We start from the raw sequence: 230,686 nt of genomic DNA on the forward strand, positions 1-230,686 counted from the left end.
TTTGAAGAATGATTTAAACTACAGCTCTAATGCCAACAGTTCTTCTATTGTTTGGCGGCGGCGAATTAATTGTGGTTTACCATTCACAAACATCACTTCCGGCAATAATGGACGGCTATTGTAGTTTGATGACATGGATGCACCATAAGCGCCAGTGTCATGGAAAACCAGAAAATCGCCAACTTTCACCTCGGGTAAAGCGCGGGTTACCACTAAACCGCCCTCTAACTGGGTAAATACATCTCCTGATTCACACAAAGGGCCAGCGACAATCGTGTCTTTTAGTTGAGCACCATCAACATTACGTCCATCCGTGGGTAATACCGAAATATGGTGATAACTGCCATACATCGCTGGACGCATTAGGTCATTAAAACCACTGTCTACAAGCACATAGTGACGGCTACCCATATATTTAACGGCTCGCACTTCTGCTAATAGTACCCCAGACTCAGCAACTAAATAACGGCCGGGTTCTATTTCAAGTTCAATTTTGTGCCCTAAGTGTTGTTCGATACGTTGGCGAGCGTTATCCCATAGGCTGTAATAATGCTGCACATCGATTAATTCATCACCTTCACGATAAGGGGTTGATAACCCACCGCCTGCTGAAATGGCATGAAGGTCAACCCCTGCGGTTGTGACTAACGCCACCATAGAATCACACACATCGGCAAGATGTTGATAGTCAACCCCTGAGCCAATATGCATATGGATACCAACTAGCGATAAATTGTAATGGCGAATTGTCTCTAACGCTGTAGGTAAATCTTCATGCCAAATACCGTGCTTACTATTTTCACCACCAGTATTGGTTTTTTGGCTATGGCCGTGACCAAAACCTGGATTGATGCGTAACCAAACAGGATGGCCAGCTTTTTGTTCGCCAATTTGCTCAAGCATGTCAATCGAGCCTGCATTCACAGGGATATCTAGATCAGTCACTTTCGCTAATGTGGCTCTATCGAGCACATCTGCTGTAAATACGATTTCAGAGTTCTCACGTCCAGGCTGGAACCCTGCCACCAAAGCACGTTCTATTTCTCCTAAAGAAACGGAATCGACTTTGACGCCCTGTTGTTTCATTAAGCGTAGGATATGAATATTCGAGCATGCTTTTTGCGCAAAACGCACGGTATCAAAAACTTGTAATTGCTTGATGCGCTCAATAATCACCGCGCTATCATAAACCCAAACAGGGCTACCGTACTGCTCGGGTAATACACGTAGATATTCAGGTGTTAAATATTGGCTTGTTGTCGTTGCGAATGAAGTCATTGTCTTTCTCGTTTGCAAGTTTTTATTATATTAAAAGCTATTATTCAAAGAATAATACGGGAAAAAAAATATCTATTTTGCTAAAGTCTATTCATATTTGATATAGACTTTATTTAAGGACTTCCTATGCAAGCTATTTCATGGCGGCACATTGAAATATTCCGTGCTGTAATGACTGCCCCCAACCTGACGGAAGCCGCTGCGCTGCTAAACACCTCACAACCGACTATCAGCCGTGAACTTGCTCGCTTAGAATACCTTTTACAGTTTAAATTATTCGATAGGGTCAAAGGACGTCTACAGCCAACAGCACAAGGGTTACGGTTTCTTGAAGAAGTCGAACGCTCTTATTATGGTTTGGAACGCATTAAAAACTCAGCGGAAACTATTCGACGCTTCGAACATGCCCAAATTTCGATAACCTGTTTACCTGCTTTCGCACAATCTTTATTGCCCCATGTTTGCCAATCGTTTATGGAAAATTACCCTGATGTCAGCATCACAGTGATCCCGCAAGAGTCTCCTGTTCTTGAAGAATGGTTGTCCGCTCAGCGTTACGATTTCGGTTTAACAGAACATTTGCAAATGCCACCGGGAACTGAACAACAAACACTGGGAAGTTTAAATGAAGTATGTGTCTTACCCGCAAGCCACCCTTTAGCCCAAAAAAAAGCCCTAACCCCCAACGATTTTCAAGACCAACGTTTTATTAGCCTATCATTAACTGACAGCTATCGTCAGTTGATTGACTCAACCTTTGCGGAGCACCATGTCGAGCGCAAAATGGTCATGGAAACGCATTCAGCATCATCTATTTGCGCTATGGCACTAAAAGGGATTGGGATTTCTATTGTTAACCCTTTAACTGCATTAGATTTTCATCAACAATCTGCTGGGAAGTTAGCTCTGCGCCCACTCAGCTTTTCGATTCCTTTTACCGTTAGCTTGATAAAACCTATTCACCGCCCTTCATCACAATTGACCAATATTTTTACTCAACATTTAGAGGATAACTTTAATCAAATAAAAACCCAGCTAATTTCCGCGCTGTTGCATCAATAACTGCCAGTGAGGTGAAGTTGCAAACCAATTAGCGAGATAATCAATCACCACTCTCAATGCAGTTGGCATTTTTTGCCGACTCGTATACACAGCGTAAATACCTAGAGGCATTGGCGTATATTCAGGTAATAGTTGAACTAACGCCCCTGAGGCCAAATGATCAGCAACAGAATAATATGGTTGCATAGAGATACCCGCGCCCTGCAATGTTGCCTCAGCGAGAAATACGGATTCATTCGCACTTAATCGCCCATCAACCAATACACTATGCTGCATACCTGCCTTTTCAAAGACCCATAAGCTACGACCAAAAAAATTGTAGGTTAAGCAATCGAGTAAAACTAAATCTTCTGGTTTTTCGGGATATTTTTTCCCTTTTAAAAAATCAGGTGAAGCACAAATGACAGAATGGCAAGTTGACAATGGTTTTGCGATTAAACTCGGCTCCAGTTGATTAGTAATACGGATAGCCAAGTCAATTCGTTCCTCTATTAAATTAACTGATTTATTCGATATTTGCATATCTATCGCCATATTCGGATAGAGTTTCATAAACTCAGCAATAGCCACAGAAAGCGCACTTTGGGCAATAGATTGTGAGCAACTAATGCGCACTAAACCGGATAATGCTTTTGCATCAAGCTCTTGCTGCACAGGGACCATTTGGGAAATAGCATTAAGTTGCAAAGATTGTTGATATACCCCTTCCCCCGCTGAAGTTAAACTTAATTTCCGCGTGGTACGATTTAATAAACGCACTCCCGCCCATTGTTCCATTTCTGACAAATAGCGAGTCACCATCGCTCTCGACATCTCTAATTTTTCTGCTGCCCCACTCAGACTGCCTTGTTCAACGATAGTAATAAATACTTCTGCTGCCTTTAATCTATCCATACCACTCTCATTTGACCGAATTACGCAACAAACAACACCTGATTATGGGGTTTTTCATCTTATCATTGCAATTTAATATACACGCCATGCAAAAAACAAGCTTTCCTGTATAACTTTATTTTAGGATACAACATGAAATTTACCTTATTAGCTGCAACCGCATTATTGGCTACAACGATGAATTTGGCTCAAGCTGAAACACTAACATTAGATGTTTATAATCCTGGAAATAACAGTGTATTTCCGGTTTCCTCTGAAATTATTAGCGGCTCAAGTGAAGTGGTGTTAATTGACGCACAATTTCAAAAAAATGATGCACAACAATTGGTTGATAAAATTAAAAAGCTCAACAAGAAATTAACCACGATTTATATTAGCCACTCAGATCCTGATTACTATTTTGGGCTCGATACCCTAACAAACGCCTTCCCTGAAGCTAAAGTGGTCGCGACAGCAAACACAGTTGAAGCCATTAAAGCAACTAAAGATGGCAAACTGGCTTACTGGGGCGGTGTATTAAAAGATGAAGCGCCTACCCATATTATTGTCCCTGAGGTTATTAAAGGAAATAGCTTCACAGTTGATGGTGAACGGCTTGAAATTAAAGGCCTTGATGGCGCTTCGCCAGATAGAACTTATGTCTGGGTTCCATCATTAAAAGCCGTTGTGGGGGGCGTTATTGTTTCTGACAATATTCATGTTTGGGTAGCAGATACACAAACAGAAGAGTCACGTAAAAATTGGCAGCAAACATTAAAAGACATCAAAGCACTGAACCCAACAATGGTTGTTCCCGGTCACTTTACGGGAGCATCTAAATTAGATAAAAGTACGGTTTCTTTTACTCAAAAATACTTACAAGATTTTGAAAATGCGGCAAAAACAAGTAAAAACTCAGATGAACTCATCCAAAAAATTGCGGTAAAATATCCACAATTAGATGACAAATCAAGTTTAGAGCTTAGTGCAAAAGTTGTTAAAGGCGAAATGCAGTGGCCTCAATAACCAAGTAATACTCACTATTACAGCCATTTTGCGCGGTATGTTCCGTAGCAACTCACTGAATGACTAAAAGCAATTTGGCTGATTTCACCGAATGATAGTGGTATTAATTTTTTGATGATAATGATACAACTTAACTCAAATTACTTAAAAAGATCAAATAGAGAGAACGATTATGAGCAACATCACCCTACACTATATTTATGACCCTTATTGCGGCTGGTGCTACGCCGCTGCGCCTTTAATCGAAATTGCCAACCAACACCCAAGTATCAACATTGAAATGCATGGTGGTGGTATGTTAGCTGGCAATGCTCGCCTACATTTAGATGATAATTTTCGCCAATATATTCTGCAATCTGATAAGCGTATTGCATCCATGACAGGGCAAGTATTTGGTGATGACTATATAAAGATGCTACACGAACCTAATTTGGTTATGGACTCAACACCACCACAAACCGCTATATTGGCTGCAACCAAGCAAAGCAAAGGCTTTGAGATGCTTAAAGCCATCCAAAAAGCGCACTATATTTCAGGACGCCACATTAAAGATACTGCAGTGCTTCTTGACCTCGCTAAAGATATCGACCTTGATGTAACACAGTATGTGTCTGACTACAGCGAGTGCGAACAACATGAAACCGCCAATCATATCACAAGCAGTAAGGCACTATTAGCGCAGTCAGGGGCATCTGGTTTTCCAACTCTGTTAATACAACAACAGGGTAAATGGTTACGTGTTCCATTACAGAATTACCTCGGTGAGCCAAGTAAATGGCAGCAGTTTTTAGATTCTTTGGTAACCGCAGCGTCTTAATAATCACCCTTTTTAATAAGCCGCTTTTCAAATATACGCATAAGGTTGTCATTTAATTTAATATTCAATTATTGATAAATACAACCATGTGCTAGCACTAATAATTAATGCGGGGCCAAATGGAATCGTCTTCGCTGTTTTAGCTATTTGCACCCCAGATAATGCCTCTGTGTGGGCTAGATTTGCCAGTTGCTTCTTTGGGGATATTTTAGGCAATAGCCCATACGTTACCCAATATTGTAATAGCCCCAGCCCTGCGGCAGTGCCCAAAAAGTAAGGTAACTCCCAAACTCCAAGCCAGGCCGAACAAGCTGCAACGAGTTTAAAATCCCCTCTCCCCATTTGTGGTTGATAAGTTTGTTTCTCAACCAATGTAACCACCATTAACATCACTAAGTAACTGATCAGTACTGCATAAATAGCTGAGACTACATTCCCACTTGGTAAGTGAATTTGATATAGCAACCCTAACCATAATAATGGGTACGTAAGAATATCAGGGAGATAACCTATTTTATTATCAATGATAAATAATGGTGTTATTAGATTAATATATAATGTTAAAAACAAAATAATACGTAAATTATTAGATGAATAATAAATTATAAAAATCAGCGCACTATATATTAGAAGTAGAACGGTATTTTTAATAATAATTTTGGATTTATCAAAATGGACAACCGGTAAATAAATAAGTAGTTTTTTAGTCGTAAAAAAGGATATTAACAGCATAAATAAAGAAAATAAAATACAAATAAAATCAATAATATTGATAGATTTATCATTTTGACATGATAATGTAAATTGCTCAGACGGCGAAATAATAGGTATGACCGTTGATATTAAAGTACAGAGTAACTCCCTCATATTAACTCCTTATTCCTTTATGGAGATAAAAATAAATATACTGTGAATTTCTGCTATCCCCAACACTTTAATTCCGTTGAGTAGAGTCGGTTTATTCGAATATCATGATCTTCTAGTTTACTTTCATCACTGTTTAAGATGTCACTTATGGCACAGACATACTATAAAAGGTCACTATTTCGTTATAAACTAGGTAGTAGCGCTTGAGTTTAACAATTCAACCCCCATATTCATCAAAGTTATATTATTTATTAACCCAGTCGGTACTAAGGAAAAGCTATGCGCGTTCCACGCATTTATCACCCAGAGCCTCTTCAAATAAACACAACAATTTCTCTTGGTGATGATGCTGCAAACCATGTAGGTCGGGTACTACGCATGACTGCGGGCCAAAAACTCGAACTTTTTGATGGCAGCAATCAAACCTTTAGTGCTGAAATTACTGAAGCTACTAAAAAAAATGTATTCGTACACATTGAAAATAGCCAGATTGACGATAGAGAATCCCCTCTCGATTTACACCTCGGGCAGGTCATGTCTCGTGGGGAAAAAATGGAATTTACCATCCAAAAATCTGTCGAACTCGGAGTTAATACAATAACACCTTTGTTATCAGAACGTTGCGGTGTTCGCCTAGATGGCGAACGGCTCGAGAAAAAATTACTGCAATGGCAAAAAATTGCGATTGCCGCCTGTGAACAATGTGGCCGCAACCGAATTCCAGAAATTCGCCCAGTCCAAACCCTTGAAGCCTGGTGTGCTGAAACTGACGGTGCATTTAAAGTCAATTTGCACCCACGAGCAACAGAAAGTATTAATACGTTACCCACTGAATTGAAGAAAGTACGATTGTTGATTGGCCCAGAAGGTGGCTTGTCAGCAGACGAAATTGCCATGACAGCAAATTATCAATTTACCGATATACTGTTAGGGCCTCGAGTATTACGAACAGAAACGACTGCGCTAACCGCTATCACAGCACTACAAGTGCGCTTAGGTGATCTGGGGTAAGGAGAAAAAATGATCAAGCTCGGTATAGTGATGGATCCTATTTCATCCATCAAAATCAAGAAAGACACCAGTTTTGCAATGATGCTGGAAGCTCAGCGTCGAGGTTATGAAATCCATTATATGGAAATGAATGACCTGTATTTATACCAAGGTGAAGCTCGCGCACAAACAAAAATCGTGACAGTCGAAGAAAACCCAGAAAAATGGTATGAATTTCATGGGGAACAAGATATCCCCCTAAGTTCACTTGATGCCATTTTAATGCGGAAAGACCCGCCTTTTGATACTGAATTTATCTATGCGACTTATATTTTAGAAAGAGCAGAACAAGCTGGCACCTTAGTTGTGAATAAACCGCAAAGCCTACGTGACTGCAATGAAAAACTCTTTACAGCTTGGTTTGCTGAGTTAACACCGGACACATTGGTCACACGCAGCCCACAAAAGTTGAGAGAATTTCACCAAAAACATGGGGATGTTATATTCAAACCACTAGATGGTATGGGTGGCGCTTCGATTTTCCGTCTTAAACAAGATGACCCAAATGTGGGCGTAATCATCGAAACGTTAACGGAGCATAGTTCCCGTTACTGCATGGCACAAAACTTCCTACCAGCAATTAAAGATGGTGATAAACGTGTCTTGGTAGTGGATGGTGAACCTGTTCCTTATTGCTTAGCACGAATTCCAGCTCAAGGTGAAACCCGAGGTAACCTTGCAGCGGGGGGCCGTGGGGAAGCTCGTCCATTAAGTGAAAGTGACTGGGCCATTGCACGTGCCGTAGCGCCAACATTAAAAGAAAAAGGCTTAATTTTTGTTGGCCTTGATATCATTGGTGACCGTTTAACCGAAATTAACGTGACCAGCCCAACATGTGCGCGGGAAATTGAAGCCGCATTTGATATCTCCATTACAGGTATGTTAATGGATGCCATTGAACGCCGTCTCAATAAATAATTTATAGTGGTGGTTTATCTTCACTGATGGCTTTTATTATTTTCACACAATAAAAGCCATCCGTTTTATTTACCACCTATAAGTTTGCCTTTTATTGTGTTCTCTCAATTGTTTTAAATTTGCTGGAGTCTAAGTTTGAATCTGCAAAACCATTTTCTTATCGCCATGCCATCCTTAACAGACCCTTATTTTGAGCAGTCGGTCGTTTATGTGTGTGAGCACAATGAAAAAGGGGCGATGGGGATTGTGATTAACAAGCCTATTGATGATTTTTCTGTCGATACGATGCTTAAAAAACTCGAAATTACGATTTCAAATAAAATTGATAATCGTAATTTAAAAAAACCTGTCATTGCGGGTGGTCCCGTGGCTGAAGAGCATGGGTTTATCTTACATACACCGATAAAAGGCTTTTTATCGAGTCTGCACTTAAATGATGAAGTGATGGTAACGACGTCAAAAGATATCTTAGAGACTTTAGGAGGTGAGCTATCCCCCGCAAACTCCTTAGTTGCGCTAGGTTATGCAAGCTGGGAACCTGGTCAACTTGAACGTGAAATCATGGAAAATAGCTGGTTAACCGTTGAAGCGTCTCCTGAGCTTATTTTTGACACACCAATTCATGAGCGCTGGACTGCTGCAGCGAAATTAATTGGTATTGATATTCATACTATTTCAATGCAAGCGGGGCATGCTTAATGTCTGGAAGAACTTTGTTAGCCTTTGATTTTGGGACCAAAAGTATCGGTGTGGCCGTTGGACAAGAAATTACAGGTACCGCACGACCATTAACCTCACTAAAAGCCAGTGACGGCCGCCCTGATTGGCAACAAATCGAAAAGTTACTTAAAGAATGGCAACCTCAGTTGGTTATTGTTGGCCTTCCCCTTAATATGGATGGTACGGAGCAATTGGTCACAAGCCAAGCCCGTAATTTTGCAAATCGAATTCATGGCCGTTTTGGTGTTAAAGTCGAATTACATGATGAACGTCTTTCCACTGTTGAAGCAAAAGCAGGCCTTTTTGAACAAGGTGGTTATCGAGCTTTGAGTAAAGGAAAAGTAGATTCTGCATCTGCTGTTGTGATCCTTGAAAGCTGGTTTGAGCAACATATTTAAATTTGCACGAATTTGAGGTTATTTTTCGTCTTAACCTCATGCAAAGGTGCCGTTCTAACGTAATTTGCTTTACACTATGGTCTACAGTCGCTATTCATGTATAACATGAATAAAATAGTATTGAATAAACCATATTGAATAAAATAATGACCATTCAAAATAATATCTCTGATGTTACAGCGCGTATTCATCATGCCGCAGTAGAATGTCAGCGCTCACCACAAGACATTACCCTATTGGCTGTCAGTAAAACCAAACCTTGTGAGGCTATTTTAGAAGCTATAGAGGCAGGTCAACGCCAGTTTGGTGAGAACTATGTGCAAGAGGGCGTTGAGAAAATTCAATATTTCTCTGATAGAAATGACTTAGTTTGGCATTTTATCGGCCCATTACAATCAAATAAAAGTCGCCTTGTCGCTGAGCACTTTGATTGGTTCCATACCTTAGACAGAGCAAAAATCGCTCAGCGCTTAAATGACCAACGTCCAAATGGAAAAGCGCCCCTCAATGTGCTAATTCAAATCAATATCAGCGATGAAAACAGTAAATCAGGTATAACGCTAGCAGAAGTTGCAGACCTTGCGGCACAAATCGCTACGATGCCAAACCTTGTGTTACGCGGCCTGATGACGATCCCTGCACCTGAAACGGATTATGAACGCCAATGTGCTGTGTTTCATCAAATGAATGAGGCATTTAAGCAATTGAAAACCACTTATCCCACTATTGACACGCTTTCAATGGGGATGACTGACGATATGCGTGCAGCAATCCATTGCGGCTCAACACTTGTTCGCATAGGAACCGCTATTTTTGGCGCTCGCCAATATCACCAATAAGATAGGAGAACAGAATGCAACATCGTAAAATTGCCTTCATCGGCGCCGGAAATATGGCTCACGCCATCATTGCTGGGCTGGTTAACCATGGTTACCCTGCATCGATGATCACGGTGTGCTCTCCTACACCTGTACGTCGAGACAAACTGGCCGAACAATATGGCATTATCAGCAGTAATGATAACTTGGCTGCAGTCAAAGCCGCTGAAGTCATTATCCTAGCGGTTAAACCACAAATGATGAAAGAAGTGTGTGAACCGCTGCAAAATGCCACAAACTTTAACCAAAAATTAGTACTGACTATCGCCGCGGGGATCCCCGCTGAGCGGTATAATGATTACTTTGCACACCAACTGAATTTAGTACGCATCATGCCAAATACACCATCGTTGGTGGGTAAAGGCGTTAGCGGGTTATTCGCTCAAGGGAAGGTTTCTGCCCCAGACAAACAGTTTGCTCAAGAACTGATGCAAAGTGTTGGCTCCACGATTTGGTGCCAACAAGAGCAAGACATCAATAAGATTATTGCTATTACCGGTAGCTCCCCTGCCTATTTCTTTCTATTTATGGAATCAATGCAGCAAAAAACAGAACAACTCGGTTATGATAAGCAACAAGCTCGAGAGCTCGTTCTTAATGCAATTGAAGGGGCTGTAGAACTGGCTAAGTCACAAAGTGACACGGACTTTTCAGCTTTACGTGAACAAGTCACCTCTAAAGGCGGTACCACCGCGATGGCTTTAGAGCAATTTTATAATGGAAATCTTCCGCAAATTGTTGCCGATGCAATGCAAAGCGCAATAAACAGAGCAGAAGAAATGGAAAAACTTTTTTAAATTAATCGCGGAATTCGCCATGCAGACCTTAGTATTCGTCGTTACTACCCTGATCCAACTGTATATTTTTGTATTACTGCTGCGCGTATGGATGCAGTGGGTGCGTGCAGATTTTTATAATCCCTTTTCAAAATTTGTTGTTAAAGCAACACAACCTATCGTTGCACCATTGCGCCGAGTCATTCCTTCTTTTGGCGCGATAGATACCGCTTCAGTGGTTGTTGCGTTTGTTTTAGCCATTGCAGCCATTATCTTTGGTATGTGGGCAACTAACTTACTCCCTATTTTAGGGATAAGCATTTTACCTATGGGACTGATTTTATTATTAACCTATACCGGTAAATTAATTTTTTGGATGATTTTAATCCGTGCAATTCTAAGTTGGGTTAGCCAAGGCCGTAACCCTGTCGATTATTTATTATACCAATTAACCGAACCTTTAATGGCGCCAATCCGTCGTATCATTCCTGCTATGGGCGGGTTAGATTTCTCTGCAATGATTGTGATGTTTATTTTAATCGCATTGAATTACCTGCGTGTAGATATCTCACTGATGATTGACCCATCATTGACTGCAATGATGTATTCCATTGGTATTATGTAAAAACGAGTTTTAAATAATGCAAAAAGTTGTTTTAGCCACCGGTAACCCCGGAAAAGTGAATGAGTTAGCTGGCCTACTACGTGATTTTGGGATGGATATCGTCGCACAAACCTCATTAGGTGTTGAGTCCGCAGAAGAAACGGGCTTAACTTTTATTGAAAATGCGATCCTAAAAGCGCGTCATGCAGCGGCACAAACCGGGTTACCCGCAATTGCTGATGATTCAGGAATTTCCGTTGATGCCCTTGGTGGCGCACCGGGGATTTACTCTGCCCGCTACGCAGGTGAAGAAGCAACAGACGAGCAAAACCTAGTTAAGCTATTAGAAGCAATGAAAAATGTGCCTGACGACCAACGTCAGGCTCAGTTTAACTGTGTGTTAGTTTATTTGCGACATGCCGAAGACCCTACGCCATTAGTATTCCATGGCCGTTGGCACGGTATCATCACCCGTGAACGCAAAGGCCAAGGCGGCTTTGGTTATGACCCCATATTCTATGTTCCTGAATTAGGTTGTACCTCAGCAGAGTTAACTAAAGCGGAAAAGCAAGCCGTTTCACATCGTGGAAAAGCACTCACAATGATGTTGGATGCGCTAAAGAATGCTTAAATTACCCCCGCTGAGCCTGTATATCCATATCCCTTGGTGTGTACAAAAGTGCCCTTATTGTGACTTCAATTCACATACGCTTAAAGGTGAGATCCCTCAGCAAGAATATGTGGCGCACTTATTAGCCGATTTAGACACCGATGCAAAATTAGTTGCAGGACGTTCGGTGAAAACTATTTTTATTGGGGGCGGAACCCCCAGTTTATTAAGTGCTGAGTCAATGCAAGCTTTAATGGATGGCGTACGTCAGCGAATTGATTTAGACCCACATGCAGAAGTTACCATGGAAGCAAACCCTGGTACTGTTGAAGCTGGCCGTTTTGCAGGTTACCAAGCCGCAGGAATTAATCGTATTTCTATTGGCGTACAAAGCTTCGGTAACGATAAATTAATCACTTTAGGGCGTATTCATGGTGCTGATGAAGCGAAGCGCGCTGCTCAGTTGGCTAGTAATCTTAATTTAAGAAGCTTTAACCTCGATTTAATGCATGGGTTACCCGCGCAAACTCAAGTTGAAGGTTTATCTGATCTGCGCCAAGCTATTGAACTTGCCCCTCCGCACCTGTCTTGGTACCAACTCACTATTGAACCTAACACTCAATTTGGCTCACGCCCTCCGGTATTACCCGATGACGATACGCTGTGGGATATTTATACTGAAGGCCATAAATTATTGAGTGCGGCAGGTTACCAGCAATATGAAACATCCGCCTATGCTAAACCCGGTTACCAATGCCAACACAACCTCAATTACTGGCGCTTTGGTGACTATTTAGGCATCGGTTGCGGCGCTCATGGAAAAATTTCTTTTGAAGATGGTCAAATTTTACGAACCGTAAAAACAAAACATCCTCGAGGTTATATGGAGGGCCGTTATATACACCAATCCCATGACGTTGACGCATCCGATAGACCATTTGAATATTTCATGAACCGCTTTCGCCTACTTGAAGCTATGCCACGCGCTGAATTTACCCAATATACAGGGTTGCCAGAATCAATCGTTAGAGCGGCCATTGATGAAGCTTTAGCTAAAGGCTATATCACAGAAACCGTGAATGAATGGCAGATTACAGAGCATGGAAAACTGTTTCTCAATTCTCTATTAGAGCTATTTTTAGGTGAAGAGTAACCGCTGTTCGGTTCATTTAGAAATTACTTCACTGATAAATTAGATGAAAGCCCACTTCAAACGAAGTGGGCTTTTGTTTAGAGATAAAAATGAAATAGACAAGAATAACAATTGAGGTAATACATATTGCCACCATCAATAAGACAGTGGCAGATATCTGTTATAGAGCATTCACCACCGCATTAACTTGCTCTGTTAAGCTAACTAAACCACCACCTGACAAATACCATAAGTCAGATTGCAGGTAAGTAATTTTGCCATCTTTATAAGCTTTGGTTTCTTGAATGTTGCTATCTTCAAATACGGTTTTATCCAATTTACCTGCACCAATCGCTTCGCTACGGTCAACAATCAGGATCACATCTGGGTTAGCTTGAGCAATCGTTTTGGTATCTACAACACGGCGTTTGGCTTTATCTGCACTTTCATCAACCGGTAAGTCAGCGCGTTGTGCTTTCACAACGTTGTAAACAACAGCCTGGCTATTTGGAATTAATTTGCCGTCATTATGCATTAATACTAAAACTTTTTTATTGGAATCAGCCGCTTTCTTCTGGGCATCTGCGATGACTTTATCTAATTGGACTAACTGCTCATCAACCGCTTTTTGGTTACCATAGAGCTCACCAATTACACCAATGTTGGCTTTTACAGAATCAATATAGTGTTTGCTATCAGAGCCTAAATTGATGGTGGGTGCAATTTTTGATAACTCATCATAAGACTTACCTTGACGACCTGTGATCACAATCAGATCAGGTTTTAATTGCGCGATTTTGGCTAAATCAGGTTGTTTCATTCCACCTGCATTTTCCATTGATGCAGGAATACTGCCTTTTATATAAGCAGGAGCATTGCCAGTTGGTAGTGCAACAACCTTGTCACCTAAGCCGAGTTTTTGCATTGAGTCATAAACACCGAAATCAAACAGAACCACTTTTTGTGGTTTTTTCATGACTTCAGTTTCACCTGATAGGTGTTTGATCGTCACTTTTTCAACGCCTTGTGCTGTAACCGCATTTGGAGTGAAAGTGGTAGATTCAGCGCTAAGAGCAAAAGGCGCAGAGAATGACAACACAGAAACAAGCAGAGCAGGAATGAATTTTTTCATTTAAATGATCCCAATTTAGTCATTAAGCCAAACCCGCATTGTAAAGTGAGTAGCTTAGATGTCAATCAAATAAGAATCAATTTCATTTTCATTCCCATTAATGGAGTTAATATCACACAAATTGATGATAACGATAATATAGATAAATAAAAAAACAGTAATGTACAAAAATACATTACTGTTCATAAGGTTATTATTGATTTTAAATCTATTAGTGACTTTTGATTGAATTAAGTAATGAGACGCGTTGTTGCTCTATTGAAGTCACTTTAGAACAAACTTGTTGGCCGAATTGCTGGAAGCTTTTCTCTTGTTTTTTCCATTCAGATTCGAGTTCTTGTTGTAACCCGCCTAAGTTACCTAGCATACCTTGTAACGCTTTATTGGCATCGCCACCCGATAATAATTGCTTACGTCCCATCTCGTTAATGCTGTCTTGTAAAATACCACCTAAGCTTTCATTGACTAACTCGCGCCCTTTCGTTTCAACTGTTTTCATGGCTTCATGGTGAAACACATAACCATTGGGACGAGTCTCAATAATTTGGTTGATTTGCCCATTAAGATCTTTTTCTAATTTTGTTAACCGGTTACGAATATTGCTATCGCTGCCAACCACTTTAACGACAACTTTGTCTATCGTTTCCCTTGAAGTTGATAATTTTTTTTCTGATTCTTGTTTTATCCAAGGTAAATCCTGACGAATATCGGCTTGGTAACGAATAGCTTGCTGTTTTTGCGCCTCTGTTGCAGCCACATTTTTACCGTTAAGTGTAATCTCACCGTTTGGCGTAATTTTTAAATCACCACTCGCACCAATAACTTGCACACTTTCGGGCGTCATAAAGATGTCATCCTTTGGCGTTACAGAACAGTTATAATCTGCAGCTTGGCTCGTCGCACAAGCAAGGAGTGAAAAAGCAATTAATGTACGGCGTAACATAAAATCTCCTAGTAGAGCATTAATTAAAAAACAGAACGCCCAATTCGTTTCGATAATAGCTCTAAAGCCGCACAGCCGACTAAAGAGTTCCCTGCCGAGTCTAGCTCAGGTGACCAAACCGCGACGGTAAATTGGTTTGGTACTACGCAGACAATACCCCCGCCAACGCCAGACTTGCCAGGCATTCCTATCCGAAATGCAAACTCACCAGAGCCGTCATACATACCACAAGTCATCATTAATGCATTGATTTGCCTTGATTGTAGTGGCGTGATGATGGGGTCAATAGAGCAAGATGACATTCCTTGCGATGTTAAATAGGAAAAACATCTCGCTAATTCAACACAGTTCATACTTAGAGAGCAATAATGAAAATAAGTTTCGAGAACCGTTAAAACATCATTTTCAAAATTCCCAAAGGATTTCATAAGATAAGCAATGGCCGCATTACGGCTGGCATGTTCGAGTTCTGAGCGAGCGACAACTGTGTCATAGCTAATGTCCGGTTCACAGGATAACTTCCGGACAAACTCCAACATACGCTGTTTTGGTGCGCTTAAGCGTGATTGCAGCATATCAGCGATAACAATGGCCCCCGCATTGATAAACGGGTTTCGAGGTATCCCCTTTTCCATTTCGATTTGAATTAGCGAATTAAAGGGTAGCCCGGAGGGTTCTTTACCTACGCGGCTCCAGATTTCCTCTTCTTCATAACGCGTCATTGCAAGCGTAAGGCTCAATACTTTTGAAATAGATTGAATTGAAAAGCGTTGGTAGGCATCACCCGCTGTAAAAATCTCACCATCGAGGGTGGATACCGCAATACCTAAATGATGGGAAGACACACAACCTAAAGCAGGAATATAATTTGCAACACAACCTTGCCCAATCAGTGGGCGAACTTGGTCTAGGATATCGTTGAGTAGCTGGTTAGAAAACATGGCGCTCAAAACGTTGACTCCAGATAGTATTTGCAACAGAAAATAAAGGCACCCAATTTTTGGATGCCTCTTCAAGCGACTGAAAGTTCAGTTTATTTATTGAGGTTAACTCAATAAAATTATTCTTCCCACCAAACATCAAAAAGCTCAGAAACGACGACGTCATTCATCCCTTTTGATTTTAGCCAGTTTTCAACAATTTGACGGTGCTCTTCGGTACATTTGCCAATTTTTTGTAGGCAAACGATCCCTTCCCAGCTCATATAGCCACTTGCTTCAAACGCTAAACCATTCGGTTCAATCGCTTCTGCAATCAGTTGGTCAACGGTGCTGTCAACTTCCTCAATCGGCGTACCTTCTTTAAAGCTCCACTTAACAGTAAAGCCTAACTCTTGGAACTCATCCAAGCGTAATTTTTTACGTAAACGACGACTACGTGGTTGTTTAGCCATTATTTGATCCTCTCAAACATTAAATCCCATACACCGTGCCCTAACCGCTGGCCCCGCTTTTCAAATTTTGTTTCTGGTCTTGTTTCTGGACGAGGAACGTAATCACCTGATGGCGATAAGTTTTTATACCCTTCGACACTCGTCATCACTTCAAGCATGTGCTCTGCATAAGGCTGCCAATCTGTTGCCATATGGAAAACACCACCGATAACTAGTTTACTACGAATTTTTTCTGCAAACGGAACTTGCACAATACGGCGCTTATTGTGTTTCGCTTTATGCCATGGGTCAGGGAAAAATAACTGAACCATTTCAAGGCTTCCATTTGGGATCATGCAGTCTAAAACTTCTATTGCATCATGGCACATCACCCGTAAATTGGTGACATTTTCTTCTTTTGCTGATGCTAAACATGCGCCAACTCCGGGAGCATGAACTTCGATACCTAAAAAGTTTTTATCTGCATTTTGAGATGCCATGGTCACCAATGAGGCGCCCATCCCAAACCCAATTTCCAAGGTAACTGGATTTGAGTTATTAAATACTTTGGCAAAATCAAAAGGCTCATTGATAAAATCGATGCCTTTTTCTGCCCATTCTTTTTCTAATGCGTCTTCCTGACGTTTTGTCAGACGCCCTTGACGGCGGACAAAACTACGGACTCGGCGCATAACCCGCCCATCTTCATTATATTCGGGGGAGATAACATTATTGATCATAATAAAGGTTCTAAAATGAATGCCCAATTAAGTTAATGTGCCAACAATCAAGTTTATAAGGTGATTGGTTACCAAACCTATCAGTTTACAGCCCTAATGCCCCAAGTTGCAGTGAATAACCTTACCCTTGAAGCATGATGGATATCGGAGTTTAGCAAAACTTCCACAAGGATGCAGTTGATAATTAGCTAACTTTACACTAAACAACACAATAGCGGTTTACAGCCCTCTTCGTCTATGTTGCAATTCCTGCCATCACTGGAAATATCAATAAAAAATAAAATTATCAATGGAAGCTCAACAATTTTCATCTGCAGTGCTTAACTGGTATCACAAATACGGTCGTAAAACGTTGCCATGGCAACAGGAAAAATCGTCCTACCATGTTTGGTTATCAGAAGTCATGCTGCAACAAACCCAAGTGAGTACTGTAATCCCCTATTTTGAGAAGTTTATCTCTCGTTTTGAGGATGTTACCGCCCTTGCCAACGCACCTCTTGATGAAGTTTTACACCTATGGACAGGGCTCGGTTATTACGCTCGGGCTCGGAACCTCCATAAAGCCGCACAAGTGATTGCGACTCAATATGGTGGCTCATTTCCCACTACATTTGATGAAGTATTAGCGCTACCAGGTGTTGGCCGGTCCACAGCCGGGGCAATTTTGTCATTATCACAAAAACAGCATTATCCTATCTTAGATGGTAATGTTAAACGTGTATTAGCTCGAGCTTATGCGGTTGATGGTTGGCCGGGTAAAAAAGAAGTCGAAAATCGCTTGTGGGAAATCAGTACTGATGTCACGCCAAAAGAGGGAGTTGAATTTTTTAACCAAGCGATGATGGACTTAGGTGCGATGGTCTGTACTCGCAGTAAACCAAAATGTGAGCTGTGCCCACTTAATTTTGGCTGCATGGCCTATGCCAATCATTCATGGCAAAACTACCCAGGCAAAAAGCCTAAACAGAAAATTCCTGAAAAAAGTGCTTGGTTTCTAATTATGCAGCACGGTGATAGTGTGTGGTTAGAACAACGCCCACCATCCGGTATTTGGGGCGGGTTATTTGCCTTCCCACAATTTAATTCTTTAGAGCAACTCAATGACTGGCTGAATGAATCAGGCCTTGAACATACTCAATTAGAGCAATTAATTTCCTTCCGTCACACATTTAGCCATTTTCATTTAGATATTATCCCTGTAAAAGTTAACATTCAGGCATTTAATTCTGCCATGGATGAAGGCAAAGGACTCTGGTATAACTTACACTTAGGCGCAACTATCGGCCTTGCTGCCCCAGTTGAAAGTTTACTAAAACAGCTCGCCTTACTACCTGATATTTGAGGAAAAATTAATGAGTAGAACCATTTTTTGTACATTTTTACAACGTGATGCTGATGGGCAAGATTTTCAGCTTTACCCAGGTGAGTTAGGAAAACGTATTTTTAACGAGATTTCAAAAGAAGCGTGGAGTCAATGGATGACAAAGCAAACCATGCTTATTAATGAAAAGAAACTCAATACCATGAACCCTGACGACCGTAAAATGTTAGAACAAGAAATGATTAATTTCTTGTTTGAAGGCCACGATATCCATATTGATGGCTATACACCTGAAAAATAATCTGTTTGTCTACCTACTGAGTAGGTAGACTTTTGCCCCAAGACTGTGAATCGTATGAAAAAACTATTTGCGCTGAGTTTGTTAATTCCCTTAATTGTTTCTTGTTCTAGCAAGCAAAAATCTGACTTTAACCCTAATTATGTCAAAGATACCAATGGGTTCGATATATTAATGGGCCAATTTGCCCACAATATTGAGAATATCTGGGGCATTAAAGAAGTGTTAATTGCAGGCCCAAAAGACTACGTTAAATATACCGATGAATACCGAACTCGTAGCCATATTAATTTTGATGCGGGAACCATCACGGTTGAGACAATTTCAGCAATAGAACCTTCACAGCACCTAAAGAAAGCCATTGTCACCACCTTATTAATGGGCGATGATCCTAATTCCATTGACCTCTATTCTGACATTAATGATATTCCTCATAGCAAAGAACCCTTTTTATTTGGCCAAGTGCTAGATAACACAGGAGAAGCTATTCGTTGGGAATGGCGAGCCACAAAGTTTGCTGATTATCTGATAGAAAATAAAATGCAACGCCGGCAGTCTGGTATGAATATTGTTTGGTCAGTAACTATGCAACTAGTACCAAACCATTTGGATAAACGGGCTCATAAATATTTACCTTATATTAAAAAATCTTCAGCCAAATATGGTGTTGATGAATCATTAATCCTCGCTATCATGCAAATTGAATCAAGTTTCAACCCTTATGCGGTTAGCCGTTCTGATGCACTTGGTTTAATGCAGATAATGCCAAATACAGCAGGGAAAGATGTTTTCCGCTCACAAGGGAAATCCGGTGTACCTAGCCGTAGCTATTTATTTGACCCAGAGAAAAATATTGATACAGGTACTGCTTACTTAGCTATATTGCAAAACAGCTACTTAGGCGATATTCGTAACCAGACCTCACGCCGCTACGCGGTCATCACTGCCTATAATGGCGGAGCTGGTAGCGTATTACGTGTCTTCCACAGTGATAAAAAACAAGCCGCACAACGTATTAATAATTTAGAGCCTGGAGAAGTGTATGAAACTTTATCCACTAAACACCCAGCGGCTGAGTCACGTAATTATCTGATTAAAGTGAACAAAGCACAGAAAAATTATCTCCGCTAAAATTTTTCCAATATTGCATGCCAGCCAAAATCGATTTTAAGGCTGGCATTTGTTATTAACCTTAATAATTTTATGTATATTCGATTAAAAACTGGCTAACATGTTGAAAAAAAGCGCATACAGTCAAAAGTTTATTGAAAGCGCCTTGACTCAACCAATGAAATCAGGTTTAATACGCTCCGTTGCCCGGATAGCTCAGTCGGTAGAGCAGGGGATTGAAAATCCCCGTGTCCTTGGTTCGATTCCGAGTCCGGGCACCACTAATTTTCAACAGACGTCAATCGACGTCTGTTTTTGTTTGTAACGCCCACTAAAATTAACACTCCGCCAAAGTTTCAATTCAACTGAATTCTATTCGACTCTACCCACATCCCCCCTACTGTGCGGATACAATTGCAGGTATCGCAGCTCTATATTATTTAACACACAACATTAAAGATTCACCTTTAGCTATTACATACCTTCAATTGCATTTTGAAATACGAGCAGTATATGGAGTTTCAAGCCCCTTTCATTGGCGACAATAAGGTCAAATATAGCTCTGCAATTACCATCGAAGTCAAAACAATGAATTGACCTTGATGGAAGAGAAGATTCCTCGATTAAATTCATTTTGCACAGGCTCACATTCAGGGTAAGACATTCCCCTACCATATATAAGCGCATGGTATGCTTTTTATACCAGAGTAGGAACAAATTAGGTTCCTACAAATTATAAAAAATAATATTTTTTACATAATAAGAAGAAATTAATGAAACTATTTATTTTTTTTACGCGCCTACCACTAAGGGTACAAATTATCGTTTTAGTCGTGACTGTGCTAGCACTACCACTTATCGTAGCTAACATCCAGATTTCAAAAGATATCGATGACCGTTTGCATTATGAAGCGGCTGATAAAGCCGAAGTCGTAGCAGATGTTATCGCCTTATCCCCCATAGTCGCCAAAGGATTGGTAAACCCAACTCAAGAGGCATTACAAGAAATACAAGATTACTCACAATCCGTTCAAAGTGTTTCTGGTGTTGAATTTATTGTGGTGATTGATATGAATGCTATCCGAATATCCCACCCTGATGTCGCTAAAATCGGCAAACCGATGGAAGGCGGCGATGAAAAGCGTGTACTTAGAGGTGAAAGTTATAATTCTTCCGCAAAAGGTTCACTGGGATTTTCCTTGCGGGCATTCAAACCTATTTTTGATGCACAAAGTCAGCAAGTCGGTGCTGTCGTCGTTGGTATTATGTCCAATAGCATCGACCAAACCATCGAGCAGGTTAATCAACCAATCCGCTCTGCCCTTACACTAGCTCTGTTGATTGGTATTGTACTGGCTATCGGGTTATCTAACAGTATCAAAAAAATTCTGTTTGGCCTTGAACCATTGGAAATTGCTCGTCAATTGGGAGAACGTAATGCTGTGCTCGCCTCTGTCCGAGAAGGGATTATCGCTGTTGATCGTGATGCCAGATTGACAATGGTCAATAGCGAAGCCAAGCGTATTTTAAGCCTTGCGGGGATCTCTCCTGATTTAATCGGTAAAAAAGTAGAAAAATGTATTCCACATACTCGTCTGCTCGACGTACTCCTCTCAGGAGAATCAGAGTTCGATCGTGAACAAAATCTTCATGGAATATCGATATTAACCAATCGAGTTCCTTTGTATGCCAACGGTCAAATCATCGGTGCAATCGCAACATTTCGTGATATGTCGGAAGTGAGCAAGCTAGCTGAAGAGCTTACTGGTGTGAACCGTTATGTAGAGGCATTACGCGCATCTGCACATGAACACCTCAATAAACTCCACGTTATTAATGGATTAGCACTAGGTGGAAATCGACAAGTGTTACTTGAGTATTTGTCTGACATTATTAATGAAAATAAAAGTGAGCAAGCTTTCATCAATGATGCCATTCGGGATCCTATTTTATCAGCATTCTTATCGGGCAAATTCAGCCGCGCTAAAGAAATGGGTGTCGATCTGGTTATTGATATCAATGATGTCGTTCCTGAAATTCAACAACCCAGTGTGAGCCATGCGCTAGTGACGCTATTAGGAAATTTGTTAGACAATGCCTTTGATGCTGTACAACTTTCTGAAACGAAAGAGGTCATTCTTCATTTAGCGCTAAAAAATAATAAATGGTACATCGAAGTCAGTGATAGTGGCTCAGGAATGCCAGCAGAAAATATTCCACAAATATTTCAACGCGGGTTTTCCACAAAAGGTGAGCATCGGGGAATTGGCTTATTTTTGGTTAGTGCAACGTTGGATAAGCTAAATGGCACAATGGACGTATTTAGCCATGTTGGCAGTGGCATGACATTCGCCATCTATATTCCTGCAGAAGTAATTAATGGAGGTAGTGATGATTAATGTCTTAGTTGTCGAAGATGACCCAATGGTAGCTGAATTAAATAAAGGCTATCTAAATATGATTGATGGGTTTTCATTAGTTGGAGTAATTAATAGTGGTACTGAAGTCCTTGAGTTCATGAAGAACCATGATGTTTCGCTGTTGTTGCTCGATATTTTTATGCCAGGATTAGATGGTCTTAGCCTGCTTAAAGAGATCAGAAAAAACTATTCAAATGTTGATGTTATTATGGTCACTGCCGCCCGAGGTGGTGCTGATATCCAGAGAGCATTACGCCTAGGAGCCATTGACTATATTGTTAAACCTTTTGTTTTTGAACGATTTCAATCTGCGCTCGTTAGCTATCATGAACGAGTCAAATTGTTAACAGATGAAAGTAACCTAAGCCAAGCGGCTATCGATAGCCGCATCTTTGCTAAAGAAACACAAAGCCATAAAACGCCAAAAGGCATAGAGCATGAGACATTGACAAGAATTCAGTCTATCGTTCGAGAGCAAACTAAACCGTTTGATGTTCAAGAACTTGTGCCTATCGTAAAACTATCGCGCATATCATTAAAAAAATATCTCGACTATCTGGTCGAGATAGGTGAGCTATATAGTGAACTTGCCTATCGTGGTCAAGGTAGGCCAGTGACACTTTATCGATTAATCCGTTAGTATTTTCACCTAAAATCAATCGTGATCTGCATAACATTGTTATGCAGAACTTATGCTAATTACGTGATAATGGTCGCGATATTCCTAACTAACCAACAGCTAAACCGTGATTCAACTCCCAAATTAAACTTTTAAAATTAACTGCTTACATAAGTTTCATAATGCTTAACTAAGTTTCAGATGCGAGACGATGACGTCATGTTTACACCAAAATGGCTCCGACTATAAAAGGAGTCCCATAATGGAAAAAGACGTTCAAATTACCACAGAAGCAGTTAAGCCGAAATTTTGGCAAACAAAAATTGGGCCGCTACCACTTCCACTTTATCTTATCCTTGCAACTATTATTATCTTGGCGTCAGTATTCGGGAAATTGCCTTCAGATATGTTAGGCGGTATTGCCGTAATGATGATAATCGGTATGTTACTTGGTGATATCGGGATGCGCGTACCGATCCTCAAAGACATTGGTGGACCTGCTATTTTGTCCATTTTCGTTCCATCCGTCTTAGTTTTCTACAACCTGATCAACCCAACGGCAGTTGCCGCGATTTCATCATTCACTAAAACTTCAAATTTCCTTTATTTCTACATTGCTTGTTTAGTATCTGGAAGTATTCTCGGCATGGTACGTGCTGTACTAATCCAAGGCTTCTTAAGGATGTTTGTTCCACTAGCAATCGGTACCATTGCTAGCTGTATCGCGGGGGTTGCCGTTGGTTCATTGACAGGACTCGGTGCATACCACTCCTTCTTCTTCGTTGTTATTCCTATTTTATCAGGTGGAATTGGTGAAGGTATCTTACCGCTATCCGTTGCTTACTCAGAGATTTTGAATCAATCACCAGACAAATTTATTGGAATGTTAGTACCTGCAGCCATGTTAGGTAACTTATTTGCCATCATGTCCGCTGGCTACCTGCGTCATTTAGGTGTGAAAAAACCACATCTAACAGGTAACGGAACCTTAGTGCGATCAGGTGATATTGATTTAAGTGCTAAGAATGAAAACCAACCGATTGACTTTGGTTTAATGGGAGCGGGCCTGATAATCGCATGCTGTTTCTATCTGTTTGGTATGTTAGCCAATTACTTTATTCCAATCCCTGCACCTATCATTATGATCCTGTCCGCTGCACTGGTAAAAACGCTTGGTATTATGCCACGTGAGATGGAACTGGGTGCTTATCAACTGTATCGCTTTGTTGCACAGAACCTGACTTGGGCGCTTTTAGTCGGTGTCGGTGTTCTATATACCCCTTGGAATGAAGTCGTTGCTGCTATTACCCCTGCTTATATTGCTACCGTTGCCGCAACAGTACTCGCGATGATTTCAAGTGGTTTCTTCATTGGCCGTTATCTCAATATGTATCCAATTGAATCTGCCATGGTCACTGGCTGCCATAGTGGCTTAGGTGGAACTGGTGATGTCGCTATTTTATCTGCGGGTAACCGTATGGAATTAATGCCATTTGCTCAAATCGCCACGCGTTTAGGTGGAGCTTGTGTTGTGGTGTTGGCTGCAATTTTAATGCGTGTAATTAGCTGAGTACTTAGGAGGCGACATAATGACTATCAAAAAAGGCCATGCCGGAACCTTAGAATCTAACGACATCATGATTTTTGTCGAAGAGAAACCCGCCAATTCCGGTATTCAAATTGAATTAACCAGTATCGTAGAGGCGCAATTTGGCCAGGCCATCCGCTATACATTACAAGAAGAAGCCAACAAAGCAGGTTTTCCTGACATTTATATCAAAGCCATAGACAAAGGCGCCCTAGACTGCACTATCCGCGCGCGAATGCAAACGGCTATTCAACGAGCGAATAGCATGACAGCGGAGGAAAACGAATAATGGACCTACTTAGAACACTACTATTTTTACCGGGTAATAATGCAGGAATGCTACAAAATGGGGGCGTTTTCGGAGCTGATGCGGTGATCCTCGATTTAGAAGATGCGGTATCGCCACCAGAAAAAGATGCGGCTCGCACTCTCGTCAGCCATGCATTGCGTAAAGTAAGTTATGGCAATAGCCATAAAACCGTACGTATTAATCCGCTTGACGCAGGAGGAGAACAAGATATTGCAACCATCGTTCCTTGTGAACCTGATGCACTAATGCTGCCTAAAATCGACAATCCTAAAATGATACACGATATTGTCACCCTGATTAAACGCGCAGAAAAACCGGGACAAAAAACCGTTAGAATTATTCCTTTGTTAGAGACACCGCAGAGTATTATTCATGCCTATGATATAGCAGTTGCGGATTCTCGTGTTTGGGCTATTAGCTTTGGTGCAGAGGACTACACCGCTTCACTGGGGGCGATACGCTCCTCCTCCGGTGAAGAAATTTTATCGGCAAGAACCACTATCATCAATGCAGCCGCTGCCGCGGGGATTGACTCCATCGATACCCCATTTACTGATGCCCAAAATGAGGTAGGCCTTGAGCGAGATTCACTTTTCGCTCGTCAGCTAGGTTTCAAAGGAAAGCTAGCTATCAACCCGCGCCAAATAGATATTATTCATCAGGCTTTTAGCCCGACAAATGCAGATATTCAATGGGCTCATCGAGTCGTTGATGCGCTTGAACAAGCGAAAAAACAAGGTACTGGCGTTATTGCTCTTGATGGAAAAATGATCGACGCCCCTATCGTACTACGAGCTGAACGTACTCTCGCGTTAGCCGCCTATCTCAATCTATCACAAGGGGAAACGGTATGAAGAATCATGTCAATCGCGAGCTACCCGAAAAGATATTTGCTTCTGATGCATTGATGCCTTACGCCGGTGCATTCGCACGAGCTCCTAACATGCAACGTAGTGCACCCAAAGTGAAATGCCAACGCCCAGGAAACCAAAAGCTAAGAAATTGTTTAGAAGCAATATTTGATGAGCTGTCGATCAGTAATGGCATGACACTCTCATTCCATCACCATTTTCGCAATGGTGACAGCTTAGTTAATCAAGTATTAGCTATCGCTGCTCAACGTGGGCTTAAAGGCCTTAAAATCGCACTCAGTTCTGTATTTCCGGTGCATGCACCTATGATCGAACACTTTAAAAGTGGTACCGTCGCTTACCTTGATACCGATTATATGTCAGGGCCTGTGGCTACCGCTATCTCACAAGGAGTACTTGCCCACCCTGTAATGTTAAGAAGCCATGGTGGCCGAGCACGAGCCATCGAGTGCGGCGACTTACATATTGACGTCGCTTTTATTGCCGCACCTGCCGCTGATGAATATGGAAACCTCAATGGTACCGAAGGACCAACTGCGTGTGGGTCACTGGGCTATGCTTTTCCCGATGCTGAATATGCTGACTGCGTGGTTGCTGTAACCGATACATTACTCCCTTACCCACTAAAAACCATTTCAATTTCTCAGACTCGGGTCGATTATGTGGTTACACTACCATCAGTGGGTGATCCTAAGGGAATTGTTTCTGGAACAACGCAAGTCACTAAAGACCCAGTTCAACTGAAAATTGCCTCACTAGCAGCAAAAACAATTAAAGCATCAGGCCTACTAAAAGACGGTTTTTCATTCCAAACCGGTGCAGGGGGTGCATCACTAGCCGTGGCACACTATTTACGTCATATCATGCGAGAAAAATCGATAGTCGGTAGTTTTGCTTTAGGTGGAATTACTGGTTATCTCGTTTCCATGCTTGAAGAAGGATTATTTGAACGACTCGTCGATGTACAAGGCTTTGACCTTGATGCCGTCCGTTCTTTGAAAGAGAACCCAAATCATCTTGAGGTTAGTGCAGGCATGTACGCAAGCCCATTTAATTCAGGCTGTATGGTCAATCAATTAGATTGCGTTGTTCTGGGAGCGACGGAAATGGATACCCAGTTTAATGTCAATGTCGTTACTGGCTCAAACGGTTATATCATGGGTGGTTCAGGTGGTCACAGTGATGCCGCTGCAGGTGCTAAATTGACGATTGTTACCGCAAATTTAATTCGTGGACGCTTGCCTATATTACGTGATGAAATCGTCACGATTACCACCCCCGGAGAAACCGTGGATGTGCTGGTTACCGAATATGGAATTGCGGTAAACCCGCGCAGGCAAGACTTACTCGACCGCCTTTCTCAAGCTGGACTGCCACTAATTACCATTGAAGAAATGAAACAGTTAGCAGAAGACATTGCAGGCGTACCCGATCCGATTAAGCTCACTGATAATATTGTCGCATTAGTTGAATATCGAGATGGCACGGTGATTGACGTCGTTTACCAAACCGTTAGCTAATCCATGATTTCACTTAGGGTAACAACCAACGCCCTAAGTGAACCTTATTAAAAAAATCGGTTAGCTGTTGATAAAGCAGCGAATAAACGAATTTTCTCTTGGAGGCCTCATGAGCGACCGATACCAATTTAATTCCCTCTTTCAGCCTTCAACCTTGATTCATCGTGAACTCGAATCACTACTGAATGCGAATGAACTTCAACTTGAAATAGGGCTGACACAATTCATTGAAGCTCGATATCAAGGGCAACTCGTTGGCTGTGCGGGGTTAGATGGCAATATTATCAAATGTGTGGCTATTGATAACAATCATCGAGGCGAAGCTCTGAGTTTACAGCTTCTAAGCGAGGTCACAAATCTAGCTTATCGGCAAGGCATTGAACGGCTATTTCTCTATACCAAACCATGTAATGTTCCACTGTTTACAAGTGCTGGTTTTACGCCACTCGTCAGTGTTCCAACACAAGTCACTTTGATGGAAAACTCGCCGTATGGCTTGAAAAACTATTGCGATGAATTGGCGAAATTACACGTTTCAGGAAAAACCATTGGTAGTATCGTGATGAACGCCAACCCTTTTACATTAGGCCATCGTTACCTTATCACTCAAGCCTTGGAACATTGTAATTGGCTACATCTGTTTGTTGTAAAACAAGATGCCTCACGTTTTGCTTATCGCGACAGGTTAGCACTAATCCGTGACGGCATTAAAGGGCTTGAACGAGTCACGCTCCATCCCGGCTCGGACTACATGATATCCAAAGCCACCTTCCCGTCCTATTTTATCAAAGACAAAGGGCTAATCGATGAATGCAGCACTGCGTTAGATTTATTGTTATTTAGGCAGAAAATTGCACCAACACTGGGAATTAATGTGAGATTTGTGGGGACTGAACCTTTTGACGCTGTCACCGCAAAATATAATCAAGATATGGCATTTTGGCTCTCGGAATCAACTTGCTGCTTCCCCGCTATCAAGGTAGAAGAACTTCTACGCCTCGAAATTGATGGCAGTCCGGTCTCTGCATCAAGGGTCAGAAAACTACTAGATGAAGGTGATGCCTCGGCTATTGCACGCCTCGTGCCAAAAACTACCTTTGATTTTTTATTCAATTCACAAAAGTAATCAACAATATCATTCCGTAAGGTCAGCATGATAATAGAACAAAAAGTCACACTAGAAAATATGTTGAACTGCCGTGAAAAACGCGCTGAAAAACAGCAATATCTTCTTGCAAAATACCATCAACCTGTCGTTTTTATTTCATTGGTATGGCCGGGTGAGGTTAAAGATTCTAGTGCATCACGCTATGTGATGGAACTGGCAGTTAAAACAATGAATAACGCAGTAGAACATCTACACTTGCATACGTCTCATCACCAATGTGAACACCTTATTACTGGGCCTGAAGCTTTTTATTGTTTACCTATAGACAATATCGGGCTAAGTATCTTAGATCTAAAAAAACTTTGTGTTCGCCTTGAAAGGGCACATCCACTTGGTCGTTTATGGGACATCGACGTCATTAATACCCATAAACGTCCAATATCTCGTTCTGAGGTGGGGTTACCACCACGTCGTTGCCTACTATGTGAAAAACCTGCTCATCTTTGTGCACGTTCACACGCTCATGATGTACACACATTGATTAATACCATTCACCGGAGGATAGATGAGTTTAAACAACGTGCAGGGAATTGATGTTATTGACCATAGCGTCTCCCATCCAAGCGATGAAACACACGTATTTTGGGCTAAAAATTTGAGTCAACTTGCGTATCAAGCCATGATGGAAGAGGTACTACTAACACCAAAACCAGGGTTAGTTGATATGCGCAACAATGGCTCACATCAAGATATGGATAGCTATATGTTTGCCCGCAGCGCTCGCACCGTTGCTAACCACTTGCCTGAATTTGTTTACCTTGGCTACTTTCAAGGAAAGCAACCTGCGGTACAAACACTTTATGCTTTAAGAGAGCACGGTTTAGCATGTGAAAAAGCCATGTATCAGGTAACTAACAACGTCAATACACATAAGGGCGCAATATTTTCCTTCGGCCTGGTGTTCGCGGCAATGGGTCGATTATTAGCACGTAACACCAATATCACCGCCAATTCAATTTGCCAAGAAGTCGCAAATATTTGCCAAAACATGGTCGTACGTGAACTCGAGTCCATTAAAAAAGCCACAACAGCTGGGGAACAATTTTACCAGCTCTATGGACTAACAGGAGCTCGTGGAGAAGCTGAATCCGGCTTTGCTACCGTCTTAAAATATGGGCTTCCTACCTATCAAAAATTTCATGCAATGGGATGGGATAATGAACGAGCATTGCATCAAACGTTACTAACACTCATGGCCTATAATGATGACACTAACCTTGTTTCACGTGGTGGTTTAGATGGTTTACACTTTGCCCAAAATGCCGCCATGGCACTTTTGAACTCTGATAACATGGACTATGCGCAACTCAAAATGCAATTAATCTTGTTAGATAATACTTTTATAACTAAAAACCTAAGCCCTGGTGGTAGTGCAGACTTACTTGCTATCACTTGGTTTTTAGCTCATCTACCAAAACCTGTTAAGAATAACTTACCAAATAGTTCTTCAAATAGTTGTCAGTATTATTAATACGTTGAATCCCACTAAATTGGGATTCGGTTATTATTTTAATGCGTCACCTATTATTGAAAAATAATTTCAATATAAATAATCTTCATTATCAGGTAATATTTATTTAGCTACCTTACGACCCACATTGATTGAAATGAAGTGTAGCCTACAAATTCGCGAATACTTCATAAAACGAGGTTAAATGGAATGTGTACGAGTTTATCAATAACAGATAGCCAAAATAATATTTACCAAGGGCGAACATTAGAATTAACGGAAGACCTACCCTCTTGGATAACATATTATCCTGCGAATACTTTTTTTCAGAAAAAAGCCCCTAACGGGGAAAATGGTATTAAATATACATCTAAATTCGATATTCTTGCGATAACGACCGAAGTTTATTTTGATGGAGACAACCATAATATATTCCAGGGGTTAAATAGTGCAGGATTAACGTTTAGTGCAAATATGATTTCTGAAGCAGAGCTTACGCCAATTAATCCGGAAAATTATTGTCTATCATTACCTGTTACTGCATTAGGTGAATGGGCTTTATCCCTTTTTAGTCATGTTGATGAAGTTAAAAAAGCGGTTGAAAATGGTTATTTTTGGTCCCCTATTCTTGTTAATTTTAGGAATTTAACATCACCATTCCACTATGCTTTTTATGATAAACACGGTGGTAGCATTATTGTTGAAGCCGTAAATGGCAAATTGCAGGTTTTTGATAACCCTACTCGTGTCATGACTAATGGACCTGATTTTCAATGGCATTTAAAAAACCTGAATAATTATACTCAGTTATCAAACCTAGATATATCAACAAATTTACTGGGTAATATTCGAGTTACTCAACCTGATAGTGGTATTGCAACATCAAATCTACCTTCGTCGGATACGTCTGTTGGACGTTTCATTCGAGCAGTTTTTTATAGCACTTATGCGCCAAAAGTTGGCAATGCAAAAGACGCTATGATTACACTCGCCCACATTATAAATAATTTTGACCGTACTAAAAATATTACAGTTGATAATATGGGGGAAGGAGAAAGCACTCAAAATAGTTTACTTTCTGAATATACTGTTTGGAGCTGCTTGTCTGATTTATCTAATGGTGTAATGTATATTAGAGGCTATGGTGAAATGAATTATAATCAATATTCAATTAGCCAATTTAGTAGTGCAGGAAAACCTGTATTTCAACAACTGAATATTTATTAATTTACAATTGCAGAAGATAAATACTAGGTTATCTTCTGCTATCTCATAAACCTATTTTATCGTAGCATCTTCATACCTTGGTAAAGCCTTTTCAATTTCACCTAATGCAAAGGCTAAATCCACAGCTGCAATAACTGAACCCGTATAAGAATCAATATGAGCAAGCTCGGCTGTTAATAATGCAATTTCTGCGGCATTAATTTCAGTCACTGTTCCTAAACCATTTTTATAAAAATCAACACTGGCGGTATAACTTAATTGAGTTGTTTCGACTAAGTTTTTCGCCGCTTTATTGGCCTCAACAGCTGATTTTAGTGCATTCTCAGTTAAACTCATCTCTCGAATCGCCATTTCTTGGCTTTTCCGTAAATTCTCTTGGGCAATAAGAATATCCGACTGAGCATTCTTCATACGTGCTTGCCTTATTCCCCCTTCATAAAGCGGGATACTGATACCTATCAAAATATTTGAAGATGAAGAACTTTGGTTGATACCCGGTAGTCCTTGCACATCTAAACGACTGTTTCCCCCGGCGACTGCCCCTGCTAAATAGACTTTAGGAAAATAGTCAGATTCCACAGATTGGGTCGTTTTCATCGCTGCCAGTGTAAGTTCATAGTTAGCAAGCACATCAGGGCGCTGGGCTAACGCATTTCTGATCCGTTCGTGAGTCAATGGTGCGATATTATCAGGCAAAACATCGTTATCATTATATTGAATATTAATTGTTTTCAGTGGGGATATACCGATGGTAGAGAGTAATAATTGGTATTGATCTCTTTCTTTCCCTTTAGCTAATACGTTCTGAAACTCTAATTGTGAAACTTGCTGCTTCGCTAATGCAACATCCAGTACGGTTGCTAGCCCACGCGCTTTTTTTTGCTCTACGGCATACAATAAGCGCTGGCTTCGCTCTAAAGCTTCATAAGTTATTTTTGTTTTTTTTTGTGCTGCACCATAAGCATAATAAGCAATGGTCACATCATGAATAATTTTTTGGTGAAGTAAATTAAAGTTAAGGTCAGAAGCTAAAGATGCATGTTTGGCTGCATCAGTTAATGCTCCTCGCTGACCAAAATCAAACAATAGCCATTGAAAAGTTATCGCAGGGATAAAAACATGATTAGAAACATCAATTTTATCGACCAAATCATTATGTGGTAACTTCAACGTTCCACGTTGATAGCCACTTAATGCTGTTGCAGTTATAACGGGTAAATAGGTACTTTCAACCATTCCCACATTGGTTGCAGCTTTTTTAGCAAGCTCCCAAGTAATACGTGTTTCAGGATTATTTTTTTGTGCGACATCGATAAGGCTTGCTAGGTCATATTGCTCTTTAAATACTTCGTTATGTTCAGCATATAAATTCTCTTCAGGGGAAGAGATATATGTGTCAGTTTCATATTGTAAAGGCTGCGGCGTTTTATCCATAAATGAACGACTCGTATCGACACAACCGACAAGAAAAATGCTGAATATCGAGATGAGTAAATATCGTTTTTTTTCGTATCTCATTGATTGGGTCATTGTCATTACTTCTCGCTCACTAGTTCTTTAATGACTTGCTCTTTTTCTTGAGCCGATAAAGTTGAAGGTATCGTATTTAATACATCATATTTCAAATCACTGGCGGATTTTAAATTTGTATTCGAATCAAAATGATCTTTATGGTTAAAAGAAATAAATTCAGACGAATAATTTTGGTAACTATCTACTGAAACCTTGGTTAAAAATTGGTTTAAAAAATGGGTTAAAGCCCCCCCTTTATCTTTAAAGTGGGTTTCGAACATTAATAAATTAATATCATCTTTTGTTTTAATAACGCCCTCATTGATTGCAGCAACCAAACTGAGAGCCTCGACATTGTTATCATAAGATTTTAATTTAAGTGCCGCATAACTATCTAGAATATTTCTAATTTGAGAGTTAACTGTAGTCATAATAGAGACCGGCCACACTTTAGTGAACATAATGTACATGACAACATTACCTAATAGGATACCGAGGATCCTATCGGAGGCAACATCCAGATCATAGCTCGGTTTAAAACCATGAAGAACGGTTAATAAAAATGCCAGCCCAACTTGGACTCCGGCATAGGATATACGTTCATTACCCGCAGCCACCCATGCAGCAGGCAAAATACAGAAAAAGATGAGCATCATTAAGCTAAAAATATCGGATAAATGAGGGATAATATACACAAGCGAAATAATCCCGATTAATGCGCCAATTAAACACCCTATAATACGCAGCGTTAGCTTATGTACTGTTTCACCAACAGAAGTCAATGCAACAACGTAGCAAGTGATCATCGCTGTGTGGATCCCCTGCCATTCAAAATAGTCATAAAAAACATAGCATATTAGTGCAGCGCAGGTTGTTTTGATGGCGAAATATTTATGGTTTGGATTTGTAAAAGCGTCTTTAACAAAAAAGGGATTTTTAGCTTTAGGGTCACTACTCACTTTCTTTTTAAATAGGATATCCTGAAAATCAGCCAGTATTTGCTGGTTTTCAAGGTGATTACTTTTCTCGCTTTTTAGCGTTTCCAATTGTTCAATTTGGTTTTTTTCCAAACACTGCGCAATAAATTGACATTTTTCCGCAAGTAATAGACGAATTTCAGCAGAAGTATCATCGGGTAAATTTAAGGACATGATCAGTATTTCATACGAATTATCAATCATGCTATCTAGCCACTGGATTTCCTTTTTTCCTTTTAGAAAAAAGAGTTTGATGAGCATTAGGTTCCGCTTACATTCAGCCTGCGTACTTAGCGCGTCACTGATTTGAATTGAATACGGAATTTTCCCTAAAAAAAATTGGTTTGCAGCCAAAAAACGCTCAGCTAGCTTATTCATTAATAATTTTTTAGGGCTAATCCCAAAAAAGTAATTAAAGATAACCACCAATAACATGGGAGATACTGCCATTAATAGTGCGTATAAAAGCCCTCTTGTTGCGGCATCGCCAAAAGGAACATCATCAATCAATGTCATCAGAAATGCGATTACAAGGGCAATTAAGTTACCAATATCACCAAGGCTACTCGCTGAAGACAAATACATAAATAACCCTGAGAAAAGGGCCATAAAGAAAAAACGCAACATCACATTTTGAATCGTAAAGTTAAACAATATAAAGATCACACAGACCGCTATACTGCATAGCACTATGACACCAATACATAACAGAATATTTTCAATCGCATTGGCTTTAACAAGGTAGATAATTAAATAACAGCTAATCGCCGATTCTGGAATTTCATATAACATCGCAATGCCAGCCATTAATGCGCACAGTAAAGCAATCCGCCATGTGGTTGCGAAACGAAAATTAAATGGCAACAAATCTTGTTTTATTTGTTGAAGAACCAGTAAAGCTTTAGCAGTCATCATCTTGGGATACAATATTAACAGTGGCAGTCGCACCAACACGCATCAGATTTTTCGGTGGATTTTCTAAAATTACTCTCACAGGAAAACGTTGTTCAACACGCACCCAATTTAAAGACTTGGGGACATAAGGTAAGTCTCGAGGTATATTCAGCAGGTCAGTAGACATTACCCCCCAACCAGCACCTTGTACTCGGCCTTTAATAGGTTGCTTATTATTAATCATTGAATAAACAACCGCGCAGCTACCCATTTGGATGTTGTCTAACTCTGTTTCTTTAAAGTATGCGGACACAAACCATGTCTCTGTATCAATTAAGGTAAAAACAGATTGCCCTGAAAGCACAAACTCACCTGCTGATATGGTTAGTCCAACAATATACCCATCACTTGGTGCCTTAATTTCCGTGTTACCCAATTCCCACTCAGCCATGGCGAGGGATATTTTTAATGACTCAACAAGTGCTTCTTCAGATTTAGTGTTATTAATTAATGCTTCTGATGCCACATTTTGTTTTTGAGCTTGTTTTAAGCTGACTTCTGCATCACGTTTTAAAGTTCGGGCGTCATCCACTTGTTGAGCGGTGACAAAACCTTTCGCCAACAATGGCTCTAAACGTTTTAAAGACTGAGCTGCCAGTGCAAGGTTAACTTGTGCACGTTTTATTTGCTCTTCAGCCACTTCAGAATTTGATGTTTCAGCGACAATGATCCTCTTCTTGTTGCTTAACGCCGCCTCTGCAACAAGTAACTCGGATTTAGCTTGGTTCACTCGTAGAGCATACATAGTCGGGTCAATGGTAAATAATCGATCGCCTTTTTTGACTTCCTGATTTTCTTTAACATAAAACTGGCTTATCCGTCCCGGAACAACAGAAGAAATGTTAATTTTATTGGCCTCAATCACGGCCTCTTCACTTAGTGGGTTCAGAATCGATGATTGCAGGCTTTTCCATAGTAATAGTAATAAAGCCACAAACATGCCGATTGAGAGAATGATGGCTATCTTTTTTTTATTTTTTATATTCATAATTTAATGAGAAAAATAAAGTAAGGATACGGTAATAGAGATTGTCAACAAGACACCAAAGTAAAACATCAGAGGAAAAGGCAACTTATCATCAATTTCTAAATAAACGAGAACAACACGCAATAATATAGCGCCAACCAATCCAATTAAGACACATAGCATCCAATAAGGGAAATAAGCGCCTAACATTGGGAATAATGGGGAATGTCCTTGGTTGCATCCCATTAACAATAAGGATAGCAGGCTAACACTGATAATATGGCGATATTTTCTAATTAAGCTCAAGATAACTCACCTATCATATTATGATTAATTAACTTATTAATTAATCACTACTATAACTCTTTTTAAATAATAATCGAATGATAAATCGAAAGTTTATTAAACCTATACAATGAAATGAAATAAAAAAATGAATTAAAGATACATAAACCAGCCACCAAATGCCGATACTCATCCCGAGAGAGCAATAGAGGGTTACTTCAAAAGCTGTTTTTACTTTATACCTACCGGTAAAAATGACTAAACAAAACGCCTTGTATCGCAACTGGCTTATGCGGATAACCCTGAAATGTAGTGACAGCTTAGCATTTGTTTATCCGCTGATTTAAAATACCAATTAACCCGCTATTTACCTCTCACCTTGCGTATCAACCAATAAGCGCTGGTTAATATACTCAATCGTCTCATCTATCGTCATGATTTTATTCACAACGTTAGTAATTCCTTGCCCAATAATGACTTCAGCTTGGCGCAAATTAAACAACTTACCGTTTGGAATTGAAGATTCACGGATACCTCGATTTATTTCTTGATAAGCCAGTGGCATCCATGGGTAGCGATAGCAAACCTCTTGATTATGGCTGAAATCTTGATGATTACTGTTGCCCCCCAATAAAATGAGGTGATCCATGACTATTGGTGAATAAAGCCAACGATAAAATTGTTCTGCATAATGCGTTTTTTGGCTATAGCGAGATACCCCTAATGCCCCACCTCCCAATTGAGGAACTCCCCCTGGTACAGAGGCGAAACCAATTTTAGGAAAAATATTACTGTGAGCAACATCGTTAAATAGGTTCATATAAGCAATCAGCATAGCAAGTTTCCCTTGCTCAAATTGATTGACTGATTCGCTCCACCATTTATTATGAATATTTTCTGTAATAGAAACCTGATGGAGGTATTCATCTAATACCTGACCCGCTAATGGCATTTCTAATCTAGGAATATTACCATTACTTATTAACTTTCCACCTGCCGCGTAATACCTTAATAAATACTCAGTGGCAATTAACCCTGCGCTGCCTAACGTCGTTGATGCACCGATAGGCCTTAAAAACTCACCTTCTTCATGTAACTCTGTAAAAAATTGGGTTACCTGATCGTATTCAGCAAAAGAAGTCGGTACTATTAGTTCTTGTCCTGTTTTCTCGTAATACATTCTTTTTAAAATAGGATCTTCAAAGAGATCTTTACGATAAAATAACATTTGTGCGCTGGCATCAAATGGCATTGCATAAGCAGTATCATTCACCAAACTAAATTTTTGCTGTGTCGGTAAGGAAAAGTTACTTAATAAATCAGTCACCCCATTCCCTACTTTATCTAACGGTTGCAAGATGCGTTCCGCAAACCAAGGAAAGCAGGCCATATCGATACGTAGTAAATCATAATAAGGGTGTAAGTGGAGCTGCCCTAAGATTTGGTAAACTTCATCATAAGGATAAACTGCTAAATTAACCTTAATTCCTGTTTGTCGATAAAAATGTGGCAGTAGTTTTTTAAGTGCGTTTGTTGAAGGGCTGGGTAAGATGAGTAAATTTAAGGTTGGATCGGATTTATTGCCAGTAATTATTGCCGATGTTGCCGTATAAAGGTTACCACTTTGATTACGAACGTAGACAGTATTCTTCCCCACCGTTTTCTTTTCGTGATCTTCTCTCATCAGTTCATCGACCACTTCCAACCCTAATTGTGCATAGTTCATTGGGAAACAATGTAACCCTTTTAGTATCGGAGGAATGTTACCACTTAAAGCAAAAATTGCAGGGCAATCACCTTCACTACCAAAAAAACTTGCTTGGGTTAAAAAACTAGCTTTTTCAATGTCTTCAGCAACAAATAAATCGGGTATTTGCTCCTCAGAGAAAAAATCAAAAGCCGCCTTGTAAGATTCATCATTAGAAGCACGAATAATAATAAATTTTTTATTCGGGGCCTGCTGTTTAAGGTTATTTTGTAACTCACTGACAAAGGTGGCGTGTTCTAAATCACCATGATCATCACTAAAAATACCCACTAGCTGGCTTCGACTTGTCGCGATGTGTTGGCAAATGGCATCAGCTGCCTGAGAGTAATCCAATGTGAAAAAATGGTAAGCGTTTGCAGGCTGACGATAAATAAAAATAATTTGAGAAGCGGCTAATTTTAAGGTGTCAAAATAGATAGCGGCATCTTGCAAACAACTGACTGCTACGACTTGCTTATAGCCGCCAGCCGCAATTTTTTGTAATGCATCTAGTTCTGTCGTTTCCAGATCATCCGTTAAGAATAGATCATAAGTTATCTCTGGATACTGAGCCATAGATTGCCTAAATGAATTAAAAAATATTGCATACTTATCAGACACCAATTGCGGTAATAGTATTGCGACCTTCTGGCTCTTATTGGTTCTCAATAATTGAGCTTGTGTATTTAACTGATACCCCATTTGCTTGGCGGCTTTATAGACTGCTTCAATTTTCTCAACGCTCACATTCCCCCGTTTATTCAAAACATTAGAAACGGTTCCATGAGAAACACCTGCTAATTTTGCGATATCCTTGATTGTTGCCATTTGTCTTTTTCACCTTGATTGTTGCTGCCAATAGCATACCTGAATTATTCATCACGACTACTGATAATTGATTTGAACGTTCCATCTTTAATTGGCTTATAAAACAAACGAATAAAATAAAGATTACTCTTCTTACCTTTCTTTTGCAGGGTGATATTAAATAACAACAAAATCAATATTATAAAAAATAATCTTTGAATGAGATCACTGATCTAAATAACATTTATTGGCAATGATAACTCTCAGCATTATTATTGGAACGTTCAAATAAACTTGTTTTTTATTTGAACACCAACACCAGGGATCAAAAATTCCAAAATAAAACTATAAAATACAGGTAATTATTATGAAACTTCACTTTTTAGGCACCGCGGCTTCTGAAGGCATACCAAATCCTTTCTGCCGTTGTGAGCACTGCCAAAAAGCAAGAGAGCTTGGAGGAAAAGATATTAGAACCCATTCTTCCGCGATTGTGGATGATCTTATGTTGATCGATGTTTCCCCGACATTTAGCTATCAGTTAATGCGTGACGGAATGGATGCAACTAAGTTTGAAAGCTTACTATTTACCCATACTCACCCTGACCATTTTAATGTCGGCGATTTATTCAGCCGCATGGAAGGTTATGGCTTTGAAATTCACCATCCATTACATATTTTTGGTAATGACCGAGCAATTAATGGCTGCCTTGACGTTCTACCCGGATACAGTAAAGAGCGTTTCGATTTCCACTGTTTAATCCCTTTTGTCACCGTCGAAAGAAACGGTTATAAAATTACGCCATTACTTGCAAACCATGCCAAATGGGAACTCTGCTATGTCTATCATATTGAAAAAAATGGAAAAGCTATTTTTTATGGACATGATTCAGGTTGGTTCCCTGAATTAACATGGAAATGGTTGGAAAATAAACAACTTGATATCGTCGTATTTGAATGCACTTACGGGCTCAATGGGAAAAATCGTACAGATAATCATATGAGCCTAGAAACCGTCTTTGCAGCTAAAGAAAAACTGCAGCAACAAGGCTGCCTGCATTCAGAAACTCAAATTGCTGTTTCACATATTTCCCATAGTGGCAAATTACTTCATGATGAATTAGAAGCGGTTTGTGCACCTTATAATATCCGCGTTGCTTATGACGGATTAACGCTAGAAGCATATTAAGAGGAAAACTAATCATGGATATGAAAATAACCTCTCGCTTACTGATCATGATGTTTGTGCAATATTTCATGCAAGGCGCATGGAATATGACAATGGGACTTGTGTTAAGTACTTATGGGATGGCAAACATCATTGGTAATGCTTACGCTTTATTAGGTGTAGCAACCATTATTTCCCCTTTATTCATTGGTATGGTTGCTGACCGTTTCTTTGCTTCACAAAAAGTAATGGGAACACTGCATTTAATTAATGCGGCCGTTATTCTATGTGTTCCTCAATTTATTGAGGCACACAATAGCGGCATGACCCTGTTTATGATTTTTATTATTGGGCTACTGTTTTATCCAACAACTGCGCTTTCTAATAGCATCAGCTTCTCTCATATTAATGGTGTGAAATATTTCCCTATTATTCGTGTATTTGGCACATTCGGTTTTATGGCTATCGGATTTATATTAGGGGAAATGGGCTTCTCGGGTAGTACCATGACTTGGTATATCGCATCCGCTGTTGCTGTATTACTAGGTTTCTACTGCTTTACTTTGCCAAATACACCACCAAAAGCGAAAGGTAAACCTTTCTCCGCTAGAGATATTCTATGTTTAGATGCACTTTCATTATTTAAAGACCGCTATTTCGCTATCTTAATGTTTAGTATCTTTGTATTAATGATACCGAAAACAGCTTACTCCGCTTATATCCCTGTATTTATTAAAACACTTGGATTCGATAATGCGGCATCTATCATGCAAATTGGTATTGCATGTGAAGTCCTATTTATGTTTGTGCTGTCATTCTTCTTAATGAAGTTCGGTTTCAAAATCACCTTACTTCTTGGCGCGGTAAGTTGGATTATTCGCTCAATGTTATTCTCCTATGCCGCAGTAGATTCCGGTTTCTACTTCATTATTTTCGGATTGATGCTTCAAGGATTATGTTGGGACTTCTTCTTTACGGCAGGTGATATCTACGTTGACCGTAAAGCCAAACCTGAGATCAGAGCGCAAGCTCAAGGTTTACGCTTTATTGTTTCAAATGGCTTTGGCTTATTATTTGCTTCAACAATTTGTGGTGAAATCTTTAATTCAACTGTCACAGAAACAGGTAGCGCAGCATTACCACAATGGGGAACATTCTGGCATTACCCAGCTATCGTCGCCGCGATTGTCACTGTTTTCTTTATTTTCTTCTTTAAAGACGATGTGTCTAAAAAGAAAAATGGGGAAAGCGAAAAACCAGCAAATCGCGTTGCAGCACAATAAAAATTAAGGAAAGGGTAAGGTCACGTCAGGAGCAAGCCATGGATTTATTTATACAGTTTGTTGACACCATTGGCCCTTTATCACTATCAAGTATTGCTAAACTAGTTGCCGCCTTCATTTTAGGCGGCTTAATTGGCTTAGAACGTGAATCAAAGGGAAAACCTGTTGGGTTTAAAACTTGTGTTATTATCGCCGTTGCCAGCTGTTTATTAACCATCGTTTCTATTCAATCAGCGGAGTATTACGCCAATATCTCTGACAATATACGTAGCGACCCAATGAGATTAGCTGCACAAATAATTAGCGGAGTGGGATTTCTAGGCGCTGGTGTTATATTGCATCGTCGTGATGATGCCATTTCAGGTCTAACAACTGCAGCCATTGTTTGGGCTTCAGCCGGTGTTGGAATTGCCTGTGGTTCAGGGTTCTACTGGCATGCTATCATCGTTACAATTCTTTTTTTCTTAGCAATACAACTCAGTCCTCAAGTTGCTTTATTTCAGATGAGAAACCAAAAACTAGGAAAAATTAAAGTTCGAATGCTATTTACGCATGAAAAAGGTGTCCCTTTGCTTATTGAGTACCTAAAAGGTCACAAAGACTTAATTGAAAATCTCACCATCAGAGATATCAAGAAAGAGCGCGTCGAGGTAAATTTAAAGCTATTAGTACGCCAAAAAATCACTTTGCCTGAATTTTACTGTTCCTTAAAACAGTTGGAGTATGTCCATTCTGTTTCTTTAGATCACTAATTCTTTCTTTTTCAAAGTGATATATTTTCGCTAAATAAAATGTAAATTATTTAAATAACCTGTTTATTTTAGCAGGTTATTTATCTATAAATTACCCATCGACACTATAAGTGCCGTAAATCCTCCGGAATATTCTTTTTTAAAATACGCCAAAAGTCCTCTGCAGTTTTATTTAGCCGTGTATCCATACGGTAGATATAAGCTTGGATAGGTATCGTTAATTCCGGCGTATCCAGACAAACGAGTTTTTTTTCTTTCAATTCATTCACTACAGAATAAATGGGCAACCATGCTATGCCATGGCCATCCAACGCCATATTTTTTAATAACTCACTCATTGATGACATAAAAAGTGTTTTCGAATTGATCGTACCAAATTCACTTAACCGACGATTAACTAACCTTCCCATATATGAAGCACTTGTGTAATTCAACAACGGCACTTGAGGTTGATAGATATCAAATAGCGGCTTACCATGCTCATCTGCGGCACAAATTGGGTATAATTCAGATTCAAATACATTCAATGAGGAAAATGGAGATTGCATGAGATCTTCATCATAAAATGAGATAATAAAGTCACTCTTCCCTTCTCTCAATGCGTTGACAACCTGTACGACATCAATGGCTTCAACATGGTAAACAAACTCCTCACCGTAACCGGACAGCCCATGGACTAATTTAGGCAGTAATGTTAATGACAACGAATGAGCGGCAGCAATTTTAATATTTGGTAGACTCAATACATTGTGGCCGGATAATTCATTTAAGTTACATTCCAGTTGTTGTAATAAACTACGCGCTTGAGAATGAAAAATTTTTCCCTCTTCGGATAACTGTAAAGGGGAAGTCGTTCTATCAAACAATTCAACGCCAATAGCTTCCTCTAACGCTTTAATACGACGGCTAAATGCGGGCTGAGAAATATTTCGTTGTTCTGCTGCATGTGAAAAATGTCGGCACGACTCTAGTGTTAAAAAATCATATAGCCATTTTGTTTCTATATTTTTCATCTTATTAAGCCTTAAATTGACTTGCTGTTAAAATATAAGAAATTAAAAGTATTTTTATTGATATCTTACGTTAATAATTAGTTAAACAACCAAACCAAATTTGTAGTTACATTATTTGTATTATGCATAGCCCTACTATTTAAAACATTAACAAAAATCAAAAATTAATTTTATTTAAATTATTCACATCATAAAACCTAGTCTATTCAGGCTCTCAGAGCAATTTATTAAAATAATTTTATTTTAAATAAAAAACTTAATGCATATCTTGCATCAACCCATACTTACTTGCATTTCTCATCCGAGATAAACATTGATAAATATTAACCATAGGTTAGGCAGCAATATTTAATTTAATAATTCTTTTAATGCCAACCGATATGTTAAATAAATGAAGAAAGATAAGCATTTATTGATTTTTATTTTATAAAAAGGCTAATGAAATGCAGGGGTATTAAAATGAAAGGTTTAATTGGTGTATTAGGTGGTATGGGACCTGCCGCTACTGTCGATTTATTTAATAAATTCGTTAATTATACCGTAGCAAATAGAGATCAAGAGCATATCCCTTTAATTATATCATCTATTCCTGATATACCGGATCGAACAGAGGCGCTATTAAACCATGGTGAATCACCTCTACCTTTAATGACAGACTATCTAAAAAAATTAGAAAATGCAGGTGCAGAATGTATTGTTATTCCTTGTAATACCGCACATTATTGGTTTAGTGAACTAAAAGATATTTGCCACGTCGATATGCTAAGTATTGTTGAGACGACAATGAAAGAAGTGCTAGCAACCAAGAAAAAAAACATCGGATTACTTGCAACAAATGCCACTATGTATATGGGGTTGTATCAAAAAAATATAGAGAGTAAGCATTTAAACTGCATTACCCCTGATAAAGAAAGCCAAGACAATGTTATGGAAAGCATTTATTTATTAAAATCAGGGAATAAAAAAATGGCTGAGTCCATTATGAAAAAACAAGCTGAGGCATTATTTTCCCGAGGTGCAGAAATTATTGTTCTTGGCTGTACTGAAGTTCCCGTCATTCTTGAAAATGAAATAAATAATTATCCAGATAAATATATCGACTCAACCAGTACCTTAGTCAGAGCAAGTATTCACTGGTATGAAAGTAGAGTCGGAAAACAAAATTTAATGATAAATAAAAATATTTAACTTTATATCAAATATCAAAAATTAATTTTTAATATTACTAATGACAATATATTGTCTATTGGAGACGATTATGGTTTGGCTAGAAATCATTGTTGTATTAGGCGCAATATTCTTCGGTATACGTATGGGGGGAATTGGTATAGGACTCTGCGGTGGATTAGGATTAGCCGTTTTAACCATCGGGTTTGGTCTACCTATTGGCTCCCCACCTGTTGATGTCATTCTGATTATTATGACCGTCGTGGTAGCAGCATCTGCATTACAAGCTGCGGGTGGGATGGATTATCTCGTACGCCTCGCCAGTAAGTTTATGCGTAAAAACCCTAAGTACCTGAATATTATAGCACCAATCATCACTTGGGTGATGACTATCATGGCTGGTACAGGCTTCATTGTTTTCTCTATGCTACCAGTGATAGCCGAAATCGCAAAAGATTCAGGTATTCGGCCATCCAGAACATTAGCAGGCTCAGTGGTTGCATCACAAATTGCTATTTCAGGTTCACCAATCAGCGCCGCAATGGCGGCAATGTTGACAATAATGGAAGGCAATGGCGTTACTTTCATCGTTGTCATGTCAGTCTGCTTACCTGCCTCTTTTGTTGCAGCCATGGTTGCGGCATTTATTGCATCACGCCAAGGCTGTGAACTAGAAGACGATGAAGTTTATCTTGAGCGCTTACAAAAAGGCTTAGTCCATAAATACGAAGAAAAAACAGGTGAAAGCACCACCAAAGAAAAGCTTTCAGTTGTCTTGTTTATCATTGCCACTGTCGCAATTGTCATCCTTGCTGCCTTTCCGCAGTTGCGTCCCGGCTTTGATATCGGCAAGCCTATGGGTACTCGCGATATTATTATCATCTGCATGTTAAGTGCAGCATGTTTGATGGTGATATTCTGTAAAACATCCCCAAACTCAATCGTTCTCGCACCCACTTTCCGTTCAGGAATGAGTTCACTCGCGGTGATATTGGGTATTGTCACCTTAGGGACAACGTTTGTTGATGCACACATGGACCAAATTAAAGCGATAGCTGGAGATGTGTTATCTGCATATCCTATTTTATTAGCTTTAGTTCTGTTTTTTACTTGTGCATTGTTATATTCACAAGGTGCCACAACACCATTAATTATTCCGTTAGCTATTGCCTTAGATGTTCCCACATGGGCAATTTTGGCCTCTTTTGTCGCCGTCACCGGGGTATTTGTCTTACCCACTTACCCAACATCATTAGCAGCAATTGAATTCGACTCAACAGGGTCTACTCGGGTTGGAAAATATATTTTAAATCATCCTTTTATGTTACCAGGCCTAGGTGGAATTATTGCAGGTGTCGCCTTCGGTTTTATCATTGCACCAATGATTGTCTAACATAAGGATGTGAGGCATCCACATATTTACAACAAGATAACAAAATGATTTTTTTGACAAAATGAAGTTAAACCTTGGCTCTGTTTGGCTTTATACTTTGCAAGATTGGCAAAATACAATAACAAAGTATAAAGCTATTTTTTTAATGCCTTTTTTAATGTCTATTAAGCATATCTGCAAAGAAAACATAATTAACAACACATAAAAATACCCAATTATTCTATTCAATTTTTTAAATTAAATTTTATAAATTAAAAATAACGTTTTATTAACCATTTTAATTCTCTTTATTTAATGTAAATTAAATTTGTTTTCATATAAAAGTGTGAGCTGAAATGTTTTTGCATAAATTATCCGCTTCTGAAAATAGTTAAAATAATTATACTCGGTTTCATATTCATTTCTTGAAAAACGAAAAAAGGAATGAAATAAAATTTTTATTATAATTTTCATTACGTTACAAAATCACTTTTGACAGTCTCATTTTCCAATGAAAGTACTCACTTAGGTGACTAAAATTAGGAGTTAAATCACAAGTTTTAGTTTTTTAAATTCATACTTTCAAAAATGACGACGTCGTCATATTAAAAAGAATTTATTTTCTCTATAACATTAAACAACCATTTTTCTTACATACATATCATTATTGATAGTTAAGCGTTAAAAAAACTAAAGCAAATGCGTTATAAAAAAACGCTTAATGTTGACGTCAACATTAGGGTTAACAACTAGAAAGAGGTTTTAGAACATGAGCAACCTACCTGAAAAAATGAAAGCTGTTGTTTGTCATGGGCCACATGATTATCGCTTTGAAAACATTAAAAGACCGGCACCAGGATTTAGAGAAGTTGTCATCAAAGTTGATGGATGTGGGATCTGCGCTGGCGACTGTAAAGCCAATGATGGCGCTCAAATGTTCTGGGGTGATGACCCATGGATCAAAGCACCAGTTGTACCTGGCCATGAATTTTACGGGCGCGTTGCTGAACTCGGTGAAGGTTCCGCTGAAAAATTCAAATTAAAGGTAGGCGACCGCATCTTAGCTGAGCAAATTGTTCCATGTTGGGAATGCCGTTTCTGTAAATCAGGCAAATACTGGATGTGTGAAACCCATGATATTTACGGTTTCCAAAAAGAAGTTGCCGATGGCGGTATGGCTGAATATATGCGTTTTTCAGAGCGTGCCATTATCCACAAAATCCCTGATGAACTGTCTGATAAAGATGCCGCATTAATAGAACCGATGGCTTGTGCTATCCACACCGTACGCCGTGGTGATATCGATTTAAATGACGTCGTCGTCATTGCTGGTGCAGGCCCACTTGGACTATGTATGATCCAAGTCGCCAAATTAAAAACACCAAAAAAATTGGTGGTTATTGATGCGATCGATGAACGTCTTGAATTAGCGAAAAAATTTGGTGCAGATGTTGTTATCAATCCACTAAAAGAAGATGCCATCAAATTAGTCAAAGATATGACGGAAGGCTATGGCTGTGATGTTTATATTGAAGCAACTGGCGCCCCAATTGGTGTTACTCAAGGACTAGAAATGATCCGTAAGCTTGGTCGTTTCGTTGAGTTTAGCGTGTTTGGTAAAGAAACAACCGTTGACTGGTCAATCATTGGTGACCGCAAAGAACTTGATATCCGCGGAGCTCACTTAGGCCCATATAGTTATGAAGTCGCTATTGACCTATTTAGCCGTGGCTTAGTTAGCGCTGATGATATCGTTACCCACTTCTACTCCATCGATGATTGGGAAGAAGCCTTTGTCATGGCGAAATCGGCAGACTCAATTAAAGTCGTCATCAAGCCATAAACATATTTTTAACTGGTAGTAATAATTGATAATTCAAATAAACACTAAACAAGTAAAAACCCTACATATAATTAAACGCTCTTTTAGGAGAACATCTTATGCTGAGTAAATTTAAAAAGTTGGCTGTAGCTGCAAGTGTACTGACTTTAGGTATGGCTTTTAACGCTACCGCTAAGCCAGTTTCAGTGGGTATGTCATTTCAAGAATTAAACAATGAATATTTTGTCACCATGAAGGAAGCCTTAGAGAGCGCAACGGGTGATATGGGTGCACAACTATACATCTCTGATGCGGCTCATGATGTATCAAAACAAACCAGTGATATCGAAGATATGTTACAGAAAAAAATCGATATTCTGCTAATTAACCCGGCCGATAGCGTTGGTGCAGAAACGGCTGTACTGGCTGCGAAAAAAGCGGGCGTTGTGGTTATCGCTATTGATGCCCAAGCAAATGGTCCGATTGACTCTTTCGTCGGTTCTAAAAACTATGATGCTGGCTTAATGGCGGGTAAACGTCTAGGTGAAGCATTAGGCGGCAAAGGTGAAGTGGCCATTTTAGATGGTATCCCTGTTGTGCCAATTCTTGAGCGAGTTCGCGGCTTTGAAGCAGCGATGAAAGAATACCCAAATATTAAAATTGTAACTAAATTGAACGGTAAACAAGAACGTGATACCGCGATGAACGTTACCGAAAATATGCTGCAAGCGAACCCAACTCTCAATGGGATCTTCAGTGTTAACGATGTCGGTTCTTTAGGTGCACTAGCAGCGATTGAATCTTCTGGTCGTGATGTCAAATTAGTGAGTGTTGACGGTTCTCCTGAAGCCGTTGCTGAAATTGCCAAAGGTAACTCTCCATTTATTGCAACTTCAGCGCAATTCCCTCGTGACCAAGTGCGTATTGGTTTAGCAATGGGCTTAGCAAAATACTGGGGTGCCAATGTTCCTAAAGAAGTCCCAATTGATGTTAAATTGATCGACAAAACCAATGCAAAAGATTTCCACTGGTAATCGCTAGTTATCAATAACTGATGTATTGCACCTATATTTCTGATGTTCGGTGCAATACATTTTCATAAATATTAATTATTAAATGCATATTGGAATAAAAATTCCCAATGGCTTTGTTACCCATTTTTAAGCAGTTGAGAAATATAGGGAAGCAATATGATGCAATTATTAGCATTAAAAGATGTCAGCAAAACTTTCCCTGGGGTTAAGGCGTTAGATAATATTAATCTTTCCCTCGAAAAAGGAGAGGTTCACGCATTATTAGGTGAAAACGGCGCAGGTAAATCAACGCTAATGAAAGTGTTATGTGGAATACATAAACCTGACAGCGGACAAATCCTGATTGAAGGCAAAGAGCACACCTTTCATAACTACAGAGATGCAATCAAAGCTGGCGTAGGTATTATTTTCCAAGAATTTTCTCTTATTCCTTATTTAAATGCTTTTGAAAATATATTTTTAAATCGAGAGTTAAAAAATAAGTTTGGTTTATTAGATAGAAAATTAATGCGAAAAAAATCACAGGAAATCTTAGCTGAGCTGGGTGTCAACATTAATATTGATGAACCTATTAGCCATTTAAGTATCGCGGAACAGCAGTTTGTTGAAATCGCAAAGGCATTGTCTTTAGACGCTAAAATTTTAGTATTAGATGAACCAACTGCAACATTAACACCCAATGAGGCAAATCATTTATTCGATGTAATGCGTGATTTAAAAGCTAAAGGGGTTGGAATGTTTTTTATTTCACATCATTTAGAAGAAATTTATGAAATCTGTGACACCATCAGTGTACTGCGTGACGGACAATATATTGGGTCACGTAAGGTTGATGAAACAGATTTAGACGTTATTATCGAAATGATGGTTGGCCGTGAAGTTGAAAATATTTATCCTCATAAACGTCAGTTTAATGAACAAGAAGTTATCTTAGATGCTGAAGTTCAGCGTTTTTCATATAGCCCAACTAACCACCTTCAATTAAAAAAAGGTGAAATTCTAGGGCTTGCGGGGTTGGTCGGTTCCGGCCGTACAGAGACTATTCTTGCCATGATTGGTGCTGATAAAGCATACAAGAAAAAAGTTATTTTAGAAGGCAAAGAAGTTAAAGTTAAATCGGCTGCGGCTGCGCTGCAATTAGGTATCGGTTTATTACCCGAAAGCCGAAAAACCCAAGGTCTTGTATTGCCCTTCTCTGTTAAAGAGAATATATGGTTAAACAATCATGCTCAAAAATTATTTTTAATTCAAAATAAAAAAGAACTCACTTTATCTATTGATCTAATTTCCCAAGTAAAAGTTAAAACACCAGAGCCTCACACTGCAGTTTCTACTTTAAGTGGTGGAAATCAGCAAAAGGTTGTTATTGCTCGCTGGCTAAATAAACAAGCCAAAATTCTTATTTTCGACGAACCCACTCGAGGAATTGATGTTGGGGCAAAATCAGAAATTTATCAGTTAATGCGCTCTCTAACTGAAAAAGGAATTTCCATTATTATGATTTCATCGGAGCTACCAGAAGTTATTGGTGTCAGTGATAGAGTTTTGGTTTTTCGAGATGGCGAAATTGCCGCTGAGTTAACTGGAGACGAAATAAACTCAACTCAGATTATGGTACATGCGGCCGGCAATATTATATAGGATAACGACTATGTCTAATCAAAGTGCAATTCCATTAACTAAAAATAAATTTAGTTTTTCTAAGTTAACTAAAATACCTGCATTTTTACCACTTGTTGGTTTAATTCTTTTATTTGTCTGCATGTCCATTTTTAATGAACATTTTTTAACTGTAAATAACCTTTCGACTATTGCTCGTCAGGTGTCTATTAATGCCATTATTGCTATCGGTATGACATTTGCTATCTTAACCGGTGGAATTGACTTATCCGTTGGTGCTGTTATGGCACTTTCTGGAACCTTGATGGCTGGCTTAATGAAATATTATGGAATGGATCCCTATGCAGCCATTGCTCTGGGGTTATTATCCGGTGTTGCTTTTGGCTTTATTAATGGGATTTTAGCGGCTTATGGTAAAATGCCGCCCATCATTGTCACCTTAGGTGCCATGATCATTGCTAAAGGTCTTGCCTTAATTTATACCGGTGGCTATCCAGTTTCAGGATTACCTCAAGAATTTGCTTTTTGGGGACGCGAAGAATTAATGGGGATCCAAGTTCCTATTTTATTAATGCTTGGCCTTTATCTTATTTTCTATGTTGTACTAAATCATGTCTCTTTTGGCCGCTATATTTACGCGATAGGCGGTAATGAAGAAGCCGCTCGTCTCAGTGGTATCCGCGTTGAACGTTATAAAATGTTAGTTTACGTCATTAGCGGCTTTACTGCGGCTTTCGCTGGGTTAATATTTACTTCTCGAGTCATGAGTGGACAACCCAACGCAGGGGTAGGGTTTGAGTTAGATGCTATTGCTGCAGTCGTACTCGGCGGCGCTTCAATCGCAGGGGGCCGTGGTATGATCATTGGCACACTCATTGGCGCAATGATCTTAGGTGTACTCAATAATGGTTTAAATTTATTAGGTATTTCACCTTATGTTCAATATATTGTAAAAGGCTTAATTATTTGGGGAGCGACCTTAATTAGTTCAATGAAACGCTAAATAAATAGTTCTTCATAACCATTAAAATAGGCAGGTATCGTTACCTGCCTATTTATATTTGTCATACTTCAAGTTGTATGGGTGTTGACTGCGCTCGCATACAACTCGAATTTTTTAAAGTACACATAAAAATCATAGTGTACTTTATTTCTGATTCTTATTAATAAACAACAAGTTTCCCATCAACAAATATTTGTTTAGTCTTATAATCTTTATGTGAATCTCGCTCTATCTCAGAAAACAATAAATCTGTAGTTAATTCCCCAAGATATACCGAATCATGATGTACACCAGAAATAGATAAATGGTAAGTATCTGCATAGGGTGGTAAATCAACAGAAAAATAGCGGCATGAAAGGCCTAATTCTAAAATAATTTTATACATTCCTGCTGTAATAATTCCATTCAACCCAACGATATACATATTAGGTGTGTACAGCTCTTGGACTTTTTTCCTTAGATAATCTTCATCATTCTTATTAAACATATAACTACTGTATAAAACGTTAATATTTTTTCTATTTGGAAAATTTTCATATATACCCGCTAAACGAGATAAACTAATTTCTGAACCTTCTGGCCCTGAAACAATAAGTGTATTCTCACTATTTTGTTGGTTAAGAAACTTCCCTGTTAAGGCGCCTATTTCAAAGTTTTTCAAGAATAAACCCGAATACTTATTTTGATAACCATAAATTGAACGGTCAACAAAAACCAAAGGTACATTATGTTGGTCAATTAATGATAAGTAACTTGGTTGATAGTCTTTATCGTCACGAACTGGCGATAGTAGAATGCCACTCGCCTTGTAACTGACTAACGTTTCAATTGCTGTTTTTTCTGCTTTTTCATCGCTATCTGAATCAAAAATCATGACTTGATAGCCTTTTTCTTTCGCTAAGCGTGAAACTGTTTGAATAAGTACCACATAAAATGGGTTAAATGTACTGTCAGTGACCACACCTATTATACGGCTATTTTTATTTTTCAAATTACGCGCAAAAAGATTTGGAACATAATTGAGTTCTTGTGCAATAGCTAATATTTTATCTCGAGTTTCTTTCTTTACCATCTCAGGATGGTTAAATGCTCTAGAGACTGTAATATCAGTTACATTAGCACGTTTGGCTATATCAATTATCGTTGTTGAGCTATCTTGTTTTGTCATAATTATACTAGTCAACCTTTAATGATTACCCGGAAGAATATATTAGCAATTCATTTTGCTATTATCCGAGTAGAAAAAATGCGATTATTCATTATACCTCTTTGAGCTTGAAGATAAATCAATTTCACTTTCATTAAGGAGAATAAATGACTGATAACTCAAAATAGTGACACATGCCGCATGAATTATAAAAAACCACTTAATTGTTTGATATTTAAAATCTATTTTTAAATAATATTTAATTCAATCAATACTGATGAAATCAACCATAGAGCAACAAAGATAACAACACTTGAAAATAATATTTGGGTAGTCTTATTGGAAATATAATGAGTTATTAATCGACCAATTAATAAACCAATAACACAAGAAGCAATGAAAACAAGACTAATTTCTTTAGGGTACTGGAACCCATTCCAAACATTAATAAAAATACTAATACTACCAATACAAAAAATGACCATTAATGATGTTGCGATAATACTCTTCATATTTAAATTAGTGAATTTTCGCAATGCAGGAACAATAATAAAACCACCTCCAACACCTAACAGCCCAGTAAGTAACCCAGTAACAACACCAATGCATCCCAAGATTAAAGCCGTTTTAGTATTCCAAATAAACTTTCCAGTTTCTTTATTAATTAGACAATGTGCATCATTCTGCACATCTGCTCGATTGAAAAATATACGGCATCCGACATAAAGCATAACGAGGCTAAAGGTAAGTGTTAACCAAACTGGTGGGGTAATATGGGCAAGATAAACACCATACTTAGCAGAAGGAATACTCAATAATGCTATCCAAATAGCCGCTTTATAGCGAATATTCTTTTTTATAAGACCTTGAATTACACCAATAAATGCAGAAATTGTAACAGCTAAAAGACCAACTGGTGCCGCTAATGCCACACTCCAATTTTGGCTTGCCATTAAAGCAGGAACAGCAAGAATTCCACCACCAGCTCCCGTTAAACCAAGTAGGCAACCTATCAATAACCCTTCCAATATCAGTATTAGCATTGTGAATGTCTTATCATTATTTTCAAATATATTCGCTGAGCATTAACGCTTCCCAAGTGTTTTATTCAATACCATTAATGCACAATTAAATGACACTTCTCCAGCAATAATATCGATTAAACGAGTATCTTGAAAAATCGCAATTGTCGGTACTGATTTTATACCATATTTAGGCGCTAAAGTGGGTGACTGAGCAATATCCACAAGACCAAAAACAATATTATTTTGTTGAAAATGCTCAGAAATTTTAGTGAAAATAGGATACATATTTTTACAAGGCAAACACCAAGATGCCGAAAAATAAGCAACTACCGTTTGACGCTCTTCCTGCCCTAGAGGGTAAAGTGTGCTTGAGAAATTATCACTATTTAACTGCAAGATATGAGGCATTATACGCTACCTTTTTATACATTTTTTTGAACTAACATACTGAAGTGATTCTTCAGATAATATATCACCTCTTATCCATTAGTTGTTCAATATTATTGATAACTCAAATATTACCTTAAAATCAATTGGTTGAGTTAAACTTAATCATAAAAAAGTACACGTATGAAAAATAATAAGTAGTTAAAATAAAATCTGTATTCATTTAACAAAAAAACAACCATATAATATATATACGCTACTTTTATTTTTTATTATGCATTAATTTTTTATTTGTGAATATTCTTGTCGTTATAGTAACGACGTTGTTTAATATACTTAAAGGTGTTCATAATGAAAAATAGACTATATCTTTTACTCTTATTAATATTTAGCCCTTCAATTTTAGCCCATTTAGATTCTGCTTATTACAGAAATGCAACTGATGGATTTACCACAAAATCCAAATGGATGGATACTCTCAGAGATGATGTCATGCTTTCTGAGATAGCATTACCAGGGACTCATGATAGTGCCGCATATAAAAATTTTGTTGATAGCGTATCAACACAAACACTCAATTTTGATCAGCAATTAGAATATGGCATTAGAGTCTTTGATATCCGAATTAGACATACAAATAATGCGTTTGCTCTACATCATGGTAACGTTTTTCTTGATGTTATGTTTGGTGATTTTATGAATTCTATTGACACTTTTTTATCGAAAAACCCTTCTGAGACGGTTCTATTTAGATTAAAAAAAGAAATAGAATCTGATGATAATAACACCCGCCTCATGAATGAAACATTGGAATCTTATATTGAACTACATAAAGACAAATATTTTAACTTACAATCTATGAATACAAAACTAAGTGATATTAGAGGAAAATATATGATACTCAGTAACAATACTGTTTTTCATAGTTATGGGTTATATTATGAACTTACGGATACACAAGATGAGTTTCATTTAACAACAAATTGGGATTTATACTCAAAATGGGAAATAATAAAGAACCAATTAGAACGAGCAACCAATGGAAATAAAAATAAAATATATATTAATTATTTAAGTGGCTCCGGTGGTTCATTTCCTTATTTTGTTGCAAGTGGACACTCATCCCCTGGAACATCAGCACCCCGACTTTCTACTGGCTTAACTACGCCTGGATGGAAAAACAGCTATCCAGATTTTCCAAGAACATCTTGTGCTGGCATTTGTACTATTTCGTTTGAGGGAACAAATATCCTAACTCGAGATAAGTTAAAATATTATAATGACCTAAAGACTAAGCGTACTGTTGGAATAATTATGGCTGATTTTCCAGGTGAATCTTTAATAACCCATGTGATAGGCAATAATAAAAACCTCCAAAAATAATTATTTTTAAATTATTTATATTAAAAAATAACTTTTCTTTTTTAATAATATCTAAATTGCTAGCATTTTATTATTTTAACTTAAAACCTATTACAGAATCATTTAACACGAAAATCTCTAATTTACTATTTGGCTGGTGGGAGATAAGTTTATTAATGCAAGTCCCAGTATTTTCTAAGACTTGCATCCGTTCCACAATATCCGTGGTTTGTTTGCCTAGCTGCTAATGACCGCACCATCGAGTTGAGTGTGATTGCTAGCGGTCACTTACGTATCGGTGTAAAACTGGCTGTCCCCCTTTTCAAATTCGCTACCTTTATTCACACTCGCATTGACATTCCAATCGCCCGTGCTTAGTCCTGCACCGATTAACCTTCCTTTGCTCTCATTTTTACGACCCACCATTTGCGTATTCGTCGAACTGGTCAAGTTGATATCATTTTTGGCGGTTATCCGGGTATTTTGTCCACTGATCTCACCTGAAAGTCGATTAATAACGGTCGTTGTGTTTAAAGCCAGTTCGCCAAGGCTAGAAATTAAAATTTATTGATTTTCGGCTGATAACACAAAGCGGGAAAAAACACGCTTTATCCCGCTTTGTCAACAACCTCAAGGGCAGTTTTACTTTGCCCTTATATTCTGTGAAAGGAAAAATATCTAACTATTACTTATATTCAGTTTCAATGCAGCGGCGATAGCGAGAGGAGAAAAGGTAATACTCGCAGCAAATAACGCGGCAAGAATGGCAAAATAGCCATCGAGAGGTATTTTAAAACTATGTGCCTCCATCGTACCTGTTGCATAAATAAGCACTGGAATATAAAGCGGTAAAACGAGCAGACTAACTAAAACCCCACCCTTTTTTAAGGAAACTGTTAATGCCGCACCAATCGCACCAATAAAACTTAATACCGGTGTCCCCAGCAGTAAGGTACCCGCCAACACCAATAGCGTGTCCGCGCTAAAAGACAACATTAATGCCGCAACCGGAGATAACAAGATCAATGGCAACCCAGTCACTAGCCAGTGGGCAATCACTTTAGCAAATACGGTTATAAATAAAGGATGTGGCGCGAGTAATAGTTGTTCAAGAGAGCCATCAAGATAGTCATCCTTAAATAAACGCTCTAGTGATAATAGTGAAGACAAAATAGCCGCGACCCAAAATACCCCAACGGCAATACGCGCTAATAATTGAGGCTCAGGACCGATACTAAGCGGAAATAATGTGATAACAATTAAGAAAAACCACAACGGGTTAACGAGCTCAGAAAAACCTCGGAAAGCAATTTTAAGCTCCCGTTTAATTAATAACCAAAACATGATTCAACCCCACCCGTCAGTTTTAGTGAACCAAATTGCCCTGACATCGCTTGGTGAGAGGTAAACAAAATAATCCCCCCCTGCTCTGCATGCTGATGAAAACGTTCTGTTAAACGAGCGACCCCTGCCACATCAATTGCGGTGAAAGGCTCATCAAGTATCCACAGAGGGGCTTCGCTTAGCCATAGCCTAGCTAAATTAACTCGCCGTTGTTGCCCTGCAGAAAGTTGACTAACAGGAATATCTTCATAACCGATTAATGAAACTTCCTCTAAAGCAGACCAAATACGCTCGCCTTCATGCCCTTTATGGTGCATTTGATAATAAAACTTGAGGTTTTCATAAGGTGTCAGTAATGATTTCACTGCAGGTTTGTGGCCTAAATAAAGTAAATGACGAGTGAATTCTTCTTTTAGCTTATCAATCGATTGATTATTCCAACAGACCGCACCTTCATCGGGTTTTAATAACCCAGCCATCATACGTAGCAGGGTTGTTTTTCCCGCTCCATTAGGCCCTTCAACTTGTAAGATTTCACTGGGCTGTACAATAAAATCAAGTTGATGGAATAACACCCTATTTTGCCGATGGCAACTCACTTGTTGAGCACTTAGCATGAAGCACAATTCCTGTTGTTTTTATTTTGAGGTTAGCTTTTTGCAACTTTGTTCAACAGCATATCACTAATAGAGTCACTCGATATTGCTTCACCGCAAAGCACTTGCATCAAAACCTCTGAACCTAAGGTCGATAATGAAAACAACATATCAGGTTTAAGTAAGCGAACTTTATCCATATTACTTTCTTGGTTAATTAACACCACGGTTTTCACCGTTCCCTCAACACCCGCTTGTTCTTTCACGCCCAATAGGGCAAAAGTGCTGAGCGAATCGCTATCCGTCATCACCAATACGCACTTCGCATGTTTTACGTTTGCTGCTGCTAGCAATTCCGAACTGGTGGGGTCGCCCGTTACAATGTTATCTTTTTCTGGGTAATGGCTACGATGGTTTTCTTGGCAAATCACAGCTACAGGTAGCTCTCGTTTTTTCAGCCCTTGATAGACATTGACGGCCATCGGTGTGCTACCAATCACCACATAATGATTTTTCATATAAGCAAACCTCTTACGCACAATTTCTTTCGTGCCTTTTGCTAACACCCCAACAATATAAACCACTGAAGTGGTAAAAATTGTGATCCCTAAAATAATCACTGTCACCGTGAATACACGCGCATCCACTGTAACCGGTACAATGTCACCAAACCCGACCGTCGTCATGCATACTAAAGCGAAATAAAAAGCTGTAGTACCATCTTTAACCACCGGCGAAAATTCATTACCAATATATAAAGTGCCAAAAATGGAGTAAAGCAACAATGCGATAATACACGTGATCGCCACAAACCCTGCACTGGTCAAGCTATGATGATGATATAGCTTCCAAAACACACACAATGCAATTAATAAAAAGAGTGAGAAATAACCTTGGTGGATATTTTCTTGCGCTAACCTCAAATCAACAAATGAAATAATTCCAAGCAAAAATAATGAGAATACCCAGGCGATACGGGCTCCATTAACCATAAATAGCGACAGGAAGATAAGCGAAATTCCCAATAAAAAACGGGGAATATCCAGCAGCTTCATAAAACCGAGTGATTTCAACCACTGTGTCAGCCCAGACTCACGCCAATCAATATAGTCAGTATAAGCACTTAACACAGGCTTTAAAATCATGGTGCCATCAATAATAATTAATAATGAAAGCAGCACTCTGATTGATAAGGATGATTTCAAAAAAGCCACAAATGAGTTGTCTAACATAAGTTGCTCTCACCCTTTATTGATAATGTTGGTCAAATTTTTATACACCATAAATAGATTAAAAGATAATATCAACTGAATGAAATATTATTAAACAATAATTCAATATATTACTGTTTTAGTAACAACGTATAAAACATTGTCTATAATGCAATATCATAGAAACAGTTTCGAGTTGAGATTTGGCTCAGGAGTGCAGTTAACACCCCTGCCTCTTGAAAGATGACGAGTATGGGGAACTTAAATTACATCTTCATATCTAAAAATCGATTTCTCAATTATTTTTCAATTCGACTTAACAATAATAGAAAACAAGAGTTTAAAAACCTATGAGTAACACTACACACTCGGAAAAGTTTAGCTGGACCTCTCTGTTCTGGTTACTAATCTACTTTTGGTATTTTTCATCGTTATTACAGCTGTATGTGCTCGTAACAGGGCAAAGTAACTCCATTGGCCTTAGAGACTCACTACTTTATAGCTCCCTTTGGTTAATTCCTGCTTTATTGTTCCCAAAAAGAATCAAATTAGTTGCTGGGGTGATAGGTATTGTTCTTTGGCTATCCTCTGTTGTTGCACTCGCCTATTTTGTGGTTTATGGCCACCAAATATCGCAAAGTGTCATGTTCGTCATGTTTGAAACCAATACCAATGAAGCTGGTGAATTTCTTAAGCAATATTTTAGCTTCAAAGTCCTAGGCGTCATACTCGCCTATACTGTAGTCGCAATATTCCTGTGGACACGCCTAAAACCAGTCACATTACCAAAGACAGGGCGAGTCGGTATTTCATTGTTAATCTTAGTGATTTTGTTTGGCGTCCCTTACTATAATAAAGGCATAAAACAAGACCGCCCAATGTCGAGTATTGCATCTTATGTCAATAGCAAACTCGCCTATGCCGCCCCATGGCAGTTTGTCAGTGGTTACTTCTTATATAAAAACCAGCTAGCAAACATGGAAGAGCTAATCCGTGACAACAGTAAAATTCCGCCACTAGAAAACTTTGTTGATGCAAATGGTGATACACCTCGTACATTTGTATTAGTGATTGGTGAGTCCACCAGCCGCGATAGAATGAGCCTATATGGCTATTCACGCCCAACCACGCCTGAGTTAGATGAGCTAGCTAAAGATTATCCTGCTAATTTATCAGTATTCAATGATGTGGTGACATCACGACCTTATACCATTGAAGCACTACAGCAAATTCTGACGTTCGCGACACAAACTGAACCTGAACTGTTCAATTCACGCCCTTCTATCATGAATATGATGAAGCAAGCGGGCTTTAAAACGTTTTGGATCACCAACCAGCAGACAATGACTGAGCGTAATACCTTATTAACTGCGTTCTCTCGCCAGACAGACAAGCAATATTATTTGAATAATGATATGGCTCAAAGCTCACGTATCTATGATGACGTGGTTTTTTCTCCATTCAAAGAAGCACTTGCAGACCCTGCTGAAAAGAAATTTATCGTTGTTCATCTATTAGGGACTCATATGCGCTATGAATTCCGCTATCCTGAAGATAAAGCTATTTTCAAAGACAAGGACAGCGTAGTTCCTGCTAATTTAAATAATGACGAAGTAAAAGATTACAATGCTTATGATAATGCACAACATTATAATGACTATGTGGTTTCGTCATTAATCAAAGACTTTGATTCTTCAAAAGAAAATGGTTTTCTGGTATTTTTCTCGGACCACGGTGAAGATGTTTATGATACCCCGCCTCATGAAATGTTAGGGCGTAGTGAAGGTAAGCCGAGTAAAGTCATTTATAATGTGCCTTTCCTAGTTTGGCAATCACCTGAGTGGTTATCGACGCATCAATTTGATTTGAATGATAAAACAACTCGACCGTTCAGTAATATGGACTTTATCTATGCATGGTCTGATTTAGCAGGTTTAAACTATACTGGATTTGAACCTGAAAAAAGCCTATTTAATGAGTCATTTAAGCCTCAACCTCGTTATATTGGTGACCCAGATAATAAATCCTCATTAATGCTCTATGATGATTTGAAAAAATAATTAAGCCTCTGTCGGTGAAATATTTTTTGTATTTCACCGACCTATTCATTTAAGCAATAACTTTCAGGTGCTGTGCATTTTTGCGGTTTATTTTACCATCTCGCAAAATAAACGTGACTTCACCGCGCCAAAATTCAGCCAAGAAAATATCACTTATTGATTCAATTCCTTGTAATTCAATTTGCTGCATTAACCAGCTTTCATCTCTTTCGATGGATTCCAAACCATAGCTTCTAATAACCCCTTCTTTTATCAGGATCACAGATGGCATGTTTTTTTCATCGCAAATAATAGTTAACTGCCCATCGGGCTCTATTTGCGCATAATAAATTTCTTGAAAAGAGTGAATTCCTTGTGCATGAATTCGAGATGAAATATTGATGAGGTCTATCTTATTGGCTTTCTCTAAAATGTTTTCCATTATAAATTGGCCTTTTTTAATGATGGGTATGGGATTACCAATCGCCACATTACGAAAAAAATTAAATCTTTTCGTTAAAAAGTTTAAAAAGCTAATAAACAAAACACCAATAATTAAAATAGTCACATACTGGTACAATGGGATAGTATCACTGTAAATCACCCCGCCAATAATGCCCCCTAAGACGAAATTACCAATGAAATCAATAGGAGTCATTTGGGAAAGCTGCGTTTTTCCCGATAGATTCATATGAGTGATAACAATGGCAAAACCGATAATAAACTTTAAAATAATCAACGAATAATAGTACGCCATATTGCTATTCCTTTGTTATCTAAAACATACATTTGTTTTCATTATTTATTTAAATATTAAGTTTCGATCAGTTTAGCTTGATTATCTACCTTTTATAGCGCTATAGCATGGAACAAACGATTATTTCCCCAAAAATAGTCTTCAACGCGAATCCAACACAACAAAATACTTTAATATTTCAGTCAATTAGCTATTTATTTTATAATCCACTTAATTTCAACTATAGTTAAATATACACATTGGCACTCAAGCCAATATCAAGCTTCAATAACATTTTTACCTACATCGTGCTAAGGATATGTTTATGAATATAAAACTCATCACTTCACTTCTTTTCGCGGGTCTTGTTACTGTTATCGCTGGTTGTGATGACTCTCCCAAACCGAGTGATACTGTTAAACAAGCAGAAGAAAAAGCACAGCAGTTAAAAGAAGATGGTGAAAAAAAAGCCAATGAACTGACAGAAGATGCAAAAAATAAAGCTGAAGAGTTGAAACAAAACGCGTCAGAGCTGAGCCAAGAAGTCAAAACAGATGCGATTAATAAAGCCGATGAAGTGGCAACCGATATGAAAGAAAAAACGGAATCGCTCAAAACAGAAAATGATGCAGAAAACGATAAAAAATAACTACTTTTTCAATCTTCTTCAAGAATGTAGGCTTTAAATGCCTACATTCTTATTTGCCCCTCATAAAAGCACCAAAACCCTCCTAACTAATTCGTCATTCCACGATATAATTACGCTTCTTATTCGTTAGCTACTAGGAACACTAATGCAAATTAAACACAGTATTGGGTACGCAAATCCAGAACTTCTTACCGATGCTTTCAGCCTGCGCCAACAAGTTTTTACTCAAGAGCAGGGGTTCCCCGCTGATATCGATGTCGATGAATATGATGAATCTGCATTACATGTGGTTTTGTATTTAAATGAGCAACCAGCCGCTGTATTACGCTGTGTACTACTTGAAGGTAATCTCATCAAAGTTGGCCGTGTCGCAGTACAAAAGCCACACCGCGGCAAAGGGCTTGGACGTGAACTAATGAAATTTGTAGAACAATATGGTCGCTCCCACCATTACCCTAAGATTGCTCTTTCAGCACAACATACGGCCATTGATTTTTACCATACCCTTGGGTATCAAACTGAAGGCGAAATGTATGATGAAGACGGAATAGACCACATTTACATGACATTATCTTTAGAGCAATAATTGCCCTTGAATTAAATTTTCTCGCCCTTATATTGCTATAAGGTCAATATTTAACCAAGTAGAGGTGGATAATGGCAAATGGTTGGGCAAATGAAGATGCCGTTCAAGAACAAATTGATGCCACTCTTGATGATGCGGTAGCGAAAGCGCGACGGCAATTACACTCCGGTGAAAGCGCCGAGTTTTGTGAGGAGTGTGGTGAAGCCATTCCTGAAGCCCGCCGTTTAGCATTACCCGGCGTTAAATTCTGTATTAACTGCCAAAATGAATTAGATAAAAAACAATCTACGTTTAGCGGCTATAATCGACGTGCCAGTAAGGATAGCCAATTACGCTAATCATATTTTCATTCCAATTTACCTGTGGTTTTTACTTATCTAATGCTTACTTTCGCTTATTTGCATTAACTTATTGGTAAAACATGTAAATATTGCATTATTAATTATTAATTTAATGATAATTAACATGATATTTTTCCCCTCCAGTTAATGTTATTTTCCGATATTGTTGATCATTCTCCAGTATCATGGCAGTATAACCGCCTATTTTTTAACTTATGAAGGTGGTAAAGGCTCGAATATCATCGCTATTTTTGGCAGTTTAACCTGCCTACAACACCATATTATTGTTCTTTCTACCTCGTTTCCTTAGGAAACCTTTTCGCAATTATCCATTGTTTCATTAAGAAGGACAGCGCGTTGCATACTTTGTCAATTTCGGTATGCCAAAAATAAAATAAAACAAAAGAAGGTTGTTATGAGTCAAATTGCTACTGATTCTAAAAGAGTTCGTTCTAAAATTAGTCCCCCTGTGTTTTATAGCTCTGCCATTATTATTTTGGTTATCGTTGGCTTTGCCGCTTTGATGCCAGAAGTCGCAGAATCTCATCTAAGTCATCTTCAACAAAATTTATTTAATAACGCAAGCTGGTTCTACATTCTTGCTGTCGCAATTATTCTTTTGAGTGTGACTTATCTGGGACTCTCCCGTTACGGGCAAATAAAATTGGGACCAGACCATGCCCTGCCAAATTTTAGCTATGTGTCATGGTTTGCGATGTTGTTCTCCGCAGGTATGGGGATCGGCTTAATGTTCTTTGGGGTTGCAGAACCCGTAATGCACTACCTCAACCCGCCGGTCGGTGAAGCACAGACGGTTGAAGCCGCTAAAGAAGCTATGCGCTTAACATTCTTCCACTGGGGGTTACATGCTTGGGCGATTTACGCCATTGTCGCGTTAATTTTAGCGTTTTTTAGTTATCGTCATGGCCTCCCTCTCACCTTACGTTCAGCCCTTTACCCAATTATTGGTGAGCGAATTTATGGCCCTATTGGTCATGCGGTTGATGTCTTTGCTGTGGTAGGTACGGTATTTGGTGTTGCCACTTCTCTCGGGTTCGGTGTGCTACAAGTAAACGCAGGTTTAAACCATTTGTTTGGTTGGCCTGTGAATGAAACTGTACAGGTGATCTTAATTATCACCTTTACGGGTTTAGCGACACTTTCTGTGGTTTCAGGCCTTGATAAAGGTATCCGTATTTTATCTGAACTCAACCTTGGCCTTGCTTTTTTATTACTGGTACTTATTGTTGCTTTAGGGCCAACAGTGCTTCTGCTGAAATCTTTCGTTGAAAATACGGGGGGTTATCTATCAGAGATCGTCACTAAAACCTTTAATTTATATGCGTATGAACCTAAGTCCAGTGGCTGGTTAGGGGGTTGGACCTTACTGTATTGGGGTTGGTGGTTATCATGGTCACCATTTGTCGGGATGTTTATTGCACGTATCTCCCGCGGCCGCACCATCCGTGAATTTGTCATGGGCGTATTATTCGTCCCTGCAGGGTTCACATTGATGTGGATGACGTTCTTTGGTAACACGGCGATAGATTTAATCAAAAATAAAGGCGCAACACTATTAGCAGATACGGTACAAGCTGATGTGTCTCTCGCTTTATTTGAGTTTCTTAATTACTTCCCATTTTCTTCTGTGCTCTCCTTTTTTGCTATGTTGATGGTAATTGTATTCTTTGTTACTTCAGCAGATTCAGGCGCTATGGTGGTTGATACCCTAGCCTCTGGCGGTGATTCCAATACCCCAATTTGGCAACGTATTTTCTGGGCTGGCTTAATGGGTGTCGTTGCGATCACCATGTTGTTAGCTGGTGGCTTGCAAGCCTTGCAAACACTGACAATAGCCAGTGCGCTACCGTTTGCCATGGTGTTATTGGCCTCTATTTATGGGTTATTTAAAGCACTTCGAGTTGATGCGTATAAACGCGATAGCCAGCAATTAGCGACCATCGCCCCAACCGCCAGTCGTAACCCTATTCCATGGCAAAGGCGTTTACGTAACATCGTGTATTTCCCTAAACGTGCGCATGTTAAACGCTTTATGGAAGAATCTGTGAAGCCATCAATGGAAATGGTCTCAGAAGAACTGGCTAAACAAGGTACTGTATGCCATATCCATACCGATAAAGATGACCGAATAGGTTTTGAGGTCGATTTAGGCGAAGATATGAACTTTTTATACGAAGTTCGCCTCCGTTACTATATTCAGCCCTCTTTTGCTTTAGCGGGTATGGGCACAGAAAGTGATGATGAAAAGAGTGAAGAACAACGCTACTATCGCGCTGAAATTCACTTAAAAGAAGGTGGACAAGACTACGATGTGATGGGCTGGGCAAAAGAGCAGATCATCCACGATATTCTTGATCAGTATGAAAAACATATTCATTTCTTACATTTATTGGGTAAGTAGCCCCAAAAAAGAAATATTACCTAAAATGTGTCGATAAAAATTCACAGGCGGCTAAAATTATAGCCGCCTGTTTTTTCCATCTTTTTGCTCAATTCTATTGAACTTAGAGCTATCTACACCCTATCATTGGGGCTTACTGATTATTATTACCTGATTTTTTTATAATAATTTTGCAGGAAGTATTACGTCTTTGCCTTTAACGTAATCCCATACCAAAGTGAATATCTTTTTATATATCGAGCTTTCATATTGTGATAGGTGCATTAATAGTTTTGATAGTTCATCCGATGATCTCATTACTGATATCTCCCCCCCCTCAGGATATGCTATAAAAACGTGACTAGTACCGTTTATAGATATAGTTAAAAAAGCCTTTCCATTAATATATTGTATATTATTGAGATATACACTACTGACTAAAAACGGCATTTCCATTCCAAGCACCCTCTCTAAAAAATTCTCGTTGCGTCATTTGGTAATTTGAGCCATTCCATGGATCATGAATAATAACATTGCTAGTTTTTTTATCAGTACCTTTTACAACAACCCAATGGCCGACACCCGCACCTTTCTCCCACATCATTGCAGCCCAGCTTCCTGATTTATTTAATAACTCAAACTGCTCCGAACCAACATATCCTCCATTCCATTTTCCATATTGCTTATTCAGGTCTTTTACTAGTTGCTCTGTAGATTTTAATTGTGTTCCTAAATTAGTTTGATCTACAAATATATTCCGATCTCTGAGTAACATTTCCCCACATGCAGCGCCACAACTAGTCGGCGTCACCTGTTTCACTACAGTTGGGTCAACGATTTCATTCATTACATTCCAGTTACCTCCGGCCCCTCCTTTTAATGGTTTCCGCTGAAGGGCCGTGCCTGTTGTTTTGATCAATCGACCCATAACGGCTAAAGCTCGTTCTAATGGTAACGATGTTAATAATGCAATTGTGTAATCTTTAGTATCCTTGGCCTGTGCTAATGCCATCATAGTATCGGAAACGGGAAGATGCTCTAATATTAACTTTACAGGGTCTTCTTTCCCTGTACCGTTAAGATAGGTTAATCGAATTCTATGCTTCTCTTGCTCCGTAAGGCTGCTATCACTCGCTAATACTTTTTCAAGTTCAAAACCACTTGCGAAAAAGTTATCGCCCGTATTCCCAAAAAAATTATGGTAATGGTGATTAAAAAGAAATACGCTTTCTGCGGCATTAGCACCACTGTATGCACCACTTGCTTCACCTGTATAAATAGCACCGGATAAAGCCCCAACCACCTTGATTATTTGAGTATCTGCATTTAAATTATTTTTACTTTTGTTATCAAGAGATAACGCAGCCAGTTCAGCGGCTAATGCGCCAATTGCGGCACCTTTTACATTACCACCACTAATTTCTGCACTTAGCGCCGCCAACCCCGCATGACTTAGAGCTTTTCCTGCATGCCCCAGAATATTTCCCTGTTTATCTACATATAAATACTGGAATTTATCGCCTATCAGGTTAGCCCCTTCGGCTTGAATTTGCCCTGCCACACTATTGAGTAGGGCTGTTTTAAAGTTGTCCGTGAAGCTCCCACCTTGAATCGCTGTTCCGATGGTTGAGCTGATAGCACTTTGCCCTACCACACGCTGCGCGACTTGAGTCCAATTCCCGTCACTGAGCTTTGGTAAGGTCACTTTGGCGGGATCAGTGACTTTGCCATATAACGCAATATCAAACCCTTCAAGTGAACCCGCAATAATCATACTGGTCACTATTGATTTTGCAGTATCACTTTTCCCTAGGCTAGATAAGGTTTTTGACAGGTTTCCTTTATTCTCAACTAATGCGACAGACGCTTGAGAAACAAGTGAGGCAAACCCCGCCTGTGCCGCAGCAGAAGCCATTGACGCTGTCGTCGCTGAAGCCCCCATGCTTGTGGCAGTCGAGCTCGCAAGTCCACCAACACTGGCGGCTGTAGAGGTTCCATAAGTAGCAGCCGCTACAGCAATGGCAATCACAGCACCTACGACTGGATTAAGGCTTTCAGTTTTTATATCCCACTGGCTATAAGCATCTTTTACAACAGCCCAATTGATGTTTTTGTTATTTTTAACGTCCCCGAGCCACTCATACCCCGGAGTGCGACTTAATATGGCTAGCGCCTGCTCGAATGACTGTCCTTCTTTGGTTTTGACATCCGCAGTGATCCCTTTATTCGCATCAACCGTCAACTTGCCACCAATATGAAGGCTGGGTAGAATCCATTTATCTGAGGTATACCCTTTATTGCGCTGTGTAATATAAAACCCGTTAGAATTTGTAATCACCTGTTCAAATTGAGAGTTTTTGACAGCCTTAAAATTCACCTTACCGGTTTGACTGGTGATTTTGGCATTCTTGCCCGTATTAATTTTGGTGGCTTCTAAGGTGACATCATCCTTAGCATATAGGTTAATATCACCACCTGCGGTAAATTCAGTGACTTTATTGGTTTTATCACTGCGTGTTTTTCTCACTTCCTTTTTTGTGATACAAAGCGTCCATCTATTGCATTTCTTTTTATACTCTTCGAAGTAACTGCTTTCCTCCATGGCTTGGGCATAGAGATACCCACCTTTTGCCGCAATATCCATCGCGCCTTTGGCAATGAGACGAGACGCTTGGAAAAGAATGCTCCCCTCAGACAAAATGGTCAGCGTTTTACCACTGTTAATTTCAGTGCCAATTTGGCGATATAACTCTTCATATTTTTTCCCTGACTGTTTTCGATAATTCGTTTTAACCGACTCTAACCGTACATTTCCCCCGCTTGATAGTGTGATGTCATTTAGGGATTTGATTGTGCTACCTTGTGCGGTGAGTGCGCTATTGGAGGCCAGTGTGACGCCTTTGTCACCAGAAAGCGTCGAAGTCACATAACGTACATCTTGGTTATCTTCGTTGGGGTTGGGAATGGCAGAGTAAGCGGTAGCGGTTAATTTAATATCACGACCTGAGAGCGCGATAACTTTGTCTTTTGATTGAAGATTGGCAGATTGCAAGTCAATATCGCGAGCTGCATTTAACGTAATATTGCCATTTGCGATAAGTTGAGAGCGCAGCTCTGGGTAGCGATGAGTTTTAAATACATTGTCGACATCTTTAATCGCTTTTGAACCTAACAAAATATCTTGGCCTGCATTGAACGTCAGTAATTTTCCACTGTTGAAGGCAATGCCACGTGCTTCAATATTTTTACCTGCGGTGAGGTTTATTTCTCCCGAACTTGCCCAATTTCCTGTTTTGGTAAGTAACGCATTGATATTGGCAGCAGGCTCTGAAGCCGCGAGCTTGATTAAATTAGACTCATCGCGGCGGATAACAATATTCTCATTGGCGCTGAGGGTGAGTTTATTGGTTTTGGCTAACTGGGCATTATCAAAAGTGATGTTTTTACCCGCTTGGATATGTAACGAGTTTGCGGCGTTGATAACCGGAGGAGATAAGACATTATCCTTAAAAGCAGAGACAGGATTTAAGCTATATTGAAGATTGCCATTTTTCGCAACCAAGGTACTGTCTTTAGACGTTAAATTGACTTGTTTGAGATTAAGATCGTTGGTGGCAATTAGGCTTTGTGATTGTTTTGCAACCAGTTGCGCATCATGAATATTGATGTTTTGACCAGCGATAATAGACAGATCATTTTCAGACTGTAAGTTGGTAGAAATATTTATATTATTAGAATTTAAGATAATGTTTTTTGCTGATATTAAATAAGCAGGCGCAGTGCTTTGATTTATTTTTGATATTAGTGATGAAGCAATAGGCAGCTTATTTTCACTGTTAATTGAATGTTTAAAATCAAGGATGAGATTAGTGCCTGAATGTAATCCTTTTTTTGTTTTTAAATTATCAATCTGTTCCAAAACGAGCACATAATCTTGTGCTTTATAATTTGTTTCTAAAACTAATTCTTTGATATTTATAATATTAACTATTCCACTGCCACTATTCGAAGTATCAATGACATAATTTTTATAGGTGTATTTTTTCCAACCAATATTTTGACTATTCTCTAACGTATTACCGGTTAAAATTAAATTATTCTTAGCGGAAATGATACCGTTATCGTTAGTGATTTGATTGCCATTAAGATAAGCATTTCCACCGCTAACTATTTCTCCGATCCGAACTGAATCATCAGAGTAAACACTTTGACCTGTATTGACTAATACACCCTCTTTATCAAATGCATTTGAAAAATCAGCTACACCGAACCATTTATTAGGAAGAGGGTTAACCAACTTTGCATTCATGACCACATCATAATTCCCACCACCTTCTCTAACTCGATACATTAATAAGTTTTTACTTGTGGAAGTAGGTTGTATCGTATTTTCCTTGTAATGCGTATTTAATGCCATGTTGGTCAGTTTCTTCGTCCGAACCACCAAATCCCCCGTATTGGTCTTTATCGTCCCGGATTTATTCTCAATCAGGGTACTCAAATCCCCCTTGGCATTTTTTTGCATCCACAGATTATCTTGTGCCTGAATGAGTGCGTTATTGCCCGTATTGCTTACTGACTCGGCAAAGACTCGCATATCTTTGCCTGCGGTAACTTGACCATTGTTGATAAGAGTATTGGTGGCTAATGTGATGTCTTTGGCGGCATTCACGCTGGCATTAGCGTTAATTTGCAGGTTTTTGGTACTAACATTGATGTCTTTTTTCCCTTGAATATTGCCTGCAAGGGTAATTTTGCCATCGACGGTTAACGTCAGGTCATTTTGGTTGGTTTGCACATTGCTGAGGTTAATCCCAACCCCTGATTCCGTACTGACCAATTTCACTTGATTGGCATACATTCCACCCAGTGCTTTGGTATCTACGGAAATACTGGGTTTTGTCCCTTCGCCTGCAATCGGTGTCACGGTGCCTTTTTGAAAATCAACACGGTTGGTGCCTTGCATCAAAGTCAGGTTTTTGGCTTTGATTTGCCCGTTCAATTCGGTGGCACGGCTGATAATATCGGCATAGGTTTGCGCTTCGACATTCATGCCATTGGCGCCGATAACCACGCTGCCTTTTTTCACCTCAACCGCAGACAAAGCGCCCTTGTTATCCAGAATGGGTTTCCCTGTGGTCAAGGTAATCGCTGGGGTATTCACAAAGCTACAACCATTACAGGTAATCCCATTCGGGTTGGCAATGACAACATTCGCGTCTTTACCTGCCACTTCCAACTTGCCTTGTAATTCAGAGCGGCTACTGCCCGTGACTTCATTGATAATCAGATTGGCAGCATTTCCTTTTAAATTGGCATTGGCTTTGATTTGCCCTGCAATTTGGGAATTCACATTAGTGGTGGCGTTATTGAGTACCGCACCTTGTTTATCCACATTAAATTGTTGAAATTTATTGTGCGATATTCCCGCCCCATTCGGCGTGGCAATATTAATAATCGGGACGTTATTTTGTTGGCTGATTTGGGTGTTTTTATCGGCCGCCGTCATGGCTGCTCCCCAAGCAGGGTGTAAGGGATAGACCGCGGTTAAGAAAATAATGGTATAACTTAATAACCGTTTAGGCCGTGAAGGCAATTGTTCATTTAGCATAAATAATCCTTTAAAAACGTAAAGCTACAGAGAGAATGAGACCGACCAATAAGCCGACCAATTGTCTGGTTTAAGTTGTGAGGGATAATGCAAAGGCTTACTGAGTAAAAACTGAGAATAAAACAGGCTATTACCAATAAAAGAGAGGCCAACGGCTCCACCTGCTAAAGTGTCAGGTTCAACGAGGTATTTATCTGAGGCAATAAAACCGTAATCTAATGCACTGATAAAACGCAATTGCCCAATTGCCATATTGGCGATGTCTTTGTTAATTTCATTACGCCAATATCCGCCTCGGTTACCACTTAAAGACTGCTCGTGGTAGCCACGGACAGAGTACTGACCACCAATACTGATGCGTTCAATGCCGTATAAATTATCAGGCGAATATTGGCCGTAAAATGAGGTTAAATAGGTCACACCATGAGAGAAAAAATACTGATAACTGCTGCTTAAACTGAATTTGCGGTAATGGCTGCGCGGTGAATCTTTCGCGAGGGTATCCGGTGAGGCGCCAAAGGCAGATATTCCCCATTCAGCGGCAGGGTTAAATGTGAAGTAACCTTGTCCAAGCATGGTGCTGTACTGTGGGGTAAATGAGAGCGAGGTTAAGGTGGGGCTGCTGATACTCAGGGTTTGAGAAGCCAACTGGGTATTGGCATTTTTATGTTTTAAGCTACTTTGTAGTGTAAGCCGTTGTTTCCCATCGCGATAAATTAAGCGGCTGATATCAAGCTGCTGATTGGTGTTTTTGCCTTCATAGCGGTATTGCTGGCCTGAGGTATCAAACGGCTGTAATGTATTATTGCGATAAAATTGGTAACGGTAAGACCAATAACCATAAGGAATATTGATTGCCGCAACAACATAACGGCTGTGATGAGAGCGACTGAAGTCAGTATCGGTACTGGCACTTAATGACCATTGTTCACCAAACCCTAACGGGGAATCTACCGTTAAACTCCCCGTAACTAGCTGTTTTCCCGTTGCCTTCATACCCGTATTATCGAGGTTCAGCTGGCTCGTGATAGGCCATTTTTTCCCTTGTTGATGAATAATAACCCGAGAATAGCCATTTTGGCTTCCTGGTTGGATATCGATAGTGTACTTAGCGGACGATAACCGGTTGAGTTGCTCCAACCCTTGTTCAATATGCCGTAGATTTAATATTTTGCCTTGTTGATGAGGAAATATTTGATGAACTAAACGCTCAGGGGAATTTTCAATCTCGATAGTTTCAATATGCCCTTCAATCACTTGTATTAACAATTGATATGAGGATAAATCTTGCTCTGGAATGATGGCTTTAGAGGTAATAAACCCCTGTTCTATATAGTAATTAGTCACATGCTTGGTGAGCTCTTGTATTTCACTTAGTGTGAGGCAGCGTTTTAAATAAGGTGAGGTTAACTGAGTTTGAGTTTTAGTCGTCAGCTGTGTGGCGCCGGCAAATTGGATCTGATTGATCGGGAAACAGATTTCATCTTGGCGGTGTTTGGAAAAAGAATCATCAACGGTGATTGCATTATGTTTTTCCAATAGATTACGTTGGATTAACTCCGACTCTAACCGTTGTTTTTGTTCAAATTGAATGCTTTCCTGTGCAGAGGGGAGTAATTGATTTTCAGGATAACTATAAGGCGCAATCATCAATAACGATACATATAATAAACGCCATATAATTTGATACTTTGTCATGTTATTTAAATTTTCGTCACGAATAGTAAATTTACCGTAATGTAACTTATTCTCATTAACTGTTTTTAAATAAAAAATATTCACTATGACTAAAATTTAACACTTTCCTGTTTAATACGGTTTTTTGTGTTTTTTCATTCCATTATTTTGGTTAATGCTTCATTAAAGATAATATTTAATATTATTCACTGAAAATCAATCGATTGATTTTATTGGAAAATAATTTTGCTGAAGACTTTGTCACAAGTAGCCCTGCAGGTAATTTCACAATTGCAAAAAAGGATATGACAGTGGGGAATTTAGAACTTATCTAATGAGTATAAGTAAAGTTCGATTGCAGTGAATCTACAGGGAAAGGGAATTATTCAAGTGATAACTATACTCCAAATAATTCGAATTGTAGGAAAGCACCAATTGAAGATAGTCAGATGAGCATACATCAGTATGTGACCCAAATAACCGAAATATGACCAATATTTAAATTTCTAAATAGTTCGAACTCTAGCAAGGCGGCAATTGAGGATAGTTTGGGGAGCATACATCAGTATGTGACCCAAATAGCCGAAAGAAGCCAACACAGCTAGAGCTCGAAATATGACGAAAATTTAGGCGCTCTTTCTCTTATCAGCAGCGATATTACTATAATCAGGGCTCTCTAAAGCGATTAATTCATCCAATAACGCGGTTAATTGCTGCATTTTCTCTGGTGAAAATGCTAGCTCTATTTTTTGATAACCTTCTTCCACTTCCTGCCGTGCTTTGTCATACAGCTCTTGCCCTACAGGTGTCAAAGAGACATATAATTTACGTTGGTCATTCAACGGTTTTAAGCGGAAAATTAAACCTTCGCGCTCCATACGGGTTAGGATCCCCGTTAAACTTGGGCGCAGAATACAGGTTTGAACTGATAATTCATGAAAATCAATTGAACGCTTATCAGCTAAAACTCGAATGATACGCCATTGCTGTTCAGTCAAATTATACGACTTTAATATCGGCCGGAAAAAACCCATTGCGGTTTCTCTTGCCTGCAATAATGCAATTGTCAATGATTCATGCATAAGATTAAAACTCACCACTTAATTAACGTTACTTAACCCAATTTTGGCATTTTATGGCAGTTGCCATTTCGCTTTGTTGGCCCTGTACTTTGATGAAATCACATACCATAACTATGAGCTTTCACATCACCAGTTTGCCTTATTTAAGAGTAGCACGGTCAAATAACAATCTCAAAGAAAAACCCTAAAATATTAATGAGTAAATAATTTAAAAACTCACTTTTAAGTTAATTTTTTGTAAATCAAAAAAAATTGAAAAAATAATAATTTCTTTTATAACATAGCCTTACAAAAAGACAACTTAATTATGTTAATGAGATCACAATTAAAATTAACATTTCTATAAACCTATTGCTAATTTCAAAATTATACTTTATTAATATATTAATAATTACTCGAAAGTTGAATTCTTTTCATTAAGGAGTTGTCAATGAAAGGCACTGTATTTGCCGTTGCCCTCAATCATCAAAGCCAGCTTAGCCACTGGCTTGAGGCATTCCAGCAAGCCCCTTATAAAACCCCACCAAAAACCCCAGTGTGGTTTATTAAGCCGCGTAATACGCGTATCAATTCAGGCGAAAAAATTTTGCATCCCGCTGGTGAAGAAGTGCAAAGTGGCGCTACGCTTGCTTTGGTGATCGGTAAAAATGCACGTAAAGTCAGTAAGACAGATGCACATCAGTTTATTGCTGGATTTGCGCTGGCAAATGAAGTGAGCTTGCCAGAAGACACCTTCTATCGCCCTGCCATTAAAGCAAAATGCCGTGATACTTTCTGCCCAATTGGTGAAATGGTTGCAACTTCGCTAAATACTCCTGTCGATATCATCACCCTAGTAAATGGTAAAGAAGTGGATCGCTGGTCAACAAAAGATCTGATCCGTGATGCGAGTGAGTTAGTTGCTGCATTAAGTGACTTCGCCACCTTAAAGCAAGGGGACGTGATCCTGCTCGGCACACCACAACAACGTGTCACCATCAAACCCGGAGACGAAGTGGTTATCCAAGCGGAAGGCTTTCCTAGCCTGAAAAATACCGTTGTGGCAGCAGGAGGAAAATAATGTCTACGATTACAAAACGCGCCAAAATCCTTTTTAAAGGCACTGAATATTCCGTCACCGTCGGTGATAACGAAGCCATCACGTTACCTAATGGGGACGTGATCGCGGGTGATTCTCCTGATGTTGAATGGTTACCTCCTGCGCAAGGAACCTTGTTTGCCCTAGGCCTGAACTATGCCGACCACGCTGCCGAATTAGAATTTAAGCCACCTGAAGAGCCTTTAATTTTCTTAAAAGCGGAAAGCAGTTTAACGGGTCATCGCCAAGTTTCTGTTCGTCCTGATAATGTGGAATATATGCATTATGAGTCTGAATTAGTGGTGGTGATTGGCAAAACAGCTCACAAGGTCTCAAGAGAAGATGCCATGGACTATGTCGCAGGTTACACCGTGTGTAATGACTATGCGATCCGTGACTATTTAGAGAACTATTATCGCCCAAATTTACGTGTTAAGAGTCGTGATACTTTAACGCCGATTGGCCCTTGGATTGTCGATAAAGATGCCATTAAAGATCCGCATAATTTGGCTTTGTACACCTATGTAAATGGTGAATTGCGCCAAAAAGGGTCCACTGCCGATCTGATTTTCGATATTCCCTTTTTAATTGCTTACCTCAGTGACTTTATGACACTGCAACCGGGAGACATGATTGCTACAGGGACGCCAAAAGGGCTGTCTGACGTAGTACCGGGCGACGAAGTCATTGTTGAAGTTGAAGGCGTTGGCCGACTGGTCAACACCATTATCAGCGAAAAAGACTATGAGGAACGTGTGTAATGACTAAGATTAATCATTGGATCAACGGTAAAAACGTTGCTAGCAAAGACTATTTCGAAACCACCAACCCTGCAACAGGCGAAGTATTAGCAGAAGTTGCCGCGGGTGGACAAGATGAAATCAACCAAGCCGTTGCCGCAGCGAAAGACGCTTTTCCAAAGTGGGCCAATACCCCAATGAAAGAGCGCGCTCGCTTAATGCGTCGCCTTGGTGAATTGATCGACGAAAACGTCCCGCAAATCGCGGAAATGGAAACCAAAGATACTGGTTTACCTATTCACCAAACTAAAAACGTGTTGATCCCACGTGCTTCACATAACTTTGAATTCTTCGCCGAGATTTGCCAGCAAATGAACGGCCGTACATACCCTGTTGATGACAAGATGATGAACTACACCTTGGTTCAACCTGTGGGTGTCTGTGCGCTGATTTCCCCATGGAACGTGCCATTTATGACCGCCACATGGAAAACCGCCCCTTGTTTAGCACTGGGTAATACTGCAGTTCTGAAAATGTCTGAATTATCTCCATTATCAGCGAACCGCCTTGGTGAACTGGCGCTGGAAGCAGGTATTCCCGCAGGTGTTTTGAACGTGGTTCAAGGCTACGGTAGCACTGCGGGAGATGCTTTAGTCAAACATCATGATGTCCGTGCGGTTTCCTTTACTGGAGGCACAGCCACTGGCCGCACCATTATGCAAAATGCAGGCTTGAAAAAGTATTCCATGGAATTAGGTGGTAAATCACCTGTGTTGGTGTTTGAAGATGCCGATATTGAGCGTGCACTAGACGCTGCTCTGTTTACTATTTTCTCCATTAATGGTGAACGCTGTACGGCTGGCTCACGTATTTTCATTCAAGAGAGCATCTACCCTGAGTTTGTTAAACGCTTTGCTGAGCGGGCAAATCGCCTGATCGTCGGTGACCCGAACGATCCCAAAACCCAAGTGGGTGCATTGATCAGCCAGCAGCATTGGAACAAAGTATCAGGTTATATTCGCTTAGGTATGGAAGAAGGCGCAACCTTGTTAGCGGGTGGCCCAGACAAACCGACTGATCTACCTGATCACCTCAAAGGTGGTAATTTCTTGCGTCCTACCGTACTGGCTGATGTCGATAACCGCATGCGTGTCGCCCAAGAAGAGATCTTTGGGCCTGTTGCTTGTTTAATTCCGTTTAAATCTGAAGAAGACGGTTTACGCATGGCAAATGATATTGAGTACGGTCTTGCTTCGTATATTTGGACACAAGATGTCAGCAAGATTTTACGTTTATCACGCAGTATCGAAGCAGGCATGGTGTTTGTTAATACACAAAACGTACGTGACCTGCGCCAGCCTTTCGGTGGCGTAAAAGCTTCGGGTGTAGGCCGTGAAGGTGGCGAGTACAGCTTCGAAGTCTTCGCAGAAATGAAGAACGTCTGTATCTCCTACGGAGACCACAACATCCCTCGTTGGGGTGTGTAAGCTTTACAACACTCTGTGCTGGAAACCTTATATTCCAGCACTTTCCGCTGAATTATATTGATACTCAGCATCGTTAAAACTGATAAACCAAGTCACTTCAAGTCGTTAGAAGAGCTACAACTTAGGTAAACTCGCTGTCTTACCCTAAATAATTCGAGTTGTAGCTAGGCGACAAACAAGCTAATCCCTAGGAGCATACATGAGTATGTGACTAGGGTTAGCGCGAGCAGTCAACAACGCTACAGCTTGAAGAATGACGGGTAAGGATATAAATATGGGTAAGTTGGCACTCGCTGCAAAAATAACACACGTCCCATCCATGTACCTATCAGAACTACCAGGTAAAAACTTTGGATGTCGCCAAGCCGCTATCGATGGGCACAAAGAAATCAGTCGCCGCTGCCGTGAATTGGGCGTTGATACTATTATTGTTTTTGATACACACTGGTTAGTTAACAGCGCCTATCACATTAACTGTGCTGACCACTTCAAAGGTATTTATACCAGTAATGAGCTTCCACATTTTATTCGTGATATGGAATATGAATATGATGGGAACTCCGTATTGGGCCAAATGATCGGTGAGGAAGCACGTAAATTAGGTGTTCGTGCCCAAGCCCATGAAATTCCAAGCTTAACCCTCGAATACGCCACATTAGTCCCTATGCGCTATATGAATAGCGATCGTCACTTTAAAGTCATCTCAATTTCAGCCTTCTGTACTTCACACAGTTTTGAAGACAGCCGTAAATTAGGCGAAGCCGTACTGACTGCGATTGAAAAATACGATGGCACTGTGGCGGTACTAGCAAGTGGTTCATTATCTCACCGCTTTATTGATGACCAACGTGCTGAAGATGGCATGAACAGCTACACACGTGAATTTGATGAGCAAATGGACAAACGCGTCGTCAAACTTTGGCGCGAAGGACGTTTTGAAGAATTCTGCAAAATGTTACCTGAGTATGCCGACTACTGTTATGGCGAAGGCCATATGCACGACACCGTAATGCTGCTAGGTATGTTAGGTTGGGATAAATACGACGAAAAAGTGGAAATTTTAACTGACTTGTTCGCAAGCTCTGGAACAGGGCAATTAAACGCCGTATTCCCACTGCCGAGTTATATTACTGACAAACAAGCTACCACTGCGTAAGGAGTTGTTATGCCTCATTTTTATGCAGAATGTACAGAAAACATTCGTGATGACGCTCAGCTACCTGAGCTCTTCGCCAAAGTGAATGAAGCCCTCGCGGGAACCGGTATCTTCCCATTAGGTGGCATTCGTAGCCGTGCTATTTGGCTGGATACTTGGCAAATGGCCGATGGCAAGCACGATTATGCTTTTGTCCATATGACGTTGAAGATAGGTGCTGGGCGTTCTCTTGAAGATAGGCAAAAAACGGGAGAAATGATTTTTGAGCTGATCAAAAAACATTTTGCCGATTTGATGGCAAAACGCTACCTCGCATTGTCTTTTACCATGGAAGAGCTTGATCCTGTTTTAAATTATAAGCAGAACAATGTTCATGCCTTATTTAAGGGTTAACAGTTTAAAGGTTAATGGTTTAAATCTTTATTTATCGTTTTATTGAGAGGGCAAGATGGTTAAAAATTTCGATAAACACATACCGCACTATTTGATCCCATTACTGGGGTCATTAGTGGCATTCGGTCCATTGTCTATCGATATGTACCTTCCTGCCCTCCCTCAAATGGGTATTGCGTTACACGCTACTCAAGGGCAAATGCAGTACACTCTTGGCGCCTTTTTTGCCGGATTCTGCATTGGAATGCTGTTTTATGGCCCACTAAGTGACCTTCTTGGTCGGCGGAAAATGTTGTTAAGTGGCCTTGCCATTTTTACTGTCGCCAGTTTGTTGTGCGCCCAAGCCACCAATGCAAATACTTTAATTGTATTCCGAGCGCTGCAAGCTTTTGGCAGTGGAGCGGCCATTGTCATGGCAAGGGCTATCGCTAGAGATGTTTACCCTGCTCATGAGTTACCTAAAGTACTATCATTAATGACACTTGTGACCATGATAGCACCATTACTGGCACCGCTATTAGGTGGTTTTTTACTCGTTCATTTTCAGTGGCAAGTAATTTTCTATTTGCTGGCAGTGATTGGCTTGGCTTCGGTGTGTGCAATTTTTTGCTTGCTCCCTGAAACGTTAACCCACCAGCGCGGTTCTGAAAATATACTTTGTGTCGCTTTCAAGAATTATGCACAGGTGCTCACAGACCGAGAAGCACTGAGTATTATTGGCACCATGGCCTTCTCCTTTGCCGGTATGTTTGCCTTTATCAGTGGTTCACCGTTTGTGTACATCAATTATTTCGGTGTTTCTGAACAACATTATGGTTTGCTGTTCGGCTGTAACATCTTGGGGATGATTGTCATGCTGTTGTTGAACGTTAAACTACTAAAAACCTATAGTTTAACGCGCATACTGACTATGCAAAGTGGGTTTCAATTAGCGTTTGGTCTGCTGTTACTCATATTTTACCAACAAAGTTTGCCCATAATTGTTATTCTAGTCGTACTGTTCTTATCGATGGTCAATGCTATCGGCACCAACAGTTTGTCACTATTACTGCAACATCGCGGGAAAATTGCAGGAAGTGCCAGTGCACTTGCCATTTCTATTCAGTTTGCCTTAGCGGCTGTCGCCAGCGTTGCAGTTTCTGTATTACAAGATGAATCCCCATTCGCTATGGCACTTGTTATGGCGCTTTGTGCCGGGTTAAGTTTTGCTAGCCAACAGCTATCAGCTAAAAATATCCGCCCACAAGTCCAATCAGTGTCTTCGGAGAACAACGAAAAATGAGCATAAATACCAATTCTACATTATTTCGCCAACAAGCTTATATCAACGGCCAATGGGTTGATGCCCAAAATAAAAGTGTGTTTGAGGTCACTAATCCAGCCAATAACCAAGTTATCGCTAACGTCAGCAATGTCGGTGCTTTAGAAACTCAACAAGCTATCGAAGCCGCAGAAAAAGCCCTGCCGGCATGGCGTGCTAAAACCGCCAAAGAGCGCAGCCAAATTTTAAACAAATGGTTCCGTTTAATGATGGATAACCAAAAGGAATTGGCCGAATTACTCAGTGCTGAGCAAGGTAAGTCGATCACTGAATCGATGGGAGAAATTGCCTACGGCGCCAGCTTTATTGAGTGGTTTGCTGAAGAAGGTAAACGAGTGTATGGGGAAACCATTCCATCACCTCTGCCGGGACGTCGTCTGGTGACGATAAAACAGCCCGTGGGTGTGGTTGCGGCTATCACGCCATGGAACTTCCCAAATGCCATGATCACTCGCAAAGTCGGCCCTGCGCTTGCAGCTGGTTGTACGATGGTATTAAAACCTGCGGCAGAAACGCCATTATCAGCATTAGCATTGGCAGCGTTAGGGGAAGAAGCTGGCATTCCTGCTGGCGTGTTTAACATTGTTCCAGGTACGGATGCTAAAGCTATTGGTGGCGTTATGACTTCCAGCCCAATTGTTCGCAAACTCACATTCACGGGTTCAACGCGAGTCGGTAAGTTGCTGATGGAACAGTGTGCCAATACGGTGAAAAAGATGTCTCTGGAACTCGGTGGTAACGCGCCATTTATCGTGTTTGATGATGCTGATTTAGATGCAGCAGTACAAGGTGCATTAGCGGCTAAATTCCGTAATAGCGGGCAAACTTGTGTGTGTGCTAACCGTATTTTAGTCCAAGAAGGGGTTTACGATGAATTTGCAGCTCGTTTGGCAAAAGCGGTGAATGAACTGAAAATCGGACCAGCCACACAAGCGGACTCTCAACAAGGCCCTCTAATTAACCAAGCCGCGGTCGATAAAGTCACTGAACATATTGCAGATGCCGTTTCACACGGTGCAAAAGTGATTGCGGGGGGTAAAGCTGCCCAATTAGGCGGTTTATTCTTTGAACCCACCGTGATCACGGGTGTGACTGAGTCCATGAAGGTTGCAAAAGAAGAAACGTTCGGTCCATTGGCGCCATTATTTAAATTCCGTGATGAGCAAGAAGCAATTGCTCTGGCAAATGATACTGAATTTGGCTTGGCATCTTATTTCTATTCAAAAGATATCGGGCGTATCTACCGTGTTGCAGAGGCATTAGAAAGCGGCATGGTGGGTATCAATGAAGGCATTATTTCAAACGAAGTAGCCCCATTTGGTGGTATTAAGCAATCGGGTCTGGGGCGTGAAGGTTCACGCTACGGAATTGAAGATTATTTGGAAGTGAAATACCTCTGCTTTGGTGGTCTTTCCAATTAGAAAGACACATTAGCTGGCGGTCTTCGCTTTTAAAATCTTAGCTCTAAATAATTCAAGTTAGAACAAGGCAGTAAATGAGACTAATCCCTTAGGCGCATACCCGTGTGACTAGGGGATAGGCGCAAGCCTATCGTGAAGCTAACGCAGTTATAGCTCGAAGTATGACGAGCTGAGGTGCAAAAGGAAAATAAGATGTTACAAAAAGATGTCATATCGCAAATCGCACAGCGCCTAAATCAGGCTGAAAAATCACGTGAGCAAATTCGTCAGATCTCACTCGATCACCCAGAAATGACGATCGACGATGCTTATGCTATTCAAAAAGAGTGGGTTGGCGTGAAAATTGCTGAAGGACGCGTGTTAAAAGGCCATAAAATTGGGCTGACGTCTAAAGCAATGCAAGCCAGTTCACAGATTGATGAACCTGATTACGGCGCGCTTCTTGACGATATGTTTTTTGATGACGGCTGTGATATTCCAACAGACCGCTTTATCGTGCCACGCATTGAAGTTGAATTAGCTTTCGTACTCGCAAAGCCATTACGCGGGCCAAACTGCACCATCTTTGATGTGTATAACGCAACTGATTATGTGATCCCAGCACTTGAGCTAATTGATGCACGTTGCCACAACGTTGACCCTGAAACCAATCGCCCACGCAAAGTGTTCGATACCATTTCAGATAACGCAGCAAATGGCGCAGTAATTTTAGGTGGCAGACCAATCAAGCCACGCGATTTGGATATGCGCTGGATTAGCGCCCTACTCTATCGCAATGGTGTCATTGAAGAATCTGGCGTTGCAGCTGCTGTACTCAACCACCCAGCGAATGGTGTGGCATGGCTAGCGAACAAATTAGCACCGCATAATGTGCAACTTGAGCCGGGCCAAATTATTTTAGGTGGCTCATTTACACGCCCTGTCCCTGCTCGTAAAGGTGATGTGTTTCACGTTGATTACGGCAATATGGGTTCAATTAGCTGCCGCTTCGTGTAAGGAAAATGGCATGGATATTTTAGAAAATAAATTTAAAAAAACACTAAAAAGTGGCCAACCGCAAATCGGATTATGGCTTGGTCTATGCAGCCCATATAGTGCTGAATTACTTGCCGGTGCAGGCTTCGACTGGTTATTAATTGATGGTGAACATGCACCGAATAATGTGCAAACGACCTTATCTCAATTACAAGCTATTGCCCCTTACCCGTCACAACCCGTCGTTCGTCCGCCATGGAATGATCCAGTGATCATTAAGCAATTGCTAGATATTGGCGCACAAACGTTGTTGTTGCCAATGGTGCAAAATGCAGAACAAGCCAAGCAAGCGGTACGTGCAACGCGTTATCCACCCGCAGGGATCCGTGGTGTCGGCAGTGCTTTAGCTCGCGCTTCTCGCTGGAACCGAGTACCTAATTATTTAACTCGTGCCAATGATGAAATGTGCGTGATAGTACAGGTTGAAACCCGTGAAGCCATGAATAATCTTCCTGAGATCTTAAAAGTTGAAGGTGTCGATGGCGTGTTTATCGGCCCTGCGGATCTTAGTGCAGATATGGGCTTTTCAGGGAACCCTAACCACCCAGAAGTCAAAGCCGCGATAGAAAAAGCGATTGTACAAATTCGTGAGGCCGGTTTGGCACCCGGTATTTTAATGGCAGCCCCAGATGTTGCTGAACATTATCTTAAACTCGGCGCACTATTTGTTGCCGTCGGGGTCGATACCACGCTACTGGCACGTACCGCAGAAGCGCTAGCAGCAAAGTTTGGTAAAACGGTTTCAGAGGTGACCTCGAGTGCACCCAGTGTTTATTAATAAAGCTATCTCTAAATAAGTTAATTTTAACCCTACAGACAAATAACTTATTTAGATAAAAAATCAATATCGCAATATAGGGCAGACCACACCATGACTGCCTACTAGTCCCTTGTACCTATAATAATCTGCAAAAGAAAGAATTGAGGGCCCTACAATATGAGTAATCAACAACTTGCAAGCACTAACCCTGCTGAACAACATAAAAATTTAACCGAACCGCAGCAGCGGGTGATTAATAAACTATTTAAACGTCTCATTGTATTTTTATTTGTGCTGTTTGTTTTTTCTTTCTTAGACCGTATTAATATCGGCTTTGCGGGTCTAACTATGGGGAAAGATATCGGCCTAACTTCCACCATGTTCGGCTTAGCGGCCACCCTGTTCTATGCCACTTATGTGATTTTTGGTATTCCAAGTAACATCATGTTAGGAATCGTTGGTGCTCGCCGCTGGATAGCCACCATCATGGTACTTTGGGGTATCGCTTCTACAGCCACCATGTTTGCCACAGGGCCAACCAGTTTATACGTCCTACGGATGTTAGTGGGTATCGCTGAAGCAGGCTTCTTACCGGGGATTTTAGTTTATTTAACTTACTGGTTCCCTGCCTATTTCCGTGCCCGTGCTAATGCCTTATTTATGATTGCAATGCCAGTCACCATGGCATTCGGTTCATTAGCTTCTGGTTATATTTTAGGCATGGATGGCATTTTAAATCTAAAAGGCTGGCAGTGGCTGTTCCTATTAGAAGGTTTCCCATCCGTGATCCTCGGTGTGTTGGTTTGGTTCTATTTGGATGATTCACCAAAGAAAGCCAAATGGCTGACCCAAGAAGATAAAGACACATTGCAAGAAATGATGGACCAGGACCAACTAGAGCTTGTGCAGCCTCATGGTTCAAAAAGTCACACAGCAATGCAAAATAAAAGCTTATGGAAAGAAATTTTTACTCCAGTCATTCTGATGTATACCGTGGCCTACTTCTGTTTAACCAATACATTAAGTGCCATCAATATTTGGACTCCGCAGATTATGCAAAGCTTCAACCAAGGCAGTAGTAATGCCATGATTGGGCTGCTAACTGCCATCCCACAATTTTGTACTATCCTTGGGATGATCTACTGGAGCCGCCGCTCTGACCGGTTACAAGAACGGAAAATGCACACCGCCTTACCGTACTTATTTGCGGCAGCGGGGTGGGTGCTCGCGGCGATGACTAGCCATCCAGTAATCCAATTAATTGGTATCATCATGGCATCAACAGGTTCATTTACTGCGATGGCTGTGTTCTGGACAACGCCAGACCAATCAATCAGTCTACGTGCTCGTGCTATCGGTATTGCTGTTATCAACGCAACAGGTAATATAGGTTCTGCCGTCAGTCCACTGTTAATTGGTTGGCTAAAAGACCAAACCGGTAGCTTTAACTCAGGCCTGTATTTTGTGGCTGGCCTGCTGGTGGTCGGCGCGCTGTTAGTTATTGCTATCCCAATGAAAAACTCAAGACCAAGAGCAACACCTTAATGTTTTGATGTTTTAAATGTTTTAATAACTTACGCTGCAAATAATTATTAAAGGGTGTTACCCAAAATAATTTGGCTTGCAGCTAGGCGGCAAGCAAGTTAATCCCTAGGAGCATACTGAAGTATGTGACTAGGGTTGGCTTGTGAGGCCAACAACGCTGCGAGCCGAAGAATGAAGGGTAACTCAACTTTAATTACCAATATAGACATCAGTACAGACTACGACGAAACCCAAGGCACCGACGACGTCCACTACCAAACCTTTGGCAACATGGCCGCCTTCTTTGGTCGCGACATGCAAGCTCATCGCCATGATGGTTTCTTTCAGTTGCACTATTTGGTTACTGGCCATATTACTTTGCAGCTCGATGAGTCACGCTATTCTGTTCAAGCCCCGCTGTTTATTCTTACGCCCCCTTCGGTTGCACATGCATTTTTCACTCAAGAAGACACTGACGGCCACGTACTCACCGTACGGCAAGACCTGATCACTCCGCTTCTTGGCTCACTGTACCCTGCCAATCCAGATTTGGTCGATATTCCTGCTATTTGTTTATCTGTTGCCGATAAGCCTGATGATATCGATACTTTTAACCATTACTGGGCATTAATGGCTCGTGAATCGGCTTATAACCATACAGGAAAAGACCAAGTTCTTGCCTCTTTAGCCCAAGCGCTATTTACTTTTCTACTGCGCTCTATTCCACTTGATGAGCACCCAACAACAGGGGTTAGAGGCGAACACCGCCTATTCCAGCGGTTTAATCAGCTTATTGACTTACACTATCATGAACACCTCGCAGTGCCTGAATATGCCAAAAAACTTGATGTCACAGAGTCACGCCTTAAAGATATGTGCCGGCGGTTCGCTAACCGGCCACCGAAAAGGTTAATTTTTGACAGAATATTGCGAGAAGCGAAGCGGATGTTACTGTTTTCCGATAGCCCTGTTTCAGAGATTGCCTACCAGCTCGGTTTCAAAGACCCCGCCTATTTTGCTCGGTTTTTTAACCGATTAGTCGGATGCTCTCCTAGCCTATGGCGAGAACAAAACCTTCATTAATAAGGAGCCTTAGTGATTTTATTCTTATTTCTGAGAAAAAATCATCAATAGCTCCTTAGCTGTATAGCAAATCCTCTTCTAGTCTATCTCGATAAACTGTTAAGCTCTCAAATTACGTTACATTTTAAAAACATTTTTGATATTTTATAAATTTAGTTTTAACTTTGTAAAAATACCAACAATGCTTAACCAAAAGTGAACACAACGATTAAAAAAAGAACAATTTAAAACAAAAATATATTTAATGTTAATATAGAAATAGTTTTATTATTAAATAATAATCAATATCTTATATATAATTTTAAGTATTATATTAATATCAAAACATCGAAGTGATCACATTTCTTTCATAAAGAATAACTTTCAACGAAAAGTACCAGTGAACCTTTAGAAAATCTCTTTAAAACTCCCTCGTAAAGCGATTCAATTAAGAAACACAAAACAAACATAAAATTAACATATTCGCTTGCAACCTTTATACCCTATCAATGCAAGCCCTCATTGTGAGATAACGAGGTAGACATGAAACCAGAAGATTTTCGTTCAGATGCTAAACGCCCCTTTAATAGCCAAGAATACTTAAAAAGCCTACAAGATGGCCGTGAAATCTATATTTATGGCGAGCGTGTGAAAGATGTCACTACTCATCCAGCTTTTCGTAACTCCGCAGCTTCAATAGGACAGTTATATGATGCGCTTCATGATAAAACGACTCATGACCAGCTTTGCTGGAACACCGACACAGGTAACGGTGGATACACTCACAAATTCTTCCGTTTCGCAACCAGCCCAGAAGAATTACGCCAACAGCGTGATGCCATCGCAGATTGGTCACGCCAGAGCTACGGATGGATGGGACGCACTCCAGACTATAAGGCGGCATTCGCCAGCTGTTTAGGTGCGAACCCTGAATATTATGGCCAATTTGCAGATAACGCGCGCAATTGGTACAAACGTATTCAAGAAAGCGGTCTGTACTTTAACCATGCGATCGTTAACCCACCGATTGATCGTCATAAGCCCGCTGATGAAGTGAAAGATGTTTATATCAAACTCGAAAAAGAAACAGATGCAGGGATTATCGTCAGTGGTGCTAAAGTCGTTGCGACCAACTCCGCATTAACACACTATAACTTTATTGGTTTTGGCTCTGCACAAGTAATGGGAAATAACCCTGATTTTGCCCTGATGTTTGTTGCCCCAATGGACGCAGACGGTGTGAAATTAATCTCACGTGCATCTTATGAATTAGTGGCTGGCGCAACAGGCGCACCATTTGATTATCCGCTTTCAAGCCGCTTCGATGAAAATGATGCCATCTTGGTGATGGATCACGTGTTAATTCCATGGGAAAACGTCCTGATCTACCGTGACTTTGACCGTGCACGTAATTGGGCTGTCCAAGGTGGGTTCGCACGTTTATTCCCATTACAAGCTTGTGTCCGCTTAGCGGTTAAATTAGACTTCATTACCGGATTGTTACAAAAAAGTTTAGAATGTACAGGTGTTATTGATTTCCGTGGTGTACAAGCAGATTTAGGTGAAGTGGTTGCGTGGCGTAACCTGTTCTGGTCCTTGACTGACGCAATGACTTCTGAAGCCAAAGCCTGGGAAGGCGGTGCATTCTTACCGGATACCCAAGCTATCCAAACTTATCGAGTTATGGCACCAATGGCTTACACCAAAATCAAGAATATCATTGAAAGTAACGTAACAAGTGGTTTGATTTATCTGCCATCAAGCGTTCGTGATATGAATAATCCAGAAATTGATAAGTATTTAGCGAAATATGTTCGCGGTTCGAACGGAATGGATCACGTTGAACGCATCAAGATCCTTAAATTAATGTGGGATGCGATTGGTAGTGAGTTTGGTGGGCGCCATGAACTGTATGAAATTAACTATGCAGGAAGCCAAGACGAAATTCGTCTGCAATGTCTGCGTCATGCACAAGGTTCTGGCAATATGAAAGCCATGACGGATATGGTTGATCGCTGCTTATCAGATTACGATCAACATGGATGGAAACGTCCACACCTGCATAACAACAATGATATTAATCAGTTAGATTCGCTGCTGAAATAATCGGCAGCAGGAGGTCAAAATGTCTTTAGAAAATGAACATCGCCTGCGTTTCAGAGATGCGATGGCAAGTCTTGGTGCAGCAGTCAATATCGTCACCACGGATGGGGCTGAAGGTCGCTGTGGAATTACAGCCACCGCAGTCTGTTCAGTTACAGATACGCCACCCACTTTGATGGTCTGTGTCAACCGCAACAGTGCAATGAATGCGGTTTTTCAAAAGAATGGCCGCCTGTGCGTGAACGTACTGAGCCATGATCAGGAAGAGTTAGCGTGCCATTTTGCTGGGATGAAAGGTTCCACAATGGAAGAGCGTTTTAGCTGGAATGTGTGGGAAAAAGGTCTCTTACAACAACCTCAACTAAAAGGTTCTCTTGCTAATTTAGAAGGTGAAATTACACAAGTGCAAGATATTGGTACGCACTCTGTCTACATGGTTGAAATGAAACAAATCATTGTTAACGATACAGGGCATGGTCTCGTTTACTTTAAACGTAAATTCCATCCTGTTATGCACCAAATACTTGAGCCAACCGCTTAATTGGTAAAGTATTTATATTAAATAGCCTCTTATATTTGAGGCTATTTTTTTATATCTCATCGTTTAGTCAAAATAATAGCTAGCAACAGACTTACTCCTCATAAAATGTTTCAGTCTGAAATTTTTTACGCATATAAATTATTAGTTATTTCGTATAATTTTTAAAGGATAGTGTTTTTCTGAAAAAAACAAATACTCCTTTAGCCTCCCACCTTTAAACATAACATGCGTAAACCAAAAATCAACCATCTGATTTTTAACGATTTTTAGAATTACACTAAATATGCTTAATTGACATAACATAAATAACAGGTATAAACTCAAATAATATAAATATTTTTCCTATAAATACAATCAATCTAAAAATGAACTATTTGATTAATAATCATATTAATTATGACAGTCATCAGGGGCTGTTATATACCGACGATATTAATGATGCCTTAAAGCTAACGACCACGCTAAATCGCTTGTTATTAGTCTTAGTGCAAAACAACCATGATATCGTTGACCGAGAAACAATATTACGCAGGGTTTGGGAGGAACATAACCAAGTCGTCTCTGATAATAACCTGAATAGTAGTGTGTCTGTACTACGACGCCATTTATCTTCCTTTTCTGATGAAGAAATTATCACAACAGTACCTAAAGTTGGGATTAAGTTTTCTGCTGACCTGAAAATTGAGAATGAGCGTGAGGAAATAAAGGATAATAATGACAAAGAATTGCTTACTACTGAGGTTGAACTAGGTTCTTCATCAAAAGTACCCGAAGGGACTCCCCCCCAAGCAAGCGAAAATAAAAAAAACTACATGCTGAATAACCGGTATGTTGAAATTTCACTTATTGGACTCATTATTTTTTGCTTATTATACCTATTTAAAAGTTATTTCTTTGCAAACCGAACAGAATATCCTGAAGTTGGTCGTATCGATCAATGCAGTATCCGCTACATTAATAGTTACCATAAACCCGATACAACAACCATCAGCTTTGCGACAATTCAAAATGAACTCACGAAATTAAACCTTGATTGTAAAAAGCCAGCAACTGTTTTTTATTATAATGTTGGTATCGTCGCGAATGATAAAAATTTATATGACAATTTCCTATTTTTGTCCTATTGCCCAACAGTACCGAAAGAGAGCGCAACTGTGAGCTGTGAGAATTTTTATGTCAAATAAATTATCACTAAGAATGCTTTTCTTGTCCATTATCTCTATAATTTTGGTTTTTATTAGCTTATATGTTCATCATATAATTAATACCCCTGTTATTCCCGATTGTCAGACAACTTTAAAAATAAATATCTCTGACCATCGTTCTACCTTAAAAGGATTTTACCTACTAAGTGTTATTCCTAATGAAAACAAACCTGACCAACATACGTTCATCATGAATGGAAGCATTAATGAAAATGGTAAAAACTATACTATTTCACGAAAATTTCTGATGAAACATGAATACTTAGGCGACCATTTTTTTTTACGTGTTGACAATATATTTATAGACCCAGGTGATCAGGCTCAAGGAAAAATCAATATTCGAGGAGTACCTGAAATGAATCAACTTTATTTTTTAAAAATAAAAAAATTAACCGATACAAGTTATATTTTTGAAGAAAATTTCTCCCCACTTTTTATTTGCACTCTGTAAATTCAAAAAAAACCACAAAAAATGCATCAAATATTGATATTTTGATGCATTTTTTTTATTTCTAAACATCTTCAACCTTAAAACACCTTAAAAGCACAAACATTAAACATTTCATAGCAAATTAAATTAGCATAAAAACATTAATAGACATTAAAAAAAACTAAATACCAAACTATAACTTTGAATTTAATTAAAATTAAAGAATTTTATTCCACTTTACACCTGAGAAGGATAAGATTTCTCCCGTCGAAATGACCCACGCTAAAAACGATTATGTTAAGCGTTCTGTGATTAGGACATTTGAAAATCCATTGATGGATACTGAACTTTATTCCTATGCCAGTACTTATATAAAGGCTTACTAGGGATCAAATATTTACTTATTTTTAAGGATGTAAGATATGAAATTAAATAAACTTTCTATTGCTGTTTTATTCGCTACTTCTGCTATTTCAACTTCTATCTTTGCTAGTGGTAATAGCGGTGAATTACATTTCAGCGGTCAAGTTGTTAATGCTCCATGTAATATTGAATCAGAGAGCACAAAACAAGAAGTTCCATTCGGTCAACTTTCTCGTGCATCTTTAGAAGCAGGTAATGCAGCAGAGAAAGATATCGCAATTAAATTAAAAGAATGTAATTTTGATGAGTTTAGCAAAGACACTGAAGGTAAGTGGGTTGCTGTTAAAGATATTAAAATTACCTTTGGTGGTAAAAACTATGTCGGTACTGATAAAGAATTCTTAGGTACTACTGGTACAGCTTCAAATATCGGTATTCAAATCAAAGATTTCAAATTTGATGAAGCCAAATCTGTTATGAACCAAATTCGTAATAAACAAGGTGAAAACGTTTTAGAATTTACTGCATTAGCTAAACGTGTTGATGGTGCAACACCCGTTACCGAAGGTGAATTTAGTTCTATTGCTGATTTTAAAATCACATACGAGTAATTTTTTTAGGGGAGAGAATTCTCTCCCCATAAAAGGCTCATTATGAAAAAAAATACTTATCTATGGATTGCCTTATTATTTAACTCGATTAACTCTAATGCGACTAGCTCTAACCTTGGACATATTCAAGATGGTCTTCGAGGTGAAACAGTAATGCAAGGTTATATCGTTGCGGCACCTTGTTCAATTGAAACTGATAGTCAATATCAATATATAAATTATGATTATATTTCTAACTATAGTATAGATAATATAGAAGATGAAAAATTAATGCGAAAACCTTTCTATATAAAATTAAATAACTGTATTAGTGAATATGACAGCAGTAATCATAAAGGTATTAAAATTCGTTTTTTTGCACCACAAGATACGTATTCTAATGCAATAAAACTATCAGGCCCTAAGCCTGGGGTTGTTCTATATATATACGATATTAACAATAATTTATTAATGCCAAATAAGCTCTATTCTATTTCTAATAACTACGTTTATTTTGATAAAAAAAGTAAAGAGAGCTTTTTAAAATATGAAACAGAATTGGGTGCAAGTAATAACGAAATTACACCTGGCGATTACTTTACCACAATTAAATTCAACGTTACTTACGATTAGTAAATAAACTCATAATTAATTTGATGAAAAAATCATGGTTAAATTTAATATTTACTCTTACATCATTGTGACTTCTTTTGTATCGTCAATCTCTTCGTTAGCCTATGCTGTCGAATTTAATACCGATATGTTAGATACGGAAGACACTCAAAATATTGACTTTAGCCAATTTTCTCAGGCTGGATTTATCATGCCTGGTATTTATCATTTAACCCTCAAAGTCAATAATGAGAGTATGGGTAGTGCGCAAGATATCACTGTGATAGCGCCACAATCCCAAAACAATAATTTATTCGATACCGTTTGTGTTCCCGTTAATATTCTTGATCGTTTAGGGCTTACTCCAGACGCAATTAAATTAATTAAATATCGTGATGAGGGTAAATGCCTTGATTTATCTCCGCTTGAAGGTGCTTCATTAAATGTAGATTTATCGACATTAACGCTATCCATTTTAATTCCACAAAGCTATTTAGAATATACCGATCCAAGTTGGGTTCCTCCTTCACGTTGGGAAGAAGGTGTAAATGGATTTTTATTAGATTACAACCTAACAGGTTCTTTAACGCGTCGGAATTCAGGTTCACGAGAATCGTACCTTTCTGCTAACGGAACAACAGGGCTTAACTTTGGTGCATGGCGTTTACGCGGTGATTACCAAGCAAACTACCGAAAATCGACAGGAAGTTTCGAAAACCAATATAGTGATGCCACATTTAGCCGATTATTTGCATATCGCTCAATAAAATCTATTGCATCTATTTTAACGTTAGGTGAGAACTACTTTTATTCTGCTATTTTTGATTCTTGGCAGTACACCGGGGTATCTCTTGAAACCGATGAAAATATGATGCCCCCTAAATTAACGGGTTATGCACCAGAAATTATTGGTATTGCTCAAACTAATGCCACTGTTATTGTCAAAAGCCATAACCGTATAGTTTTAGAAACAACCGTACCTGCTGGCCCTTTTCGTATCCAGACACTAGATAGCTCCATTCGTGGAACATTAGATGTGACTGTGCGAGAAGAAAATGGTGAAGAGCAACAATTTAGCATTACCACTGCAGCATTACCCTATTTAACGAGACCAGGGCAAATCCGCTATAAATTTGCAGCGGGTAAACCACGTTTTAATGGCCGCCAGCTCGAAGGTGATTTAACTGCGTCGGGAGAACTCTCTTACGGGTTAAATAACCTTTGGTCTATCTATGGGGGATCCGTTTTATCAAAAAATTATCAGGCATTTTCAGCTGGCTTTGGCCGTGACCTGTTTTCATTCGGTAGCCTTTCGTTCGATGCGACTCAGTCACATGCTCAATTGCTTGATAAAACATTAACTGGCCGAAGTTATCGACTTAGTTATTCAAAATCATTTGATGAAGCCAGAACTGACATTACATTCGCAGGGTATCGTTTCTCTGATGAAACCTATCGCTCTTTACAACAAACGTTGGATGAACGACGTACTGGTAATGAAAGCCAAGCTCAAAAAGAAAGCTATCAAGTTAATATTAATAAATATTTTGATGATTTCTCATTGGGTGGAAACTATCAATATAATACTTATTGGAATAGTGAAACAGAAGAACAATACAGCTTATACCTAAGTACTCTTTTAAATTGGGCGGCTATTGGGCTAAAAAATATTAACCTGACAGCGTCTGCAACTCGTTCAAAAAGAGCAGGATATCAAGATGATGCGATCAGCTTATATTTCACTATTCCTTTAAGTCAAGGAAGTAGCGTCAGCTTTTCTGAAGGTTATACCCGCAACCAAAATGGCCAACACAGCTCAACACATAATATCGGCTATAGCGGATATAGTGAGCAGCGCAATTATAACTTAAATGTCGGTTATCAAACAGGAAGCCATCAGGATGACCAAACCAGCTTTAGTGGTTATTTAAACCAAAATCTTCCTTATGCCTCCATTTCAGGAAACGCAAGTTATGTCCCGAACGAATATCACAGTGTTGGGGGATCAATTAATGGTGGGATTACCTTAATTAAAGAAGGTATTGCCATGCACCAAGCCGCTTATGGCGGTACTCGACTCGTTGTAGAAACACCTGGAGCAGCTAACGTTCCTCTGAGTGGTGGCGTTTATCAAACTAATCACTTTGGACTCGCTGTATTGCCAAATGTGAGTAGTTATCGGAAAACCAGTGCATCTATTAATACCAGTAAATTACCAAAAGATGTTGAAGCATTAGAGACTGTCACCGATGCGACTTTGACTCGTGGAGCAATCGGATATCGTCGCCTCAACGTTATTCAAGGTGAAAAAACGTTTGCTCGCTTAAAGCTGGCTGATGACACTTATCCACCTTTTGGCGCTAGTGTACGTAATAGCAACAATATTGAACTCGGAATTGTTGGTGAACAAGGTATTACGTGGATTGTTGGTATCCAACCTAAAGACTTACTCAATCTCTATTGGGGAAATAAACACCAGTGTAGTGCCCGTGTGCCTGACGTGATTAATCCTCAGGAGATTTACCCAACTATTATTTGCCGTTAATAAGAGAACTAAGATGAAATTGAATTCCCCTTTTTTATTACTTACTAGCGTATTCACGCTGACTATGAGCGTAATTTCTGTTACGAATGCCGCGGTTACACTTGATCGTACTCGTATAATTTTCGATGGAAATCAGTCGTCTATTAATATTACGATCCGTAATGATAACCCTGAGCTACCTTATTTAGCCCAGTCGTGGCTGGAAAATGCGTTAGAACAAAAATTGGAAACAGGCCCTATTATTGCCACTCCGCCGATTCAGCGCATGGAGCCCAAATCAACTAGCCTAGTTCGCCTAAGCACCGCACCTGACATTGCAAAGTTACCGCAAGACAGGGAATCCCTGTTTTATTACAACCTGCGTGAAATCCCGCCTAAATCATCAGAAGCGGGTGTGTTGCAAATTGCATTACAGAGCCGTGTAAAACTATTTTATCGCCCTGAAAACATTGTTGCACAAAGCAAAACAGATTGGACGAAACATATAACATTAACAACAACATCATCGGGCTATACATTAAATAATCCAACACCATTTTATTTAACTGTAATTGGTTTAGGGAACAACCAAAAACAATCTGAAGAAAGTGATTTTGACGCGGTTATGGTACCGCCAAAATCTAATCAAACGATTAAATCCTCCAAATTTTCAACACCTTATCTTACATATATCAATGATTATGGTGGAAAGCCTTCACTTGCTTTCAAATGCCAAGCTTCAAAGTGCAGTGTGACGGAATAATGAGTAAAAAATAGATAGGAGCAGAACAATGAAATTGAATTACCTAGCACTATGGGCTTTTGCTATACCTATTTTTGCTGAATCTGCTGTGCCTGTGACAACAGGCACAATATATGTCAATGCGCGTATTGTTACTGCTCCTTGTCTACCTAATATCTCATTAAAATTAAATGAAAGTACTTTAATTGCAGCAACCTATAGCGTGGAAATGCATTTTTCTCATTGTAGCAAGTCAATACAAAAGCAAGCTTGGGTACCGTTTACACTGAAATTAGGCAATAACCAATATGTGCTAACACAACCACTACGCAATAACACCATTTTATTCTCTATTCCTGCTAGTAATAAGATGCAACGTGTGGAGATAAATTATGACTAGATACTCAACATTATTATTTAGCTTTTTATTCCTAACATGGAATACCAGCTTTGCCAATAGCCTAACCGTTTACTTTGAGGGTGTGCTAGTGCCGCTTGGCTGTCGACTGAGTGATGATGATACACAAAAAAAAATATATCTTTCTGGGCTACGTTTTTCTTCAATCGAAACATTAGAACGTTCAGATATGCAGCCATTTAAATTGGATATCATGGACTGTTCTGCAATGGCTTTGAATAAAACGATCAAAATAACGTTAAACACCCAAAATATTGAAACACATAATGGTATTAATTATTTAAAAACCACAGGTGAATCTAATGTTTTATTAGCTCTGACTGATAGTCGTGGTAAAGAACTGGCGCTTAATACAACAATTGATGTCAGCACAGTTACTGAATCAGGTAAAGGATCCGTTAATACACTTTTATTTGGTGTTTATGCTCAAAAACCCTTTAGTACTCGTTTAAAAACAGGGGGGTTTTCCTCAACTGTTACTTTTAATCTTGATTATCAATAAGGAGAATTGAAATGAAATTCATTTGTTTTTCATTCCCTTTAATTAGCTTATTAGTTTCCTTAGGTACTCAAGCGGATGTACTAATTTCTCTTTCTGCTAAATTGGTTCGACCGTCATGTGTACTTACTGCAGAAAATGGTGAAAAAGAATTAGTCATTAATTTTCGAGAGGTAGCGCTAGACAGACTAACTGAAGAAAAGCAGTCCTTTGGTATTCTCATTAAACAATGTGAACTTCGAAAAAATTTACAAGTTTACCTATCACCTAGAGAAGGAAGCACTCTGATAATAAACAATGAAACCGTGCTTGCGACCTCTATTAATGGATTGGGAATTCGTTTTTCAGAAGAAAATAAAAGTAATGCGCTCAACCTTAATAAATGGGAAAGGATTGCTCCATCCGTAAGTGGTGATACAGGGAAAGTTGTTATCCAATCACAATTAGTCACTAATCAAGCTATTGAAAATCTCACTGCAGGGCCGTTTAGTGCCGCTTTATCAGTGATGGTTGATTATCTGTAATATTGGGAAGTCTTTATGAAAAATATAAAAATATATTCACCATTACTTTTGTTACTCCTCTTAGTTAGCTTAAATTCCTATAGTGCGACCCGCTATTCAGGAAGTGGTGGTGGTTATAAAATGAGCTTAGTATCTAACAACTCCGTTGTTTCTAACACCCCAGCAATTGGAAGTGATAACAATAAATATTTTTTAATCGCTCCAGCAAATAGCTCCGGTATTGTTATTAATGAAAGCACATCTCAGCCTTATGGCTCTGTATATTGTACTGTGAACTTCTTACAAGGTAATTATTCCGCTGGTCTTCATTGGAGCTACGCCTATCACCGTGTCTTTGCTTATATGCCAGAGGCAGGCTTTACTATTGGTGGGCTGACCGCATATAAAATAAACAACAATACATTTTTTACTCTTTATTCTGAGAATGGAATAACCAGTGGCTGGCGAAATATTTCAGGGAGAGGATGTTCTAATGAAGAAATGGGGCCATTAGCAACATCATTTTTTACTGTTCATTTTCCTTTTACCGTTAGAGTTTATGTCAAAGATATTCCTGTTGATGGAAAAATTGTTATTCCAAATGCAATGATCGCAGGTTATACACGATTATTCCAAGACTATGGAACACCAGATATTTATGTACCTATTGATAAAGCCACCGTTAAATTAGACCTCACAACATCGGTTATCAATTATCCATCAAATTGCCGTTCTAGTATTGATAATTTAAATATTGATCACAAAACATTGGATGCTTATGAATTTAATAGTAAAGAAACTCGTACTGTTACCTATACATGCGATAGAGTGCAGCCAGTTAAAGTAAAATTAACTTTAGACTATGCCACAGACAGCGATCCACAAAAAAGACTCCCTTTAAAATCAGGAAATAATACTATTTATTCTGAGCTTACAATTTATGATGAACAAAATAATCAAAGTGGAAAAACATTTGAAACAACAATTGATAAAGTAAAAAATATTATGATTGAAAGTAAAGTTTCTGGTTATGACGCCGAACCAGGAGACTACAAAGGTAATGCTTGGTTAATCGCCACATTTATTTAATTTAGCGGTAATTGTACTATGATAATAATATCCCGCGCACTATTTATTGGTATCTTTATTGTTTGGCACCTTGCTAGTCTTATTTATATCGATAGCCTAGGAAGCCTAAGACAATCATTACCACAAAACATTATTAGTTGGTTATCTATTTCCTTGACAATATCTATTATTGCATTTACTGTTTTCTATCGAAAAATTAAAATAATCATTACATTACCTGCTATTTGCTACTGTTTCTCTTTAGCCATTCTAATGATGGGGTTAATATCTTATCAGGGAGAAAATAATAGCATTGATTTTTGGTATTGTTCTGGTATTACTGTTGGCGTATTACTCTATATTGCAGGGTTACAAGTGAGAAAAAAATGGTTAATACAATCATTTTGTATTTACTGTTATATCACTATTAGTGTAGCTCAAGCCTTTATCACTGCATATCAATATATATTTGAAGCCGATATTTTTTATCTTGCCTCTGGTATGAGGTCAAATGGATTATCACAACAAGTCAATATATTATCAGTTAACATGGCGGCTGCATGCTTATTATCTCTAATGACTCTTATATTATCACAATTTTCGTTATTATCTGAACGCTATGAAAAAATTAGGGTTGTATTACTTGGAACTTGTATTTTATTTTTCACATTAACTTTAGTTGTTCTGCAGTCTGTTATTGCTTGGCTAAGTTTTACTGTTTGTGCATTTATTTTTATTTGCCTTTTTTACAAGAAAAACCCTCTACGTGTTAGCTCTAGCTATTTTATTATTGCTGTAGCAATTTTCATTGGAATTTATCTAATAAGGCTATGCCCTCAGTACATTGCAACTGACATTATGAACCAATTCCATTTAAAACAAATGTTGCGTTTTTCTATTACTTTATTCTTAGAGAAACCTTATGATGCATGGGAGCAGTCTTTTTTATTTGAAAATAGTTATGAAAGAACAGCAATTCCTTTTTTCAGCCCTAAAATGTATATTGTTCCTCATCCACATAATGAAATATTACTCTGGCTGATGACTGGAGGTTTCACTAATTTGATATTTTTATCTTTATTATTAACCGGAGGTATCTATGTCGTATTTCAATCTTTTATAAAATATAAAATTAACGGAAATGGTTACCCATTGGCAATCATTCTATCAATAACCCCTATTATTATACATAATCATGTTGAATACCCTTTTTTACTTTCTGTATTACATTGGGGGATCGTCATATTATTTCTATCATTCTCAGATGCCGCTTTCGCATTAGAAGAACAATCCCTATTTTATATTAACAAGCAACTCTCTTATTTATTCAGCTTTATTATATTTATTATTGGATTGGGCATTTTTATTATTGGTTTATTTCTATTTAATGGAGAAAAATCTTTTTATGCACAGGGTAGTTATCATAACGAAAGCATAGCAATTCGAGTATCGAGTTCAATTAGCTTAGAAAAAAATAACGTATAAAAAAACATAAATAAACCTTATTTTCACTCAAGTAGTGTTATATTAATCAGGACAGTATTATGAGAATATATCAAACTGAAATTTCAAACACCTATATAGGACTACAACTTCGTAAGCGCCGCTTACAAATGGGCTGGACAGCACACACTTTAGGGAAAAAGTCGGGATTAAGCCAACAGCAAATTTCCCGTTATGAACGCGGTACGCAGAATTTTACGATTCATCGACTATGTATATTTGCTAATGTACTGCAGTGTGACCTAGATTATTTTCTTGAACAAAATATCTATGAGAACCATGCCCTTGTCGATATAAACCTTTAAGCACTGTTTAAGCAGTAAAATCTGATTTTGTCATAAAGCAAGATCAGATTTTCTTTATTCTAACCTCACTTTCATTCTTTTCTGATTGCATAAGCGATAAGGCTCTTATATTTTTAACCCAAATCACTGATCATGGGTTAAAAGGTACCAATATGACCATCACACTTATCGTTGTATTTGTTTTACTCTTATTGGCCATAGGTTGGGGGATCTCTATCTATAACCGCCTGATCAATACCCGTAATCAAGTCAGCAATCAATTTGCCAATATTGATGTTATTTTAAAGCAAAGAGCAGATCAGATTCCGCAGCTAGTCACTATTACGGAAAAAGCGATGGAACATGAAAAAGCGTTATTTACCTCATTAAGTGATGCACGCCAACGCTATTTCAATGCCCAAAATATGAATGAAAAAATCGCAGCATCGAATGAAATGAACCGTGTACTGGGTAACCTTGTAGCCATTGCGGAAAATTACCCTACCCTCATTTCTGGTGAGCAATTTACCCAATTACAAATCGCTTTAAGTGACGTTGAAAATAAAATAGCCCAACGACGTGAAGGCTTTAACGACGCAACAACAGAGTATAATACTGCAATACAAATGTTCCCTGATAGCCTAATTGCTAATGCCTTTCGTTTTTCAGCACTGCCATTACTTGATATTTCTGAAGATGAAAAAAAATATCAAGGCGTCCAGTTTAAATAATGTCAGCCTAAAGGTATTAATGCGTGAATATGTATTTTTTACTCGGAGCCGCCATTGGTGCTTTCATTTTATTTATCGATAACAAGTTCTCGGTAAATAAAAAAGTAAACTGGGGGATCATTCCTTTTATCAGTGTTGCTTGTGGTATGTGGTACTCACTCTCACCTTCTACCCGTGATTATGTCAGTATCATTTATTATGTCGTTGTACTGGTCATCACCTTTTTTATTACTCGTAGTGCCGTCAATTCTAGCAAAGTAGCCTATCAACGTTACCAGCGCTTACAAAATGAAGGCTCATCAAAATTTAGTGCGTTTCTTAGAGTCCTTGTGGGAATGCTGATCGCCACTTGCCTATTTGCTGGGATCTTTATCGACATGCGCGTATTTTTTATCGCGTTTGTCTTAGCTTTCGTATTTAAAGCAATTGAAAATACACCAACCAAGCGCTTCTTAAAATTCCAGAAAAACCTCGCCACCTCTAAAATACGCTCAATGGCGATGGGGCTTGTGGAAGTTGAAGGGAAAATCACGGCGGGCACGTCCATTAAAAGCCAGCTAGGTAATAAAACCTGCTATGGCTCCTTTTATTTTGAATATTCCATATCAAAAGATAAAGACGGTAAAAAAAGCTATACCTTACAAAGTAGTAAGTGCAATATGCACAGCTTTACCCTAACGGATGATACGGGCTCTGTTAAAGTAGAATGTGACCCTGATTATTTCGTTTACCCGGGCTTAGAGCCGCATATGGATGTTGAAAGCGGTAATCGCCGTTATACAGAGTATTTACTTGAAGCAAACCGCAGTTATTTATTAATTGGTACAGCAGACGCTAACGAAAAAGGCGAATCGATTATTATACGTAAAGCACCTCATATGCTATTAGGCATCTCCCCCTCGGACTATGTCGTTCGTTGGAACAAAACGGGTCCATTACGTCGAAACTTAGCCATTACCGCCATGATTGCGCTTCTACTGATTGGTGTCATTTTAGTGACCCCAATGGATTACCAAAATGGCCAGCTGAATATGCATTTCGACCAAATCGCATTATTTGATGGTAATGACTAACATGGAAAAGCTTATTTTTTTCATCATCATCGCGGTTATTAGCTATATTTTTATACGCTATCTTATTAATATTTATAATAATATTGTATTTTTAAAAAACAATTGTCATAAAGCGTTTTCTAATATTGATGTATTGCTAAAGAAGCAAGTTGAATTAGTGCCGGTATTAACTCACGTTGCAGATAAAGCGATGGCACATGAAAAGCAGCTATTTAGTGAATTAGTGGCCAGCCGCCAGCGTTATTTATCCAGTACTGACATTGGAACCAAAGTCGATACCGCAAATCAGCTGCCAGCGAAAATAAAGCCACTGATTGCGGTTGCAGAAAACTACCCAGCACTAATTAGCAAAGCAGTCCTAATGGAATTACAAACCCAAGTAAAACATATTGAAGACCAAATTGCAGACCGACGTGAATTTTTCAACCAAACCGTCACACTCTACAATACGGATATTCATGTTTTCCCTAATCTGATTTTTGCCCGATTATTTCGTTTTAAAGATATCCCCCTACTCTACTCTAAATAATTCGAGTTGCAGGTAGGCGACAAAGGAAGATAGGCCGATGAGCATACACGAGTATGTGATTCGGCTAGCTGAGTGTAGTCAACACCCTTGCAACTTGAAGTATGGCGAGTATATAGCAAACAGGAGCGTTTATAATGATAAGTATCCCTTTCTCTTGGTTTGGTTTCACGGATTGGCTCATTGAACAAGAGGCAGGGCTTATCATTATGTTTGCGACATTCGGTACACTACTTTTAACTGTTGCCGTCCTGATCATCCTCAATATATTCGGCTTAAAAAAGTACTCGCTCTATATTGCAGGTGCTTTATTTTGTTCTGTTTTCATTAGTATGATGGTCATGATCCCACTGTTGCTCCTTTTCAGTATCGAGAACTCAATTAAGTTACAGCTTGTTTGGCTGGTGATCGTTGCCAGTTGCTTAATTTCATTTTTAAGCAACCGACACTATTTAGATATCTACTTCAATTCCATTGCAAAGAAAGTGAATAAAGAAGTCAAAAAACAAAATAAGAAACGTAAAAAGTAGTACCGGATCTATTTATCTTAAACTCGCTCTGTTTCTAATCGCTGCATATAGCGGTAATGTGAAAATGTCACTAACAGCGCAATAAAGGCAATTAATGCCCCTAATATAAACCCACCGGAATAGCCTACCACTGCGGTTAAACCGACAAGCATCATCGAACTGGCTAATTCACCAATATCACGGGTACTTTGTACTGCAGTCATATCCGTTCCTGCTTGCTGATAGCGCGATGCAAATTGCATCCCAGCCGTCATTATCGCGACTGATGTGACCCCCGCAGATAACGAACCAAATGTAATACACAGTGCAACTAAAGAAATAGAAACACCATTAGTGGATTGCAACAGCCATAACAATGAAGATAACAAAGCAAATAACAGACCAAATGAGAAAGCACGCCACACACCGATTTTACCGATTAACCACGCTCCACCACCACAGCCTAGGAGTAATGTGACCATCCCCCCTGCCATGCCCATTTTACCAATTTGCGCTAATGACCAACCCGCATCATTTAGGAATAATTTGGCTAAACCAAAACCGGAAACAGCTGTCACCGCAGAAAGCAAAGTTAATAACAATAAACGCGGAGCACCACGACGTTTTACGGTTTTTAATAGGCTCGCTTTCTCGTTTATTTCCTGTGTTATTGATGGAGTTTTTAATGGACACACACTAATAAACAATAAACTGAGTAACGGCACGCTGGCTAAAACCCCCAAAGCAAGGTGTTGGCCTAAACTTTCACTCATGATCATCAACCCTGCGCCACCAATAAAAAAGCCCGCCATCACTCCTGCTATCTGTACTGCATTGATCTTTGATAACATTGTGCCACTGACCTGCTCCGCAGCCATACCATCTGTTGCAATATCTTGGGTAGCACTGGCAAGGGAAGCGGCAAACAACAATGCAATGCAGGGTAAAGCATTCTCAACCGATAACCCGATGGTGCTTAGTGCGAACATCGTTATCGTGACAATAATTTGCATTGGAATAATCCAACTTTTACGGCGACCTAAACGGTTCCCCCAGTGGTTATCAACAAACGAAGCCCATAAAAATTTCACCACCCATGGCAAACCAACTAATGGCAAAAAAGCTAATGCTTTCAGTTCGCCTCCGTCATGGCGTAAAAAAGTAGGCAACGCATCCATTGCTATCCCCATCGGTATCCCTTGCGCAAGATAAAGTAACCCCAACGTCACCACTAACTGTTTATTTTGTAATAGATCTTTCATACTCACTCCGCGCACGTTTTGCTGTGCCTGACAATTTTCGACAACCGAATAAAATACATAAAAGCCCTATTCCGCCACATAACAAAACGAGATTGATACGAGAAAAAGGCAACGAACTAAACAGATAGGAGGCTATAAATACGGATAGCAACAAAACAGCAGAGAATAAAAGGCATACCTGCAAGCTCAACTGTGCATTTTTGCAGAGTAAACTCGCTATACATGCTATCCCCCAGCCCAAAAAAAAGTGTATTGGTAGCAAAGCAGTGAACCATGGCACTGCCGCTAATAGTGCACATGCGGACAACAGCAATCCACCACAACTGCCCACAATGAACCTTGCCGCTAGGCTATGATTTCTTTTCCAACACCACATAGCTAGGCCAACAGAAACCAATATCAGCCCACTCACCCCTGCAGTAAAATGCAGATAACTCAATGTATTACTTATTTTAGGTAACCATTGATATTGCCCATAATGCAAAGGTTGGATGGCGATAAAAGCACGTGTCCAAATACCTTGCTGTGCAGAATCCCGCACTGCAACTAACTGGCGCTTTTTACTATCAAATTGATATTGTTCGAAGTTAGAGGTAGATAACTGTCCATTACGCACACCGCCAATCACCCACGTATCACCTTGCTTGAACAAGGTTTGAGGTATAAAGCTAGGGACTGTTTGCTGTAATGCACTGATTGCCGCAGTAATCGAGCTTTCAGCCACGAGAACTGGTGTTTTCAGTGGCTTAAACTCGCCCATCAAGGTTTTCATGATAATTTGTGGATTATCTGATGCAGCCCTTTCACCAAGAGAAACCGTTCCTAGCGCCCCTAGTCCTGATAATGCTCCGGTAAACGCAAATAAAACCAGCCACGGATAACACCATAGGCCAAGCCAGCTATGTAAATCATGGAGAAACACTCTCAAGTGTGTAACGCGCGGCAAGCGCACCATTGTGGATATTCTGCGGCGTTGTATCACTAGCCCTGTGATTAACAAAACGGCGAATGCAAAACCAAATAAACTGATAAAAACTCGCCCAGGAAAATCCATAAATAAGTTTTTATGTAATGTTACTAGCCACATTGTCGGGCTGTTTAAGGCAACCAATTCACCGTTAATCGCGCTATAGCTTAATTCACATCTTCCCATGCCTTGGCAAAAAGTGATCTCAGGATTATGCGGCTCAGGCAGTTGGATCATGGTTGCACTTGGTTGTAACGCAAGGAGCTGTTCGAGTGGTAATAACTCACCTGAAAGTGGCACATTGTTCCACCATAACCGCAATGCATCACTACCTAAGCTCCAACACCCCGTGAATAGGATCACAAACAGAAAAACGCCAAATAGCGCCCCCGCACTGCGATGTAATTGGTCTAAACGACGAGTGAGAGGCGGTTTATGCTTCATACCCACCCCGCCATCATTAAAAAAAGCGGCAATAGCCACCAGCTATAGCTACGTACTAATAATTTTCGCCAATTTAGTGCACTGAAGTTATAAACCAATAATCCCATCGTGGTGATAACGCTTAGAAATATGGCACCATATAAGCGTTCGAGCGGATCTGCTGATGGATAAAAACGTGCTATCAACATCGATAGCACGATCCCACCGATCAACGTGCCAATAACTGCTAGGCAACTCACTAATTTCATTAGAAATCAGCCTTCAGTGTAAACATCACATTGCGCGGATCACCATAACGGTTATTCCACTGTGGCGAGAACAGCCCTGAGTAGTAACGGCGGTCAAATAGGTTATTAATGTTAACCGCAGCCGTCCATGTTTCATCGATTTGGTAGCCTAAACGCGCGTTAAAAATCGCATAACCGCCTTGGCGTAAAGTCACATTACCGTTACTTGTACTGTATGCACTTTGAGCTTGCATACCACCGCCCAAGCTCCATTTGCGCTCATTCCAAGGCAAGTCATAGTTCGACCAAACTCGCAACATATGTCGCGGGGTCAATGTGTTATAGGAATCGCCTTTGTTCTGGCTGTCATCACGATATTTGGTATCCGTATAGGTGTAACCCACTGATACATCCCAAAATGGTGTTAGATAGCCAATCCCTTCCAATTCAAATCCTTGACTACGTACTTTCCCACCGCTGATAAAGTAATTATTAAACCCGCCGGTCGGGTGTGCAGGGTCAATTTGTGGGTTATTTTTAATATCAATTTGGTAAATAGCACCTGATAGATTTAATCCGCCATTGAATAGTGCGCCTTTGACACCCGTTTCAAGCGTTTGCCCTTCAACAGGTTTGAGCATTTTTCCGCTCCACGTTTTCCCTGTTTGTGGCTGATAAACTGTTGAATAGCTGCTATACCATGACCATTGCGGCGTAAAATCCCAAATCACACCACCGTAGGGAGTAAGGCGGCCATTTTCAGTGAAGTTTGCTGTTGGTGTTTTCACATCCCACCAGCTATCACGCACCCCCGCAATAACAGTAACAGGTTCGATCACTTTGATACGTCCCATCCCGTATAGATCCTTTTGTGTCGTTTTGGTTGGCCCTGCGGAGCTATAAGCGCCAACATTAGGTTTTGGTACACTGTGAGGGTCCCAACGATACACGTTCACTGGCACATTTAAGGCGGGGTCTAAATCTGCGCTATATTGCTTTTCACTAGCATGAGAATAACTTGCACCGACAACCACATCATGGGTTAACCCCCATGCGTCTACTTTACCGTTTAAACTGGTATCTAAGCTGGTTTGTTCGTTACGGAATTTATACGCTCCCCCCATTAACATTGCGCCATCACCAGTTACAGGGTCGATATTTCCCCATGCTCCTGCGTACAATAATCGGGCATTTACATGTTGATACTCTGCGTTAAGCTTATATTGCCAATCATCATTGATTTTATGTTCAATACCCGCAAATGAACGGGAGGTGTCCCACTTGAAGCGGTCCCAATCCACATCTAAATAGGTTTTACGCGGTAGATGTAAATCACTGCCATCTTTACCGAAAGGAACACCCGCCATATTGGTAACAGAATCAATCGTTTGGAATTGTGCCCCCATACGCAGTAAAGTATCTGGGGTAATATCGATGTCAACAGTACCGTACATCAACCGTGTTTGTTGGTCAGAAACATCATAAAAATAGTCTTTATCTTCCCATGCCATGACAAACCGCCCACGCACTGAACCTGATTGATTCAGTAATCCCCCAACATCCACCTCTCCACGATAACGATTCCAACTTCCCGCACTTAAACTGAACTTGGCCATATTTTCTTTTGGCGCATGTTTTCTTACCATATTGACAGTTGCGGCGGGGTTTCCCATACCATGTAAAAGGCCGTTCGACCCACGAAGAATTTCAACCCGCTCATATACCGCCATATCTTGAGGAGAACTAGCCATGTTTCCTAATAGCGCTGGCACACCATCAATTTCAAATGAGTCAATCTGGAAGCCACGCACATAATAAGCCGTTGTTAACTTCACATAGGGCGCACTGGTTACCCCTGTTGCACGTTGCATTACATCATCAAGCGTTTGTAGGTTTTGTTTTTCAATTTGCTCTCTATCAATCACGCTAACAGATTGCGCCACTTCCCGTGGTTTAAGAGCCATTTTGCCAAGTGTTGTCACCCCCGGTGCAACATAGTCATCATCAGTCTCTGAGGATGCGGTCACTTGTATAACATCCTGTTTCGGTTGCATAGGTGCTGCATTCACCATCGCAGACCAACTCACTGTTGCACACAAAAGGGCACAAGGTGTTAAGCGGAATTTTCCGCGTGACTTAATGTTATAAACGGACAGCATTTCCCACCCTAAAAAAGTTAAATGATAATTGTTATCAATTTAACAATTAATGTGATGGGATACTTTCGACCGCCGGAATTTGTCTATCGTTATCCGGCGTACACACTGTTATTTTTTGAGTTGATTAGGTGAAATACCAAAGCGTTTGCGAAATGCAACGGAGAAATGAGCGGGGGTATAGCCGACTTGGTAAGCCACTGTTGAGATATTTGCATCATTCATACTCAATAGTTGGAAAGCTGTTTCCAAGCGGGTCTCCTGCAACCAGCCATAAATACTATTGCCAAATAATTGGCGAAAGCCTTGCGTGAGTTTACGGGTATTGACCCCTAACCGTTTAGCTAATTCATCTAAACTGGGTGGAGATTCCATTTCCTGAATCAATATAGTTTTTGCCATATGCAAGATATCAATATCTCTCTGGCGCAATACGCTAATAACAGGCGTATTTGTATGAGATAGCGAATGATGTAAGCATAGTGCCGTAATTTCAGACACTTTAGCGCTCAAATAGAGTTGGCGTAATGACGAATGAGTCGGGCAAGCAAATAACTGATGAGTGATCGCCAGTACACTCGGTGGAATAACCAACTGTAATAGCTTTGGGGAACGAGGATGATAGCAAGTATCTGGTAAACTTAATTGTTGCATTTCCAACCATTCAGGAGAAATATCTATCATGGTGTATTTCATGGTTTGCTGACCATAAAATTGATTATTCAATAGATAATTTTGCGGACTGCTCGATAAAATCAAAGAAGGTGAATTGACCTCAACATTTTGTCCCGCACTACTACGGCAACCCATTGCCCCTTGATGGATAGCCACAATTTTGAGCCCAGCGGCTTGTTCTTCTTCAATACCTAAATCACGGTTAATCAGAAACTCACCGCGGCGGATCCGGATAAATTCACCAACAGATTGTTCTTCACGGGCTGAATGTGCTTGTGTGAATTTATCTTCAATACGCTGCTGCATAGGGCTCTTACCTAGACGAATAAATAAACAGTTATAGTGGCAAAAAAACACAAAGATAACAATAATTATCATTCGCAATAAACAAAGAGGAGATTAATTATCTTAAATTGAAGATTTGACTATAGCTTTTAGGGTTCAAACGCAAATAAAGAATCAATGTTACTAATACAAAGACCACATGCATTGCCCATACCCATGTAAAACCCTGACTGACTTGATGCAACCAAGCCGCCGCTAATGGCCCAAATGCCGCAATAATAAAGCCACCAGCCTGCATTAACGAAGTCAATGCGCCTGCGCTGACGGGATGAGGCAGATGGTCTAAAGCGGTAATAATACTAAGTGCAAAGCAGCCGCCTAACCCCATACCTAATAGTGCCACCCACAAAAGTGGCACATCGCTGGCAAACAGCATCAGACCAGAAAAACCAAGTGCTTGGCAACTGAGCGTAATAATCAGCCAAAAGCGACGATCAATATTATGCGAAGCAAATACAGGGATCATTAGCGCAGATAACGCCTGAAACACCGTTAATATGGCAACAAACGTGCCACTTTGTGCAGCACTCATTCCCTGCTCTTGGAAAAAAGGTGCCAACCAAGTCACTACGGTACCATAACCCGCATTAATCAGCCCAAAACCTGCCATCAACAACCATGCTCTCGGCTTTCGTAAGAACGTCAATACTGAGACCGATTCCACTTTTGAACTCCGCTCTGTATGTACATTCGCCCAAATAGCCAACAACGCGAGCAAAGCTGGGAAGGCAAGCCATGCTAAAGCACTCTGCCAGTGGCCTGTTATTTTCTCAACCAAAGGCGTTAGCTGTGCACCAATTGCTCCCCCCGCCATTAACGTGGCTGAATACAAACCTGTCATCATCGCCATTTTTTGGGGGAAATTCGCTTTAATGAGCCCAGGAAATACCGACTGAATATAAGCTGCCCCCACACCACATAAAAAAGCGGTTAATAATAAAGCCGCACCATCAACAACAAAGTAACGAGCGAGTGAACCGACTAGCAGTAATAGCATTGCAGTACTGAGCCCGGCACGTTCGCCTATACGTTGGTTTAACATCGGCACAACCAATGCCCCAACCCCCATCAACAACATGGGTAACAACGTTAAAAGCGAAATGCTTTGATAACTCATTCCTGTCGTTTGAATGATATTGTCGATAACGGGCCCTGGGCCCGTCATAAAGGGCCGTAAATTCAACCCGACTAAGACAATGGTTAGTATCAACGCCAACGAAGATGAGGCTGTTTTACTCATTTAGATTGCCGTTCCCACCACTGTTGGTACAGGGTACTGCGCGTTTCATCATTAGGCTTTAATTGTTCAAACCGTAAACCTGATTGTTGTTCAGGAGCAACTCTCAGCGCTTTGGCAATGGCATCCGTAGAAAGCCCAAAAGGTGCGGCATCATCGTTTGAATAGGCGTAAACGACCCGAGAGATACCCGCCATTCGCATGGCAGCAAGGCACATAGGACAAGGCTGCCCACTCGCATAAACCACACAGTCATCTAATTTCACACGGCTTAATTTTTGCCCAGCCTGACGCAGCGCCATCAGCTCCGCATGGGCAGTTGGGTCATTGAGTTCAAGCATCTGGTTGACGCCACTTGCAACGACTTGCCCATCACAGACAACAATTGCGCCAAAAGGTCGTCCGCCAGCTTGCACGTTTTCCATTGCTAAGTTGATAGCTTGTTGCAAAAATTGCGTATCCGACATTATTTCGCTCCTGAATTCTCAAGAATTTCAATCAAATTACGGTAACCTTTACTTTTTGCCAACGTCAACGGTGATATCCCCGAGCCATCAGCTAAATTGACATCTGCGCCGCCCTTAATTAATTCAGTGACAATTTGTGCGTACTTATCGCTACCATCACCCAAAATAATCGCTTCAATCAGTGCAGTCCAACCCAACCGATTAACGTGATTCACATCAACCCCTGCATCAATCAAGGTTTTGACTGTCGTTACGTGTCCGCGTTCTGCTGCAGGGATCAACGCAGTTCCCCCGTAGCGATTAGTGCTTTTCAAGTCAGCGCCATGTTGTAGGGTTAATACGAGTATCTCTTGTAAACCACGCGCTCCTGCGTACAAATAAGGGGAATCTTGCATATTATCGCGTGCATTAACATCTGCGCCTTGCTCTATCAAAAAACGGGCAACTTCAATATGGTTTTCATGGGTTGCCGCCATCAACGCAGTACGTTGGCGTAAATCGCGCTGTTCAATATTCGCACCTTGCTCAACCAAGGATTTAACGCCTTGTAGATTCCCTTGCTCAGCCAATGGCACCAAAGAATCAAGTTGTGGATTCGCCATACCTTTCACCATAAATGCCAACGAAATCATAAGAATGCTAACTAAGTGAACCAACCATTTCGCACGTAAAAAGAATGTTTTCATGATTAATCTCCCCGATGACTCTTTAATCTACTGAAAAAGTATGCTATTTAAAAATTAAATAACTAAATGGTAGGTATTTATAAAATGAATCCATTACTTAATCTTGTTTTGTTGAAAACCTTTGTCACTGTTGCTGAAACAGGGAATTTCACCGTGGCTTCACAGCATTTAAATTCAACGCAATCAACATTGAGCCAGCAGATTCAACGGCTAGAAACTTTAGTCGGCCAGCCTTTATTCGTTCGGGGACACCGCATACTCACCTTAACCGAAACGGGTGAAGTTTTGTTGAGTTATGCAAAAAATATCTTAGTGCTCAATGATACCTTCTTTATGAAAATCACTGGCAATGCAGTAATTCAAACTATTCGGCTCGGTTTTCCGGAAGATCTCGCTTCTGGCCAAGTTACCCCAACACTTGCTGCATTTATGCAAGCTAATCCCAATGTGCGATTAGAAGTCACAAGTGGCCTAAGCCGTCAGCTTCATCAGCGCTACCAACATGGTGAGTTAGATTTAATTATTGTGAAACAGAAAAAAGGCGAATTTAAAAGTGATTACCATTGGCCTGAACCATTATGTTGGCTAATGAGCAACCAATATAAACACTGCAATAATGATTCCGTACCCTTGGTAGTTTTTCCTGAAAATGGTCTGTATCGTAATGATATGTTTAAGTTATTAGACAATGAACAACGCCCTTGGCACATAACTTATACTTGTTCTAGCCTCGCGGGCATTCAAAGTGCGATCGCCGACGGGTTAGGTGTCAGCTTATTACCTTTGCGAGCAAAGCTGCCTCAACATCGAATTTTAACAGAAGAAGACGGTTTCCCTGCCGCTCAAGAAATGGAAATTGCCATGCATTTCCACGCAAATACTTCGGATACTGTTACTCAGCTAGCCGAGAAACTGGCACAGAAATTGGGAGAGCGCGAGTGATGCATAAACTGATTGAATTAGAAAAAAAATTACATAACAGTTCTAACCGACAGAATAGTCATTTTCTTCGTGAGATATTACATGCGGATTTTTTTGAATTTGGTCGTTCTGGGGGAACCAGTGATAAGCGAGATACGCTTTTGTCATTGGCAAATGAAATGGAAACATCTATTTATTCAGAAAATTATCACTGCTCATTCTTGAGCGATAATACCGTGTTAATGACCTATACCAGCTTTGAATTACACCATAGTAAAAAAATCAAACTCACCCACCGTTCATCTATTTGGCTAAAAAATTCAGAAAACCAATGGCAGTTGCGGTTTCATCAAGGAACCCCGATATAACTCTCTACTAAAAAATTTGAAACCTACTGAAAAACAGCAACCTCCATTTGAAGACTGCTGTTTTTTATTGACGATTACTTATCAAAATAACCCGCTCGGATAGATGCCCCAATAAGGTTCACAACGAAGCGCCCGGCAGTCACCCCCGTTAGCTTAGATGGAATATCCTTGGCTGGGGTAATTTCCACAATATCCATACCAACAACGCGCCCCTTTTTCACTAAACCGTGAATTAGGCTGCGAGCTTGCAAATAGGTCACCCCACCTGGAGCCGGGCCATCAACTCCAGGCATGATACTTGGGTCAATGCCATCCGCATCAATACTAATATAGTAGTTCGAATTATCAGGGATCCGGTCTAAAATGGCTTGCATTCCAACCTCATGCAATTCATAGGCTGGAATAACATGCGCCCCATGGTCTTTAGCCGCTTGGTAATCCGCTGGGCGCCCACTACCTTGTGCACGTAAACCGATTTGGAAAATTTCACCTATATGTTTCATTTCTGAAGCGCGGCGGATCGGGCTTGAAAGGCCAGTATCGACACCATTAACCTCTTCACGCCAATCTAAATGTGCATCAATATGTACAAGTGTAATCGGCCCTATTTCATCAAATCCCTGCAAAATAGGCGTTGTGATCCCATGATCGCCCCCTAAAACAATAGGAAGTGCCTTAGCTCTTAGTAATTGCCGAATCGCCTCAGCCGCGCGTTGATGATGTTCCCCCAAAGGCTTTGATAAATCAGGAATAACATCACCACAGTCAACAAATTTAATATCTTTTCGACCTTGTAGTAGTGGCCCATCAATATCAAAATCATAATGATCTGGATGCCTAACAATTCGGTCACTCATATCACGTAAATATTGTGGAGCTCGAGATTGGTCATTGGTAAATGCATGGGCACTATAAGCAGAACTAAATGGCATCCCTAGTATGGCAATATCCGCTTCAATGCCGGCCAATTCAGTCACTAATTCTGAATATAAAAATGTTTTATGGCCAACATGTGGGGGTGTCGTTAATTTTTTCATACCAACTATTCCTTCTTAGATTTAGTTTTATTTCTTTTATTTTTTATTTCTTAGCCACCAAATGTGTTAGCTAGGAATACAAATAGAGGGACGCCAACAATATCCGTTAATACTGTTCCAGCAATTGGAATAATGATGAATGCTTTTCGTGAGAATAACCCATATTTATTACAAATAGCGTCCATAACCACTAAGCCATTTGGTGTTGCACCTAAACCATGTCCAATAAAACCAGCGGACATAACAGCGGCATCATAGTTTTTACCTAATGCACGGTAAACAACGAATATAGCAACTAATATTGTTGTAATAACCTGAGATATTAATATAATCGTTAGTGGTAAGGCTAACTCATATAATTCCCAAAGTTTTAACTTCATCATTGCCATCACTAAAAACATTTCTAGTGATAGAGTAGAAATTAACACTACTGTATTACGAGATATTTTAATTATCGGCTTTCTTTCATTAATTGAATGAAATACAACACCAACAAATAAACTAAAAATATGGCCGGGAATGGTAAAGCCCGTTGCTGTGCTTATCCATTTCGCTGTCGGCATTCCGATAGCAAGTATGCTTAAAATAACCGCCCCTGTAATAATACATTGTTGGGCTGTAATTTTATCTTCTGTGCTGTTACTTTCCGCTAAATTTTCTAAATCAACATGGTCAGTTTCAATTTTTAATTTATTTTTTTGAATCAACCAGTTCCCAACTGGCCCTCCTAGAATTGACCCTGCAATCAAACCAAACGTTGAAGCCGCTAACCCAACATTCAGAGCTTGGTCGTGACCAAAGGATTCAATCAGTGGTGCTAAAGATGCCGCCATACCATGACCACCCTGCATCGAGGCTTGGCCTGCCATCATGGCAACTAATGGCTCAATATCTAAAATATATGATAAACCAATGCTGACGCCATTTTGCATAAATGCCAGTCCCCAGCAAATTACCATATAAATCAGTAATATTTTTCCACCGCTCACTAATAGTTTAACACCTGTCATTAAACCAATTGTGACGAAGAATACATACATCGATAAGTCATATAATGTGTTATCAAAATTAAGTTCTACAATATTAAATTGATACGCTAACCACATTACAATAGAAAACATAAACCCGCCGATAACAGGGCTAGGAATTGAATACTTCATAAAAAATGGGAATTTTTTTATAATTACATTGCTAGCGATTAATAATAAAGCCCCTAATGCTGTAAATGTAATCATATCTAATTTTATTGTTAACAATTCATCTGTGACCATAAATTAGAATCCTTTTGTATTTATATATATTTGGATTAATTATTATTTTGTGGCGCCACTTTGGTAATAATCTATTAACAACTACAACTTTAAGATATACGTATCTGATAAGAATAAAAGTGATATTTTTGATCCTATGGTTTCATAAAATGAAACCTTTTATAGAAAACAAAAATAATTTTAATAATTAAAATAAAACAGCATTATTTATGTCATTTGTATCCCAACAAAAATTAAGCTAGATTAGCATTTAGTGATTCATTTCACGTAATAGGTATAAATATGCATAATAAAAAACTAACGGAAAAAGACTTAAAATCATTACGTGTTTTTACTTCCGTTGCAGAAGTCGGTGGCTTTACCATTGCAGAAAAAAAATTAAATATGTCAAAAGCGTCGATAAGCCGCCATATTCGTGAAATTGAAGAAAAACTCGGTGTCCAATTATGTGAAAGAGGACCTTCAGGCTTTAAGCTAACTGAATCAGGTTTATTTGTGATAGAAAAAGCCAATACTGCTTTGAAAGCATTAGATAATATCAAAACTGAAGTTGATGAACGCCATGGGATTTTATCTGGCACATTAGTTATTGGTGTTATTGAACATATTTTAACGGATCCACTCTGCCATTTATCAGCCACTATCACTCAATTTACCCAAGAGGCACCTAATGTCAAATTAGAGCTAAGCATACTCAACCATAATCAATTAAATAAAGCGCTTAGCGACAGAACAATTCAAATCGGTATTCGGGGGCAATATCACGAAAACAGCCGTTATAATTATCAATTCTTATTTATAGAAAACCATAAGCTTTATGTTTCTGCCAATACCGCCAGTAACAAACATAATCTAGCATTGGTTTATCGGCCACATCCATTCACTGAAAGTATTTTAGCATCGGGTGAATTTAGTCGAGGTCCTGAGGCCGCTGGCCTTGAGGCCGTTGCCACTTTTATCGCTTCAGGTCACTATGTCGGAATTCTGCCCGAGAACTATGCCTCCCATATTAATTTTCGCCACTCACTAATAGAAATGAACGATTCCCCTGTTTTTCATAACCGCATATGTGCGATCACTGAGGCCAGTAAACCTCTAACACAAAGTGAAGCGCTATTTTTAAAACTACTTTCACAATTAAGTGAAACTCCGCTATCTACATGACTAAAAAATCCCCCAGCAAGTCACCTCACTGGGGGATTCATCACAAGAAACTTAATGCGTGTTAATTACAGAACGTCAACACAGTTCAGTTCTTTAAATGCTTGCTCTAAACGAACAATCATTGATTCTTCAGATTTACGTAGCCATACACGTGGGTCATAATATTTTTTATTAGGCTTATCCGCACCTTCTGGGTTACCTAATTGGCCTTGTAAATAGCCTTCGTTCTTTTTGTAGTACTGTAAAATACCATCCCAAGCAGCCCACTGAGTATCAGTATCGATGTTCATTTTAATAACACCGTAGCTTACTGCTTCTTTGATTTCAGCAGCACTTGAGCCAGAACCACCGTGGAATACGAAGTCTAAGCTGTTGTGTGGCAGGTTATATTTTTCTGAAACGTAATCTTGTGAATTACGCAGAATTTTTGGCGTTAACTGAACGTTACCTGGCTTATAAACACCGTGAACGTTACCGAAAGATGCAGCGATAGTGAAACGTGGGCTCACCGCACTCAGTTTTTCGTAAGCGTATGCAACGTCTTCTGGCTGAGTGTACAGCTCAGAACTGTCCATACCCGTGTTATCAACACCATCTTCTTCACCACCTGTACAGCCTAATTCGATTTCTAATGTCATATCGATTTTAGCCATACGCGCTAAATATTTAGCACAGATCTCAATATTTTCTTCCAGTGTTTCTTCTGACAGGTCAATCATGTGAGAAGAGAACAGTGGTTTACCCGTTTTCGCGTAGTGTTTTTCACCTGCATCTAACAGGCCATCGATCCATGGCAGTAATTTTTTCGCACAGTGGTCGGTATGCAGAATAACAGGCACACCATAGTGCTCTGCCATTTGATGCACATGATAAGCGCCTGAAATTGCGCCTAAAATTGCTGCTTGTTGCCCTTCTGCTTTCAAACCTTTACCTGCGATGAATGCAGCACCGCCGTTTGAAAATTGAACAATAACTGGCGCACGCACTTTCGCGGCCGCTTCAAGTACGGCGTTAATTGAATCCGTACCAACACAGTTCACCGCTGGCAATGCAAAGTTATTTTCTTTAGCAACTGCGAAAACTTTCTGTACATCATCACCCGTGATAACACCCGGTTTAACAAAATCAAAAATTTTAGACATGTGAAAAGGTCCTGTGGTAAACAGGCAGCCTACGCTGCCTGTTGTGTATGAACAATTAATTACGCTTTAGCACGTTCTTCTAGCATCACAACAGCAGGGAGCTTTTTACCTTCAACGAACTCAAGGAAAGCACCGCCACCAGTAGAGATATATGAAATTTTGTCAGCGATATTGAATAAATCGATAGCGGCCAACGTATCACCACCACCCGCAATAGAGAATGCATCGCTGTCTGCAATCGCTTTTGCAACGATCTCGGTACCTTTACGGAAATTAGGGAACTCAAATACACCAACTGGGCCATTCCACAAAATGGTTTTCGCATTTTTCAGAATCTCAGCCAAGCGCTGTGCAGATTCGTCACCTAAATCCAGAATTTGTTCGTCGTCTTTAATCTCAGTACTTGCTTTCAATGTCGCTTCTGCGGTTTCTGAGAACTCAGTCGCAACACGAACATCAGTCGGTACTGGAATTTGGCAATGTGCCAGTAATTTTTTCGCTTCAGGGATTAAGTCTGCTTCATATAATGAGCGACCAACATTATTGCCTTCTGCTGCGATAAAGGTATTCGCAATACCGCCACCAACAATCAGTTGGTCTGCAATTTTAGATAGGGAATCTAATACAGTCAGTTTCGTTGATACTTTTGAACCGCCAACAATCGCAACCATTGGGCGAGCTGGGTTATCTAATGCTTTACCTAATGCTTCTAACTCACCACTTAGTAGTGGGCCAGCGCAAGCAACTGGAGAGAATTTAGCAACGCCATGTGTTGACGCTTGTGCACGATGAGCCGTACCGAATGCGTCCATGACATAAACATCACACAATGCAGCATATTGTTTTGACAGTGTTTCATCGTCTTTTTTCTCGCCTTTATTAAAGCGAACGTTTTCCAGCACAACTAACTCGCCAGCTTCGATTTCAACACCGTTAAGGTAGTCTTTAACTAAGCGGACTGGGTAATCCATTTTGTCAGCCAGATAGTCAACAACAGGTTGCAGTGAAAACTCTTCGTTGTACTCGCCTTCGGTCGGGCGACCAAGGTGAGAAGTGACCATGACTTTAGCGCCTTGTTTCAGAGCAGCTTCAATTGTTGGTAATGAAGCACGAATACGTGCATCAGAAGTAACTTTGCCATCTTTTACAGGAACGTTTAAGTCAGAACGGATGAATACGCGTTTACCCGCTAAGTCTAAATCGGTCATCTTAATTACAGACATGGTGAATCCTCTCGTTGATTCTCTATAAAGTTTCCATCAGCGACTGTGCAAAGCAATAAAGTTATCATGCCCTGCTGTCTGTCAGTCGCCAATTAGTTTAAACCTGTCGCTGCCATCGCTAATGTTGTATCTAGCATCCGGTTAGCAAACCCCCATTCGTTATCACACCAAACTAGGGTTTTAATTAAATGCTTACCACTAACTCGCGTTTGTGTACCATCAATAATAGCACTGTGTGGATCATGATTGAAATCCATCGAGACTAGCGGTAATTCAGTGTAATCCACTATACCACGAAAATGGCCTTGTGCCGCGTTTCGCAGTAGTTGGTTGACTTTATCAACACAAACATCGTTATGTACGGTAACACTCAAATCAATCGCTGTCACATTCGTCGTCGGTACACGGACAGAAATGGCTTCAAAATGGTCTTTAAATTTCGGAAAAATTCGCGTAATTCCTGCCGCTAACTTGGTATCAACAGGAATAATAGACTGACTCGCTGCACGAGTTCTGCGTAAATCTTTATGATAGGCATCGATAACAGGCTGGTCATTCATTGACGCATGAATCGTCGTCACGGTTCCCGATTCAATCGAAAAAGCCTCATCAAGCAATTTAATAATTGGAATAATACAATTGGTGGTGCAAGAAGCATTGGAAACAATCTTATCTTGAGCGGTTAAGCTTTCATGGTTAACACCATAAACGATAGTTGCATCAAGGTCATCAGCACCTGGGTGAGAAAATAACACTTTTTTCGCTCCTGCCGCTAAATGCAGTAAGCCGTCATCCCGTGAACCATAAACCCCACTACAATCTAAAACAACATCAATTCCCAATTCTTTCCAAGGTAACTCATGCAGCTCAGATTGGTGAAATAAGCGAATATTGTCATCACCAACTTGTAAAAGTGTTCCGTTAAGTCGTACATCCCAAGCAAAACGCCCATGGCTGGAATCATACTTCAGCAAATGTGCAATACCTTCAGGTTCAGCTAGTTCATTAACCGCCACCACGACAATTTCTGCCCGACGGCCTGATTCATACAACGCTCTTAGAACACTTCGACCAATGCGGCCAAAGCCATTTATTGCTACCCTGATTGCCATTCTACACCTTGTATCTGAGCAAAATCACACGGTTGCTAAGGATAACTGACTCACACCAACTCTACTGCTCATTTTAGCTGTCAAACATCAAAAGTGTGCTTCAACCGACATTTTTAAAAAATATTTTCATTCTATAACATACAACTGAAACGGTTCAGCTTATCTAGGATTAGATTAAGGGATATATTTATAGAACGCAATAGAAAATCCTATATTGGTGCACAAAAAAACAACGCCTAGTTTATCGCTAGGCGTTGTTCAGCAAGATAATTAGAAATGAGAACCGAAATTCGGTTATCATTCCGTCTTATTTTATTTCAGTAAAGATTTCGCAGCTTCAACCGCTTTCTCTACTGTGATACCGAATTCTTTATACAGTTCTTCCGCTGGTGCAGATTCACCAAAGGTATGCATACCAATGATGGCACCGTTTAAGCCAGTGTACTTGAACCAGTAATCTGCAATACCCGCTTCGATAGCAACACGTGCGCTAACATTTGCAGGTAATACTGCTTCACGGTATGCCGCATCTTGTTTATCAAATGCATCAGTTGATGGCATAGAAACAACACGAACTTTACGGCCTTCTGACGTTAATTGGTCAGCCGCTTTAACGGCCAATTCAACTTCAGAACCTGTTGCAATAAAGATAAGCTCAGGTGTACCTGCGCAATCTTTCAGAATGTAAGCGCCTTTCTCGATATTGGCTAATTGCTCAGCGGTACGAGGTTGTTGCTCTAAGTTCTGACGAGAGAAGATTAATGCGCTTGGGCCATCTTTACGCTCGATAGCATATTTCCACGCCACCGCAGATTCAACTTGGTCACAAGGGCGCCATGTGCTGACATTTGGTGTCACACGCAGGCTTGCCAGTTGCTCTACCGGTTGGTGAGTCGGGCCATCTTCACCCAGACCAATAGAATCGTGAGTATAAACGAAGATGCTACGCACTTTCATCAGTGCTGCCATACGAACCGCATTACGTGCGTATTCAACGAACATCAGGAATGTCGCGCCGTAAGGAATGAAACCACCATGTAACGCGATACCGTTCATGATAGCTGACATACCAAATTCACGAACACCGTAGTGAATGTAGTTGCCCGCTGGGTCAACGTTCAGCGCTTTCGAACCTGACCACATGGTTAAGTTACTTGGCGCTAAGTCAGCAGAACCGCCCATAAATTCAGGTAATACTTTACCAAACGCTTCTAATGCATTTTGTGATGCTTTACGGCTGGCAATATTTGCTGGGTTTTGTTGCAGATTTTCAACAAATTGTTTTGCATCCGCGTCAAAATTAGCTGGTAATTCACCATTCATACGACGAGTAAATTCCGCAGCTAACTCAGGGAATTGTGCTGCATATGCGGCAAATTTTTTATCCCATGCGCTTTGTTTTTCTTTACCTGCGGTGCGAGCATCCCAAGCTTCGTAAATATCTTTAGGAATTTCGAATGGACCGTAGCTCCAACCCAGAGCTTCGCGAGTTGCGGCAATTTCAGCATCACCTAAAGGTGCACCGTGGACAGACTCAGAACCCGCTTTGTTTGGTGAACCAAAACCAATGATAGTTTTACACATAATCAGTGTTGGTTTATCAGCTTGGTTCTTCGCTTCATTCACTGCCGCATTGATCTGTGATGCGTCATGTCCGTCGATATCACGGATAACATGCCAGCCATAAGATTCGAAACGTGCTGCGGTATCGTCAGTAAACCAACCTTCAACTTCACCATCAATTGAGATACCGTTGTCATCATAGAATGCGATCAGTTTATTTAATTTCAGTGTACCCGCTAAAGAACATGCTTCATGCGAGATACCTTCCATCATACAGCCATCACCCATGAAAACATAAGTGTGGTGGTCAACAACGTCATGGCCAGGGCGGTTAAATTGCGCGGCTAATGTGCGTTCTGCAATCGCAAAACCCACTGCGTTTGCAATGCCTTGCCCCAAAGGACCAGTTGTTGTTTCAACACCTGGAGTATAGCCATATTCTGGGTGGCCCGGTGTTTTAGAGTGTAATTGGCGGAAGTTTTTTAACTCTTCGATAGGTAAGTCATAACCAGTGAGGTGCAGTAAGCTATAAATCAACATTGAGCCATGGCCGTTTGACAGTACAAAACGGTCGCGATCTGCCCAGTGAGGGTCTGCTGGGTTATGATTCATATGGTCACGCCACAGTACTTCAGCGATATCAGCCATGCCCATTGGCGCGCCAGGATGCCCTGATTTTGCTTTTTGAACCGCATCCATACTTAGAAAGCGGATAGCATTAGCAAGGGTTTTACGAGTCGTCATCAGTATACTCCAGGTAGGATAAAAACGTACTTAAACCAATTTTTACAACGCAATACGGATAGTGCTACTTTAATTTCGCTGCAACATGAAAATATCAATTTACCGAGGTATCGCCATCGGTTTCCTTATCTAAGGAACCACAACACATCGATAACATACTGAGCATTTCACGAATAGAGCGATTGAAAGTAACCCAATTCTACCCATACCGCAATATTTGCTATGTTCATGGCAGCAGATCGCTAATAAATTGAACTGCCGCAAAGCTGAATCCATTCCATTGCGCAAAATATCCCTTAAGACTTACATTTTTGCGCAAGTGACTAACCTTATTAAACCTGAGTTCAGTGTCTGGGATCAAGGTGATTTATGCTTCTAGCTCATTTAGCTGCCACATTAGTGATAATTGGCAAAGTTTTAGACAAAAAAAAGCGCAATATGCCCGAATATTTTTGTTTGAGTTGAGTAAAAGACCTAGCCTTTCTAATGATTATTAATAGATAGAAGTAACATGAATTGAAAAAACCAGTAACAATAAATATTACTGGCTAATCATATAATATGAAATTTTAAATCAGCTAATCGCAGTTGCCTATAGAATGGTATTTATCAAATATAACAATGTATTTACGGCTTTTTTTCTTTAAAGCTTCATGGCGAAATTCTTGTTGTGGTAAAAGATAAAGAACTAAGGGCTGCTCATCATCCTTTACTTCGCAGCTTTCATGAACTAACACCCTAAAATAAGTATTGCCCGTATTTTTTAATCTGCCCGCATCTGCATCCATCACATATTTAAACTCAATATCTTTCGGCCTAACCACAAAATAGGTTTCTAAACTAACTGTGGGGTAAAATAAAGATTGCTGATTCTGAGAAGAGTCTGTTTCCACATCAAGCGCTGTTTCGCTGATCACAATCTTATAATAACGCTCTTTGTCATCCGTTTTACCGCGATAAAAAATCTTAAAATACTCTTGCTCACCGGGTAATACGATTTTTTTTAATGGGGTAAAAATAATTTCCCCTTCTTCTATTGGCTTCCCTTGCTCTTTATTATCTGGCTTATCTATTTTGTATGCGCTAAATGTATATAAATTCACCTTTTTCGTGTCATTGATATAGGACTTTGAAAAAAAGCTTTTGTTAGGTTCTAAAGATGAAATATCTGAGCTCAAATAAAGTGCATAGGCTTTACCAAAAAATGAAAAAAGCAATAACAACAACGCACTAGTCAATAGTTGGGGTACTATACACTTCATCTTATGAGTTCGAATCACACCAACCTTATAAATGGACATCTGGCCCCGTCCAAATCGCTTTCACGACAACCGTTCCACTCGCAGACACCGTTCCTAACCAATCGATGCCATCTAACGTAAATAATGAGTTTGAATCATTCATTGGGAAACGTAAATCCAAATTAGTACGATAGAATGACCCTAAATCTTGGTTAGGAATATCCCACGGAGTTTCCGCCCACAACGCATTATTCATTGATATTTCCGTACCATCACAATTTGAGCGATAAGACTCTTCGATACCTGAAGTATTTTTAAATGATAAGTAAGCTGAAAACGGAACACGAAATTTGTCATCATCGGAGCTGAACAAACAAAAATTTTGCCCGTTAACATTCACTGTCGGCCCCTCGACTCTTGCAGTGATCGAGTCCGCTTGTCGAGGGCCGCTTGTCGTCACAATATAATTAAACTCAATTGGTGGTTCCGCCGGGCCAATTTTCCCCGTTTTTGACGGGTTAGGAATATAATCAGCTGGCACAATACTAATGCTGTAGTCCCTAGGCTTTATCACTAACTGGTTCGATGGCGTGAATTCATAATAGCCTGACTGTGGGGCAGCGGCAGGATTCGTAAACGAAAACGTAAAAAAGTCTTGGCTATTGGTGAAATCAATATTATTTGTCACTAATTGTTTGAAAAACGTATTAGAAAAAAAGATAGAAACATAGTTATTTGAACTTTTAAAATATGAGTTCGCTGCATAAGCCGAGTTGTAATTTCGCCAAACATTAGAACCGTCGTCAGGGCCTATTTTTATTGACGCAGCAGCAGGGGTAAATGGAATTAATGTTGAATTTACTTTTAATGTCAGCAACACATTCGCAAAAATATCCCCCGATGTTTCATGTTTTACCACTTGGCAAATTAAACCGTTCACGTTGGCAACAATACCAATACGACAAAATTGCTCCCCGGGACCTAGGCTTGGATTACCATTACTATCAATATAAACTTCTTGCATTGCTCCTGTTGAACTCAGTTTAATATGCCCTGATTTCGTCATTGTAAACTCATGAGATGCGATAATTCGCCCACCAACACTTTGGCAACTTTCCCCTTTTGCAGGGTCATAATCTAAGTCAGTCATACATGCACGATAGCTATAAGTTTCCACGGTACCAATAGGCAGTTTTTGAAAATATTGGTATGTTGACTCACTAAAAATACCTCGCGCGTATGCCCCTTCCCCCAAGGTATTATCCTGCACAATTTTATATGCACCATTTCGACCAATATATTGTGCAGGCCAATAACCCGTATCGCGGTTACAGTAATTACGCATACAGCGGTTACCAATAAATGGGCTATCAATCGGTGAATTTTCAAACCAAATATCTACATTCTGGTTGGCCCGAATCGAGGTATTGGTGTAGCCCATATAACCTAAGCTTTCTTGATTTCTTGCTGAATAACGGGAAAATTTATTTGCGCCAGTGAATCGAGGATCTAAAGACCTTGGTGTTACAAAAAACTCATTATCAACACCATTTTCAATAAACACATAAGAATTACTCAGAGCCACAGCTAAGCCAGAAGAACTAAAGACGCCATTCAACAAACAACTCGCCAAAAATAGTAAGAAATATTTTTTATTCATCATGAAACTCTCATTGCCTTAATGCGACTGTTCTTTGCGGGTCACAAGTTACATCCCCTAGCCATAACGCACCTCTGGCCCCCTCTAGATTCAAATCAGCTTCGCATATAGTTTGCTCATCTTCTTGTAGAAGTGAAATAACAGGGTAGCGAACATCGACATCCATAGAAAACTCACCATTGTGATCTGTTTTTGTTCGACCAATATGGTTACGGATAGACGCATATTTAATAAATTCGCCAGTTGGCGATTTCAAACGGCCAAATACCGTCACGAGCTGCCTAACTTCAGGTTTATAAATAGCAATATTCCCAGGGTATAATGTGACAGACTTATTTCGCCCTGAGACAATGTCAAAACTGTCTTTAGATTTCGCATCATTCATTAATTGAATGTCATAGTCAGAATAAGGTGATAATGGAATAAAGGTATTTGCTCCACTAACAGGGTAATTTTGCCCATTAACACGCGCAGTCATACTCCCAGCTCCATAAATATCCGAATTAATAATGACACCTGATTTCCCTTGCTGCCCACTTGGCATAATAGTTCCATTGCTATAAGCGACTGAGCCTCTTGACGTCAAATTACCATTAAGCCTATTACTATCGGGCCGGTTAAGTGTCACCATACCTGAGTTATATTTAGTCTCGTAAGAGGCATAGCCCATTGTTGAAATATTAGACTCACCGTTATTTTTATCTTTAACTAGCTTTGATACCGAACCTCCGACACTTGTAATAACCGAATCATCAAAGCTCTTATTCGCATAGATATTGGCTTTCACATTGCCATTGCTCGATGAAAGACCTGTACTCAACCATGTTGATAAAGGTAATGAAAAATCGAGGCTAATAAATTTTTCATTCATACTTTTTTGGTCATCATAGTGATAACGCTGAACGCCTGTTCTTAACCCAATAGTGCCGTAACGGCCTGAAAATAATGTATTTGAATATTCATAGTTAATTGAATCACTACCAATGCGTTTATCTTTTGTACTACTAATAGTGAATGTTCCCGCTCGCTCAAATACCTTGTCAAAATTTAAAGTTGCGCCATAAGAATAGCTATCAGAGTCATAAATCGGTAATTCACCTTTTACTACGGCCTTTTCTTTCGAAGCCCAAACAGATCCATAGCCATCAGGTATACTTGTCGATAGCGTAGCAATATTTCTATGGCTTCCATGGTTTTCAATCATTCCCTGCCAAGACAGTGAGACATACTGATTTAAAGAAAAGTTAATACTGCTTTCATTAATTAAAAAATTGTCATAGCCATAATTAGACATCTGAATATTTAATCCAGATAAAACAGGAAAACCTTTTGCCACGGACGCACCGACTAAATAACTTTGCTTCAGTGGCTCACGTTTAGAATATTTTCCTCTTACATAACGTTTCTTATCGAAATCAACATATCCCCCATAGACTTCCCAATTTAACTTTTCAAAATTAGCGCCGCTAGTTCCAAAGGATTTATTAATTGTTTGATGTTGAGTCGTCAAAATTTTACCATCTACAACCGTCTCAATCGTGACATCATAGATACCAAATGGAAGAATACTCGTGTCGACTTCAAAGCTACCCATCGGAAAATTTTGAATATTTAATAACTTTCCATCACGGTAAATACGAACTTCACCTGGACTATTTAAAAATACATAAATTGGTGTTAACGAATATTTTGAATTCACCACGACACTAGATGCATTATTTCCTAGTGTAACTGCATAAATTTTACTGCTATTTAGAGTAGTTAGGCTCGCAATAGACTGTAAATTCCACGTACTCATTAATCCAATCGCATAACGTATTCCATTAAAATCACGTTCATACATAGCACGATATAATTCAATATCAGAGTTTGATTTACCAATGCTGTAGGCTGATGCATTAATGTTAATGTGGTGTTCGGCTATAGCCAACAAAGTATCTAAATTAAAATAGCTACTCGATGAATTTTTCCCTTTTTTTACCTGGCTTCCAAAAACACCTAAATCATAATTAGCTACTGCAGAAAAATCATTTACCGATGAGTCACCTAGAGAAAATTGCCTAACTTTTTCTTTAGGCACAAAAGCATCTTGGTCAACATTGAGTGACAAATTAAATGAAGAAATATCTAACTGAAGTAATGCATCTTTATCAATCTTAATATTATTTGATTCATTGAAAAAATTATCTTTACTGTTTTCTAATTCATCTATCAATAGTGAGCTTAACTTTGGCCCTTGGCTATTATCAATAAAATTAATATTCGCAAGTTTAATTTTTCCTTGTTCAACAATAATGATGGCATCAGCAATTTTATCTTCACTTTGATTTTTTTCTCTAGAAGTATTTAATCGTAAAAAAACAGGTACTGACATTCCCTCTTCCAGTGCCATAACAAAAGCTGGCGGAATAATATACCCACCAATTTTAATACGCTTGATATCTTTAGCATAAACAACATTTGAAAAAATAAAGCTCATTATTGATAATGCAATAATACTTTTATGCATAATTAAGACCCAATATTAGCTATTTGACCACAATAAAATCACCTTTGTGCCAAATACCAACACTTGTTTTTTTATTATTTATATCAACCAACTGAAGTTTTACAGCTAAATTTGGCATCAAGTAATAACGTTCTTTACAGATCCCATCGGAACCAAAATTTATTTTTTCAGGTAAACAGGGTCCTGAAGCAACAACACGAAAAGAACTGTTCCCTAAATTAGCAACTTTTTGATTTTCATATTTGTATTGGAAATTTTCTATTCTAGGTGCAACAACAAGTATTGTACTAATCGTTGCTGATGTTGTTGCTGATGCTGATTTTGAACTTTTCGTAATCCCACTTTCGCTAATTGGGTCATCTTTCCAATTTAGCCGATAATAACGTTCCTTATCGTCTTTCGGGCCATTGTAGATAACTTTAAATACATCACGTGCATTCCCCGGAAGAATAATATTCGCTGGTGTTGACAATATTTCGTTAGGATCGTTAGTTGAAATTACCTTTCCATGTTCTAATGGCGTATCTATTTTTTCTATCGTTAAGTTTACTAATCTAGCCGCATCAACTGTATTTTCAATTTCCTTAGAAAGTGAATTTTCATCAGATGAAATAATTTCCGTGATATTACCAACATTAACAGCCAAGGTGTTTTTTAGTGGGAGAATTGATAATAGAATAACTGCTATTGTTGTTTTTTTCATAATAAAACTCAAAATAAAAAACGATAAAGACTCTATATCCTTATATTATCTTTATCGTAACAAAGGATTTTTTATTTAATTAATAAAAAATTATGGAGTAACAAAAGTTCCTTCCCAGTTTGCAGTAAACTGGACTTTCACATCACCATCCCAAACACCATCATCTAAGTCTTTAAACTCAGCGACTGCGCCTGCTGCTTTAGCTTTAGCAATAACAAAGGTGAACTCACCGCGATCTGTTGCACGATCTGAGCTATTATAAACACCATCAGCCGCTAAATTATCTAAACCTGAAGTAATACCGTCAGCAACGCTGATTAACGTAGTATCCGTAGCGGTGTTTAAATCAGTACCATTCCATTTAACGCCAACTTCTAATGTAGAATCGTCGGTAGTTCTTGCTAATGTATTAGCAATAATTTTAGATGTTAATTTAAAGTCAGTTGCGCCGGATTGTCCTTGAATAGCGACATCGAATGCACCATTTTGCTGATTAAAGCTTTTTTGGCCTTCGGCGTAATTAAAAGTTAAGCTTTTTAGTGGAGTCACAACTAACATGCTTGTCGTGTCTTTAATTGCAGTCGCTTGCCATGTTGCTGTTGCTTGAGCGGTACGTGTATCTGCATTTGCAACGGTAGCAAAAGAAGCAGCAATAACCCCAGATAATAATACAGATGATATTTTCTTATTAAACATTTTATTCTCTCTAATTTAAATTCAATATACAACAAATGAAAAATTACTTAGTATAAAAAACACTTTTAACTGTGTTTTTTATAAAACATAATCTTGACTACTATAGAATAGAGCTAAAAAAAATTAAAATAACATTACTGTTTTTTATTTACTAAATTATCAATCAAATAATTACTTAATAAGTAATTTCTTTTACTTTTTTCTTTTTCCAATTTTATATCAATATCACATTCGCTTTGAACAAATAAAATAAGCTCAACCCAATTCTTATCTAAGAGATCTAAAAGATGGCTTAATTGGTCTATTGTTAATGATGTTTTTCCTGTTTCATAACGAGATATTTGTTGTTGACTAACATGCATTAGCTTTGCTAATTGCTTACCCGTCAAATTCTTTTCCTTTCTAGATTTCCTTAAAAATATTCCCGCATAATAACTCAACCTATTTACTTCCATAAGCATTTCCAAAATTTCCCCGATATATAAAACCAAATTTAATTTTTATTAAATGATAATCATTAATATATTTATTTAATAGGTTAAATTATTCTAGTGATAATTCATTAACTACTAATTTATGCTTAATAATATAAATTGAATAAAAAACGTGTAAAAATGTTTAAACCTATCAATAGAATTAAAATCAATAGGCCTGAGCTTTTTAATATTTTTTTGCACCCATATTTTGAGATATACAACCGAATAAAACACGCAATTGGAGTAGAAAAATGATAAGTAACTATGTGATTAATAGATTAATTTTAAATGTGATGATATTGTTGCTGCTATTACTATAATATGTTGCAAGTATTATTACTTATAAAACAATATAGATTACAGTGACACGCTAATTAATGCCAAGTTTCATTTTGTTACAATTTGGAATACAATGTATTACTTGTAATTTAAAATAACGCTTAATATGAGTATTGAGGATTTTTCGCTATAAAATGCTCATTGATTAGCGTTAAGATCGAGTATGCTATTTTTATTGATTCATATCAAAACATACTCATTAATTTTTATTTTTTTAAAGAATTAAAAAAATAAAAATTAATGAGTATAATAACTATCCCTACTGAAACAGTTCATCAATGATATAAAAAAAACATCATTTCAACCCTTCAAATAAAGCACAAAAAACCATCTATTTTGTTCTATTTATACCAAAGAAAAATAGTAACGTTTATAAATTATAATTCACACTTACCAAGAAGAAAAAGAAAATCGTTCAAAAAATAATCTGGCTCGCTATTCCAGAAAGTTTATCGATATTACTCATCATGCATAGATAGCTTACGCACTTCTAACAACCAACGTTTTTACTAACAGACATTCTTATGCTCTGTTACTATACCCAAAAGCATAATCTCTAGTGGAAAGCTAGGTGCAAAAGAAAGGATTAAAATCTAGGCTAGCTGTTATGTAGATAGTTATATCTAATTTATAAGTAGCGTAGCTTTAAGTGATAAATTGGGTCTAAAACAAGCCGTATAGATTAGGCACTTCAGAATCTGTATGCATTGAGCCATTTAATTGGCAAGAAGGGAATCTTAGCACTGACTATTTCAATAACTCACTATAAACATCCATAAAGCATCACATTCGATATTACCAAAATTAAAATGAGAGGCACTGGAGAATATAATACTTCATCCCTGATTCAACAATTACTGGCCAAGTACCTTATAAAATTATACAAGATAAGCTGGTCTGTAGGGCGAAGTATTAGCTCTAACCCCTATGTACCACAATAGGATCATGATATAGAAAATTGATACTATAGTAGACAAAGCGAACCAACTATTTGTTTTATCTTATATTTATCCATTTAATAGACATTGATGTTATATCATATATCTAATTATCAAAGTGGGATTTTAACATCATACACATTAAATTAGTTAACTGAGTTATTAATAGATAAGAGGATTAAATACATATTACAAATTATAGCTTTACCAATATAACTGGTTTCCTACCTTTATTCTAAATTCTTTCCTCTCTTTAATTGTAATAAATTGTAACTTTCAATGTGGATTCTTTATACTTCTTAATTAAATATACATTTGTTAACAATTATAATAATTTTACACTTATTTGGTGTATTTTTTTGTTTAATACCCTGTTTTCAACATTATGAAGTGTATTTTTAACCAATTAAACTGGTGAAGAGATATTTTTTAATTAAATAATGCTAAAAAAAATAGAGTTAATAGAAAAAACCTATTAAAAGTAAATCTTTAATAGAAATCCTGCCATTTACTCTTTTTTTAATGTATTTATTATAACACTCAATTAAGCAAGCGAGTGAGCTAACGAATATCACATAAATAGATCTATTAATATTAGAGGCTGAAAAAATGAAAGCTAATATAATTAGTAGTCATGTAGGAAATTATTTACGAAAATCACGCAAAGAAAAAAACATGACAGGAAAACAGTTGGCAGAATTAATTAACATTAGCCAACAACAGGTATCTCGCTATGAAACTGGCACCAGTTCATTATCGCTAGATCAATTAAATGAAATCTTAACTGTTTTAGACAAAAGATGGATTGAAATGATTTACTATATTGATTGTTTCTCTGAAGAAAATAAAAGAAACAATATAAATTTAAGTAAAAAAACAATCGCAATATTACTAAATAGCATGAAAGATATTTAAACCTTTCATTTTAAATTCAATAAAACCATATCAATATGTAAAAATTAAATAACTATTTTTACTATTGTTTTCTATCAATATAAAAAGAGAGATTAGTATGTTAAATAAAAAAATGGCTTCTGTATTGTTATCAACAATTATTGCAGCTTCTTTTGCTACCGTTGCAAATGCAGATACACGTACCGCTCAAGCAACAGCAACATGGCAAGCAACTGCAATTAAAGACACGACAAGTATGTTAGTTGTGACTCCATTAAGAAGTTTAACCTTTAATTATGCCGAAGGCCAAAAAAGCTTTAATCAACAAAATGGCGCATTTGATATTGCTATTCAAGGCCAAGCTGGTGCAACAGATTTTAAATTAGCATCAAAAATTATTGCTAATACATTAGCAAGAACTACCGACGATTCTAAATTAACTGTTGGCGTTAAATGGAATGGTGAAGATCTGACTAAAAATAATGATTTAGTATTAATTGATACATCAACTGGTTTAACTTCTGGTTTAGATAATTTAGCGGCTGATGGTATCTATAATGGCTCTGAGCGTGCAGCAGATCGCGGTGAATTCACCTTTGTTATTGCTGGCGCTGAAGCTGATGGCGCAGCGACTGACTTTAAAGCACTGACTGACGGTACATGGGATGGTGATGTGAAAGTTCAATTTACTGCAACTTGGGACGGTGAGTTTACGCCAGCTCCTTAATTCAATATCCCCTTATTAGATAACTAAATATTACGATAAAGATACTATAGGGAAATAATATCTTTATCGTCATTCATTTTAGAGATTTATGATTATGAAAAAGATAACATTAGCATTAATTTTATTATCATGGTTACCATTAAAAAGCAGTTTTGCTGTCAATGTGGGAAACATCACTGAAATAATATCATCGGATGAAGACACATTATCTAAAGAAATTGAAAATACAGTAGATACGGCAAGATTGGTAAATTTAACGATAGAAAAAATAGATTCACCACTTGATACTGGAAAAGTAATTCCAATTACTGATCCCAATGAAATATTATCAACACCTGCTAACTTAATTCTTCCTGGGCATGCAAAAGATATATTTAAGATAATTTATCAAGGTCCAAAAGATAATAAAGAACGTTACTATCGATTAAATTGGAAAGATGATCCTATTGGCGAGAGTGGTGTTACACAAAGTGCGAAATCGGCATCAGCAACAACATCGGCAACAATTAGCACAATTCTCGTTGTCGCACCAAGAATTGAAAACTTTAATTATAAATATTCTAATTCCCAAGTTTCAAATACTGGAAACAGCACCTTCCGTGTAGTGGCTTCAGGCCCTTGTTTAGCAGAAAAACAAAAATACGGAGTGGATGGTATTTGTCGCGAGCGTTATTACCTCATGCCAAATTTAGCCGTCAAATTACAATTTGTCGATGTCACAAATAAAAAATCAAGCGTAGGTATTTGGCACAAAGGAGAGTTCATTGTTGTCAAATAATTAAGAATGGACTTAAATTATGCGTAAAAGTGCTATTGCTTTATCAATATTAAGTATTATTTTTTCGAATACGATTAATGCCAATGAAATGAAAAGCGTTAAGATCGGTGGATATATTATTCCTCCTGCATTTGTTAGTGCATTGGAAGAAGGAATGTCTGTACCTGTTTTTTTACGACTAAATGATGATACGGTAACCAATCAGAGCGAAAGCAAAATTGCAGATGCAGTTATTGTAATCGATCATGATAATATTAAATTATCAAGTATTCATCTCATTGAAAATGAGCACGGTGCGAAACTAAATAATTTACTAGTCGATAAACTTGAAGAAAAAAAGGATGCCATTTTTAATGAAAGTAATGGCATTATTATTGATAATAATGCAACTCTTCAATTAAACATTTCTTCATTTAATTTATCATTAGATGTTGATAAAGCTGCTTTTTCGCCAAAAGAACATGCGCGGCAATCTGTACTAGGAAATTCTTCAGTTAATTCATTTTCAGCAGTAGCTAACTATGATTTAGGGGTATTTCAGAGCCGTGTTAAAGATTCAAAAGATACATCCAGTAGTTATTTCAATTTAGATACATTATTCGCAGCTGCAGAACATCACTTTAATGTAAATGCATCAGCATATAGCATTGGAAAATCTAATTCTAATGTTGAACTGTATCGTGCAATGTATGAGCGTGATTTCAACGGATTCCGTTTTGCGCTTGGGCTAATGAGTACGTGGAATTTGCAGTCTATTGCCAGCTTAACTGCCCTTAGCAGCAGTAAAATTTATGCGGCATCAATAGGGAATAATTCCTCAAGTATGGTGACAAATAAGCAGCAATCACTCACACCGATTTATGCTTTTTTAAATAGCCCAGGTGAAGTACGTATTTATCGACAAGGTAAGTTATTAAATATTCAAAATTTTCCCATGGGTAATTTTGAAATTGATACAAGTGTACTGCCCTATGGCATTTACGACGTCACTATTGAGACGGTTGTCGATGGCAAAATTGTCACAACACAAAACCAAACAATTAATAAATCCTTCGGCGCGATAACTGGCGGTTTTGATAAACTCAATTGGGAAATTTATGGTGGTTATATTGACTTTGATAAGCGTCATTATGTAAGAAATGAAGGCTCAACAAGTCAAACTCCTGGTAAAAGCCATTTAATCGGAGCCTCTTTCGCTTATAACTTCCCAGTGTTGTCTGGCGTGCGTTTTCAAATGTCAAATTATGGGTTTGATAAATTTGTTGTACAAGAAACGAGTATCAATGCGGCTTTAAATAACTATATCTCAGTTAACTGGCAAGGCATGCTAGAAAACCATGGCAGTTATCGTAACATTGCGACTCTTTCTGTCAATATACCAGAAGGTTACGGTTCTTTATGGGCATCAAAAGAAAAAACTGTCGTGAGCGGTGATTTACCACTTTATGATGCTGACAGTTATTCTTATGGCGGAACCATTAATTTTGACAAAATAATTGATAGAACTGGGTCACTGACTATTAGTAATACTAAAGATCGTCGTATTGGCAGTGATTCAATTAACTATGAATATGCAAATACATTATTCTCTGGCCGTTATGGAACCGTGGGGCTAAGAGCAGGTGTACAACGTTATCATTATGATAATCAAAATAGTACCAACGAAAAATATATTAACCTCGATTTTTCCTTACCTTTATCAACATGGTTGAGTACAGGTGTTTCCTCAACAAATGGTAATGTGAAAGCGAATATTTATGCGAATAAAAATTTTGAAGATTCGGTGATTACTAATGCAGGGGTTTCTGTCTCCAAATTAGTCCGAGATAAAGATAATGGTGAATCCAATTTTTCAACATTAGGCTATGCTTCCTATGATACTAAATATAATTCAGGTACCGTGACGATTAATCGCCCCGATAATAACAGGCTTAATGGCAACTTAACCTCTCGTGGCTCAGTGGCATATAGCGACGGCATGATCATGCCAAGTGGGCAGCAAGGCAAATCAGGTGTCATTATTAATTCTGATATAAAAGGTAGCGGCAGCATGGTCGCAAAAGTAAATGGGCAGAATTACCCAATTAGCGGAAAAAATACCTTTATTCCACTATCCCCTTATTCGGATTATGACATTCAATTAATGAATGACGGAAAATCAAAAGACAGCTTTGATATTGTCTCAGGGCGAAATAAATCCGTCACATTATACCCAGGAAACATTGCTCTTTATCAACCAGAGGTAAGGCAATTAGTTACGGTATTTGGCCGTCTGAAATCACCAAATGGTGAATATATAAAATATGCCTCAATTCGAAATCATATTGGTCGCACAAAAACAGATCAAAATGGTGAGTTTTCCATGGATGTTGACGTCCGATATCCAGTGATATCGTTATTACAAGATGATCAGCAAACAATTTGTGAAGCAGATTTAAACCTTCAAGGTGCACGTGGTGCATTGTGGGTCGGTGAGGTGACATGTGAACCTCAAGAAGCATTTGCTAAACGTTAATTATCACTTTAAAGGCTAATTTAATATGCGATTATTATCGATAACAGCACTTTTTATTTCATTTTCGGCTCTAATACCGAATTCGTTTTCTGCAACAGCACCATTACAAGAGTATGTCATTGTCGAAAACCAAGTTGATAACGAATTCTTTATTGTTGCTAATAGAGTTGACCCGCGCTTCTCGGGCTCAAATGTATTCACAAAATACCAGCGCAATAGGCAATACAGCTTAGGTTATATGGGATATACAGGAACACCTTTTAGCTCAACTTATAATACAGGTGATATTTGGTTAGAAAATTCTCCCGTAAGCCAACCTTTTATCGGGAATCGTTGCATGACAAATAACCGAAATTGCCCAGCGACTTCTTATTGGTCAGCTCAGCAGTTACGAGATAATGGTGCGTATAAAATCCAACAAACAGGAACACCGGGTGAATCTGGATATTCAAGACCGATATTTTCTGAATCTTTTTATCGCTGGTTAGCCGAAATACCACCAGGAACAGAATATACTTTTGATTTAAGAACCTGTACAAGCCGCGATGATTATGATTTAAGTAACGCAACCTGTATGACGAGTGGCGGAAGAACAACAACACAACAACATTACATTCCAACCAATAAAAAAGGCAATATTATTCTAAAAGGAACAGGAGCCTTACAAGAAGTCTTTGTGGATAGCAATGGCAATCCAACTATTGGACTTGGTTCTAACTTTTGCTCGACAGGAATTGTTGGAAATGCATCTGGAATTATTTGTAAGTTAGTTGAATTAGAAACCCAAGGGCAATCTATCGGCGGTACATTTACAGTTCGTATGTATATTGATAGTGCAAAATTAGGCTTAGCTAGGGACCCCCGAGCTGCACTTATTCAATATAAAGGGAGTAACAGCACACGCTGGACGAATTGGTCCTCAACAACAAATATGTCAGAGATCTTTAATAATGGTTCGCAAAATATTGAGGTTTTTCTCTCAAATGAGTATCTAAAGTCAATTGTTGATGCTTCACCTAATTCAACCGTCACACTCGCTGATAGCGTGTATACTTTTGGTTTTCAATCGCCACTTCCTCAATCGGGATTTTATGAATTTACGCCTTCAAATTTCTTAATAATTAAACCGAGGGATTATGGAATCAGCATTATTCCTGCAGATTTTAACCCAAACCAATCGAAAACGGGCAAAGTCGGCAATGATGAACCACCAATAGAATTTAATTATATCGTCACAACTAGCGGCCCAAGACAAGCGGATTCTATTACAGCAAAAGTTGAAGGACCAAACACAACATTAAAAGGACAATCATACTGTTTATTTACCTCGAGCGATAATAAACTTAATGTCCCTTTTTCCGCTTATCTTTCATTTAAAAATGAAAATGGCGCTAAAGAATCACACCGAGCAAGTTGTGATAGCAATGAAGTTTCATTAAAAAATGCATTATGGTCTGAAACACCATGGGATAAGCCTAATGAGGATTTAGGATCTTTTTATCGGACTAACTTAGATTTATCATTCCCAATGAATGACTCTGAATCATTTTTTACATTAGATGGCATTGATTGGTTAGGAACCGTTTCTGCAAGTGGCACAATAACTGTCAAAGCAATTTGGACTGGACCCGATATTCAATAATATCTAGTGACGACTTATAGGGCGACTTGTAAAAGCTCAAGTGGCCCTTTTATTGAACCTCATATACACTTAAACTTTGGCTTGAATTTTTAATATGAAACCATTTTATTTACTTAAAATCCTATTCTTGATTGTGCTATCAATGCTTTGCAATAGCGCTGTTGCTTTATATATCAATGCAGATATTTCTTCGATGGAGTCAGGACAAGAGTTTTTTTCTAAGCCATACATCAATGACACAGATAAAACTAATTTATATAATTTTAGTGCCTACAAAATTGATAAACCAGGTAACCAAGAACATGGAACACCTCTCCATAATGGCGAGATTATTTTTACTCCATTGAAGAAAATTTTATTACCTGGAGAACAAGAGTTTTTTAAAATTTTTTATCGAGGAGAAACCGATGAGACTGAGCGCTATTATAAAATCATCATTAGCGAAACGCCTCTTGATATGCGTAATGATGATGAACAAAAAAAGCGACCTTTATTTTACCCAACGGTTAGCCTAGAAACCTATTTCGTTGTAAGACCCAAAAAACCAGACTTCAAATATGACCTTAATCCAAGTACTCGTATTCTAAAAAATACGGGGAATACCTATTTTAGAGTGCTCTTACATGAAAACTGTGATGCTAATGATGATTCCGAACCTTATGTATTTTACTTATTACCAGGCCAAGAGTCTAAAGATGAGCGTCTTAAAAAGAAAAGTCGTAAATATATTGTTATCTTTGATAAATATTACCCAATTGGTAATTGCACATAAGAACCAATGATATCAATCAATTAAAAAGACTATCAAATTTAACTATGCTACTGTTTAAATAAAAATTGAATTATCTAATCATTATTCGATAGGTACTCTGTATCTATAATTACTTAAAGGTATTAAAAATTCATAAAACTCAGTTATGAAAAATTGTTTCAGCTTATTAAAAAAGCAAATTAATTTAGATACCTATGACTTGAAATAGTGATTAATACTGTTTTTTGCCTACATATAAAACATCAAAACAAAAAATGTCAGTTTCATTAATACGATACACTGAAATTTTTCACCATTACATATATAACCAATAATTATAAACAAAAATTTATTTTCATATTTTCTTCTCAAAAAAAGAGTAGTATATTACACTGATATAATTACTTTAAAATCAATGACTATCATGTTAGCTAAAAGTGACCAAATTAAGCACATATTTTAATAACTAAATAAGAGTCATGTATGATATATATACTGAATAACATAATAAAATATAATTCTGACTTAGGTGAAATATTTAGGGTGGACACAGAACTCAGTGTAATGAAATTAACCCCCGTATTGAACTATATCTTTATAATACTAATTCAAAATAACAAAACGACTATCACTCGCGAAGAGATACTAAAAAAAATACTAAATAAATATGACTTAAAAGTTTCGATAAACACGCTTAACCAATACATTAGTACATTAAGGAAAGTATTACATCAACAGCTTTTAGTTGAAAATGCGATTCTAAGCATATCAAAAAAGGCCTTGTTATCTCTTCTGAAATCCAAATTGAAGAATCGATTGCCAAGTTCAATAACAAAATAGAGAAAAGCCTAGCTAACCCTCCCACTTCAAGCAATAAATCTGCCAAATCACTAGTACTTAGTAATAAAAATCATATTATTAAAAAAACATTATTGATAATTAGTGTTTTTTTACTTTTGGTGATTATTTACCTTGTAAATCAAATTTATGCAGTAAAATACCCATATACATCAATACAATCATACAAAATTAGCACAATTGGCGATTGTCCCGTTTATGGGTTCAAAGATAACTATGAAAAAAACATAAGTGATACAATAGGCAAACAAGCAATTGATTTTAACTTAACCTGTGAAGATTCTGATATCTTTTATTATTACAACAACATACAAAACTTAGGAAAAAACAAACATAGCTTATTAGTAAAATGCAAAAAAAACAAAGATTGCATTTCAACAAGAATAAACTGGCAGGAAAAAAATGACTAATAAAACATTATACTCATTGATACTATTATTTTCATTAATCATCATTTTCTTGTTGTTTAATTTGAATTTAGAAAAAAACCAAGCGCAATATTGCGAAGCAACTGTTTCCTCTAATTTCATATTGGCTAATAATAAATCATCATATTTGCTAGATATGAAATTAGTAAAAAACAATGATAACAGTGGGTATATTAAATTATTAGGAACAATTACAACTGATAAGATGTATACTGTCAATCGAGTTGTTCATTTCAATCAATCATCAAGAAAATATATAAAAGACTTAAAATTAACCATAAGTTATGACAGAAAATCCACAAATGATAATGTTCCTGATGATATATTCGAAAAATATTTCAAAGCATTCAACCTAAATTCAATTGCATATGTAGAAATTGATGAAATAACACCTGATTGGTACCTTTTTTCAAGTTCGTTTGGCCCTTATTTTGTCTGTAGCAGACAAGCCAAATTAAATACAATTTAATATATAGCGTTCCAATTATAAAGTTTAGAGAATAGCAAGTATTGCATCTTTGCTTCTTATTATCATTTCTATTTCTCTCCAACTAATTAGGTTTGATTATACTTTTATCTAGAATTAAATTTATATGCTACCTATCGATAAGTACTAGCTCAACCCTTAATAAGTCACCATTTCAACTTAATCTATAAATACTTTCTGTAATTTTATGTAAAAATATAAATAATTACTTTTATATGACTATAAATACATTTTTTTCATTTATTATTTATTATATTCCCACTTTTAAGCCACCCCTTCAATTTAACGTAATCCATTGTTTTTATTTAACTATAAAAACCTATATTTTAGTTTAATAGCTTATAGTCATTATTAATATCTATATTGATAGCCAGGGACTATTAAATAAACTATTTTTGATTCATTAAAACAATTTCACATTAGTAACTAAAAAATATAATCTACCCTTCATTGAGAAAGCCAAAAAAATTTAAAGTAATGCTATTATTAATAGCTAACTTTGAGATAATAAGTTTCTAATAGAGAGAATATAAAATGAAATATATCAATACTAAAGAATTGAATATAAATAACGACCTAGATATTGTTATGGCCACCGCAAAATACTTAAAATCTGCACGTATTGAAAGATCATTAACGGGTACAGAGGTAGGAAAACTATTAAATTTGAGCCAACAACAAATATCAAGATATGAGAATGGCCAATCTGCTATTTCTATTGATAGCCTTCATACATATCTTAAAGTATTAGGAAAAGATTGGTTAGATTACTTCAGATCTGTTATCTTAGTTAGAGTTCATGCGAATTACTATTAATATAGTAATAAAAAATTCAAATCAATTATTTTAAATAAGAAATTAATTTTAAGGTAAGTGCTCAAAATCATATATCAATAACAACATGAAAAAATTTTAAAATAGTTAATATGATTGAAAGAAATTTGAATTATTCTCGCAAGTTTACTATTTATAAATCTCATTATATCAAAACTTAACTCGAAGAAGTTATTAGAAGCAAAAAATGATATCTATAGAAAGGAACTTTTAGTGCAGTTAAATACAGTCATACAAAAAAGAAAACGCCACGCTAATAAATTAGCGTGGCGTTATAATTTGGCGGAACGGACGGGACTCGAACCCGCGACCCCCTGCGTGACAGGCAGGTATTCTAACCAACTGAACTACCGCTCCTGATGTTCCCTGCTGGGAACGCCATGCATATTACGAATACTTGAGGACCCCGTCAACACTTTTTCTTGTTAAATCGCGCAGTTGAACAGTTTTTAGCCTTGAGAGGCTTTTCTATCCATTTTCCTAAGCAAGTATAAATAATGAAATCAATTATTAGTGTAAATTTTCAGCTTCATCAGAAGGTTGGCGCCAAAGACAAGGTTTGCCGCCTTTCTTATCAACAATATCCAACCGAGCTTCATGAGCAATTATTTCTTCATCAGAAGCAAAAATCACTCTAAGACCGCTCTGAGGACGTTCAATCCTTTGAATTTCATACTCTTGCTCATTATTAGCTGATTCTGAATCCATCGAAAATGCTAATGAAGTTTGCCCGCCCGTCATTGCCAAATAGACATCTGACAGAATCTCAGCATCGAGTAAAGCCCCGTGCAGTGTACGCTTAGAGTTATCAATTAAATAACGGTCACATAACGCATCCAAGTTATTCCGTTTACCAGGAAAAAGTTTGCGAGCCAATACTAAGCTATCAGTGATAGTACAAAATTCTTGCGTAGGCGGAATACCTTTATTGAGTTTACGGAATTCATAGTCCATAAAACCGATATCAAAGGGGGCATTATGAATAACAAGTTCTGCACCACGAATAAATTCAAGGAACTCATCCGCAATCTCAGCAAAAACAGGTTTATCTTGTAAAAATTCATCACTTATCCCATGCACTTCAAATGCCTCAGGATCCACTAAACGGTCAGGTTTAATGTACACATGAAAATTACGCCCCGTGAGTCGGCGGTTAATCACTTCAACCGCTCCAATCTCAATTATGTTGTGCCCTTCATAATGAACACCGAGTTTATTCATACCGGTTGTTTCAGTATCAAGGACAATTTGTCTGGTTATCACCGTGCTCATAATGTTTTTTTGTGTCAAACTAGAAAGGAACGAATAATATAGAGTGTAACAGAAATGACAAAGCAGGTAGAAATTTTCACGGATGGTTCCTGTTTGGGCAATCCTGGCCCGGGTGGATATGGCGTTGTTCTACGCTACCAACAACATGAAAAAACATTGAGTGATGGATATTTTTTAACCACAAATAACCGCATGGAACTACTTGCAGCCATCGTTGCATTAGAATCACTAACAAGGCCTTGTGATATTATTTTAACCACTGATAGCCAATACGTACGACAAGGAATCACACAATGGATCCATGGCTGGAAACGAAAACAATGGCGAAAGGCAGATAAATCCCCTGTCGTTAATGTGGATTTATGGAAGCGCCTTGATGACGCCATCCAACGACATACAATTGATTGGCGTTGGGTTAAAGGCCACGCAGGCCACCCTGAAAATGAGAAATGTGATGAACTGGCTCGAGCTGCCGCGTCAGCGCCGACTAAAGAAGATACAGGTTACCAGCCTGCACAAAACTAAGAAGGGTCGTCTATCTTCATTGATTTACTGATCTCCTTCGCCGCACCGAGTGCTGTTCCAATCTTAACCTTCGGTTGCTTGAATTTTAGTGGTGTCGGAGTCAGTGGATAAGTCCGTTTCCGCGCCACAATCACGCTTAAAGCCCCAATTCCCCCACAGTTTTTATTCATTCGTCTTTGTGCACTCAACCAAGGAAATATTTGGCAATTACGATGATACAAAACTTCATAGTTTAATAAGCTTAACCAATCAAATACCCTAACAGAGGGGAAAAAACGGCTACAATAAGGCTGCCGTTTACGTAAAACAGGTACGAGTTTCGCCATTCCGACAAGACTGAAAGGGTTAAAACCTGAAATAATTAGCCAGCCATCGTCGATTAACACCCGGTCAACCTCCCGTAAAAGCCAATGAGGATCATGGCTATATGCCAAACAATGAGTCATTAGACAGGCATCTATCGATTTTTGGGTTAATGGTAATGCCTCGGGCTTTGCAATAAGATTAAAACGAGGATCACCAGTACCAACATTAAATTGGTGGGAGATTAAGCAGCCTTCGGTATGGATTTCAGTACTTAAATGGCCTAACTTAAGCAAATGAAAGCCAAATATCTTCGGCCACCAAGGGCTAAGTTGATTTTCTATGGCTTGACGATATTGTTCTCCAAAAGGAATGTCAGACCAACTAACTGGCATTTGAATTTTTTTATCAATACGCGCAGGCTTCATGAAATTCCCTTATTAACTATTAACAAGTATCGAGGTCATTATGGAGTTAATTCGAGTACCAGCTTTAAACGATAACTACATTTGGGTTTTAGTCGATGGCCAGCAACAGTGTATCATCGTTGACCCCGCAGAGGCAGAGCCTGTGCTTGAAATAATTACAGCTAAACAGTTGACGCCTGTCGCCATCCTATTAACTCACCACCATAATGACCATACCGGTGGTGTAAAAGGGATTTTAAGCAAATTTACAACTCTTCCTGTTTTTGGCCCAAAAGAAACCCAATCTAAAGGGGCGACAGAAATAGTCGAAAACGGTGATAAGGTCATAATTAACGAGTTCAACCTACAAGTTATTGCATTATCAGGCCATACTTCTGAGCACATCGGCTTTTACCAAGCACCTTATTTATTCTGTGGCGACACGCTGTTCTCTGCCGGTTGCGGGCGGATATTTGAAGGAACACCGGAACAAATGTTCGAATCTATCCAAAAAATTGCTGAGCTTCCTGATGAAACCTTAATTTGCTGTGCCCATGAATATACTTTATCTAATCTAAAATTTGCACACCATGTATGGCCTGAAAATGAAGCGATTACACAATATTTACAAAAAATAACGCAAATACGTGACAAAAATCAACCAACAGTACCTACTGCATTGAAAACAGAGAAAAAAATAAATATTTTTCTGCAATGCGATAACCACCAATTACAGAAAAAACTCGATATTAATGTACAAAATCCACCTTTAAGAGCAGTTTTTACCCTGTTGCGTCAATTAAAAGACCAATATTAAAGTTTAATGATTGTCATATCGGGGTGGGATAAGTATTATTGTTCGACTTTTAAACATCAAAATGAAGAACAATAGAAAAGAATGAAGATAATCGCGACGCTTATCGCCATTGTTCTGTTGGCCGGATGCCAAACTGCCCCGAAAAAAATTAAGCAGAACAAAACTCCAACTAATCATACTATTGAAACTGTTGCATCACACAACCAAGCAGCCAGCCGACAATTACCTAAAGTCGACTATGACCTATGGGGCTATATTAGTGATGAACTAAAAATGGATATCCCTGATAAACCTCAAATTAGGGAACTCGCAAATAGTTATTTAAATAAACAACGTTTTGTCTACGATGTGGCATTAAGAGCTGAGCCATACATGTACCTCATCGTAGACGAAATTAATGAGCGCAATTTACCCATGGAATTAGCTTTAATTCCTATTATTGAAAGTTCATTTAATCCTAAAGCAACTTCTCCAGCACAAGCTGCAGGTCTATGGCAAATCGTTCCTATCACTGCGCGCTCATATGGACTAAAACAAACACAATGGGTTGATGAGCGCAGGGATGTGGTTTCTTCAACTAAAGCAGCTTTTGATCTTCTCGAAAACTTAAATGTTATGTTTGGCCACGATTGGGAACTCACCCTTGCTGCCTATAACTGTGGGGAAGGCTGTGTTCAAAATGCTATCAAGAAAAACGAAGCTGCTGGGCTACCTACTGATTTTTGGTCACTCTCTTTACCGAAAGAAACCAAACAATATGTACCAAAAATCTTAGCACTTAGCCAAGTATTGAAAAATCCCGAAAAGTACCAAGTTAATTTACCAACAAGTAATAAAAATCGAGCACTCACGCAAATCGATGTTGGTCAACAAATCACGTTATCTCAAGCCGCTGAGTTGGCAGGGTTAACTGTTGAATCGGTAAAAACGTATAATTCTGGTTATACACGCGGCATAACATCGCCAAGTGGCCCTCATTATATTATGTTACCTACAGCAAAAGCTGAACAATTCAAAACATCACTCTCAGATGAAGATGTTTTAAACACGATTCGTTTAGCCGCACAACAAAATCAACAGATAAAAACAGCCCAACCCACTGCAATTTCTAGCGCGCGTCAAAATCGAGCTAAAATAGCTACATATAAAGTACGCAAAGGCGAATCTGTCGCAAGTATTGCAAAAAAATTCAATACTACCGCCAAGAATATTCAAAAGCTAAATGGGTTAAAAACTGCGAGTGTTATCAAGCCAGGACAAGTATTAAAAGTTACGAGCTCAGTGCCTGCTGCAAGTAGCCGTAAGGTGAAAACCTATAAAGTAAGAAAAGGCGACTCCTATTATAGTATTGCGAAACGTCATGGCATAAAGCTCAATGATTTAATGACTTGGAATTCAGGTGTTAAAATGGCCGACCTGAAACCAGGGGTAACCTTAAACCTCTATCTTTAAGTTAGTCTCATCAAAAAAGCTTTTGTCTATTTAAGGCAAAAGCTTTTTTATTTTTAATTCTCTTATTAGTAAAAATAAATTATTTGAATGAATTAAATAGGAAAATAATTTTTATAACATCTTTTGTATAAACACTTCATATTCACTGTACTAAAATAACCGATGGTTAAACTATAATTTAAATACTTCATAAAATTGAGTTTAAGCAGAACATACGCGACTCAGCCCCCAACAACTTGCTAATAAACTAGAAAAAAGTAGTTTATTGCTGGTGACATATGTGATAATAATGCTATTATTATATCGCGGCTAGTTTAGTCCGAGCTGCCAGTCCGTATTCGAATATCGCTTATGTATTATATTAATAATCTTCGAAAGTTTAACGAACTAGCAATAATCTTATATTTTTCAATATATTAACATGCAACCTTTTATATTGAACATAGGTGCTTTAATTAGTTAACATGACATTATTGATAAAAAATACACACAGCAAAAGTCAGATTCGCCTGCGGAGGTGATTATGGATGAATACTCACCCAAAAGACACGATATAGCAGAACTAAAATACTTATGTAATAGCCTCAATAGAGACGCTATTTTAAGCTTACAAAAAACAAATACACACTGGATTAATGATTTAAGCTCCCCGCAAAGCGCAGCCTTGAATGAACTCATTGAACATATCGCTGCATTTGTATGGCGGTTTAAGATCAAATATCCAAAAGAAAATCTTGTTATATCACTTATCGAAGAGTATCTCGATGAGACCTATGATTTATTCGGCAGCCCAGTCATCACGCTCAGTGAAATTATAGACTGGGAAGCAATGAATCAGAGTCTTGTCACTGTGTTGGATGATGACCTAAAATGTCTAACCAGCAAAACCTAAAGATATTATTTATCTTTAGTTCAACTACAAAACCGTATATCAATAAGTAATTTTGCACAAAAGAAAGGGTATTATGACCAAATCTGATTATCTGATGCGTTTAAGAAAATGCACAACAATTGAAACTCTTGAGCGTGTCATTGAAAAAAATAAGTATGAATTATCTGATGATGAGCTAGAGCTATTCTATTCAGCTGCAGATCACCGCTTAGCTGAGCTCACAATGAATAAGCTTTATGATAAAATTCCAGCTTCTGTTTGGAAATTTGTTAGGTAATATCTTATTAACACGCACAGATAGTGAATGGTTGTAGCCGGTAAATCCCCTTATCGGCTGGACGCAATGTAATTATCGTTTTATTATTGGCACTATAATTATGCTAATGGAAATTTATTGCTTTTAATTTTAGCATATCAATTTTTCTTATTATAATAGTCAACAATTAATGTTGTATTCTTAACCTTTCTTTTTTTAACTTTAGAATTTATTTGAGATTTAGAATTTAATTAACAATTATAAAATATAATTAAATAACATACTTATAATAAATTAGAATATATAGATGAGAGGAAAGGCAAAAGATGCTGAGTTGGGTGGGAGCCCTGCCAGCGACATCCCGGCACACACGACCCCTGCTATGGCTGCTTCCTTCCGGACCTGACCAAGTTAACAAGTTAGCGTTGCGGGAGAACCAACAGAGCCCCCATTGAATGCTTCTTTCAAAGCAGGGGCATTATGCTTGATAGTCGTTGAAATAGCAAGAAACCCCTGACCAAGTGACTATTTATTACACAAGTACATATAAGAATAGCGACTCAACTAAAAAGTCACTTATTGACTAATTCGCAGGTACCATCAACAATTCAACATTTTTTGTGACACCATTATTGATAACCTCTACAACGCTATCACTAATGTATAAAAGTTTCCCATTCGCGTTCACGGTTGCATTAACAACTAGCGAGCCTTCCTGCCTAACTTCATTTTTTTGGTAAGTTAGTTCAAAAGGAATGGTTGGGCGATTATTCACTGAATTGTAATATTTTTGAGATAATATTAGTGCGGGTAAGTCCGCAACCGTTGTATCCGCCAAAGTAATTGTAACAACCGCGTCTTCAGGTAAAACAGTATCCTGTAAAATCACCACACGCCCCTCGATTTTCCCTGAATCGACCGTCTGGTTATTATTACTATTTTGAGCATTAAGTGCTTTTTCGCTGGGCTTGGTGCTATTCCCTTCACAGCTAACCAACGTTAAAAGCACTAATAAGCTAACAATGTAGCGAAAAAACTTCATAGTTATTACCTATAACACAATGTTTAATAAAACATTTTTAAATAGTCGGAATAGACAAATCATTTTCTGACGAGGGAATGATAAAAAGTATAACTAATATTGGTAGAATAATACATTTATATTTCCAAATGTAACAATACGTAACCCCAATTTATTCGATAGTAATTAATCTACCTATTCAGGGTAAATAATGGGAAAATACCAGTATCTCATTTACGTATAACAGAACTAAGATGACTATGAGCCCAGAATTACAGAATTTAATTAGCCTAATTGAACTCGAAAAAATTGAAGAAGGTATTTTTCGAGGACAAAGTGAAGACCTTGGTTTACCTCAAGTTTTTGGTGGACAAGTTGTTGGACAAGCCATGTATGCAGCGAAGCAAACCATACCTGAAGAAAGAGCAATTAATTCTTTTCATAGTTATTTTTTACGCCCTGGCGATAGCTCACGCCCTATTATTTATGACGTCGAAATTTTACGCGATGGCGGAAGCTTTAGCGCACGCCGAGTAAGTGCCATTCAAAATGGCAAACCTATCTTCTTTATGACTGCATCATTTCAATCGCAAGAAGAAGGTTATAGCCATCAAAACTTAATGCCAGATGTACCACCACCTACAAAATTAATTTCTCAAGATGATATTGTTCAAAGTTTGGCTGATAAATTACCGGAAGCAGTTAAAAAATATGCTCTTCGGCCAACCCCTTTTGAATTTCGTCCCGTTGAATTTTACAGCCCATTCGATGCCGCACCTCAAGAACCATTTCGTTATATTTGGTTCAAAGCGAAAGGGCAACTGCCTGATATACCTTCACTACACCACTATTTATTAGGTTATGCCTCTGATTACAATTTCCTTCCTGCCGCATTACAGCCGCATGGTAGGGGATTTATGGAACGCGACTTACAGGTTGCAACTATTGACCATTCAATGTGGTTCCATCGCCCATTTAAAATTGATGATTGGTTACTGTACGCTGTAGAAAGCCCTTCAGCATCAGGAGGGAGGGGTTTCGTGAAAGGACAAATCTATAATTTACAAGGTGATCTTGTTGCAACTGCAGTTCAAGAAGGCGTAATTCGCCAACGACAATCCCGTAAATAGCCGACATTTAAAGTAAGTGATTACTTACTTAGAGAAATAAATTAGTCAGTTTAAAAAGGTAATGGCAGCCAGCAATAAGCTGCCATTATCAATTTACATAAAACACAGTATTATCCTGTAATTATCTTTACATGAAGGTTAATTGTAGGCACTCTCACCATGAGAAGTGATATCTAAGCCTTCCCTTTCTTTTTCAACATTAATTCGTAAGCCTGATGTTTTCGCTGCGATTTTAAATGCGATATAAGCAACAATTGCAGTCCAAACAACACAAACTAGGATGCTAACGGCTTGAATTCCTACTTGTTTCATCATCGTAATACCTTCCACATAGCCACTTCCTCCTAATGCAGTTGAGGTAAATACCCCCGTGAGTAAACAACCTAAAATGCCACAGACTCCGTGAACGCCAAAAACATCGCAAACATCATCAACTTTTAACCGACGTTTTAAAATTACTACCCCCCATAAACCCGCCAACCCAGAAAGTAGCCCAATAATTAATGCCCCGCCAACACCCACAGTACCCGCTGCAGGTGTAACACCAACCAACCCAGCCAAACATCCAGAGCAAGCCCCTAATAATGAAGGTTTCTCCCTGAAAAGCCATTCCGCTAAAGTCCACGATAAGATAGCACCAGCTGCAGCTGCGATAGTGTTCACAAACGCCAGTGCAGCGATACTATTTGCACTTCCGGCCGAACCTGCATTGAAACCAAACCAGCCAATGAATAATATAGACGTTCCCATAAATACCATAGGTAGGTTATGAGGTTTAATGGCTTCTTTCCCTAAGCCGGTACGATGCCCCAGTAAGTAAGCACCAACTAAGCCTGCAACAGCCGCATTAATATGAACAACCGTACCTCCAGCAAAATCTAATGCGCCATCTTGCGATAAAATACCGCCTCCCCACACCATATGTGCCATTGGCAAATAAGCAAATGTAGTCCAAATAAGGGTAAAAATTAAAATTGCAGAAAATTTAATTCGCTCCCCTAATGCACCAATCACTAATGCAACCGTTAAGCATGCAAATGCACCTTGAAACACGACGTGAATAAATTGAGGGATCGGCCCAGATAAGCTTTCCACAGTAATATCTTTCAACATAATCTGGCTAAAACCACCGATAAAATCATTTCCCTCACTAAAAGCTAAACTGTATCCATAAACAATCCAAATAACAGACACCAAAGCAAAAATAACGGTAGTTTGAGCCATCAAAGAAAGAACATTTTTACTTCTTAGTAACCCGCCATAAAATAATGCGATACCTGGTAGTATCATAAAAATAACTAAAGCAGTCGCTATCATCATGAATGCGTTATCCGCTTTATCCAGAGTTTCCTCTGCAGCAAACACAGTTATTGGAAAACCACCCATTAATAACAATAAGAATAAGTATTGGAACCCTTTGCGCATAGTTGTTCTCCTACAGTGCTTCGTCTTGTTTTTCACCTGTACGAATACGTACCGCTTGCTCTAATGACAAAATAAATATTTTTCCATCCCCAACTTGGCCCGTATAAGCTTTTTTTTCAATTGTTTCAATTACCTGCTCCACCAACTCATCAGAAACAGCTATTTCCATACGTACTTTAGGTAAAAAATCGACAGTATATTCAGCACCTCTGTACAATTCGGCATGTCCTTTTTGCCTCCCAAAGCCTCGAACTTCAGTAATGGTAAGCCCTTGAACTCCAATATCTGATAACGCTTCTCGGACTTCATCTAATTTGAATGGCTTAATGATCGCGATGATATATTTCATGTTCACTCCTATAAGTCAGGTGAATAAACTGCTCAATACTTTGAACAGCACTGACGTTATAGCAAACCGTGTGCCAAAATATATTTATTCATATAATTCAATATGAAAGGACAAAATAAAAAACCACTCGGATGAGTGGCTTTAGGGGGTGCATTATAAGAGTGCAGAATAATTAACTAGGTATAGCCTCAACTTTAGCATCACTATGGGCATTCAATGATTCCCCAACTTGTTGCAACTGGTACATTTGATAATAGCGTCCTTTTTGTTGCAAAAGCTGTGAATGTTTGCCTTGCTCAACAATTGCACCACGATGTAACACAACGACCTGATCAGCATCGACGATCGTCGATAAACGGTGAGCTATCACCACTAACGTAGTATGTTGGCGGATCACACGTAATGCTTTTTGTATCGCTTGCTCTGTTCCTGAGTCAATATTCGCGGTTGCTTCATCCAAAATTAAAATTTTAGGTGTCACCACAAGTACTCGGGCCATCGCTAGTAATTGCCTTTGCCCAACAGATAACGTATTTCCTTGTTCACCGAGCACGGTATCTAACCCATCAGGTAACCCACGAACCAATTCCGCAAGCTGAACAGTTTCAAGAACTTCCCAGACTTTATCTTGGCTAATTTCACGTCCTAATGCGACGTTATCAAAAAAAGAAGCAGCGAGAACAACAGGGTCTTGTTGCACCATTGCAATACCATTACGTAATACTTGATGAGATAGTGAACTTAAATGACGTCCATCAAGTAAAATATCCCCTTCTTGCCATGGGTAATATCCCATAATTAAATTTGCAATGGTACTTTTACCACTTCCTGTATGGCCGACCAATGCAATAAAATTATTATCAGGCACTTGTAAATTAATATCTTTAAGCACAATGTTGTTATCACGATAGGCAAAGGATAAATGGTTAATTGAGATTGAACCACCTTGTAACGGCTCCATACTTTCGCCATAGCCTTGTTGCGGGCTATCCATTAATTCAAAAACACGCTCACCAGAAACAACGGCTTGCTGCAACATTGACTGCTGAGAAGTTAATTCAATGAGCGGTTCATTCAAGCGGCCTAAATAATTAATAAAAGCATATAAAACACCAACACCAATAGTGGTCGTTCCTTCGAATCCAAATAGCAATAGTAAGCCACATAATACTGAAGCAGAAAGTAAGCTCAGCAATGGCCTTAACAATAAGCCATCAAGTTTTAATGCTTTCATTCTTGCAAAATAATGGTCTTGGCTAATACTTTGCATTTTTTCGCCAAACCTAGCTTGCTGGATAAATTGCTGAATAACCGTCATGCCATTAATAACTTCATTAAAACCGTTATTAATATCAGCAAGATAAGATCTTACACGACGTACAATCGGTGTGCTTAAGCGCTGATAAACAAGCATTACCACAAATACGGCAGGAAAAATCATCACTGCAATTGATGCCATACGCCATTCCAATGAAAACATGGCAACCAGCATGGCACAGATCAGCGCTAAGCTACGAAAAACGGTTGGTACAACCATTACAAATAGATCTTTAATAACTTCAGTATCATTTGTAACTCGTGAAATTAACTGACCAACTGGCTGTTTATCAAATGCACTTAGAGGCTGCCTAAGAGCGGCATTCATCACATCTGTTCGCAATGTTTGCACTACCCCCACAGAAGCTTTATTAAATAAAATAATTTGATAGTAATGTAATAGTGCAGCAATAACTTGGAGCAATATAAACCCAACAGCCATATATAAAGCCAGTGGCATGATAATTTGTTTTTTCGCTATCATGTTATCAATAAAATAACTGATTAGCAGAGGCCCACTAACTTCTGCAATAGCAGCTAACCATAGCATTGCAATGGCAATGCCCATGGTTCCTTGGTACGCTTTTCCGTAAGCAAGTAAACGCTTAAGTGCTGGCCATAGTGGTTTCTTTTGGCTCATAGATCACCATCCAAAGCTGCCTCAATCTGTTGATACTGATACATATCTTTATACCAACCCGATTGCTCAATAAGCACATCATGTCTACCTCGACTAACAATAGCACCTTGAGATAGCACAAGAATGTTGTCCGCCTCTACCAATGCAGATAGACGATGGGCACTGATGATCATGGTTTTACCTTGCCGCCAATGACTTAAATTTTGTAAAATTGTAAACTCAGTCTGCCCATCAACGGCAGAAAGTGCGTCATCCAACACCAAAATTTCCGCATTCTGCAAGATAGCCCTTGCGATAGAAATTCGTTGTTTCTGTCCGCCTGATAACATGACGCCACGCTCACCAACCTGAGTAGAATAGCCTTCAGGTAAACGTAAAATATCATCATGTACACAAGCGATAGACGCAGCCTGTTCAATTTCTTCTTGAGTGGCGTCAGGCCGCCCAAGCGCGATATTCCCTGCGACTGTATCTGAAAACAGAAATGGAGACTGATTTACGATAGATAACCGAGTACGCCATTCATCTAAACGAATTTCGGGTAGCGGCAAACCTTGATAGCAAATAACCCCCTCCGTAATATCAAACTGACGTTGTAATAACGTCAACAATGTTGATTTTCCAGATCCTGTTGGCCCACATATCCCTAAAAATTGCCCAGGTTTTAGGTCAAACTTAATATCATGCAATGCTGTTCTCGTGGTTTCTGGATAACAAAAGTTGATGATATTCACATTCAAATTTCCCTTTTCAGGCTGTAATGAATGCGAACCATCCTGAATAACTAACGGTTCATTGAGCAAACTTAGAATACGGCTATAAGCCGCACTACCTCGTTCAACGATATTAAACATCCATGCGAGAGCTAACATCGGCCAAATCATTAACCCTAGATACATCACAAAACTCGTTAATTCGCCTAGCGTCAATGTGTCGTTTAATACCATCCAGCTTCCCCCTGCAATAGCGAGTAAATTGGCCATACCAATCGCCATAAAAATAGTGGGGTCAAAACGCGCATCAACTTTAGCAACGTGCATATTGCGACGCCCTGCCTCAGTAGCTACCTGTTCAAATTGATTTGATTGATGATCTTCGAGGCCAAAAGCTTTAATCATACGAATACTTGTTAAGCTTTCTTGTGCATGATTATTTAAAGACGAAAATGCCCCTTGGGCATGCTTGAAACGCTGATGAAGCTGATCCCCATAACGTTTAATGATTAATGCCATAATTGGCATTGGAATAAGTGCAAGTAAAGTAAGCTGCCAACTAATTTCAACGCTCATCATGATGAGCACCGCACACCCCATCACTAATGAGTCAACTAATGTTAAAACCCCTTCACCTGCAGCAAACACAACTCGGTCAACATCATTCGTTGTACGTGCAATTAAATCGCCCGTTCGGTACCTAAGGTAAAATGCTTGGTTTTGCAGACTTAGTTGCTGATAAAATTTTTGTCGTAGTTGTACGGCTAACTTATAAGAAGCACCAAATAACCATAAACGCCAGACATAGCGCAAACCATACACAACCAATGCAATCAACAGCATGACTAAAACATAAGTGATCAATTGCTTTGTCGACATTGCCCCTTTACTAATTCCATCAACAACAACACCAACAATGCGTGGGGGAACTAATTGTAAGATAGCAATGATAATTAAAAAGCAAACAGCGCCGAGATAGCGCCGCCATTCACTCAAAAAATACCAACTTAGTTGTGAAAATAATCGCACGTAATACTGCCTTGAATATATTGATTTATTGGTGCCTAAGAATGAGAGCCCGTAATTATCTAAGTTATTACAGGGTTAATCAGGAATAGGCAATACTGTCGTATACTTGATTTTTTCCATTGCAAAGCTTGAAGTTACATCGATTAAACCATGAACACCATTAACTAACTTTTTATAAAATAAGTCATATGATTTCATATCATGTACTTCTACTTGCATAAGATAATCATACTCCCCAGCCATACGATAAAACATCAGAACTTCAGGAAGTTGACTAACAAAAGAAACAAATTGCTCATACCACTCACTATTATGATGCTGTGTTTTAATTGTCACAATCACCGTTAAACCTAAACCTAACTTCTCACCGTCGAGTAAAGTGACTCGCCCTCGAATATAACCTTCATCTTCAAGCCTTTTTAACCTTTTCCAGCACGGAGTAGATGTTAAATTAACAGCTTCAGCAAGGGTATTTAAGGATAGGCTGCTGTCATTTTGCAATAAACAAAGCAGTTTTTTGTCTATTTTATCTAACATGGTTGCTCTCTTGACTTGGGTGTAAGTGCTTTTATCATTATTTTATTAGCCGTATAACTATATTATGCAATAATTGAACAATTAAAAAACAATAAAAATGTCACCAAATGCCATGATTATAGAATATTTTTATACAAATGACCAAATCGACATATAAATAGTACTTCAATCAAACTAATTTGATAAAAATAGAACTATGAATTACATCCCAGTATCGCTAACATGCTTTACTCTCTTCCCATCACATTTTAACAATGATATATCACCAAGGAGTACCTATGAAACGCGCAGTTGTGGTTTTTAGCGGAGGCCAAGACTCAACAACCTGTCTTATTCAAGCTTTGCAAAACTATGATGAAGTTCATTGTGTTACTTTCGATTACGGCCAGCGCCACCGTTTTGAAATCGAAGTCGCACAGAAATTGAGCGTGTCTTTAGGTGCTACAGCACATAAAGTGTTAGATGTCACATTACTCAATGAATTAGCAATCAGCAGCTTAACTCGAGATAACATCCCAGTTCCTGATTTTGCAGAAAGCGAGTCCAGTACTTTACCCAGCACTTTTGTTCCTGGACGCAACATTTTATTCCTCACATTAGCCGCAATTTATGCCTACCAAGTACAGGCAGAAGCAGTGATAACCGGTGTTTGTGAAACTGATTTTTCAGGTTACCCAGATTGCCGAGATGAATTTGTCAAAGCCCTTAATCATGCTGTAGACCTCGGTCTTGCCAAAAATATTCGCTTTGAAACCCCGTTAATGTGGTTGAATAAAGCCCAAACATGGGCTCTTGCCGACAGTTATGGCCACCTTGAAACCATCAGACAACAAACACTGACTTGTTATAATGGTATTCAAGGTGATGGCTGCGGTGAATGTGCTGCCTGCCATTTAAGGAGCAAGGGCTTAAATGAATATTTAAATGATAAAGAAGCCATCATGCTCTCATTAAAACAAAAACCATAATGAATTAGTCAAACACACAGCCTACCATTAGCTTATTCGTAATATTCAAGCTAAGTAGGCTAGTTTTGAATAAAATCTTCAGAGCTCACCTTGAATGACTCTAACTTCTCACGCAGCTGTTCATCGATGACAATCGCTTTATTTTCTATATTATCAATAAAAACAAATGTCACATATGCATCTGAAACAACCTCTTGGATTCCTGCTTTAGTGCGAATTATTTGTTGGTAACATACTGCGCTTTTACTGCCTATTTTGTCCATACGGGTCACCACAGTCAGCTCATCACCGAGTAAAACGCCTTGGATATAATTTACATTAATATTCACTGCAGCCATTGTTAAATTGTTTTTTATGGCCCAACTAATAAAATTGCGTTTGTTCATCCACTCCCAACGGTCTGCTTCATAGAATTCTAAATAGCGTGCATTATTAACATGCTGAAAAACATCTATATGATAACCATGAACTTTAATGTGTGTTGTCATAACTACTCCGACCAGTTTATTTTTTAATAACATAAAAATAACAAATGTACGGAAAATGTGCTGAATGATTATCAATAATAAGACTTAGCTCGCAAATTATTTACAAAAGGCTTAGTTTTCTGATTAATTATCAACCTTTCAATATATTCCCCCATACTCTGTACGGGGGGATTTAGTTACAAAGTTAACTTATTTTTATTCTTTTCTAAAAATGCAGGACCTATCCCCTGAACTTCTAAAATATTTTCAATGGAATTAAAAGCACCATACTTTTGCCTATATTCAACGATGGCTTTAGCTTTCTGCCGACCTATACCTGTAAGTTTTTCGGCAAGTTCCTCTTCACCCGCTAAGTTAATATTTACTTTATCAGACTGATCATGATTAGTTGATGGTGAGTTATTACTTACTTGTTTTTCTTGAATGACAGCCGCAGTGGTTTTTTCTGGCTCAATTTTCTTAGCCAAAGAAAAAGAAGAAAATGAGCATAATAAAGAAAGGAGCAGAACAATACCTAATCTGCATTTATTGACTGAATTCCATAACATATTTGTTCTCCTGTGTATGTTGAGACACAAGGATGCCATAGAAAAATATGGAACTCTTTTCAATAAAATTAAAAATACGAAAGGCCACCCAAAGGTGGCCTTCTGTTCATAACGTTGCAATTTTACTTGCGAAGCTGCTCGCAATTATTCAATATTCAGCACTTCAATTTTTGCATTTTCACGCAAGTTAAGCATCAAAGCTTCGTTAACCGCAGAACTCATAGCACCTTGGTATTCACGAGTTAGTTGTTTTAACTCGTCATCTGTTGGTTGGCCTAATGTGACTTTATCTAGCTGAATAACCACATAGTTATCAGACTCGTCACGCGCAAGTGCGTAGCTTGGTTTACCATCAACAGGTTGTGGCATTTCCATTGTCGCATTGATAACCGCTGTTTGTGGCATTAAACGAGAAACGGTTTGAGTATCAGAGAATTTAACACCCGTAGCATTCAGAGCTTCAGCCCCTTTACCCGCTTTTAACTCAGTAAGTAATTTATCGCCCGTAGCTTTCAACTCTGCTTCGGCTTTTTGGCGTTTAACCAGTGTTTCAATTTCTGACTTAACCTGTTCAAAAGGTTCAACACTTTCAGGTTTGTACTCTGTAACACGCACAACAAATGCACGGTCACCTTCCACGTTAATAACGTCTGAGTTGATTCCTTTAGAACCATTTTTATCCACTAAACGGTCGCTAAATACTTCACTGACCACTTTAGGGAAATTAAGTGCAGCAGGTGGGTTTGTTCTATCAAACCAATCCGTTGTCACAGCTTTCAAACCAGATACAGATTCAACTGAGACTAATGATTCCATATCACTAGTAGCCGCTTCACTGACTTTTTGCTGTAAATCATAGAATTGCTTAATGTTTTTATCTTGAAGTAAGCTAGTTTTAATACTTTCTTCAACTTGCTCAAACGGTTTAATCGATTCTGGCTTAATATCATCTAAACGAAAAATAACATAGCTATTTTGTGATTTAACAGGTGCCGAAAGTTGCCCTTTTTCTGTTAATTTAGCATCCACAATCTCGCTTGGCGTTGATGCAGCTTCCATCCAGCCAATCAAGCCTTTTTGCCCTGCACTGAATTTATCCGTTGATTTTTCAGCGGCTAACGTTGCAAAATCTGCACCTTGTTTTAATTCACTCAGAATATCATTCGCTTCTTTTTCAGAAGCCACCTGAATCATACTGTACTGCTTTTGCTCTGCCTGAGTATAATTTTTCAGGTTTTGCTCATAATAGGTTTTTACTTCTTCATCAGACACTGTCGCTGGTGCCATCGACGCTGCATCCATTTCAACATAGCTTACTTGCACTTTCTCAGGTGAGATAAAGCTATTTTGGTTAGCATCATAATAAGCTTTTAATTCTTCTTCAGAGGCTGTTTGTTTTGCTTGAACCTCTGTTAAATCTAAAGTTGCAGTGCGAATTTCACGCTCTTGCATAAATAATTCAGCATACGCTTTGACTTCAGATGGTAAAGCGAAATCGGTTCCAGTAAAGGTTTTGGCTAGCTGAGCACGTGTAAGATCTTGGCGAATTTGAGCCGCAAGGCTATCTGCATTAATGTTGTTACGACTTAAGATCTCACGATATTTTTCGCTATCAAACCGGCCATCTGTTTGAAAAACAGGCATTGAGAAAATATATTGCTCAATTTGCTGATCGCTTGCTGAGAGTTGTAGTTCATTAGCATACTGATTAATCAATTCATTGTTAATCAAGTTATCAAGAGCTTGGCGGCGCAGTAAATTCATGCTTTCTTCATTACTAGCGACTTCTGAAAATTTATCCCCCAGATACTCTTGTAATGATTGGCGCTCTTGTTGAAAAGCTTGCTGTAGCTGCTCTCGGCTTATTGACTGCCCGTTAACTTCAGCGGCATTATTTGCACTGTTGCCACCAAGGCCACCCATCATAACGCCACCCAACACGAATGAAAGGATAATCAGCGCCAGTATTATTTTGAGCAAAGGACTATTCGCCTTTGTGCGTAAATTTTCCATCATAAAAAGGCTTAACTCCGCTTTGTTGAATTCAATTTCCTGATAATACGCTAATCTTAACTCAGAAAGAAAAAAAAGCGCACCATTTCAATGGTGCGCTTATATATTAGCTGATTAAAGACATTCCGTCAGTTTGAGTTTTCGCAAAAATACGAGAAAGACAAACTTAAATACCTAATTAGCTATTTACAGCGTCTTTAAGACCCTTGCCTGGACGGAAAGCAGGAACTTTTGCCGCAGCTATTTTAATTTCTTTACCCGTTTGAGGGTTACGGCCTGTACGTGCTGCACGCTCACGAACAGAGAAAGTCCCAAAGCCAACTAGAGCAACATCGTCCCCTTTACTCAAAGAACCCGTTACAGTAGCAACGAACGCGTCAACAACACGACCTGCTGCAGCTTTAGAAATATTCGCATCAGAAGCGATTTGATCAATCAGTTGAGCTTTATTCACTCTTATCATCCCCATATTAGTTGGACTATAAATCTCTTAATTAACTATAGCAGTTATTAGTATAGTTAATTAATGATGCAGCCGTTATATCAATCCTGATTACCAATGGCAAGAGAACAGATTGCATACAAACAATTATCAGAATCATCGTTAAATTAGCGATGAAAAAAAAGGCTGACAAGCCCTAAATTAGCTGTCAGCCTTAATTTTATACAAACTTCTTGATTCAGCTCACTCTTTTAGCTTTCTTTTTAACTACTTCAGCGCCAAAAGGAGGATTAACTAAAGCCAAAGATAAGACTTCTTCAATCGTTTTCACAGGGTGAATTTCAAGATCTGCGATCACATTTTGAGGAATTTCTTCTAAATCACGTTCGTTTTCTTTAGGAATTAATACTGTTTTAATCCCTCCACGGTGTGCCGCCAATAATTTCTCTTTTAAGCCACCAATTGGGAAAACTAACCCTCTTAATGTAATTTCACCCGTCATAGCAACATCTGCTCTCACTGGATTACCCGTTAGGCAAGAAACTAATGCTGTAGACATCGCAATACCTGCACTTGGACCATCTTTTGGCGTTGCCCCTTCAGGTACGTGCACATGGATATCGCGTTTTTCATAAAAATCACCATTAATACCCAGTTTTTCCGCTCGAGCCCTAACAACCGTTAATGCAGTTTGAATAGACTCTTGCATCACTTCACCTAAAGAACCAGTATAAGTTAGTTTACCTTTACCGGGCACACAAGCAGTTTCAATAGTGAGTAAGTCACCACCAACTTCAGTCCAAGCAAGGCCTGTAACTTGCCCAACACGGTTTTCTGTGTCTGCTTGGCCGTAATCAAAACGACGAACGCCCAGGTAATCTTTCAGGTTGTCCGCATTGATTTCAATGTGCTTGAGCTTTTTGTCCATAAGTAGCGCTTTAACCGCTTTACGGCACAATTTAGAGATTTCACGCTCTAAACCACGAACTCCAGCTTCACGAGTGTAATAACGAATGATGCTCATTAAAGCACTATCATCGATAGTTAACTCATTCTTTTTCAACGCATTACGTTCAATCTGCTTAGACAGCAAATGTTTTTTCGCAATATTCAGTTTTTCATCTTCTGTATAACCAGAAAGACGAATCACTTCCATACGATCTAGCAATGGCGCAGGGATGTTCATTGAGTTCGATGTTGCAACGAACATCACATCAGATAAATCGTAATCCACTTCTAAGTAGTGGTCGTTAAAGGCAATATTTTGCTCTGGATCAAGCACCTCTAGCAACGCAGAGGCTGGGTCACCACGCATATCAGATGACATTTTGTCAATTTCATCCAGTAAAAATAGTGGGTTTTTGACGCCTACTTTTGCCATCTTTTGGATCAGCTTACCTGGCATTGAACCAATATAAGTACGACGGTGACCACGGATTTCAGCTTCATCGCGCACCCCACCTAATGCCATACGTGTATATTGGCGACCCGTAGCCTTAGCAATAGATTGCCCCAAAGAGGTTTTACCTACACCCGGAGGTCCAACCAAACAAAGGATTGGCCCTTTAATTTTACTGACGCGGCTTTGCACTGCCAGATACTCTAAAATACGGTCTTTCACACGCTCTAAACCGTAGTGATCGGTATCTAACACTTCTTGTGCTTTAACTAAGTCTTTTTTGACTTTGCTACGTTTATGCCATGGAACCTGCACCATCCAATCAATATAACTACGGACAACAGTAGCTTCTGCTGACATCGGAGACATCATTTTCAGCTTCTGCAATTCTGCTTCGGCTTTTTCTTGTGCCTCTTTTGGCATTTTCGCTTCTTCGATTTTACGTTTTAGCGATTCATATTCGTCTGGCGCATCATCCATTTCACCCAGCTCTTTCTGAATAGCTTTCATTTGCTCATTCAGATAATACTCGCGCTGGCTTTTTTCCATCTGTTTTTTAACACGGTTGCGGATGCGTTTTTCCACTTGCAGCAACTCAGTTTCTGACTCCATCATGGCCATCAAAAACTCTACGCGTTCAGCAATATTTGCCATTTCTAAAACGCGTTGTTTATCTGCTAATTTTAATGGCATATGAGAGGCAATGGTATCTGCCAGTTTATCTAGCTGATCTTGTTCAATTGCATGTAACGCAGTTAGTACTTCAGGTGGAATCTTTTTATTCAGTTTTATATAGCTTTCAAACTGACTAACAATAGTGCGATACAATACTTCGTTTTCTTTTTCATCAAGGACATCTGATGATTGAGAACCCGCTAACGTTTCATCATACGCTGCGTGTTCAGATTCATTATTTTGCTCTGTTGCCAAATACTCTGCTTGCGCTAAGAAATATTCGCCATTATCTGTCAAACTGGTAATACGTGCGCGTCGTAGGCCTTCAACAAGGACTTTAACGGTACCATCAGGCAGTTTTAACATCTGAATAACGGATGCGACTGTACCGACAGCAAATAAATCATTCACCCCTGGCTCATCAGTCGAGGCTTCTTTTTGCGCAACCAGCATTACCTGCTTGTCATGATCCATCGCTGCTTCCAGACTGTGAATGGATTTTTCACGTCCAACAAACAGTGGGATCACCATATGTGGGTATACCACTACATCACGCAGAGGCAATACTGGTATTTCAATGCGTTCGGAACGCTCAGGATTCATAAAGCTCTCTCTTCGTTTAGCTCACGCTAGTTTAAGGGTTTCTGTCTCTTGCTTTAAAATTGCTTTCTAAAACAAGGAAACCACACCTCAGAATATAAACTATATGGGGACAAGATTTTAGCATTCAATGGCTAGTTGAACATAAAAAACAAAATGAGGGAAACCCCTCATTTCGTTTGATTAACTATTGAACGTTTTATATGGGATTAGTTATCGCCGGAAGCTTGAGCATCAGGTTTGCTATATATCAATAGCGGCTCTGATTGCTCATTAATGACGTTTTCATCAACGACAACTTTTTCAACATTACTCATTGAAGGAAGGTCATACATCGTATTTAACAATGCAGCTTCAACAATAGAACGTAAACCACGAGCTCCGGTTTTACGTGCCATGGCTTTCTTAGCGATGGCTTTTAATGCTTCCTCACGGAACTCAAGTTCTGTATTTTCAAGACTAAATAAAGCTTGGTATTGCTTAGTTAATGCATTTTTAGGCTCTTTCAGAATCTGAATTAATGCTTCTTCACTTAATTCAGTTAATGTTGCAACAACAGGCAAACGGCCAATAAACTCAGGGATTAAACCAAATTTAATTAAATCTTCTGGTTCTGCCTGCGTTAATAGTTCGCCTTCCGTTGCTTTATCTGATTCACCTTTCACTTCTGCAGCAAAACCGATACCTGAACGGGTATTTAAACGCTGACCGATCACTTTATCGAGTCCTGCAAATGCCCCGCCACAAATGAAGAGGATCTTTGAGGTATCAACCTGCAAAAATTCTTGCTGAGGGTGTTTACGTCCCCCTTGTGGTGGTACTGCCGCAACAGTTCCTTCAATTAGTTTTAGAAGCGCTTGTTGCACTCCCTCACCGGAAACGTCACGGGTAATTGATGGGTTATCTGATTTACGTGAAATTTTATCAATTTCATCAATGTATACGATACCACGTTGCGCTTTTTCAACATCGTAATCGCATTTTTGCAGTAATTTTTGAATAATATTTTCAACGTCTTCGCCAACATAACCAGCTTCAGTTAATGTCGTTGCATCAGCCATTGTAAATGGTACATCCAAATAACGCGCTAAAGTTTCAGCTAAAAGTGTTTTACCACTACCTGTTGGGCCAATTAGCAAAATATTACTTTTACCTAATTCAACACCATCACTGGTTTTATCACCATTACGTAAGCGCTTGTAATGGTTATATACCGCAACAGCTAAAACTTTTTTCGCTTTTTCTTGACCGATCACATAGTCGTCAAGATGCTGCCGAATTTCATGTGGTGTAGGCAGTTCACTACGCTCACGATGCGGCGTAAGTTCTTTGATTTCTTCACGGATGATATCGAGACATAAATCTACGCATTCATCACAAATATAGACTGACGGACCGGCAATCAGCTTACGTACTTCATGCTGACTTTTTCCGCAGAAAGAGCAGTAAAGCAGTTTTCCTGTCCCCTCTTTGCGTTTATCTGTCATCAGTTGACCTCACTTTTATCCATATTGTTTTGTTTTCGTTGATTAAAAAACAAAACAACAATTTTCTTTAAAATAGTTTATGGTATGAACTAATTATACCAAAAGTTAACCCATTAACGGCTACTATAAATTTGGTCGACTAAACCATACTCTTTTGCTTCATTTGCAGATAAGAAACGGTCACGCTCTGTGTCTCGAGTAATTTCTTCAATGGATTTTCCCGTATGCAGAGCCATTAACTCGTTCATTCGAGATTTCACTTTAAGAATCTCTTGGGCATGGATTTCGATATCTGACGCTTGGCCTTGATAACCCCCTAACGGTTGGTGGATCATCACGCGTGAATTTGGTAAGCAGAAACGTTTACCTTTGGTACCCGCCGTCAATAAAAAAGCCCCCATGGAACAAGCTTGCCCCATACAGATAGTGCTTACATCAGGCTTGATAAACTGCATCGTATCGTAAATTGACATTCCTGCGGTAATAACACCACCTGGTGAATTAATATACAAATGAATGTCTTTTTCAGGGTTTTCTGCTTCAAGAAATAACATCTGAGCGACGATTAAATTCGCCATATGGTCTTCCACTTGACCGGTCAGGAAGATAATACGTTCTTTTAATAGACGTGAGTAAATATCATACGAGCGCTCACCACGAGAAGTTTGCTCTATGACCATAGGCACAAGGGCCATTTGAGATGCTAATTGTTCCTGACTGCCAAAATGTGACATCGAAATCTCCTATTAAAAACGTTCTGGTGCTTGCGCCTAATTTGCTGTCTGCCTGCTATTTTGAGCAGAGATCATGCCACAAACAACGGTTTTAAAAAATTCCTGTGTCTGCAGGCTCTTTCAATTCTCTTATTTTTCTAGTTTAGCTAATATTTAACCAAATAACTGCAGAAATAAGAAGAAAATGCAGCTAAGTATGCTGCAGTAAATAAGACGCTCTTTAAAAGAGTTTAACACAAGTCTATTGGGTTACATGGAATTATACCATTAGAAAACCATACTTGATTTCCAAGGGAAACAAAATAACTCAGTTGGTTAATATCACCGTTTTCGACAATGTTAAGCTATTCAAAATAGTTCAAATTGCAATTAAAGCCCCATTTAGACTACTTGAAGTATAGATAATATAATTAGGGTTTAAATGTGTTTTTCAAGGGTATCCTAATTAAATTCGCTAAAGTGATAATTTAAAGGCTTTAATTGACAAAAAACCCGTAGCAGTACACCACGGGTTTCATTATTTTATACAGCAAGAAAAAATTAACCTGCTTGAACTTGGTTCATCAGTTCAGTGAAGTTAGTTTCTTTTTCTGTCACTTTAGCAACTGCCAATACAGTTTCAACAGCTTGTTCTTCTAAAGCTAAATTACGAACGCTGTTCATCAGCTCTTCGTTTTTGCTGTAGTATTCGATAACTTCAGCTGGATCTTCATACGCAGAAGCCATTTCTTCGATCAGCGCTTTAACACGATCTTCGTCAGCTTTCAGTTCGTTTTTGTTGATCACTTCGCCTAACAGCAGACCAATCACTACGCGACGTTTTGCTTGTTCTTCAAACAGTTCACGAGGTAATTCCATCGCTTGTTTTTCGTCGCCACCAAAGCGTTGTGCCGCTTGACGACGCAGAACATCAATTTCACCATCAACAACTGCAGCTGGAACTTCGATGTCATTCGCTTTGATTAAGCCATCAAGAACTTGTGCTTTAACACGGTTACGCACGGCATTTTTCAGCTCACGTTCCATGTTTTTACGTACTTCTGCACGCAGGCCATCTAAAGAACCATCAGCGATACCAAAACGCTTGATGAATTCTTCAGTGAATTCAGGCAGTTCACGTTGTTCTACTTTCTTCAGAACGATAGCAAATTTCGCAGCTTTACCTTTCAGGTTTTCAGCATGGTAGTCTTCTGGGAAGTTAACTTCGATATCGAATTCTTCGCCCGCTTTATGACCAACAACACCTTCTTCGAAACCTGGGATCATACGACCTTCGCCCATAACGAGAGCGAAATCTTCTGCTTTGCCGCCTTCGAATTCTTCACCATCGATAGAACCGGTAAAGTTGATAGTGATGCGAGAGTCAGCTTCTGCTGCCGCTTCAACTTCTTTCCACTGCGCTTGTTGCTTACGCAGAGTTTCTAACATGTTTTCCAGATCTTCGTCTTTTACAGAAACGGCTGGTTTTTCAACTTCAATAGTTTCTAAACCTGCTAATTCGATTTCTGGGTAAACTTCGAATTCAACTGAATAAACAAAATCTTTACCATCTTCGAGTTGCTCAGGCTTGTAGCTAGGCGCACCCGCTGGATTGATTTTTTGTTCAATAATTGCATTGATGAAGTTACGTTGCATTACATCGCCCAGAACGTCTTGCATAACAGACGCGCCATAACGCTGTTTAACGATGTTCATTGGTACTTTTCCTTTACGGAAACCATCAACACGTACTTTTTTAGCAACACTAACTAATTCGCTATTAACTGCTTTTTCAATATCAGTGGCAGGAACGGTGATTGTTACACGACGCCCAAGGCCTTGAGTCGTTTCAACAGAAACTTGCATCTTCTTACCTCAAAATAAATCTTAGTGATCGGTCTACTCCAGAGTTATGCCATTAAATCATAATGGCTGTCTCCCTTCCAGAACCGGGGGCGTTACTTTCGTAACGGTCAATCCCTGATATCAGAAGCGTCCCGAAACCTTACTGAAAATTAGACGCAGCATTATACCGATGCATGCGCCCTGAGTCGAGAAAAGCTGAGAAAAGAAGCGTTTTTTCCTCATTATTTGTGACTTTTCTGACTAAATTTTTTGTTTTTTCACCCAAAATGAAGAAAAAACATTCACCAAGCTCATCATCGAGCATGGCTGATTATGTAAAGCATAGTCTCAGTGTATTAACTGAAACAAAAAATTACCGATTAACACCGCCAACACCACGACAAGCTGGTGATTTTAACGCGGTGTCAGCAAGCTCATTCCACTCTTGTTGTGTATATGTATGCAAAGCAAGGGCATGGATCCCTCCCGATAATTCGTCCGCTAAAATAGCATAAATTTCGCGGTGACGGGCAAGCATTCGTTTATTTTCAAATTTATCACTCACTAAAATAACTTTGAAATGGCTTTCAGACCCCGGTAACACATTGTGTTGGTGGCTTTCATTAATGACCTCCAAATGTGTAGGTTCAAAAGCAGCGTGTAACTTTTGGTTCACGAGAGATTGCATACTTTGAGCTGCATTAGCGACCATAAAATGCTCCTTAATTAAAAATTATGCTCAGAGGCAATTATTTTTATTGTACGCATTGATTATTGCTACCTTCTTATTATAGAAATATCCGATAATAACTTACCAATGGTATGATAGCGGCACATTGATGCGAATTTTTTCAAAAATTGTTGTCTAATAGTTCAGGATAAATAAGCCGCTAAGCTTTATATTGTACGACGGCTACCCGCACCATAACGAAACATTGTCAATTAGGAAAGATGAACTGGAAAAAATTATGTTAAGAAAACTGTGTTTTCCACTTTTAGGGTTATTTCTTCTTGCGGGCTGTGCAACCAGCAGCAATACATTATCACTTGAGCCTAAGATAGCTTTACCTGCAAAAAATCCCACATTGAATGCAACTTCAATTAGTGTCAGCAGTGTCGATAACCGTACGAATAAATCCTTAGCAGAAGTGAATCGTAATGGTAGTTTAGTTGTACTGAACCCTTCACGCGATCCTCGTTATCTGATGCAAGAAGCCGTCGAAAAGCAAATGGCTGCACGTGGGTTTATGGTGACATCACCGGCCAATGTGAATTTAGTCGTTCAATTGAATAAACTGGATACCAAAGTAAGTGAAGGCAGCCTGCGCCATAATATTACCGTAAACTCCAGTGTCAGTATTATTGCAACGGCTCCAAATGGCTCGACAAAAACGCGCTCATTTACCCGTAATTTTAATACACAAGAATTATTGGCTGCCAATAATGCCAAGATAGAAACGGCTATCAATAGCGCATTAACTGATTTAATTGCAGATATGGCAACAGACCAAGAAATCACCGATTTTATCAGACAAAATTCACGCTATTAATTGAGCAATCATTATCATTAAGTATTAAGCTACCTAAGCTCTCATTGATTGAGCTTGGGTAGCATAGCGCAGCCAATACCTCTGCAGCGCAATGTATTGCAGCAATATCACACTGGCTTAGAGGGAATAATGCCTCGTTTTACTCTACCGAATAACATCACTTTAATCCTTTTAGGCTTTGTTTCTGGTCTACCTTTAGCTTTAACTGCGGGTACATTACAAGCTTGGCTAACAGTTGAAAATGTCGATATTAAAACCATTGGTTTCTTTTCATTAGTCGGACAGGCTTATGTGTTGAAATTTCTTTGGTCTCCAATGATGGACCGCTATACCCCACCCTTTCTTGGTCGCCGAAGAGGATGGCTATTAACCACTCAAATTCTGTTGATTATCAGTATTGCCGCTATGGGCTTTATGAATCCGTCAGAACATTTGTGGTATCTAGCTGCGCTGGCGGTCACTGTTGCATTTTGTTCAGCCTCGCAAGACATTGTTTTTGATGCTTATAAAACCGACTTGCTGAGTGCAGAAGAACGTGGAATTGGTGCTGCAACCTCAGTTATGGGTTACCGGATCAGTATGTTAGTCTCCGGCGGGCTTGCACTTTGGTTAGCGGATAAGTTTTTAACGTGGAAACAACTTTATTTAGTCATGGCAGGGCTAATGATTATCGGTGTTATCGCTACATTACTTGCGAAAGAACCCGAAGAGAGTTGTGCCGCGCCAACGTCACTAAAAAAAGCGATTTACGAACCACTCGCTGAATTCTTTAGCCGGAACAATGCTTGGCTAATCTTACTACTGTTAGTTTTTTACAAACTTGGTGACGCCTTTGTTATGGCGCTCAACACCAATTTTCTATTAAATGCCCTTGGTTTTAGTTTAAGTGAAGTCGGTACTGTCAATAAAACTGTCGGTATGGCCGCAACCATTATTGGGGCGTTACTTGGTGGTTACTTAATGAAAAACATGAGCTTATTTAAAGCTCTGTTTATTTTTGGGCTTCTACAAGGTGGCTCTAATATAGGCTATTGGTTCTTAGCAATAACACCACCTCATATCTTAACCATGGGGTCGATTATATTTCTAGAAAATATCTTCTCTGGTATGGGAACCGCTGCTTTTGTCGCCCTATTAATGACACTATGTAATAAATCGTTATCCGCAACGCAATTTGCACTTCTTTCCGCTCTTTCGGCTGTTGGCCGTGTTTACATTGGCCCAATTGCGAGTATTTTCGTCAGTAATTATGGCTGGCCACTATTCTACCTTATTTCAATCGCAGTTGCGGTTCCGGGTGTTTTGCTTTTATTAGCTTGCCGGACATCCCTAATATACACACAATCAACAGGGTTATTTCAACGGCGCCAGCTGTTTGCAAAAGGCTATCGCATTGCCGTATATGCACTTATTACTGCCGTTAGCTTCCTTGCTATTTGGTTACTTTCATTACTTGTATTTTCATTTAGTGGTATGAAAGTTTATCTATTTACGACACAAATTGAATTTTGGCTGAGCTTACCTCACTACCAAAATCTTATTTTTAATACTGGCATTAGTATTGGAGCTATCAGCCTAGTTATTGGTGGTAGTTTAGACTTCCTCGCCGTTCGCAAGACAGTACAACAATAACCCTTTCTATACTTTTCTCATTTACCTCACAATTACCTAAATAAAGTTTATTTATTTAGGTAATTTGATCTTTTTTTATAAATTAGATCCAAATAACAAAACAAAGCGATAACATCTAAATATCGTGATTTAGATCACTTCATGCGTGTAAAATATTTCTTAATTACAACTTTCAAGTCTAATATATCACAAGTTACAAATTGGTTAGCTAAAATGTTAATAACTAACGCTTTACTAAACTTCATTAATCAATAAGTGAAAATAATCTATATATGAAAAAAATTATTTACATTGCCACCTTAATTTCTCTCGCAGGTACGGCATATTCTGACGATATTGTTGGCTATAAAAATGGCTTTGCTGATGTCAATGTAAACTATTTAGATTGGTCACATCATACTGAAAATAAAACAGAAAATACGACACGTAAAAAAGACTTTGCCTATATTGAACTTGAAGGAGGTGCCAATTTTAATTGGGGGGAGCTATATGGCTTTTTTGATCTCGAAAACCCATTCCACAGCCAACACACCGATTCAGGACGAAATAAACGTTATACCATTAAAACGACAGGCCGTTTTTATTTAGGTGATACTGGTTTCAACCTATATGGCCACGTTTATGGCACTTGGTCATTACCTGGTGCCAAATATGGTGGTAATTTCCACGATGTGAACACTTTATATGGTATTGGCTATAACACGACATTCGGTGACTTATGGTTTAAACCTTTTATTGCTCTTAATTACACCGACCAAACATTCTATTCAGGTAATAATGGATATGTCGCAGGTTGGGTAGCCGGTTATAATTTCAACGTATTTGACGAAAATTTCATGATAACGAACTGGCATGAAATGGAGTTTGCAAGGAATAAACGCTATAACGGTGGCAAGAGTAATGGCATAAATGGCGCTCTTGCTTTTTGGTGGAATGCCACAAACCATGTTTCTGCAGGGGTACAATACCGCTATGCTGATAATAAATTAGGCGATACTTTCTACCAAGATGCAATCATTTATACATTAAAGTATACCTTTTAGCATGCGCTAGAAAATTGTATCAGAGTTAATAGTTTTCTTTTTTTTATCAGTAAAATAAGAAATTTTCTTTATGATTTGGCCGATAAAGCAACCAAAATAGCTTTATCGGCAATAAAAACTGTAACTTCCCTTAGCATATTGCTAACCATTTATATCAGTTTCACTATTTTTTCATTTCTTTTGTATATATTTTTCTTTGAAAAATTACTAAGATAATTTACTATTAATTGAGTTTTATCAATGCATACTTATAAATCGCATTAATTTTAACGTTTTCTTTATAAGTTCTTTACATGTGATCATATTAACATAAAGAGCTAACAATTCCGTTTCTTTGCCTTACAATCATTTACACTCGCATAACCTTACCGTAAAATGCCCGCACTGATGAAACGACAATTAGATTCTTGTCATTTGGGGTCGTGGATGAGACTTATGAACTACAAAAAAAGCATCGGAGCAATCTCACTAGCTGTAGCAGCCTTATTACTAGGCGGTTGCGATATGGTGTTGATGGATCCAAAAGGCGCCGTTGGCGTTAAACAAAAAGAGCTAATTCTTATTGCAATTGGCTTAATGCTACTTGTTGTTATTCCTGTTATTTTCATGACGATTATCTTCGCAAGAAAATACCGTGAATCCAACACGTCAGCAACCTACCGTCCTAACTGGGCTCACTCAAATAAAATTGAGTTAGTCTGCTGGACTGTTCCTATCATCATTATCATTATTCTGGGTGCTATCACTTGGAAGACGACACATGAGCTGGACCCGTATCAGCCATTAGTGAGTGATCAGGAACCTGTCACGATTGAAGTTATTTCTGCTGACTGGAAATGGATATTCATTTATCCGGAGCAAGGAATTGCAACAGTTAATGAAATCGCATTCCCTACAGGTGTGCCAGTTAACTTCAAAATTACGTCAGATTCGGTGATGAACTCCTTCTTCATTCCATCTTTAGGTGGCCAAATCTACGCGATGGCAGGTATGCAAACAAAGCTTCATTTAATCGCTAACGAACCAGGTACTTATAAGGGCTTCTCTGCAAGCTACAGTGGCCACGGTTTCTCTGATATGAAGTTTAATGCGATTGCAACACCTGACCGCCAAGGTTTTGATGAGTGGGTACAAAAGGTAAAAGCTTCTCCTAAAACAATGGATACCATGCAGGCATTCGACGAAGTCGCTAAGCCAAGCACAAATGTTCCTGTTACCTACTTCTCTAGCGTGAAACCTAATCTTTATAACGACATCGTTCTGAAGTTTGGTCATGAGCACCATAAAGGTCACGCTCCTGTAGAAACCAAAGAAGAATCTACAGGTCATTCTATGCATATGAGCCATAACGCTCATGCAGCAGGCGCTGAGGAATAAGGGCATGTTCGGAAAATTAACACTAGATGCAGTTCCGCTCCATGAGCCGATCATCGTTGTCACACTGATTGCTATTGTCCTTGGTGGGCTTGGCTTAGTCGGTGTGATCTCCTACTTCGGTAAGTGGAAATGGCTGTGGAAAGAATGGTTAACCTCTGTTGACCATAAGAAAATTGGTGTCATGTACATCATTGTGGCGATGGTCATGTTATTCCGTGGCTTCGCGGATGCTATCATGATGCGTGGGCAGCAAGTTCTCGCTTCTGCTGGCCAAGAGGGTTTCTTAAATCCTCATCACTATGACCAAATTTTTACCGCGCACGGCGTTATCATGATTTTCTTCATGGCAACTCCATTCGTTGTTGGTCTGATGAACTTAGTTGTACCTCTGCAAATTGGTGCACGTGACGTTGCCTTCCCATTCCTTAACTCATTGAGCTTCTGGTTCTTTGTAGTCGGTGTTGTCTTAATCAACATCTCTTTAGGGGTAGGTGAATTCGCACAGACTGGTTGGTTGGCTTATCCGCCGTTATCAGGCTTGGAGTACAACCCTGGGGTCGGGGTCGATTACTGGCTCTGGAGTCTCCAGATATCCGGTATTGGTACACTATTAACAGGGGTTAACTTCATCGCCACTATTATCCGTATGCGTACTCCGGGTATGTCGATGATGAAAATGCCTGTATTCAGCTGGGCTGCGTTATGTACTAACGTATTGATTGTTGCTGCTTTCCCTATTTTAACTGTTACTCTGACGCTTCTGACGTTAGACCGTTATTTAGGTACCCATTTCTTCACTAACGATATGGGCGGCAACATGATGATGTACATCAACCTGATTTGGGCATGGGGTCACCCTGAGGTGTATATCCTTGTTCTGCCAGTGTTCGGTGTGTTCTCTGAAGTCGCAGCAACCTTCTCGAAAAAACGTTTATTCGGTTATACCTCATTAGTTTGGGCGACAATCGTTATCACCGTTATGTCCTTCATCGTATGGCTGCACCACTTCTTTACGATGGGTTCTGGCGCGAACGTGAACGCCTTCTTCGGTATCGCCACTATGATTATCGCAATCCCAACAGGGGTTAAGATCTTCAACTGGCTATTTACCATGTACCAAGGCCGCATCGAGTTTAAATCACCGATGCTATGGACTATCGGTTTCATCATCACCTTCTCTGTAGGTGGTATGACGGGTGTTCTGTTAGCCGTACCAGGTGCGAACTTCGTTCTGCACAACAGCTTATTCCTGATTGCTCACTTCCATAACGTTATCATTGGTGGTGTAGTATTCGGATGTTTCGCTGGTATGACTTACTGGTTCCCGAAAGCTTACGGCTTTACGCTGAATGAGAAATGGGGTGTCCGTGCATTCTGGTTCTGGATCATCGGTTTCTTCTTAGCATTCATGCCGTTATATATTCTGGGCTTTATGGGTATGACCCGTCGTTTAAGCCAGAATATTGACCCTGCTTATCACTCAATGTTAGTTGCGGCTGCATTCGGTGCTGCGTTAATCGCAATCGGTATTGCATGCCAAGTTATCCAAATCATTGTGAGTATCCGTGACCGTCATGAAAACCGTGATTTAACGGGTGACCCATGGGGTGGACGTACTCTTGAGTGGGCAACTTCTTCACCACCACCATTCTATAACTTTGCGATTGAACCACACGTTCAAACTCGTGATGCTTGGTGGGATCTGAAAGAAAAAGGGCTTGCTCATAAGAAACCAGCTTCATATGAAGAAATTCATATGCCGAAAAATACCGGCGCTGGCGTTATCATCGCTGCATTTAGCTTGGTTTTAGGTTTCGCAATGATCTGGCACATCTGGTGGCTCGCAATCGTTGGTTTCGGTGGAATGATCGTCACTTGGATTGCAAAAAGCTTCGACGAAGATGTTGATTACTACGTACCTGTGGCTGAAATCGAAGAAATCGAGAATAAGCACTTTGAAGAATTACGTAAGGCAGGTGTGAACGATGTCAACTAATACAATGACTAACCAAAATATCGCCCATGCAGAGCATGGGCACCACGATGCAGGTGGCACTAAAGTATTCGGTTTCTGGCTCTATATCATGAGCGACTTGATCCTGTTTGCTTGTTTGTTTGCAACCTATGTTGTTTTGGCCGATGGAACTGCTGGCGGTCCTGCTGGTAAAGATATCTTCAGTCTGAAGTTCGTATTAGGCGAAACTTTCTTACTGTTAGTGAGTAGTATCACCTACGGCTTCGCAATGATTGCGATGCACAAAGGAAAAATCGGTGCAGTTAACTTATGGCTGTTCGCGACATTCCTGCTAGGTCTTGGCTTCGTTATCATGGAAGTCTATGAGTTCCATGAACTGATTGCTGAAGGCTTTGGCCCTGACCGTAGTGGTTTCTTATCTGGCTTCTTTGCACTAGTTGCAACCCACGGTCTACACGTATCTGCGGGTCTGATTTGGATTGTTATCATGATGATTCAAGTGACTCGTCGTGGTCTGACTGATGTCAACAAAACACGTTTGAACTGCCTAAGCCTGTTCTGGCACTTCTTAGATGTGGTTTGGATTTGTGTATTTACCGTTGTTTATCTTCTGGGGGCTATTTAAATGAGTCATGCAAAAGATGCTCACACTGGAGCAAGCCACGGTAGCGTTAAGACATACCTGATTGGCTTTATTCTGTCAGTCATCCTAACGGTCATTCCGTTCTGGATGGTGATGGAAGGCACAGCGTCAACCTCAACCATTCTTTGGACTGTTGTTGGCATGGCAGTCGTGCAAATCCTGGTTCACTTAGTATGTTTCTTACATATGAATACCTCATCTGATGAGCGTTGGAACTTGGTTGCATTTCTGTTCACCATGCTAATTGTCGGCATTGTTGTTGTCGGCTCGCTGTGGATTATGTACAACCTGAACATCAATATGATGCTCGACTAAAGAGTTGCCGATATGTTTAAGCAATACCTGCAAGTGACCAAACCAGGAATTATATTCGGAAACTTGATATCTGTGATCGGTGGTTTTTTATTGGCTTCAAAAGGGTCAATTGATTACCCACTGTTCGTTGCGACTTTGCTGGGTGTATCACTGGTCGTGGCTTCTGGTTGTGTTTTTAACAACTACATCGACCGTGATATCGACCGTATCATGGAAAGAACGAAGAATCGCCCTTTAGTTAAAGGGTTGATTGATCCGAAAGTTAGCCTGATTTACGCTGCTGCATTGGGTATTGCTGGTATGGTGCTGCTACTTGTAGCAGCCAATGCGCTGGCAATGCTGCTTGCAGTTATCGGTTTCATTGTTTATGTAGGTGTTTATAGCCTATATATGAAACGTAAATCCGTTTATGGCACGCTGATTGGCAGCCTTTCAGGCGCAGCACCACCGGTTATCGGTTACTGCGCTGTTACAAATGAATTCGATATGGGTGCACTTATCCTATTGTTGATATTCAGTTTGTGGCAAATGCCTCATTCTTATGCCATTGCTATCTTCCGTTTTAAGGATTACAAAGCCGCAAACATTCCTGTGTTACCGGTTATTAAAGGAATTTCCGTCGCGAAAACGCACATCTTCCTGTATATCCTAGCGTTTATGGTCGCAACATTAATGTTAGCTATCAGTGGATACGCGGGCTATAAGTACCTCATTGTAGGTGCAGCAGTCAGCTTATGGTGGCTAGGTATGGCAATTTCGGGTTTCAAAACCGAAAATGACGACCGAGTCTGGGCAAGAAAACTGTTTATCTTCTCAATCGTAGCAATTACTTCATTGAGCGTAATGATGTCAGTTGACCCTATAGTTTCAAGCGATACTGTTATAGCTCTCGTCAGATAACTTATCTGTTTACTGATGATAACAATGTCTAAACGGCGGGCCTTCCCCGCCGTTTTTATTTGTCTCTAACTGCTTTTACAACTCACTTTTACTTATTCTGCCTATCCTTATGAATCTATTTTATGGTTAAATAGCCGCTTGCCATTGATAAGCTAGATATTAAATGCACTATTAAAATTCTAATAGATTGATACTAAAAATATAACACCACAACGTACTGCATATTTGTTCAACTTGTTGTATTTACTAATATGTGACCTAGGTAGCTGAGAGAAGCCAACACCGCTACAGCACGAAATATGAAGAATAAAAATGAATGATAACAAAATGACATCCGCAGAGCTTAGATCCACTTGGGGATTAGGCTCTGTTTTCTCCTTGCGAATGCTTGGAATGTTTATGGTATTACCTATTTTGACCAGCTATGGGATGCATTTACAGGGAGCTAACGAGTTCTTAGTGGGTGTCGCTATTGGTATCTATGGTCTTAGCCAAGCCATTTTCCAAATCCCTTTTGGTTTGATGTCAGATAAAATAGGAAGGAAACCTTTAATTATTATTGGTTTAGCCATTTTTATTATCGGAAGTATCGTTGCGGCATTAAGTGATTCAATTTGGGGAATTATTATTGGGCGTGCTTTACAAGGCGCCGGTGCCATTTCTGCTGCCGTTATGGCGCTACTCTCTGACTTAACTCGAGAGCAAAATCGGACTAAAGCCATGGCATTTTTGGGTATTAGTTTCGGTTTAACTTTTGCCATTGCCCTAGTGCTTGGTCCCATTCTCACTAACGTGGTTGGTCTAAGTGGTTTATTTTGGGGAATTGCACTACTTGCAGTTGGTGCTATTGCAGTGACTGTTTTTATTGTTCCTAATACCAATACTCATGTTTTAAACCGTGAGTCGGCATTTGTACAAGGTAATTTAAAAACAGTTTTAATGCACCCTCAACTACTCAAGTTAAATATAGGTATCCTTAGTTTACATACCCTACTGATGTCTAGTTTTGTTGCTTTACCTCTTATTATGACTGATTCTGGTTTTTTAGCGAAAGACCATTGGAAAGCCTATTTAATCACGATGTTAATCGCCTTTGTCACTGTACTTCCTTTCATAATTTATGCGGAAAAATACCGCAAAATGAAGCAGGTCTTCTTATTTTGTATTGTCGTTTTAGCATTGGCTGAAATTACCTTATGGCTTTCTGATAATCACTTATGGGTGATTTTCTTAGGTATTCAACTATTTTTTATTGCTTTCAATATTATGGAAGCCATTTTACCGTCACTCATAAGCAAAGAGGCACCTGCTGGCTATAAAGGAACTGCCATGGGCGTATACTCCACCAGCCAGTTTTTAGGTGTTGCCATTGGCGGTATTGTCGGTGGGTGGTTGTACAGCTTTGAAGGTGCTAATACGGTTTTTATTGGCGGACTAATATTAACCATTATCTGGTTTATCATTAGCTTAACTATGCAGCAACCTCCGTATGTCAGCAGTATTCGTATTGAATTACCCAATCATATTGGAGATACAAGGGCTCTTGAGAAGAAATTACAAGCCCAGAAAGGGGTGATGGAAGCACTCGTCGTTGACGAAGAATATAGTGCTTATGTTAAAGTTGATAGAAAAATCATCAATCGAGAACAACTTGAAGCATTAATAAATCAGTAAAAATTAGCCCGCTAGCGCGGGCTTTAAACGAATACTTGAAAAATAACTAGTCGCGGAAGTTATTAAACTGGAAAGGTTGGCCTAAGTTCCCGCCGCGCACTAATGCCATAACCGATTGTAAGTCATCACGCGCTTTTCCCGTTACACGTACTTGGTCGCCTTGCACCTGAGCTTGAACTTTCAATTTGCTGTCTTTAATTAGTTTCACAATTTTCTTAGCAATGGCGCTATCAATACCTTGTTTGAAAGTTACTTCAACACTGTAAGTTTTTCCACTGTGAACGATATCTTCAGGCACATTCAATACCGCACCATCAATACCACGTTTTGCCATTTTTTCTCTTAAAATATCAACTAACTGAAGTACCTGGAAATCCGATTCACTAGTGATTTTAACTGATTCATTTTTGTCATTGAGCTCAAAACTGGCTTCAACATTTTTAAAATCCCAACGGCTGGTTAACTCACGCTGCGCATTCTCCACCGCATTACGTACTTCATTCATTTCCACTTCAGATACAATGTCAAATGATGGCATAGCTAGAACCTCACTGATAATTTTTAGATTGTGCGCATGATAACGTTTTTACTCACATTACTTCAAGTTATCGGAGCCTATGATATTTCGTTAACTACAACTTCGTATGGTAAAAGGTTATACTGGTGATAAATCACTTCCGCCTTACCTTATAAGACGTTAAAGTCCCATATTCAAAGGGGAAACAATGAAAATAACTCTAATTGGTTGTGGTGCGATAGGTAAACTGTGGCTTGCTTCACTTGCAATACAAGGGCATGACATACAAGGTTGGCTACGTGTTGCACAGTCTGATTTATTCGTCGATGTTAATGAACCTGATGGACGTACTTTCCGAGAACTGATTCCTTCTAATAATATTAACCACTTACAAACCAGTGAATTAATCATTGTCTGTTTAAAAGCATGGCAAGTTTCTGATGCTTTATTACCTTTGATTAATACTATCCCAGAAAATACGCCTATTTTATTACTGCATAATGGCATGGGAACGGTTGAAGAGCTGACGCCTTTACGCCATCCTATCTTAGCGGGCGTCACAACCCATGCGGCTTGGCAAGAAAATAACCAAGTATTTCATGTCGCAAATGGGATCACGCATATCGGTGCTATCAATTCCCAAGCACAAGCATACTACCCAATAGCGGATATCTTGCATGAAGCCTTACCTGATGTAGCTTGGCATAATAATATTTTAACCACTTGCTGGCGTAAATTGATTGTAAACTGTGTCATTAACCCCCTAACTGTCGAACATAACTGTAAGAATGGTGAATTAATCCAGCATTCCACGCAAATATCTCGGATCATTGATGAGATATGTCATGTTATGGCGGCAGAAGGGCTGCATACGGATAAAGCAGAGCTAACAGAGTATATTTACGGCATTATTAATAATACCGCTGATAACTATTCTTCTATGTTACAAGATATACGAAACAATCGCCGTACAGAGATTGATTACATCACTGGCTTTTTAATCAAACAAGCACGAGCTCATGGGATCAGTACACCTGAAAACGATCGCCTTTACCATTTAGTCAAAAATAGAGAACAACAATATGACGACTTCCGTTCTAATCTGCATCGCTCATGGTAGTGAAGAAATTGAATTTACCATTACTGCTGATTTATTAGTTAGAGCAGGCATTGATGTGACTTTAGCGAGCGTGACGGAAGATGGTTCTTTAACCATTACCGCTTCACGAGGGCTAAAAATTAGTGCCGATACCCCATTGATTAAAGTTGCAGATGAACCTTTTGATGCCATTGTACTGCCTGGTGGTATGACTGGAGCGGAAACATTTCGTGATAGCCCACTGGTTGTGGAAAAAGTTCGCCGAATGCATCTTGATGGTAAAATTGTGGCGGCTATTTGTGCGGCGCCAGCGCTTGTACTTGAATATCACCAATTGTTTCCGCTAGGTAATATGACTGGTTTTCCATCAATGAAAGATAAAATTCCAGCTCATAAATGGGTCGATCGCCGAGTCTACTTTGATGAGCGAGTTAACTTATTAACCAGCCAAGGGCCCGCAACATCCTTTGATTTTGCCTTAAAATTGATTGAGTTATTGGTCGGGCGCGAAATTGCAGGCCAAGTTGCAGCCCAATTAGTTTTACCGAATGGTATTAATGATTATTTAGAGGATTAACGGAAAAATCCGCTATTAACAACGAATGATTAAAATCATTTAATCGTTTGAATAATAAAGAATTAAAATAAAAACCCTCAACAAAAAACCTTTGTTTATCACCATTTTTTGCTATGATTGTCGCGGGTGCTTGGATCATTTTAGTTCAAGCATTTGTGAGAGCCAAAAAGACGAAAGCCCCGAATTTAGATGTTAATCTTAATCCGAGGCAGTTTCCAAATCTCAACAATTTGATTCTGTCTCCTTTTAGAAAAGGAGTCAAGAGGAATGGCCAAAATTGCCCTTCTGGGGCTAGTTACCGTGTGCCTTACGGTGTTGTGTTTTTCGTTATTGATGCAAGAAAGGCTGTGCTCTTTCAGTATCAGTAGCGGAAACACACTGGTTCAAGCTACGTTATCTTGCGATAACTAGTCTTGTGGGGGAAACTTTCCCCCACATTTCTCTTTAGTGATGATTTGGTGGTACAAGCACCCTGTTATTCTTCTACACGCTTTTTCATTGCTATCTCAGCTAAATCAACAATCATATTAATACCAATGATTATCAAACTATCTTAATTACATGAATTTAAACAGTTTATTATCGAGATTTAGCTGTAATTAGATTTGTTTATCGCCATTTTTTGCTATGATTGTCGCGGGTGCTTGGATCAGTTTGGTTCAAGCATTTGCCAGAGCCAAAAAGACGAAAGCCCCGAATTTAGATGTTAATCTTAATCCGAGGCAGTCTCAAACCCTCACAATTTGATTCTGTCTCCTTTTAGAAAAGGAGTCAAGAGGAATGGCCAAAATTGCCCTTCTGGGGCTAGTTACCGTGTGTCTTACGGTGTTGTGTTTTTCGTTATTGATGCAAGAAAGACTGTGCTCTTTCAGTATCAGTAGCGGAAGCACGCTGGTTCAAGCTACGTTATCTTGCGATAACTAGTCTTGTGGGGGAAACTTTCCCCCACATTTCTCTCTGATTGTGAATTGGTGATACAAGCACCCTGTTTTAAGCTATGGGCGATAAACCTTTATATTTTCATAACCTTGCTCTTTTAAGTATAGCGCTTGCAAGCGGCTCATTACCCCACGGTCACAATATAATAAATAGGTTTTATCTTTTGGTAAGTCACCAAATTGCGTGCTCAACTTATAGAATGGAATATGCTTAACTTCCATTCCATCGACATTCAGTGGCTTGTCTTCAAATTCATCAATTGAACGAATATCTAAAATCACTTCATTTTCAATTGAAAGCTCACTCACCATTTCAATTTCAGGAACTTTTTCAAGGCTTTCTTGTGCAATTTGTCGAATATCAATATTTTGCGCTTGCTCAACAACAGACTCTAAAATACAAAAATCAAAATTGGCTTCTTCTGCTTCAATACGCGCTTTCACCGCTTTAACGGTTGGGCTTTTTGAAATCACACCGCAATATTCGGGCATGGTTTTTGCGAAATCTTCAGTGCCAATTTGGCGAGCTAGTTTGATAATGTGTTCTTTATCATGGGAAATTAATGGCCTTAATACTAAGGTATCAGACGCATTATCAATCAAACGTAAGTTTGTTAGGGTTTGACTGGAAACTTGCCCAAGTGCTTCACCCGTGACAATCGCCTGCACGCCATAACGCTCTGCAACTTTAGATGCAGCTCTTACCATCATACGTTTGAGCACAACCCCCATTTGGCCATCATCAACTTTTTCTAAAATTTCAGCGACAACAGGCTCAAAATTTACAGCAATAAAACGGACTTTATGGGAGCTACCAAAACGATTCCACAGATAATGTGCGATTTGCTTCACACCAATTTCATGAGCTGCACCGCCTAAATTAAAGAAACAGTAGTGAACACGACAACCACGGCGCATCAACATATAGCTAGACACACCTGAATCAAAACCACCCGAAATGAGTGATAACACATCTTCTTGAGTCCCAATAGGGAAACCACCGATACCTTCAATACGTGCTTTAACTAAAATAAGTTTATCATCTTCGATTTCTAAGTGAATCGTGGTATCAGGGTCTTTAAGCTTAACTTTTGCAGAGGCAATGTGTTGATTTAACCCACCACCGATATACCGTTCAGCGTCGATAGATGAAAATTCATGTTTACCACGACGTTTTACCCGCACACAGAATGTTTTATTTTCTAATGATTCACCATAGGCTTCGTGTGTCATTTCGTAAATATGATGTAGACTGGTAAACGGTTTTTCTTCCACTTCAAGAATATGGTGAATACCTGGAATGCGCCCTAGCATGTCACAAATTTCGTCGTGTTTTGTTTCTCCCTTCACACGCACTTCAATGTTATCCCAATTACGGACAACCGAAATCTCTTCGCCAAGTGGTTTAAGCACGTTACGGATATTACTGGTCAAAATTTTAATAAAACGTAGCCTAACAGTTTGGCTTTTAATGGTAATTTCTGGGAATAACTTAATGATAAACTTCATAATAGCTGCATGTTCATGGTGGTTGAGGGCAAATGAATGTGCCTTAACAGAGACACATGACACGTTACCAATTGTCAATAAAGAGGCGTATTATAACACTATCTTGCGGGTTGAATCTAAAAACCCCAATAATAAATTGTAACCGTAGCAAGACTGCGTTAGTCTGCTGAATATTTAAAATCCCTCGAATTAACTGATTTCACATTAGTGGCTAAAGACTATGGCTAAAGAAAAAACTCAGCAAGTTCCGACTGTTAGTTTTGAAAACTCGCTTCAAGAGCTAGAGCAGATCGTCGCTCGCCTAGAATCTGGTGAACTTCCCTTAGAAGATGCCCTTAATGAGTTTGAACGTGGTGTTCAAATTGCTAAACAAGGTCAAAAAGTATTACAGCAAGCAGAGCAACGTGTACAAATTTTGCTAAGCGATGACGAAAATAAACCTCTAGCCGATTTTTCACCTGATACAGAATAAATTATGTCTGAACAACATTTAGATAGCTTTACGCAGCAACAAAAGCAAGCCTACGACAGAGTCAATCAATACCTATTAGATGCCTTAAATGCGCTGCCGTTTGCAGACCTCCCACTTGCTCAAGCGATGCGCTATGGCACATTATTGGGTGGAAAACGCTTACGTCCATTTTTAACTTATGCCGTCGGTTCTATGTTTGGTGTTAGCCAAGAAAACCTTGACGCTCCAGCTGCTGCAGTCGAATGTATTCATGCTTATTCATTAATCCATGATGATTTACCTGCAATGGATGATGATGATTTGCGCCGTGGCCAACCGACTTGCCACATTAAGTATGGTGAAGGCAATGCAGTGCTTGCTGGAGATGCATTACAAACATTGGCATTCCAATTACTGTCATCTGCACCAATGCCGGATGTGACAGACAAAGACCGCATAGCGATGATTGCAGAGTTATCATACGCAAGTGGTTTAGCGGGAATGTGCGGCGGGCAAGCTCTTGATTTAGATGCAGAAGGAAAGCAAGTTGACCTTGAATCTCTTGAGCGCATTCATCAACATAAAACAGGGGCATTAATTCGTGCAGCAATCCGTCTTGGTGCTTTTGCTGCTGGTGAAAAAGGTCAAAAATTACTGCCTGTTTTAGACAAATATGCACAATCCATCGGTCTTGCCTTTCAAGTACAGGACGATATCCTAGATGTTATCGGTGATAGCGAAGTCACAGGTAAACGCCAAGGAACGGATGCCGAACATGAAAAAAGTACCTATCCATCGCTATTAGGGCTTGAAGTTGCTCAGAAAAAAGCACGTGAGCTATATCATGATGCGATAGACGCTTTAGAGACTCTCCAGTCCCATGGATATAATATAGAAATGCTAAGCGCTTTAGCTAATTTCATTATTGAACGTAAAAGCTGACAATATGCTTTGCCTTTTGGCTACAAGAAGATCGATAATTACGGCAATTTATTACCCTAATGCATCTTCGAATCATTCCTATAACCAAAAAAATAGATGGATTACTTCTTAATCACTCGAGTTATAGGCAGACGATAAACGAAGGCAACCCAACAGCAGATAGAAGCTTTATGCTGCTAAATACTGAGAATAGTCATTTTACTGTGGCTAGGTAAGTTGGGTTTTTTATTAATTATAAGTGAGCAACTAATGAGTATTGATATCGCTAAATATCCCACGCTAGCCTTGGCAGAGACACCAGATGAGCTTCGTCTGTTGCCTAAAGAAAGTTTGCCTAAGCTTTGTGATGAACTCAGACAATTCTTACTGAGTAGCGTGGGTCGCTCTAGCGGTCACTTTGCTTCTGGCCTCGGTGCTGTTGAACTCACCGTTGCATTACATTATGTCTATAAAACCCCATTTGATAATCTTGTTTGGGATGTCGGCCACCAAGCCTACCCACATAAGATATTAACGGGTCGCCGTGACCGTATTGATACCATCCGTCAAAAAGATGGCCTACATCCCTTTCCATGGCGCGAAGAAAGTGAATATGACATTTTAAGTGTTGGCCATTCCTCAACATCCATTAGTGCCGGTTTAGGTATGGCCATTGCTGCAGAAAAAGAGCAACAAAGCCGTAAAACAGTTTGTGTGATTGGTGATGGCGCCATCACCGCTGGAATGGCATTTGAAGCAATGAACCATGCAGGAGATGCCGCACCTGACATGTTGGTTATCTTAAACGATAACGAAATGTCTATTTCAGAAAATGTTGGCGCACTAAACAATCACTTAGCTCACTTACTTTCTGGAAAGCTCTATACAACATTACGTGAAGGTGGGAAAAAAGTTTTTTCTAACATGCCACCTATCAAAGAATTACTGAAAAAGACTGAAGAACACATTAAAGGCATGGTCGTACCGGGGACCATGTTTGAAGAATTAGGTTTTAACTATATTGGCCCTGTTGACGGCCATGATGTTGTTGCCTTAGTTCAAACGTTAAAAAATATGCGTGACTTAAAAGGACCGCAATTTTTACATATCATGACCAAGAAAGGTCGCGGCTATGAGCCGGCAGAAAAAGACCCAATTAGCTGGCATGCAGTCCCTAAATTTGACCCAAGTACATTCACTTTGCCCAAAAGCAAAGAGACGGGGCCGACATTCTCTAAAATTTTTGGTGATTGGCTGTGTGAAGAGGCTAAAGATGATAGCAAGTTGATGGCTATCACCCCTGCGATGCGAGAAGGCTCTGGTATGGTTCGGTTTTCTAAAGAATTCCCTGATCAATACTTCGATGTCGCAATTGCCGAGCAACATGCTGTCACCTTTGCCGCTGGCCTTGCTATTGGTGGCTATAAGCCTATCGTTGCTATCTATTCGACTTTCTTACAACGCGGTTACGACCAAGTCATTCATGATGTGGCTATCCAAAAGGTGCCTGTTATGTTTGCGATCGACCGAGCCGGTATTGTGGGGGCTGATGGGCAAACTCACCAAGGTTCTTTTGATATTTCATTCCTGCGCTGTATACCAACCATGGTTATTATGGCTCCAAGTGATGAAAATGAGTGCCGCCAAATGCTACATACTGGCTATCATTACCAAGATGGTCCATGTGCTGTACGTTACCCTCGAGGCACAGGAACAGGCGCTGAGTTACAGCCGTTATCATTGCTGCCTATTGGTAAGGGGATTGTTCGTCGTCAAGGTGAAAAAGTCGCTATCTTATGCTTTGGTACCTTATTAAGCCACGCATTGGTCGCCGCCGAGCAACTTAATGCAACTGTTGTTGATATGCGTTTTGTGAAGCCTTTAGACGAAGCGCTTATCCTTGAAATGGCCAATACTCATGATGTACTTGTCACTCTCGAAGAGAATGCCATCATGGGTGGGGCTGGTAGCGGAGTGAATGAATTCTTAATGCATGAGAAAAAAATCATTCCAACCTTAAACCTTGGTTTGCCTGACTATTTTATTTCTCAAGGTACCCAAGAAGAACTTATTGCTGAACTGGGCTTAGATTCCACAGGTATTGTTAATTCTATTAATAACTACTTAGCCAAATAATTTTTATCTCTAGGAGGGCATTGCATCAACATGCAATGCTCTATTCAATTGCAAAGCCAATCACTCTTATTCTCTTTCTTAATATATTAGAAAATTATTTAACTCTTTGTTATTGCTTACTCGCTAATGTTCAATTAAAAAAATCACCCATGTCACATTTTTATTATATTTCAAGATCATTACAATCAAATATAAAACCAAATATAATCAGTTTATCTACAACGATATTCAGTTATTTACCTAAAATCAGAATATAAACAAAACTTTTGTCTTGAATGTAAATTTTCACAATAAAGGCATGCAAATCATTTTGAAATCCATTAATATGAAGCTTGTCACTGTATGACGGCGTAATTTAGGCTGTGAATTATATTCGACACCTATCATTATGAAATATAAGTTTTTATATTAAAATAATGATAATTAACATTAAAAACGAATATATTATTTTAACAATTTTAACCAGAAGTTAATAATTAATTATTTTGTTTTCTTAATTAACAAACCAGGAAACAAATAAACGCTATTCCAACTACAATTTACATATAATTTCTTTTTATTTAGCCAATTTTAATAAATAGATTTGGGAGCGCTTATGTGTGGACAATATATTAATGAACCCTTGTATTTATCTATCGCAAACTGGGTAATGAAACAAGGCCATTGGACTACGGCTAGAGAAATATCTAATCACTTTGATATTCCGCATCCTAATGCTGTCAATATTGTTTCTTATATTTTATCTGATGTTGCTGAAATTCAGTGTGAAGTAAAAATGATCCCCAATAAATTATCGGGACGAGGCTGTCAATGTCAGCGGCTTATTAAAGTTAAGAAAATTGATAACCAGCTTTATGCTCGTTTAAGAAGCCATCAAACTGAAAAAGTCACTATCGATTCCCCAATGAAAGCGGCGTCTATGCCACCAAGTGAATTAAATCGAGAACAAAAATGGCAATGGATGCTATCAAAAGCACAGCGTCGTTAAACTTATTTTTCAGTTTTATACCAATAAAAAACGCAGACTTCACCATCTGCGTTTTTTATTTTACGGCCTTTTAGTGAATTACTGCCCCTTAGGTTTTACATCCGTTGTACCAAATAATTTGGGGCGATTAACTTCAAGCTCTGTCAGCGGTTGGGTTTCCTGTAATTGTTGCTGATATCGGCCTGCTAAATCTTGATATTCTTTCGTATTTAACCGTTTCCAATGCAGTTCTTCATCAGTCACTGAGCGTAAAAAACGAGCAGGACTTCCGACCAACATTTGACGATTTTCACCTTGAAAACCGGCCTTAACAAAACTCATCGCAGCAACAATACTTTCCTCACCAATCACAGCGCCATCCATAACGACACTGTTCATTCCAACCAAAGCATCACGGCCAATAATGCATCCATGTAAAATAGCTCCGTGGCCTATATGCCCACATTCATGGACAATGGTCTCGACATCACTATAGCCATGCATAATGCAGCAGTCCTGAATATTCGCCCCTTTTTCTATGATCAAGCGGCCATAATCCCCACGTAAAGAGGCATTCGGCCCAACGAAAACCCCTTCACCAATAATCACATCACCAATCACTACCGCTGATGGGTGTACATATGCGGTAGGATGAACAACTGGGATAACCCCTTCAAAAGCGTAAAAACTCAAAATTCACCTCGCTGCTAGCTTAACTAGCGCCCTTTCCAACTTGGTGAACGTTTTTCGGAGAATGCCAGTGGGCCTTCTGTTGCATCTTCGGAATGTAAAACTGCAGGGTAGTTTGTCAGTACTCCACTGCGCATTAATTTATAGCCCTCTTCGACAGTGAGCTCCCCTGTCGCGCGGAAAATTTCTTTTAGGGCAGCGACTGCTAATGGCGCACTTTGCGTAATTTGTTCTGCAAGTTCACGAGCTTTATCCATCAGACTCTCAATAGGCACCACATCGTTAGCAATTCCCCAACGTAAAGCTTCTTGTGCATCCATTCTTCTGCCAGTCATCACCATTTCATTCACGATTGGTGCAGGTAAAATTTTAGGTAAACGTAAAACCCCCCCGCTATCTGGAACAATACCGAGCTGAGCCTCAGGTAATGCAAAACTGGCATTTTCAGAACAAATTATCATATCTGCCGCTAAAGCCAGTTCAAAACCGCCACCAAATGCATATCCATTCACCGCCGCAATAACAGGTTTGTTTAGATTAAAAATTTCAGTCAAACCGGCAAAACCACCTGGACCAAAGTCAGCATCAGGGGCTTCACCTTCTGCCGCCGATTTTAAGTCCCAGCCGGCAGAGAAAAATCGCTCTCCTGCCCCTGTAATAATTGCAACACGCAACGAAGGGTCATCGCGAAAGTTAAGGAAAACTTCCCCCATTTTGAAACTGGTTTTTGCATCTATTGCATTGGCTTTAGGTCTATCGAGTATGATTTCTAAAATAGCGCCATTTCGGGTAATTTTTAATGATTCGCTCATAATATAATCCTTTCTTCGTCGTGCAGTGATGCTTCAGGTTGCAGGTATGCAACCCGAAAATGTATGCAAAATTAATCAAGTTTGTCGATTATTGCAGATGTTTTTTCAATACTTTTCCAGAGCAGTTACGCGGTAAATCTTTACGTACCTCAACACATGTTGGCACCTTAAATTTCGCCATTTGTTTTTCACAAAAAGCAAAGAACTCTTCCTGAGTTAAGGTCTCCCCTTCTTCAAGCACAATAAAGGCTTTAATCGCTTCATCTCGGATATCATCCGCAACGCCGATCACTGCTACATCCACAATGGCAGGGTGTGAGGCGATAATATTTTCGATTTCACTGCAAGAAACATTTTCCCCACCGCGTTTGATCATATTGCTGCTTCTATCGACAAAATAGAAAAAGCCGTCTTCGTCTTGGTAGGCAAAGTCCCCCGTGTGCATCCATCCCGCTTCATCAAAGGTTTTTGCTGTCGCCTCAGGGTTGTTGTAATACTCTTTAAAAAGGGTTTTACCACGCTCACCTTTCACACAGAGCTCACCAATAACCCCCGTAGCAACACGTTGGTTATTTCTGTCCCGAATTTGTGCCTGATAACAAAAACCCGGGCGACCAATGGACGGCCAGCGACGCATATCACCAGGCCGGTCACCAATCAAACCAACAATAGTCTCCGTCATCCCATACGAAGTTAAAAACCGCTTCACCCCAAACCGGGCCATAAACTGGTCGCGTTCCTCTTCACTTAAATTGAGGTAAAACATCGCTTCTCGTAAACAATGATCTTTTTCGTTATCCGCCAGCGGCTGGCTTAACAATGTGCGGATCATCATGGGGATAAGTTCGATGACAGTCGCTTTGTATTTCACCACTTGTTGCCAAAAACGGCGTGCGCTGTATTTCTCTAATAACACAAACGTCGCACCGACAGAGAATGCAGCCATAGAAGCTGTACATTGGCAGTCAATATGAAAAGCAGGCATGACCGTTAAATAAATATCATCAGAACGTAAGCTGTTTTGCCAAGAAGAGTAATAACCGGCAAAGCGGAGGTTATAGTGGGTAATAATTACCCCTTTAGGCTTCGAGGTGGTTCCAGAGGTAAATAAAATCTCGGCCGTATCATCGACACTCAATTCAACAAATTGAGTCAATTGCGTATGTTGTTGTGACTGTTCAAACCAAAAGTCAGAAATATGCTCTACGGGTTCAATTTGCGTATCTGCAATCAAAAAAATATGTTCTAAGCTTGTCGCTTCATCAGCGAATACTTGTTGATAAATATCTAAGAAAGAGGAATGAGTGACTACCATTTTGGGTTGGCAGTTCTGCATGATCCAAGCACTTTCATTGTATTTATAACGCGCATTAATCGGGACCATAATCGCCCCAATTTTAGCCAAGCCAAACCAGCAAAAGAAAAATTCCGGGCAATTATCTAAATGTAAGGCCACTTTATCGCCTTTTTGAATGCCATAGGCTAAAAAGAGATTGGCGGTGCGATTAATGTGCTGATTCATTTCTAAATAGCTGAACTTGCTAGTCTTTCCATCGCAGGATTCAAAGATAAGCGCCTGGCTGTTTCCATGGGTTAACGCTAAATCATCCCACATTTGACGCAAATTTTGTTTACCGATTACATCCATTAATTGTTACCCATCATTTCCCTGATGAATACTCAGCTCAATAGTCATCATTGACCTGAGTACCCATTCAATTAATCAACTATTTTGGCTAGCCCTTTATCGACTAACCCCCGAATATCAGTTTCGCTGTATCCAATATTTTTTAAGATATCTGTCGTGTCCATACCGTGTGATGGCATGCCTCGCCAAATTTGTCCGGGGTTATTTTTGAATTTAGGCATGACGTTAGGACCACGGCAGGTTTTTCCTTCCATTGTTTGCCAACTGGTAATAGATTCGCGTGCAATGTATTGAGGATTGGTTTCTAACTCAGGAATAGTAAGGACTTTGGCGCTAGCAATATTCAATTCCGCGAGTCTTGCTAACACTTCATCAATCGAACGTGAACCTAGCCATTCATCGAGTTTTTCTTCAACTAAAGGCCCATAAGGGCATTCCACACGGTGAATTAGCTGTGTGCCTTCCGGTATTTCTGGTGTACCTAACAGATGCGCCAACCCAATATCTTTAAAAATTTCCTGAATTTGCGTGATACCAACAATTTCCATCACGATATAGCCATCATTACAACTATATAGGCCACAACCTGCGTAATAGGGGTCTTTCCCTTTTGTCATACGTGGGCAGATCTCTCCACCATTGAAGTAGTCCATCATGAAGTATTGCCCCATACGCAACATCACTTCATACATAGCAACGTCAATGCTTTCACCTTTTCCAGTCTCACGTGCTTTATACAATGCAGCCAGTGCGGCAGTTGTCGCCGTCATGCCAGAAAAATAGTCTGCGGTATAAGGAAAAGCTGGCATTGGCTGGTCTTTATCACCGTTTTGAATCAGATAGCCGCTGAAGGCTTGAGCAATAGTGTTATACGCTGCGAGGTTGGTATATTGCGGGTCACCGTACTGCCCAAAACCAGATAAGTGTGCAATGACCAGTTTAGGGTTATGTTCCCAAAGTACTTCGTCCGTGATACCACGACGAGCAAATGCAGGGCCTTTACTCGCTTCAATAAAGATATCGGTTGTTTCCATCAGTTTTAGAAACGCGTCACGTCCTTCATCTTTGAAAATATTCAATGATAACGCACGTAAGTTACGCCGTGACAGCTGTGGGTAGTTGGGTTGAACGCGAATAGTGTCTGCCCAAGCGACATTTTCTATCCAGATCACTTCAGCGCCCCATTCTGCAAACATTTGCCCTGCAAATGGGCCAGCAATTTCAATTCCTGAAAATACCACTCTAACCCCAGCTAGAGGGCCAAATTCTGGCATAGGTAGATGCTCTGCCATGTTCTTATCTCCTGTGAAACAGGGTTGGCCTTCTCTTGAAAGCCATCCCATTACGTTCAGTTATTAGCGGTATTGTTTCAGTACGCTACGGCCTAATGTCAGTATTTGCATTTCATCTGAACCACCTGATACACGATCCACACGAAGGTCACGCCAGAAACGGGCAATCCGGTGCTCACCTGCAATTCCTACACCACCGAGTACTTGCATCGCAGAGTCCACGACTTCAAATGCCGCATTTGCACAGAAGTATTTACACATTGCTGCATCGCCAGAGGTGATCAATCCGTTGTCACTCTTCCATGCAGTTTCATATAACATGTTGCGCATTGAATTGAGCTTGATCGCCATATGAGCAAATTTTTCTTGAATTAACTGAAAACGACCAATAGCTTCACCGAATTGAACACGCTGATTAGCGTAACGAGCCGCATCTTCGAACGCACACATCGCTGTACCATAGTTAGTTAATGCCACTAAGAAACGCTCATGGTCGAACTCTTCTTTTACACGGTTAAAACCGTTACCTTCGCGGCCAAACATGTCTTTTTCATCCAGCTCGACATTATCAAAGGTAATTTCACAACAGCTATCCATGCGTAAACCCAGTTTTTCAAGTTTGTTCACCTTGATACCTGGTTTGCTCATATCTAAGAACCATTCGGTGAAAACAGGTTTGTCTGGTGAATCCGCATCGCGACTCATCACCACAATGTATGGGGTGTAAGCACTACTGGTGATAAAACATTTGCTACCGTTCAAATACACTTTGCCATTACGGCGTTGGTAAGTCGTTTGTAAGCTCCCCACGTCAGAGCCCGCACCCGGTTCAGTGATCGCCGAGTTCCACATTTGTTTGCCCGTACCACGGAATGCCATGATTTTGTCAATTTGCTCTTGAGTCCCTTCTCTAAGTACCGTATTAAAACCGCCCGGTAATTGGTATAACACATAGGTTGGTGCTCCAAGGCGACCAAGCTCCATCCATACCGCAGCAACGGTGATAAACCCTGCATTTAAGCCGCCATGTTCTTCTGGGATCAGCAGGTTATCGATTTCCATATCCGCTAAGGCTTTGACAAAGCGTTCAGGATATTTACTGTCGCGGTCACATTCGGCGAAATAGCTTTCCCAGTTTTCACTGGCCATCAGTTCACGGATCCCTGCGACAAACAGCTCCTGTTCATCATTCAATCTAAAGTCCATATCAATAACCTCTTAAATGTTGTTTTTGAATAAATTAGTCATTTTTCCAATGCACTTTGGCATCTTTAATAAAGGAGAGCGTTACCATGATGTTGACGAAAAAAAGTGGGCATCCTCCGGCAATTATCGCGGTTTGAATTGGTTTTAATCCGCCTAAAGCCAGCAAGACAATACCGATGACACCGACTAAGACAGACCAACCAATACGCACTAATAACGGTGGCTCATCGCCATCTTTAACTGCACGGCAAGTTGACATCGCGAGTGTGTAAGAACACGCGTTGATCAGTGTTACGGTGGCGATAAAGCAGAGGATGAAGAAGCCCCAAATTGTTGCAGTGCTCAAAGGTAAAGCAGCCCATGTTTCAATGATGGCGCGTGCGACGCCGAACTCTTCAATCAGCTTTGGAATATTAATAATGTTTTGGTCTACCAGTTGTAGGGTATTACTGCCTAATATTGTCCAAATTAGCGTAGTTCCTGCCGTCAAACCTGCTACCATGCCGATACACAGCTCACGGACGGTACGGCCTTTAGAGATACGTGCGAGGAAAATACACATTTGGATGGCATAAATTACCCACCACGCCCAATAGAATACGGTCCAACCTTGTGGGAAACCGCCTTTGCCGACTGCATCTGTATAGAACAACATGCGTGGCATATACATCATTAGAACCCCGATAGAATCGGTAAAATAGTTCACAATGAAGCTAGCTCCGCCAACAATAAATACCCATCCCAGCATCAAGAAACTCAGGTAGCTACGGACGTCACTGGCGATTTTCACCCCTTTTTGCAAACCAAAAGCCACACAAATTGCATTCAGGATAATCCAGCAGAAAATAATGATGGCATCGAGCTCAAGGGTATGAGGAATTCCAAACAGGTATTGAATACATTCGGTAACCAGCGGTGTCGCTAGCCCTAAACTCGTTCCCATTGCTAAAATCAATGCGACCAAGTAGAAGTTATCAATAATGGTTCCAAACCAGCCATTTACGTGTTTCTCACCCACTAATGGAACCAGCGTACTACTTGGGCGAATAACATCCATTTTACGAACGAAGAAAAAATAACCGAATGCGACAGATAAGAAGCTGTAAGTCGCCCATGGGAGCGGTCCCCAGTGGAATAAGCTATAGGCTAACCCGATATTTTTCGCTTCATTTGAATAAGGCTCAAAACCAAATGGAGGCGCAGATACATAGTAGAATATTTCAATCGAACCCCAGAAAAGTACAGCGGCTGAAGTACAAGATGCGAACATCATGAAAATCCAGCTTGCTCGGCTAAACTCAGGTTTTTCTTCCCCTAAGCGCTTCTTCGCATAAGGCCCTAAAATCAACCAAAACCAGCCACCAAACATGACAACCATATACCACTCAAATGCCCAGCCCCACACATTGGTGACATAGCTGAAAACTTGGTTGATAACTTCATTTGACGCATCTAAATCACGAACAGTTAACCAACACAGTAGTCCAACAATGATCAACGGTGGAAAAAAAACCTTCGGTTCTATTCCACCTTTTTTATTTTCTTTGCTCATAGTTCGATCCCAATTTATTATTTAATATATAAGCTTTAAAATAAATATTATTCTCAACACCTAACACTTACATTCATTTAAAACTTATATTTATTATTAAATCCCAACAAACCTAATTAAGTATTAATTCAAATTCTATCCAAATCATGTCTAGTCCCCATAAACAATTCTGTTATAAAGGTCACAATATTATTCGTGATAAATAATTGTTATTAACTTTAATAATTAAAACACCAATAAATACATAGAGATAAAATATTGTGTAACGTTAATGTTATTAAATACCTTCAGTATTGGTGATTCCAGTAGCAATATTGAACATTTCATTGATAACTAGATGATTTTTACAATATTGGTGAGTAGGGTATCAGTATGAATATTTAAACCCACTTTAATTTAAGGTTTTCAATATTGGTGACTTAGGTTTTATTTTTAAATATCCAGTTCATGATAATTATATAATCCGAAACCGAAACGGATCATATTTATTAATATTATTTTAGGAGATGTAATGAATATTATTACATGCTATAAATCTGTTCCTGATGAACAAGATATTATTGTAAATAGCGCAGATGGTTCTTTAGATTTTTCACGTGCCGATACCAAAATCAGTCAATATGATTTAAATGCAATTGAAACCGCTAATCAAATAAAAGCACAGCAAGCTGACAGCAAAGTGATTGCGTTAAGTATTGGTGGTAAAGCACTCACGAATATGAAAGCACGTAAAGATGTGCTATCGCGTGGCCCAGATGAGCTCGTTGTTGTGATTGATGACCAACTTGAGCATGCACTTCCCCATCAAACTGCCATTACCCTTGGTGCAGCGGCACAGAAAGTGGGCTTTGATTTAATTATTTGTGGTGATGGCTCCGCGGATCTCAATGCACAACAAGTGAGCATTTTATTAGGTGAAACGCTTCAAATTCCTGCCATTAATGGTGTGAAAAAAATTGTTTCTATCACAGCTGATACGGTCATTGTAGAACGTGAGCTAGAAGATGAAATTGAAACGCTATCCATGCCATTACCGGCCATTATCGCTGTAACCTCCGACATTAACGTTCCTGTTATTCCTTCAATGAAAGCCATTTTAGGTGCGGCTAAGAAACCTGTTCAAGCTTGGACGATGGCAGATATTGGCTTAGATAACGTTGCCGCATTATCGTCTCAATCTATCGCCGCGCCGAAACAAAAAGTCCGCCAGCGGGTCATCATTGAAGGTGACGGCGATGACCAAATTGCGCAATTTGCTGAACATTTAAGAAAAATCATTTAATCGGAGGAGTTATGAGCAAATTATCAACCGTTTGGGTATTTAGTGACATGACTTCCCGCTTACCTGAACTTATCAGTGGCGCCCTCTCGCTTGGCGAGCAAGTGAATGTTTTCGCCCTTGATGAAACACAAAGCTTACAAGCTTTCCAACTTGGCGCTTCACAAGTTTTTCTATTAACAGGTAAACCTGATGATCGCATTATTGAAGACTATGCGGACACAATGGTTTCCACCATCAAACAACAAGGCGACAACGGTTTACTATTATTACCAAACACCCGCAGAGGAAAATTACTCGCAGCACGCTTAGGTGCCAAACTGCAAGCTGCTGTTTCCAATGATGCTGCTGCAATCACAATTGAATCTGGAAAACCACTGATTAAACATATGGTTTATGGCGGCTTAGCCTTCGGCCAAGAAACCCTAGATAGCACATTTTCAATTGCAACCCTTACCTCTGGTACATTTGATGCAGCCCCAAGTGATGCATCACGTAGCGGCACAGCCCAAGCTACACAATGGGTTGAACCAAAACAATCTATTGTACGTACCTCGATTCAGAAAAAAGCAGGTAGCTCAGTTGAATTAGATAAAGCACGCTTAGTTGTCAGTGTCGGGCGAGGTATTGGTAGCCAAGAAAACATTGCTATCGCCAAAACGCTTGCCGATACCATCGGTGCTGAAATCGCTTGTTCTCGCCCAGTCGCAGAAAATGAAAAATGGATGGAACATGAGCGCTATGTGGGTATTTCTAACTTAATGCTCAAACCTGAACTTTATCTTGCCATCGGCATTTCAGGGCAGATTCAACATATGGTCGGTGCGAATGGCGCACAAACGATCGTCGCTATCAATAAAGATAAAAACGCCCCTATTTTCCAATTTGCAGACTACGGGATCGTTGGCGATTTGTTCAAAATCTTACCTGCGTTAACGCAACAACTGGCGAAATAAACTTAATAACAGTGAGGCATTTTCCTCACTGTTTTAGTGACCTTGGAGAAACTATGTCCGATGATATTTTTGATGCAATCATTGTAGGCGCAGGTCTAGCTGGCTCTGTAGCTGCATTGGTGCTTGCCCGTGAAGGTGCGCAAGTTCTCCTAATCGAAAGAGGAAACTACGCGGGCGGCAAAAACGTAACAGGTGGGCGAATGTATGCCCATAGCTTAGAACGCATTATTCCAGGCTTTACCCAAGAAGCGCCTATTGAGCGCATGATCACACGCGAAAAACTGTCATTTATGACCGAAACTGGCGCAGTTACGGTTGATTTCCAAAATGGCGCAGAACAAAGCCCAGATGAAACGTCTTGGTCTGTACTGCGCGGTAAATTGGATCCATGGCTAGTTGAACAAGCCGAAAATGCGGGTGCGCAGTGTATTACGGGTATTCGGGTTGATAAGTTAGTAGAACGCGATGGCAAGGTAGTTGGTGTTGAAGCTGATGGTGATGTACTTGAAGCTAAAGTGGTCATTTTAGCGGATGGCGTCAATTCACTGCTGGCTGAACAACTTGGCATGACTAAACGCGTCAATGCAGAACATGTCGCTGTTGGTGTAAAAGAGCTCATTGAGCTGCCAAAAGATGTCCTAGCTAACCGTTTTAACCTTAAAGAAAAAGAAGGTGTTGCTTGGCTATTTGCTGGTTCACCAACCGATGGCTTGATGGGCGGTGGATTCCTCTATACCAATGAAGATACCGTTTCACTCGGCTTAGTTTGTGGCCTACACCATATTAAAGATGCTAAAAAGTCTGTTCCGCAAATGCTTGAAGACTTTAAACAACATCCGGCTGTTGCACCTTTGATTGAAGGTGGAAAAATGGTCGAATATGCCGCGCATGTCGTCCCTGAAGCGGGTTTAAAAATGCAATCCGAATTGGTTCGTGATGGTGTATTAATTGCTGGTGATGCAGCAGGTATGTGTATGAATTTAGGTTTTACTATTCGTGGTATGGACTTAGCCGTTGCTTCAGGTGAAGCGGCAGCAAAAGCGGTACTTAGCGCAATGAAAACTGACGATTTCAGCAAACAAAATTTAAATCAATACCTCGCACTGCTCAACGAAGGCCCATTACGGGACATGAAAATGTACCAAAAAATGCCTGAGTTTTTGGATAACCCGCGGATGTTTTCTGCTTATCCAGAAATGGCGGTTGGTATTGCAAAAAAACTCTTCACTATTTCAGATGAAGCACCTGTTCCTTTACGTAAGACCATGTTACAACACGCGAAAAAAGTGGGCTTTATGAACTTGCTCAAGGATGGAATTAAAGGAGTCAGAGCAATATGAGTAATCCAGTCAACGTTGATGTCAAACTCGGTATTAATAAATTTAATGTCGATGAAGAAAACCCGCATATTGTGATAAAAGAGCATCCAGATATGAATGTGCTCGACACATTAACTAAAGCTTGCCCTGCGGGATTATATAAAAAACAAGAAGATGGCTCAGTACGTTTCGATTATGCCGGCTGTCTCGAATGTGGAACCTGCCGCATTCTTGGCTTAGATAGTGCATTAGAAAAATGGGAATACCCGCGCGGCACTTTTGGTATTGAATTTCGTTACGGCTGATTTATTTAGCCTATCTCTCGAAGCTAATAACTTCGAGAGTTTTCAAGCGTTTATTTGCGCTGATCAGGGATACATCCATAATGAAACCAAAAAGTTTTGATGATATTCAATTTTCCTCCGTTCACCGACGGATCATGCTGTGGGGTAGCGGTGGGCCTTTTCTGGATGGTTATGTATTAGTCCTGATCGGCGTTGCCTTAGAACAACTCACCCCCGTATTAAGTTTAAGTAGTGACTGGATTGGCTTATTGGGCGCTGCAACATTGGCGGGCCTGTTCATCGGTACTTCTCTATTTGGCTATATTTGCGACCAAGTTGGTCGTCGTAAAATGTTTTTAATTGATATTGTTGCCATTGGTGCCATTTCAGTCGCGACCATGTTTGTCTCAACACCGATGGAGCTGCTTATCATGCGGTTCTTAATCGGGATTGTAATAGGTGCAGATTACCCAATTGCAACATCAATGATCACCGAATTTTCCAATACCAAACAACGCGCATTTGCTGTCGGGTTTATTGCAGCGATGTGGTATGTCGGTGCCACCTGTGCCAATCTCGTTGGCTATATGCTATATGATGTAGAAGATGGCTGGCGCTGGATGCTTGGTAGCTCAGTGATCCCTTGTATTATTATTTTGATTGGTCGTTTTGATTTACCTGAATCACCTCTTTGGCTTATTCGCAAAGGGCGCGTTAAAGAATGTGAAAAAATGATGGAAAAGTTGTTTGGTCAACCCGTGGTATTCGAAGCTGAAGAACAACAAAAAACACACTTTTTTCAATTATTCACTAAGAGGCATTTTTCTTTCGTCCTATTCACCGCCATTATCTGGACCTGCCAAGTGATCCCGATGTTTGCAATTTACACCTTTGGACCACAAATTGTTGGGCAGTTGGGGTGGGATCAAGGAAAAAATGCTGCGCTCGGTAACGTAGTTATCAGCTTATTCTTCATGCTAGGCTGCTTACCTGCAATGTATTGGCTGAATAAAATGGGACGGCGACCATTATTGATTGGTAGCTTTGCCATTATGACCCTCGCACTTGCCATACTCGGGCTATTCTCAAACCTTGGTATTTGCCTTGTGATTATCATGTTTGGGATTTACGCTTTCTTTTCAGGCGGACCTGGCATTTTACAATGGCTCTACCCTAATGAGCTGTTTCCAACAGATATTCGTGCCTCTGCCGTTGGGGTCATTATGTCCATCAGCCGTATTGGAACCATTTTTTCAACGTGGGCATTACCGCTATTTATCACTAAATACGGTGTCAGTTCGGTGGTCTTGATGGGGGCTGGTGTCTCGCTAATAGGATTAATTGTCTCGATTTTATTTGCCCCAGAAACCAAAGGGTTAACCCTAGCACAAACCTCAGTGATGGGTATCCGGCGTGGAAAGAAGTAAAAGAAACAAAAGAAGTTACTACGATAAACAATCACATCAAATACGCTAAATAATTCGTGCAGCACCAAGGCAGCAAGAGAAACTAATCTCTAGGAGCATACATAAAGTATGTGACTAGGGTTAGTGAGCGCAGCTAACGCAGTGGCAGTGCGAAGTATGACGCGTATTTACACGCTAAATAGTTCAGATTGTAGGTAGGCGGCAAGCGAATAAGACCCTAGGAGCATACACAAGTATGTGACTAGGGCGAATAAGCGTAGCCAACACCCCTACAATTTGAAATATGACGCGTATTTAATTGGTTGAGAACGGCATAACCTCATACCAAACCAACAACCAAATAGTCACATAAGCAAAAATCGCCGCAATAATATCGTCAATCATGATGCCAAAACCGCCGCTGACTTTTCGGTCAAAAATCCTTATCGGCCATGGCTTCCACATGTCATATATGCGGAAAATAAAGAAGGCAGTGATAACCCATTCATAATCAACAACTGGGATCGCCATGAGAGTAATCCACATCCCGATAAATTCATCCCAAACAATGCTGCCATGGTCATGAATTTTCATATCATCGGAAGTGCGCTGGCAAATTAGGCAACCAATCCAAAAGCCTGCGACAATGAGTACCCACACACTCCAAATTGGCATGTTGGCCATTAATAACCAGAAAGGTATCGCAGCAAGAGAGCCCATTGTGCCTGGTACAATAGGTGAAAGGCCACTACCAAATCCTGTGGCCAATAAGTGCCAAGGATTACGCATATTCAGCCGTTTTTTTGCTTCTGCTTTTTCTTGGCGACTAGCCATTCTATGCACCTTCCGAAACAAAATGATCGAAACCTTTTAGGTTTACATCAACTTCTTGGTTATTGCAAAAGTAGCTAATCCCTTCAGACTGCGGCTTAATTTGCCCAATACACGTAAAGCCTGAGCCTGTATGTGCAAGTGCCATCTCTAGCGCCCCGCGGTTAATTTCAGGAACGGTAAAGCAAAGTTCGTAGTCTTCACCACCACTCAAAGACCATAAACGCCCTTGTTCGATACTACAACTTTGTTTCAACGCTTCTGATTGAGGCAATGCATCTAAATTAATGCGCGCACCACAACTACTCGCTTTCAAGATGTGGTTGAGATCAGAAACTAAACCATCCGAAATATCAATCGCAGAAGAAGCCAGGTTTCTCAACGCTTGGCCTTGTAAAATTCGTGGCTGTGGACGTAAATGGCGCGCAATTAGCCATTCTTGATGTTCTAAATTTTTAACATTCAGTTTATCTTGCAAAATAGCAAGGCCAGCAGCGCTATCACCGAGAGTCCCCGTGACATAAATCCAATCGCCATTACGCGCTCCAGCACGGGACATCGCTTTGCCGTTTGGCACTAAGCCATGAACCGTGTAGGTCAAGCTCATCGGGCCGCGGGTTGTATCACCACCAATTAATTGCATGCCATAATAGTTAAGCTGTTCAAACAAACTATCACTAAAAGATTGTAACCAATCACAATCAACACAAGGCAATGTAATTGCCAAAGAAACCCATGCTGGGTCTGCGCCCATCGCTGCGAGGTCACTTAAATTAGATGCTAATGATTTATAAGCAAGATCAGCTGGTGAAATGGTTGGTAGGAAATGAATACCAGAAACAAGAGTGTCAGTGCTTACAGCAAGTTGCTGTTTTTCTGGAATGGTCATCAACGCACAGTCATCCCCAATACCGATATTAACATCACGTCGGTTAGTGGTTTGACGGTTAAAATAACGCGCGATGAGGTCAAATTCGCCATATGACATGGTAGATTTTCCGTTTTCGCTATATCTATTTTCGTTTAAGACGAAGCAAATAATTTACACCCTAATAATTCAATAATAGGTAAATAGCACCGAATTGCTAACCTGAAGATTCTATCTAATTGGTTGCAATTATTCTTCGCTCACCGGCCATTGAAATATCGCGAGCATATAAACACAAAGGTAGACTGGAACCCAGCCTACCTATTTATTACCGTAGTGCTACAGGAGGGAACCCTGATATTATTATTTTTTACGGCGAACCGCAGGTGCAGCTTTGTCTAATACACCGTTAACGAATTTATGGCTATCTTCTGCGCCAAACACTTTCGCTAATTCAATACCTTCGTTGATTGCAACTTTATAAGGTACATCTTGACGGAAACTTAATTCAAACATGGAGACGCGTAAAATCGCTTTTTCTACCTGCCCTAACTCTTCGAGCTGACGAGATAAATAAGGCGCCATCTGTTGATCTAGTTTTGTTGCGTTAGTCGCAACACCTGATAACAGTTCACGAAAATAGTTTACGTCGACGTCTGACATGTCCTGTTCAGCAATAAACTCATATTCGACTTCAGCAATTGGATTGCCAGATAATTGCCATGAATAAATGGCTTGTACAGCACACTCACGAGCGCGGCGACGAGCAGCAGGTTTCACAAGATTCCCCTTAAATTTAAAAACTGTACACAATAAACACTTGTTGCATTGCGTAATCTACACCGTGATGGCGAAAAAACAGCAACATAGAGCAAATTGTGTATTATTTGCCTTTGATGGCTTTAATTACATTAATCATTTCAAGTGCTGTCAGTGCAGCTTCAGCACCTTTATTACCTGCTTTAGTACCCGCACGTTCAATAGCTTGTTCAATATTTTCAGTGGTTAACACACCAAAAGTCACTGGTACTTCACTGTTCATCGCAACATGAGATAAACCGGAGCTACATTCACCTGCAACGTATTCAAAGTGAGCAGTACCACCACGAATAACGGTACCTAATGCAATCACTGCATCATATTTATTCGTTTCAACCAATGCTTTTGTGGTCAATGGCAGCTCATAGGCGCCTGGAACCCACACAATTGTAATATTGTCATTTGAAACCTGACCAATGCGTTCTAACGCATCAACAGCACCTTCCAGCAGACTATCATTAATAAAGTTGTTAAAACGAGCGATAGCGATAGCAACACGCGCTTGTGGAGCAGCAACAACACCTTTAATTACGTTCATAGCCTTCCTCTAATATTAATTATAACCCGCGGGGCGCGGATTTTATCACATTCTTTCGTGTATCGTACGTATGATTTTCAAAAAAACCATTTACCATACGGGACGAAGCCTGACACGTAGGTCTGACCCGACTTGCTTCACTTCTGTAAATTCAAATTTTGGCGCATCAACAAGGCCGTTAAGCGGCGGAAAGTCCACCAAACCTCGAGCGCTGTCACCTAGTAATTTAGGTGCAATATAGACAATCAGTTCGTCAACTAAACCTAATTTAAGCAATGAGCCTGCGAGTTTTGCCCCCGCCTCAACCCAAATACTATTCACATTACGTTTAGCCAGTTGCATCATTAAAATAACCAGATCGGTGCCGTTTTCATCTGCTAGAATAGCGATTTGCTCAACTTTTCCTTGCCATACTGCATTTTCATCTGGGTTTGAGCGCACTAACCAACATTCACCATCTAATTGAGTAACTTTATGGTCAGGAGTCACTCGATTGTGGTTATCTAGCACAATACGAATGGGTTGGCGTACTTGGCTTTCTGGATACACTTGTTGGATATCTGATGGGAGCTCGTTCCAACGCACCGTTAAAGAAGGGTCATCAGCAACTACCGTGCTGCTCGTACTTAAAATAGCACTAGCCTCGGCTCGAAGAGCTTGTACATCTTTGCGAGCTGCGGAGCTGGTAATCCATTTGCTTTCCCCTGATTCAAGGGCGGTCTTGCCATCAAGCGAAGCAGCAAGTTTCAACTGGATATAGGGAAACCCGGTACGCATACGTTTTAAAAAGCCACGGTTCGCCGCTTCAGCATCGTCTAATAAAACATTACTACGTGTTTCAATTCCTGCTTGCGACAACATATACAGACCACGGCCTGCAACCTGAGGATTGGGGTCTTGCATGGCGGCAACGACTCGGCTTACACCTGCAGTAATCAGTGCTTCTGCACAAGGTGGAGTGCGGCCGTGATGACTGCAAGGCTCAAGGGTGACATAGGCCGTTGCCCCTTGCGCTTTTTCCCCTGCCATACGCAATGCGTGAACCTCAGCGTGGGGTTCCCCTGCTTTCTGATGATACCCCTCACCGACAATGGCACCATCACGCACAATCACACACCCGACATTTGGATTAGGTGATGTAGTAAAACGCCCTTTTCGTGCCAATTCAAAAGCACGAGCCATATACATGTTGTCTTGTTCAATCATTAGCGTTAATCCTGTAATTTAGCGATTTCTTCGCCAAATTCGCGCACATCTTCAAAGCTGCGGTAAACAGAAGCAAAACGGATATAGGCAACTTTATCGAGCTTTTTCAGCTCATCCATAACCAAACTGCCAATCAATTTAGATGGAACTTCACGCTCCCCCGTGGCTCGCAGTTGGGATTTGATTGATATAATGGCTTGCTCGATGTCATCTGAGCTAACAGGGCGTTTTTCTAATGCTTTTTGCATACCTCGGTTAAGCTTTTCTTCATCAAATGGCTCGCGAACGTCATCACTCTTAATGACACGAGGCATTACCAGCTCTGCAACCTCGAAAGTGGTAAATCGTTCATGGCAAAGCAAACATTGGCGGCGCCTGCGTACTTGAGAGCCTTCACCAACCAGACGCGAGTCGATGACTTTCGTATCTACAGCTGAGCAGAATGGGCAGTGCATAGCGTTTCCTGAATCTATTTACGGAGAACTAGTTTACCCTACTGTGCGAGAAAAAACACCCTAGAAGATGCCTCCTAGGGTGTTCTCGTTGCTCTTCATATTTCGCGTTGTAGGGGTGTTGGCATCGTTTATTAACCCTAGTCACATACTTTTGTATGCTCCTAGGGATTAATTACACTTGCCGCCTACCTACAACACGAACTATTTTGAGCACTAATTGGCTTAACTCTTTATTATTCCCGTTGTAGGGGTGTTGGCATCGCTTATGAACCCTAGTCACATACTTTTGTATGCTCCTAGGGATTAATTACACTTGCCGCCTACCTACAACACGAACTATTTTGAGTGCTAATTGGCTTAGTTATTCATCGTTTTTAAAACTAAGGCAGTAATGACTCTTGGTCAGCACCTTCTTTTTCGACTTTCGCTTGCATCAAGTGTTCACGCTTCATACCCATCTTCAATGCTAATGCAGAAGCAACATAAATAGATGAGATAGTACCGATAGTTACACCGATTAACATAACCAACGAGAAGCCTTCTAACATTGCGCCACCGAACAGGTATAGCATCAGAACCACTAACAATGTGGTGGCTGATGTCATGATGGTACGGCTCAATGTTTGCGTCAAAGAGACGTTCATGATTTCGTACGGTGTACCACGGCGTATTTTACGGAAGTTTTCACGGATACGGTCTGATACAACGATACTGTCGTTCAGTGAGTAACCAATAACTGACATCAATGATGCCACTATAGTCATATCTATCTCTATATGGAACAAAGACAGAATACCTAAAGTGATCACCACGTCATGCGCAAGAGATAACACGGCACCCGCAGCCAAACGCCATTCAAAACGGAAACCAACATAGATAAGGATACAAATCAACGCAGTTAACAGAGCCAAAGCCCCTGTTTGTGCTAATTCAGCCCCAACACTAGGCCCCACGAATTCAATACGTTTTACGGTTGCTTTATCATCCACATTTTGGTTGATAATCGTGATAATTTCTTTACCGACTTCTTGACCAGCAGTGCCTTCAATTGGCGGAATACGGATCATGATATCGCGGCTGCTACCAAAGTTTTGGATTAGTGGATCTTTATGATTCGAGTTAGACAAGCTATCACGAATTTTATCCAAATCAGCTGGCTGACTTAAGTTGATTTCAATTACCGTACCACCGGTGAAATCTAAGCCCCAGTTAAAACCTTTGACGCCAATAATCACAAAAGAAGCTATCAGTAATACGATAGAAATGCTAAAGGCAACGTTGTCCCAGCGCATAAAGTCATAAACTTTACGGCCATAGTTCAATTGTTCAACAGTATAATCCTGTGCCACAACGTGCTCCTTAAATTGACAGCTTGTTAATACGTTTACCGCCGTAAAGCAGGTTCACGATAGCACGTGTACCAACGATAGCTGTAAACATAGAGGTTGCGACACCAATCGCTGTCGTAATCGCAAAGCCTTTAATAGACCCAGTACCCACTGCATAGAGAATAATCGCAGTGATCAGTGTCGTTAAGTTTGCGTCTGTAATACTTGAGAAGGCGCCTTTATACCCTTCATGAATTGCTTGCTGAACAGATCGACCGTTCTTGAGCTCTTCTTTAATCCGTTCGTTAATTAGAACGTTCGCATCGACGGCAACCGCAAGGGTTAATACGATACCGGCAATACCAGGCATAGTCAGTGTTGCGCCCGGTAATAAGGACATCACCCCAACAATTAACACCAAGTTTGCCAACAGCGCGCTACTCGCAATCAGACCAAATTTACGATAGTAAATAATCATAAATAGGATAGAAGCTAACAGACCTGCGATACAGGCTTTCAGCCCTTGCTCGATATTTTGCATACCTAGTGTTGGACCAATGGTACGTTCTTCAACAATTTGGATTGGCGCAATCAACGCACCTGCACGTAACAGTAATGAAAGCTGGCGAGCTTCAGTGCCGTTAGTAATACCAGTAATACGGAATTTGCTACCAAAACGTGCAGAAATACGTGCCGCATTGATGACTTTTTCATCTTTCACCAAAATTGAACGGCCCGTTGCATCTTTCTTGCCACTGTCTTTGTATTCAACAAACAGCGTTGCCATCAGCTTGTCTTGGTTATCACGTGTAAAGTCAGACATGATAGAACCACCAGAACTATCAAGACTGATACTCACTTGTGGTTGGCCGTTTTCATCCGCATCAGATGTTGAATCGGTAATATGGTCACCCGTTAAGATCACACGCTTATATAAGACATAAGGCATGCCTTCACGGTCATATTTAACTTCTGAATCACCTGGTACACGGCCACTTTCCGCTGCAGAAGAATCCACGGCGGTATTCACTAGACGGAATTCTAATGTCGCAGTCGCACCTAAAATTTCTTTTGCGCGCGCGGTATCTTGAATACCCGGTAATTCAACCACAATTCGGTCAGCGCCTTGGCGTTGAACCAGTGGCTCCGCAACACCTAATTGGTTTACACGGTTGCGAATAATAGTAATGTTCTGAGAAACCGCGTAGTTACGTGCTTCACGTAAACGCTCGTCGGTCATCACTGCGATCATGGTGTTATCGCTGCCATCACTAAAGACTAAGTCTGGGTATTTACGAGACAATGCTTTTTCAGCTTGGCTACGATCATCCGCGTTACGGAAACGAACTTCCACGCTATAATCATTGCCTTTACGAATAGAAGAGTACGCAATGCCTTCTTGACGCAGGTCATTACGCAAACCATCCATGTTTTGTTCCTGCAATTTACCTAATGCAGTGTCCATATCAACTTCCATCAGGAAGTGAACCCCACCACGCAGATCAAGACCAAGCTTCATCGGTTCACCACCGATAGCTTCGAGCCACTTAGGCGTTGCAGGTGCAAGGTTTAATGCAACAACATACTGGTCACCCAGTGCATTCATGATCACTTCACGCGCACGTAACTGAACATCAGAGTTGTTGAATCGGGCTAAAATGGCCCCATTTTCTAGAGAGATAGATTTACTCTCAATTTTATCGTCTTTTAACGATTTCTGGACTTGGATCAGCGTTTGTTCATTGGCGGCGGTTCCCCGCACGCCAGTGATCTGAACAGCCGGATCCTCACCATATAGGTTTGGAAGTGCATAAAGCAAACCGATGAGGATCGCGAAGATCAACATCAGATACTTCCACAAAGGATAACGGTTTAGCACGGCAGTTCCCTTCGGGAGAATCAGAATTAAATTGCTTTCATTGTGCCTTTAGGTAAAACAGCAGCAACGAAATCACGTTTGATGGTTACTTCTGTGTTCTCACTCAGCTCAAGAACCACATAACCGGTTTCAGACACTTTAGTTACACGTCCGATTAAACCGCCAGTTGTTAAAACTTCATCACCTTTAGTGATAGATTCCATCAATTTACGGTGTTCTTTCGCACGTTTTTGCTGTGGACGCAAAATCATGAAATAGAAGATCAGCGCGAAAACAACAAGCATGATAACCATAGTGTACGGGCTACCTTGCGCTGGTGCACCTGCTGACGCCGCTGCTTCAGAAATAAAAAAACTCATTCAACTTTCCTCATTGTTTTATTGAAAGCAATTTTACATACAAAAAAGCTAAGTTTGATATGCTACACAGATTAATGGCATTTCGCACTTAAATTCATTCGATATTTAATGAAGGTTCAGGTTTACCAATCTTTTGGTAAAAATCTTTAGCAAACTCTTCAAAATTCCCATTTTCAATGGCTTGGCGAATACCGGCCATCAAGCGCTGGTAATAACGTAAATTATGGATGGTATTGAGCCTTGCACCAAGAATTTCATTACACCTATCAAGATGATGCAGATAAGCGCGGCTATAATGACGACAAGTATAGCAGTCACACTCAGCATCCAGTGTTGATGTGTCTGATTTATACTTAGCATTACGAATTTTTACCACGCCATTTGTCACAAATAAATGCCCATTTCGCGCATTTCGTGTTGGCATCACACAATCGAACATATCGATTCCGCGACGAACCCCTTCCACTAAATCTTCAGGCTTACCAACCCCCATTAAGTAACGAGGTTTTTCCGCTGGAATTTGCGGGCAGACATGTTCTAAGATTCGGTGCATATCTTCTTTCGGTTCGCCAACGGCTAAGCCGCCTACAGCGTACCCATCAAAGCCGATTTCCACCAGCCCCTTAACTGAAATATCACGTAAATCTTCGTAAACACTACCTTGAATAATACCGAATAAGGCATTTTTATTGTTTAGTTCGTCAAAACGTTGGCGGCTACGTGCAGCCCAACGCAGCGACATTTCCATTGATGTCTTTGCATAGTCCCAATCTGCTGGATATGGCGTACACTCGTCAAAAATCATGACAATATCTGAACCAAGGTCATACTGAATTTCCATCGACTTTTCAGGACTTAGGAAAACTTTTTCACCGTTGATTGGGTTGCGAAAATGCACACCTTCTTCTTTAATTTTGCGCATCGCACCAAGACTAAAGACCTGAAAACCACCTGAATCGGTTAAAATTGGGCCTTGCCATTGCATAAAGTCATGGAGATCGCCATGTAACTTCATGATTTCTTGCCCAGGGCGCAACCACAAGTGGAAAGTATTCCCTAATAAGATTTGAGCGCCGGTTTCTTTGACTTCTTCCGGTGTCATGCCCTTAACTGTACCGTAGGTTCCTACTGGCATAAATGCAGGGGTTTCCACCACACCACGCTCAAAGACTAAGCGACCACGGCGTGCATTGCCATCGGTCGTTTGTAATTCATATTTCACGTTTGCCTCCTAGCAGCAGAAAAACAGTCTGTTGCTATCGATAATATTAATTTGCTAAGCAAGCAGCCGATGCCACCGCTTCAAACTGATTACTCACCAATTTTCTCAAATCGAGCTTTTGTATTGGGGGTAATAAACATAGCATCACCATAACTAAAGAAACGGTATTTTTGTTCAACGGCTTCTTTATATGCATTCATGGTGTTTTTGTATCCAGCAAACGCAGAAACCAACATAATTAATGTCGATTCTGGTAAGTGGAAGTTGGTGATCAGTGCATCTATCACCTGATATTCATACCCTGGATAAATAAAGATTTGGGTATCATCAAAAAATGGAGCAATTAAAGCATCTTCGCTCGCTTTTGCGGCACTTTCTAGCGACCGAACGGACGTCGTTCCAACAGCGATAACACGATTGCCTCGTGCTTTACAGGCTAAAACAGCGTCTACGACCTCTTGTGGCACTTCTGCATATTCAGAATGCATAATGTGATCTTCGATAGTATCAACTCGTACAGGTTGAAAGGTACCGGCCCCCACATGCAATGTCACAAATGCCATCTCTACGCCTTTTTGGCGCAATGCTTCAAGTAACGGCTCATCAAAGTGTAAACCTGCCGTTGGTGCCGCAACAGCACCTGGTTTTTCGCTATACACGGTTTGATAAAGTTCTTTATCAGACTCTTCATCAGGACGGTCAATATAAGGAGGCAGAGGCATATGACCAATTTGGTTTAGAATACTTAATACATCACGTTCATCGTCAAAACGCAGCTCAAACAATGCACCATGACGCGCGACCATCGTCGCTTTCACGCTTTCATCTTCGCCTAGCAGTAATTCAGCCCCTTCCTTTGGTGCTTTTGATGCCCTAACATGAGCGAGCACGCGGTGCTCATCCAACATACGCTCAATCAGAACTTCAATTTTACCACCGCTAACTTTGCGCCCAAATAACCGTGCGGGGATCACGCGAGTGTTATTGAACACCAGCAAGTCACCATGCTCCAATTTTTCTAGAATATCGGTAAAAACACCATGCGTGAGCTGCCCTGAGCCGCCATCTAGGCTTAATAAACGGCAAGCACTACGCTCAGCCTGCGGATAATGGGCAATCAGTTCTTCAGGTAATTCAAAAGTAAAATCGGAAACACGCATTGTATTGACATCAATCTAAAAAAACAGGCGACTAGTCTAGTGCCGCACTGACTTTGGCGCAAGAAATAAGCGCAAAATCGGACAAAAAACCACCATTTTTTAACAAATAATTTGTTAGCAAAAAATTCTGCATACTATTTACCCATTCAAAAAATGAATTATTTCTGTTTTACTAAGATTTCATGACAAATTTATTTCAATCTTTTTTCTTTTGTCTCTCAATGCTCATACCCCATGAATTTCGAATTAGAGGAATTCTTTATTATTCCTCTACCAAGTAATGTCCTGTAAGTTTCGAATTCAACATAATTACTGCTATAGTTTGAGCAATCAAAAAGTTAGCTAAGCTGCGTTGCATGTCCTATGGATTTCGAATCACAGGTAGGCAGCAAGTAAAGATATCCCGATGAGCATACATGAGTATGTGATTCGGGTGGCTTTACGAAGCTAACACCCCTGTGGTTTGAAAGACGACGGACATTTTAAAGTGAATTATTTAGCGCACCTCCACCTCGCCCATCTCGCTGACAGCTCCTTACTCGGCAACATCATGGCTGACTACGTCCGCGGTAACCCTGTGGGCCTTTACTCCCCCGAAATTGTCTCTGGTATCTTTATGCATCGAACTGTCGACCGCACTACAGATACTCACCCTTTAGTCAAAGAAGCTAAATTGTTATTTCGTGATGAATATCGCCGTGTTGCACCTATAACATTGGATTTAGTTTGGGATCATTTTTTATCTTTGCATTGGTCAACTATTGAGCCATCAATACCGCTAGTAGACTTTGTACGTGACTGCCGAAAAATAATTGAGCCGCAGCTTTGTCATACCCCTGAAAAATTCCAGGAGTTAAATGAATATCTCTGGCCTCAACAGTGGCTAATACGCTATGCAGATAAAAATTATATTGGAAAATCACTGAGTGGGATGGCAAGAAGACGCCCCAAGCTCAGTGCGCTAAGTGGTTCATTTGATGATTTTTTATTGCAGTATGATGCGTTAGAAACTATTTTCTTTCAATTTTATCCGCAAATGATGGCTAATGCGCTGCAACATTTTTTTGTACAGAATGTCACAATTAACACAAAGGAATAAATTAAAGCTTGCACTTTAGTGGAATAAAACTATCTTATTGATATTAATTTGATAAACCAGTATTATTGATAGTTAAAACCTATCACAATAATCGGTTTAAATGACTTTATTGTCAAAAGATCTTTTTCTATTCTTTCAGAAGTCTAAATCCACACTATTTATCAGTGATTAAATAGACAGGACAAAAAACTTTAATTCAAACTCATAGGAGTAAATTATGGTTCTGGTAACACGTCAAGCCCCTGACTTTACTGCTGCTGCTGTTTTAGGCAACGGTGAAATTGTTGAAAATTTCAACTTAAAAACACACATTGAAGGTAAACCTGCAGTAATCTTCTTCTGGCCAATGGATTTTACTTTCGTTTGCCCTTCAGAATTGATCGCATTTGACCACCGCTTTGAAGAATTCCAGAAACGTGGTGTTGAAATCGTTGGTGTTTCTTTTGACTCTGAGTTTGTTCATAACGCATGGCGTAAAACCCCAGTCGATAACGGTGGTATTGGTGAAGTTAAATACCCAATGGTTGCTGATATCAAACGTGAAATCATGAAAGCTTATGGTATCGAGCACCCAGATGCAGGCGTTGCCCTGCGTGGCTCTTTCCTCGTTGACAAAGACGGTATTGTTCGCCACCAAGTGGTTAATGACCTACCATTAGGCCGTAATATCGACGAAATGCTGCGTATGGTTGACGCGCTGCAATTCCACGAAGAGCACGGTGATGTTTGCCCAGCTCAGTGGGAAAAAGGCCAAGAAGGTATGAATGCATCTCCAAAAGGCGTTGCTGACTACCTGACTAAAAACTCTGCAAAACTGTAATTCGTTACGCGAGTTTTAGAAAAGCGGGCATCAAGCCCGCTTTTTACTTTTGTGAACCAAGTCTATCTTTTCTCTTCCTACTCGCAATTATTCCACTCAGTTAACAATTCTTAACTCAAATACTCAATGTTTTGTATTATTGTGTGCTATACATTAAAAACACAAATAATTAACAAACTATTCATATTGAATATTTGTGCGATAGAACAACTCAATTAACCCTAACTGGGAGATACGAATGATAAAAACATCATTACGCCCTGCGGTTCTATTTCTTTCCTTACTTGTTTCTAATCAGCTGTATGCCGCTTCTGAACCTGCCGTTGAAGCAAAAAAAGGTATGGTTGTTTCCTCCCAACATTTAGCATCACAAATTGGGGCTGATATTCTAAAATCAGGCGGCAATGCTATTGATGCCGCTGTTGCGGTAGGATATGCACAAGCCGTAGTTAACCCTTGCTGTGGCAATATCGGCGGTGGTGGCTTTATGACTATTCATCTAGCCGATGGCAAAGATTTATTTATTAATTTCAGAGAAACCGCGCCCGGTGCCGCTAGTGCAGATATGTATTTAGACAAAGACGGTAAGTTAATCAAAGATGCGAGCCTATATGGATACCTCGCGTCAGGTGTACCAGGTACCGTTAAAGGCCTAGACTATGCCTTAGAAAAATACGGTACGATGAGCCGCCAGCAAGTAATGGCGCCGGCTATTAAATTAGCAAGAGAAGGCTTTGTGCTGACTAGAGCAGATACTGATGTCCTCGACACCACGACAGAACGTTTTAAACAAGACCCAGAAGTCGCACGTATCTTCTTAAAACCGGATGGTAGTTCTTTCCAACCCGGTGACTTGTTAGTTCAGACCGATTTAGCTAACACCTTAGAAAAAATTGCTCAAAATGGCCCATCCGCTTTTTATGAAGGCGAAATTCCCAAAATAGTTGAAGAAGCGTCCAAGAAAAATGGGGGAATTTTAACTGCGAAAGATCTTGCTGATTTTACTATCACGGATACAGCACCTGTCAGTTGCACCTATAGAGGATATCAATTTATTTCAGCGCCACCACCAAGTTCAGGTGGAGTGACTATCTGCCAAACGCTTAATATCTTAGAAGGGTATGACCTCAAAGAAATGGGCTTTAACTCCGCGGACTATATTCATACTCTTACAGAAGCAATGCGCCATGCCTATATGGACAGAAATACTTTCCTCGGTGATCCTGAATTTGTCGATAATCCAACGGAAAAGCTACTCAGCAAAGCCTATGCAGAAGAGCTACGCAAAGAAATCAAACCCAACCAAGCAACGCCATCAACTCAGGTTCAACCAGGAATAGGGCCTCACGAAAAACCGGAGACTACGCATTATTCTGTTGTTGATGAAAAAGGAAATGCAGTTTCAACCACTTACACGATTAATGGTCGCTTTGGCTCTGTGGTGATCCCGCCCGGAACTGGCTTTTTCTTGAACGATGAAATGGATGACTTCACCACCAAAGTAGGTGAAAAAAACCTGTATGGTTTAGTACAAGGTGAACGCAATTCTATTGCACCAGGTAAGCGCCCACTGTCATCCATGAGCCCAACTATCGTGACGAAAGATGGCAAAGTATTTCTAGTTCTCGGTTCACCGGGAGGCTCACGAATTATTTCGATTACACTGCAAACCGCTTTAAATATTATCGACCATGGTATGCCGCCACAAGAAGCCGTTAATGCACCACGTATTCACCACCAATGGCTCCCTGATGAGGTCTATTATGAGCAAAGAGGCGTTTCTAAAGACACCTTAGCACTACTCGATAAAATGGGTTACCAGATGGTTGAACAAACACCGTGGGGTGCCGCCGAGCTGATTATGGTCGCGATCCCTGAAGGAGCTGGTGTTAGTGCCAAATCTTCGGGTAATGATTCCGCTGTTTCGGGGAAAGTTCGTGAAGGCTTCATTTATGGCTCTAACGATGTACGCCGCCCAGCAGGTAGCGCTGTTGGCGTAGATTAATGGCCCAATAAAATAGAAAAAGGAGCTATTTAGCTCCTTTTTTGTAATTTCAATTAATTACACTTGTTTATGCTGTGCAGCAGGTGACACAAACTTATCGCATAAAATAGCCACGACCATCACAACAACAGTTGGTAATACCCAGACTAAGTCTTGTTTATACAGTGGCATTGCTGTCATCCATTCAGGAATATAACCTTTAAGATGGTCTGACGCTTTTACGGCACCGATTAAACCGACGACAAAGCTAACTAACATTGTCGGCGCAATCACTATCGTTGGGTTTTTCCACCACTTCAAAGTAAAGCTTAATAAAATTAAGACAATACAAGGTGGATAAATTGAAACTAGCACGGGTAATGAGAAGGCGATTAACTTACTCAAACCTAAGTTTGAGATCACCATGGAGAACACACCCAAGATCAACACCAGTTTACGGTAAGAAATCGGTACATAGCGGCTAAAGAACTCGGCACAGGCACAAGTTAAACCCACGGCAGTTACCATACAGGCAACAAAGATTAATACCGCAAGGAAGAAGCTACCGTAATTACCAAAAGTATATTGAACATAGGTATGTAAAATATCAGCGCCATCAGCAGGGTTTGGAATTAACGAACCGCTATTCTCACCAAGCTTAAACAAGGACAAATAGACCAGAGTTAATAATACCCCTGCAATTAACCCTGCCCACATAGTGTAACGGGTTAATAGTGAAGAGTTTTCGATACCCCTTGAACGCGCCGCATTAACAATAACGATACCAAATACCATAGCACCAAGGGTATCCATAGTTAGATAACCATTGATAAAGCCATTCGAGAAAGCCATCTCACGGTATTCTATTGTAGAAGGGATCGGATCCCCCGCAGGCCACATGACAGCCGCAATACCCAAAATAGCCAAGGCTAACATTTTTACAGGTGCTAAAATGTGCCCAACGCTATCGAGCAGTTTTCCGGGATATAGTGAAATACCGATAACTAGAACGAAGTAAACTACGCTGTAGATAAGTAACAGCATATCGGACTCACCACCAAATAAAGGTGCGATACCGACTTTATAGGATACAGTCGCCGTTCTTGGCGTTGCAAATAGAGGCCCTACAGACAAATAAGCAACAACCGCCAATAGTAACCCTGCCGTTTTGCCAACGGGTGTACTGAGCGCTTCAATACCCCCACCTACTTTAGCTAATGCAATAACGGTTAAAACAGGTAAGCCCACACCAGTAACCAAAAACCCTAGTGCCGCCGTCCAAACTTGTTCCCCAGCCTGCAAACCAACCATAGGGGGAAAGATAATGTTTCCTGCCCCGACGAATAACGCAAAAGTCATAAAGCCTAATGCGATGATATCTCTTGATGATAAACGATGAGCCATATTATGTTATTTTTAAGTGACAAAATAGAAAATTATGGGTTTACACTTAGCAACCCTTTGAAATATATATAGCGAGATAGAATTCTGATAAACATACTGTTAACAATATAAAAAAGCATGTTTGTTTGTATCATACGAAATGAAAAGTCAAAAAACAGAAAAATTCGCCAATAACTGACAACAAGTAGAACTTTTATAGGGCAAAAAGGCAATAGCAAACCGAAAAACAAGAATAAATAACTAAACTAATTTTCAGAACTAGTGATTACTTTCAGTAAAATCACAATACTCGTTATATGCTTTGCTCGAAAAATGAACAGCTCGTCTTTTTCTGGTGATTATAATTGATTATTTAACAGAATATATAATTAATATGATAACAATAATCAGCATTAAATATATATTTTTTGAATTGAATACATGTATCGATTGATAAATAGAAATAATCCACTCTATTAATATTTTGATTATATTAACAAAGTTGGATTATTTGCCTATTTTTAAGCTTTTTTATCATCGACAATAAACACTGGCGGTAAAGTAAATGAAAACTCACTCCCTTTACCTAATTGGCTTGTTACCACCAATTGGCTGCTATGGTGTTGTAGTGCATGTTTAACAATAGCCAACCCAAGGCCGGTACCTCCACCGCCTTGACGGGAACGTGCTTTATCTACCCGATAAAACCGTTCTGTTAAACGAGGAATATGTTCTGCAGGTATCCCTTGCCCGCTATCTCTCACACTAAAACGAGCACCTTGACTATTTCTTTGCCATTCAATCCAAATTTTGGTGCCTTCTGGCGTATGACTGATTGCGTTATAGACTAAATTTGCCACTGCACTTCGTAATTGTTCTTCATTACCATAGACACGCAATTTTTCATCAATATGAAATTCAAACTGGTGGCGCCCTTGGCTTAAACTGAGTGCTTCTTGTTCAATCATTTTGAGAATGACGGGGATATTCACTTGCTCATCAAGGTTAATTTGAGGAGCAATTTCTATACGTGATAACTGCAAAAGCTGTTTGACCAAGTTATCCATACGATGAGTTTGCTCTTGCATGACATGCAGAGCTTTTTTATTGACTGCAGTGACATTTTCTTGGTCATCCATGACCTCAAGGTAACCTTGAATGACAGTAAGGGGAGTTCGTAATTCATGGCTCACATTCGCAAAGAAGTCCCTACGCGCCTTTTCCAAACGACGTTTTTCTGTCACATCTCGAGCCACCATCAATAACTGCCCTTCTGTATACGGCAAGATACGAAACTCAACAATTTCACCACTATTGAGTTCGATAGTCAGCGCTTGGTCATAACGCTTAATGGTGAAGTAGCGGCTAAAATCTGGGTAACGTAATAAATTAAAAATATGTTGGCCATTATCTTCAGGCCAACGGAAGCCGAGTAAAGCCTGCGCATGACGATTACACCAGAAGATATTCCCTTCTGTTGTCATCATAACCACTGCATCAGGTAGTGATTCTGCACCACTACGAAACCGTTTAATTAACTGGCCTAGCTCACGACGGCGTTTACGATTACGTTGTTGCATCTGGTAGATGCCATAAAATATCGGTTCCCACCCCCCTCTACCCTCGGGTGGTAACATGCTTTTATCGAGCCACAACCAGTAAGAGAGTTTAAGTAAGTTATACCCATGCCATGTCAGTGCAGCAAGTAGCGATATCACTAATAGCCACGCTAGGTGGCCAATAAAAACCGATAAGATAAGGGCAGGTAAGATAAATAAAAACAGCCCCCAAATCAGCTGCTTAATCGATAAACGTTCAAGCACGCATGTTTCTCCCTTTGTGGTTTTTAGTAACGGATAGAAAAACGATAACCTGTACCGCGTACAGTTTGTACCATTTTATCATGACCTTCCGTCTCTAGTGCCTTTCTTAACCGCCTAATATGGACATCAACGGTTCTATCTTCCACATACACATTGGCTCCCCATACATAATTTAGTAGCTGTTCTCTACTATATACGCGTTCAGGGTGAGTCATGAAGAAATGCAGTAATTTATATTCAGTTGGCCCCATATCGATAGGGATTTCATTGCTGGTCACACGATGAGAAGTAGGGTCTAACGTTAACCCATTCATTTCAATAATATCTTCCGTCGCCATTGGTGAAATACGACGTAAAATTGCCTTTACCCGAGCGATTAATTCCTTTGGTGAAAACGGCTTAATCAGATAGTCATCCGCGCCAACTTCCAAACCTTTTACGCGGTCTTCTTCTTCTCCTCGTGCGGTTAACATCATGACAGGAACGTCACGTGTTGCGCTATCACGCTTCATATGCTTAATTACTTGGATTCCAGATCCCCCTGGGATCATCCAATCTAGGAGTACGAGGTCAGGCAACGGGTCAACAAGTTGTGCAATCGCACTGTCATAATCATCAGCTTCAATAGGCTGAAAACCATTCTGTTCTAATACAAAACAAACCATTTCTCGGATGGGCGCTTCATCTTCAACAACTAGAATGCGTCTTGCCATGATTGTTCCTGTAAAATTAAGAAGACATTTAAAATGTGAAAGCATTATGCGTCACTTTTATGACAGAATTATGAATATCAATGGGTAAAACTCATATTAATCTTTATTTTAACGGTTAAATGTCATTTAAGTGAAATATTTCCGCAACATGGTAATAAAGTCGCAAACATCCCTCAACGAGTTATTTGGATCAGGTATACTCAATTATCGAACGTTCGTGCACATTATTGATGACAGGAATTGATAGCTCATGCGCATTATTCATACTTCAGACTGGCACCTTGGTCAGTATTTTTTTACCAAAAGCCGTGCGCCTGAGCACCAACATTTCTTGAATTGGCTCGTTGAACAAGTGGAATTACATCATGTTGATGCTGTCATCGTTGCAGGTGATATCTTCGATACCGGCTCACCGCCAAGCTATGCACGTGAACTGTACAACAAATTTATTGTTGATTTACAAAAAACAGGTTGTCAGCTGGTTATTTTAAGCGGTAATCACGACTCTGTTTCTGTACTCAATGAATCAAGTGCTCTACTTCGTTACTTAAATACACAAGTCATTACGTCGGGAAGTGAGCCGCATGTTATTACCTTAGTAAATAAACAGGCTCACCCTATTGGTTTAGTCTGTGCCATTCCTTTTTTACGCCCTCGAGATATTCAACTAAGTATTGCAGGGCAAGATATTGAAGAGAAACAACGCTCGCTGCAAACAGCGATTCATGATCATTACCAAGCCAGCTACCAACTCGCGCTAGAACAGCGAACCGCTTTGGGGCTGGATATTCCAATTATTGCAACAGGCCATTTAACCGTTGTCGGCGCAGCCTTAACTGACTCTGTACGAGATATTTATATTGGTACGTTAGATGCGTTTCCTTCAGGGGCTTTTCCACCTGCTGACTATATTGCCCTTGGCCATATTCACCGTCCCCAAGTGATTGGAGGACAAGAAAGTATTCGATACTGTGGTTCACCTATTGCATTGAGCTTTGACGAAACGGCACAACAAAAAAGCGTCTGCCTTGTTGAATTCAGTGGAAGTAAATTGACTCAAGTCACACCATTGGAAATCCCTATTATTCAGCCATTACAAAGCATCAAAGGCTCCTTAAGCCAAATAGAACAGCAATTAGAGATATGGAAAGATTATCAAGGTGATAAACCCGTTTGGCTTGATATTGAAGTTGCTTCACAAGATTACCTCGCTGATATCCAACAACGTATTGAAGCTTTGACACAAGAGCTCCCAGTCGAAGTCGTAATACTACGCCGCGCACGCAAGCAAATACAGGGACAAAGCCAAACCTTAGCTAATGAAACATTGAGTGAACTCACCGTAGAAGACGTTTTTTTACGCCGCCTTGCTCAAGAGTCTTTAGATGATCCTGAGCGTGAACAGCGTCTAGTACAGCTATTTCAACAATCTTATGACGCATTGCAAATGAGCAAGGAAAGTTAATATGAAAATTTTAAGTTTACGTTTAAAAAATATTAACTCTCTTAGAGGTGAATGGAAAATTGATTTCACTGAAGAGCCATTTGCTAGCAATGGCCTGTTTGCCATTACGGGCGCCACTGGTGCAGGGAAAACGACCTTATTAGATGCGATTTGCCTCGCGCTTTATCACCGAACACCGCGTTTAAAAACCATTTCTAACGCACAAAATGAACTGATGACTCGCCATACAGGGGAATGCCTCGCGGAGGTAGAGTTTGAGGTCAAAGGCAAAGCTTATCGCGCATTTTGGAGCCAACGACGGGCTGGAGGGAAACCTGATGGCAATTTACAACAGCCTAAAGCGGAGCTTGCAACGGTTGCTGATGGTAAAATATTGACCGTAAAAATCACAGAGATAAAAGAATTAGTGGCGCAAATAACAGGGCTTGATTATGAGCGTTTTACTAAATCTATTTTACTCTCCCAAGGGGATTTCGCGGCTTTTTTAAATGCCTCTGAGAAAGAACGCGCTGATTTACTTGAAGAAATTACAGGTACCGAAATTTATAGCCAAATTTCAATTTATGTTTTTAATCAACACAAGCAAGCCAAAATTGACTTAGATTTGCTAAAAGCAAAAGCACAAAACATTAATTTACTCACAGAAGCAGAACACCAAGAATTATTGGTACAGCAAAACCATTTATTTGAGCAAGAAACACAAAGCAAGCAACAGCGTGCTCGCCACCAACAAGGGGTTAATTGGTGGCAACAATATCACCAACTCACTCAGCGCATGCAATCACTTGACGAAGAACTCAAAAAAAACGAACTTGAGTTCCAAGCTGCACAACCTCAATTAAAAAGGTTAGCTGACAGCACTCCTGCGGAATCCCTTCGTCCATTATGGCAGGAGGTTGAACGACAACAGCTACAGCTCACTGAATACACGAATAAACAACAACATTTGAAACTTAGCCTGCAAACCCAGCAAGCTGCACGCGCGCCACTGCAAGAAAATTTATTGAAATCACAATTCGAGTATCAACAACACCTTGATTCTGCTAAACAACAACATCAATTGATTGATGAAACAGTCAGGCCTCTTGATAACCAAATTGCACAATTGAAACAGCAACAGTCTGAAATTAAACAGCAAATCGAACAACAACAAATCACTCTTCAGCAAAAGCAACGCTTAGTTAGTGAAACGCAAAGTCAGATCCAAAATGCACACCTTAAGTTAAAAAAACACAATATATTTCTAGAAGAACACCCAAAAGATGCTGAGCTCAGTTCGCAAATAGGCAGCTGGCAACAACAAGGCCATTTTATTTTCGAATTAGCTGACAAACTGGCAAGTTTGCACAAAAAACAACAAATACTTTCAAATGAAGTCGCGCAGTTACAGCGGCAACAGCTGCAGCAAACTGAGAAATTAGCCCAAAAACGCCTCGAATTAGAGCACAGCACTGCCGCGTTCAAAAAACAAGAAGAAATCTACAAACAAAACCAAGAAAAACATGACATTAACACCATCAATCAACATATTGAACAGCTACAAGCACGTTTACAACATGCTAAGTTATTGCCATTAATATTATCTCAATGCCTTAATGCACAAACGCAAAAACAGAATCAAATTCAAAAAGATATTGAATTAACACAAGATATCACCACCGCGCAAAAAGCGTTGAGCCTGGCCGTAACACGCATTAATGAATTGACCCCACTCATTAAACTAACCAATGACAAATTACAATTAGAACAAAAAATTGTCAGCCTAGAGCATGAACGCCAGCAACTAATAGCAGGTAACCCCTGCCCATTATGCGGTTCAACAGAACACCCAGCAGTTCACGATTATCAATCAATCCATCTCAGTGAAACACAGCAACAACTCATTGAGCTAACAAATAAACTCGACCAATTAAAACAACAACAAACTCAGTTAGAATCACAACTTCATACACAAAAACAACGTCAAAACGAAAATTTACAGCAACAGCAGCAAATCAATGAACAATTCGATGCATTTAACCAACAGTGGCAAAAGACATGTGAGCAAGCACTCACACCAGAGTTAACCCAAAATGAACAAGCCGTTACGTTCTTAATTAATCAATTAACAGATCAGCTAGCGACGCAACAGAAAATAGTTGTGGATATGGCTGTTCTAGAGCGTGAATACCAGCAAACCAAACATCATTTACACGAGCAACAAGCAAGCTTTACCCAGTTGCAATCAGACCTGTTATTAGTCGAAGAACGCTTAAAGAACCAAACACAACAACATGATGAGCTACAAAAAGAACAGAGCCAATTCCAACAACGCAAACAGAGACAATTAGAGCAGTGGCAATCTACCCTAGCGCCATTTAACTTAAATGCGCCAGATAAAGATAAGTTCGATGAATGGGTTCTCGATATTACTCAGCGAAGTGAGCGTTTTAATAACCAAAAAGTGGCAGCACAAACACTTAGCCAACACATTGAAGTCAATAATGCCACATTAAAAGTTGAGTCAGAGCAACTCAATATACTCACTCAACAAATTGAACAAGAAAGAAATCGCCTTAAACAAATTGAGTTAGGTTTAGAGCAAAAAACAGCACAACGAAAAACACTGCTTTCTGGCTTAGCCATCAGCCAATTTATTCAGCAGTTGAATGACAAACAAACCATACTTTTCCAAACTCAGGAACAATTAAGCAAACAACTCAATGAGGTTGATAAAGCCATTGCATCAATGAATGGAAGCTATCAAGAGCTGATTGACGCCTGTGAAAAAACAAAACTGGCACAAACACAAGCTAATACCCTGTTTACTCAAGCGCTTACGGATAGTCCATTTCATCATCAACAAGCTTTCCTTGATGCGCTAATCAGCCACGAAGAAAAACAGCAATTAGAAGCGCTCAAACAACACATTAACCAAGCTCGCATACAGTGTGAAACGCGTTATAAAGAAGGGTTGCAAGCTATTGAGGTACTGAATCAACAGCGTATCACTGATTTTTCAGCGCTTAATGAAACGCAATTACAAACAATTGTTACTCAACTCGATGAAGAAATTAAGCAAATAAACCAAAAACAAGGCCAGATAATTAACCAGCTCAGTACAGACAAGCAACTGCGCCATCAACAACAAGATTTACTGCGGGAAATAGAAAAGGGCCAATTAAGTTATGATGATTGGAGCTATCTCAGCTTACTTATTGGTTCTGCTGAAGGAGATAAATTCCGACGTTATGCGCAGGGCTTAACTTTAGATTGTTTGGTTTCTCTAGCCAATCAACAGCTTGAAAAACTCCATGGTCGCTATTTATTACAGCGTAGCCACCAAGCAAACCTTGAATTACAAGTTATTGATGGCTGGCAAGCGGATAGCATTCGAGATATTAAAACGCTTTCAGGTGGGGAAAGTTTTTTAGTTAGCTTAGCGTTAGCCTTAGCGCTATCTGATATGGTGAGCCACCGTACCCAATTGGAGTCGCTCTTTTTAGATGAAGGTTTTGGTACTTTAGATGCAGAAACGTTAGATATTGCCCTTGATGCATTAGAAAGTTTAAATGCATCTGGCAAAACTATTGGCGTAATTAGCCATGTGGAAGCAATGAAAGAACGTATTCCCGTCCAAATTGCAGTGAAAAAAGGCAATGGGCTTGGTTTTAGCGAACTTCCCGCACAATACCGCATCATTTAACTCAATTTAGTGACTATTCAGGGTGGGAAATTCCCCACCCTGATGATTAAATCGCTTCTAATGCTAATTCCAATGCATATTTAAGGTCATTCACATTTTCAATACCTATAGATAGGCGAACTAAATTATCACTAATACCGATTTGTTCTCTGACCTTTTGAGCAACACCTGAGTGGGTTGTCGATGCAGGATGGCTGGCGAGCGACTCAGTTCCCCCTAAACTAACCGCTAATTTAAAGATTGCTAAGTTGTCTAGAAAACGAAATGCATCCGCTTCATTATCCCCTACATTGATAGAGAAAGTTGAGCCTGCTCCTGTACACTGTTTTTGATAAACCTGGTGCTCAACACTCGCTTTCGGAAAAAAGGCAGGAAAATGCACTTTACTGACTTTAGGGTGCTGATGGAGATACTCCGCTAATATTTTTGCACTCTCATTTGCCCTTTCCATACGTAATTGTAATGTTTCTAACGATCGCCCCAACATCCAGCTAGAATGCGGGTCAAGCTGTGTACCGATGGCATTACGTTGGGCTTTTACTTTCTTGACTAGCTCCTGACTTCCAACCACCGCACCTGCGACTAAGTCTGAATGTCCTCCCACATATTTAGTTAGTGAGTACACACTTAAATCTGCACCGAGAGCGAGTGGCTTTTGAAATACAGGCCCTAGCAACGTATTGTCACAAATGACTAACGGAGTTTGCCCATTTTGCTTCGTAGCTATCTGCTTAGCCACTTGGCTAATTAATTCAATATCAACAAGTGTATTCAATGGGTTAGACGGTGTTTCAATATAGATAGCCGCAATTTTTTGCTCTTTCTCGACTCGATTAGCAACTTCTAAGATGGATTCCTGCTTGTACCCATTTTGAAATGGAACCGAAGTTATTCCAAAACGAGCCAAGGTGTTTAAAAATAAGGTTTCAGTTCCACCATAGAGTGGCTGAGAGTGGAGTAGTACATCACCCGGTTGCAATACTGCCATTAAGCAAGTCGTAATAGCCGACATACCGGAAGAAAATAGTGCTGCGCTTTGTGCACCTTCATATAGAGCTAATCTGTCTTCAACAATCTCACTATTTGGATGGTTAAAACGTGAATACACCAATCCTTGTTTCTGGTTTTCGCTCGTTTGTGTGCGCCCACTAACTAAATTAAAAAAATCTTTCCCTTCCTGAGCGGTTTTAAATACAAATGTAGATGTCAGAAAAACAGGCGGTTTAATTGATCCTTCTGAAAGCTTAGGGTCATACCCATAACTCATCATTAACGTTTCTGGGGATAATTCTTTACCCTGTAAGTCCTTTTTATAGCTTTGTTCTGACATTTTTAGCTCCAATACGGTTTATCATCATATCTCTAACGACTTAATTGCTCAGATAATATTATTATTACTTATTATTTGCTCATATTCCTTAGGATAAAAGCGACGAGTTACTGTCAAATGGGAACGCAAACGCCCTTTAATGACATTTTTTCCGAGATTAGTAAATAATGGGTTTAATGGATCGCTATCAGGCCCTAACGCTTGTTGTGCTAAATAATGGGGTAAATTTAATAATGGGACTTCTTCCGCAAAAATATTTGGTGTAATAAAATAAGCAATGGAATAGCGGGAATGACTATTTTTACGCCTAACAACTTGATGAACATTCGCACGTAAATAGCCATTAGTGGCTAATTCAAATACTTCTCCAATATTTACCACAAATGCATTTTCCAAAGGTTCAACATCTATCCAACCAGCATCAGTTTCAACTTGTAGCCCCCCACTATTATCCTGCCATAATAAGGTTAAAATTCCCGCATCTTTGTGCGCTCCAACCCCTTGCTCCCCTTCATTATTATCTTCCCTTGCCGGATAATGAATAAGTTTTAATAAATGTTGGGCAGGGTCGGCAATAATTTCATCAAAGCTATTTTCAGGCAATTCTAATGCAACTAAAAATGCTTTAATTAATTTTACCGCAATGGTTCGCATTTCACGTTGCCACGCAAGTGCTTGGGGTTTAAGTTCAGGTAAGGATTGTGGCCATTGGTTTGGCCCATGTAAATTAAACCAGATAGGGTCATCTTGATTAAGTTGTAATGCCGGTAACTCTTCGCCAATATCAATCTGTTCGCGGTAATCTGGCTGGCTACGAGTACTCTCTTCTGTGGATGCCGTATACCCTCGAAAATGCTTTGAGTATTCCATCGAGATACTTTCTTTTTCGCTTTGAGGTAAGGCAAAAAATTGCTTAGTTGTAGCTAATAATTGCTCTCGGGTACCAGCAGAAATATTGTGCCCAACGAGATAAAAAAAACCAATTTCCCTGGCAATAAACCGTAATTTTTTATAGAAATCCTCCCTTGTTTCAGGGTTTTCAAGTTCATGTAAATCAATAATAGGTAATTGTGTTATAGACATATTAATCGACCTTCTAAAATATTTTTTTAAATGATGAATAAAATTCACGATATATTTATCACTCGATTAAATACCACATCTGATATTACTAAAAATAATTTAAAACTATATCGATATAACTTTTTGAATATTTTAACCTTATATAACTAAAAAGAAAAAATGTGGAAAAAATATTATTTATAAAGCGTTATTTTTATTTGGTTAGATACTGATAACAAAACCAATTAGAGATCATCAAATGAAAAAACTACCTGCAGTGTTATTGTCTTTGTCGTTATCGGCCGTAGTGGCATGTTCCCAAGAAGAAAGCACTAACGAAATAACAGAGTCACAAAAAGCAACATCACAAAAAATTATTATTGGCAGCCACGGTAGTGATGCGGATATATGGCAATTTATTGCTCAATCTTCGGAAGCTAAAAAAGCCAATCTCGATATTGATGTCAAAATTATTGATGATGGAATAACTCTTAATGTCGCCACTATTGACGGAGATGTTGATGTGAATGCATTTCAATCTTGGGGCTTTTTAAAAGATTTTAATAAAAGTCATAATAACCAATTAACCGCAATTTCAACCACCTATTTTGAACCAATGGGTATATATTCGGTAAAGCATAAAAAATTGGCTGATTTACCTCAGCAATCTATCGTTGCCATTCCTAACGATGCAGCCAATCATATACGTGCACTTAAATTACTTGAAAAGTCAGGGTTAATTGCATTAAAACCTGATTTCAACCAAGCCACAGGGTCTACTAATGATATTGTCTCGAACCCTAAGAACTTAGTTTTTAGGCAAATAAAATATGCTCATGGCCCAAGGGCATTACCGGATGTTGATATCGCAGTCATCGGTAATACAGCTGCACAAGAAGGCGGGTTAAACGTTTTAACTGACTCGCTATTTAGGGAAGAAAATGATGAGACTATTATTAATAATATCAATTTATTAGTCGTTAAAACAGATAACAAGGATAACCCCAAATTTGCCAAATTAGCAGAACTGTACCACACTGAAGCGGTAAGAAAGTACATCATTGATAATTTTGGCGGAACTAAAATAGAAATAACCAAAAATATTAGTGAACTCAATTAAGTAAAACTAGTTATCATTCTTGCCTAGCAGGATTACGCCCCTAGCTAGGCTCTTTCATTTCCCATATTTTCCCCCTTTTTTATACTCAATTATTTTCTATGCATGTTATTCATTCGTGCTTATCCATGCTCATTTTCACCATAAAACACCACCAGAAATAAAAACAATCCATTGATTTTAAACAAATTAAAACCACATCTTGACTTGATTCAAAAATTTGAACCTTATCGTTAAATTTTTTTTCTATGATTTTTTATTCCCCACGTTATAGTAATAACCATTGAAACACACTACGGCTTCTAAGATTTATTCAATAACATGCCGTGCGCTAATGAAAAGCTAGGAGACTAAAATGTCTAACGCATTTATCGAAATGATTAAAAATCGTCGTACCATTTATAACCTCGGCGATGCTTTACCTGTATCAGAAGAACACGTCACGAAATTAGTTAAAGAAGCAGTTAAACATTCACCATCATCATTTAACTCACAAACATCTCGCGTGGTGATTTTATTTGGTGCTGAACATAAAAAACTATGGAATATGACCAAAGAAGCACTGCGTAAAATTGTTCCTGAGCAAGCCTTCGCTGCAACAGAACAAAAAATTGATAGCTTTGCTGCAGGTGCTGGTTCTATTCTGTTTTTTGAAGACCAAGACATCGTAAAAGGCTTACAAGAGCAATTTCCTTTATATGCGGATAATTTCCCAATTTGGTCTGAACAAGCCAGCGGTATCGCTCAATTCGCAGTTTGGACTGCATTATCACAAGAAAATATTGGTGCATCTTTACAGCACTACAATCCACTGATTGATAATGACGTACAAACTGCATGGAAAGTTCCTGCTAATTGGGTATTACGCGCTCAAATGGTATTTGGTTCTATTAATTCACCTGCAGGTGATAAAGACTTTATGGACGATGATGTTCGTTTCAAAGTTTTCAAATAAGCTGAAATAATACTAAAACTTTAAATAATCCTCTCGTAATATACTTACGGGGGAATTTTATTTATATCATATTATTAAAGTGAATCACTTAATTTCATCACTTATGATTCTCATCATTTAAAATAATAGCTTATTCCAAATTAATCCGTGTTATCAATAAAACATAATTACTAAAAGTACTGTATCAAAATAAATAGAAATATTTACAATTGCACTGTTATTATTACACTTTCATTACTACTTGATTATTAATTGATCAGAAGAAATTAAACAAATAGATAAATTGATACTTATCAATGAATTAATCAATCCTCCCACTAAACTCTAAGTATATTTTCATTTTTAGTTTTGCATTATGGATATTTGAACTACACTAAAAGTGAGAGCACAAAAACACGCTTCATCGTGTAACATGTTATTAAGGGGGTGGACTATGAAAGGTTTATCTTTACTAACATCTATTGTTGCTATAATCATTTCAAGCTGTTCTTTCACCTATGCAAGTAATAATTCATCAGGAGGTACAATTTCATTTACAGGTTATATCTATGAGCCACAATGTTCAGTCAACGTTGAACATAAAGAGCAAGTTAATGTTAAATGTTACCGGAAAGGTAAAGACATCTCGATAACCCGTTCCTTAAAAGAGGGCCAAAAGATAGAATCTGAATATGTAAAAGTAGAATATGACAAAAACTCTAAATTACCTATGTTGAATGTTTTTTATGAATAGTAATATGATGTCTATATTAATTATAACCGCTCGGGGTATTAAACTTTAAAAGTGGTGTTAATATTCCGAGCGCTATTTCCCCTTAACATCTGCTTAATTCGCATCATCCCCACTAATAACCGCATCTCAAACCTATAAGTTAGCAACTAAAAAGCCCACCCGTAGGCAGGCTTGAACGATACAAATACGTTAAGATTACTTCTCAGTTAAGTCTATTTGATAAATAGCGAAACCAATATCATCAGTACCGATTTGTTTCATCGGATACTGTGCATTTTCTTTGATAAAGTTTGCAGCCTTTTCACTTGGTGCTGTTTCAAAGCGAACATCCAGTTTTTTGTCTGTTTTAATTGGTGTGAATGACCAATTATTAGCCGCTTTAGTCGCAATTTGTCCTTTCTCTTTAGACTCTTTAGCAATATAAGCCGCTAAAATAGAACGGTTTTCATCCGGAGATGCAAATGCAACATTATTATCACCTGTTCCCGCAAATTTACCGCCGTAGCCACGGTAGTTATTCGTTGCCACTAAGAAGGTGGCTTTTGGATCAATCGGCTTACCTTGGTAGGTGACATTTTTGATTCGGTTAGCATCTTTATTGACGGTTTGGCAATCAACATCGTATTTCGCTGGTTGAGTCAAGTCGATTTGATAATTTACACCACTAATGGTATCAAAGTTATAAGTTCTGAAACCATTCCAATTCAATAAGCTTTGTGGTGCTGTTGATTGTGGATTGATTTGATTGAACATTCCCGCTGAACATTCTAACCATTCGACGACATCCGCACCGGTCGCTTTAACCACAACCAACGTATTTGGATATAAATATAGGTCAGCAGCATTACGGAAGGTTAAATCACCTTTTTCGACTTCAATGAATTCAGTCGGTGAATTTTTACGACCGCCTGCTTTAAATGGTGCTGCGGCTGCAAGAACCGGTAAATCAGCCAGATCTGGGTCACCTTGAATAAAGTTTTTGGTGTAATCAATTTGGGCATCATTCACGATTTGTACAGTTGGATCGCTTTGAACCAATGCTAAGTAGCTGTACATGTTTTCTGATGCTTTACCGATATGTTTCCCGACAAATTTACGAGTATCTTGGTGTTCTTGTTCAATAATTTTTGCGAGGTCGCCATCGCGCTCAACCAAAGCTTTCTTATTTGGTTTGTCATAGACAGGGCGTGCATGAGCGGTTGCATCAACCACTTTCCAAGCACCATCATCATTATTGACCACTAAATCAACAACACCTAAATGATCACCCCACTGTCCTGGCATGACAGCGGGTACGCCATTCACAGTTCCTTTTGCCACATCAACGCCTTTGATATCACTGAAATCTTTGCTTGGGAACACACCGTGTGAGTGGCCAAACATAATGGCGTCAATACCCGGAACTTCACTGAGGTAATAAACTGAGTTTTCAGCCATTGCTTTATATGGCTCTTGAGAGAAACCAGAGTGAGGGATCGCAACAACTAAATCTGCTCCCTCTTTTTTCATTTGAGGTACAAATTTTTTCGCGGTTTCAGTAATGTCATTAACTAATACTTTGCCTTCTAAATTTGGTTTATCCCAAATGAGAATTTGCGGTGGAACAAAACCAATATAACCAATCTTGATGGTGTGTGTTTTGCCGTCTCTATCTTTAACTGGTGTATCGACAATAATATATGGGTTAAAGTAGTTTTTACCTGTTTTCGCGTCGATAATATTGGCATTAATGTATGGGAATTTTGCGCCATCAATCGCTTTGTGTAAGAACTCTAATCCAAAGTTAAACTCATGGTTACCGAAGTTACCTACGGTGTAACCCATAGTATTTAAAAGTTTATGTGCTGGGTGAGATTCACCGTCTTTTAAACCTTCACCTACTATATAATCTGCTAATGGGCTACCTTGGATTAAATCTCCGTTGTCCACTAATACTGAGTTTGTTGCTTCTTGTTTAGCGGCTTTAATTAATGTCGCGGTACGTACGTAACCAAATTGCTCTGTCGGCTTGTCTCTATAGTAATCAAAGTCAACGAGGTTGCTGTGAACATCCGATGTTTCCATTACGCGTAAATCAACCGTCGCCGCGTTCACATTAAATGCGACTAACATAGCAAGTGTTGAAAGTTTTAATACTTTATTCATGTAATCCCCTTAGTTGCCATTTTTGAGAGAAAATTGCCTCTCAAATTTGAGTACCTACCCTGTAAAATTGAACAAATAAACAACAAAAATAGCGTTAAAATTTTACACTATGTGCATGACGTCAATTTTTAATGATAATACACTGCAAACAGTAACCATTTTTTGTGACTAAATCACGGTTTTCATCTTTTTATTGGGCTTGATTTTTATATAGCTCACAAAAATGAATTAATGATGACAAATTCACCTTAATTAACTTACGTTATTCCATTAAGGAGTTGTGAATATTTTTCGAAGGAAAAAAAGAACTGTGATTTATGTCACTTAGTATTAAAGAATCTTATTTAACTTAAATCCCTGTGCTTTATTTCACCAATAAAATACTTCTATTTTTCTTATCCATTTTTATTCTATAAATATACTCATCAAATTATTTTCAATTAATCTAAATTTAATTTAAGAATTAAAAGATGATTATTTAATCATTAGTTTTCTAAAGAGATTTCATTAGATTAGAAACCAACTATTTTTTCCTAAAGAGATTTCATTCGATTAGAAATCAAGTATTTTTTCTAAATAATTCGAGTTGTGGCAAGGCGGCAAGATGAGGTCATCTCTAGGAGCATACATAAGTATGTGACTAAAGTGACTGAATGAAGCCAACACAGCCACAGCTTGAAGTATGACGAAAAAATAGGAGCATGCACAAGTATGTGACCCGAGTAGCCGAGCGCAGCCAACAACGCTACAGCGTAAATTAGGACGAAAATAGCCAAGCGGCTCCGCGAACCCCACTCGAATCGCCATGCACCGCTTTACGAATTGGCGTATCACACTCCCTACCAAATACCCATTGGCGGATCCTTGCTGGCAACGCTTCATATAAGTAATCTACATTGCTCATTCCGCCCCCTAGCACTATCACGTCTGGGTCTAACATATTAATGGCTTGTCCGAGGGCTTTTGCGAGGCGATTGAGGTAATTTTCCAGTGCAATGGTGGCATGTTTATCACCTGATTGTGCTAATTCGACAATTTCCATCCCCGTTTTTTGGCTTCCTGACATTTTCGCGTAATCCGCCATAAACCCTGTGCCTGAGACAAACAATTCCGTGCAACCTGTCAGCCCGCAATAGCAGTTTTCTGTTACTAGAAATTGCCTATCTTGCTCATCTTGCCATGGTAGAGGGTTATGACCCCATTCCCCTGCAACGCCATTTCCCCCTGAGTGCACTTGCCCATTTATTGCAATTCCTGCACCACATCCAGTTCCGATAATTACGGCAAACACGACTTTCTCGCCTGCTCCTGCACCATCAACGGCCTCAGAGACGGCGAGACAATTAGCGTCATTTGCCATTTTTACTTTACGGTTTAATAAATAACTTAAATCGGCATCGAACGGTCTGCCATTAAGCCATGTGGAATTGGCGTTTTTAACTCTTCCTGTCACTGGAGACAAGGTTCCAGGGATCCCAACACCAACACTGCCTGACAACCCCGTCGCCGTTTCTGCATCCGCCACTAAACTCGCGATCGCTTTAAGTGTCGCATCATAATCACCACGAGGTGTTAGAATACGTTTACGAAACAAAGTATTACCACTGTCATCCAATGCAATAACTTCAATTTTGGTTCCACCAAGGTCAATACCTATTCTCATTATGATGCTCTCTACTATTCAAGGGTTCTATGGTTATCATGGCTTGATTTGAGGAGTATTATCAATAGTTAGCTAATGAAATGATAGCAGCCCTCAACGTCAACGTATTTTTTTTCGCTTAATAACAGACAATTCGCTATCATAGCCCCCTGCTCTAACTGGCTATTTATCAACAAAGGTAGGTTTTTCATGTGGTTCAAGAATATATTGGTCTATCGCCTAAATCGGGATTTGGCACTCTCCGCAGATGATTTAGAGAAACAGCTTGCCGCCCTCGCCTATCATCCTTGTGGTAGCCAAGACATGATGCAAACTGGCTGGGTTTCCCCTATGAATGGTGGTGATGCATTGACGCATGCTGCGGGTAATCAAATTCTTATTTGTGCTAAAAAAGAAGAAAAAATGCTGCCATCTCCTGTAATAAAGCAAGAACTACAGGATAAAATTGAAAAACTAGAAGCTGAACAAGGGCGTAAGTTAAAAAAAACCGAAAAAGACTCCTTAAAAGATGAAGTCGTCCATGCTTTACTCCCTCGCGCATTTAGTAAATTTAGTAAAACCTACATTTGGATTGATACTGTAAATCAATTAATTATTGTTGATGCCGCAAGCGCAAAACGCGCTGAAGATAATTTAGCTTTACTTCGCAAAAGCCTAGGTTCTTTACCTGTCGTTCCTCTGACTTTTAAAGACCCTATAGAGCTAACACTCACTGAGTGGATCCGTTCAGGCTCATTACCACAAGGCTTTGCTGTCATGGATGAAGCAGAGCTAAAAGCTATCTTAGAAGAAGGTGGTATTATCCGCTGTAAGAAGCAAGACCTAATTTCTGATGAAATCGCAAACCACATTGAAGCTGGCAAGCTCGTTACCAAACTGGCCTTAGATTGGGAAGAGCGTATCCAGTTCATGTTATCTTACGATGGTTCACTAAAACGCCTCAAATTTAGCGATACATTAAAAGACCAAAATGATGACATCGCCAAAGAAGACTACGCTCAAAAATTTGATGCTGATTACGTCTTAATGACCGGTGAACTCAGTGCATTAATCGCTCGCTTGATTGATGTCTTAGGTGGTGAAGCCGAACACTAAATTTGTTTCCATATCCTCTATTGCTCTCACAATGGCAACTAACACTTAAGTAAGTTGCCATCACTTTTTAGATCCCGCTTACATAGCCACAATTAAGTCATTGACTGGTTGTGAAATCTCTGGTTGATTGATTTATATCCATATCGCAAATTTCTGATATTTAATTATGTTCAACAACAATAATAAAAATAATCCATCACTGATGATTATGGTCAATATTCTGTCGAAGGAAATGTTATGAAAGAGCTCATCGAACCTGAATTAGATGAAAATTCACTGGTTACCCTACAAAAAGTCACTGCAGAAAATTTTTCTGAAATTTGCTTACTAAGTCATACACTTAGTGAGGCACAGCGTAATATGGTAGCAGATAACGCCTATTCCATGGTGGAAGCACAATTTTCTGATTGTGCATGGTATCGAGGCATATACGCTGATGATGTCCCTGTTGGTTTTATCATGCTGCATTCAGGGCTAGATGACGATGAGTTAGAATATGACGGCATTATGCTTTGGCGCTTTATGATTGCAGAACCCTACCAAAAACTGGGGTT

The 230,686-nt window shown here is 39.5% G+C and carries 208 protein-coding genes, 2 tRNA genes and 1 other RNA gene (1 of these 211 running past the window's edge); 121 read left to right on the forward strand and 90 right to left on the reverse strand.

The annotated features are described in order from the left end of the window. Positions 1-18: 18 nt before the first annotated feature. The gene (gene lysA, locus PSF28_RS04185) at positions 19-1,278 is read right to left on the reverse strand and encodes a diaminopimelate decarboxylase (protein WP_210840309.1); all 1,260 of its coding nucleotides are present in this window, start codon (positions 1,276-1,278) and stop codon (positions 19-21) included. Between the two features lie 126 nt (positions 1,279-1,404). Between lysA and PSF28_RS04190 the strand changes: the two genes are divergently transcribed. Next, positions 1,405-2,340 (forward strand): LysR family transcriptional regulator, encoded by a 936-nt coding sequence (locus PSF28_RS04190; protein WP_210840310.1) that lies wholly within the window; start codon positions 1,405-1,407, stop codon positions 2,338-2,340. Here PSF28_RS04190 and PSF28_RS04195 read toward each other — a convergent pair. After that, the gene (locus PSF28_RS04195; RefSeq protein ID WP_210840311.1) at positions 2,314-3,234 is read right to left on the reverse strand and encodes a LysR family transcriptional regulator; all 921 of its coding nucleotides are present in this window, start codon (positions 3,232-3,234) and stop codon (positions 2,314-2,316) included. The two genes, PSF28_RS04190 and PSF28_RS04195, sit on opposite strands and share 27 nt — an antisense overlap. Before the next feature lie 132 nt (positions 3,235-3,366). Here PSF28_RS04195 and PSF28_RS04200 point away from each other — a divergent pair, with 132 nt between their 5' ends. Further along, on the forward strand, positions 3,367-4,239 hold the full coding sequence (locus PSF28_RS04200) for an MBL fold metallo-hydrolase (RefSeq protein WP_210840312.1): 873 nt from the start codon (positions 3,367-3,369) through the stop codon (positions 4,237-4,239). 172 nt (positions 4,240-4,411) lie between these two features. Further along, positions 4,412-5,056 carry a DsbA family protein gene (locus tag PSF28_RS04205; RefSeq protein WP_272684695.1) on the forward strand — a complete coding sequence of 215 codons (645 nt, stop codon included), beginning with the start codon at positions 4,412-4,414 and terminating at the stop codon, positions 5,054-5,056. Positions 5,057-5,113: 57 nt separating this feature from the next. On the opposite strand, the gene PSF28_RS04210 is transcribed toward PSF28_RS04205, so the two are convergent. Continuing rightward, positions 5,114-5,626, reverse strand: coding sequence for a prepilin peptidase (locus PSF28_RS04210; RefSeq protein ID WP_272684696.1), 513 nt, complete (start codon positions 5,624-5,626; stop codon positions 5,114-5,116). Positions 5,627-6,202: 576 nt separating this feature from the next. Between PSF28_RS04210 and rsmE the strand changes: the two genes are divergently transcribed. The 9 genes from rsmE to hemW all read left to right on the forward strand — a co-directional run bounded on the left by rsmE (position 6,203) and on the right by hemW (position 13,030). Beyond that, positions 6,203-6,934, forward strand: coding sequence for a 16S rRNA (uracil(1498)-N(3))-methyltransferase (rsmE, locus tag PSF28_RS04215; protein WP_210836990.1), 732 nt, complete (start codon positions 6,203-6,205; stop codon positions 6,932-6,934). Between the two features lie 9 nt (positions 6,935-6,943). Further along, on the forward strand, positions 6,944-7,891 hold the full coding sequence (gene gshB, locus PSF28_RS04220) for a glutathione synthase (protein ID WP_210836988.1): 948 nt from the start codon (positions 6,944-6,946) through the stop codon (positions 7,889-7,891). A gap of 135 nt (positions 7,892-8,026) precedes the next feature. Then, the gene (locus tag PSF28_RS04225; RefSeq protein WP_210836986.1) at positions 8,027-8,590 is read left to right on the forward strand and encodes a YqgE/AlgH family protein; all 564 of its coding nucleotides are present in this window, start codon (positions 8,027-8,029) and stop codon (positions 8,588-8,590) included. Next, the gene (gene ruvX, locus PSF28_RS04230) at positions 8,590-9,009 is read left to right on the forward strand and encodes a Holliday junction resolvase RuvX (protein ID WP_004914142.1); all 420 of its coding nucleotides are present in this window, start codon (positions 8,590-8,592) and stop codon (positions 9,007-9,009) included. The genes PSF28_RS04225 and ruvX overlap by 1 nt, the downstream gene beginning before the upstream one ends. Before the next feature lie 146 nt (positions 9,010-9,155). Next, positions 9,156-9,848, forward strand: a complete 693-nt coding sequence (locus tag PSF28_RS04235) for a YggS family pyridoxal phosphate-dependent enzyme (protein ID WP_247605313.1) — start codon at positions 9,156-9,158, stop codon at positions 9,846-9,848. A gap of 14 nt (positions 9,849-9,862) precedes the next feature. Further along, positions 9,863-10,684, forward strand: a complete 822-nt coding sequence (gene proC, locus PSF28_RS04240) for a pyrroline-5-carboxylate reductase (protein WP_210836984.1) — start codon at positions 9,863-9,865, stop codon at positions 10,682-10,684. Positions 10,685-10,703: 19 nt separating this feature from the next. After that, positions 10,704-11,288 (forward strand): YggT family protein, encoded by a 585-nt coding sequence (locus PSF28_RS04245; protein ID WP_210836982.1) that lies wholly within the window; start codon positions 10,704-10,706, stop codon positions 11,286-11,288. Positions 11,289-11,304: 16 nt separating this feature from the next. After that, complete coding sequence (gene rdgB, locus PSF28_RS04250) at positions 11,305-11,898, forward strand: RdgB/HAM1 family non-canonical purine NTP pyrophosphatase (RefSeq protein ID WP_109911961.1); 594 nt, start codon at positions 11,305-11,307, stop codon at positions 11,896-11,898. Continuing rightward, the gene (gene hemW / locus PSF28_RS04255; RefSeq protein WP_210836980.1) at positions 11,891-13,030 is read left to right on the forward strand and encodes a radical SAM family heme chaperone HemW; all 1,140 of its coding nucleotides are present in this window, start codon (positions 11,891-11,893) and stop codon (positions 13,028-13,030) included. The genes rdgB and hemW overlap by 8 nt, the downstream gene beginning before the upstream one ends. Before the next feature lie 160 nt (positions 13,031-13,190). Here hemW and PSF28_RS04260 read toward each other — a convergent pair whose 3' ends face one another. From PSF28_RS04260 to trmB, 5 genes are all read right to left on the reverse strand, one after another. Further along, positions 13,191-14,141: a siderophore ABC transporter substrate-binding protein gene (locus PSF28_RS04260; protein ID WP_210836979.1), complete on the reverse strand. Its 951-nt coding sequence runs from the start codon at positions 14,139-14,141 to the stop codon at positions 13,191-13,193. A gap of 211 nt (positions 14,142-14,352) precedes the next feature. Next, positions 14,353-15,084, reverse strand: a complete 732-nt coding sequence (locus tag PSF28_RS04265) for a DUF2884 domain-containing protein (protein ID WP_210836978.1) — start codon at positions 15,082-15,084, stop codon at positions 14,353-14,355. 23 nt (positions 15,085-15,107) lie between these two features. Continuing rightward, positions 15,108-16,034 (reverse strand): glutaminase B, encoded by a 927-nt coding sequence (glsB, locus tag PSF28_RS04270; protein WP_210836977.1) that lies wholly within the window; start codon positions 16,032-16,034, stop codon positions 15,108-15,110. A 110-nt stretch (positions 16,035-16,144) separates the two neighbouring features. Further along, positions 16,145-16,477 (reverse strand): YggL family protein, encoded by a 333-nt coding sequence (locus tag PSF28_RS04275; RefSeq protein ID WP_115166698.1) that lies wholly within the window; start codon positions 16,475-16,477, stop codon positions 16,145-16,147. Continuing rightward, positions 16,477-17,196 (reverse strand): tRNA (guanosine(46)-N7)-methyltransferase TrmB, encoded by a 720-nt coding sequence (trmB, locus tag PSF28_RS04280; protein ID WP_210836976.1) that lies wholly within the window; start codon positions 17,194-17,196, stop codon positions 16,477-16,479. Before trmB ends, PSF28_RS04275 begins: the two co-directional genes overlap by 1 nt. 289 nt (positions 17,197-17,485) lie before the next feature. On the opposite strand from trmB, the gene mutY reads away from it, so the two are divergent. The 14 genes from mutY (at position 17,486) to PSF28_RS04350 (ending at position 31,099) form a co-directional block, all read left to right on the forward strand. Further along, the gene (gene mutY / locus PSF28_RS04285; protein WP_272684030.1) at positions 17,486-18,538 is read left to right on the forward strand and encodes an A/G-specific adenine glycosylase; all 1,053 of its coding nucleotides are present in this window, start codon (positions 17,486-17,488) and stop codon (positions 18,536-18,538) included. A gap of 10 nt (positions 18,539-18,548) precedes the next feature. Then, the gene (locus PSF28_RS04290) at positions 18,549-18,818 is read left to right on the forward strand and encodes an oxidative damage protection protein (protein ID WP_198641881.1); all 270 of its coding nucleotides are present in this window, start codon (positions 18,549-18,551) and stop codon (positions 18,816-18,818) included. Positions 18,819-18,872: 54 nt separating this feature from the next. After that, the gene (mltC, locus tag PSF28_RS04295; RefSeq protein WP_109911957.1) at positions 18,873-19,946 is read left to right on the forward strand and encodes a membrane-bound lytic murein transglycosylase MltC; all 1,074 of its coding nucleotides are present in this window, start codon (positions 18,873-18,875) and stop codon (positions 19,944-19,946) included. Positions 19,947-20,130: 184 nt separating this feature from the next. Then, positions 20,131-20,206 (forward strand) — tRNA-Phe (locus PSF28_RS04300). A gap of 492 nt (positions 20,207-20,698) precedes the next feature. Then, positions 20,699-22,324, forward strand: coding sequence for a DcuS/MalK family sensor histidine kinase (gene dcuS, locus PSF28_RS04305; RefSeq protein ID WP_272684697.1), 1,626 nt, complete (start codon positions 20,699-20,701; stop codon positions 22,322-22,324). Continuing rightward, positions 22,317-22,985, forward strand: coding sequence for a response regulator (locus PSF28_RS04310; protein ID WP_210836967.1), 669 nt, complete (start codon positions 22,317-22,319; stop codon positions 22,983-22,985). The genes dcuS and PSF28_RS04310 overlap by 8 nt, the downstream gene beginning before the upstream one ends. A 241-nt stretch (positions 22,986-23,226) precedes the next feature. Further along, positions 23,227-24,534 (forward strand): 2-hydroxycarboxylate transporter family protein, encoded by a 1,308-nt coding sequence (locus PSF28_RS04315; RefSeq protein ID WP_210836966.1) that lies wholly within the window; start codon positions 23,227-23,229, stop codon positions 24,532-24,534. Positions 24,535-24,553: 19 nt separating this feature from the next. After that, positions 24,554-24,841, forward strand: coding sequence for a citrate lyase acyl carrier protein (gene citD / locus PSF28_RS04320; protein ID WP_210836965.1), 288 nt, complete (start codon positions 24,554-24,556; stop codon positions 24,839-24,841). Continuing rightward, a complete protein-coding gene (locus PSF28_RS04325; protein ID WP_210836964.1) occupies positions 24,841-25,716 on the forward strand; it encodes an HpcH/HpaI aldolase/citrate lyase family protein in 876 nt (291 codons plus the stop codon). The genes citD and PSF28_RS04325 overlap by 1 nt, the downstream gene beginning before the upstream one ends. Beyond that, positions 25,713-27,254 carry a citrate lyase subunit alpha gene (citF, locus tag PSF28_RS04330; RefSeq protein WP_210836963.1) on the forward strand — a complete coding sequence of 514 codons (1,542 nt, stop codon included), beginning with the start codon at positions 25,713-25,715 and terminating at the stop codon, positions 27,252-27,254. The genes PSF28_RS04325 and citF overlap by 4 nt, the downstream gene beginning before the upstream one ends. A 109-nt stretch (positions 27,255-27,363) precedes the next feature. Then, positions 27,364-28,380 (forward strand): [citrate (pro-3S)-lyase] ligase, encoded by a 1,017-nt coding sequence (gene citC, locus PSF28_RS04335; protein WP_210836962.1) that lies wholly within the window; start codon positions 27,364-27,366, stop codon positions 28,378-28,380. 27 nt (positions 28,381-28,407) lie between these two features. Next, positions 28,408-28,956, forward strand: coding sequence for a citrate lyase holo-[acyl-carrier protein] synthase (gene citX, locus PSF28_RS04340; RefSeq protein ID WP_272684698.1), 549 nt, complete (start codon positions 28,408-28,410; stop codon positions 28,954-28,956). Beyond that, positions 28,928-29,893 (forward strand): triphosphoribosyl-dephospho-CoA synthase CitG, encoded by a 966-nt coding sequence (gene citG, locus PSF28_RS04345; RefSeq protein WP_210836958.1) that lies wholly within the window; start codon positions 28,928-28,930, stop codon positions 29,891-29,893. Before citX ends, citG begins: the two co-directional genes overlap by 29 nt. Positions 29,894-30,082: 189 nt before the next feature. Continuing rightward, on the forward strand, positions 30,083-31,099 hold the full coding sequence (locus PSF28_RS04350; RefSeq protein ID WP_272684699.1) for a linear amide C-N hydrolase: 1,017 nt from the start codon (positions 30,083-30,085) through the stop codon (positions 31,097-31,099). Between the two features lie 51 nt (positions 31,100-31,150). Here PSF28_RS04350 and PSF28_RS04355 read toward each other — a convergent pair whose 3' ends face one another. From PSF28_RS04355 to PSF28_RS04375, 5 genes are all read right to left on the reverse strand, one after another. Beyond that, on the reverse strand, positions 31,151-32,635 hold the full coding sequence (locus PSF28_RS04355) for a TolC family protein (protein WP_336298957.1): 1,485 nt from the start codon (positions 32,633-32,635) through the stop codon (positions 31,151-31,153). Then, positions 32,635-34,503: an FUSC family protein gene (locus PSF28_RS04360; protein ID WP_272684701.1), complete on the reverse strand. Its 1,869-nt coding sequence runs from the start codon at positions 34,501-34,503 to the stop codon at positions 32,635-32,637. The genes PSF28_RS04355 and PSF28_RS04360 overlap by 1 nt, the downstream gene beginning before the upstream one ends. After that, positions 34,490-35,530, reverse strand: coding sequence for a multidrug transporter subunit MdtN (mdtN, locus tag PSF28_RS04365; RefSeq protein ID WP_272684702.1), 1,041 nt, complete (start codon positions 35,528-35,530; stop codon positions 34,490-34,492). Before mdtN ends, PSF28_RS04360 begins: the two co-directional genes overlap by 14 nt. A gap of 3 nt (positions 35,531-35,533) precedes the next feature. Next, positions 35,534-35,815, reverse strand: a complete 282-nt coding sequence (locus tag PSF28_RS04370) for a YtcA family lipoprotein (RefSeq protein ID WP_210836952.1) — start codon at positions 35,813-35,815, stop codon at positions 35,534-35,536. A 346-nt stretch (positions 35,816-36,161) separates the two neighbouring features. Further along, on the reverse strand, positions 36,162-38,369 hold the full coding sequence (locus PSF28_RS04375; protein ID WP_210836951.1) for an extracellular solute-binding protein: 2,208 nt from the start codon (positions 38,367-38,369) through the stop codon (positions 36,162-36,164). Positions 38,370-38,715: 346 nt separating this feature from the next. Here PSF28_RS04375 and PSF28_RS04380 point away from each other — a divergent pair, with 346 nt between their 5' ends. The 3 genes from PSF28_RS04380 to PSF28_RS04390 are packed head-to-tail and all read left to right on the forward strand — an operon-like array spanning position 38,716 to position 41,551. Continuing rightward, entirely contained in the window at positions 38,716-39,537 is an 822-nt protein-coding gene (locus tag PSF28_RS04380) for an MBL fold metallo-hydrolase (protein ID WP_109911954.1), read from the forward strand. A 14-nt stretch (positions 39,538-39,551) separates the two neighbouring features. Continuing rightward, complete coding sequence (locus tag PSF28_RS04385; protein ID WP_210836949.1) at positions 39,552-40,799, forward strand: MFS transporter; 1,248 nt, start codon at positions 39,552-39,554, stop codon at positions 40,797-40,799. 38 nt (positions 40,800-40,837) lie between these two features. Beyond that, positions 40,838-41,551 carry an MgtC/SapB family protein gene (locus PSF28_RS04390; protein WP_210836947.1) on the forward strand — a complete coding sequence of 238 codons (714 nt, stop codon included), beginning with the start codon at positions 40,838-40,840 and terminating at the stop codon, positions 41,549-41,551. A gap of 104 nt (positions 41,552-41,655) precedes the next feature. On the opposite strand, the gene hypT is transcribed toward PSF28_RS04390, so the two are convergent. Then, positions 41,656-42,564, reverse strand: a complete 909-nt coding sequence (gene hypT, locus PSF28_RS04395; protein WP_004914205.1) for a hypochlorite stress DNA-binding transcriptional regulator HypT — start codon at positions 42,562-42,564, stop codon at positions 41,656-41,658. A gap of 459 nt (positions 42,565-43,023) precedes the next feature. Here hypT and PSF28_RS04400 point away from each other — a divergent pair, with 459 nt between their 5' ends. The 6 genes from PSF28_RS04400 (at position 43,024) to PSF28_RS04425 (ending at position 50,582) form a co-directional block, all read left to right on the forward strand. Next, positions 43,024-43,752 carry an aspartate/glutamate racemase family protein gene (locus PSF28_RS04400; RefSeq protein WP_272665517.1) on the forward strand — a complete coding sequence of 243 codons (729 nt, stop codon included), beginning with the start codon at positions 43,024-43,026 and terminating at the stop codon, positions 43,750-43,752. Positions 43,753-43,822: 70 nt separating this feature from the next. Next, positions 43,823-45,124, forward strand: a complete 1,302-nt coding sequence (locus tag PSF28_RS04405) for an anaerobic C4-dicarboxylate transporter (RefSeq protein ID WP_210840494.1) — start codon at positions 43,823-43,825, stop codon at positions 45,122-45,124. 748 nt (positions 45,125-45,872) lie between these two features. Next, positions 45,873-46,946, forward strand: a complete 1,074-nt coding sequence (locus tag PSF28_RS04410; protein WP_210840190.1) for a zinc-binding dehydrogenase — start codon at positions 45,873-45,875, stop codon at positions 46,944-46,946. Between the two features lie 152 nt (positions 46,947-47,098). Then, entirely contained in the window at positions 47,099-47,959 is an 861-nt protein-coding gene (locus PSF28_RS04415; RefSeq protein ID WP_370661211.1) for an ABC transporter substrate-binding protein, read from the forward strand. A 156-nt stretch (positions 47,960-48,115) separates the two neighbouring features. After that, the gene (locus PSF28_RS04420; protein WP_136134811.1) at positions 48,116-49,600 is read left to right on the forward strand and encodes a sugar ABC transporter ATP-binding protein; all 1,485 of its coding nucleotides are present in this window, start codon (positions 48,116-48,118) and stop codon (positions 49,598-49,600) included. 10 nt (positions 49,601-49,610) lie between these two features. After that, complete coding sequence (locus PSF28_RS04425) at positions 49,611-50,582, forward strand: ABC transporter permease (protein WP_004905244.1); 972 nt, start codon at positions 49,611-49,613, stop codon at positions 50,580-50,582. 160 nt (positions 50,583-50,742) lie between these two features. Here PSF28_RS04425 and PSF28_RS04430 read toward each other — a convergent pair whose 3' ends face one another. The 3 genes from PSF28_RS04430 to PSF28_RS04440 all read right to left on the reverse strand — a co-directional run bounded on the left by PSF28_RS04430 (position 50,743) and on the right by PSF28_RS04440 (position 53,162). Further along, positions 50,743-51,750, reverse strand: a complete 1,008-nt coding sequence (locus PSF28_RS04430) for a LacI family DNA-binding transcriptional regulator (protein ID WP_210840189.1) — start codon at positions 51,748-51,750, stop codon at positions 50,743-50,745. 227 nt (positions 51,751-51,977) lie between these two features. Beyond that, positions 51,978-52,772, reverse strand: a complete 795-nt coding sequence (locus tag PSF28_RS04435) for a sulfite exporter TauE/SafE family protein (RefSeq protein WP_210840188.1) — start codon at positions 52,770-52,772, stop codon at positions 51,978-51,980. 42 nt (positions 52,773-52,814) lie between these two features. Next, on the reverse strand, positions 52,815-53,162 hold the full coding sequence (locus tag PSF28_RS04440; RefSeq protein ID WP_210840186.1) for a thioredoxin family protein: 348 nt from the start codon (positions 53,160-53,162) through the stop codon (positions 52,815-52,817). Between the two features lie 330 nt (positions 53,163-53,492). Here PSF28_RS04440 and PSF28_RS04445 point away from each other — a divergent pair, with 330 nt between their 5' ends. Continuing rightward, positions 53,493-54,524, forward strand: a complete 1,032-nt coding sequence (locus PSF28_RS04445) for a phosphatidylinositol-specific phospholipase C (protein WP_210836914.1) — start codon at positions 53,493-53,495, stop codon at positions 54,522-54,524. A gap of 267 nt (positions 54,525-54,791) precedes the next feature. Here the strand turns inward: PSF28_RS04445 and PSF28_RS04450 are convergent, their stop codons facing one another. From PSF28_RS04450 to PSF28_RS04465, 4 genes are all read right to left on the reverse strand, one after another. Next, entirely contained in the window at positions 54,792-55,067 is a 276-nt protein-coding gene (locus tag PSF28_RS04450) for a hemagglutinin repeat-containing protein (protein WP_210836946.1), read from the reverse strand. A 114-nt stretch (positions 55,068-55,181) separates the two neighbouring features. Further along, a complete protein-coding gene (gene ccmB, locus PSF28_RS04455) occupies positions 55,182-55,847 on the reverse strand; it encodes a heme exporter protein CcmB (protein ID WP_272684703.1) in 666 nt (221 codons plus the stop codon). Beyond that, positions 55,832-56,464, reverse strand: coding sequence for a cytochrome c biogenesis heme-transporting ATPase CcmA (gene ccmA, locus PSF28_RS04460; protein WP_004914240.1), 633 nt, complete (start codon positions 56,462-56,464; stop codon positions 55,832-55,834). Before ccmA ends, ccmB begins: the two co-directional genes overlap by 16 nt. Before the next feature lie 32 nt (positions 56,465-56,496). Next, entirely contained in the window at positions 56,497-57,675 is a 1,179-nt protein-coding gene (locus PSF28_RS04465) for an ion channel (protein WP_210836916.1), read from the reverse strand. Positions 57,676-58,004: 329 nt separating this feature from the next. On the opposite strand from PSF28_RS04465, the gene cptA reads away from it, so the two are divergent. Next, entirely contained in the window at positions 58,005-59,714 is a 1,710-nt protein-coding gene (cptA, locus tag PSF28_RS04470; RefSeq protein WP_210836918.1) for a phosphoethanolamine transferase CptA, read from the forward strand. Between the two features lie 49 nt (positions 59,715-59,763). On the opposite strand, the gene PSF28_RS04475 is transcribed toward cptA, so the two are convergent. Then, positions 59,764-60,450 carry a DUF421 domain-containing protein gene (locus PSF28_RS04475; RefSeq protein ID WP_210850402.1) on the reverse strand — a complete coding sequence of 229 codons (687 nt, stop codon included), beginning with the start codon at positions 60,448-60,450 and terminating at the stop codon, positions 59,764-59,766. Positions 60,451-60,754: 304 nt separating this feature from the next. On the opposite strand from PSF28_RS04475, the gene PSF28_RS04480 reads away from it, so the two are divergent. The 4 genes from PSF28_RS04480 (at position 60,755) to PSF28_RS04495 (ending at position 64,427) form a co-directional block, all read left to right on the forward strand. Beyond that, complete coding sequence (locus PSF28_RS04480) at positions 60,755-61,078, forward strand: hypothetical protein (protein WP_272665526.1); 324 nt, start codon at positions 60,755-60,757, stop codon at positions 61,076-61,078. Between the two features lie 145 nt (positions 61,079-61,223). Continuing rightward, complete coding sequence (locus PSF28_RS04485; protein ID WP_272684704.1) at positions 61,224-61,664, forward strand: GNAT family N-acetyltransferase; 441 nt, start codon at positions 61,224-61,226, stop codon at positions 61,662-61,664. Between the two features lie 71 nt (positions 61,665-61,735). Beyond that, a complete protein-coding gene (locus PSF28_RS04490; RefSeq protein WP_272684705.1) occupies positions 61,736-62,002 on the forward strand; it encodes a DksA/TraR family C4-type zinc finger protein in 267 nt (88 codons plus the stop codon). Between the two features lie 418 nt (positions 62,003-62,420). Further along, positions 62,421-64,427, forward strand: a complete 2,007-nt coding sequence (locus PSF28_RS04495) for a BCCT family transporter (protein ID WP_272684706.1) — start codon at positions 62,421-62,423, stop codon at positions 64,425-64,427. Positions 64,428-64,836: 409 nt separating this feature from the next. On the opposite strand, the gene PSF28_RS04500 is transcribed toward PSF28_RS04495, so the two are convergent. The 3 genes from PSF28_RS04500 to hpaR all read right to left on the reverse strand — a co-directional run bounded on the left by PSF28_RS04500 (position 64,837) and on the right by hpaR (position 72,776). After that, on the reverse strand, positions 64,837-70,017 hold the full coding sequence (locus tag PSF28_RS04500) for a two-partner secretion domain-containing protein (protein ID WP_272684707.1): 5,181 nt from the start codon (positions 70,015-70,017) through the stop codon (positions 64,837-64,839). Between the two features lie 24 nt (positions 70,018-70,041). Further along, on the reverse strand, positions 70,042-71,715 hold the full coding sequence (locus PSF28_RS04505) for a ShlB/FhaC/HecB family hemolysin secretion/activation protein (protein ID WP_272684708.1): 1,674 nt from the start codon (positions 71,713-71,715) through the stop codon (positions 70,042-70,044). A 605-nt stretch (positions 71,716-72,320) separates the two neighbouring features. Next, positions 72,321-72,776 carry a homoprotocatechuate degradation operon regulator HpaR gene (gene hpaR / locus PSF28_RS04510; protein ID WP_210836930.1) on the reverse strand — a complete coding sequence of 152 codons (456 nt, stop codon included), beginning with the start codon at positions 72,774-72,776 and terminating at the stop codon, positions 72,321-72,323. A gap of 430 nt (positions 72,777-73,206) precedes the next feature. Here hpaR and PSF28_RS04515 point away from each other — a divergent pair, with 430 nt between their 5' ends. From PSF28_RS04515 to PSF28_RS04655, 29 genes are all read left to right on the forward strand, one after another. Continuing rightward, a complete protein-coding gene (locus tag PSF28_RS04515; RefSeq protein WP_196718539.1) occupies positions 73,207-73,836 on the forward strand; it encodes a fumarylacetoacetate hydrolase family protein in 630 nt (209 codons plus the stop codon). Next, complete coding sequence (locus PSF28_RS04520; RefSeq protein ID WP_210836931.1) at positions 73,836-74,615, forward strand: fumarylacetoacetate hydrolase family protein; 780 nt, start codon at positions 73,836-73,838, stop codon at positions 74,613-74,615. The genes PSF28_RS04515 and PSF28_RS04520 overlap by 1 nt, the downstream gene beginning before the upstream one ends. Continuing rightward, on the forward strand, positions 74,615-76,081 hold the full coding sequence (gene hpaE, locus PSF28_RS04525; protein ID WP_004905295.1) for a 5-carboxymethyl-2-hydroxymuconate semialdehyde dehydrogenase: 1,467 nt from the start codon (positions 74,615-74,617) through the stop codon (positions 76,079-76,081). Before PSF28_RS04520 ends, hpaE begins: the two co-directional genes overlap by 1 nt. A gap of 274 nt (positions 76,082-76,355) precedes the next feature. After that, positions 76,356-77,237, forward strand: coding sequence for a 3,4-dihydroxyphenylacetate 2,3-dioxygenase (hpaD, locus tag PSF28_RS04530; protein WP_210836932.1), 882 nt, complete (start codon positions 76,356-76,358; stop codon positions 77,235-77,237). Between the two features lie 9 nt (positions 77,238-77,246). Beyond that, positions 77,247-77,630, forward strand: coding sequence for a 5-carboxymethyl-2-hydroxymuconate Delta-isomerase (locus tag PSF28_RS04535; RefSeq protein WP_004914298.1), 384 nt, complete (start codon positions 77,247-77,249; stop codon positions 77,628-77,630). Between the two features lie 55 nt (positions 77,631-77,685). Beyond that, positions 77,686-78,912, forward strand: coding sequence for a Bcr/CflA family multidrug efflux MFS transporter (locus tag PSF28_RS04540; protein ID WP_210836933.1), 1,227 nt, complete (start codon positions 77,686-77,688; stop codon positions 78,910-78,912). Further along, positions 78,909-80,372 (forward strand): NAD-dependent succinate-semialdehyde dehydrogenase, encoded by a 1,464-nt coding sequence (locus PSF28_RS04545; protein ID WP_210836934.1) that lies wholly within the window; start codon positions 78,909-78,911, stop codon positions 80,370-80,372. The genes PSF28_RS04540 and PSF28_RS04545 overlap by 4 nt, the downstream gene beginning before the upstream one ends. A 192-nt stretch (positions 80,373-80,564) precedes the next feature. Then, positions 80,565-81,368, forward strand: a complete 804-nt coding sequence (gene hpaH, locus PSF28_RS04550; protein WP_004914311.1) for a 2-oxo-hept-4-ene-1,7-dioate hydratase — start codon at positions 80,565-80,567, stop codon at positions 81,366-81,368. Between the two features lie 10 nt (positions 81,369-81,378). Beyond that, positions 81,379-82,185: a 4-hydroxy-2-oxoheptanedioate aldolase gene (gene hpaI, locus PSF28_RS04555; RefSeq protein WP_272684709.1), complete on the forward strand. Its 807-nt coding sequence runs from the start codon at positions 81,379-81,381 to the stop codon at positions 82,183-82,185. A gap of 159 nt (positions 82,186-82,344) precedes the next feature. Continuing rightward, on the forward strand, positions 82,345-83,712 hold the full coding sequence (gene hpaX, locus PSF28_RS04560) for a 4-hydroxyphenylacetate permease (RefSeq protein WP_004914317.1): 1,368 nt from the start codon (positions 82,345-82,347) through the stop codon (positions 83,710-83,712). Positions 83,713-83,883: 171 nt separating this feature from the next. Continuing rightward, positions 83,884-84,774 (forward strand): 4-hydroxyphenylacetate catabolism regulatory protein HpaA, encoded by an 891-nt coding sequence (hpaA, locus tag PSF28_RS04565; protein ID WP_272684710.1) that lies wholly within the window; start codon positions 83,884-83,886, stop codon positions 84,772-84,774. 522 nt (positions 84,775-85,296) lie between these two features. Then, positions 85,297-86,859 (forward strand): 4-hydroxyphenylacetate 3-monooxygenase, oxygenase component, encoded by a 1,563-nt coding sequence (hpaB, locus tag PSF28_RS04570; protein WP_004914324.1) that lies wholly within the window; start codon positions 85,297-85,299, stop codon positions 86,857-86,859. Between the two features lie 19 nt (positions 86,860-86,878). Continuing rightward, positions 86,879-87,397 carry a 4-hydroxyphenylacetate 3-monooxygenase, reductase component gene (gene hpaC / locus PSF28_RS04575; protein WP_210836940.1) on the forward strand — a complete coding sequence of 173 codons (519 nt, stop codon included), beginning with the start codon at positions 86,879-86,881 and terminating at the stop codon, positions 87,395-87,397. A 365-nt stretch (positions 87,398-87,762) separates the two neighbouring features. Further along, entirely contained in the window at positions 87,763-88,581 is an 819-nt protein-coding gene (locus PSF28_RS04580; RefSeq protein ID WP_210836942.1) for a winged helix-turn-helix domain-containing protein, read from the forward strand. Continuing rightward, complete coding sequence (locus PSF28_RS04585; protein ID WP_210836943.1) at positions 88,571-89,053, forward strand: FidL-like protein; 483 nt, start codon at positions 88,571-88,573, stop codon at positions 89,051-89,053. The genes PSF28_RS04580 and PSF28_RS04585 overlap by 11 nt, the downstream gene beginning before the upstream one ends. Before the next feature lie 401 nt (positions 89,054-89,454). Then, positions 89,455-90,006 carry a fimbrial protein gene (locus tag PSF28_RS04590; protein ID WP_210836944.1) on the forward strand — a complete coding sequence of 184 codons (552 nt, stop codon included), beginning with the start codon at positions 89,455-89,457 and terminating at the stop codon, positions 90,004-90,006. Positions 90,007-90,048: 42 nt separating this feature from the next. After that, positions 90,049-90,618, forward strand: a complete 570-nt coding sequence (locus PSF28_RS04595) for a fimbrial protein (protein WP_272684711.1) — start codon at positions 90,049-90,051, stop codon at positions 90,616-90,618. Positions 90,619-90,652: 34 nt separating this feature from the next. Beyond that, positions 90,653-93,142, forward strand: coding sequence for a fimbria/pilus outer membrane usher protein (locus PSF28_RS04600; RefSeq protein WP_210838550.1), 2,490 nt, complete (start codon positions 90,653-90,655; stop codon positions 93,140-93,142). Positions 93,143-93,155: 13 nt separating this feature from the next. Beyond that, positions 93,156-93,884 carry a fimbria/pilus periplasmic chaperone gene (locus tag PSF28_RS04605; RefSeq protein WP_272684712.1) on the forward strand — a complete coding sequence of 243 codons (729 nt, stop codon included), beginning with the start codon at positions 93,156-93,158 and terminating at the stop codon, positions 93,882-93,884. A 28-nt stretch (positions 93,885-93,912) separates the two neighbouring features. Further along, the gene (locus tag PSF28_RS04610) at positions 93,913-94,263 is read left to right on the forward strand and encodes a hypothetical protein (RefSeq protein WP_210838553.1); all 351 of its coding nucleotides are present in this window, start codon (positions 93,913-93,915) and stop codon (positions 94,261-94,263) included. Beyond that, positions 94,256-94,783: a fimbrial protein gene (locus PSF28_RS04615; protein WP_272684713.1), complete on the forward strand. Its 528-nt coding sequence runs from the start codon at positions 94,256-94,258 to the stop codon at positions 94,781-94,783. Before PSF28_RS04610 ends, PSF28_RS04615 begins: the two co-directional genes overlap by 8 nt. Positions 94,784-94,794: 11 nt before the next feature. Beyond that, on the forward strand, positions 94,795-95,304 hold the full coding sequence (locus PSF28_RS04620; protein WP_210838557.1) for a fimbrial protein: 510 nt from the start codon (positions 94,795-94,797) through the stop codon (positions 95,302-95,304). Positions 95,305-95,319: 15 nt separating this feature from the next. Next, positions 95,320-96,372: an adhesin gene (locus PSF28_RS04625; RefSeq protein ID WP_210838559.1), complete on the forward strand. Its 1,053-nt coding sequence runs from the start codon at positions 95,320-95,322 to the stop codon at positions 96,370-96,372. 18 nt (positions 96,373-96,390) lie between these two features. Further along, positions 96,391-97,836 (forward strand): O-antigen ligase domain-containing protein, encoded by a 1,446-nt coding sequence (locus PSF28_RS04630; protein ID WP_272684714.1) that lies wholly within the window; start codon positions 96,391-96,393, stop codon positions 97,834-97,836. A gap of 59 nt (positions 97,837-97,895) precedes the next feature. After that, positions 97,896-98,159: a helix-turn-helix domain-containing protein gene (locus PSF28_RS04635; protein WP_210838562.1), complete on the forward strand. Its 264-nt coding sequence runs from the start codon at positions 97,896-97,898 to the stop codon at positions 98,157-98,159. A 152-nt stretch (positions 98,160-98,311) separates the two neighbouring features. Continuing rightward, positions 98,312-98,869 (forward strand): LemA family protein, encoded by a 558-nt coding sequence (locus PSF28_RS04640; RefSeq protein WP_272684715.1) that lies wholly within the window; start codon positions 98,312-98,314, stop codon positions 98,867-98,869. A 29-nt stretch (positions 98,870-98,898) separates the two neighbouring features. Beyond that, positions 98,899-99,942: a hypothetical protein gene (locus PSF28_RS04645; RefSeq protein ID WP_272684771.1), complete on the forward strand. Its 1,044-nt coding sequence runs from the start codon at positions 98,899-98,901 to the stop codon at positions 99,940-99,942. A 1-nt stretch (position 99,943) separates the two neighbouring features. Next, complete coding sequence (locus tag PSF28_RS04650) at positions 99,944-100,471, forward strand: LemA family protein (RefSeq protein WP_210838565.1); 528 nt, start codon at positions 99,944-99,946, stop codon at positions 100,469-100,471. Between the two features lie 134 nt (positions 100,472-100,605). Next, positions 100,606-100,998, forward strand: coding sequence for a hypothetical protein (locus PSF28_RS04655; protein WP_210838567.1), 393 nt, complete (start codon positions 100,606-100,608; stop codon positions 100,996-100,998). Between the two features lie 17 nt (positions 100,999-101,015). Here the strand turns inward: PSF28_RS04655 and PSF28_RS04660 are convergent, their stop codons facing one another. From PSF28_RS04660 to PSF28_RS04695, 8 genes are all read right to left on the reverse strand, one after another. After that, the gene (locus tag PSF28_RS04660) at positions 101,016-102,239 is read right to left on the reverse strand and encodes a RhtX/FptX family siderophore transporter (RefSeq protein WP_210838569.1); all 1,224 of its coding nucleotides are present in this window, start codon (positions 102,237-102,239) and stop codon (positions 101,016-101,018) included. Beyond that, positions 102,217-103,650, reverse strand: coding sequence for a PepSY-associated TM helix domain-containing protein (locus tag PSF28_RS04665; protein WP_272684716.1), 1,434 nt, complete (start codon positions 103,648-103,650; stop codon positions 102,217-102,219). Before PSF28_RS04665 ends, PSF28_RS04660 begins: the two co-directional genes overlap by 23 nt. After that, positions 103,647-103,898 (reverse strand): hypothetical protein, encoded by a 252-nt coding sequence (locus PSF28_RS04670; protein ID WP_210838573.1) that lies wholly within the window; start codon positions 103,896-103,898, stop codon positions 103,647-103,649. Before PSF28_RS04670 ends, PSF28_RS04665 begins: the two co-directional genes overlap by 4 nt. Continuing rightward, positions 103,898-106,036 carry a TonB-dependent siderophore receptor gene (locus PSF28_RS04675; protein ID WP_272684717.1) on the reverse strand — a complete coding sequence of 713 codons (2,139 nt, stop codon included), beginning with the start codon at positions 106,034-106,036 and terminating at the stop codon, positions 103,898-103,900. Before PSF28_RS04675 ends, PSF28_RS04670 begins: the two co-directional genes overlap by 1 nt. A 108-nt stretch (positions 106,037-106,144) precedes the next feature. Further along, on the reverse strand, positions 106,145-107,014 hold the full coding sequence (locus PSF28_RS04680; RefSeq protein WP_210838577.1) for a helix-turn-helix transcriptional regulator: 870 nt from the start codon (positions 107,012-107,014) through the stop codon (positions 106,145-106,147). A gap of 97 nt (positions 107,015-107,111) precedes the next feature. Continuing rightward, entirely contained in the window at positions 107,112-108,293 is a 1,182-nt protein-coding gene (locus PSF28_RS04685) for a cyanate transporter (RefSeq protein WP_272684718.1), read from the reverse strand. Beyond that, entirely contained in the window at positions 108,290-108,757 is a 468-nt protein-coding gene (locus tag PSF28_RS04690; protein WP_272684719.1) for a nucleoside deaminase, read from the reverse strand. Before PSF28_RS04690 ends, PSF28_RS04685 begins: the two co-directional genes overlap by 4 nt. Next, positions 108,757-109,443 (reverse strand): ankyrin repeat domain-containing protein, encoded by a 687-nt coding sequence (locus tag PSF28_RS04695; RefSeq protein ID WP_210838583.1) that lies wholly within the window; start codon positions 109,441-109,443, stop codon positions 108,757-108,759. Before PSF28_RS04695 ends, PSF28_RS04690 begins: the two co-directional genes overlap by 1 nt. 84 nt (positions 109,444-109,527) lie before the next feature. Between PSF28_RS04695 and PSF28_RS04700 the strand changes: the two genes are divergently transcribed. After that, positions 109,528-110,385, forward strand: a complete 858-nt coding sequence (locus tag PSF28_RS04700; RefSeq protein ID WP_247605397.1) for a LysR substrate-binding domain-containing protein — start codon at positions 109,528-109,530, stop codon at positions 110,383-110,385. After that, positions 110,385-110,732 (forward strand): nuclear transport factor 2 family protein, encoded by a 348-nt coding sequence (locus PSF28_RS04705; RefSeq protein ID WP_272684720.1) that lies wholly within the window; start codon positions 110,385-110,387, stop codon positions 110,730-110,732. Before PSF28_RS04700 ends, PSF28_RS04705 begins: the two co-directional genes overlap by 1 nt. 74 nt (positions 110,733-110,806) lie before the next feature. Here PSF28_RS04705 and PSF28_RS04710 read toward each other — a convergent pair whose 3' ends face one another. Both PSF28_RS04710 and PSF28_RS04715 read right to left on the reverse strand, forming a co-directional pair. Continuing rightward, entirely contained in the window at positions 110,807-111,769 is a 963-nt protein-coding gene (locus tag PSF28_RS04710; RefSeq protein WP_210838589.1) for an agmatinase, read from the reverse strand. A 50-nt stretch (positions 111,770-111,819) separates the two neighbouring features. Continuing rightward, entirely contained in the window at positions 111,820-113,040 is a 1,221-nt protein-coding gene (locus PSF28_RS04715) for a sodium/glutamate symporter (protein ID WP_272684721.1), read from the reverse strand. A 282-nt stretch (positions 113,041-113,322) separates the two neighbouring features. Here PSF28_RS04715 and PSF28_RS04720 point away from each other — a divergent pair, with 282 nt between their 5' ends. Next, complete coding sequence (locus PSF28_RS04720) at positions 113,323-114,204, forward strand: LysR family transcriptional regulator (protein ID WP_210839978.1); 882 nt, start codon at positions 113,323-113,325, stop codon at positions 114,202-114,204. A gap of 65 nt (positions 114,205-114,269) precedes the next feature. On the opposite strand, the gene fbaA is transcribed toward PSF28_RS04720, so the two are convergent. The 10 genes from fbaA to PSF28_RS04770 form a co-directional block, all read right to left on the reverse strand. After that, positions 114,270-115,346 carry a class II fructose-bisphosphate aldolase gene (gene fbaA, locus PSF28_RS04725; RefSeq protein ID WP_272665554.1) on the reverse strand — a complete coding sequence of 359 codons (1,077 nt, stop codon included), beginning with the start codon at positions 115,344-115,346 and terminating at the stop codon, positions 114,270-114,272. Positions 115,347-115,405: 59 nt separating this feature from the next. After that, the gene (gene pgk / locus PSF28_RS04730) at positions 115,406-116,569 is read right to left on the reverse strand and encodes a phosphoglycerate kinase (RefSeq protein ID WP_210839980.1); all 1,164 of its coding nucleotides are present in this window, start codon (positions 116,567-116,569) and stop codon (positions 115,406-115,408) included. A 92-nt stretch (positions 116,570-116,661) separates the two neighbouring features. Then, complete coding sequence (gene epd, locus PSF28_RS04735; protein WP_210839982.1) at positions 116,662-117,681, reverse strand: erythrose-4-phosphate dehydrogenase; 1,020 nt, start codon at positions 117,679-117,681, stop codon at positions 116,662-116,664. A gap of 312 nt (positions 117,682-117,993) precedes the next feature. Then, positions 117,994-119,988 carry a transketolase gene (tkt, locus tag PSF28_RS04740; protein ID WP_210839984.1) on the reverse strand — a complete coding sequence of 665 codons (1,995 nt, stop codon included), beginning with the start codon at positions 119,986-119,988 and terminating at the stop codon, positions 117,994-117,996. Positions 119,989-120,566: 578 nt separating this feature from the next. After that, positions 120,567-121,289 carry a fimbrial protein gene (locus PSF28_RS04745; protein WP_272684722.1) on the reverse strand — a complete coding sequence of 241 codons (723 nt, stop codon included), beginning with the start codon at positions 121,287-121,289 and terminating at the stop codon, positions 120,567-120,569. Continuing rightward, positions 121,276-122,889, reverse strand: a complete 1,614-nt coding sequence (locus PSF28_RS04750) for a fimbrial protein (protein WP_210839989.1) — start codon at positions 122,887-122,889, stop codon at positions 121,276-121,278. The genes PSF28_RS04745 and PSF28_RS04750 overlap by 14 nt, the downstream gene beginning before the upstream one ends. A 10-nt stretch (positions 122,890-122,899) precedes the next feature. After that, the gene (locus PSF28_RS04755; protein ID WP_272684723.1) at positions 122,900-125,398 is read right to left on the reverse strand and encodes a TcfC E-set like domain-containing protein; all 2,499 of its coding nucleotides are present in this window, start codon (positions 125,396-125,398) and stop codon (positions 122,900-122,902) included. A gap of 19 nt (positions 125,399-125,417) precedes the next feature. Then, positions 125,418-126,101, reverse strand: a complete 684-nt coding sequence (locus PSF28_RS04760; RefSeq protein WP_272684724.1) for a hypothetical protein — start codon at positions 126,099-126,101, stop codon at positions 125,418-125,420. Positions 126,102-126,191: 90 nt separating this feature from the next. Further along, positions 126,192-126,797, reverse strand: a complete 606-nt coding sequence (gene ecpA / locus PSF28_RS04765) for a common pilus major fimbrillin subunit EcpA (protein ID WP_004914437.1) — start codon at positions 126,795-126,797, stop codon at positions 126,192-126,194. Between the two features lie 134 nt (positions 126,798-126,931). Then, positions 126,932-127,252: a helix-turn-helix domain-containing protein gene (locus PSF28_RS04770; RefSeq protein WP_272684725.1), complete on the reverse strand. Its 321-nt coding sequence runs from the start codon at positions 127,250-127,252 to the stop codon at positions 126,932-126,934. A gap of 1,907 nt (positions 127,253-129,159) precedes the next feature. Between PSF28_RS04770 and PSF28_RS04775 the strand changes: the two genes are divergently transcribed. The 9 genes from PSF28_RS04775 to PSF28_RS04810 all read left to right on the forward strand — a co-directional run bounded on the left by PSF28_RS04775 (position 129,160) and on the right by PSF28_RS04810 (position 138,446). Continuing rightward, positions 129,160-129,465, forward strand: a complete 306-nt coding sequence (locus tag PSF28_RS04775; protein WP_004914446.1) for a helix-turn-helix domain-containing protein — start codon at positions 129,160-129,162, stop codon at positions 129,463-129,465. Positions 129,466-129,562: 97 nt separating this feature from the next. Next, complete coding sequence (gene ecpA / locus PSF28_RS04780; RefSeq protein ID WP_004914448.1) at positions 129,563-130,171, forward strand: common pilus major fimbrillin subunit EcpA; 609 nt, start codon at positions 129,563-129,565, stop codon at positions 130,169-130,171. 94 nt (positions 130,172-130,265) lie between these two features. After that, positions 130,266-130,949 carry a hypothetical protein gene (locus PSF28_RS04785; RefSeq protein WP_198641856.1) on the forward strand — a complete coding sequence of 228 codons (684 nt, stop codon included), beginning with the start codon at positions 130,266-130,268 and terminating at the stop codon, positions 130,947-130,949. A gap of 19 nt (positions 130,950-130,968) precedes the next feature. Further along, a complete protein-coding gene (locus PSF28_RS04790; protein WP_210840332.1) occupies positions 130,969-133,464 on the forward strand; it encodes a TcfC E-set like domain-containing protein in 2,496 nt (831 codons plus the stop codon). Between the two features lie 25 nt (positions 133,465-133,489). Then, on the forward strand, positions 133,490-135,106 hold the full coding sequence (locus PSF28_RS04795) for a fimbrial protein (protein WP_272684726.1): 1,617 nt from the start codon (positions 133,490-133,492) through the stop codon (positions 135,104-135,106). A gap of 142 nt (positions 135,107-135,248) precedes the next feature. Continuing rightward, positions 135,249-135,878: a fimbrial protein gene (locus tag PSF28_RS04800; protein ID WP_371031638.1), complete on the forward strand. Its 630-nt coding sequence runs from the start codon at positions 135,249-135,251 to the stop codon at positions 135,876-135,878. 543 nt (positions 135,879-136,421) lie between these two features. Then, positions 136,422-136,697: a winged helix-turn-helix domain-containing protein gene (locus tag PSF28_RS23635; protein WP_442958801.1), complete on the forward strand. Its 276-nt coding sequence runs from the start codon at positions 136,422-136,424 to the stop codon at positions 136,695-136,697. Between the two features lie 420 nt (positions 136,698-137,117). Then, a complete protein-coding gene (locus tag PSF28_RS04805) occupies positions 137,118-137,612 on the forward strand; it encodes a FidL-like protein (RefSeq protein ID WP_272684727.1) in 495 nt (164 codons plus the stop codon). Positions 137,613-138,164: 552 nt separating this feature from the next. Then, positions 138,165-138,446: a helix-turn-helix domain-containing protein gene (locus PSF28_RS04810; protein ID WP_198641854.1), complete on the forward strand. Its 282-nt coding sequence runs from the start codon at positions 138,165-138,167 to the stop codon at positions 138,444-138,446. Between the two features lie 298 nt (positions 138,447-138,744). Here the strand turns inward: PSF28_RS04810 and PSF28_RS04815 are convergent. Further along, positions 138,745-138,821: transfer RNA gene (locus PSF28_RS04815), tRNA-Asp, on the reverse strand. A gap of 153 nt (positions 138,822-138,974) precedes the next feature. Further along, on the reverse strand, positions 138,975-139,736 hold the full coding sequence (gene dnaQ / locus PSF28_RS04820; protein ID WP_272684728.1) for a DNA polymerase III subunit epsilon: 762 nt from the start codon (positions 139,734-139,736) through the stop codon (positions 138,975-138,977). 54 nt (positions 139,737-139,790) lie between these two features. Between dnaQ and rnhA the strand changes: the two genes are divergently transcribed. Continuing rightward, positions 139,791-140,261, forward strand: a complete 471-nt coding sequence (gene rnhA / locus PSF28_RS04825) for a ribonuclease HI (protein ID WP_004914473.1) — start codon at positions 139,791-139,793, stop codon at positions 140,259-140,261. On the opposite strand, the gene PSF28_RS04830 is transcribed toward rnhA, so the two are convergent. After that, complete coding sequence (locus tag PSF28_RS04830) at positions 140,258-140,992, reverse strand: class I SAM-dependent methyltransferase (RefSeq protein WP_109911903.1); 735 nt, start codon at positions 140,990-140,992, stop codon at positions 140,258-140,260. The two genes, rnhA and PSF28_RS04830, sit on opposite strands and share 4 nt — an antisense overlap. Positions 140,993-141,032: 40 nt before the next feature. On the opposite strand from PSF28_RS04830, the gene gloB reads away from it, so the two are divergent. From gloB to PSF28_RS04850, 4 genes are all read left to right on the forward strand, one after another. After that, positions 141,033-141,788 (forward strand): hydroxyacylglutathione hydrolase, encoded by a 756-nt coding sequence (gene gloB, locus PSF28_RS04835; RefSeq protein WP_272684729.1) that lies wholly within the window; start codon positions 141,033-141,035, stop codon positions 141,786-141,788. 81 nt (positions 141,789-141,869) lie between these two features. Next, positions 141,870-143,240, forward strand: a complete 1,371-nt coding sequence (mltD, locus tag PSF28_RS04840; RefSeq protein ID WP_272684730.1) for a murein transglycosylase D — start codon at positions 141,870-141,872, stop codon at positions 143,238-143,240. A gap of 523 nt (positions 143,241-143,763) precedes the next feature. Then, on the forward strand, positions 143,764-144,132 hold the full coding sequence (gene tomB / locus PSF28_RS04845; RefSeq protein WP_004914480.1) for an Hha toxicity modulator TomB: 369 nt from the start codon (positions 143,764-143,766) through the stop codon (positions 144,130-144,132). Positions 144,133-144,205: 73 nt separating this feature from the next. Continuing rightward, positions 144,206-144,409 (forward strand): HHA domain-containing protein, encoded by a 204-nt coding sequence (locus tag PSF28_RS04850; protein ID WP_004905417.1) that lies wholly within the window; start codon positions 144,206-144,208, stop codon positions 144,407-144,409. Between the two features lie 324 nt (positions 144,410-144,733). Here PSF28_RS04850 and ffs read toward each other — a convergent pair. Together ffs and PSF28_RS04860 are read right to left on the reverse strand one after the other, a co-directional pair. Continuing rightward, an RNA gene (gene ffs, locus PSF28_RS04855) (signal recognition particle sRNA small type) lies at positions 144,734-144,830 on the reverse strand. 141 nt (positions 144,831-144,971) lie between these two features. Continuing rightward, positions 144,972-145,430, reverse strand: a complete 459-nt coding sequence (locus PSF28_RS04860; RefSeq protein ID WP_210836531.1) for a YbaY family lipoprotein — start codon at positions 145,428-145,430, stop codon at positions 144,972-144,974. Between the two features lie 239 nt (positions 145,431-145,669). Between PSF28_RS04860 and tesB the strand changes: the two genes are divergently transcribed. After that, positions 145,670-146,539, forward strand: a complete 870-nt coding sequence (gene tesB / locus PSF28_RS04865) for an acyl-CoA thioesterase II (RefSeq protein ID WP_210836530.1) — start codon at positions 145,670-145,672, stop codon at positions 146,537-146,539. A 138-nt stretch (positions 146,540-146,677) separates the two neighbouring features. Here tesB and amtB read toward each other — a convergent pair whose 3' ends face one another. The 5 genes from amtB to PSF28_RS04890 all read right to left on the reverse strand — a co-directional run bounded on the left by amtB (position 146,678) and on the right by PSF28_RS04890 (position 152,549). Continuing rightward, entirely contained in the window at positions 146,678-147,925 is a 1,248-nt protein-coding gene (amtB, locus tag PSF28_RS04870; protein ID WP_247605288.1) for an ammonium transporter AmtB, read from the reverse strand. Between the two features lie 49 nt (positions 147,926-147,974). Further along, entirely contained in the window at positions 147,975-148,313 is a 339-nt protein-coding gene (gene glnK / locus PSF28_RS04875; protein WP_004905421.1) for a P-II family nitrogen regulator, read from the reverse strand. A 172-nt stretch (positions 148,314-148,485) separates the two neighbouring features. Further along, positions 148,486-150,270 carry a SmdB family multidrug efflux ABC transporter permease/ATP-binding protein gene (locus tag PSF28_RS04880; RefSeq protein ID WP_272684731.1) on the reverse strand — a complete coding sequence of 595 codons (1,785 nt, stop codon included), beginning with the start codon at positions 150,268-150,270 and terminating at the stop codon, positions 148,486-148,488. Further along, a complete protein-coding gene (locus PSF28_RS04885; protein WP_210836527.1) occupies positions 150,267-152,012 on the reverse strand; it encodes a SmdA family multidrug ABC transporter permease/ATP-binding protein in 1,746 nt (581 codons plus the stop codon). The genes PSF28_RS04880 and PSF28_RS04885 overlap by 4 nt, the downstream gene beginning before the upstream one ends. Before the next feature lie 75 nt (positions 152,013-152,087). Further along, a complete protein-coding gene (locus tag PSF28_RS04890; RefSeq protein WP_004905429.1) occupies positions 152,088-152,549 on the reverse strand; it encodes an Lrp/AsnC family transcriptional regulator in 462 nt (153 codons plus the stop codon). 278 nt (positions 152,550-152,827) lie between these two features. On the opposite strand from PSF28_RS04890, the gene queC reads away from it, so the two are divergent. Further along, on the forward strand, positions 152,828-153,517 hold the full coding sequence (gene queC / locus PSF28_RS04895; RefSeq protein WP_272684732.1) for a 7-cyano-7-deazaguanine synthase QueC: 690 nt from the start codon (positions 152,828-152,830) through the stop codon (positions 153,515-153,517). A 59-nt stretch (positions 153,518-153,576) separates the two neighbouring features. Here the strand turns inward: queC and PSF28_RS04900 are convergent, their stop codons facing one another. From PSF28_RS04900 to bolA, 9 genes are all read right to left on the reverse strand, one after another. Continuing rightward, entirely contained in the window at positions 153,577-154,005 is a 429-nt protein-coding gene (locus PSF28_RS04900; RefSeq protein WP_210836523.1) for an acyl-CoA thioesterase, read from the reverse strand. A 176-nt stretch (positions 154,006-154,181) separates the two neighbouring features. Beyond that, complete coding sequence (locus tag PSF28_RS04905; RefSeq protein WP_210836521.1) at positions 154,182-154,553, reverse strand: ComEA family DNA-binding protein; 372 nt, start codon at positions 154,551-154,553, stop codon at positions 154,182-154,184. A gap of 144 nt (positions 154,554-154,697) precedes the next feature. Further along, on the reverse strand, positions 154,698-156,569 hold the full coding sequence (ppiD, locus tag PSF28_RS04910; protein WP_210836519.1) for a peptidylprolyl isomerase: 1,872 nt from the start codon (positions 156,567-156,569) through the stop codon (positions 154,698-154,700). A gap of 175 nt (positions 156,570-156,744) precedes the next feature. Next, positions 156,745-157,020, reverse strand: a complete 276-nt coding sequence (gene hupB / locus PSF28_RS04915; protein WP_004914513.1) for a nucleoid-associated protein HU-beta — start codon at positions 157,018-157,020, stop codon at positions 156,745-156,747. 226 nt (positions 157,021-157,246) lie between these two features. Continuing rightward, complete coding sequence (gene lon, locus PSF28_RS04920; RefSeq protein ID WP_210836518.1) at positions 157,247-159,685, reverse strand: endopeptidase La; 2,439 nt, start codon at positions 159,683-159,685, stop codon at positions 157,247-157,249. A gap of 206 nt (positions 159,686-159,891) precedes the next feature. Then, a complete protein-coding gene (clpX, locus tag PSF28_RS04925) occupies positions 159,892-161,169 on the reverse strand; it encodes an ATP-dependent protease ATP-binding subunit ClpX (protein WP_004914518.1) in 1,278 nt (425 codons plus the stop codon). Between the two features lie 113 nt (positions 161,170-161,282). Then, positions 161,283-161,903 carry an ATP-dependent Clp endopeptidase proteolytic subunit ClpP gene (gene clpP, locus PSF28_RS04930; protein WP_004905443.1) on the reverse strand — a complete coding sequence of 207 codons (621 nt, stop codon included), beginning with the start codon at positions 161,901-161,903 and terminating at the stop codon, positions 161,283-161,285. Positions 161,904-162,443: 540 nt separating this feature from the next. After that, on the reverse strand, positions 162,444-163,748 hold the full coding sequence (gene tig, locus PSF28_RS04935; RefSeq protein ID WP_004914522.1) for a trigger factor: 1,305 nt from the start codon (positions 163,746-163,748) through the stop codon (positions 162,444-162,446). Positions 163,749-164,100: 352 nt separating this feature from the next. After that, complete coding sequence (bolA, locus tag PSF28_RS04940) at positions 164,101-164,439, reverse strand: transcriptional regulator BolA (protein ID WP_272665572.1); 339 nt, start codon at positions 164,437-164,439, stop codon at positions 164,101-164,103. Positions 164,440-164,695: 256 nt separating this feature from the next. On the opposite strand from bolA, the gene PSF28_RS04945 reads away from it, so the two are divergent. The 9 genes from PSF28_RS04945 to PSF28_RS04985 all read left to right on the forward strand — a co-directional run bounded on the left by PSF28_RS04945 (position 164,696) and on the right by PSF28_RS04985 (position 174,836). Beyond that, positions 164,696-165,277 (forward strand): YajG family lipoprotein, encoded by a 582-nt coding sequence (locus PSF28_RS04945; protein ID WP_004914528.1) that lies wholly within the window; start codon positions 164,696-164,698, stop codon positions 165,275-165,277. A gap of 129 nt (positions 165,278-165,406) precedes the next feature. Further along, positions 165,407-166,909 (forward strand): muropeptide MFS transporter AmpG, encoded by a 1,503-nt coding sequence (ampG, locus tag PSF28_RS04950; RefSeq protein ID WP_210836516.1) that lies wholly within the window; start codon positions 165,407-165,409, stop codon positions 166,907-166,909. A gap of 272 nt (positions 166,910-167,181) precedes the next feature. Then, positions 167,182-167,952, forward strand: a complete 771-nt coding sequence (locus tag PSF28_RS04955) for a nucleoside-specific channel-forming Tsx family protein (RefSeq protein WP_210836511.1) — start codon at positions 167,182-167,184, stop codon at positions 167,950-167,952. A 426-nt stretch (positions 167,953-168,378) separates the two neighbouring features. Then, the gene (cyoA, locus tag PSF28_RS04960) at positions 168,379-169,329 is read left to right on the forward strand and encodes a cytochrome o ubiquinol oxidase subunit II (RefSeq protein WP_210836509.1); all 951 of its coding nucleotides are present in this window, start codon (positions 168,379-168,381) and stop codon (positions 169,327-169,329) included. A 4-nt stretch (positions 169,330-169,333) separates the two neighbouring features. Beyond that, positions 169,334-171,325 (forward strand): cytochrome o ubiquinol oxidase subunit I, encoded by a 1,992-nt coding sequence (gene cyoB / locus PSF28_RS04965; RefSeq protein ID WP_210836507.1) that lies wholly within the window; start codon positions 169,334-169,336, stop codon positions 171,323-171,325. Next, the gene (locus PSF28_RS04970) at positions 171,315-171,929 is read left to right on the forward strand and encodes a cytochrome o ubiquinol oxidase subunit III (protein WP_206084594.1); all 615 of its coding nucleotides are present in this window, start codon (positions 171,315-171,317) and stop codon (positions 171,927-171,929) included. Before cyoB ends, PSF28_RS04970 begins: the two co-directional genes overlap by 11 nt. Further along, the gene (locus PSF28_RS04975; protein ID WP_042846921.1) at positions 171,930-172,262 is read left to right on the forward strand and encodes a cytochrome o ubiquinol oxidase subunit IV; all 333 of its coding nucleotides are present in this window, start codon (positions 171,930-171,932) and stop codon (positions 172,260-172,262) included. A gap of 12 nt (positions 172,263-172,274) precedes the next feature. Further along, the gene (gene cyoE, locus PSF28_RS04980; RefSeq protein ID WP_004914545.1) at positions 172,275-173,162 is read left to right on the forward strand and encodes a heme o synthase; all 888 of its coding nucleotides are present in this window, start codon (positions 172,275-172,277) and stop codon (positions 173,160-173,162) included. A gap of 312 nt (positions 173,163-173,474) precedes the next feature. Continuing rightward, a complete protein-coding gene (locus tag PSF28_RS04985; protein WP_272684733.1) occupies positions 173,475-174,836 on the forward strand; it encodes an MFS transporter in 1,362 nt (453 codons plus the stop codon). Positions 174,837-174,882: 46 nt separating this feature from the next. Here PSF28_RS04985 and PSF28_RS04990 read toward each other — a convergent pair whose 3' ends face one another. Beyond that, positions 174,883-175,374 carry a YajQ family cyclic di-GMP-binding protein gene (locus tag PSF28_RS04990; RefSeq protein WP_210836504.1) on the reverse strand — a complete coding sequence of 164 codons (492 nt, stop codon included), beginning with the start codon at positions 175,372-175,374 and terminating at the stop codon, positions 174,883-174,885. Between the two features lie 187 nt (positions 175,375-175,561). Here PSF28_RS04990 and panE point away from each other — a divergent pair, with 187 nt between their 5' ends. The 4 genes from panE (at position 175,562) to PSF28_RS05010 (ending at position 177,953) form a co-directional block, all read left to right on the forward strand. After that, a complete protein-coding gene (panE, locus tag PSF28_RS04995) occupies positions 175,562-176,473 on the forward strand; it encodes a 2-dehydropantoate 2-reductase (protein ID WP_272684734.1) in 912 nt (303 codons plus the stop codon). Beyond that, complete coding sequence (gene yajL / locus PSF28_RS05000) at positions 176,436-177,029, forward strand: protein deglycase YajL (RefSeq protein WP_004914556.1); 594 nt, start codon at positions 176,436-176,438, stop codon at positions 177,027-177,029. The genes panE and yajL overlap by 38 nt, the downstream gene beginning before the upstream one ends. A gap of 267 nt (positions 177,030-177,296) precedes the next feature. Beyond that, entirely contained in the window at positions 177,297-177,440 is a 144-nt protein-coding gene (locus tag PSF28_RS05005) for a Hok/Gef family protein (RefSeq protein WP_004905468.1), read from the forward strand. Between the two features lie 369 nt (positions 177,441-177,809). After that, positions 177,810-177,953: a Hok/Gef family protein gene (locus PSF28_RS05010; protein WP_004914564.1), complete on the forward strand. Its 144-nt coding sequence runs from the start codon at positions 177,810-177,812 to the stop codon at positions 177,951-177,953. Between the two features lie 71 nt (positions 177,954-178,024). Here PSF28_RS05010 and thiI read toward each other — a convergent pair whose 3' ends face one another. Next, the gene (thiI, locus tag PSF28_RS05015; RefSeq protein WP_272684735.1) at positions 178,025-179,476 is read right to left on the reverse strand and encodes a tRNA uracil 4-sulfurtransferase ThiI; all 1,452 of its coding nucleotides are present in this window, start codon (positions 179,474-179,476) and stop codon (positions 178,025-178,027) included. 220 nt (positions 179,477-179,696) lie between these two features. Here thiI and xseB point away from each other — a divergent pair, with 220 nt between their 5' ends. From xseB to caiF, 4 genes are all read left to right on the forward strand, one after another. Further along, entirely contained in the window at positions 179,697-179,948 is a 252-nt protein-coding gene (gene xseB, locus PSF28_RS05020; RefSeq protein WP_004914571.1) for an exodeoxyribonuclease VII small subunit, read from the forward strand. Positions 179,949-179,951: 3 nt separating this feature from the next. Next, positions 179,952-180,869, forward strand: coding sequence for a (2E,6E)-farnesyl diphosphate synthase (gene ispA / locus PSF28_RS05025; RefSeq protein WP_210836501.1), 918 nt, complete (start codon positions 179,952-179,954; stop codon positions 180,867-180,869). 249 nt (positions 180,870-181,118) lie between these two features. Further along, a complete protein-coding gene (dxs, locus tag PSF28_RS05030) occupies positions 181,119-182,984 on the forward strand; it encodes a 1-deoxy-D-xylulose-5-phosphate synthase (RefSeq protein ID WP_272665584.1) in 1,866 nt (621 codons plus the stop codon). A 595-nt stretch (positions 182,985-183,579) separates the two neighbouring features. Then, complete coding sequence (caiF, locus tag PSF28_RS05035; RefSeq protein ID WP_004914580.1) at positions 183,580-183,972, forward strand: carnitine metabolism transcriptional regulator CaiF; 393 nt, start codon at positions 183,580-183,582, stop codon at positions 183,970-183,972. A 78-nt stretch (positions 183,973-184,050) separates the two neighbouring features. On the opposite strand, the gene caiE is transcribed toward caiF, so the two are convergent. From caiE to caiT, 6 genes are all read right to left on the reverse strand, one after another. Continuing rightward, positions 184,051-184,644, reverse strand: a complete 594-nt coding sequence (gene caiE / locus PSF28_RS05040) for a carnitine operon protein CaiE (protein ID WP_210840191.1) — start codon at positions 184,642-184,644, stop codon at positions 184,051-184,053. A 23-nt stretch (positions 184,645-184,667) separates the two neighbouring features. Continuing rightward, the gene (gene caiD / locus PSF28_RS05045) at positions 184,668-185,453 is read right to left on the reverse strand and encodes a crotonobetainyl-CoA hydratase (protein WP_210840192.1); all 786 of its coding nucleotides are present in this window, start codon (positions 185,451-185,453) and stop codon (positions 184,668-184,670) included. Positions 185,454-185,541: 88 nt separating this feature from the next. After that, on the reverse strand, positions 185,542-187,101 hold the full coding sequence (gene caiC, locus PSF28_RS05050) for a crotonobetaine/carnitine-CoA ligase (RefSeq protein ID WP_210840194.1): 1,560 nt from the start codon (positions 187,099-187,101) through the stop codon (positions 185,542-185,544). Positions 187,102-187,172: 71 nt separating this feature from the next. Next, positions 187,173-188,393 (reverse strand): L-carnitine CoA-transferase, encoded by a 1,221-nt coding sequence (gene caiB, locus PSF28_RS05055; RefSeq protein ID WP_004914591.1) that lies wholly within the window; start codon positions 188,391-188,393, stop codon positions 187,173-187,175. 63 nt (positions 188,394-188,456) lie between these two features. Then, positions 188,457-189,599, reverse strand: a complete 1,143-nt coding sequence (caiA, locus tag PSF28_RS05060; RefSeq protein ID WP_004914593.1) for a crotonobetainyl-CoA dehydrogenase — start codon at positions 189,597-189,599, stop codon at positions 188,457-188,459. A gap of 34 nt (positions 189,600-189,633) precedes the next feature. After that, entirely contained in the window at positions 189,634-191,151 is a 1,518-nt protein-coding gene (gene caiT, locus PSF28_RS05065) for an L-carnitine/gamma-butyrobetaine antiporter (protein WP_004914596.1), read from the reverse strand. Positions 191,152-191,662: 511 nt separating this feature from the next. Between caiT and fixA the strand changes: the two genes are divergently transcribed. The 5 genes from fixA to PSF28_RS05090 all read left to right on the forward strand — a co-directional run bounded on the left by fixA (position 191,663) and on the right by PSF28_RS05090 (position 196,416). After that, positions 191,663-192,433 carry a putative electron transfer flavoprotein FixA gene (gene fixA / locus PSF28_RS05070; protein WP_109911882.1) on the forward strand — a complete coding sequence of 257 codons (771 nt, stop codon included), beginning with the start codon at positions 191,663-191,665 and terminating at the stop codon, positions 192,431-192,433. An 11-nt stretch (positions 192,434-192,444) separates the two neighbouring features. After that, positions 192,445-193,386, forward strand: coding sequence for an FAD-binding protein (locus tag PSF28_RS05075; RefSeq protein WP_210837459.1), 942 nt, complete (start codon positions 192,445-192,447; stop codon positions 193,384-193,386). Positions 193,387-193,439: 53 nt separating this feature from the next. Then, positions 193,440-194,726 (forward strand): FAD-dependent oxidoreductase FixC, encoded by a 1,287-nt coding sequence (gene fixC / locus PSF28_RS05080; protein WP_210837461.1) that lies wholly within the window; start codon positions 193,440-193,442, stop codon positions 194,724-194,726. Beyond that, on the forward strand, positions 194,723-195,010 hold the full coding sequence (fixX, locus tag PSF28_RS05085; RefSeq protein WP_004914610.1) for a ferredoxin-like protein FixX: 288 nt from the start codon (positions 194,723-194,725) through the stop codon (positions 195,008-195,010). The genes fixC and fixX overlap by 4 nt, the downstream gene beginning before the upstream one ends. Before the next feature lie 80 nt (positions 195,011-195,090). Next, positions 195,091-196,416 carry an MFS transporter gene (locus PSF28_RS05090; RefSeq protein WP_247605344.1) on the forward strand — a complete coding sequence of 442 codons (1,326 nt, stop codon included), beginning with the start codon at positions 195,091-195,093 and terminating at the stop codon, positions 196,414-196,416. Between the two features lie 294 nt (positions 196,417-196,710). On the opposite strand, the gene pgpA is transcribed toward PSF28_RS05090, so the two are convergent. From pgpA to queA, 11 genes are all read right to left on the reverse strand, one after another. After that, positions 196,711-197,229 carry a phosphatidylglycerophosphatase A gene (pgpA, locus tag PSF28_RS05095; protein ID WP_210837463.1) on the reverse strand — a complete coding sequence of 173 codons (519 nt, stop codon included), beginning with the start codon at positions 197,227-197,229 and terminating at the stop codon, positions 196,711-196,713. Position 197,230: 1 nt separating this feature from the next. After that, positions 197,231-198,214 (reverse strand): thiamine-phosphate kinase, encoded by a 984-nt coding sequence (gene thiL / locus PSF28_RS05100; RefSeq protein WP_210837464.1) that lies wholly within the window; start codon positions 198,212-198,214, stop codon positions 197,231-197,233. Positions 198,215-198,457: 243 nt separating this feature from the next. Continuing rightward, positions 198,458-198,874: a transcription antitermination factor NusB gene (gene nusB / locus PSF28_RS05105; RefSeq protein WP_210837466.1), complete on the reverse strand. Its 417-nt coding sequence runs from the start codon at positions 198,872-198,874 to the stop codon at positions 198,458-198,460. 103 nt (positions 198,875-198,977) lie between these two features. Next, on the reverse strand, positions 198,978-199,451 hold the full coding sequence (gene ribH / locus PSF28_RS05110) for a 6,7-dimethyl-8-ribityllumazine synthase (RefSeq protein ID WP_004905531.1): 474 nt from the start codon (positions 199,449-199,451) through the stop codon (positions 198,978-198,980). Between the two features lie 90 nt (positions 199,452-199,541). Continuing rightward, positions 199,542-200,657, reverse strand: coding sequence for a bifunctional diaminohydroxyphosphoribosylaminopyrimidine deaminase/5-amino-6-(5-phosphoribosylamino)uracil reductase RibD (gene ribD / locus PSF28_RS05115; RefSeq protein ID WP_272684736.1), 1,116 nt, complete (start codon positions 200,655-200,657; stop codon positions 199,542-199,544). A gap of 5 nt (positions 200,658-200,662) precedes the next feature. Continuing rightward, a complete protein-coding gene (gene nrdR, locus PSF28_RS05120; RefSeq protein WP_272684737.1) occupies positions 200,663-201,112 on the reverse strand; it encodes a transcriptional regulator NrdR in 450 nt (149 codons plus the stop codon). A 380-nt stretch (positions 201,113-201,492) separates the two neighbouring features. Next, on the reverse strand, positions 201,493-202,461 hold the full coding sequence (secF, locus tag PSF28_RS05125) for a protein translocase subunit SecF (RefSeq protein ID WP_210837472.1): 969 nt from the start codon (positions 202,459-202,461) through the stop codon (positions 201,493-201,495). A 10-nt stretch (positions 202,462-202,471) separates the two neighbouring features. Continuing rightward, positions 202,472-204,319 carry a protein translocase subunit SecD gene (gene secD, locus PSF28_RS05130; RefSeq protein WP_004914628.1) on the reverse strand — a complete coding sequence of 616 codons (1,848 nt, stop codon included), beginning with the start codon at positions 204,317-204,319 and terminating at the stop codon, positions 202,472-202,474. 26 nt (positions 204,320-204,345) lie between these two features. Continuing rightward, positions 204,346-204,678 carry a preprotein translocase subunit YajC gene (yajC, locus tag PSF28_RS05135; RefSeq protein ID WP_004905542.1) on the reverse strand — a complete coding sequence of 111 codons (333 nt, stop codon included), beginning with the start codon at positions 204,676-204,678 and terminating at the stop codon, positions 204,346-204,348. Positions 204,679-204,772: 94 nt separating this feature from the next. Further along, positions 204,773-205,900, reverse strand: coding sequence for a tRNA guanosine(34) transglycosylase Tgt (tgt, locus tag PSF28_RS05140; RefSeq protein WP_004914630.1), 1,128 nt, complete (start codon positions 205,898-205,900; stop codon positions 204,773-204,775). Positions 205,901-205,989: 89 nt separating this feature from the next. Continuing rightward, a complete protein-coding gene (gene queA / locus PSF28_RS05145; protein WP_272684738.1) occupies positions 205,990-207,060 on the reverse strand; it encodes a tRNA preQ1(34) S-adenosylmethionine ribosyltransferase-isomerase QueA in 1,071 nt (356 codons plus the stop codon). 487 nt (positions 207,061-207,547) lie between these two features. Here queA and PSF28_RS05150 point away from each other — a divergent pair, with 487 nt between their 5' ends. From PSF28_RS05150 to ggt, 3 genes are all read left to right on the forward strand, one after another. After that, complete coding sequence (locus PSF28_RS05150; RefSeq protein WP_210837476.1) at positions 207,548-208,159, forward strand: acyl carrier protein phosphodiesterase; 612 nt, start codon at positions 207,548-207,550, stop codon at positions 208,157-208,159. Between the two features lie 217 nt (positions 208,160-208,376). Then, positions 208,377-208,979 (forward strand): peroxiredoxin C, encoded by a 603-nt coding sequence (locus tag PSF28_RS05155; protein ID WP_210837478.1) that lies wholly within the window; start codon positions 208,377-208,379, stop codon positions 208,977-208,979. Between the two features lie 238 nt (positions 208,980-209,217). Beyond that, a complete protein-coding gene (ggt, locus tag PSF28_RS05160) occupies positions 209,218-210,984 on the forward strand; it encodes a gamma-glutamyltransferase (RefSeq protein ID WP_272684739.1) in 1,767 nt (588 codons plus the stop codon). A gap of 57 nt (positions 210,985-211,041) precedes the next feature. On the opposite strand, the gene brnQ is transcribed toward ggt, so the two are convergent. The 3 genes from brnQ to phoB form a co-directional block, all read right to left on the reverse strand. After that, positions 211,042-212,367 carry a branched-chain amino acid transport system II carrier protein gene (gene brnQ / locus PSF28_RS05165; RefSeq protein ID WP_004914636.1) on the reverse strand — a complete coding sequence of 442 codons (1,326 nt, stop codon included), beginning with the start codon at positions 212,365-212,367 and terminating at the stop codon, positions 211,042-211,044. A 500-nt stretch (positions 212,368-212,867) separates the two neighbouring features. Next, positions 212,868-214,169: a phosphate regulon sensor histidine kinase PhoR gene (gene phoR / locus PSF28_RS05170; protein WP_272684740.1), complete on the reverse strand. Its 1,302-nt coding sequence runs from the start codon at positions 214,167-214,169 to the stop codon at positions 212,868-212,870. Between the two features lie 23 nt (positions 214,170-214,192). Next, complete coding sequence (gene phoB / locus PSF28_RS05175) at positions 214,193-214,882, reverse strand: phosphate regulon transcriptional regulator PhoB (RefSeq protein ID WP_004914638.1); 690 nt, start codon at positions 214,880-214,882, stop codon at positions 214,193-214,195. A 250-nt stretch (positions 214,883-215,132) separates the two neighbouring features. Between phoB and sbcD the strand changes: the two genes are divergently transcribed. Then, complete coding sequence (gene sbcD, locus PSF28_RS05180; RefSeq protein WP_210837483.1) at positions 215,133-216,347, forward strand: exonuclease subunit SbcD; 1,215 nt, start codon at positions 215,133-215,135, stop codon at positions 216,345-216,347. Between the two features lies 1 nt (position 216,348). Continuing rightward, the gene (locus tag PSF28_RS05185) at positions 216,349-220,032 is read left to right on the forward strand and encodes an AAA family ATPase (RefSeq protein ID WP_272684741.1); all 3,684 of its coding nucleotides are present in this window, start codon (positions 216,349-216,351) and stop codon (positions 220,030-220,032) included. Positions 220,033-220,078: 46 nt separating this feature from the next. On the opposite strand, the gene PSF28_RS05190 is transcribed toward PSF28_RS05185, so the two are convergent. Both PSF28_RS05190 and PSF28_RS05195 read right to left on the reverse strand, forming a co-directional pair. After that, the gene (locus PSF28_RS05190; protein WP_210837487.1) at positions 220,079-221,362 is read right to left on the reverse strand and encodes a cystathionine gamma-synthase family protein; all 1,284 of its coding nucleotides are present in this window, start codon (positions 221,360-221,362) and stop codon (positions 220,079-220,081) included. 48 nt (positions 221,363-221,410) lie between these two features. Then, positions 221,411-222,445, reverse strand: coding sequence for an isopenicillin N synthase family dioxygenase (locus PSF28_RS05195; RefSeq protein WP_210837489.1), 1,035 nt, complete (start codon positions 222,443-222,445; stop codon positions 221,411-221,413). A 238-nt stretch (positions 222,446-222,683) separates the two neighbouring features. Here PSF28_RS05195 and PSF28_RS05200 point away from each other — a divergent pair, with 238 nt between their 5' ends. The 3 genes from PSF28_RS05200 (at position 222,684) to PSF28_RS05210 (ending at position 225,229) form a co-directional block, all read left to right on the forward strand. Next, positions 222,684-223,544: a MetQ/NlpA family ABC transporter substrate-binding protein gene (locus tag PSF28_RS05200; protein ID WP_210840502.1), complete on the forward strand. Its 861-nt coding sequence runs from the start codon at positions 222,684-222,686 to the stop codon at positions 223,542-223,544. 352 nt (positions 223,545-223,896) lie between these two features. Continuing rightward, positions 223,897-224,496 (forward strand): nitroreductase family protein, encoded by a 600-nt coding sequence (locus tag PSF28_RS05205; protein ID WP_210840501.1) that lies wholly within the window; start codon positions 223,897-223,899, stop codon positions 224,494-224,496. Positions 224,497-224,929: 433 nt separating this feature from the next. Then, positions 224,930-225,229 carry a type 1 fimbrial protein gene (locus PSF28_RS05210; RefSeq protein ID WP_210840444.1) on the forward strand — a complete coding sequence of 100 codons (300 nt, stop codon included), beginning with the start codon at positions 224,930-224,932 and terminating at the stop codon, positions 225,227-225,229. Between the two features lie 195 nt (positions 225,230-225,424). Here the strand turns inward: PSF28_RS05210 and PSF28_RS05215 are convergent, their stop codons facing one another. Together PSF28_RS05215 and mak are read right to left on the reverse strand one after the other, a co-directional pair. Further along, positions 225,425-227,374: a bifunctional 2',3'-cyclic-nucleotide 2'-phosphodiesterase/3'-nucleotidase gene (locus PSF28_RS05215; RefSeq protein ID WP_210840445.1), complete on the reverse strand. Its 1,950-nt coding sequence runs from the start codon at positions 227,372-227,374 to the stop codon at positions 225,425-225,427. 757 nt (positions 227,375-228,131) lie between these two features. Next, a complete protein-coding gene (gene mak / locus PSF28_RS05220; RefSeq protein WP_210840335.1) occupies positions 228,132-229,037 on the reverse strand; it encodes a fructokinase in 906 nt (301 codons plus the stop codon). Positions 229,038-229,226: 189 nt separating this feature from the next. Here mak and rdgC point away from each other — a divergent pair, with 189 nt between their 5' ends. Further along, positions 229,227-230,132, forward strand: a complete 906-nt coding sequence (gene rdgC, locus PSF28_RS05225) for a recombination-associated protein RdgC (RefSeq protein WP_272684742.1) — start codon at positions 229,227-229,229, stop codon at positions 230,130-230,132. A gap of 237 nt (positions 230,133-230,369) precedes the next feature. Beyond that, on the forward strand, positions 230,370-230,686 hold the 5' portion of the coding sequence (locus PSF28_RS05230) for a GNAT family N-acetyltransferase (RefSeq protein WP_004914659.1). 199 nt of this gene lie beyond the right edge of the window; the window shows 317 of its 516 coding nt (coding positions 1-317); it begins with the start codon at positions 230,370-230,372; its stop codon lies off the right edge, out of view.

The organism is Providencia sp. PROV130, from assembly GCF_028482225.1.
Lineage (GTDB): Bacteria > Pseudomonadota > Gammaproteobacteria > Enterobacterales > Enterobacteriaceae > Providencia > Providencia rettgeri.

What these genes read in the sequence shown, in the direction of transcription:
- lysA (WP_210840309.1), bottom strand. Translation starts at nt 1,278, where the DNA reads ATGACTTCATTCGCAACGACAACAAGCCAATATTTAACACCTGAATAT.
- PSF28_RS04190 (WP_210840310.1), top strand. Translation starts at nt 1,405, where the DNA reads ATGCAAGCTATTTCATGGCGGCACATTGAAATATTCCGTGCTGTAATG.
- PSF28_RS04195 (WP_210840311.1), bottom strand. Translation starts at nt 3,234, where the DNA reads ATGGATAGATTAAAGGCAGCAGAAGTATTTATTACTATCGTTGAACAA.
- PSF28_RS04200 (WP_210840312.1), top strand. Translation starts at nt 3,367, where the DNA reads ATGAAATTTACCTTATTAGCTGCAACCGCATTATTGGCTACAACGATG.
- PSF28_RS04205 (WP_272684695.1), top strand. Translation starts at nt 4,412, where the DNA reads ATGAGCAACATCACCCTACACTATATTTATGACCCTTATTGCGGCTGG.
- rsmE (WP_210836990.1), top strand. Translation starts at nt 6,203, where the DNA reads ATGCGCGTTCCACGCATTTATCACCCAGAGCCTCTTCAAATAAACACA.
- gshB (WP_210836988.1), top strand. Translation starts at nt 6,944, where the DNA reads ATGATCAAGCTCGGTATAGTGATGGATCCTATTTCATCCATCAAAATC.
- ruvX (WP_004914142.1), top strand. Translation starts at nt 8,590, where the DNA reads ATGTCTGGAAGAACTTTGTTAGCCTTTGATTTTGGGACCAAAAGTATC.
- PSF28_RS04235 (WP_247605313.1), top strand. Translation starts at nt 9,156, where the DNA reads ATGACCATTCAAAATAATATCTCTGATGTTACAGCGCGTATTCATCAT.
- proC (WP_210836984.1), top strand. Translation starts at nt 9,863, where the DNA reads ATGCAACATCGTAAAATTGCCTTCATCGGCGCCGGAAATATGGCTCAC.
- PSF28_RS04245 (WP_210836982.1), top strand. Translation starts at nt 10,704, where the DNA reads ATGCAGACCTTAGTATTCGTCGTTACTACCCTGATCCAACTGTATATT.
- rdgB (WP_109911961.1), top strand. Translation starts at nt 11,305, where the DNA reads ATGCAAAAAGTTGTTTTAGCCACCGGTAACCCCGGAAAAGTGAATGAG.
- hemW (WP_210836980.1), top strand. Translation starts at nt 11,891, where the DNA reads ATGCTTAAATTACCCCCGCTGAGCCTGTATATCCATATCCCTTGGTGT.
- PSF28_RS04260 (WP_210836979.1), bottom strand. Translation starts at nt 14,141, where the DNA reads ATGAAAAAATTCATTCCTGCTCTGCTTGTTTCTGTGTTGTCATTCTCT.
- PSF28_RS04265 (WP_210836978.1), bottom strand. Translation starts at nt 15,084, where the DNA reads ATGTTACGCCGTACATTAATTGCTTTTTCACTCCTTGCTTGTGCGACG.
- PSF28_RS04275 (WP_115166698.1), bottom strand. Translation starts at nt 16,477, where the DNA reads ATGGCTAAACAACCACGTAGTCGTCGTTTACGTAAAAAATTACGCTTG.
- trmB (WP_210836976.1), bottom strand. Translation starts at nt 17,196, where the DNA reads ATGATCAATAATGTTATCTCCCCCGAATATAATGAAGATGGGCGGGTT.
- mutY (WP_272684030.1), top strand. Translation starts at nt 17,486, where the DNA reads ATGGAAGCTCAACAATTTTCATCTGCAGTGCTTAACTGGTATCACAAA.
- PSF28_RS04290 (WP_198641881.1), top strand. Translation starts at nt 18,549, where the DNA reads ATGAGTAGAACCATTTTTTGTACATTTTTACAACGTGATGCTGATGGG.
- mltC (WP_109911957.1), top strand. Translation starts at nt 18,873, where the DNA reads ATGAAAAAACTATTTGCGCTGAGTTTGTTAATTCCCTTAATTGTTTCT.
- dcuS (WP_272684697.1), top strand. Translation starts at nt 20,699, where the DNA reads ATGAAACTATTTATTTTTTTTACGCGCCTACCACTAAGGGTACAAATT.
- PSF28_RS04310 (WP_210836967.1), top strand. Translation starts at nt 22,317, where the DNA reads ATGATTAATGTCTTAGTTGTCGAAGATGACCCAATGGTAGCTGAATTA.
- PSF28_RS04315 (WP_210836966.1), top strand. Translation starts at nt 23,227, where the DNA reads ATGGAAAAAGACGTTCAAATTACCACAGAAGCAGTTAAGCCGAAATTT.
- citD (WP_210836965.1), top strand. Translation starts at nt 24,554, where the DNA reads ATGACTATCAAAAAAGGCCATGCCGGAACCTTAGAATCTAACGACATC.
- PSF28_RS04325 (WP_210836964.1), top strand. Translation starts at nt 24,841, where the DNA reads ATGGACCTACTTAGAACACTACTATTTTTACCGGGTAATAATGCAGGA.
- citF (WP_210836963.1), top strand. Translation starts at nt 25,713, where the DNA reads ATGAAGAATCATGTCAATCGCGAGCTACCCGAAAAGATATTTGCTTCT.
- citC (WP_210836962.1), top strand. Translation starts at nt 27,364, where the DNA reads ATGAGCGACCGATACCAATTTAATTCCCTCTTTCAGCCTTCAACCTTG.
- citX (WP_272684698.1), top strand. Translation starts at nt 28,408, where the DNA reads ATGATAATAGAACAAAAAGTCACACTAGAAAATATGTTGAACTGCCGT.
- citG (WP_210836958.1), top strand. Translation starts at nt 28,928, where the DNA reads ATGAGTTTAAACAACGTGCAGGGAATTGATGTTATTGACCATAGCGTC.
- PSF28_RS04350 (WP_272684699.1), top strand. Translation starts at nt 30,083, where the DNA reads ATGTGTACGAGTTTATCAATAACAGATAGCCAAAATAATATTTACCAA.
- PSF28_RS04355 (WP_336298957.1), bottom strand. Translation starts at nt 32,635, where the DNA reads ATGACAATGACCCAATCAATGAGATACGAAAAAAAACGATATTTACTC.
- PSF28_RS04360 (WP_272684701.1), bottom strand. Translation starts at nt 34,503, where the DNA reads ATGATGACTGCTAAAGCTTTACTGGTTCTTCAACAAATAAAACAAGAT.
- mdtN (WP_272684702.1), bottom strand. Translation starts at nt 35,530, where the DNA reads ATGAATATAAAAAATAAAAAAAAGATAGCCATCATTCTCTCAATCGGC.
- PSF28_RS04375 (WP_210836951.1), bottom strand. Translation starts at nt 38,369, where the DNA reads ATGGCAACAATCAAGGATATCGCAAAATTAGCAGGTGTTTCTCATGGA.
- PSF28_RS04380 (WP_109911954.1), top strand. Translation starts at nt 38,716, where the DNA reads ATGAAACTTCACTTTTTAGGCACCGCGGCTTCTGAAGGCATACCAAAT.
- PSF28_RS04385 (WP_210836949.1), top strand. Translation starts at nt 39,552, where the DNA reads ATGGATATGAAAATAACCTCTCGCTTACTGATCATGATGTTTGTGCAA.
- PSF28_RS04390 (WP_210836947.1), top strand. Translation starts at nt 40,838, where the DNA reads ATGGATTTATTTATACAGTTTGTTGACACCATTGGCCCTTTATCACTA.
- hypT (WP_004914205.1), bottom strand. Translation starts at nt 42,564, where the DNA reads ATGAAAAATATAGAAACAAAATGGCTATATGATTTTTTAACACTAGAG.
- PSF28_RS04400 (WP_272665517.1), top strand. Translation starts at nt 43,024, where the DNA reads ATGAAAGGTTTAATTGGTGTATTAGGTGGTATGGGACCTGCCGCTACT.
- PSF28_RS04405 (WP_210840494.1), top strand. Translation starts at nt 43,823, where the DNA reads ATGGTTTGGCTAGAAATCATTGTTGTATTAGGCGCAATATTCTTCGGT.
- PSF28_RS04410 (WP_210840190.1), top strand. Translation starts at nt 45,873, where the DNA reads ATGAGCAACCTACCTGAAAAAATGAAAGCTGTTGTTTGTCATGGGCCA.
- PSF28_RS04415 (WP_370661211.1), top strand. Translation starts at nt 47,099, where the DNA reads ATGGCTTTTAACGCTACCGCTAAGCCAGTTTCAGTGGGTATGTCATTT.
- PSF28_RS04420 (WP_136134811.1), top strand. Translation starts at nt 48,116, where the DNA reads ATGATGCAATTATTAGCATTAAAAGATGTCAGCAAAACTTTCCCTGGG.
- PSF28_RS04425 (WP_004905244.1), top strand. Translation starts at nt 49,611, where the DNA reads ATGTCTAATCAAAGTGCAATTCCATTAACTAAAAATAAATTTAGTTTT.
- PSF28_RS04430 (WP_210840189.1), bottom strand. Translation starts at nt 51,750, where the DNA reads ATGACAAAACAAGATAGCTCAACAACGATAATTGATATAGCCAAACGT.
- PSF28_RS04435 (WP_210840188.1), bottom strand. Translation starts at nt 52,772, where the DNA reads ATGCTAATACTGATATTGGAAGGGTTATTGATAGGTTGCCTACTTGGT.
- PSF28_RS04440 (WP_210840186.1), bottom strand. Translation starts at nt 53,162, where the DNA reads ATGCCTCATATCTTGCAGTTAAATAGTGATAATTTCTCAAGCACACTT.
- PSF28_RS04445 (WP_210836914.1), top strand. Translation starts at nt 53,493, where the DNA reads ATGAAAAATAGACTATATCTTTTACTCTTATTAATATTTAGCCCTTCA.
- ccmB (WP_272684703.1), bottom strand. Translation starts at nt 55,847, where the DNA reads ATGTTTTGGTTATTAATTAAACGGGAGCTTAAAATTGCTTTCCGAGGT.
- ccmA (WP_004914240.1), bottom strand. Translation starts at nt 56,464, where the DNA reads ATGCTAAGTGCTCAACAAGTGAGTTGCCATCGGCAAAATAGGGTGTTA.
- PSF28_RS04465 (WP_210836916.1), bottom strand. Translation starts at nt 57,675, where the DNA reads ATGTTAGACAACTCATTTGTGGCTTTTTTGAAATCATCCTTATCAATC.
- cptA (WP_210836918.1), top strand. Translation starts at nt 58,005, where the DNA reads ATGAGTAACACTACACACTCGGAAAAGTTTAGCTGGACCTCTCTGTTC.
- PSF28_RS04475 (WP_210850402.1), bottom strand. Translation starts at nt 60,450, where the DNA reads ATGGCGTACTATTATTCGTTGATTATTTTAAAGTTTATTATCGGTTTT.
- PSF28_RS04480 (WP_272665526.1), top strand. Translation starts at nt 60,755, where the DNA reads ATGAATATAAAACTCATCACTTCACTTCTTTTCGCGGGTCTTGTTACT.
- PSF28_RS04485 (WP_272684704.1), top strand. Translation starts at nt 61,224, where the DNA reads ATGCAAATTAAACACAGTATTGGGTACGCAAATCCAGAACTTCTTACC.
- PSF28_RS04490 (WP_272684705.1), top strand. Translation starts at nt 61,736, where the DNA reads ATGGCAAATGGTTGGGCAAATGAAGATGCCGTTCAAGAACAAATTGAT.
- PSF28_RS04495 (WP_272684706.1), top strand. Translation starts at nt 62,421, where the DNA reads ATGAGTCAAATTGCTACTGATTCTAAAAGAGTTCGTTCTAAAATTAGT.
- PSF28_RS04500 (WP_272684707.1), bottom strand. Translation starts at nt 70,017, where the DNA reads ATGCTAAATGAACAATTGCCTTCACGGCCTAAACGGTTATTAAGTTAT.
- PSF28_RS04505 (WP_272684708.1), bottom strand. Translation starts at nt 71,715, where the DNA reads ATGACAAAGTATCAAATTATATGGCGTTTATTATATGTATCGTTATTG.
- hpaR (WP_210836930.1), bottom strand. Translation starts at nt 72,776, where the DNA reads ATGCATGAATCATTGACAATTGCATTATTGCAGGCAAGAGAAACCGCA.
- PSF28_RS04515 (WP_196718539.1), top strand. Translation starts at nt 73,207, where the DNA reads ATGAAAGGCACTGTATTTGCCGTTGCCCTCAATCATCAAAGCCAGCTT.
- PSF28_RS04520 (WP_210836931.1), top strand. Translation starts at nt 73,836, where the DNA reads ATGTCTACGATTACAAAACGCGCCAAAATCCTTTTTAAAGGCACTGAA.
- hpaE (WP_004905295.1), top strand. Translation starts at nt 74,615, where the DNA reads ATGACTAAGATTAATCATTGGATCAACGGTAAAAACGTTGCTAGCAAA.
- hpaD (WP_210836932.1), top strand. Translation starts at nt 76,356, where the DNA reads ATGGGTAAGTTGGCACTCGCTGCAAAAATAACACACGTCCCATCCATG.
- PSF28_RS04535 (WP_004914298.1), top strand. Translation starts at nt 77,247, where the DNA reads ATGCCTCATTTTTATGCAGAATGTACAGAAAACATTCGTGATGACGCT.
- PSF28_RS04540 (WP_210836933.1), top strand. Translation starts at nt 77,686, where the DNA reads ATGGTTAAAAATTTCGATAAACACATACCGCACTATTTGATCCCATTA.
- PSF28_RS04545 (WP_210836934.1), top strand. Translation starts at nt 78,909, where the DNA reads ATGAGCATAAATACCAATTCTACATTATTTCGCCAACAAGCTTATATC.
- hpaH (WP_004914311.1), top strand. Translation starts at nt 80,565, where the DNA reads ATGTTACAAAAAGATGTCATATCGCAAATCGCACAGCGCCTAAATCAG.
- hpaI (WP_272684709.1), top strand. Translation starts at nt 81,379, where the DNA reads ATGGATATTTTAGAAAATAAATTTAAAAAAACACTAAAAAGTGGCCAA.
- hpaX (WP_004914317.1), top strand. Translation starts at nt 82,345, where the DNA reads ATGAGTAATCAACAACTTGCAAGCACTAACCCTGCTGAACAACATAAA.
- hpaA (WP_272684710.1), top strand. Translation starts at nt 83,884, where the DNA reads ATGAAGGGTAACTCAACTTTAATTACCAATATAGACATCAGTACAGAC.
- hpaB (WP_004914324.1), top strand. Translation starts at nt 85,297, where the DNA reads ATGAAACCAGAAGATTTTCGTTCAGATGCTAAACGCCCCTTTAATAGC.
- hpaC (WP_210836940.1), top strand. Translation starts at nt 86,879, where the DNA reads ATGTCTTTAGAAAATGAACATCGCCTGCGTTTCAGAGATGCGATGGCA.
- PSF28_RS04580 (WP_210836942.1), top strand. Translation starts at nt 87,763, where the DNA reads ATGAACTATTTGATTAATAATCATATTAATTATGACAGTCATCAGGGG.
- PSF28_RS04585 (WP_210836943.1), top strand. Translation starts at nt 88,571, where the DNA reads ATGTCAAATAAATTATCACTAAGAATGCTTTTCTTGTCCATTATCTCT.
- PSF28_RS04590 (WP_210836944.1), top strand. Translation starts at nt 89,455, where the DNA reads ATGAAATTAAATAAACTTTCTATTGCTGTTTTATTCGCTACTTCTGCT.
- PSF28_RS04595 (WP_272684711.1), top strand. Translation starts at nt 90,049, where the DNA reads ATGAAAAAAAATACTTATCTATGGATTGCCTTATTATTTAACTCGATT.
- PSF28_RS04600 (WP_210838550.1), top strand. Translation starts at nt 90,653, where the DNA reads ATGGTTAAATTTAATATTTACTCTTACATCATTGTGACTTCTTTTGTA.
- PSF28_RS04605 (WP_272684712.1), top strand. Translation starts at nt 93,156, where the DNA reads ATGAAATTGAATTCCCCTTTTTTATTACTTACTAGCGTATTCACGCTG.
- PSF28_RS04610 (WP_210838553.1), top strand. Translation starts at nt 93,913, where the DNA reads ATGAAATTGAATTACCTAGCACTATGGGCTTTTGCTATACCTATTTTT.
- PSF28_RS04615 (WP_272684713.1), top strand. Translation starts at nt 94,256, where the DNA reads ATGACTAGATACTCAACATTATTATTTAGCTTTTTATTCCTAACATGG.
- PSF28_RS04620 (WP_210838557.1), top strand. Translation starts at nt 94,795, where the DNA reads ATGAAATTCATTTGTTTTTCATTCCCTTTAATTAGCTTATTAGTTTCC.
- PSF28_RS04625 (WP_210838559.1), top strand. Translation starts at nt 95,320, where the DNA reads ATGAAAAATATAAAAATATATTCACCATTACTTTTGTTACTCCTCTTA.
- PSF28_RS04630 (WP_272684714.1), top strand. Translation starts at nt 96,391, where the DNA reads ATGATAATAATATCCCGCGCACTATTTATTGGTATCTTTATTGTTTGG.
- PSF28_RS04635 (WP_210838562.1), top strand. Translation starts at nt 97,896, where the DNA reads ATGAGAATATATCAAACTGAAATTTCAAACACCTATATAGGACTACAA.
- PSF28_RS04640 (WP_272684715.1), top strand. Translation starts at nt 98,312, where the DNA reads ATGACCATCACACTTATCGTTGTATTTGTTTTACTCTTATTGGCCATA.
- PSF28_RS04645 (WP_272684771.1), top strand. Translation starts at nt 98,899, where the DNA reads ATGTATTTTTTACTCGGAGCCGCCATTGGTGCTTTCATTTTATTTATC.
- PSF28_RS04650 (WP_210838565.1), top strand. Translation starts at nt 99,944, where the DNA reads ATGGAAAAGCTTATTTTTTTCATCATCATCGCGGTTATTAGCTATATT.
- PSF28_RS04655 (WP_210838567.1), top strand. Translation starts at nt 100,606, where the DNA reads ATGATAAGTATCCCTTTCTCTTGGTTTGGTTTCACGGATTGGCTCATT.
- PSF28_RS04660 (WP_210838569.1), bottom strand. Translation starts at nt 102,239, where the DNA reads ATGAAAGATCTATTACAAAATAAACAGTTAGTGGTGACGTTGGGGTTA.
- PSF28_RS04665 (WP_272684716.1), bottom strand. Translation starts at nt 103,650, where the DNA reads ATGAAGCATAAACCGCCTCTCACTCGTCGTTTAGACCAATTACATCGC.
- PSF28_RS04670 (WP_210838573.1), bottom strand. Translation starts at nt 103,898, where the DNA reads ATGAAATTAGTGAGTTGCCTAGCAGTTATTGGCACGTTGATCGGTGGG.
- PSF28_RS04675 (WP_272684717.1), bottom strand. Translation starts at nt 106,036, where the DNA reads ATGCTGTCCGTTTATAACATTAAGTCACGCGGAAAATTCCGCTTAACA.
- PSF28_RS04680 (WP_210838577.1), bottom strand. Translation starts at nt 107,014, where the DNA reads ATGCAGCAGCGTATTGAAGATAAATTCACACAAGCACATTCAGCCCGT.
- PSF28_RS04685 (WP_272684718.1), bottom strand. Translation starts at nt 108,293, where the DNA reads ATGAGTAAAACAGCCTCATCTTCGTTGGCGTTGATACTAACCATTGTC.
- PSF28_RS04690 (WP_272684719.1), bottom strand. Translation starts at nt 108,757, where the DNA reads ATGTCGGATACGCAATTTTTGCAACAAGCTATCAACTTAGCAATGGAA.
- PSF28_RS04695 (WP_210838583.1), bottom strand. Translation starts at nt 109,443, where the DNA reads ATGAAAACATTCTTTTTACGTGCGAAATGGTTGGTTCACTTAGTTAGC.
- PSF28_RS04700 (WP_247605397.1), top strand. Translation starts at nt 109,528, where the DNA reads ATGAATCCATTACTTAATCTTGTTTTGTTGAAAACCTTTGTCACTGTT.
- PSF28_RS04705 (WP_272684720.1), top strand. Translation starts at nt 110,385, where the DNA reads ATGCATAAACTGATTGAATTAGAAAAAAAATTACATAACAGTTCTAAC.
- PSF28_RS04710 (WP_210838589.1), bottom strand. Translation starts at nt 111,769, where the DNA reads ATGAAAAAATTAACGACACCCCCACATGTTGGCCATAAAACATTTTTA.
- PSF28_RS04715 (WP_272684721.1), bottom strand. Translation starts at nt 113,040, where the DNA reads ATGGTCACAGATGAATTGTTAACAATAAAATTAGATATGATTACATTT.
- PSF28_RS04720 (WP_210839978.1), top strand. Translation starts at nt 113,323, where the DNA reads ATGCATAATAAAAAACTAACGGAAAAAGACTTAAAATCATTACGTGTT.
- fbaA (WP_272665554.1), bottom strand. Translation starts at nt 115,346, where the DNA reads ATGTCTAAAATTTTTGATTTTGTTAAACCGGGTGTTATCACGGGTGAT.
- pgk (WP_210839980.1), bottom strand. Translation starts at nt 116,569, where the DNA reads ATGTCTGTAATTAAGATGACCGATTTAGACTTAGCGGGTAAACGCGTA.
- epd (WP_210839982.1), bottom strand. Translation starts at nt 117,681, where the DNA reads ATGGCAATCAGGGTAGCAATAAATGGCTTTGGCCGCATTGGTCGAAGT.
- tkt (WP_210839984.1), bottom strand. Translation starts at nt 119,988, where the DNA reads ATGACGACTCGTAAAACCCTTGCTAATGCTATCCGCTTTCTAAGTATG.
- PSF28_RS04745 (WP_272684722.1), bottom strand. Translation starts at nt 121,289, where the DNA reads ATGTCCATTTATAAGGTTGGTGTGATTCGAACTCATAAGATGAAGTGT.
- PSF28_RS04750 (WP_210839989.1), bottom strand. Translation starts at nt 122,889, where the DNA reads ATGAATAAAAAATATTTCTTACTATTTTTGGCGAGTTGTTTGTTGAAT.
- PSF28_RS04755 (WP_272684723.1), bottom strand. Translation starts at nt 125,398, where the DNA reads ATGCATAAAAGTATTATTGCATTATCAATAATGAGCTTTATTTTTTCA.
- PSF28_RS04760 (WP_272684724.1), bottom strand. Translation starts at nt 126,101, where the DNA reads ATGAAAAAAACAACAATAGCAGTTATTCTATTATCAATTCTCCCACTA.
- ecpA (WP_004914437.1), bottom strand. Translation starts at nt 126,797, where the DNA reads ATGTTTAATAAGAAAATATCATCTGTATTATTATCTGGGGTTATTGCT.
- PSF28_RS04770 (WP_272684725.1), bottom strand. Translation starts at nt 127,252, where the DNA reads ATGGAAGTAAATAGGTTGAGTTATTATGCGGGAATATTTTTAAGGAAA.
- PSF28_RS04775 (WP_004914446.1), top strand. Translation starts at nt 129,160, where the DNA reads ATGAAAGCTAATATAATTAGTAGTCATGTAGGAAATTATTTACGAAAA.
- ecpA (WP_004914448.1), top strand. Translation starts at nt 129,563, where the DNA reads ATGTTAAATAAAAAAATGGCTTCTGTATTGTTATCAACAATTATTGCA.
- PSF28_RS04785 (WP_198641856.1), top strand. Translation starts at nt 130,266, where the DNA reads ATGAAAAAGATAACATTAGCATTAATTTTATTATCATGGTTACCATTA.
- PSF28_RS04790 (WP_210840332.1), top strand. Translation starts at nt 130,969, where the DNA reads ATGCGTAAAAGTGCTATTGCTTTATCAATATTAAGTATTATTTTTTCG.
- PSF28_RS04795 (WP_272684726.1), top strand. Translation starts at nt 133,490, where the DNA reads ATGCGATTATTATCGATAACAGCACTTTTTATTTCATTTTCGGCTCTA.
- PSF28_RS04800 (WP_371031638.1), top strand. Translation starts at nt 135,249, where the DNA reads ATGCTTTGCAATAGCGCTGTTGCTTTATATATCAATGCAGATATTTCT.
- PSF28_RS23635 (WP_442958801.1), top strand. Translation starts at nt 136,422, where the DNA reads ATGAAATTAACCCCCGTATTGAACTATATCTTTATAATACTAATTCAA.
- PSF28_RS04805 (WP_272684727.1), top strand. Translation starts at nt 137,118, where the DNA reads ATGACTAATAAAACATTATACTCATTGATACTATTATTTTCATTAATC.
- PSF28_RS04810 (WP_198641854.1), top strand. Translation starts at nt 138,165, where the DNA reads ATGAAATATATCAATACTAAAGAATTGAATATAAATAACGACCTAGAT.
- dnaQ (WP_272684728.1), bottom strand. Translation starts at nt 139,736, where the DNA reads ATGAGCACGGTGATAACCAGACAAATTGTCCTTGATACTGAAACAACC.
- rnhA (WP_004914473.1), top strand. Translation starts at nt 139,791, where the DNA reads ATGACAAAGCAGGTAGAAATTTTCACGGATGGTTCCTGTTTGGGCAAT.
- PSF28_RS04830 (WP_109911903.1), bottom strand. Translation starts at nt 140,992, where the DNA reads ATGAAGCCTGCGCGTATTGATAAAAAAATTCAAATGCCAGTTAGTTGG.
- gloB (WP_272684729.1), top strand. Translation starts at nt 141,033, where the DNA reads ATGGAGTTAATTCGAGTACCAGCTTTAAACGATAACTACATTTGGGTT.
- mltD (WP_272684730.1), top strand. Translation starts at nt 141,870, where the DNA reads ATGAAGATAATCGCGACGCTTATCGCCATTGTTCTGTTGGCCGGATGC.
- tomB (WP_004914480.1), top strand. Translation starts at nt 143,764, where the DNA reads ATGGATGAATACTCACCCAAAAGACACGATATAGCAGAACTAAAATAC.
- PSF28_RS04850 (WP_004905417.1), top strand. Translation starts at nt 144,206, where the DNA reads ATGACCAAATCTGATTATCTGATGCGTTTAAGAAAATGCACAACAATT.
- PSF28_RS04860 (WP_210836531.1), bottom strand. Translation starts at nt 145,430, where the DNA reads ATGAAGTTTTTTCGCTACATTGTTAGCTTATTAGTGCTTTTAACGTTG.
- tesB (WP_210836530.1), top strand. Translation starts at nt 145,670, where the DNA reads ATGAGCCCAGAATTACAGAATTTAATTAGCCTAATTGAACTCGAAAAA.
- amtB (WP_247605288.1), bottom strand. Translation starts at nt 147,925, where the DNA reads ATGGGTGGTTTTCCAATAACTGTGTTTGCTGCAGAGGAAACTCTGGAT.
- glnK (WP_004905421.1), bottom strand. Translation starts at nt 148,313, where the DNA reads ATGAAATATATCATCGCGATCATTAAGCCATTCAAATTAGATGAAGTC.
- PSF28_RS04880 (WP_272684731.1), bottom strand. Translation starts at nt 150,270, where the DNA reads ATGAGCCAAAAGAAACCACTATGGCCAGCACTTAAGCGTTTACTTGCT.
- PSF28_RS04890 (WP_004905429.1), bottom strand. Translation starts at nt 152,549, where the DNA reads ATGTTAGATAAAATAGACAAAAAACTGCTTTGTTTATTGCAAAATGAC.
- queC (WP_272684732.1), top strand. Translation starts at nt 152,828, where the DNA reads ATGAAACGCGCAGTTGTGGTTTTTAGCGGAGGCCAAGACTCAACAACC.
- PSF28_RS04900 (WP_210836523.1), bottom strand. Translation starts at nt 154,005, where the DNA reads ATGACAACACACATTAAAGTTCATGGTTATCATATAGATGTTTTTCAG.
- PSF28_RS04905 (WP_210836521.1), bottom strand. Translation starts at nt 154,553, where the DNA reads ATGTTATGGAATTCAGTCAATAAATGCAGATTAGGTATTGTTCTGCTC.
- ppiD (WP_210836519.1), bottom strand. Translation starts at nt 156,569, where the DNA reads ATGATGGAAAATTTACGCACAAAGGCGAATAGTCCTTTGCTCAAAATA.
- lon (WP_210836518.1), bottom strand. Translation starts at nt 159,685, where the DNA reads ATGAATCCTGAGCGTTCCGAACGCATTGAAATACCAGTATTGCCTCTG.
- clpX (WP_004914518.1), bottom strand. Translation starts at nt 161,169, where the DNA reads ATGACAGATAAACGCAAAGAGGGGACAGGAAAACTGCTTTACTGCTCT.
- clpP (WP_004905443.1), bottom strand. Translation starts at nt 161,903, where the DNA reads ATGTCACATTTTGGCAGTCAGGAACAATTAGCATCTCAAATGGCCCTT.
- tig (WP_004914522.1), bottom strand. Translation starts at nt 163,748, where the DNA reads ATGCAAGTTTCTGTTGAAACGACTCAAGGCCTTGGGCGTCGTGTAACA.
- bolA (WP_272665572.1), bottom strand. Translation starts at nt 164,439, where the DNA reads ATGGTCGCTAATGCAGCTCAAAGTATGCAATCTCTCGTGAACCAAAAG.
- PSF28_RS04945 (WP_004914528.1), top strand. Translation starts at nt 164,696, where the DNA reads ATGTTAAGAAAACTGTGTTTTCCACTTTTAGGGTTATTTCTTCTTGCG.
- ampG (WP_210836516.1), top strand. Translation starts at nt 165,407, where the DNA reads ATGCCTCGTTTTACTCTACCGAATAACATCACTTTAATCCTTTTAGGC.
- PSF28_RS04955 (WP_210836511.1), top strand. Translation starts at nt 167,182, where the DNA reads ATGAAAAAAATTATTTACATTGCCACCTTAATTTCTCTCGCAGGTACG.
- cyoA (WP_210836509.1), top strand. Translation starts at nt 168,379, where the DNA reads ATGAGACTTATGAACTACAAAAAAAGCATCGGAGCAATCTCACTAGCT.
- cyoB (WP_210836507.1), top strand. Translation starts at nt 169,334, where the DNA reads ATGTTCGGAAAATTAACACTAGATGCAGTTCCGCTCCATGAGCCGATC.
- PSF28_RS04970 (WP_206084594.1), top strand. Translation starts at nt 171,315, where the DNA reads ATGTCAACTAATACAATGACTAACCAAAATATCGCCCATGCAGAGCAT.
- PSF28_RS04975 (WP_042846921.1), top strand. Translation starts at nt 171,930, where the DNA reads ATGAGTCATGCAAAAGATGCTCACACTGGAGCAAGCCACGGTAGCGTT.
- cyoE (WP_004914545.1), top strand. Translation starts at nt 172,275, where the DNA reads ATGTTTAAGCAATACCTGCAAGTGACCAAACCAGGAATTATATTCGGA.
- PSF28_RS04985 (WP_272684733.1), top strand. Translation starts at nt 173,475, where the DNA reads ATGAATGATAACAAAATGACATCCGCAGAGCTTAGATCCACTTGGGGA.
- PSF28_RS04990 (WP_210836504.1), bottom strand. Translation starts at nt 175,374, where the DNA reads ATGCCATCATTTGACATTGTATCTGAAGTGGAAATGAATGAAGTACGT.
- panE (WP_272684734.1), top strand. Translation starts at nt 175,562, where the DNA reads ATGAAAATAACTCTAATTGGTTGTGGTGCGATAGGTAAACTGTGGCTT.
- yajL (WP_004914556.1), top strand. Translation starts at nt 176,436, where the DNA reads ATGACGACTTCCGTTCTAATCTGCATCGCTCATGGTAGTGAAGAAATT.
- PSF28_RS05005 (WP_004905468.1), top strand. Translation starts at nt 177,297, where the DNA reads ATGGCCAAAATTGCCCTTCTGGGGCTAGTTACCGTGTGCCTTACGGTG.
- PSF28_RS05010 (WP_004914564.1), top strand. Translation starts at nt 177,810, where the DNA reads ATGGCCAAAATTGCCCTTCTGGGGCTAGTTACCGTGTGTCTTACGGTG.
- thiI (WP_272684735.1), bottom strand. Translation starts at nt 179,476, where the DNA reads ATGAAGTTTATCATTAAGTTATTCCCAGAAATTACCATTAAAAGCCAA.
- xseB (WP_004914571.1), top strand. Translation starts at nt 179,697, where the DNA reads ATGGCTAAAGAAAAAACTCAGCAAGTTCCGACTGTTAGTTTTGAAAAC.
- ispA (WP_210836501.1), top strand. Translation starts at nt 179,952, where the DNA reads ATGTCTGAACAACATTTAGATAGCTTTACGCAGCAACAAAAGCAAGCC.
- dxs (WP_272665584.1), top strand. Translation starts at nt 181,119, where the DNA reads ATGAGTATTGATATCGCTAAATATCCCACGCTAGCCTTGGCAGAGACA.
- caiF (WP_004914580.1), top strand. Translation starts at nt 183,580, where the DNA reads ATGTGTGGACAATATATTAATGAACCCTTGTATTTATCTATCGCAAAC.
- caiD (WP_210840192.1), bottom strand. Translation starts at nt 185,453, where the DNA reads ATGAGCGAATCATTAAAAATTACCCGAAATGGCGCTATTTTAGAAATC.
- caiC (WP_210840194.1), bottom strand. Translation starts at nt 187,101, where the DNA reads ATGGATGTAATCGGTAAACAAAATTTGCGTCAAATGTGGGATGATTTA.
- caiB (WP_004914591.1), bottom strand. Translation starts at nt 188,393, where the DNA reads ATGGCAGAGCATCTACCTATGCCAGAATTTGGCCCTCTAGCTGGGGTT.
- caiA (WP_004914593.1), bottom strand. Translation starts at nt 189,599, where the DNA reads ATGGACTTTAGATTGAATGATGAACAGGAGCTGTTTGTCGCAGGGATC.
- caiT (WP_004914596.1), bottom strand. Translation starts at nt 191,151, where the DNA reads ATGAGCAAAGAAAATAAAAAAGGTGGAATAGAACCGAAGGTTTTTTTT.
- fixA (WP_109911882.1), top strand. Translation starts at nt 191,663, where the DNA reads ATGAATATTATTACATGCTATAAATCTGTTCCTGATGAACAAGATATT.
- PSF28_RS05075 (WP_210837459.1), top strand. Translation starts at nt 192,445, where the DNA reads ATGAGCAAATTATCAACCGTTTGGGTATTTAGTGACATGACTTCCCGC.
- fixC (WP_210837461.1), top strand. Translation starts at nt 193,440, where the DNA reads ATGTCCGATGATATTTTTGATGCAATCATTGTAGGCGCAGGTCTAGCT.
- fixX (WP_004914610.1), top strand. Translation starts at nt 194,723, where the DNA reads ATGAGTAATCCAGTCAACGTTGATGTCAAACTCGGTATTAATAAATTT.
- PSF28_RS05090 (WP_247605344.1), top strand. Translation starts at nt 195,091, where the DNA reads ATGAAACCAAAAAGTTTTGATGATATTCAATTTTCCTCCGTTCACCGA.
- pgpA (WP_210837463.1), bottom strand. Translation starts at nt 197,229, where the DNA reads ATGGCTAGTCGCCAAGAAAAAGCAGAAGCAAAAAAACGGCTGAATATG.
- thiL (WP_210837464.1), bottom strand. Translation starts at nt 198,214, where the DNA reads ATGTCATATGGCGAATTTGACCTCATCGCGCGTTATTTTAACCGTCAA.
- ribH (WP_004905531.1), bottom strand. Translation starts at nt 199,451, where the DNA reads ATGAACGTAATTAAAGGTGTTGTTGCTGCTCCACAAGCGCGTGTTGCT.
- ribD (WP_272684736.1), bottom strand. Translation starts at nt 200,657, where the DNA reads ATGATTGAACAAGACAACATGTATATGGCTCGTGCTTTTGAATTGGCA.
- nrdR (WP_272684737.1), bottom strand. Translation starts at nt 201,112, where the DNA reads ATGCACTGCCCATTCTGCTCAGCTGTAGATACGAAAGTCATCGACTCG.
- yajC (WP_004905542.1), bottom strand. Translation starts at nt 204,678, where the DNA reads ATGAGTTTTTTTATTTCTGAAGCAGCGGCGTCAGCAGGTGCACCAGCG.
- queA (WP_272684738.1), bottom strand. Translation starts at nt 207,060, where the DNA reads ATGCGTGTTTCCGATTTTACTTTTGAATTACCTGAAGAACTGATTGCC.
- PSF28_RS05155 (WP_210837478.1), top strand. Translation starts at nt 208,377, where the DNA reads ATGGTTCTGGTAACACGTCAAGCCCCTGACTTTACTGCTGCTGCTGTT.
- ggt (WP_272684739.1), top strand. Translation starts at nt 209,218, where the DNA reads ATGATAAAAACATCATTACGCCCTGCGGTTCTATTTCTTTCCTTACTT.
- brnQ (WP_004914636.1), bottom strand. Translation starts at nt 212,367, where the DNA reads ATGGCTCATCGTTTATCATCAAGAGATATCATCGCATTAGGCTTTATG.
- phoB (WP_004914638.1), bottom strand. Translation starts at nt 214,882, where the DNA reads ATGGCAAGACGCATTCTAGTTGTTGAAGATGAAGCGCCCATCCGAGAA.
- sbcD (WP_210837483.1), top strand. Translation starts at nt 215,133, where the DNA reads ATGCGCATTATTCATACTTCAGACTGGCACCTTGGTCAGTATTTTTTT.
- PSF28_RS05185 (WP_272684741.1), top strand. Translation starts at nt 216,349, where the DNA reads ATGAAAATTTTAAGTTTACGTTTAAAAAATATTAACTCTCTTAGAGGT.
- PSF28_RS05190 (WP_210837487.1), bottom strand. Translation starts at nt 221,362, where the DNA reads ATGTCAGAACAAAGCTATAAAAAGGACTTACAGGGTAAAGAATTATCC.
- PSF28_RS05195 (WP_210837489.1), bottom strand. Translation starts at nt 222,445, where the DNA reads ATGTCTATAACACAATTACCTATTATTGATTTACATGAACTTGAAAAC.
- PSF28_RS05200 (WP_210840502.1), top strand. Translation starts at nt 222,684, where the DNA reads ATGAAAAAACTACCTGCAGTGTTATTGTCTTTGTCGTTATCGGCCGTA.
- PSF28_RS05205 (WP_210840501.1), top strand. Translation starts at nt 223,897, where the DNA reads ATGTCTAACGCATTTATCGAAATGATTAAAAATCGTCGTACCATTTAT.
- PSF28_RS05210 (WP_210840444.1), top strand. Translation starts at nt 224,930, where the DNA reads ATGAAAGGTTTATCTTTACTAACATCTATTGTTGCTATAATCATTTCA.
- PSF28_RS05215 (WP_210840445.1), bottom strand. Translation starts at nt 227,374, where the DNA reads ATGAATAAAGTATTAAAACTTTCAACACTTGCTATGTTAGTCGCATTT.
- mak (WP_210840335.1), bottom strand. Translation starts at nt 229,037, where the DNA reads ATGAGAATAGGTATTGACCTTGGTGGAACCAAAATTGAAGTTATTGCA.
- rdgC (WP_272684742.1), top strand. Translation starts at nt 229,227, where the DNA reads ATGTGGTTCAAGAATATATTGGTCTATCGCCTAAATCGGGATTTGGCA.